This is a genomic window from Rhodoligotrophos appendicifer (assembly GCF_007474605.1).
GTDB lineage: Bacteria > Pseudomonadota > Alphaproteobacteria > Rhizobiales > Im1 > Rhodoligotrophos > Rhodoligotrophos appendicifer.
The window spans coordinates 56,673-280,614 of record NZ_VHKL01000003.1; the positions used below are offsets into that span (position 1 = coordinate 56,673).

Sequence of the window (223,942 nt, forward strand, 5' to 3'; positions counted from 1 at the left end):
CAGGATTTCAGCTCAACAAAGGCGCTGTCTCAGGCGGCAACCTTTGGTGACGAAGCCTTTCCTTTGGAATTGCTTCCGGCCGGCATCTCCACCACCAGCAGTTCGATGACACCCATGCGGCTGAGATAGTCCCCGATCTCGGCGGCGCGACTGCGGTCGGCGAGGCCTGTCAGCACGGCTGCACCGCCTGCTTTCGTTGCCGGCACGGGATCATCGACGCCGATGCCTCCGGCCGAGAGCAGGATCATATCATAGGCCTGACCCAGCGTATCCAGGACGAAGTCGAGGCGGCCTTCGCCGCTGAGCTCGGCGAGTGCGTTCCGCTCAGCCCCACCGCGCAGGATATGGAGGTTCGATTTCGCGTCGCTCCGGATCGATTCGGCGAATGACGCCCTGCCTGCGAGCAGTTCCGACAGGCCCGGCGCTACTTCGATCTTGAGGGCATCAGCCAATGCGCCGCTTTCCTGGTCGATATCGATCAGCAGTACGCGATCTTGGCTGCGCGCGAGGGCCCTGCCGATCTCGATGATTGTCTCGGTGCTGACTGGCGAGGGGGCGTCCGTTCCAAGCAGCACCCGTCGGATGCCGGAGGCCTTCCGCCAACCAAGAATTGTCGGTGCCAGGGCTTTTGCGGTGTCAACGGGCTTGCCGGCCGCCGTGATGAAGCTCGGACTGAGCGAAACCGCACGCGGCCCCCGCAGCAACGGCACGGGACCCAACGTGGCACCCGACAGGCGCTCCCGATCCGTATAGCGCAACGGCAGCCCAGGAGCGGACGATTGGTGAGTGCGGACCCGATGGATGTCGAGGGAGAAAATCTCTGCAACGAAGGCCACGACCGCCGCGAGCATCATGCCGCCGAACACTGCGAGCGCCAGGATCGGCACCTTTCGCGGTGAGGCTGGCTCCAAGGGGACGTCCGCCGTCGAGATCAGCCGCGCCATGGCCGGCTGGGCCTGCACGCTTTCCCGCGAGCTGGCTTCGCTGTAACGGTTCAGGAAGGACTCGAGCAGGGTCCGATTGGCGGTGGCCTCCCGTTCCAGAGCCCGCAGCTTCACCTCGTCCAGATTGGCTCCGGCGGCCTGCGTCTTCATTTCGTCCAGAGAACGGCTCAGCGCCTCTTCGCGGGCTTTGGCGATCTGGGCCTGTTGTTCCTGGCTTGCGGCGATCTTCATCGCCTCTTGCCGGATCTGCTGTTGCAGGCCGCTGATCTCGCTGTTGATGGACACGATCCGCGGATGCGACGGCAAATAGGTCGTCAGGAGGTCGTCACGCGTTCCCCGCAATGTGACTTCACGCTCTACCAAACGCTGCATCAGAGGTGAGTTCAGCACATCGGCTGAGCTGGAGAGCGAACCGCCGTTTTTGAGCATGGTATGGATGGCGTCGGCCCGCGCCTGGGTTTCCGAGCGCTGCGCCTTGGCCTGGATGATCTGGGTGTTCAGCTCCGTCAGGCTTTCGGCGCTCAGCGCGGAGCGACTGCCCTGCAGCAGTCCCGCGCGGGTACGGTACTCTTCCACCGCCTTCTCCGATTCGACCACCTTCTCGCGCAGCTGTTCGATTTGGCCGTTCAACCATTCCGTTGCACGGCCGGTGGTCGCCGACTGCGTCTCCTGGGTCGAGGCCAGGTATTGCTGGGCGACCTCATTGGCGACCGCAGCCGCAACTTCGGGATCCTTTGCGGTGAAGGCGATGGAAATCACCTTCGTCTCCTTGACGGGGTACACCTGCAGCGCCTGGTTATAGGCCTCCAGCGTGCGCCGCTCAGGGTCGAGGTTGAGCGGGTTGTCGAGCAGCCCCTGCTCGATCAGCCATTTCTCCGGCGCGGAGAGATCCGCTTCCGTGAGTTGAAATTCTGGCTTGGACGAGAGGTCCAGAGCCTCGATCACGCGTTGGGCGATGGCGCCGGAGCGCAGGACTTGCACTTGGCTTGCGATGTCACGCTCGTCCATCAGAGCGGGCTGGTTGTCGAGGCTCGACCGCGTAAAGGCCGATTCGCCGTTGCCGATCAGCACTTCTGCATCCGCCTTGTACCGCGGCGTAGCCTTTGAGACGTAAAATGCGGCGAGGCCCACGACGCTCGCGGTGATCAGCAACATGAGTAGTTTGCGCCGCCACATGCCCTGCAGGAGACCGAAGAGGTCCACCGCCGCCACCAAGGGCTGGTCGGTTGATCCGCTAAGGATCTCCTGAGAATAGGGGGAAAGGCTCGTTTTTGTCATTTGCAGCGTCCCATCCAGCCAGACCTAACCGACGCCATCCGGGGAAACTCTGGAATTTCCGCGGACATGGTTACTCGTTTATTGCGGCGGGGCTGTTAACCCAAGCCGGCTCCAAATAAAGGATTTGTTAACCAAATCTCTTTACGAAGAATTCACGATGTTGAATGCGAAGCATTGATCGCAAGGGACCTTCAAAGTGCTACTCAATCGCATAGTATTAGCCCCCTGCCTTGCTTTCCTCCTATTTGGTTGCGCACCAACATGGGATAGCTATCTCCCTGCAGAAACTGGGCCAGTTGTCGAACCTGCCGCTGGATTGTCACCTCCCTTCGGGACCACGGCAGTCCCGGAAGGCTTCGAAAATCCAATGGGTTACCGGATAGGCTCCGGTGATACGTTGAATATCCGCGTTTACGGTCAAGAAGATTTGAGCGGCAATTTCATCGTCGACGGATCGGGAAACATCTCGATGTCCCTGATCGGAACAGTCAGAGTGGCTAAGCTCACTGTGCCTGAGATATCGCGCTCCATTGAAAGACGTCTGAGCCAGAAATACCTTCGTGACCCAAGTGTATCAGTTCAGGTCGCCTCTCAACGTCCCTTTTATATACTTGGCGAAGTGCAAAGTCCGGGCGGTTTCCCCTACGCCGCAGGCATGACCATCCAGACGGCGATTGCTCTAGGTGGCGGCTACACCCCCCGCGCGAACCAAGGCGATGTCTTAGTCACTCGACGTTCATCTTCTGGGACGCATTCTGTCCTTATGCCGGTGATAACGCCGCTCTATCCCGGCGATATCGTTTACATAAAGGAGCGGTGGTTCTGATCTTGCATGGGCCTCAGGCACATGCTTGAGGTCCTGTGTAGAGTGGACGCAAATGCCGCATTCTTTACGCGTAGTACATATACTACGCGCGCCGATCGGGGGACTGTTCCGTCACGTTTGTGATCTTGTCGCTGGCCAGGCCGCGCGTGGTCTTGACGTCGGCGTGATTTGTGATTCCAGTCTGAATTCTCCCTCTGTAGAACAACAGCTCGGTGCACTGTCGAAACAGTGCTCGCTCGGCCTGCACCGTATTCCCATGACGCGTCTTCCCTCTTTGGCGGACATGGTCGCAGTCAAGGCTGTGAAGCGCCTTGCGCGGACGGCCCGGGCCAATATCCTCCATGGCCACGGGGCCAAAGGAGGCGCTTATGCACGTCTTGCGGCTCATGCTGTAAACGCCAGTGCCGTCTACACCCCTCACGGCGGCAGCCTGCACTATTCCCGTGCGTCGATTTCTGGTGCCCTGTTTCTCACAATGGAGCAGATGCTTCTGTCGCGGACCGATCAGTTTGTTTTCGTCTGCGACTTTGAACGCGATGCGTTCTTCCGGAAGATTGGCAAGCCTAAGGGTCAAGTGACCGTGGCTCATAATGGGATCCGCCCCGAGGAGATCACACCCGCCATAGCCGATCCCGCGGCCGCCGACCTCCTTTATATTGGTGAGTTGCGGACCCTAAAAGGGGTCGACCTGCTGCTCAAGTCCATGGCCGCCTTGACAGAGCGGCCTGCCCTCACCGCCTGTATCGTAGGTGGTGGTCCCGATGAGGCAGAGTTCAAGGCGCTCGCTGCCAAGCTAGGATTAGCAGGACGCGTGACCTTCACCGGACCTCTCCCGGCGCGTCAGGCCTTCAGCCGTGGCAGGCTCCTGGTTGTTCCGTCACGGGCGGAATCTCTGCCCTATATTGTTTTGGAAGCCATGGCGGCAAGCCTGCCCCTGGTCGTCTCCCGTGTCGGCGGCGTCCCCGAAGTCCTCGAGGGTTATGAGGATCTCATGGTCTGCCCCGTCGCGGTTGATCCTTTGGCGGCGGCCATTGACGATGCCTTGGCCGACTTGCGCCAGCGTCAGAGGACCGCGCGGCATCTGACCCAACGCATTGCCACACAATTCTCCTGTGCCCGCATGATCGACCAGGTCACCCGGGCCTATCTGAAACTCGTTCAACAACCCAGCTCGGCGACGGCGACCGTTTACGGACACCCCTCCCCGGCTGAGTAACGGTCAACACGCATCCCATGCTGAACATCGACCGCAAAAAAAATCGGCTCGCGACCTCCCAGGTCTTGGAGACTTTGGAGACCGTGAAATCGGCCGCCACGGACCCGAAACTGAAGCCGCTGGCGGCAGTAGTCAGTCTAGTGCCGCCCGCTGCCCCTGTGCCCGTGCCGTTGGAGGCCCCATGGATTGCCCCGCGGATTGTTCAGGGTGTGGTCCGAGTCAGCGAGGCCCTGCTCATAACGGGCATCGGCATCGCCCTTTGGGCGGGATATGTTCAGGAGTATGACAGCTATTTTCAATCGCTTTATCTGTCGCTGACCCTGTTTGCTGGCGCCTGCATTCCCATGCTCTACCAGATGGGTGGCCTCTATTCGATCCATGCGCTGATCGGCCCGATGAAGCAGGTCCCGCGCTTGGTCTTTGGCTGGCTCGGCTTCTTTGCCTTGGTCACGGCCTTCGTCTTCTTCAGCCAGATTGGCTATGATTATTCCCGAGTCTGGCTTGCGGCTTGGTTTCTCTGCGGTCTTGTGGGCCTGATCAGCCTGCGCGCAGTGTTCGGCGCCTTTGTCCGAGGCTGGAACCAGGATGGACGCTTCGACCGCCGCGCCGTTATCGTCGGCGGGGGTGATCGCGCCGATGCTCTGATCACGGCGCTCACGGCCTCGCCAGATCTGGATGTGACGATTGCCGGCATATTCGATGATCGAGATGATCACCGGTCTCCCGCCCATATCGCGGGATACCCAAAGCTCGGCACGTTCGATCAATTGCTTGATTTCGCTCGCGCCACCCGCGTCGATCTTGTGATCGTGACCCTTCCCCTTTCGGCTGAGGCGCGATTGCTGCAAATCCTCAAGAAGCTCTGGATTCTGCCCGTCGATATCCGCCTGAGCGCCTACACTGAGCAGTTGCGCTTCCGGCCCCGCGCCTATTCCTATATCGGCAATGTTCCGTTCTTCGACGTTTTCGATAAGCCCCTCAGTGGTTGGGACACGGTGATCAAGTCGATCGAGGACAAGCTGATCTCGGCTCTGGCGCTTATATGTCTGTCTCCCGTAATGGCTTTGACCGCGATTGCCGTGAAGCTCGACAGCAAGGGACCGGTTTTTTTCAAGCAGAAGCGCTACGGCTTCAACAACGAGCTGATCGAAGTCTACAAGTTCCGCTCCATGTACACGGATATGACCGACACCAATGCCTCGAGGCTCGTCTCCAAGGGCGACCCCCGCGTGACCCGTGTCGGCCGCTTCATCCGTAAGACAAGCCTCGACGAGCTGCCTCAGCTCTTCAATGTGCTGAAGGGCGAACTGTCTCTCGTGGGACCGCGTCCGCATGCCACTCAGGCCAAGGCCGCCGACCGTCTCTATACAGAGGTCGTTGAAGGATATTTCGCCCGTCATAAGGTTAAGCCGGGTGTTACGGGTTGGGCCCAGGTGAATGGTTGGCGCGGTGAGACCGACACCGAGGAGAAGATCCAGCGTCGCGTCGAACATGACCTTTATTACATCGAGAACTGGTCCGTTCTGCTGGACCTCTACATCCTCGCCACGACTCCGCTCGCTCTGCTGAAATCCGAAAACGCCTATTAGCCCCCTCAAGCGGACCGACGGCCTGGTCCTGGCACGCCCCTTGCTGCGACCTCCTGGTCATGCCCCAATTTGTTCTTCGCCAGCACTCGAGTTCCGCCTGGACCCTGTCTGATCTGGGCTACGGTCTTCTATGGCTCGCCTTCGCCACCGGGTTTCTGGTGATCATAGAGCCGGCACCTTTTGATTTTGCAATTTTGGGGTTAGGCGCCCTGGCCATGGTCATGGGACTGCGCATCCCAGGCTCGTTGGCCCCCGTCTTCGTCTTCTGCGCGGTCATCATTCTGTGTGGTCTCGTTGCCCTGACCCAGACCAAGGACCTTTTCGACAGCGCCCGCCACATCATCATCACCTTCTATCTCATGGTGATCACGATCTTGGTTGCGGCTTTCGTCTATAATAATCCCGGCGGTTCGCTGAAGGCCATTCTGGGAGGCCATGCTTTTGCTGCGGTCGCCTCCGCCGTGCTCGGTATCATTGGGTATTTTGATCTCATTCCCGGCAGCTTCGAGCTCTTCACCGAATATGCTCGGGCGAAGGGTGCCTTCAAGGATCCGAATGTCCTTGGTCCCTTTCTCATCGTCGGGGCCATTTATGCGCTTTATCTGATCCTCACACGACCGCTCCTGAAGGGCGCCCTGTGGCTGATGGTGCTGAGCATTCTCGTTCTCGGTATCTTCTTTTCCTTCTCGCGGGGAGCATGGGCCCATCTTCTGTTGTCCACACTGCTCTGCGTCCTGCTCATGCTGGCCACCAGTGGCGATCGCTCGCTCAATCTGCGCATCATTTTCATCGGGATCTGCGCGGCAGCCTTACTGGCGATAGCGTTGCTCATCGCCCTCAACATGCCTGGTGTTCGAGACATGCTGGCGTTGAGGGGCGGCCTCGAAAACAGCTACGATACCGGTGGTCAGGGCCGGTTCGACGGTCAGGCCCTGGCCATTCGCTGGATCCTCGCCGCCCCTCTCGGTTACGGCAAGGATGATTTCGGCTACTTCTGGGGTGAGCAACCTCACAACGTCTATCTTTACATGATGCTGCAGACCGGCTGGCTTGGCGGGCTCGCCTATATTGCCATGGTGGTCAGCACCATGGTGGGCTCGCTGATGCTCGTCTTCGCAGCAACCCCGTGGCGAGGATATGCGATTGTCCTGGCTTCGTGCTTCATCCCACTGGCTCTTGAGGGCCTCATTGTCGACACCGATCATTGGCGCCACTTCTGGGTTCTGGTCGGCTTGATCTGGGGCCTGATTGCCTGGCACCGGGACTGGCATGTCAATATTCTGAGGCGCCGCAGGGCTGAAGCGTAGGTTTATGCCCCCTTTCGGATACGGTCCCATTGCTTCGTCCAGCCGTCGATGTGCTGTCCCCAATAAATTGGATCGGCAAAAGTCAGCGACGCCATGCTGCCCGTCGGATCAAACGCGGGAAGAGCCTCGATCTTCTCGGTCATCTTGACCTTCTTGGGATCGAGCGAGGAGGGATAATTCTGACCTTCGGCCACGGCGATTGCGGTCGCTGGCTCGAGCATGAAATTGATCAGTTCTTCACATTCCGCCAGGGGCGCTCCCTTCAGCACCAGCATATCCTCCATCCATCCCAAGGAGTGTGGGGGATCTATGTAACCGATGGGCGCGCCTTGTGCCTGCAGCGCCGCCACCCGTCCGGACCAGGCGTCCGTCACCGCGACCTCGCCTTTGGCCAGCAGGTCCATGAGTTCGGCGCCTGAGTTCCAGAACTTCTTTGCAAGTCGCGTCTGCGTACGCACCATCTCCCACACCGCATCGATGTCGACGATGGCGTTGGGATCCTGGCCCGTCAGCAGCGCGCCGTACCAGACCCTGGTCTGCATGTCGTTGAGGCCGCTGATCCTTTGTTCATAGGCAGGATCGATGAGCAGCTTGCAGCCTTTGGCCTTTGCCTCCTCCGGTGCGATGATCTCGGTATTGTAAGCGATGCCGGTCGTCCCGTAATCGAAGGGAACGGCGGAGAGCTTGGGCGTAATCTTCCGGTACGGCGTGATCATGGCTTCGATCACCAGCGCCATGTTGGGGATGTTGGCCTCGTTGATTTCAGCATTGAAGCCCGCATCCACATAGCGTTTATAGTTGTCGAGACCGAGCGAGTGGATAATCTGGTACTCCCCCGGTCGTGACACGCGAACTTTGTTGAGGATCTCGCTTTCCTTGCCGAAATTGCCCTGGACGACGCGGACCCCGGTCTTGGCGGTGTAAGGTGTAAAGGCATAGCGATCGATGGCCTCCTGCACCACCCCGCCCCAGCCGTCGAAGCGAACCTCCTTCGCTGCAGCCAGTGCGGGTCCGATCCAGCGGGCTGCCAGACCACTGGTAGTGCAGGCGGCAGCGGTGAGGGCGAGAAAACGGCGGCGGTCGAGCCCGCCGTCCAGATATCGCGTCTTGAGGCGCTCCAGGCGCCGAGTCGGTGAAATCGTCATCATGAGGCTCCTACCCCAGCCAGACGATAAGAGATCAGCTCACAACCGCTCCGATTTGGGACGAAACTGCGCTCAGTCGGCGAGGGAATGAGGCGATGGCACGGCGGTAAGGTCCCAGGGCCCAGAAAATCCCGCAGCCTTCATCATCAATGGCGGGGATATCGCCTTCCGGCGTCGTCGAGCAGCACACAATCGTCCGCGGCAATCGAGACGGTGACCGCGTCGCCTTCGCGGAATACCCTCTCTTCGATGGCATTGTTGGCCTGGAGTGTGATCCCGCCGGCATTGATGAAGTATGCAGCCGTTCCTCCCAGATAGGAGGTTGTGACGACCTTTCCTTCGATATGGTTGACGGCTTCCCCATTGGTGACGCCGACCTTCACCCGCTGAGCCCGGATCACCACTGTGACGGGTTGCCCCGTGATGGCCCCTGCGATCGGCGCGGCGGTAATCTCCGGTCCCCCGTCCAGCCTCACGCGCGTTGCCTCGGGACTACTCTCCGAGACATGTCCCTGCAACAGATTGGATTGACCGAGGAAGCTTGCGACGAAGCGTGAGGCAGGCTCCCGATAGACCTCTTCCGGTGGTCCCTGCTGTTCGACGACCCCGTGGTTCATCACCACGATCCGATCCGACATCGCGAGGGCCTCTTCCTGATCATGGGTGACGAAAATCGTGGTGATCCCTACCTCGCGCTGGATCACCTTGAGTTCGGTCCGCATCTCCTCGCGCAAATTGGCGTCCAACGCCGATAAAGGCTCATCGAGCAGCAGCACGTCAGGCTCAATGACGATGGCGCGCGCCAGGGCAATCCGCTGCTGTTGGCCCCCCGACATCTCCGAGGGTAACTTCTTCTCCACCCCCGGCAGCCGTACCATCTCCAACGCCCGCTTCACCTTTGTGGCAATGACAGAGGCTTCGACCTTTCGATACTTCAGACCGAACGCGATGTTATCGAACACGCTCTTATGGGGAAACAATGCGTAGTTCTGGAACACCAATCCGATATTCCGCTTATGGATGGGGACGTCGTTAATGCGTCGGCCCGCCACGATGATCTCTCCTCCCGTCGGATGGACGAGGCCAGCAATCGAGCGCAGGATCGTGGTCTTTCCACAGCCCGAGGGGCCGAGAAGAGTGACGAATGACCCTTTCGGAATGCTCAGCGAGACGTCCTTCACCGCGATGAAGGACCCATAAGCCAAGGAGACGTTGTTCAGCTGAACTGCGACGTCGGACATGCGATCTCTATTCTTGCATTCTCAAGGAATGAGGGGGTCGGTCGGGCCGACCCCCTCCCAATCACGCACCCTTCTGGATGCGATCCCACTGCTTGGTCCACTCGTCCAAATGTTCACCCCAATAGATCGGATCGGCGAAGGTGAGGGATTCCATTTTGCCCGTTGGGTCGTAGGCCGGCAGCTTCTCGATCTTCTCGGTCATCTTGACCTTGTTGGGATCGAGCGAGGACGGATAGTTCTGCCCTTCGGCAACCGCGATCGCCGTTGCCGGCTCGAGCATGAAGTTGATGAGCTCTTCGCATTCCGCCATGGGCGAGCCCTTGAGCACCAGCATATCTTCCATCCAGGCGTAGGATCCGGGAGGGTCGAGATAGGCGATTGGCGCGCCCTGCTGCTGTAGGGATGCAACGCGACCCGACCAGGCGTCTGTGACCACGATTTCTTCCTTCGACAGGAGGTCCATGAGTTCCGCGCCGGAGCCCCAATACTTCTTCACCATTCCGACCTGCTCGCGCAGCTTTGCCCAGACCGCATCGATATCCTTGATGTCGTTCGGATTCTGCCCCGTCTGCAGAGCCGCATACCAGACCCGCGTATTCATCTCGCCATACCCGCCGATCTTGCCCGCGTATTTCGGGTCATTGAGCAGGTTGGCGCCCTTTTCCTTCGCCTCTGCTTCCGAAATGACCTTCGTATTGTAGGCGATGCCGGTCGTGCCGTAATCATACGGAACAGCCGACAGCTTCGGCGTGATCTTCTCGAATGGCGTGATCATCGCTTGAATCACATTGACCATGTTCGGGATTTTGGACGTATCGATCTCCGAATTGAATCCGGCGTCCACATAGCGTTTGTAATATTCGACGCCTGATGAGTGGATGACTTGATATTCGCCGGGTGTCGAAGCGCGCACCTTGGTGATGATTTCGCTTTCGTCTCCGAACGTCCCCTGCACGACATTGATGCCGGTTTTGGCGGTGTAGGGTTTGAAAGCATATTTATCGAGGGCCTCCTGGACAGTTCCGCCCCATCCGTCGAAGCGGATATCCTTTGCTGCCGCCACTGCCGGCCCCATCCACCGCGTCGACACGCCGGCCGCGACCCCAGCTGCGGCCGTCAGGCTTAGGAATGTGCGGCGATCCATGCCGCCATTCATATAGCGGTCGTGCAGCCGCTCCAGCCGTTTCGTCGTTGAGATCTTCATGACAGTCTCCCTTCTCCAGCTCAGTGCTTAGAGTTCCTTAGTCCCGGGTGCCTCGCGCCAGCATCCGCGCGAGAAAGCCGCCCAGCAGTGGTAAGCCGACGGTGACCACGATCATCAGCGTCCCCAGGGCGTTGATCTCGGGACTGATGGAGATCTTCAACATCGACAGGATCTGGGTCGGCATGGTTTCGACCCCGGAAGGCCGCCAGAACATGCTCGCCGTGATGTTGTCGAAGGAGATCGTGAACACCAGGAGCATGCTAGCCACGACGGCGGGCATCAACAAGGGCAGCGTGATCTCTCGAAATGTTTGCAGCCGGTTCGCGCCCAGTGACAGCGCGGCCTCCTCATAGACGCGCTTGATCCCGATGAGCCTCGCCTGCACGACCAGCACCACGTAAGGCAACGCCAGCATGATGTGGCCGGCGATCATCAATCCCAGGGTTCGTGGTTGCTCTGCCCATCGGATCAGCAGCAACAAGCCGACGCCCAGTACCGTTTCCGGCACCAGAGCCGGAGCGATCACCATGGTGTTCACCCACTCCTTGCCGGGAAACTCGTATCGGACAAGGGCCATGGCCCCCATGATGCCGAGCGCGGTACAGACCACGGAGGTGACCAGCGCGATCCACAGCGAGGTCCTGAAGGCCCGCAGCACCGCTTCGTTGCCCATCAGCTTTTCATACCAGCGCAGCGAGAAGCCGGTCATGGGAAAGCCGCCGAACATGGAATCGTTGAACGACAGGATCACGACCACGATGATCGGGGCAAACATGAAGATATAGACGAGCACGGTGAAGACCTTGATGGTCTGCCAGCCGATGCCTTGGCTGGTTTCGAGGGCGGCGTCGCTCATCGGCTGAGCCCCTTGAAGATCCGCGACAGGCCCATATAGCGGCTATAGATGGCCGCCACGGCCCCGAGCATCACCAGCAGCACCACCGACAAGGTTGCCCCTAGCGGCCAGTTCAACTGTCCCATGATCGTATCATAGATGAGGTTGCCGAACAGCGCATCCCGGCCCGACCCCAGAATCTCGGGCGTCACGTAGCTGCCGGCCGCTAACACGAAGCAGAGCAGCAGCCCGGCCATGAGCCCGGGGAGCGACAGCGGCAATGTTACCTCCCGGAAGGCCTGAAAATTCGTGCAGCCCAGCGTTCTGGCCGCGGAAATAAGGTTCCGGTCGATGCCCTCGAGACTCACATAGACGTTGAGGATCATATAAGGCAGCAGGAAGTGGATCATCCCCATGATCACCGAGCCCTCGGTATAGAGCATGCGCAGCGGCTGGCTGATGATTCCGAGATAGATCAGCGTTACGTTAATCGCGCCCTGTTCACCAAGAATATGGATCCAGGAGAAGGTCCTGATGGTGAAGCTGATCCAGAACGGGACGATCAGCAGCAGCAGCAGGAGCCACTTGTGTTTGAACCGGGTCATCGCGATGAAATAAGCCGGGGGGTACCCCATGATCCCGCAGAGAATGGCCGTGATCGCCGCGACCCGAACGGTTTTCCAGAGAAAGTGGTGATAATAGCTGTCGGTGAAGAATTCGCGCCAGTTCGCGAGTGTATAGACGTCGCGGTCAATACCGGCCGACACGAATTCGTAAAATGAAAAGAGGAACATGATGCAGATGGGGAGGACCATCAGCACCGTGAGGGCAATCAGCGTCGGGCCAAGAAGGAACCATGGCCGACGTGCTTCGGCAGCAGTCATTAGGGTGCCGGCCATAGCCAGCTCCCCTTGCTTATCCTTGTGAAATCCATACGTTCTTTTTTCTTTTACCCCTATGCAGAACCGTAAGCACCAAAGCGCGATCTGTCCAGCGAAGCGGTATTGTCCTTTGGTCGGGTCTCATTTGTGGACCATTCCGGCGAGGCGATTGAGCGCCTCACCCTCGAGACGGTAGATGAGGAATTCCTCCACCCATCGCCCGCCAAGCCTTTCATAGAAACCGCGCGCCGCGGCCAGGCCCAGAACATGCCAGTCCACGCGTGGACAGCCTTTGCGCTTGGCAAGGGCGGCGACCTCGGCGAGCAACTGGCGTCCTATGCTGCGGCCGCGCATGTCTTCCTTGATGAAGAAGTCGTCGATGAACAGGAACGGCTTGCCTTCCCACGACGAGAAGGCCCGGTAGAACATGAGCGATCCAACGGCCACGCCATCGACTTCGGCCAGCAGGACCTGGAAGACGGGGTCTGCACCGAATCCGTGGTCAATAATGTCGGCTTCCGTCGTCTTGCACAGGTGATCTTTGCCGTCGAACGTCGCATGCGCTTGAATCAGGGCGGCGACGGTTCCCGCATCTTGCCGCTCCGCCAGTCGAATGGAGATGCTCATGAGACGGGTCCTTTGCTAGCGGTGAGATAGGTTGCCAGGGCCGGATGTCGTCGGGCAAGCCCGAAACCATATTCGACCCAGCCTTCGAGATAGCCATTGCCGATGAGCAGGGTCACGTCCCGCCCCAATCCTTCCGCTCCCAACGCTGCAGCCTGGAATGACGTCGCCATGCTGAACAGAACCACGGTGCCTCGCTGGCGCGCGGCCAGTATGGAGGCAGATTCCGTGCCGCCGACATTGGTCGTGTTGAACACGAGGTCGGCAAGCGTGCCGTTGGTCGCCTGCATCATCAGCCGATATGTCGTCAGAGCGTCCCGGAGATCGGCGTCGATGACCAGATCGGCGATACCCAATTCCCGCACACGCTGGCAGGCCATTGGGTCGGCATCCATGGCAATCAGCCTGCCGCTGATCCCCAGCCGCTCGCGGGCTGCAAACAGTGTCGTGATACCCGCTTTGCCGCCCGCCCCCAACACGGCCACGACGTTCCCAGTCTGAACCAGCCGCTTTGCCGTCGCCGGAGCGCCGGCAATGTCGCAGAGGGTGAGGGCGAGTTCAGGTGTCAGGTCGGCCGGTATTTTCGCATAAAGTCCGCTCTCGAAAAGTACGGCCGTGCCACTCGCCGCGATCTGACCCGAAGGCCCGGGTGCCACGCTGCCGCGTTCGAGGGCCAGCGGCGTCAGCGACAGCGAGACCATAGTGCAGACGGCATCCCCCACATGGAGGTCATGATGCGGAAAATCAGGACCGATGGCCGCCACCCGGCCCAGGGCGACGCCGCCGGAATTGGTCTCGGGATTGTGCATCTTGCCGCGCTCGGCGACGATTTCTTCGATGCGCGCCGCGATTTGGTGCTTATTCCCGCCGGCTGCTTCGGCGATCTGACGCAAGCTCGATGAATCGAGATTGAGTCGCTCGACCGCGATCAGTATTTCATTGGACCAGATGTCTGGTGTCGCATCCAGCCGCCATGCCGGCTGTGGCAGGTTGCCTGATGCTCGATGCGAGCCGAAGCTGCATCCTCGTCCCTTGCCGTTCCATCCCATACGTGCCATTCCGTCCTCGCCCCTCGGCCCCCATCTCTGCTATCAGCCTGCGCAACGCATGCCAATCGGGAGACGACCGCATGAAACTGGTATTTGATGAGGCCCAGAAGCGGCACGACCCAAAGTTTTTTCTCTCCAGCGGAGCCTCCAAGCCCAATCCAGAGGTGCCCCGGCGCGCTGACATTCTGCTGGCGGCAGGCCTCGATGCCGGTCTTGAGCTTGAGGTGCCCAGAGATTATGGGCTCGACCCCGCCGCCTCCGTTCATTCGCCGGAATACCTGGATTTTCTGCAGAACATCTTCGCCCGCTGGAGCCGCATCGAAGGTGCCTCAGCCGAGGTTGTACCCAATGTCCACCCAGACCGGCGGGATGGCGATTATCCGGCTTCGGCCGTCGGCCAGGCCGGATACCATGTCGCTGACACGTCCGCCCCGATCAATGCCGAGACGTTCGGCTCGGCCTTGCGAAGCGCCCATTCGGCGGCCCATGCGGCCGAACTGATCCTGTCGGGGCATCCCGCGGCCTACGCTCTGTGCCGCCCGCCGGGGCATCACGCATTTCGCGATCTCGCCGGCGGCTTCTGCTTTCTCAATAATTCCGCCATTGCCGCGCAGCGATTGCGTCGAGACCATGACCGTGTCGCCATCATTGATGTTGACCTCCACCATGGCAATGGCACCCAAGGCATATTCTATGCCCGCGACGACGTGCTCACCGTTTCCCTTCATGCCGATCCCGTCCGTTTCTATCCTTTCTTCTGGGGCCACGCTTCCGAGCGCGGCAAGGATGCGGGTCTCGGCTTCAACCTCAATCTTCCTCTGCCCCGCCACACGGCCGATGATGGCTTCCTGTCGGCCCTTGACAGGGGGCTTGAGCGTGTAGCGGCCTTTGCCCCTGGTGCGATTGTCATCGCTCTTGGACTTGACGCCTCCGAGCACGATCCCTTCGGGGGCCTTGCCGTGACAACGGCGGGCTTTCAGCGGATCGGCGAGCACTTGGCCAGATTGGAACGGCCAGCGGTCATTGTCCAAGAGGGAGGATACATTTCCGAAGTGTTGGGTCAAAATCTGACAAGTTTCCTGAACGGGTTTACTTCCGTTCACCGTGTCGTGAAAAATTCACGCGACTAGCTCAAATATACGTGCGGCCAGCATTGCCGAAATGAAAGCAATCGCATAGCGTCCGGCTTCCGCTTTCGGAAGGGAGTAAGGGATGAAACGTTTAATTATCGGTCTCGCGCTGGCGGCTATGGCTGCCATCGGCGGGGCTCAGGCTCAGGATGCGACGCAACCTGATCCAAAGTCCAACATGGTACCCATGCCCGCAGCCAACTGGCTGTTCGTGCAGACCGCCGATTCGTTCTCGTCGGACGGCAAGACCCTGACCTTGAAGGGCATCGCGCCTCAGACGCTGATGTTCAGCGACCGCCCCGAGCGTATGACGGGCGACGCCTTGACCCCCAAATTCATTGAATTCTGGTCCAAGGGCAAGGACGACTTCCAGAAGGATCCGCCGAATGCGACCATCTCTACGGTCATCGACGGCAAGACTGACCTGGTTGTGGTCGAGCTCCTGAACCCCAAGCTTGAGGGTGATACTCTCACCTATGAGATCAAACCGCTGAGTGGTGAGCTCCCCGCATCTGGCGAGCAGATCAGCCTGTTCATTGACTGGTGGTACGGTCCCGGCTGGCATCATGGCTGGGGTTGGGGCTACGGCCCGAAGCCCTATTATGGTGGAGGCTGCTGGCGCGGTCCTTACGGCGGCCTTCATTGCCGTCCGTACTGGGCCTACTAAGCTCCAGTGCTTTTCGAAAAGGCGGGCTCAGGCCCGCCTTTTTTGTGTTTGTGGAGGCGTTTGGAGTTTGGCCGCAAGTTTCGGACTGCGGGGACGGTTGGCTTGCGCTAAGCAAAGACCCATGCTTACCAGCCCTTCTCCATCCCGCCCCGCCCCATGACGCTCCCTTCTGTCCATCGCTCCATGGGCCTTCGCGAATGGTTCCTCCTGATCGCTTTGTCGGTCCTCTGGGGCGGCTCCTTCTTCTTCGCTGGCGTGGCGGTCAAAGATCTGCCGGTGCTCGTCATCGTCGCCGGACGGGTGTGTATCGGGGCCCTCGGCCTCCACATCCTCCTCCTTTTGCTGCGGCAACGCATGCCGACGAACCTTACGGCCTGGCGCAGCTTCTTCGCCATGGGCATGATGAACAATGTCGCTCCCTTCTGCCTTCTTGTCTGGGGCCAGACACACATAGCCAGTGGCCTGGCCTCCGTCCTCACCGCGACCACGCCCCTCTTCGGCGTCGTCATTGCCCATCGCTTCACCCGGGACGAGAAGCTATCGGCAAATCGGGCCCTCGGTGCCGTCATCGGCTTCATGGGCGTCGCGGTGATGATCGGTGGCGGCCTATCCCTTGCGGTCGATGGCAAGATTTTGGGTGAGCTTGCCTGCTTGGCCGCAGCGGTCTGCTATGCCTGTGCCGGCGTCTATGGCCGGCGCTTTTTGGTGTTGGGCGTGCGACCCCTGCAGGCGGCGACAGGCCAAGTCACCGCATCCAGTCTCGTCCTGCTGCCCTTGGCGCTGATTGTCGACCGTCCCTGGCAGCTTGCCGCCCCCTCGGCGGCATCCATGGCGGCCGTGCTCGGTCTCGGCCTGCTTTGCACGGCCCTTGCCTATGTGATCTTCTTCCGCATCCTCTCGACCGCCGGCGCGACCAACATCATGCTGGTTACCCTTTTGGTGCCCGTCACCGCAATTCTGCTCGGTATCCTCATCCTTGGGGAGCCGATCGAACCCAGGCAATTGGGCGGCATGGCCCTGATCGCCTTTGGTCTGGCCGTCATCGACGGCCGCCTGTGGCGCGGCCTGCGCCGACGAGTTGGTCACTAATCTCGAGAAGCCTCTTGACCGGAGATGAGAAACGCTGCTCCAGCGACGATCAGCCAGCCCAGGATTAGTGCCACCCCACCTGCCGGTGCTGCCATTGGAAACAATCGGTCCCCCAGGAAGTCGCGTGCGAGCATGTCGCCGCCGAACAGCAATAGGCCGATGACCAGCACCCATCCGCCAATCCGCATCAGCGGCGTTCGCGCCATGAGCCCGATCACCATAAGTGCTGCGGCATGAAACAGCAGAAAATTGGAGACCATGTCCAAGTGGACGCCTCCCACATGAGCCGCCATGGCCGACAGCAGGACGCCGCCCGCCCCGCTCAGGCCCCCGAGGGCGATCAGAACTCTATCGGCGACCATTACGGTTTCTCGCTGTTATGTCATCGATGCCGCATCGGTAGCCGCGTCATCACGACCGCCACGGCTGAGATCGCTGCCGCCGCCATGATCAGGAACGCCGGCGCCAGTTGGTTTGCAGTCCGCTCCACCAGCCACGTCGCCACCAGCGGCGTGAGCCCGCCGATGATCCCGAAGCTGATATTGTAGCCAATGGAGACCACTGTGCAGCGCACCTCTGCGGGCGCGCCCTCCACCATGATCGCCGGCTGGCCACCCCCATAGAGCCCAACCACAACCACCAGCACCAGCTGACCAAGCACCGCAGTGACAATTGCCGGGTGATAGAGCAGCCAGAATGTCGGAATGGCGGCGATGAAGGCGAGCCCACAGGCGATCATCAGGACCGGCTTGCGACCAAAGCGATCGCTGGCCATCCCGCCGAGGATGACCAGCGGAAGCAACATCACCATGCTGAAGGAGTTGATGGCCAGCGCATGTTGAGGTGCGATGCCGTCGGCGATCTGCAGCCAGCTCACCAGATAGACGAAGCCGGTGTAGAAGCTCACCGCATTGAACACCGACATGCCGGCAAAGGCTGCCACAGGTTGCCAATAGGTCCGCAGGGTCGCCAGGAAAGGAGGGCGACTCTCGCGCGGGATGGGGGCTTCTTCCACCAGTTGCCGCCGCAGCAGATATCCGGCAAGGCCGACCAGCAGACCGAGCAGGAATGGCAGCCTCCAACCCCACGCTTCCAGCGCCTCGGTTGAAAAGACCGTGGCAAAGCCGGTCGCGACGGCAGATCCCAGCAGGATCCCGGCAACAGCCCCGCAGGTGGTGAACCCGCCCATGACGCCGCGCCGCCCTTCAGGGGCGTTCTCCACGAGAAAGACCATCGAGCTCGTATATTCCCCGCCCACCGAGAGTCCTTGGATCATCCGCAGCAGGGTCAACAGGATGGGCGCCGCGAGTCCAAGCGTCTCGTATCCCGGCAGGAGCCCCATGAGGAAAGTGGGGATGGCCATGGCCGCCACCGATACAGTCAGGGCGGTCCGGCGGCCATATTTGTCTCCGATCTGCCCCACGATCGCTCCGCCGATCGGGCGCATGATGTAGCCGACGGCAAAGATGCCGAAGGCCGAGATCAGCTGCGCCACCGGATCTTCACTCGGGAAGAAATGCCTCCCGATCGCGGCTGCGAAATAGCCATAGATGGCGAAATCATACCATTCGAGAATATTGCCGACCATGCCTGCGGCAACGACCTTGCGCCGACTGACGCGCTCGCTGAGTGAGACTGAAACCATCCCCTGCCCCCGTCCAAATCTCTATGCCGCTTATATAAATTCTCTGGGCGTCGGCAAGACGCGACTGCGCGTGGATCGGTGCAATCCGATGTTGCCGTTAAAAAATTCCGTATGGCGGCAAGGTGGCAAACCGGGTGACACAAAAAGTTACGGCGGCCGTAGGCCGCCGTTCAGGTTACACGTGACCCCGTTTACGATTTCGAAGCGTTCTCGGGCTTTCCCTTGCGCTTCGTCGCGGCAAGATCGTGCAGCTGCTTCTCGCTCATGGATTTCTCCATCGACTTCGAGGCACCTTTCAATTCGCCCTTTTTGATGTCGCCGCGCTTTGCAGCGAGAGCGGCACCGGCGGCTTTCTGCTGAGACTTGGATTTTGCAGGCATGACAACCTCATGGGTTAAGGAGGAGATCTCCTTCTGCTGAGAAACACCCACAATGGGCCGACTGTTCCCTGATTTTAGGAACTGAGCATTACCCTTCCGTTTTGATATACAGAACGACACATTTCGCGGTGGACGCGCTCTGCCATGCGGAGTCATGAGAGGGAACGGACACAATGAAGATGATCCTCGGCACCGTATCGCTCGCTCTGCTGCTGACGAGCCTTTCTGCGTCGGCGCAGTTGATGGAGGATGAGCGGGTAGCCATAGAAGGCGCTTGTGGCGAGGCCATAATGCGCTATTGCCCGCGCGTGGACAGAGACGATTTCAGCGCCATTTGGTCCTGTCTGTCGCCGCATTTCATGCAGATCAGCCCCTATTGCAAGGGCGTGCTTCAGAACGTCCAGGACTATTAGGACGTTCCCCATGACACCTCGCCCTGTCAGACTCGCCTTGATTGCCGTGCTTCCCCTTCTGGCAGCACCGGCCTCAGCGCAATGGAGCCCTCCCAGCCTCTGCGACGCTCGGTCTGACAAATTTGCTGCCGAAACCTGTCTCCAAGAGGCCCTGGCCAAAGCTCGACAGGCGCTTCAGCTGTCATACGCGAAAGCGCGATCTGTCATCGCCACCGACGCAGAGACCTCACCCGACCAGAAGGCGAAGTGGGAGCAGGACCTTACCGCTTCGCAACGGGCCTGGGAGGCCTATCGCGACGCGGATTGCGGCGATCTGATCCTGGACGAGTGGCACAGCGGCAGTGGCGCCACGTACGCCCAAATGTCTTGCGTCGTCTCCAAGACCCAGAGCCGTGCCGCGGAACTGTCGTCCCGCTACGCGTCTCAGTGAGCGCGTCGCGACTGTGGCAGCATCACTCCCGCACGACCGCCAGGACGTCGGCCGTGTCGTGGGGCAGCGAGGCGAGCTCTCCGAGCGTAATCGGCTTGACCGGCGGCCTGAGGCGATAATAGCCGACATCCTGCGGCGAGACCTGTCGCTCTCGGGCGATCATCTCGGTCACGGTCAATCCGCACAGCCGGCCCTGGCAGGGGCCCATTCCACAGCGCAGCATGGTCTTGAGCTGGTTTGGCCCGGCATCTCCCAGCGGTCCCAGGGCTGTCTTGATCTGGCTTGCAGTGACGGATTCGCAGCGGCAGACGATCGTCTCCCCCTCTGCCACCCTGAACTCATCCGGCGCCTTGAACGCAGTATCGAGAAAGCGGCGGCCGCGCCCATAGCGCCGTATGGTCTGCTGCCATGGCTCGGCTCGCCGTTGCCGTTCCTCCACCGTCATCACTCCAAGCAGATGGGCCGCATCCAGACCGCACAAATGTCCGCGTGCTGCTGCGATCTCTGCCCCCATGATCCCGGCGCCATCCCCCGCCAATGCGACCCCTTCCAGGCTGCTGCGGCCCCATTCATCCGCCACTGGCACGAAGCAGGCTTGCGAGCTGTCCCATTGCAGACTGCAGCCTGCAGCCCGCGCCAGATTGATATTTGGCACCACCCCCTGATGCAGAAACAGCCCCTGAGCCGGGAGGGTCTCCCAAGCTCGGGTCCCGCGACGGAACCGCAAGCGGCTGAGCCATGTTTCGCCCTCCGCCGCCAAAGCCGTGACGCCGGAGATCACGCGAATGGAAGCGGCAACCTGGCGCATGAGGCCGAGCCCCTTGGCCAGATAGGGCGAGGTGAGGAAGGCCGGGAGATCTGTGGCCGCAGCCAGCAGCTGTTTGCGGCTGCTCGTCTCCAAAATGGCCGTGGGCCGTGCACCGGCGCTCAACAGTTGGCTGGCGAGAAGCCAGAGCAGAGGTCCCGTTCCCGCCAGGACGAAGGGCGCTTCCGGCACCATCCCGGACGCCTTCAACAGACCTTGCGCGGCCCCCGCGGTCATCACCCCCGGTAAGGTCCATCCTGGAATCGGCATCGGCCGCTCCAGCGCCCCCGTCGCGATGATGATCCTCCGCGCCGCAACGATCCGGGCAGCACCCTCCCTGGAGATGCCAAGTTTAAGTTCCGGGGAGGCCATCCACACCGTCGTGCCCGGCATGTAGTCGGCACCAGCAGCGGCGAAGGCATCCACAAGTGCCCGCCCCTTCGCGTAATCTGCGCCGAGGATTTCAAGCCGGCTTGCCGGCACGGTCGAAATTCCCCGATAGATCTGACCGCCCAGGGCATCGTTTTCGTCGATCAGGACGACTGACAGCCCGCTCTCTGCGGCAGTCGTCGCGGCGGCGAGTCCGCCCGGACCGCCTCCGATGATAGCGACGTCACAGGTCTCAGCCAGATCGTCGACGGAGGAGAGGATCCTCATTCGGGACGCTCGTGGCCGGGGAAGTCGGTCTCGACCCTCATCCCCTCAGCAATGGTGACCAGGCAGCCTTGCTGCTGCCGGCGTCCATCCACGCTGACCAGGCACTCAAAGCAGGCCCCCATCATACAATAGGGAGATCGCGGCGCTCCCGAGACCGGATTGACGCGATAGGCGGTGTTGGCCTTGGTCGTAAACAGCACCGCCGCGACGCTGTCCCCTGCCCGTCCCTCGACGGCAAGACCGTCGACGAACAGACCCACCGGCTGTGCAGTCTCGTCCCTGAGCCGCCTGAACATGATCACCCCCCACCCGAAGCCGCGGGCACAAGCATATCCGCTACCAGGCAGGCGCTGTCGAGAGCCTTCCCGTGATGTCATTCAAAACGATGTCGCAGAACAGGAGGACGTCCGAAAATTCCGGCAGGGCGCCCGCGGTCCCATGGCTGACCTGCCATCAAAGGGATTGCCAAGCAGTCATCGTGCCGCTTCTAAATGGTCGGAGCGAGAGGATTTGAACCTCCGACCCCTAGTCCCCCAGACTAGTGCGCTAACCGGGCTGCGCCACGCTCCGACAATCAGAAGTGGCCGAGTATCTAGCGTTTCGATGCGCCCTGGGCAATCCCCTAAATCGCAGCGACGGAACATAACGGCGCCAGTCGACAGAGATTGGAACGCTGAGTCCCGTGAATGTCCATGGGCAGGTTCACCCCCGTCCTCACGGGGATGCGGCATGAGCGGGCTTAGTGACTACGCACGAGTGGCGGCCGGATCGATGTTCGGAATGATGCAGCCCTGACAAGTCGAACTAGTGTTTCATACACGGATTGGCGCGGCCGAGCCCGCTGCTTCCATCCAACGATTGGCACAAATACAACTTTGAGGGCCATAATTTTCATCCTTCCCTCCGCGTTCCAGCCCGCGGCGGCTCCATGTCGGGTGGTAAGGAAGCGGGTGCCCGGCTTGCGATCCTGTCCCATCCAGGGGCTTATCCCGCCTTGGTGGTGATGAGCCTGTGTGCAACACGCGGCCGGCAGATCGCCGGTGACCTACTGCCCCAGCACGTTTTCCGGCGATTAGCTTTACCGGCAGTCGGCCGACTCCGTTGCTGCGAGACGTGTGATGCACAGCAACTGAGTACCTTCGCCGACCTGATCTCCGAGCTTGAGGTGCAGATCGCCTACCATGCCGTCGAATGGCGCAAGCAACCTATGTTCCATTTTCATCGCTTCGACCGTCAACAAAGCCTGCCCTTTTACAACCATCTCACCGTTGGCAACCGCGAGCGCCACGATCCTGCCCGGCATGGGCGTCAGAATTGCGCCATCGGCGGCTTCGCGAGCGACGGCACCACTATTGACGGTAATGTCGGAAAAAGCCCAAGCGTCGCCATCGGCAAAGACGACATCCTGACCGAAAATGTACCGTGTCTGGCACGTTGCTGGCTGCTGTGCCGCGAGATCCAAAAAATGCGCCCTGCCCTCAATCTCAAGCGCCACCGTCATGACGGGCGGACCATTGAGCCGGAAGCCGCGCAATGCCTCCCAGGGCGCGGCCCCGCTGCCGACCAGCACCTGGGCAGCCGAGTGCAAGACTGCGGTTCCCGCCTCGCCGGGCGGCACTAGGGCCTCCTGGTGCCGCGCGATGAAGCCTGTATCGATTCGGCCGAAGAGAAACTCGGGATGGTCCAGGGCCCGGGCCAGGAACGCAGCATTGGTTTTCACCGGCCACACTTCGACACTTCGGCACGCCCTTGCCAAGCGCTTGGCCGCCGCCCGACGACTGCCCGAGTGCACGATGAGCTTGGCGATCATCGGATCGTAGTGCGGTGTAACCTCGTCGCCCTCTTCAACCCCAGAGTCTACGCGTATGTCCTGCGGCAGTCGTAGATGCGTCAGCGGCCCAATAGAGGGCAGGAAACCCGAACGTGGATTTTCGGCATAGAGACGCGCCTCTACCGCATGCCCGGAAATGCTCAGCGCATCCTGCGTCAGTGGCAGGGGCTCGCCTGCTGCCACGCGCAATTGCCACTCGACCAGGTCCTGCCCCGTAATTGCCTCGGTCACCGGATGCTCGACCTGCAGCCGCGTATTCATCTCCATGAACCAGATCCGGTCCGAACGCAGGCCCTCAGAGGCATCAGCGATGAACTCGATGGTACCCGCGCCAACATAATTGACCGATCGTGCGGCTTTGACCGCCGCCTCACAGATCACTGCGCGCGTGGTGGCATCCATCCCAGGCGCTGGTGCCTCTTCGATCACTTTCTGGTGGCGTCGCTGCAGCGAGCAATCCCGTTCGAACAGATGAACGATCCTGCCATGGGTATCGCCGAAAACCTGCACTTCGATGTGGCGTGGATTGACAATGTACTTCTCCAGCAGCACCCGGTCGTCTCCGAAGCTCGCGGCCGCTTCTCGGCGGCAGGAGGCCAGCGCCTCAGCGAAGTCGGCATGAGCGTCCACTCGGCGCATCCCCTTGCCGCCCCCGCCAGCGACGGCCTTGATCAGCACCGGATAGCCAATTCCATCGGCCTCCACCTGCAGGCGTTCCGGCGACTGGTCCTCGCCCAGATAGCCTGGCGTCACCGGCACGCCTGCCGTCATCATCAGGGCCTTGGCGGCATCTTTGAGCCCCATGGCGCGGATCGCCGCCGGCGGCGCACCGACCCACACGAGGCCGGCGTCCAGCACCAGTTGGGCGAATTCGGCATTCTCCGAGAGGAAGCCGTAGCCCGGATGGATCGCGTCGGCCCCAGTTTTGCGGGCGACCGCCAGGATTTTCTCGGGCACCAGATAGCTCTCTTGGGCCGGCGCTGGTCCGATCGCCACCGCAATGTCGGCTTCGCGCACGAAGGGCATGCCCGCATCGGCTTCGGAATGAACAGCAATGGTGCGCAGCCCCATGGTGCTGGCAGTGCGCTCAATTCGCCGGGCGATCTCGCCGCGATTTGCGATCAGCAGGGAAGAGATCATAGATCGCGCCCTCACATGCGGAACAGGCCGAAGCGCGGACGCTCGGCGATCGGGGCGTTCAGACTCGCGGAGATCGCAAGGCCGAGGACGTCGCGGGTTTGCAGTGGATCGATGATCCCGTCGTCCCAAAGCCTTGCAGTCGCGTAATAGGGATTTCCCTCGTCCTCATATTTCTGCCGGATTGGTGCCTTGAAGGCCTCCGCCTCTTCCGGCGTCCAGCGATCTGCGTCGCGATGCACGGTTGCCAGGACCGAAGCGGCCTGCTCGCCACCCATCACGCTGATGCGGCTGTTGGGCCAGGTGAAGAGGAACCTCGGTTCGTAGGCCCGGCCGCACATGCCGTAATTTCCGGCGCCGAAGCTGCCGCCGATCAACACCGTGAATTTCGGTACGCTCGCGGTGGCGACCGCGGTCACGAGCTTCGCACCGTTCTTGGCGATCCCTTCTGCCTCGTAGCGCCCCCCCACCATGAAGCCTGAAATGTTCTGCAGGAACACAAGAGGAGTGCGGCGCTGACAGGCGAGTTGGATGAAATGAGCGCCCTTCAGAGCACTTTCAGAGAACAGTACGCCATTATTGGCCAGGATCCCGACCGGCATGCCCCAGAGATGCGCGAAGCCGCACACCAAGGTCGTGCCATAAAGCGACTTGAACTCCTGAAACATGGAGCCGTCGACGATCCGGCCGATGACTTCGCGGACATCGTACTGGGTCCGCATGTCCGCCGGAACGATGCCGTAGAGATCCTGCGGATCGAGCTTAGGCGGCTGTGGCTCCGCCAGCTTGATGTCCACGGCCTTCACCTTTGTCAGCCCGGCAACGATCTCCCGGACGATGAGCAGTGCATGCTCATCGTTTTCCGCCACATGGTCCACGACGCCGGACCGACGGCCATGAATTTCCGCTCCACCGAGGTCTTCCGCTGAGATAATCTCCCCCGTCGCTGCTTTCACCAGCGGCGGCCCAGCGAGGAAGATGGTGCCCTGATTGCGGACGATGACCGTCTCGTCTGACATCGCAGGAACATATGCGCCGCCTGCGGTGGAGCTTCCCATCACGCAGGCGATCTGGGGAATGCCGTCGGCGGACATATTGGCTTGGTTGAAGAAGATGCGACCGAAGTGATCCTGATCGGGGAACACCTCCGCCTGATGCGGAAGGTTCGCGCCGCCGGAATCCACCAGATAGACGCAAGGAAGGCGGTTGACCCGGGCGATCTCCTGCGCGCGCAGATGCTTCTTGACCGTCATCGGAAAATAGGCACCGCCTTTGACCGTCGGATCGTTGCAGACGATCATCACCTCATGCCCCGACACCCGACCGATCCCGGTGATGATGCCCGCCGCGGGCGCCTCTCCGCCATAGAGATCCCAACCGGCCAGCGCGCCAACTTCGAGGAAGGGCGCGCCAGGGTCGAGAAGGCGCAGGATCCGGTCTCGCGGCAGCAGCTTGCCCCGTGACACGTGGCGATCCCGCGAGGCCTGCGAACCTCCCAGCGAGATGCGGGCGGTTCGTTCTGACAGTTCCGCGGTCAGTTGGCGGTGATGCGCCGCATTTGCCTGGAAGTCGGGTGAAGACCGACTGATGGTGGAGAGGATTTCGGTCATGATATCTGTGGTGGTCCGGGGAAGGCGTTCAGTGGGAATGCGTCTCGATGAGGGTCTTGAGGACCCTTCGGGTCGCTGCAATGTCGGCCGCTGGGATCTGCCTGAAGGTCTCCTTCTCGATTTCCCAAGAAAATTGGATGACCGCGTTGATCCTCTCGGTCCCCTCGGCAGTGAGTTCGAGGCGGCCCAGGGAATCTGTCGTCACCAGCCCTCGCGCCCGCAACTGGCGGAAGACGCTCTGACCCGCATTCATGCCCAGCAGCATTTCCGGCAGCAACTGATCCAGGGTCCGACCCGGCATGGTCTTCACCGCCCGCAGCAGGATCGATTCCTGCAGCGAGACGCCGCCGCGCCGCCGTGCCGTCTCCATCACATTGACCATGGCCCCATAGGCCTTGATGAACAGGCTCGTGGTGAGCCGGTCTGCCACCGATTGGCCTGCCCCTTCCACATCCATGCCGTCAAGCGACTCGCTCTGAGGATAATCCGCTACGATCGCATAGCGACCCTGAGCGAACAGCAGGGGCTGACGGTCATATCGGCAATAGCGTTCCACCAGGCCGATGATGATCAGATGGTCGCCGCCATCGACCACCGTAGTCTTGCGGCATTCAAAGCTGGCTACCGCCCCGTCAAGCACCGGCACCCCCTCGACGCCAGGCGTCCAGGCAACCCCGTTGAATTTGTCCGGCCCCGATTTTGCGAAGATCTTCGACAGCTCGATCTGGTCGTCGGCAAGAATATTAACAGTGAAGAAATGCGACGCCTCGAACAAGGGAAAGCTTTGGCTGTGGCGCTTGATCGACCACAGGATGAGCGGCGGTTCGAGCGACACCGAGGAGAATGAGTTTGATGTCATCGCGGCGAGTGTATCCCCCACCCTCGTAGCGATGACCGTAACTCCGGTTGCGAATTGTCCCAGGCACCGGCGAAACGCCGCCGGATCGCTGGTTGGATAGCCAGCCTCGATCGGTGTGTCCATGCGGGGATCGTCCTCGTGATGGGCTGCTCGGTTCACGCCGTGCGTCCCAGTCGGCGCTCTTCGAAATGCGGCATAACCTCAGCCGCAAAAGCCCGCAGCATGTTCCGCGACCCGCTGAGATTGAGCAGCAGGATGGAATCGATCCCACCCGCCTGCAGCTTTCGAACCTTCGCGACGATGTCCGCCGGCGTTCCGATCAGCGCTGCATTCTCCAACATCTTGCGGTTCTCGGCGAGCGTCGACGGCAGAACGATGCTCTTCTTAACCTTGGCGCCTGCGAGGCTGCCTGCGGTGATCAGGAACTTGCCCAGAATATCGTACCCCTCTTCGACTTCCTCCGGCGTCTCACAGACATGCACCGCCCGCAGCAGCCCAACTGATTCCAGGCGGCGTGGATGGCCTGACTCGGCAAGCGACTCGCGATAGAGCTTCGTGAGAGCGATCACTTCATCGAAGGCGACCTGGAGCGCCATCAGCAGGTTCATCCCCTGCTCGCCCGCCCTCTTCACCGAAGCAGCGCTGCTCGCGCCCACCCATAGCGGCGGGTGCGGCTGCTGTGCCGGGGACGGCTCGACGATGATGTCCTCGTAGTGCCAGCGTTTGCCGTGATGCGAGAACCGTTCCTTAGACGTCCACGCGCGCAGGATGATTTCCAGCGCCTCTTCGTAGCGCTCATGCGCTTCGGCGATGTCCATGCAGAATCCGTCGAACTCCGTCTCGCGATAGCCTTTTCCGACGCCGAAGTCGAAGCGGCCGTTAGACAGCACATCGAGTGTCGCTGCCTGCTCGGCTAGCAGCACTGGATTGTGCCAGGGCAACACCGTTACCGCCGTGCCGAGGCGGATCGTCTTGGTTATCCCTGCAAGATAGGTCAGCAAGCTGATGGATGCCGAGATTTGGTTGATCCCGGTGAAGTGGTGCTCCGCCAGGAATACGCTCGAGAAGCCCAGCCTCTCAGCCTCGCAAACATAGTCGATGAACTCGCGATAGGCTTGGCTGTCATTGGCGCCGGCCTCATGGTCCACCGACGTCCTCGCTGTCCCGAACAAGCCGAATTTCATCCGCAAATCTCCATTCTGACAAAGGAGGCTGGCCGGATCGGCCAACGCTGATCAGTCTTCGTCCCTGAATTCCGCTGACCAGTGCAGCACGGCCTTTTCGACCAGACGCACGGAATAGACCAGTGCCAGGCCGACCACGCTCAACACCGTGATCGCCGCGAACATGTCTGTGGCATTCAGCGCCGCGAGCGCTGAGATCATGATATAGCCCATTCCCGTCGCGCTCCCGACGAACTCCGAGAGCACCACGCCCACGAGCGCGAAGCTCACAGCATTGGGCAACGCCGCAAAGGTCCAGGCTGCGGCGTAAGGCACCCTCACGCGCCAGAGGATCTGGTGGGAGCTGCCACCAAGGGTCCGACAGAAATCGAGCAGCTCACGCTGCACGCTGAGGCTTCCTTTATAGGTGTTGAAGAACAGTAGGAAGAACACGACGAACCAGGCCGTCACCACCTTGGAGGCGATCCCCAACCCGAAGATCATCGTGATCAGCGGCACAAAAGCGATGCGCGGCATTGAGTTCAAGGTCACGATGAACGGATTGAGCACCCGCGCCAGGAATTTGTTCTGCGCCAGCGCTAACCCGACCACGAAGCCGCTCCCCGCCCCGACAAACAGTCCCAGGAAGGTCGCCGACAGGGTGCTCCAGAGATTGGGCCAGATCGAATAGGGGCCGGGCACCATCCACTCACCGATACGCGCGATGATCTTGGATGGCTGACTGATGAAAAAGGGATCATAGATCGTGTTCTCCGCAAACCACGGAATGCGCGTCAGGAATTCCCAGGCGCCGAGGACGACGGCGAGGATCCCGATCTGGCAGAGCACGACCTGCATCGATTGGCGTCGGCTTCTGCGCCGCACCGCCTGCAGATATTCGGCGTGGCTGGGCACGACACCGCTGTCGCTCCGGCTGATGTCGATCGCCACCATGGCCCTACTCGCTCGCCTGAAACTGCTGGCCGAGAACGGTCCAGATCCGATTGAAGTGCTGGGTAAACAACTCGCTCTGCCGCACCGTGAACACGTCGCGCGGATGAGGGATGTCGATGCACTCGTCGAGGAGGATCCGGCTGGGCGGCGACGACAGCACGATCACTCGGTCGGAGAGGGTGATCGCTTCGTCCAGGTCGTGCGTGACCATGACGACTGTCTGGTTGAGCTTCCGCCAGATCTCGATGAGCTCGCGATGCAGATGGGTCTTGGTATGCGTGTCGAGCGCGCCGAAAGGCTCGTCCAGCAGCAGAATCTCCGGATCATTCGCAAGCCCCATGAGCAGGGCAACCCGACGGCGCATGCCCCCGGAAAGCTGATGTGGATAGGCATCGGCGAAATCGCTGAGATGGGCCATCTCCAGCAGCGCATCGATTTTGGCTTTCGCGATCTTGCGGTCGACACCGTTGAAGGCGGGACCCAGCCCGACATTCTTGCGGACCGTATACCAGGGCAGCACCGTGTCCTTCTGGAAGATATAGCCGAGCCGCGTCTTCCCCCGGCCTGTGTCAAGCAGCGAGATCTCGCCCTTCGTCGCCTGGGTGAAACCGGCGATGATGTGCAAGAACGTGCTCTTCCCGCATCCCGAGGGACCGACGATCGACACGAATTCGCCCTTGCCGATTGTCGTCGTGATGTCCCCAATGGCCCAGGTCTCACTCGTTTTTGAATAATAGACCTTGCCCACGCCCTTCGCTTCGATCATCGGCTCCGGGCGAGGCTGCGCGGCGACCCTGGACTCGCAGGGTTCATGCTCGACGAATCGAAGCGGGGGCGAAACACTCATGTCCCTCGCGCCTTCGTCACGAAAGCCATGTCGACTTCAGTGGCATAAGGCAGCTTGGCCATATCCGCGTCGGGCATCATTCGGTCGCCACCCATAACCGTCAACACGCGCTGATAAGCCTCCGGCGAGACGACATTGTCCTTCGACCAGACCTTCTCCTTGAGCACCGAGATGGTCCGCACGAGAGTGTCCTTCTTAAACGAGCGCAGGAATTCCTCGTGGATCAGGTCGGCGACGGTCTCAGGAGAATTGGCGAAGACAAATGCATTGCCCTTCATCCATCCCGTGACGAAGGCCTGCACGGCATCTGGCCGCTTCTCAACGAAGGGCGCTAAAGTATAGATCCACTGTCCCGGCACATCGCCGCCGAGCCCCATGGCGGCAGTCCAGCCAGCGTCGTCATTGATGCTGACGATCGGTACGCCCCAGCCTTCCTTTTCTGCTTGGTCCATCATGGTCATGGTTGCCATGCTCGCATCGACCTGACCTGACTTGAGCGCTGCAAGCATCTCAGGCGTGCCGCCGATGAAACGGATCTCCACACCCTCGAGCTTGCCCTTCTCGACCATATGTGAGGCCATCAGCCAGAAGGCCGACTTTGGCCCGGAAACGCCCAGCCTCTTGCCGCTCAGATCGGAGAAGCTCTTGATTTGGCCGGACTCGAAATCCTTCCGATTGACGATGACATTTGCGTAGGGCAGCCGCCGATCGATGCTGGCGATAACCTTGGTCGGCTTGCCTGCGAGGGTGATGATGATCGGATCAAAGGAGGCCGATGCGCAGATGTCGATTTGCCCTGCAGCAAGCATTTGCCTTGCTCGAGGGCCATTCTGGCAATCCAGGAAACTGGCATTCAGCCCCGCCTCCTTGAAGAAACCTTTCTTGAGCGCGACGAAGCCGGCGGTGAACATGGCATCGAGATTGCCGATGCCGTAAACTAGGTCGCCGGCACTGGCCTGGGCCGCGATCCCGCCGGGAACGAATGCAGCTGTCGCCGCAAGACCTGCCGACCCCGAAAGAAAACGCCTGCGGTCGATCGTCCGAGAATTATTCTTGAGCATTTCACAATCCCGTCTGATGGCTCTATCGGCCGTTCAGAACAGGTTCTTGCCACACCCATTAATTGTCAAGAGAAATATAATATTGTACATATACAATAATATTTCGAAATTCAGTCGTCAAATCCCGAGATAGGCCTGCCGAACTCGGGGGTCGTTGAGCAAAGCCGAGGCCGGACCGCTGGCAGTCATTCGACCCAGGTCCAGGGCATAAGCACGATCGGCTGCGGCCAGTGCTTTGGCGGCATTTTGCTCGACCAGCAGCATGGTCACCCCTCGGGATTGGATGTCGGCGATGGCGGCGAAGATTTTCTCGACGATAATCGGTGCGATGCCGAGCGATGGTTCGTCCAGCATGAGCAGCCGCGGGTTGCCCATCAGCCCGCGGCCGATAGCCAACATCTGCTGCTCTCCTCCGCTAAGTGTCCCCGCCTGCTGATCAATGCGCTGCTCCAGGATGGGGAACAGCGCCAGGGCATGCTCGAAATCCCGTTTCACCTTCGCGTCTTGGACGCGGGCGTAGGCGCCCAAGACCAGGTTCTCGCGCACGCTCATCCGGCCGAGCACCATACGACCTTCGGGCACATGGATGATGCCTGTCCGGACGATCGCGTCCGGCTGAATCGCAAGCAGATCCTGGCCGTCGAAAATGATGCTGCCGGAGGTCGGCTTGAGGAGGCCGGATATGGTCCGTAGCAGGGTCGACTTGCCGGCGCCATTAGGGCCGATCACCGTGACCAGTTCCCCTTTGGCGATCGTGATGTCGATACCATTAATGGCGGAATTCCCGCCATAGCCGCAATGCAGCCCCTTGATTGTCAGCACGTCAATGCGCCTTTCCCAGATAGGCGGTGATTACATCCGGGTTCTTGGCGATTTCCTCAGGCGGACCTTCGGCGATCTTCTGGCCGAAATTGAGCACCACGATTTTGTGGCAGACGCTCATCACCAGCTTCATGTGGTGCTCCACCAGGACCACCGCGACACCGCTCGCGCCGATCTCCCGAATGATGTTCGTCAGCCAGTCAAGTTCCACCGGATTCATGCCAGCAGCGGGCTCGTCAAGCAGCAGAACCCGAGGACGCATGGCCATGGCGCGCGCGAGCTCCAGGCGCTTCTTTTCTCCATAAGAGAGCGCGCTTGCTGGCCAGTCAGCTCGATCAGCAAGCGAAAAGCGGGCCAGCAAATCTTCAGCCTCTACCCGCAATTGCCTCTCCTCTGAGGTCGGAATGGCACTGATTTTTGACAGGAGGGAGCGACATAATATTCCCTGGCCCGAACGCACATTGTTCCGAACCGTCTGGCTGTTGAACAACCGAAGATTCTGAAATGTTCTGGTCATGCCCGATTTGGCGATTTGGTCGGAACGATTGCGGGTGATCTCGCTCCCATTCAGCCTGATACGCCCCGCGCTGGCCGGGAGGAGTCCGGTGATGACATTTATGGTTGTCGTCTTCCCTGAGCCGTTGGGGCCAATAAGGCCAAGAATTTGCCCCGGGGAGACCGCGAAGCTTAATTCGGAAAGGGCCTTCAGGCCGCCGAATGATTTGCTGAGATTAGAAACGTCCAGCATGTTGCCTCATATGGCGCTCTGCGCGACTGATGCCTTTTCGGGCTCCTTCTGTCCCTCCCGCAACTTGGCCTCCCGGTTCTTCCTCTCGGCTAAGCGGAAGCGCAATTCGTCAACCAGCCCTCGGGGGCAGATTACGATCATGATGAGAACGGCTGCGCCATAGAAGATCATCCGGAAGTCGCCGGTAAATCGGAACGCCTCTGGCAGGAAGGTCAGGAGAATCGCCCCGAAGACCGGGCCATAGAAGCGCTCCGTTCCTCCAACCGCCACGTAGAAGATCGAGATCAATGCCAGGTGAAAACCGAAATTGTCGGCAACCACATAGGACATGTATGTGGAATAGAGTCCGCCGCCCACGCCCGCAATAAAGGCGCCCAGCACGAACATCGACACCTTTACCAGCACGATGTTCACTCCCGCGCACGAGGCGGCAGCCTCGTCTTCTCGGATGGCGTTGGTCGCGAGCCCGACGCGCGAATGCTCGATCCAGGCGAAAACTGCTACGAAAGCCGCAACCGCGATCAGGATCTGCGGCCAGGCGGTGAGGACCTCGATGCTGCGAAAACCGAGCGGGCCCGCAGGACCAAGCATCTGGCCGCCAACGTCTTTCTGGAATTCGAAATTGTTGAAGAAGACGCGCACAACCTCAGAGAAAGCGACCGTTGCCAAAGTGAGATAGATGCCGCGGATCCGCAAGCAGGGATAGCCCAGGAGAAGCCCTATGACGGCGCACACCCCCCCTGCAACGAGGAGGGCCGGAAAAAGCGAGAAATCGTAAAGCGTGGTCAGCATGCCGCCGACGAAGGCGCCGATCGACCAGAAGCCAACTTGGGCCAGAGAGAACTGTCCCACCATGAGCGTCGCGTAAACGCTGAGGGCCAGAATGATATTCAGGCCAGCCAACTCGATCATCGCGATGAGGAAATACATGCCTTTAGTCTCGCTTCGCTTCGAGCGCGCTGAACAGACCCTGCGGGCGGATGACCAGCACTGCGAACAGGATGATGAACAGGACCGCTTCCTTCATTGAGGCCGAGACCGTCCCCACGACAGTCGTTTCGATGACCCCGACCAGCAGTCCGCAGATCATGGCTCCACGGACACTGCCCAGCCCCGCCAGCACGATGATCACGAAGCCAATGAGCAGGAGGTTGGAGCCCATGAAGGGATTGACGGTGCCCATCGACACTCCGATGAGGCAACCGGCAGCTCCGGCAATTGCAGAGGCGACGGCGAAGACCACGATTTCGATACGCTTGACATTGATTCCCAGAAGCCAAGCCATGTTCGGATTTTCCTCGACGGCTCGAATGGCCATCCCAGTATGGGTGGAATGAATCCACCACTGGAGCGCTGCCATCAAGATCAGCGCGATGACGAAGATCACCACATGGACGCCGCGCACATAGAGCGGTCCGATATCGAAACCGAGATTTTCGAGCGGCGAAGGAAAGGAGGTGAATTCTGGCGAGAACCAGACCACATGGTTGCTAAGTTGGACAAAGGCTTCTTCCAGGAGAATCGCAACGGCGGCACTGGTAACGAAGGGAGCGAGAGGGGCCGCATTGCGCAGCGGTGCGAAGGCAACAGAGCGCACGACTATGCCCAGGATGCCGCCCGTTACCACCGAGGCCGCGAAAGCAAGCCCCAGGACGGCATAGCTCTCCGCCCCACCCAGGCGCAGGGAAATGGTAGCGCCCGCAAAGGCCGCCACCATGATCACCGCACCATGGGCGATGTTGAGCCGATTGAGGACGCCGAAGATGAGCGTAAAGCCGATCGCCACTAGCGAATAGGTGGCGCCGAAGAGCAAGCCGCCTAGGATGTATTCGAGATAGATCATTCTCGCCCTCGCTTGCTCCCGACGAGAGGATCAGTTGTTCGCGGCAGGATCCCACTTGACGAACTTGCCGTCCTTGATGACCAGCATGACACCCGACTTCGGCGTGTCGTGATCCGCATTGAAGGCGATTTTCTCTCCGCTGATACTGACTGTCGTCGCCTTTTCCAGCGCATCCCTCAGCTTAGCGCGATCCTCTTGCAGCGATTCCTTGGTGTTCTTGATATCGGCCTTCTCGACTGCATCCTTAAAAAGATACATCGCTTCGTGGCCGTTCACCGCGAACAGGCTGATGTCCTGTCCGTGTTTGTTATTATATTCCGTAGCGAACGCCTTGATGCCGTCCCCGGCAGGATCGTAGGAACTGGCGACCAGCATGCCTTCCATCGCCGAACCGCCGGACTTCAGCGTGTCCGCAGTCAGCTGCGAGATTCCGCCAAGGAAATACTTCGGCTTCAGCCCGCGGCGCCGCGCCTCCTTCATGAAGTTGATCGCCGGAAGGGTGTTTGCAAGCAGGTAGACCACGTCCGGATTGGCCGCCTTCAGCTCGTTGACCTGGCGAGAATAATCGGTGTCCTTTGAGACACCGTCGGTGACCGCAACCACTTCGATTCCGGCCTTTTTCAGCTCTGGAATGATGGCCTGGTCGGCGATGGACGGAAAGTAGATGTTGTCCTTCATGATGTACAAACCGACCGTTTTTACACCCTGCTTCTTCAGGGTTTCGACGATATTCGGAATGACGTAGTTTTCGCTGAAGGTATTGCGGAATCCCCATTTCGAAATCTTGCCCAGCCCGGGCGCGCCAACGGAGGAGGAATGGACGACGATGGGAGTTCCCTGCTTGTCCAACTCGTTCAGATAATTGAAGACCGCCTGGCCAGCATTGGAGACCGAGAGCCCCTTGATGAAAAGCACCTGATCGTCGAAGACCAGCTTTTTCACCAGGGACAGGGTCTGAGCCGGATCGCCGCCCGCATCATAGCCATTTTCGGTCGGCACCACTTCAATCTTCACTTGCTTACCGTCGATGGTCATGCCGCCTTTGGCATTGATCTCGTCTATGGCGATCTGCGAGGCCCAAAGAGCAGGAAGCCCGTACGGCGCGTAGGTTCCGGTCTGCGACTCCAGCAGTCCAATGCGGACCGTACCGTCATCTTGCCAAGCTTGGGCGGCGCCAATGCCGCCCAACATCACTGTTGCCGCGATGAAGGCCGGCGCGATGAACCGGACCCGGTGAGAGCCGAGCGCTGCGAAATCGAATTTCATGTTGTCCTCCCTTGTCGGTGGAACCCGCCGAGCGTTCTGTGCGCTCGCAGTGGGTAAACCGATGGCCCAAGCCGTCATTAACGTTGCCGAACAGCCCCACTATTGTCAATGCGAAAGTCTTATTGTCACAAGACAATAAAGGGGCGAGATCCGAAGCTGCGCCCAGAGTTTGATGTCGATGAACGCCCTCATCTCTTCAGAGTTGACCCATCTCCGTCAGCACTTCCTCTGCAGCCTTGTAGCTCTCGACCGCTGCCGGGAGGCCGCAATAGAGGATGCATTGGTAGAGCACCTCCTGGATCTCATCGACCGTGCAGCCATTGTTGATCGCCGAGCGCACATGAAACTTGAATTCGGTGATGCGGTTCAGCGCCGTCAGCGTCGCTAGGAGCAACAGGCTCCGGGTCTTGCGCTCCAGTCCGGGGCGGTCCCAGACGTCGCCGAAGCAGTTCTCCTCGGAGAAGACCCGTATCGGTGTGTTGAACGGGCTATAGCTTTTTTCGCGGCGCTCGAAATATTCCTTACCGAGCACTTCCGACATGATCTTGCGGCCGGTTTCTCTTTTTTTATTCACTTCCTGTCTCCCTATGGACCTGATGATTTAAAGTCAGGATTGCGGGCGCAGGGTCATCAAGGCATCGGCTGCGACGACACCCCGTCCCTCGGGCCGTACGATGACCGGATTGATCTCGATCTCCTCGATAACGGCGGCATGCTCGGCAAAAAAGCGCGAGAGGTTCACCACGAGTTCGGTAAGCGCGGCAATGTCTCCCGCCGGTCGCCCCCGCACTCCTCTAAGGAGTTTGGCGGCCTTCTGCATGGTGATGGCCCGCAGCGCAGTGTCATGGTCTAGGGGGGCGAGCCTTACCTTCTGATCGTCGAACAACTCGACGAAGATCCCGCCTGCACCAATAACCACGATGGGTCCGAAGGTGGCGTCATGCCGGCAGCCGACGATCCATTCGGCGACCCCATCTCCGATCATCTCTTCGATCAGAAGGACGCCTTCGCTGTCCTTCGCCGTCATGGTCGCCCCGGCGGCCCTTGCGTCCTCAGCCGCGACATTCAATTTGACCAGACCATGCTCGGTCTTATGCGGAAAGCGGTCCGAGGCGAGCTTCACCACACATCGGCCCTCCTTCGGGTCCCGTTCTGGAACGGGGACTAGGGCGGCACTGAGCAGTGCCTTTGTATCGGCTTCATGCACAACGTGGCGCCCCGCTCTCGCCCAGGACGCGAGTGTTTCGCGCGCCATTACATAACCCCCGAGAAGCGCGCAATCGCCTTCAAACCAGTGAGTGCCCTTATCGGCGCATCGAATACTGGAAAGGATCGTGCATGGAATGCAGCCAGTGGTGCGGGACTTAAACTCTCCGGCGCCGTCCAGACCACGAGCAAAGGCTTGTCGGTCGCTGCAGCGGCATCCATTACCACATGAGCAAATTCCTCATGCTTGGCGAAAGTAATGATGACGATGACGGCATCGATCCCCTCATCTGCCAATGTGAGCTCAATGACGTTCTTGAACATGCCCGGGCTCGACAGCGCGGCGCCGGTGAGGTCCACCGGGTTTCGCGTAGCGGCGAAATAGGGAAGTGACTTGCGGATCTCCTGCTGCAAACCATCTGCGAAGCGGGGGACCTCGAAGCCGCCGGCCTCGAACACATCGCTTGCTTCGACAGCAAGCCCGCCGGCGATAGAGATAATCCCCACATTGCGGCCTCCCAGGGTCTTTCCCAAAGAGAGAGCGGCACCGGCATCTATTGCCGCTGTGAGGTCAGGCGCCCGTACAATGGACAACTCCTCGAACACACCGTCCACCACCTTATCGTCGCCGGCAATGGCTCCGGTGTGGGTGCCTACGGCCTCGGCGGCTGCCCTTCCGCGGCCTGGTTTTTCGATGACAATTCCCTTGCGGCCCCTCAAGCGCCGCGCGACTTCGACGAAGCGATCCGCGTCTCGGATCTGCTCGAGATAGCACACGATAGTGTTGGCACCTTCGTCTTCGGCCAGCCACTCCAGCGCATCGGTGCAAGTGATGTCGGTTTCGTTCCCTGTGCTGATCAGCGTCCTAATTCCTACTCCCATGCGGTTGAGGCGATGGGCGATGGCCCCCGAAACAGCTCCAGATTGCGCCACGATGGCAATCGACCCAGGCTTGAGGCCAAGCGTCATCAGACTGAAGGTCACGAAGGTCTTGGTGGACGGCACCACATACCCTTCGCAGTTCGGGCCGAGCAGTCGATAGGGCGCAGTTCTGAGGGCCTCGACCAACTGCTCCTGCAGAACACGACCGGGCTCGCCCGCTTCGGCGAAACCGGAGGTGATCGCCGCGACCAGCTTGATCTCCTTTACAGCGCAGTCGTTTAAACTCGCGATCAAATGCTCGGACGGCACGATGACCACGGCCACTTCGACCGGGCCCTCTATATCGGTGAGCCTGGCATAGCAGCGGTGCCCCAAGACTTCGTCGGCAGACTTGTTGACTGGATAGACCTGTCCCTCGAAGCCGGACTCGACCAGCATCTTGAGCACGAGATGGCCCAACTTCCGCGGATCAGTGGATGCGCCAATGATCGCAACGCTCTTTGCATGGAAGGCAGCCTGCAGCGCATTGGCAGCAAGCGGTCTGGTGTTTGCCGACGGAATCGGGTTGAGGCCTGCGCCGTGCATTACGCTACCGTTCTCTGCAGCGCTGCCGCCGCATCCTGATTGCGCAAAGCTTGCCGATTGACCTTGCCCGACGGCGTTTTTGGCAGCTCGTTCACAAATTCGATGATCCGGGGAAACTCGTGCTGCGCCAGCCTGTTCCGGGTGAACGTCTGCAGGTCTTCGGCGAGCTTTGGACCCCTGGCGCCACCGGTCACCACGAAGGCTTTGACCACCTGGCCGCGTAACTCGTCGGGCACCCCGATCACGGCCGCCTCAGCCACGGAATCGTGCTTTAGGAGGGTGTCCTCTATCTCCTTTGCGCTCATGGTCCATCCGGCGGAGATGATGACATCGTCCGCCCGCCCACCATGGTAGAAATAGCCCTCCTTGTCGGTCCAACCGAGATCTTTGGTGCGGACCCACTCGCCACCACGTTCGACGACCAGTTCGCCAATGGCATGCGGGGCGCAGACATTACCGTTTGCGTCATGCACTTCGACCTTCACCCCCGGCACCGCCTTTCCGAGAGAGCGCGGCTTCACTTGAATATCCTTGGCGCCCGGATAGTTTACCAAAATGACGCCGACTTCAGTGGTTCCATACATGCTGCAAGCACGCTGACCGAAGGTTTCGATAATGAAGTCCTCGGTCGCTGTGTCTGTGGGTTCACCCGTATAAGTCAACTTTTCGATGTAGTACTTGTGGTTCCCGGCCTGACCGCTGTTCTTCATCAGTCGGTAATGGGTGGCGGCCGCTGAAAGATTAGTGATGCGATGATCCTCTAATGCTCTCAGCAACCTCGCGGCATCGAAAGGCCCAGACCAAGCCCAGATCTTCACGCCGAGTGCCAGCGGAGCAAGAGTGCCGTGCCAGAGGCCGTGCCCCCAGGCGGGAGAGGAAGGACAGAGAAAGCGATCCTCGGGCCGGATTCCTGTGCCGTAGAGTGCCGCGACCATGACCGTGACCACAGCCTTATGCCGGTGCTTTACTGCATCAGGTAGCTCACGCGTGGTCCCCGACGTGTACTGAAACATCGCCATGTCATTGCCGGAGGTCTCAGCCTCGAACTGATCACTCTCAGTCTCAACCTCGGCTAGAAACGCCTCGTCGGCGACGATAACTTCTGTCGCACCGAAGCCATGGGCGATCCCGGCCTTCGCCGGGTCGACGATCAGCACCTTTGGCTTGCAATCATCGACACGGAGCGCCAAGCCGTCTCGCCCGAAAAGTGTATAGAGCGGCACCGCGACAGCACCCGCCTTCATGGCTCCGAACAAGCTAAAATAGAAGGGGAGCGAGGGATCCAGCATGATCGCCACTCGGTCGCCCTTCTCGCACCCCTTGCGCACGAGGAAATTGGCGAAACGATTCGACCATCGGCTGACATCCTCGATAGCCAGCAGGATTTCCGGACCCTCCTTCCGCAGGATGGTGATGGTAACGTCCTTCCCCACGTGACGATCGACGCATTCTGTGGCGATATTCAGTCGCTCTTCATCACCGTCGAGAAGCGCCCATAAGTGCTCGCGGGAAAATTGGGACTGCGCATCTTGGTAAGAAGCGAAATCTGTCAGCTTCGGCATGGAGGGGCCTCCTCGGGACGATCTTTCTCCTCCCCGACGAGAGCCTGCGGCTGAGGGAGAGCGGCAATTGTCACTCCGCAACGAGCGGAAGAAGGAAATCTGATGCCAAATCGATATTGATCAGAAAGGATATTGTCAATATGCATATTAAATTGTATATGTACAATAAATGCATGAGGGAGCTATGCCGGATACAGCCGCTGGAAAGCCTAAAGTCATTCGTCCCGTCCCTGCTGTGTCGCGGGCGATCGCAGTGCTCAGATACCTAGCGAAGACTGATCAGCCGCAAGGCGTCGTACAACTCGCCAAGGCGCTTGAGATAATCCCAAGCACGTGCCTCCATATTCTGCGTGTCCTTGACAGTGAGGGGCTCGTCTCCTTCGACCCCGTGACGAAGAAATATCAGCTGGCGGCCGGCGTGCTCGCCCTGGCGAACGATTTCGTCAGCAAGAACTCCTTGGTCCAGGTTGTCCGCCCGCATCTCGAGGAGGTCTCGCGCCGTCATCGCTGCACCGCCGTCGCTGTCGAGCCCAGTGGTAACAATCATTTCATTGTTATCGCCACCACTGACCTCAATCCCGGCCTGTCTGTTCGCGTGACAGTCGGCACCCGCGTCCCTGCGTTGCTTAGCGCCACCGGCCGCTGCCTCGCTGCCTATGGCAATTGGTCGAAGGATGAGCTGCGCAAAAAATTCGCAGGCCTCCGTTGGCAGAACCCGCCAACATTCGAAACTTGGTACCAAGAAGTCGAGCACACTCGCGAAGTCGGCTACGCCGTCGACCGCGACAACTATATCCTGGGCTTTACCATCGTCGCCGCACCGATTCTGCAGGACCCGGAGGCAAGCAAGGGACTTATCGGCGCCATCGTCGCCCTGGGTCTGTCGGGTCAGTTGGTGGATGACCGGCTAGAAAGCCTTGCGCTAGATTTGCAGCGGGCCACGAAGCGCGTGACCGCTCAGCTCGGCCACGCTTCCTCAAGTAGTCGCTAGACGCCGGTCCTTCAGCTTGCATAGGCGTCGGCGTAACTTCCACCCAGGCTCATGATCGTCGAGCGCGTCTCCAGATAGGCATCCAACGCCTCTGGACCATTCTCCCGTCCAAGGCCGCTGACTTTGAAGCCACCATAGGGGATGTTCCAACGCAAATAACGATAGGTGTTCACCCATACGGTCCCAGCCTGGATCTGGTTCGCGACCCGGTGCGCCCGACCAACATTCTGTGACCAGATACCAGCAGTGAGCCCGTACTGCGTGCCGTTGGCGATGGCGACCGCATCCTCTTCAGTCTTGAACGGGATGACTGAGCAGACTGGGCCGAAGATCTCCTCCTGGGCGATCCGCATGTCATTGTTCACATCGCTGAAGACCGTCGGTTCGACGAAATAGCCGCCCCGGAATTCGTCGCCCCCCAACCGCTTGCCACCCGCTACCAGCTTGGCCCCTTCGTCCCGGCCGATGGCAACATATCGGAGCGTTTTTTCCAATTGCTGTGCGCTGGCTTGCGGACCCATCTGGGTTCCCTCCTCAAGCGGCATCCCGACCTTGACGCGTCCGGCTCGGCGTCCGAGTTCCTCCACCACCTGCCGGTAGATGGGCTCATGCACCAGAAGTCGCGATCCGAGCGCGCAGCTCTGGCCGCAAGCCATGAAGGCCGCGTGCGTTGCGGCATTCATGGCGGAGGGAATGTCCGCATCGTCGAAGATGATATGCGGTGACTTTCCGCCATTCTCGAAAGACAGCCGCTTGAGCGTGCCGGCCGCGCTTTTCATGATCGCCTGCGCCGTGCGATGGTCACCCGTGAAGGAGATCTTGTGAACATCGGGATGGGCCACGAGATGCGCCCCGTTGGTCTTGCCGTGTCCTGGCACGACATTCAGGACCCCTTTCGGAAGTCCAGCGGCCTCGGCAATCTTTGCCATGACCAATGCCGTGACCGAGGTGGTTTCCGCAGGTTTGAGCACCACCGTACATCCTGCCGCGAGCGCCGGCCCGATTTTCCAGGCTGAGAGAAGCAACGGCGCGTTCCATGGCACGATGGCTCCGACCACGCCAACGGGCACGCGTGTCGTGTAGACGTGCATACTGGGATCGACGGGAATCATGCGTCCGTCGATCTTGTCTGCCAGGCCTGCGTAGTAATGGTACCATTGGCTGTGCGCGCCGATATCAGGTCGCGTTTCCCGGATCGGGCGTCCGTTGTCGCGAGATTCGAGCGTCGCAAGTTCACTCGTATGCTGCTCGTAGAGAGAGGCGAAGCGGCGCAGAATCCCCGCTCGTTCGTAGACGCTCATCCGAGACCAGGGTCCGCGCAGAGCCTCATTGGCGGCAGCCACCGCTCGGTCCACATCCGCCGTGCCGCCGAACTGAACCTTCGCCCAAGGGACTCCGGTCGATGGATCGATGGAGTCCACCATCTCTCCATCTAATGATGCGACCCATTCGCCGCCGATAAAGAGCTTGTCGTGCAGCCTGAGCTGTTCGTTCATGGCATCCTCCCATTCGCAACGGCAATGGGCGCCCACCCTCGCCGCGCTTATTGATGGCTGTAGAGCTTGAGACCTGCGACCGGCAGCTCTGCCCGCAGGATCGACCCCGTCTGCGATTCGATGATGTAGAGATGCTTGTTCTCCGGCCCGCCAAACGCAAGATTGGTGGTGTAGAGCCCGCCGGTGGGTGACAGAATCCGAAACAAGGGTTCGCCGAGCCGCCCGAAGACGCAGACCTGGCCGGCCCCCACATGGGCGACCGCGATCCCGCCATCCTGCATCACCGCCATTCCATCCGGCCCGACCCCGCCCGAGAGCTGAACATAGGTGCCGACTTTTGTGACGTTGCCATCAGCCAGCAGCGGAACCCGCCAGACTGCATTGGCGCGGGTCACGCAAAGATAGAGAATCTGTTCGCTCGGATTGAGCGCAAGCCCGTTCGGGCTGGGAGCGAAGTCGACGATCTTTGACAACTGGCCATTGGCTCGGCGTCGGTACACCCTGCCCGAGGGATCCTGCAGGCCGGTCTGGCCCTGATCGGTGAAGTAGAGATCACCATTGCTGGCAAAGATCATGTCGTTGCAGCCGCGGAAGCCTTCGATATGGTAGTGCGAAATAAAGGGTTCGATATGACCCGAGCCGGGGTCCAGCCGCATGATTCCGTTTTTCTGGTCCGCGATGTAGATCATCCCGTTCTTATGGATCTTGAGCCCATTCGGCCAGCCGTCATACTCGACCACCAGGCTCCACTCTCCCGCCGGCGTGATCTTGAAGACGCGACCGAAAGGGATGTCGACTACGTAGAGATTGCCCTCTCGGTCGAAGGATGGTCCCTCGAGAAATGAGCTAATCTTCATGCCATGGAGATTGACTTCGGCCCATTCGATGCTTGTGCCGGATCTGTCGAACTTCTCCGGGACTCTTGTGAAAACCTCGGCTTCGATGACTTGCGCAGGCGGATACATGAAGTGTCCCGAAGTTTGCTGATGGGATCAGGCGGCGGCATTTGCCTTAGACGGGGGTCTGGCGATCTCCGCGCCCGCCTGGCGTTCGAAGAAATGAACCGTCCGGTTGACATCGGCGGTGGCGCCGATCTCCTTGACGATCGCCTTGTAGTATTCCTGAACCATGCCGCCCAGAAAGAGCGGCACGTCCGAGCCGATCGCCAGTTGGTTCGCGAGCTTGACATCCTTCAGCATCAGGCCGAGGGCAAAACCCTGGTCAAGATTGTCGCCAGACAGGATATGGCGTGGGAAGGTGACTTCCAGCGTATAGGAGCGTCCCGAGCCCTTGTTGAGGACTTCGACCGCCTTCTCGGGGGGCAGACCGTTTCGGGCAGCCAGCCCGATCACTTCGAAGGCAAGCAGCCGCTGGCTTGCCGCCATGAGATTGTTGCAGGTCTTGGCCACGTGACCGTTTCCACTGCCGCCACAATGCAGAACATTGACGCTGATCTTCTTCAGGATCGGCTCGATCTTCGCAAACTGCGCGTCGCTGGCGCCAACCATGATCGCTATCTTGCCCGCTTCCGCCCATTGTGGACCGCCGCTGACCGGCGCATCCACAAGCTCGATGCCATGGGGCTCCAGCTCTTGCGCCATCTCCCGTGTGGCAATGGCATCACCCGTAGTCTGGTCGACGATCATCGATCCCCGCTTCAGACCGGTGACCAGACCATCCTTGCCAAAGATGACGTCACGGACCTGGGCTGAAGTCTGCAGGCAGGTGAACACCACATCACAAGCTTCCGCCAGTGCCTTGGCGCTCTTGTAGGCAGTTGCACCATCGGCCACGAAAGTCGCTACCGCTTTGGGATTGAGATCGAACACGGCAATCGGCTGGTCGAGATGCAGCCGTCGCGCAAGCGCGCCGCCCATATTGCCAATACCGACATAACCAATGGTCATCATCTCCTCCTGGAAATTTGGTTTCCTATGTCTCCGGGCCCCACAAAGCGGCGCCCGCATTGACCAGCCGCAGCAGCCAAGGGCGGTATTCGGTCAAAGTTGACACCACCATCATTCGTTGTCAATACGCTCACTATATTGTCTATATGCAACAATTTTGAATGGCGGGCGCGGCTTGTGATCTCGCATCCGGCATGTCCCTCAAGTCAATACCCATAAGAGCTTCGCGCCCAGTCAACTCGAGCATGCCAATGAAGGCTATCCAAAACCATCCCTGATCTCATTGATGTTATTGTATATGGACAATAAACATAGCGCATTGACAATTAATATGAGTTAGCGATAGTCGATCTGACATCGCCGTCTCCTTAGCCCCGGCTCAACGCCGGGCGAGCACGGCACTAAGAGCCGCACGGAGGGCGCCATGAATCAGGAAACCCATAACTTCCCGAAGATTACGGAAGGCGCTCTCGCCGACCTCCGGGGCCGGATCGGCAAACGGATCGAGGATACCCTTGAGCCCTGGTGCTATGAGGCGACGCGCGACAACATCCGCCACTACGCGCACGGCATGGGCGACGACAATCCACTCTGGTGTGATCCTGAATATGCAGCTCAAACGCGTTATCGTGGGCTGATCGCACCACCGAGCTTCTTGTTCGCTTGCAGCCGCATCATCTCTGGATATGTCGGCGGCCTACCGGGCGTCCATGCAATGTGGTCGGGTGCGGATTGGACTTGGCATAAGCCGGTCTACCGCAATGACAGTTTCACGACCGAGGCTTGGCTGAAGGATCTGGTTGAACACGAGACCCGTTTTGCAGGTCGCGCCATCCAGCAGATCTACCATGTGAACTTTTTCAACCAGCGGGGGGAGCTTGTCGCCGAGGCCGAAAGTTGGTGTTTTCGCACCGATCGCAATCTCGCCCGTGAGAAGGGTACGAAATACACTGAAGCGAAGGCCAAGGCCCCGAAATACTATTCCGACAGCGAGTTGGAGGAGATCTTCGACCTCTATGAGCGGGAAGAGATCCGCGGATCCACTCCGCGCTACTGGGATGACGTCAACATAGGCGACAAGCTTCCGCGGATGGTGAAGGGACCAATGACGGTGTCCGGTTTCATCGCTTACGCGCAGGGCTGGGGCGGCCTCTATGTGCGCGCGAACAAACTCAACTGGAAGCAGATCAAAAAACACCCTGGCCTTGGGATCAAGAACCGCTTTGGCGTACCCGACTGTCCGGAGCGCGTCCATTGGGAGGCGGAACTCGCCCTCGCCGTGGGCGCACCCGGCGCCTATGATTATGGACCCGAGCGCTGCTCCTGGTTAACCCACCACGTCACCAACTGGATGGGCGACGATGGTTTCCTGCGGCAGGCGAAGTGCCAGATTCGCCGCCACAATCCTGAGGGCGATACCATTTTCATCGACAGCAGCGTTACGCGGAAGTTCGATGAGGCCGGCCGCAAATTGGTGGAGATAACCCAAGAAGCGCTAACGCAGGATGGCGAACTATCCGCCCGTGGATCAGCTGTCGTGGAACTTCCAAGTCGGTGATTATAAGGTCGTTCTCTTGACTGAAATCACAAACAAACCCGAATGCCGATCGAGCTTGAGCCCAACACGCCGTTCCTCTCCAGCCTCCTGCACAAAGGAGATCGCGTCGTATGGGCTCAGGGCACGGCAGAACCAACCTCTTTGTCCCAGGCGTTGATAACCGAAGCTCCCGAATTAGGCGGAGTTTCAGCTTTTGTAGGTACGTGCTTCTCCTCTACCCTGGAGAGAGCGGGATCGGATCATGTCAGCTTCTCAAGCTTTGGCGCGGTAGGTTCCCTGCGCAAACTTGCCGCTCGCGGCCGGCTCGATATCATACCTTGCCATGCCTCTCAGGTCGGATCCTACATCCGCGACGGCCTGATCGGCTGTGACGTGGCGTTCATTCAATTGAGCGAGCCGGGTCCAGATGGACGTCACAGCCTTGGACTTGTTAATGACTACATTCGCGATGCAATGGCGGTAGCCCGGATTGTCATTGCGGAAATTAACGACCAGGTCCCGTGGACCTATGGCAATGCGCTCGCCAAAGAGGACGGCATAGACGCTATCCTCCGCGTATCGCGGCCGCCTATCGAGGTCCCAGGCGGAAAACCTAATGAGATCGATGCGGCAATTGGCCGTCACACGGCCGCATTCATCGAAGATGGCGCCACGTTGCAGCTCGGCGTCGGCTCGCTGCCGGATGCGGTGCTTGGCGCCCTGAGCGATCGGCGTGATCTTGCCATCCACAGCGGGGTGATCGGCGATGCCGTCATAGATCTGGTGGAACGCGGTGTCATCACCAACGGGCTCAAACCAATTGATACGGGGATCTCGACCACAGGCACCGTTTTCGGCACGTCGCGTCTGTATCGCTTCATTGATCGCAATCCGGCGTTTGCAGTGATGCCCAGCTCCTATCTCTACGCGGATTCGACGCTCGCTCGCCTACCGCAACTGGTGTCGATCAATTCAGCCTTAGAAGTTGACCTCACAGGACAGGTTGGAGCTGAACACACGGCGGAAGGCTTCGTAGGCACGATTGGCGGTCAACCGGACTTTGTCCGCGCGGCCCAACGCTCATCGCGCGGTCACTCGATTATCGCGATGCGCTCGACGGCGGGTGGCGGCACGCTGAGTCGGATCACACACCGCCTCAGCGGCAGCGTTACAACCCATCGCGCGGACGTAGACATCGTGATTACGGAATTTGGCGTCGCCGAGCTGAAGGGCCAAACAATTGCAGAGCGGGCGCGGCGGCTTATCGCTATCGCACACCCGGATTTTCATGAGACCCTCGACCGCGAAACTCACCGACTGCTGTCGCGGCGATATTGAGGTAGCCCCGCCAGAATTCTACCCATGAGCGCCTGGCGGTGTGATTGTGGCGCCGGAGAGCCGCTCGAATAGCTTCACCCCGAGATTGACCTCGCCATCCCTGCCGAATTCATTGGCCAAGTCGCGGTAGAGCGCCAGCACCGTTGAGCCAAAGAACATCGGCACGTCCGAGGCGGCCGCCAGATCCTGCGCCAGTCGCACGTCCTTGTGCATAAGGCCAAGGGTAAAACCCTGAGCAAGCTCGCCCGTGAGGATATGCTTAGGAAACGTGTGCTCGAGCATGAAGTTGCGGCCGGAGCTCTTGACCATGACCTCCCAGGTCTTTTGGGGCGTGGCGCCGTTCTTGACCGCCAGGCACATCACTTCGAAGGTCAGCAGCCTTTGTGCCGCGTTGAGCAGGTTGTTCGCAAGCTTGATGACCTGACCAGTCCCGAGAACACCGGTATGGACCACGTTGGAGCTGATCATCCTGAGAACCGGCTCTGCGCGCGCGAATTGGACCTCGGTACCGCCGACCATGATTGCAATCGTGCCTGCCGCAGCACCGGGAGGACCGCCGCTCACCGGACCATCAATCAATTCGATCCCGTCAGTCTCGAGTTCCTTGGCCATCTGGCGCGTCGCATTCGCATCGCCCGTCGTCTGGTCGATGATCATGGTGCCACGCGCTAGGCCCTCGCGCAGTCCATCCTTGCCAAAGATAACTTCACGAACCTGCTCCGAAGTCTGCAGCGACAGGAGAACGATGTCGCTCTTTTCGCCAACTTCCCTGTTACTTTGGCAAGCCGTCGCCCCGAGTCTGGTTAGGGCCTCGATATTGGCGGCACGAAGGTCGAAAACGAACAAGGGTTGCGACAACTGCAGCCTTGCGGCAAGGGCGCCACCCATGTGGCCGAGGCCGATATATCCGACTTTCATTGCATCCTCCCAGACAGAGTGCTTCCGCAACTTCTGCCGCGACGATAAGAAGGATGATCTGTGTTGTAAACACACAACGAGAATTGCCCTCGTACAATAGATCTCAAATCGGCAGAGCTTATCAAGTTATTGTACATGTACAATTTCAATGGTGTATTTACAATTTTTAGGGTCGCTGGGACTATGGGTCAATTGGGACCGAATGCCCTGCCCCGCCGCTTCGGGGAACGACGAGAACCCAGGAGGATAAAAGTGAAGATCGGAATCCTGCTCACATCCCATCCCGATGCGGCGACAGAGCCTTATCCACACCAGACTGTGCATGATCGCGTTACCGGCGAGGTGATGGAGGCCGAAGAAGACGGCTTTGATTCCGTCTGGATCGCGGAGCATCACTTTTCCAACACTTACGGGATCCTACCCGATCCTTTCGCCTACCTGGCGTATCTTGCAGCCAAAACGTCACGGATCAAGCTCTGTGCAGGCGTCATGGTCGTTCCGCTGCATCATCCAATGCGCATCGTCGAGAATGCCGCCTTCATCGACATCCTGAGCAAGGGGCGGTTTCAGCTGGGTCTTGGTTCCGGCTACCGGCCTTACGAATTCGACGGTCTGGGGGTGGACTACGAAGAGCGCCGCGCTATCCAGCAGGAGGCCATCCCTCTTATCCTTGATGGTTTCCACAAGAAGCGGATGATGCATCAGGGCAAGTACTTCACGATCAAGATCCCAGAAGATCGCGAGATTTTTCCCCAGCCCATCCAACGGCCGCACCCTCCGATTTATCTCGGTGCCGGCACTGATGGCTCGATCATCCAGGCGGCCCGCAATGGCTTCGGGCTGATGCAATCGTCTCTGCCCAGTGCCGAGGTGCTCGGACAGCATATTGATCTTTATCGCCGGCATATGCACGAGGCCCCCGCCCTGCTCGCTCAGAACCCTGCCTTCGGTCAGACCGACGTTGTCCGCATGGTCTATGTCGCGGAGACGGACGCCAAGGCGCGCGAAGATAGCGAGGAAGGTATTGTCCGCCACATGCGGAGCTTCCTTGTGGGCACGGGCAAATACCTAGGCGACGTGACCGAGAAGTCCGGTGCCGACGATTTCACCTATGACAAGGTCGTTCGCAATACGATCCTGCACGGATCGCCGGAGACGGTGATCCGTCAGATCGAAGACCTCGCAAAGGTCGGCGTGACTTCGATCATGATCCACTACCCGCCCTATTATGGCATGCAGAAAACTTTGAAAATGCTCCGCTTCTTCGCGAAAGAGGTCTTGCCGCACGTAAGTAACATCGGCGCCAAGGTTTCCACACCGATCCACCAAGAAAATCGGAAGATTGCGTGACCACCTCGACCAGGAGGTTGCCCCTGAACGGTCGGGTAGTCGCAACCGGCCTCCGCTTTCCTGAAGGGCCGGTCGCCCTCAGCGACGGCTCCATCCTTGTTGTCGAGATGGCTGCCGGCGATTTGACGCGGATTTCCCCCGATGGTCACAAGACCGTCGTGGCCCATGTTGGCGGCGGCCCCAACGGAGCTGCCATCGGACCCGATGGTCACATTTATGTCTGTAACAATGGTGGCTTGACCTTCATACAGGGCCCTGATGGCCGTCGTCGCCCCACGGGCGGAGCTCCTGGCCATCCGGACGGTTCGATTCAGCGCGTCGACCTGTCCACCGGCAAAGTCGAAACCATCTTGACCGAGTGCGACGGCCAGCCGCTACGTGGCCCCAATGACATCATCTTCGATGGCGCCGGTGGTTTCTGGTTCACCGACCTCGGCAAGGTTCACGAGACCGTCATTTATCGAGGAGCCGTCTACTACGCCCGCCTCGACGGCTCCCTTATCAAGCGGGCGATATTTCCGATCTTTATGCCAAACGGCGTGGGACTTTCACCGGATGGCCGGACCCTCTATGTGTCGGAGACCGATACGAGCCGGCTATGGTCGTGGCCGATCATCGGCACCGGTGAGGTCGCCAAGGATCCATGGCCATCGCCCCACGGGGGTAAGATCGTCCATGGCTTGCCTGGTTACAGCCGCTTCGATTCCCTGGCCGTTGAAGAAGCCGGAAACATCTGCATAGCAACCCTGGTGACCGGTGGTGTTGCGGTTGTCACACCAAACGGCGACCTCGCCGAATTCCATGAGGCGCCTGAACCCTACAGCACCAACATCTGCTTCGGCGGCTCCGACCTCAGAACAGCGTTCATCACTCTTTCCGGCACTGGGATCCTGTTGGCGGCTGATTGGCCCAGGCCGGGGCTCCGACTGCAGAACAGCTGAGGGGTACGAAGGAACTTCGCTAGCAGACTGCTTTCACAATCAAAAGACTGGAGGAATGTCGATGGGTCGGAAATATTTCGTCGGGGCCATGGCTGCAGCGGCCGTCTTGATGACAGCCTCCGTGGGCTTTGCACAATCGCCTCCTCTCAAGATCGGGATCCTAAACGACCAGAACGGTCCCTTCGCAGACTTGGGTGGCAAGGGCTCGGTCCTTGCTGCTCAGATGGCGGTTGAGGACTTTGGGGGGAAGGTCTTGGGCCGGGATATTGAGATCATCAGTGCCGACCACCAGAACAAGGCCGACATTGCCTCGTCCATCGCAACGAGATGGTATGATGAGGAGGGCGTCAGCGCGATCGTGGGCCTGCCCGTCTCATCCGTGGCTCTCGCTGTGCAGTTCATGGCCAAGGAGCGAAAGAAAATCAGTATCACGACGGGAGCCGGGTCCACGGCCCTCATCGGCAAGGAGTGTTCGCCGACCGGCTTTCTATGGGTTTACAACACCTACTCATTGGCGCACGGGACGGCGTTGGCGGTTACGAAGGGCGGCGGTCAAACCTGGTTCTTCATCAGTTCCGACTACACCTTCGGCAAACAGCTGGAAAAAGATGCCACTGAGGTGATCGAGGCCAATGGCGGAAAGGTTCTTGGCGCGGTCCGGCACCCAATCAACTCTAACGATTTCTCCTCATTCCTGGTCCAGGCTCAAGCCTCCAAGGCTGAGGTCATAGGTCTTGCGAATGGTGGCGCCGATACAGTGAACGCGATCAAGCAGGCCGCCGAATTCGGCATCATTGAAGGCGGTCAGAAGTTGGCCGCCATGATCCTGTTCGTGCAGGACGTCCGTAGTATGGGTCTCGACGCGGCCCAGGGCCTCGTTCTCACCTCCGGTTTTTATTGGGATCAGAACGAGCGGACGCGCGACTGGTCAGAGCGCTTCATGAAACGCAACGATGGCAAGGCTCCGAGCGAACTTCAGGCCGGCGACTATAGTGCAGTGATGCATTACCTGAAGGCGCTAGCTGCGGCGGGCAAGGATGACGGCGTCCTGGTCGCCGAGAAGATGCGGGAGATCCCCGTCGACGACTTCATGACAAAGAATTCCAAGATCCGCGCGGATGGATATTTGCAGCGGGACTTCTATCTTTTCCAGGTGAAGACACCGGCGGAGAGCAAAGGCGAGTGGGACTATTTCAAGGAGCTTAGCATGATCCCGGCCAGTGAGGCCTCGCCGCCCGTCGCCGGCTCGGAATGCGCATTGCTGAAAAACTGACAGAGCTCCTCCCTCCTAGCCCGGTGTGAACGATGGCTCAATCGGTCTACGAACAGTTCCGTGACGCGGCTCTCCAGTCACCGAATTTGCCCTTCCTTTGTTATCCGCCATCGGTGGATCGGGGCTACGTGGCCGAGGGGGGAGATTTTCTCTACGGCGAAATGCTTGGCAAAGTTGATGCAATTGCTCGGTCCTACCAGGAGGCCGGCTATCAGGCGGGACATCGCGTGGCTCTGGTGCTCGGGAACCGGCCCGAGCATTTCGTCCATCTGCTCGCGCTGAACAGTGTCGGCGTTACTGTCGTGCCGCTGAATCCTGGCTATCTCAATCACGAATTCGCATATGGAATTGACTTCGCCGACTGTGCGCTTGTCGTCGGGGCTGCGCCCCGCATGGATGATCTCTGGCTCGTTGCCGCGGGTCTTTCCACCCCCGTCCCCGTGATCGATGGCGAGCAACTGCCAGACAGGTTTCCCTCACCCGCAGCCAGAATTCAGAGCAGCGCTTCGAGCCTGGGCGACCGCGAAGCCATGATCATCTACACCTCAGGGACCACGGGTCGACCCAAAGGTTGCATCATCTCCAACGCGTCATGCCTGGCCGCCGGTGAAAGCTACAGCACCGCCGGCGGCGTCATCAATTTCGAGAAGGGTCGCGACAGGCTCTATATCCCTCTGCCCTCCTATCACATGAATGTCTCGATCTACACGCTGAACACCATGGCCCGCCTGCACAGCTGCATGGTGATGCAGGACCGCTTTCGCGCGTCCACCTGGTGGTCCGACATCGTCGTGACCCGAGCCACATGTGTCCACTATATGGGGATCATTCCGCCATTGCTGTTGAAGGCGCCGTTTAGCCAGGACGAGCGCCGTCATTCCGTGAAGTTCGGTCAGGGCGCCGGCATCGATCCCATCGTGAAAGAGGGCTTCGAGCGACGCTTCGGCTTCCCGCTCGTCGAAGCTTGGGGCATGACGGAGACCTCGCGCGCGATCCAAAATAGCCGGGAGCCGCGGGACTCCGATGGCCGCGCGTTCGGCAGGCCGCGACCCCCGCTCGAAGTGAGGATCGCTGATGAGAACGATGAGCCATTGCCTTTTGGCATGGCGGGCGAACTGCTCGTCAGAGCGGAGGGTGGCAATCCTCGGCATGGTTTCTTCTCGGGATATCTGAAGCAGCCGGAAGAAACCGAGAAGGCTTGGCGCAATGGCTGGTTTCACACCGGTGATATCGCCATGCAGAGGGAGGATGGCATGCTGTTCTTCATTGAACGTCGCAAGAACATCATCCGTCGCAGTGGTGAGAACATTGCCGCCGCCGAGATCGAGGAAGCGCTCATCAATCATCCCGAAATTGAGAGTGTCGCGGTCATGGCGGTTGCCGACGAGTTGCATGACGAGGAGATCCTCGCCTGCATCGTCTTGATGCCTGGAGTTGATCCCTCTGTCGACCTCGCCCGAGCGATCCAGGAGCGGGCCCGAGACCGGCTTGCCCCCTACAAGCTGCCGGCATGGCTGGCCTTCATTGAGACGATACCGGTGACAGGGACCCAAAAAGTTCAGAAGGGATCAATCTTTCCCGAGGGGGTCGACCCGCGCACAGATCCCCGCAGCGTCGATCTCCGCGACACCAAGAGGAAGCGTTCGCAGGAGAAGATCCGCATCATTTGAAACAAGCTGCTGAACCACCTGGATGAGGACGTCGAAAAATGTCGCTTGCCCATATCGTCGGGATCTTCGAGCACCCGACGCGTCTCGCCCGCGAGCAGTCGGTGGCACAGTTGCATGGCGAGGTCGCCATCGGCGCGCTTGCTGATGCCGGCCTCTCCAAGAGCGACATCGACGGCTATCTCTGCGCCGGCGACGCACCGGGCATAGGCCCGCTGTCGATCGTCGAATATCTCGGGCTCAATGTTCGTTTTGCCGATTCGACCGACATTGGCGGCTCATCGCCGATTGCTCATGTCGCCCACGCTGCCCAGGCGATAGCGGCCGGGCGTTGCAATGTTGCGCTGATCACCACGGCAGGACGCCCCCGAGCCGCGGCTGAGCGGCCGGGCGCTTTGACGGAAATTACCGACTATCCCGAAAGTGCCTTCGAACTCCCCTATAGGCCGGCGCTGGCGGCCTCCTACGCCATGTGCGCGAAGCGCCATATGCATGAATTTGGCACCACCAGCGAGCAACTCGCCTGGATCAAAGTTGCCATCTCCCATCATGCCCAGCACAATCCGCACGCCCTGTTGCGCAATGTGGTGACCGTGGACGACGTGCTCGGCTCCCCCATGATCGCCGACCCGCTCCATCGTCTGGACTGTTGCGTGATGACAGATGGAGGGGGCGCCGTCATCGTCGCCCGCGAGGAGATCGCGCGCAGTCTCGATCGTCCGCGCGTTCGCCTGCGTGGGGCCGGCGAGTGGATCAAATATCAACGGGGCGCCGATTTCGATATCACCACGACCGCTGGCAAGAGGTCCGGCGCACAGGCCTTCGCGGAAGCAGGCGTCGAACCGGACGACATCAAATATCTCTCCACCTATGACAGCTTCACCATCACCGTGCTTCTCGCACTCGAAGATCTCGGCTTCTGCGCCAAGGGTGAAGGTGGCCGCTTTGTGGAGGAGGGTCAGCTTATTTCCGGCATTGGCCGCGTCCCCGTGAACACGGATGGGGGTGGCCTTTGCAACAATCATCCAGCCCATCGCGGCGGCATGACGAAGATCCTGGAGACTGTACGCCAGCTGCGCGGCGAGGCCCATCCGGCTGTCCAGGTGAAGAATTGTAACCTGGCGATTGCCCATGGCACGGGTGGGATGCTCGATCGTCGCCATGGCTGTGCAACTGCAATACTTGAGCGGCTCTGAACATGAACTCTGAATCGTCCATTCCCTCTCCCACACGCACTCCCGAAACGGATGAATTCTGGGATGCGGCGGACAACTCGCAGCTGCTGGTAGGCCATTGCGAAAGCTGCCGGAAGCCGCATTACTATCCTCGACGCATCTGCCCATTCTGCCTGTCCACAGCTGTAGTCTGGCGTGCAGCGAGAGGCGAAGGCCGGATTTATTCATTTAGCGTCGTCCGTAGGGCGGTCGTGCCCTACGTAACGGCGTTGGTCACTTTGCCCGAAGGCGTCACCCTGATGACCAACATCATCGACGCCGACCCCGAGGGCATGCGAATTGGCGATCGTGTCCGAGCAGTTTTCGTGCCCGCAGAAGATGGTCAGCTGGTACCCTTCTTTACCCCTGATCCTTAATTCGCGGGGCTGCTGAGCAATCATGTCATGGCTGGACTTGAGAACTTTAGGCTTCGGAAAAGCCGTCAGGCTGGCGAACACTCGCCGCCCCGCTGTTCGAGGGAGTGGAGATGGTCAGCCTCATGGTACCTCCAGAACTGCGCAAAGCAGGGGTTCCTAGACCAGTCTCCCCGAAATTGCGCTCGGGTCGGCTGCGGGCTTTCGGCGCAAAGGCGGAAAAGGGCGAGAGTTATCAAACAACCGTCGAGGGTGCCTGGATGTGAGTCCAGCGCGCCGCGTCCTGCTGGTCTATTCCTGTGACGGCGAAGCCGCAGCGTGTTCGGGCGCGGCCGACACAAGTTGCGAGTCTGGCGACTGTACGAGAAGAAGATAGCGCTCAAACTGTACGAGCACGTCCGCGATGATCTGATCGCGTGTCATCCCCATGATGTCGTAACCGCGCCCGCCGCTTGAGAAATAAGTGCGCGCCTCGTACCGATAGTCGGGTCGCGCGGAGTCCAGGGCCGAAAAGGCAGGAAGTCTTTGGGCAGCTGGCATGACACCGTAGATGAAGTCGCGGACGCCCTTGGCGGGGGAACTGAGTGCGACCATGCCATTTTCCTCGACGACCTGGGAGAGTCGATGGGTTCGGGTGAGTTCCTGGGCCACCTGTTCCAGTGCGGGGCGCACCTCTTTAGCGATGAATACATCAACCTCCTGGCGGGTCGGTGCATGCAGCATCAGTGCCAGGCGCCGCTGCCAAGTGAGACCGGTTGCAGGCTGAGCGGAGATGGCAACCGGCCGCGCCGCATGCGCTTCGTTTTGAGCGAGGTCCGAACGCATGCCGACGAAAAGGGCCCATACCAGAGCCAACATGACGAAGGTGAAGGGTAAGGCACTGGCGATAGTCGCCGATTGTAACGCACCTAGGCCTCCAGCGACCAGCAGACCTGCTGCCACGAGCCCTTCCAGTGCACACCAGAATACCCGCTGGGCAGTGGTGGTCTCGGTTTCACCGCCGGCTGCGATGGCATCGACGACCAATGAGCCTGAATCCGACGAAGTGACGAAGAAGGTCGCCACCAGAATGATGGCGAGCGTGGAGGTGACCGCTGGCCACGGAAGGTACTCGAAGAATTGGAAGAGACCGACCGACACGTCCTGAGCGACCTCTGCGGCAAGCCGGCCATTGGCTTTGGTCGTGTCGATGAAGATCGCTGTGTTCCCAAACACGGTCATCCAGAAAAAGGTGAACCCGGCTGGGATGAACAGAACGGCGAAAACAAACTGACGCACAGTACGTCCGCGGGAGATCCGCGCAATGAACATGCCGACGAAGGGCGACCATGAGATCCACCAGGCCCAGTAGAACAGGGTCCAGCTGTCAATCCAGGGCGTGGGCTCATAGGCATAGATATTGAAGGTACGCAGGAGCAGCGTATCGAGATAGAGCCCGATATTCTGGACGAAGTCGCGAAACAACGAGGCGGTGGGCCCAACGATGAGCACGAAGAGCATCAATAAGATGGCAAGCGCCAGGTTTGCCTCCGACAAGATGCGGACGCCCTTGTCGAGACCCGTGACCACCGAAAGAGTAGCACACGCGGTAATTCCAACGATGAGTGCGAGTTGTACGGAAGTACTGACCGGCACACCAAGCAGGTAGCTCAGGCCGGAGTTGATCTGTGTGACACCCAGACCCAGTGATGTTGCGATGCCGAACATCGTGCCCACGATGGCAAAAATGTCGACTATGTGTCCGATGGGCCCGTTGATCCGCTCTTTCAGCAGTGGATAAAGGCCGGACCGTATGGTGAGGGGGAGATTGTATCGATAGCCAAAATAAGCCAGCGAGAGCCCGACGATAGCGTATACGGACCACGCATGAATGCCCCAGTGGAAGAAGGTGACGCTCATCGCTTCGCGCATCGCCTCAATGGACCGTGAATCGGCCGTCGGGGGCGCCATAAAATGAGTGATAGGCTCGCCCACCGCATAAAACATCAAACCGATTCCCATGCCGGCCGCGAAGAGCATGGCGATCCAAGATGAAAACATGAAGTCCGGAACGGCCTCGTCAGGCCCCAGCTTAAGACGGCCGAAACGACCCATGCTCAGAACCAGCGCCGAAGTAAGGAAGATGCCGACGGCCATAAGATAGAGCCAGCCGAAGCCGGCCAGAATGCTGATCTGCAGCTTTCCAAAGATATTGGAGGCGGCATCCGGGAGAATGACACCAATCATCAGAAAGATAGCGATGACGGCCACGGATCCGAAAAAAACTGGCGGATTGATAACAAAGCGACCGAACATGCGCCGGCTTACCCCTGATTATGGCCGAGTTGAGGCTAACTAAACCGCATCTGGCGTAAGAAGGCCACCTGTGGACCAAATTTACGTCGGCAAGAGACATCAAGGGGCAGCTGCTTCACACGCTCCCTAGCAATTGGTTGAACTTGGAATATTTCATGGAACCCTGGGTTAGCTTGTTTGTTGGCTCAGTTTGACAGCATGGTGCGGAGTGAAGAATGAACGGTGCACCGGATGAAATCTTCGAATGGGACGGTATGCCGGGGGATGATGATCTGTCGGAGTTGGAGCTGCTGATGAATGCACTGACTCGTCCTGATGACCGGGCCGTTGCCAACGACGATCACCCCGAAGCAGGCGGATTTCATAGTTAGAACGCCGGTAGCGCAAGTCATGGCAAGGGATTCTCGCCGCCGCGCCAATCGCGTGCGATCTTGAAGGTCCTGACGATCCCTGTCTCTCCGGCCACCGTAATCCGGAGCGCGCGGCTTTCTGGAATGCGCACGATCCAGCCGAGGTCGAGAAGCCGGATCAGCAGTGCCGTGCCGAATTGGCCGGCGAGATGCGGACGACGCTCGCTCCAGTCGAGACAGGTTCGGCACAAGGGGCGTCTGGACCGGACCTCCTTCGCGAGGTCGAGACCGAAAGCCTCGAAAAACCGGCGACCCTCGTCGGTAATCATGCCGGCGCCATCCGCCAGGATGATGAAGCCCTGGGCGCAGAGGCTGTCGGTGATGGCAATGGCAAGTCTTCCGGCCATATGATCGTAGCACGTGCGTGCGATCCGCAGGGCCCTGTCGCGCGGGCCCAGCGGATGATGCCGCTTGGGTCCCGAGGCTGCGACCGCCATCAGCGCATGGATCGCTTGCGCGATGTCCGGTGAGGCAAGCCGGTAATAGCGATGTCGTCCCTGCTTTTCCAGAACGATCAATTTGGCGTCTGCCAGCTTGGCAAGATGCCCGCTCGTCGTCTGCGCAGTGACGCCGGCGTGGCGCGCCAGCTCGCCCGCCGTCAAAGCTTGGCCGCCCATCAGGGCGGCCAACATGTTTGCTCGAGCAGCCTCGCCAATGAGGTGGGCGACCTCGGCAATCGTGTTGCCTGAAGCGACATTTGACATGCCGGAACATTAGCAGATCCGCGACCTGCAATCCTTAGTGATGCTTCGGCGACGGCCGAAACATCGTCAGCTGGTGAAAGGCTAAGAAGGAGAGAGCCACGCGCGAACTAAGGACGAACGATGACGGGCACGCAAAACAGCACTAGGACCAGCGCTCAGCGGTCGCTCCGCGCCATTTCGAAGATTGTCGTGTCTCGGATCGCACATGTCTCATGGTTGCTTCTATGTCATTGGCCCGAGCGCCGTCAGCAGCGCTTGGCGCTCCGCGAGATGGAAGCACATCACCTGGTCGACATCGGCATCACTCGTCGTGAGGCACTGCAGGAAAGCCGGAAACCCTTCTGGCGCTGAACCTGGATCTCCACCCTTCACTTCGAGATCATGCCGAAGTGACGACCGCGGCAAGAGCGCCTACACTCCCTATTCATGTTGGATCTGTGATACTGTGTTCGAAGCATGAGATGCTCACCGTAAGCGAACCGCTTCCGGCTCAAACGAGGAACAACAACATGACAACCCGTGAAGCCAAGGAAAAGGTCGGCTTACCGATCGGCGAACGCCTCGCTATCATGGCGAAGAACAGCAAGGACTCCCCGATTCAGCGCATGCAGCGGGACATCCTGTTGCGCCAGATCGCCATCGTCCAGCGTGAGGATTTGACCAAGGCCGATGCATCCTTTCTAAAAAAGGCGATCGAGCACTTGTTGACTGGCGAAAATCTGGCCGCCGTCGACGGTCATCGCGTGGATGCCCTTGTCATGCGCTATGCACCGCACGTGACCGGCGGCAAGGTCAAGAAGCGTTCTGGCCGCTGAATCGTCCTTGCATGCCCCTTTTGGTCCATGACCAAGCATGTTGACGAAAATGGCCGCTCGTTCTTATTCCGACCCGTCCCACGGTGCGGGAGAGTTTCGTGTCAGCTGCGGTCATCAACCGCCCTTGCCGACTCCGCTCCCGTGCTCTGACCGAACCCCGTCATACCATTGCCGGCTCGCCTTCAGTCGCGCATTGGCCTCTGCCGCAGCGGCACGATTCTGTCCAAGCGCCAGTCTCGCATCCATGCCGTTTCTCACCGCCGGGAGGGGAATGGCCGCCAGAAAGGCGGGCGGCGGAGGTAGGGCGGCAAGGGTGCTGGCGTCATTGGAGCGCGCGCAGCCGGCGCACATCGTCAGCATTGAGCTCGCAAAGGCGGCTCCGCGGGCGGCTTTCCAAATCCCGTGCATAAGTCTGGATCTCCTTCTCTCTTTTGCTGAGCCTGGCTTCGAGCTGGATGCGGATTTTTTCGGCCGTCTTCTCCGCGCGCCGCACCTGCTCGGCACCTTTCGCCAGAATTTCCAATCGCTGTCTCAGCGCGGCCGTGTCACAGCGTGATCGGGCCGCTGAATACCCGCTTCCGTAGATCCAGCCGATGCTGGCGAGTATGGCGGCGGCCAGACCAAGGCTTCGCCCCAACGGCGAGAGGATCAGCGCCATCATGGCGTCCGCCCTGCCCGATGATCGTCGACACGGGCAGCGATAGCCCGAGCCGACAGCACGATGATTGCAGCAGCCCCCGCACAGGTGACCAGCGGCCAGCAGCCGAGCAGCACCTCGGCGGCGTTCCGCAGCACAGCGAGGCCCCGCCCGATGAGACCGGCCGTCTGTTCGATTTGAACCAGATAGGGTTCGGCCGCAGCGACCGCACTACCCGTGCCGACCAGCACGGAGGTGGCAATATTGCCCCGGGCGGCGCGGATGATCCGGGAGCCCTCGGGATGTCCTGCCAGCCGTTCGGCGGCGACGGCCCGTGGCGCCGCCTCGGCCGCGAGCGCCGCCAGCGTCTCGGTGTCAATGTCCTCTGTGAGAGGCAGTCCGCGGTCGGCCTTGAACGCCAACAGAGCCCCTCGGCTGCGCGACCCCATGACTCCGTCGACGGCCCCTACTTCGTGATAGCCCAGGGTCTTCAGCCTCGCCTGAACTGCCCGGATGTCTTGGCCTGCCGCTGGCACAGCCGCCTGACCGGGCCAGCGGCAGGCGATCAACTCGCGGGTGGAGTATTGCGCAACGGACACGGCATTTCCCTGATTGCCACCCAGGACCGTCAGTCGGTCGCCGCGTTGCTCGAGCAGGAAGCCCACATGCCCCTGCCAAGCCTCGCGCCCGCGCTTCAGAATGACGATGGCTCCGTAGCGGGGACTCGCCAATGGCTCCCCATAGGAGAGATATGACCGGGCCGTGAGCGAGCCGGAGCTCGGATAGCCGGCCTCCACCAGGCAGCTGCCGACGAAGGCCGCGCACCACGGGGTGTCCTCGCTCAGGAGTTTTCCGACCGCCTTTTGAAAATAGTTGCCGATGCGAGAATTGTCGCTCGCCCCGGCGATTTCCCGCGTTCCCAGATGGCTACGTGCGATGGCCAGCCATTTTGGCTCTCCGCTCTGGATCTCATCCATGAGAGCACCGGGGAAGAGGTGTCCGCGCCAGCCAAAGCGAATGCGCCGCCGCCGGACCAGTACCGGCGGGCCTTTTCTGTGAGCCCATGATCAAACCTCCTGATGGCCGCCATCATAGTCGCCACGGAGGCTGGGAGGATTACTTCTCCCGCATGTTCCCATTCTGGGGGGATCAGTCCGAACCCAGCAGCCGCTTGGCTTCCATCAGTTCAGTCAGGGCAGCCCGGAGACTGGTCTCGAGCTCTGTGTCTGGGGCATCCGCCCAGCTTTGTGCGACTCCCGCGGCCGCAGGGGCATAATCTCTGCCCGAAACCGCTACAGGGGATCGTATTCCGGGATCGAATGCGGGCCCCGCGGCTTCGAGCATTGGCTCGCGCGGCTCCACCGCCAGCTCGCGGGCTGGCAGGGGCTCCACCTCCGGCTGCGCGGGCGCCACCGTCTGGGCCATGTCCGCGATCGCCGCCACTCCGCGTTCCTTGATGAGCTTCTGCACGCCGCGGATCGTATAGCCTTCGCCATAGAGCAAATGGCGGATGCCCCTGAGCAGCTCCACATCATTGGGGCGATAATAGCGCCGGCCGCCCCCTCTTTTCATTGGCCGGACTTGCGTGAATTTGCTCTCCCAGAATCTGAGGACATGCTGGGGAACATCGAGGTCTTCTGCGACCTCGCTAATGGTTCGAAAGGCGTCTGGCGACTTATCCATCGATCACTCCCTGGAGTGGTCGCATGGCGTCCGACAATTCATGCGCAACTCTATTCCGTCGTCTCGATGCCGTTGATGGAATCCTTGAGCACATGACTGGGCCGGAACACCAGCACTCGCCGCGGCGCAATCGGCACTTCTTCTCTCGTCTTCGGATTCCTGCCCACTCTGGGCGCTTTCTCCCGGACCATGAAGGTGCCGAAAGACGACAGCATCACCGGGCTGCCCTTCACGAGCACGTCTGAGATATGGTCCAGAATGGATTTTACGAGTGCCGCGGATTCCGTTCGCGACAATCCGACCTGACGGTGGACCGCCTCGCTCAGATCGGCGCGGGTGAGCGTTTTCCCGGCCATGTTATGTTCCCCTCGCCTGTTCAGCTCAAACTAGTCCCGGCAAAGCATTGGGGTCAAGCCCGCCCAAGGGTGCCGCATGCCAGGGATTTCAGAATCTTACGCTGCAGCCTTCGCCTTTTGCTCGATCCTGCGTCGGCGTGCTGTCCCCGCAACACCACCTTGGCTTCCTTAACCTGCTCACGACTGTCTGGCAACGGACGAATGCCGCGGATGCGATGCAGCAGCCCAATGCAGGATCGACTTTACCATCGGATCAGAGCGGCCCCCCAGGTAAAGCCTCCGCCCATGGCCTCCACAAGGACCAGATCCCCTCGCTTGATCCGGCCGTCTTTGACGGCGACGTCCAGGGCCAGCGGGATTGATGCCGCCGACGTATTGCCGTGCCGATCGACCGTAATCACCACTTTATCCTCAGGGATGCCGAAGCGTTTGGCCGTGCTGTCGAGAATGCGCTTGTTCGCCTGATGCGGAACGATCCAGTCGATATCCGCCGCCGTCAGCCCCATGCTGTCGAGGGTCTCGGTCATCACTGCGGAGATGTTCACGACCGCATGCTTGAAGACCTCCTTCCCCTCCATGCGCAGGACGCCGACCGTCTTGGTGGTGGAAGGGCCACCATCGACATAGAGTTTGTCCTTGTAACGCCCGTCGGAGTGAAGCTTGGTGGCAATTACGCCGCGCCCTTCGATCCCCTCTGCCTCCTCCACTGCCTCGAGCACGACCGCCCCTGCGCCATCGCCGAACAGCACGCACGTTGTCCGATCGCTCCAGTCGAGGATCCGGGAGAACGTCTCCGAACCGATCACCAGGGCCCGGTTGGCGCTTCCCGTCCGCACCATCGAATCGGCGATCGAGAGCGCATAGACGAAACCGGAGCAGACCGCCTGCACATCGAAGGCTGCACCTCGAACCATGCCGAGCTCAGCCTGCACGAAGGTTGCGGTGGCCGGAAAAGTATTGTCCGGCGTTGAAGTTCCGAGCACGATGAGGTCGATTGACTGAGCCTCCATCCCGGCATCTTGCAAGGCGGCGCGGGCGGCGGCGACGGCCAAGCTGCCGGTTGTCTCTCCCTCGGCAGCCAGATATCGCTGCTTGATGCCTGTCCGTTCCACGATCCACTCGTCGCTGGTCTCGACGATACGGGTGAGATCGTGATTGGAGACGGCGTTTTTCGGCAAGGACGATCCGATGCCCTGGATCACGGCACGACGCATGGATTAAACACCTTCCGCGTTCAACGCCGTCGTCAGACTTGCCTGCGTTGCGCTTTGTTTGGCCGCGAGATCTGCAGCGATTTTATCGATCAGTTTGCTGCGCGTCGTTTCGACCGCAACATCGATGGCCGCAGCAAAGCCGAAGCCGTCGGTGCCTCCATGGCTTTTCACCACGATGCCGTTGAGGCCCAGGAAAACGCCGCCATTCTTGGTTCTCGGGTCAAGTCGCGCCCGGAGGGCATCGAAAGCGCCACGAGCGAAGAAATAGCCGAGTCTCGTCATCCAGGTCCGGTTCATGGCCTCGCGCAGGTAGCCGGTCAGCAATCTGACCGTACCCTCTGCCGCCTTCAATGCGATGTTGCCGGTAAATCCCTCGATGACGAACACGTCTACGGTGCCCTTGCCGATGTCGTCGCCTTCGACGAAGCCGTAATACTCGATCGGAAGTTCTGCCTCACGCAACATTTTCCCGGCTTTGCGAACCTCCTCGACGCCCTTCATCTCTTCGATGCCGACATTGAGCAAGCCGACGGTTGGTCGCTCCATGCCGAGCATGCAGCGCGCCATGGCCTCACCCATGATGGCATAGTCGAACAATTGTTCGGCATCGGCCCCGATGGTCGCTCCGAGGTCGAGCACGACGGAATCGCCGCGCAAGGTGGGCCATAGCCCGGCGATGGCGGGGCGCGAGATGCCCGGCATTGTCTTGAGGATCACCTTTGCCATGGCCATCAAGGCTCCGGTATTGCCCGCCGACACGGCGACGTCAGCGCGGCCGGTGCGAACGGCGTCGATGGTCATCCACATGCTGGAATTATGCCGGCCTCGGCGCAGGGCCTGACTGGGCTTGTCCTCCATCGCCACGGCCACGTCCGTATGCACGACTTCGGATCTGTCCCTGACCCGCGGATATCTGGCGATGATGGGGTCCAGCTTTGCCTGATCACCGAACAACAGCAGGCGGATTTCAGGCCAGCGCTCGAGGGCGAGGTCGGCTCCCGGCACCACCACCTCGGGTCCCCGGTCGCCCCCCATGGCATCGAGCGCGATGGTCAGAGGACGCGGCATGGATGCGAAAATGTCATGGACGGCATGTCTACAGCTTTAGAGGGTTTTGGCGCGGTCGTCGCCGCTGAGCCGCGGAACATTACGCATTCGCCCGAGGGAGACAACTGGAAACTAGAAATCGAACTCGTCCTGCCCTCGCGATCCGGCCCATCGATCATGTATCGCTGTTATCCGCATCTGCACGCTTTTTCAACGCGGCCAGAGTTGCAAAGGGTCCCGGCGGCACCTCGGTCGCCTGTCCTAGCACGTATCGGGCATCGACGGCGGCATCTGCTTTTCGGGGATAGGGATCGAGCGCTAGGGCAAGTTCTTCAACCACCACCTCGCCCAGATCCACGACATTTCCCTCTATGGCTTGCGGCGGCTCCTCCTCATCCGCATCGATGAAGAGCTCACCCTCCTCGACCGCTGCTATGGCCTTGGCTGGCAGGAAGTAGCGCTCGAACTTTTCCTCGTAAGTGAGCACCAGGGGCTCCAAAGTGACGACACAGCTTTGCTCGACCTCAGCGTGAAATGCCCCGCTGACATGGAGGCCGCCTTTTTTCCAAGGCAGCACAGTCGCCTCGGCCCGCAATGCGTACACGTCGAGAATCCCAAGCCGCTGCGCGACAAGCCGACACTCCGCCTGTGTGGCCATCACGCTTTCGTCCCCACCCGCACCGATTCGCTCGACCATGATCGGCCGGGAAAATTCACTGTCCATGAGCGACCCCTTCCATGGCTCGTGAGGACTTTGCCTTTTCCGAATCATGACATGACCTCACGGCTGGGAATACGATTCTTCCCTCAAGAATTCCCGCGATGCCGACCGACCTCAGGAAGTGGTCCGCCCTGATCACATAATCTGCCAACTCAGAGGCACCGGCCTTGTCGGTGAAGTGGATGTTACGCGCCAGCACTTCGGTGGCGGCCACCCTCGGATGCTCATCCGCAAGGGCTGCATCGAGGGCCTTGCCACGTCCGTAAAAGGCTTCTGCGAGCTTTCTGACCTTCTTTCCTACAGACAGATCGGCGACTCCCAGCTCGCGCAGATTATGGTCGAAATCGCTGAACATAACGGCGCAGAGGTCCTCGCCCAGGGCGCTACTGGGTCCCTCATCCTGCCGCAGTCGACGGAGGGCCAGAACCACATGCAGAACCACGAGTTCGAAACGGCCTTCAACCGTATCCGGCACATGGAAATGCGTATAGAACTCAGGCTGCCGCGCCTGCGCCACAATAGTCTCATAAAGGGCACGAGGGGTCCTGCTGCGGTGGTGTCGTCCGAACAGTCTGTTGAGAATCATCATTCCTTGCCGGCGGTGCTCGTCCAGGACCTGTCGCTTGCCAAACGCCTGTTGTCCAGGGTAACTCACGTTGCAGCAGCAACTAAGATCGGGTCATTCACCCAACAAGTAAAGGGATCGCTTGCGTGGTCAATCCTTCAAGTCAGTCTCGCCGTGCGGTGCTTCGTAACGGATTGCTTGCCTTGGGGCTAGTCGGCCTCACCGCGGCATGCAGCCCTGTTGTTGATCATCGCGGCTATCTTCCTCATGGCGATGACCTGAAAAAGGTACAGGTGGGCATGAGCAAGACTGAGGTGCAGGCTCTGCTCGGCAGCCCGTCCACCTCCGCCACGGTGAATTTCCAGGGTGATAGCTACTACTATATTTCCGATACGGTTGAGCAGGAGGCATTTTTTCGCCCCACCGTTGTTGATCGGCAAATCTTCGCGATCCGCTTCACCCGCACCGATCAGGTTGAGAGTTTCGCTCTTTACGGGCTGGAGGATGGCCGGATCATTGACTTCAATACCCGCCAGACCCCAACCCGCGGCAAAGAGCTGACGCTGCTGCAACAGCTCTTCGGCAATATCGGCAAGTTCGATCCAGGCGATACCGGAGACAGTCGTGGCCCCGGCGGATCGATCAGCGGTAGTCCGTTCTAGGAATGATATTGGTTCGACCTCTGGTGGAAGAGGGCCGACGAAGCGAATTCCAAGAAGCTGTAATCCTCACCATTATAGTTGAGCTGGGGGATTTGGCGGACGATATCTTTCAGCGTCCGCCATGCATCCTCCCGCGAGGCGCCAGCCTCGCTGGCGGCACGCAACATCGCCATGGCATATTGCCATTTCTGCGTCGAGCCGCTGTCGAAGCCGCCGCCGTGCTCTAGCATATGGCTGAGGGCATCGAGTTCGATCTTGCGGAGATTGGAAGTCATGGCCATGAGCGCACACCTTTCGCAACAGGGTTCAATAGCCAGCAGCATGAAATAAATCCGTTGTTACAACCTTAACGTTCATAGAGTCGCGAACGCATCAGCATCACCGCACTGAAACAAAAACCCCCGCGGGGAAATCCCGCGGGGGTCTGAATGACGCCGAGCAGCCTGTGGCTTATGCGCTGTGCGCCAGAACGGCCAGCAGCAGCAAGGCAACGATGTTGGTGATCTTGATCATCGGATTGACCGCCGGACCCGCCGTATCTTTGTACGGATCTCCGACTGTATCGCCCGTCACCGCCGCCTTATGGGCTTCCGAGCCCTTGCCGCCGTAATGCCCGTCCTCGATGTACTTCTTGGCATTGTCCCAGGCGCCGCCCCCAGCTGTCATGGAGATGGCCACGAACAGGCCGGTCACGATGACGCCCAGCAGCATCGCGCCTACAGTTGAGAACGCCGCGTTCTTGCCTGCGATCGCGTTGATCACGAAATAGACCACGATCGGCGACAGCACCGGCAGCAGCGACGGCACGATCATCTCCTTGATCGCCGCCTTGGTCAAAAGGTCGACCGCGGCCTTGTAGTCCGGCCGGTCCTTGCCCTGCATGATGCCTGGCTTTTCGCGGAACTGCCTGCGCACCTCCTCCACGATTGCGCCTGCCGCGCGGCCCACTGCCGTCATGGCGATGCCGCCGAACAGATAGGGCAACAGGCCCCCGAGCAGCAGCCCCACCACCACATAAGGGTTGGAGAGCGAGAATGTAATTTCGCCGACGTCTCGGAAATACGGATACTGCTCGGCATTGGCCGTGAAAAACTGCAGATCCTGGGTATAGGCGGCAAACAGCACCAGCGCACCGAGACCGGCCGAGCTGATGGCGTAGCCCTTGGTCACGGCTTTCGTTGTATTTCCCACCGCATCAAGAGCATCCGTTGTCTTGCGCACATCGGCCGGCAAATCCGCCATTTCGGCGATGCCGCCGGCATTGTCGGTCACCGGTCCGAAGGCATCCAAGGCCACTACGAGCCCTGCCAGTGATAGCATTGTCGTGACCGCGATTGCGATCCCGAACAGTCCAGCCAAGCTGTAGGTGACGATGATGGCGCCGATGATGACCAGCGCCGGCAGCGCCGTGGCCTCCAGCGAGATCGCCAGACCCTGGATCACATTAGTGCCATGCCCCGAGACCGAGGCCTTGGCGATCGACTTCACCGGCCGATAATTGGTGCCGGTGTAATATTCCGTGATCACGATGATGAGCGCGGTGACGACGAGGCCCGCGGCGCCGCACCAGAAGAGGTCAAGACCGGTGAAAGTCACCCCGCCGGCAGTCATCTCGGTGGACATGCCCACCATATAGGCGGTGATCGGCCAGAGCGCGATCAGCGACAGGACGCCGGTGACGATGATGCCTTTGTAGAGGGCTCCCATGATCGACTGGCTGGATCCGAGTTTCACGAAGAATGTTCCGATGATCGAGGTGATCACGCAGACACCCGCGATGGCCAGGGGATAGACCATGGCCGCGGTCGACATTGCCGTCCCGGCGAAATAGATCGATGCCAGCACCATGGTGGCGACGATGGTCACCGCGTAAGTCTCGAACAGATCCGCTGCCATGCCCGCGCAGTCGCCGACATTGTCGCCGACATTGTCGGCGATCGTGGCCGGATTGCGTGGATCATCCTCCGGAATGCCGGCTTCGACCTTGCCCACGAGATCGCCACCCACATCCGCACCCTTGGTGAAGATGCCGCCACCGAGCCGCGCGAAGATCGAGATCAGCGAGGCGCCAAATCCGAGGGCGACCAGGGCATCGATGACCAATCGGTCGCCTGGCGCATAGCCGGCAAACTGCGTGAGCACCATGAAGTAGACGGCAACCGCCAGCAGCGCGAGCCCGGCAACCAGCAGCCCCGTGACAGCGCCGGCCCGAAAGGCGATGCTGAGGCCAGAGGCAAGGCTGACGCTGGCGGCTTGCGCGGTGCGGACATTCGCCCGGACCGACACCAACATTCCGATATACCCCGCAGCGCCGGAGAGCACCGCGCCGACGAGAAAGCCGACCGCCACCAGCAGGCCGAGCAACCAGGCGACAATGATGAAAATCACCACGCCGACGATGGCAATGGTCGTGTACTGCCGGGCCAGATAGGCCATGGCGCCTTCTTGGATCGCGCCCGCGATCTCGCGCATGCGGGCATTGCCCGCATCCGCAGCCATCACCGATTGGATGGCCCAGACCCCATAGACGATCGACAGCGCCCCGCAGGCGATGATCAGCCAGATTTCGAGACTCATAATTATTTTCCTGAGGTTCCCTAGATTTCCCCTCCGCCTGATAAGCTCCGGAACGAAAGCCCGCGGGCGAGCTGCCCGTGTTTACCTGGCACTGAGTGCGCGGATGATCGCCGAATTTCCTATGGCGACGCAACACTTATGGAATTGCGATGAACTCTTTTTCGAAAATCTTCGGGAACCGGGACCGAATGGAGGGCTGGAGGAGGCACTGAGTGCCTCGAAAAGCGGCGGCCGGCGCCTCATTGCACTTCCCGGCCGACCCCGCGCCCATGTGATTTCTTCAACCAGAACAGCATCGCCAGCACCACCAGAACCATGGGAAAAATGGCCAGATTGACGGCCGTCCATCCTAAGCTGCTGAGCAGTTTTCCAGACGAGAGCGAGGCAATGGCGACGGTAGTGAACACGGCGAAGTCGTTGACCGCCTGCACCTTGTTCTTTTCCTCCGAGCGATAGCAGTCGGTCACCATGGTGGTGGCGCCGACAAAACCGAAATTCCAGCCGACCCCCAGGAGAATCAGTCCCACGGTGAAATGTCCCATGCCGATTCCGCTCACGCCGGTGGTGGCCGCAGCCGTGAGCAGCAGCATGCCGGCGGTCATCACACGCGGTGCGCCGAAGCGGTTGATCAGATGGCCGGTGAAGAAACTTGGCACATACATCGCCAGTACATGCCATTGGATGACAAAGGCGGCAGCGTTGAAGCTAAGGCCGCATCCGACCATGGCGATAGGGGTAGAAGTCATGACGAAGTTCATCATGCCGTAACTCATCATACCGGCGACGATTGCCGCGATCAGCCGCGGCTGCCTGAGCAAGGTGCTCAGGGGACGGCCGCTTCCCATGCTGTGGCTCGTCTTCACGTGCGGAATGTTGATGAGGCTTAGAATTCCCATGGCGAGGATGGTGAGCCCGGCACTGGCCACGAAGCAGCCGGCAAACAGCACGGGCGCAAACAGGTCCCGCGTTGCCATCACCAGGAACGGCCCGATAAAGGCGGAGGCGACCCCGCCGATCATCACCCACGAGATGGCCTTGGCCTTGAATGATTCGCGCGCCGTATCGACGACCGCGAAGCGATAGTACTGACCGAAGGCTTGGTAGCTTCCACAGAGCAGAGTCGCGATGCAGAACATCTCGAAGCTCTGCACCAGGATCGCATAGGCCGCGAGCAGAGCACCACCCAGGCCGATCAGCGCCCCGAGCAGGAACCCCGGCCGTCGTCCTATTTTGCCCATGAGCAGCGACGCCGGGACGGTGCTCAGCGCCGTTCCGATGACGAATGTCGAAGCCGGCAGTGTGGCAAGGCCCTGATCGCTTGCAAGCATGCTGCCGACAAGGCCCGCATTGGTGATAAGGATGACAGTGCTGGACGAATAGAGCGCCTGCGCCACCGCCAGGAGGAACGCGTTTCGCCGCGCGGCGGCATCGGTGGTTGGCTGTACGGAATTCATCGGCCGGACACTAATCCTAGCGATATCCGCAGGGAAGCAAGAAGCGACGTCTCGCCGCCTCTATTTGAAGTGGCTGTAGGAGCCCTGCGCAAAATGCAGCACTTCGCCCTGGGCGCCGATGAGTTGCGGTGGTGTTGTCCCGGGGACCAAGTCGCCGATGGCCGTGACCTTGACACCGGCGTTGTCAGCCGCGGCCTCGAAATGATCAGCATCCTCCGGCGGAACGCTGCACAGGATCTCGTAGTCGTCGCCCCCCGTGAGACAGGTCTCCAACAGGCCCGGAGTCTTGCTAATGAGCCGGGTGGCCGTTTGGCCGAGGGGGATCCGCTGGGCATCGATCCGTGCAGTGAGACCGGATGCCCAGCACAGCAGACCGAGATCTCCCACCAGCCCATCTGAAACGTCCATCGCCGCGTGAGCGTGTGCTAACAGTGCAGGCACAAGATCGACCCTTGGCTCCGGCAACCAGTAGCGTCGCCGCAGATCATCGTCATCCGTCTCGATCCGGCCCTGGAGAGCGGCAAGTCCGAGGGCGCTGTCGCCGATGGTGCCGGAGACATAGACGATGTCGCCTGCCCTTCCCCCGCCGCGGCGCAGAATGCGGCCCTGGGGCACGTCACCGAAGGCGGTGACGGTCAACGTTAGCGGCCCCGGTGTCGCCACCGTGTCGCCGCCCATCAGCGTGCATCCGAATCGCGACTGATCCTCGGCCAGTCCGTCAGCAAAGCGCTGAATCCACGCTTCATCCTGGTCTTCGCTGAGAGCGATCGCCAGTACATAGCCGCGAGCTTTCGCCCCTTTCGCCGCGAGATCCGAAAGATTGACCCTGAGCGCCTTCTTGGCGACCAGTAAGGGATCGTCTGTCGACAGGAAATGCACGTCTGCCACTAGGCTGTCGACGGTGATGACCACGTCCATGCCTGGTTTCGGGGCATAGGATGCGGCGTCATCCTTGAGACCCGCCGCTCCGTCATCGCCCTCAGCCAGCGGAGCAAACACTCTCTGGATGAGCGCCTGCTCCCGCGACAGGGTCATGGGCGCCTCGCGACCCGCGTCGTCTCCACCGGTCCGTTGCCCCGGCTCATCCGAATTCTTTCTCCCGAGCGCTGCGGCCAAGCCGATCCAGCACCCCGTTGACGAGACGGGGTTCGTCGGTGCCGAAGAAGGCGTGCGTGACCTGGACATATTCGTTGATCACGACCCGCACCGGCACGTCGCGCCGCGATGTCAGCTCGTAGGCGGCGGCGCGCAATATGGCGCGCAAGGTGGCGTCGAGCCGATTGAGCGCCCATCCCTCCGCGAGCACCGCATTGATCATGGGATCAATTGTCAACTGTTCACGAAGCACTCCGGTCACCAAGTCGCGGAGAAATGGAAAATCCGCCTCGCCGCATTGCCCGCCTTCGAAATCCTCCCCCAGTCGCGTGGAGCCGAACTCGGCCAGCACATCGGCGAGTTCGGAATGGGCCACGTCCATCTGATAGAGAGCCTGTACCGCCCCCAACCGTGCTGCCGTACGCGGCATCAAGGTCTTGTCGCGGGTCGTTTGTGCCGGTTCGCTCATCATTCTAACCTTGCAGCTCGGCCCTCAGCCGCGCCATGTGGATCGCAGCCATCGCGGCCGCGCCTCCCTTGTTCAACTCGCCCACGCGCGCCCGGGCCCAGGCTTGCTCGTCGTCTTCCACGGTCAGGATGCCATTGGCGATGGCCAGCCCCCGATTGACCGAGAGATCCATCAGCGCCCGCGCCGATTCATTGGCGACGATGTCAAAATGATGGGTTTCCCCGCGGATTACGCAGCCCAGCGCGACATAGCCGTCAAAGGCCTGCCGCCGTCCGTTCTCTACATAAGCGATGATGGCTGGAATTTCGAGCGCTCCCGGGACGGTGACGAGCTCATATTCGCCCCCCTCTGCCTCGATGGCGGCGACAGCGCCGCGCACCATCTCGTCTAGCAACTCATCGTAAAAGCGCGCCTCGATGATCAGAATGCGCGGAAAGGCCATGGGAAACATCCGTCGGGTTGCGCGGCCTGGGATCTAGGCCGTCTCGTTAAGGCGGGCCACATAGCGCGCCATGGTATCGATCTCAATATTCACTTTATCGCCGGCGGTGATCTGTCCCCAGGTGGTGACCTCTTGCGTATGGGGGATGATATTGACGCCGAACAGGGACCCGTCGACCTCGTTCACCGTCAGCGAAGTTCCATCCAGGCAAACGGATCCCTTTGGAGCGATGAAGCGCGCTAGAGCGTCGGGTGCGCGGAACCGGAAGCGCATGGACCCGCCCTCGGGTTCACGTCCGACCACCGCAGCCATGCCGTCCGCATGGCCCGTGACGAGATGACCTCCCAGCTCGTCACCTATCCGCAGCGCGCGTTCCAGGTTGATCCGCGTGCCGATGCGCCATTGGCCCAGCGTCGTCACATCCAGCGTCTCCTTGGACGCCTGCACGACGAAATAGCTGCGGTCCATCTGATAGGGACCGGTTTCGATCACCGTGAGGCAAACGCCCGAGCAGGCGATCGAGGCTCCTAGCGCGATGGTGGCGGGGTCATAATGACAGGCGATGGTCAGGCGCCGGTCGCCCGCATCCTCTTGAGCGACCAATTCGCCGATATCGCTTACGATGCCTGTGAACATGGGATGCCTTCAAACGAGCCGATGGTGTTAGCCGGATGTCGCGGCCGCCCTCACATAAACCGTCAGCCGGTCTTCACCAAACCATTCTTCCTCGTTAAGCGCGAAGCGCGCAGACTCGGTAATGCTTTTGATGGGTGTCCCGCCCAGCGCATCGACGGCCTCGTCCCCCAGTTCCTTCCGGGAGGTGAACAGGGCCACCTCATCCACCAGATCGGCGGCAAGCAGGCCGGCTGCGATCTGCGCGCCGCCTTCCACCATCACCCGGCCCACGCCACGGTCGCCAAGCGTCGCCAGAGCTCGTCCGAGATCGACTCTTCGCCCCTTGCCTTCGCCGCAAACCAGGATCTCGACACCTGCCGAAAGCAGCGTCTCGGCCTCCCAATTGTCGGGCTCGCGCGCGCTGAGAATCCACACGGGAGTTTTGCGTGCTGTGGTGGCCAGCACCGATCTGGGCGGAATAAGTCCTTCGGAGGCCACCACCGCCCGGATGGGTGACCGATCGCCCAGTCCTGGCAGACGACAGGTGAGCGCCGGATTGTCGATGAGGATCGTGTTGCGACCGACGAGGATAACGTCGGATTCGGCGCGCATCAGGTGGCTGCGCGCCCGTGCTGCCTCGCCGGTGATCGTGGTGGAAACCCCAGGCTGAGCCGCAATTTTTCCGTCCGCCGAGACGGCGAGTTTGAGAATCATGTGGGGCCGCCCCAGTGTCATGCGGGTGAGGAATCCGACCATGTCCTGGCGCGCCTCAGCCGCCATCACCCCGGTGACGACCGAAATGCCCGCCTCCTGCAGCATGGCATGCCCCCGTCCCGAGACCCGCGGGTCGGGATCGACACAGGTTGTGACGACGCGAGCAACTCCCGCCTCTGCCAGTCCTTTTGCGCAGGGCGGTGTCTTGCCGTAATGGGCACAGGGCTCCAGGGTCACATAGGCCGTAGCGCCTCGCGCCTTCTCGCCGGCATGTTCCAGAGCGACCTGCTCGGCATGGGGGCGCCCACCGCGCCCGGTCCAGCCCACAGCGATGATCTGTGGCGGCGTAAAGCTTTCGTCCACGATCAGGCAACCGACCGCTGGATTGGGACCGGTATTGCCGATGTTGCGACGACCCAGGCGCAGGGCCAAAGTCATGAAATGAGCGTCATAGGGACGAATCTCGGTCATGGGCGAGCTTCCAGCAGGCTTTCGGCTCATTCCCGGTTCTCGTCGACCGGCCGCTCCCCATCCCCGGACAATTCCCCGAGCAGCTCCTCGAAATCCTTGGCCTCGCGGAAGTTCTTATAGACCGAGGCGAAGCGGACATAGGCGACGTCGTCAAGCGCCTTCAGCGCCTCCATGACGAGCTTGCCGACCGTTTCGGAGCGAACCTCGTTTTCACCGAGGCTCTCGAGGCGGCGCACGATGCCGCTGGTCATGCGTTCGACCCGATCTGGGTCGACCGGCCTTTTCCTGAGGGCGATCTGCAGCGATCGAACCAGCTTGTCCCGCTCGAACGGCACCCGTCGGCCCGAACGCTTCAGCACCATGAGCTCGCGCAGCTGCACCCGCTCGAACGTCGTAAAGCGCCCCCCGCAATCGGGACACGATCTGCGTCTTCGGATGGCCGAATTGTCCTCGGTCGGGCGCGAATCCTTCACTTGCGTGTCGGTGTTCCCGCAATAGGGACAGCGCATCCCTTCCCGCCTTTCCGCTGATCGTGTCAGCTATAGATCGGAAACCGACCGGTGAGTTCGAGGACCTTTTGCTTCACTGCGGCCTCAACCTGCCCGTTCCCCTGCTCGCCATTGCGCACGAGCCCGTCGAGCACTTCCACGATCATCTCACCCACATGGCGAAATTCTGCAACCCCGAAACCGCGCGTCGTGCAGGCGGGCGTCCCCAGGCGGATGCCGGAGGTGATGGTGGGCTTCTCTGGATCGAAGGGCACGCCGTTCTTGTTGCAGGTGATGTTGGCTCGACCCAGGGCCGCCTCGGCATCCTTGCCCGTGAGCTTCTTCGGCCGCAGGTCCACGAGCATGAGATGCGTGTCCGTACCGCCCGAGACGATGTCGAATCCCGCCTCGGCGATCACCGCGGCGAGAGCCTTGGCATTGTCGGCGACGGCTTGGATATAGTCTTTATAGTCCGGCCGCAGCGCTTCGCCGAAGGCCACGGCCTTGGCGGCGATCACATGCATCAAAGGTCCGCCTTGGAGGCCAGGAAACACCGCGGAATTGATTTTCTTCGCCAGGCCCTCGTCATTGGTCAACACCATACCGCCGCGCGGTCCGCGCAACGTCTTGTGTGTCGTCGTCGTCGCGACATGGGCATGGGGGAAAGGGCTCGGATGGATGCCGGCCGCGACGAGACCCGCGAAATGGGCCATGTCGACCATGAAGTATGCGCCAACCATGTCGGCGATTTCGCGAAAGCGCTTGAAGTCGATGATCCGGGGATAGGCCGAGCCTCCCGTGATGATGAGCTTCGGCTTGTGCTCACGCGCAAGCCTTTCGACCTCCTCGAAATCGATCTGATGCGTATCTTGGCGCACGCCATACTGGACGGCGTTGAACCACTTGCCAGACTGGTTCGGCGCCGCGCCATGGGTCAGGTGTCCACCCGCCGCCAGGCTCAAGCCCAGAAAAGTGTCGCCCGGCTGCAGCAGAGAGAAGAATACTGTTTGGTTCGCCTGTGCTCCCGAATGCGGCTGCACATTGGCGAAGCCGCAGCCGAACAGCTCCTTGGCGCGCTCGATCGCCAGGGTCTCGGCGACATCCACATACTGACAGCCGCCATAATACCGCCGGCCCGGATAGCCTTCCGCATATTTATTGGTGAGCACGGAGCCCTGAGCCTCGAGCACAGCCTTGGAGACGATGTTCTCCGAAGCGATGAGTTCGATCTCATGCTGCTGGCGACTGAGCTCCTGAGAGATCGCTGCAGCGATCTCTGGATCCTGCTCGGCGACGCTCCCATGAAAAAAAGCCTCTTCGACGGCGCGGGCTTCGCGACGGGCTGAACTGGACATGGGCCGAATTTCCTATGGTCTGCAGGATGGAAACTGTGGATCGCCACTTAGCACAGGACGCCCCGGCGTCAAAGCCATGCTGCTCAACCGGGGCCCCTCGGGTCACCTTCCCGGAGAGGCTGCTGCAGAAAGCGCGAGGGGCGCAGATGCACAGCCTACCAGGTCATCCGCCGGGCGGTGCCGCCTCAGGCGGCGCGGTCGAGAGCCAACCGCTGCCAGAGCATGTCGATAGCTACGACCACTGCGGCGATGTCTTCGTCCTTATGCAGGGGCGAGGGCGTCAGGCGGAGCCGTTCCGTGCCCCGCGGTACGGTCGGATAGTTGATCGGTTGCACATAGATCGCAAACTCATCCATCAACTGGTCGGTCAGTTGCTTGCATCGGGAGGGATCGCCCACCATCACCGGCACGATGTGGCTCGGCGTCTCCATCACCGGTAATCCGCGCTCTCTAAGCGCTGCCTTGAGCTGCCGAGCGCGCCTTTGATGCTGCCGGCGCTCCTCCTGCGAGCCCTTGAGATGCCGGATGCTCGCTACGGCCCCGGCCGCGAGAACCGGCGCCAGTGAGGTCGTGAATATGAATCCCGGCGCATGACAACGAATGGCGTCGATGATCTCGGCCGAGGCAGCGATATAGCCGCCCATCAGGCCGAACGCCTTCGCCAGCGTGCCCTCGAAGATGTCGATCCGATCCAGCAATGCCTCGCGCTCCGCGATCCCGCCGCCCCGCGGCCCGTAAAGGCCGACCGCATGCACTTCGTCGAGATAGGTCAGCGCCCCATGCTGCTTGGCGACGTCGCAGATCTCAGCGATGGGCGAGATGTCGCCATCCATGGAATAGACGGATTCGAACGCCACGATCTTGGGCCGGGACGGGTCGAGAAGTCTCAGGCGTCGGTCCAGATCGGCCACGTCATTATGGCGAAAGATCTGCTTGTCCGATCGCCCCTGGCGGATCCCTTCGATCATCGAAGCATGATTGAGTTCATCCGACAGGATGACGCAGTTCGGCAGCAGGCGTGCGAGCGTCGACAGTGCAGCCTCATTGGCCATATAGCCGGAATTGAACAGCAACGCGGCGTCTTTGCCATGCAAATTCGCAAGCTCGGCTTCAAGTTCCACATGGTAGCGCGTGGTGCCGGAGATGTTGCGCGTGCCGCCTGAGCCGGCTCCGGCGGCATCGATGGCTTCATGCATGGCCCCGATGACTTTCGGATGTTGGCCCATGCCGAGATAGTCATTAGAGCACCAGATGGTGACTTCGCGCATCCCGTCCGAACTGTAGCAGTGCGCTTTGGGGAAACGGCCGCGGATGCGCTTGAGGTCCGCGAATTCTCGATAACGACCCTCGCCTTTTAGACGGGACACTGCGGATGCGAAATGGGCGCTGTAATCGACCATGAGCCTCTCGAGGAGTGGTTCGTTTTGCGGCCGCCCTGGGGCTTTGCCGCGCGATGCCCCCTGCACCTAGCACAGGCGGCTTGAAGGGTCATGGCCAGTAATGACGCAGATTGGGCACCAGCGTGTGAAAACGAAAAAAGGCGACGCCTTGATGACGTTGCCCTTTTTGCTGCTGCTCGCGGCAGATTACTGCGAATATTGATTGATCTGGCGGTTCGACGAGCTTTCGCGGCGCCAGGCGTCGCGCGCACCGCCCACCGGCGCCTGACCTGGCGCGGAAACGGCGATCGGTGCCGGCTGTCCATAAGCGGCCGATTGCTGCTGCGGCGGGGCCTCGGCAACCTTGCCCAGGGGCTCTGGCTGTCCGCTGACAAAGCCGATACCGTCCAGCTGATAGATGTCGGGACGGAAATTGACGTAACCCTCAGGCGTCGCCCACGCGGTCATGTAAACCATGCGCACGGCTACCGTCTGAGTGAAGTCGACCTTGGTGTTTTCGCCGCTGGCGATCACCTGCTCGATACGCGACCGGCCCCAGCCTGACTCTGGGCGCAACAGCCATTCGGTCACGATGTGGACTTGGTCGATGCGCACGCAGCCTGAGCTGAAATACCGTTCGTTGGACGAGAACAGGCTCCGCGTCGGTGTATCATGCATGTAGACGGCGTATTTGTTCGGGAAATGGATCTTGACCGTCGCCATTGCATTGTCGTCGCCCGGATCCTGACGGAACACGTAGCGCTCGGGATTGAGCGTGTTCCAGTCGATGCTCATTGGGTCGATTTCCGGGCCCCCCAGGCCGTCATGGATCCGGATCCTCTGCTCAATGAGGAAGCCAGGATCTTTCTGCGCCTTCGGGATGATGTCCTTCTTGACGATGCTCGCCGGCGCGATCCAGTACGGATTGAAGGTAATGTCGCTCACCCGGCTCAGAACCACCGGGCTCGGCCGGTCGGTCATGCCGGCAACAACATTATGCACCGAATAGACCATTCCGTTTTCCACGGTTTCGAGCTGCGTGGCCGGAATGTTGATCGTGATGTAGCGATCCGTCAGGCCCTTTGCATATTCACGCATGCGGGGCAGGTTGGCGCGCATGGTGACGAGACGGCCCTCGACGGGCACATTCAGTGCATTGATGGTCTCCTGGTCGACCACGCCCGTCGCCGCCAGCCCATGATTCTTTTGAAAAGTCACGACTGCAGACTGCAGCCCGGCATCGAAGCGATACGGCTCCGCACCACCTTGGGCACTGTAGCCCTCGATCGCCAGGCGCTGCCGGAGCAAGCCGACGAGTTCGCCTTGCCCGCCCTTGCTCAGCCGCTGCCCGCCGGGGATCATCGGCCATCCGCCGCGCGATGCAATGATTTCGTAACGCGAGATCGCATCCTGCAGCAATTGTTCACTCATCGAATTCAGCATGGGCGGCAGGTTCATTCCCTGCGCCACATAGGTGATGGTCGGCGCAGTCTGCTGAACATTGTTCCAGGAGGAGAAATTCCGTTTGGCCGTGTCCGCTTGCGCCTCCGACGCGGCGCCCATGAGCCCCCCGACCATGAAGGCGGACGCTGCGACGACGCTCACGCTCAACAAACCAGATACGGTGAAACGGCGAAGAAAAACGGAAGCTGCCGGCATGATTTGTCCTGAACTATTCACAAATTGACGCAACGGCCATCGTGACCGGTCGGCACTTCCGACCTGTATAATCTTAACCTATTATCAGGCATTGACTTCCTGGTCAAAAGCGAACCGCACCGCACCATAGGAGGTTAAGGTAAATACCCTCCTAATCTCCCGCAAGGGACCAGCGTGTCGCGCCCAGGTCATTCATCAAAGCTTCGTGAGGGAGCGGCTTGGCGCCCCCTCCGAGACAGGTCTCATAGGCGATAGCGAATCTGATCGAGCCAGAACCTCTCCAGCCGGGCCAGCGCTCTGTTCAGCTTCTCGAACTCGTCGAGCGACAAGCCGCCGACGCTCTCGAGCGAACCGAGATGACGGTTATAGAGATCGTCCACCCGATTACGCACATCTTGGCCGAGGGGCGTAAGGCTGACGCGCACCGACCGCCGATCGGCCGCGGAGCGTTCATGGTTGATGTAGCCGGCCTCGACCAGCTTCTTCAGATTGTAGGAGACGTTTGAGCCGAGATAGTGCCCGCGTGTCCTGAGCTCCCCGGCGGTGAGTTCATTATCCGCGATATTGAACAGGAGAAGCGCTTGGACGGCGTTGATGTCCTGCTCCCCGGTCCTCTCGAATTCATCTTTCACCACGTCCAGAAGCCGCCGATGCAACCGCTCGATCAGCGTCAGCGATTCAAGATAGCTCCGCTTGATCGTTTCCTGTCGGCCGTCATCGACGGGGGAGACCTTTTCGCTTGCCATGTTCATACTCGACACCTGCCTGCATAGGAGGATCTTTGAGTGTCCTCGCGTTTATGTCGACAGAAACTAGGCAATACGAGTTAAAATCGTCTCAAACCGATCGGTTAATGCAAGCTTAGATAGCGATATGATGAGAATATACGGTACAGATTAAGTTCAATATGAATAAAATTATTCGGATTCGTTGTTATTTCCTTGTCCTCTATCCTAAACGGAGCCTTACCGCTGCGTCCCAAAACTGAACTGGACTCCGATTGCTTCGGTCCTGATCGGAGATCCGGGATCTCACCACAGGCTGCCCGAGCCTTACCCTTGCGCCCTCAGCATCTTGATGATGCCGGAGAAATCCGTAGCCCCCTGTCCGCCCTCTTCAAACTCGGCATAGAGCGACTCCGCATGCTTGCCCAGCGGGGTCGCGGCCCCCGCCTCCCGCGAGGCTTCCTGGGCCAGCCGCAAATCCTTCAGCATCATCGCTGCCGTAAAGCCGGCCTTGTAGTCCCGGTTCGCCGGTGAAGTCGGCACCGGCCCTGGCACTGGGCAATAGGTGGTCAGCGACCAACATTGTCCCGACGCCTTGGAAGAGATGTCGAAGAGTTTCTGATGATCGAGCCCAAGCTTTTCGGCGAGCGCGAAAGCTTCGCAGACCGCAATCATCGATATTCCCAGAACCATGTTGTTGCAGATCTTTGCGGCTTGCCCGTTACCAGCGCCACCGGCATGGACGATCGTCTTGCCCATTGCCTCGAGGATCGGCCTGGCGCGCTCGAACGCCTGGTCTTCCCCGCCAACCATGAAGGTCAGCGTCCCGGCTTCCGCTCCGCCGACACCGCCCGAGACTGGGGCATCCACCATATCGAGCCCCTGACCAGCGGCGGCGGCGGCCACCTCTCGCGCCGTCGCGACATCGATGGTTGAACAGTCGATGAGCAGAGTCTTCGGCGCCACAGTCTCGAGAAGCCCGCCGGCTCCCGTGTAGAGTTCGCGTACATGGCGTCCAGCCGGCAACATTGTGACGAGGACATCCACCTCGGCACTGGCCTCAGCCGCTGTTCCAGTGGCCGTACCGCCTGTCTCTACGAACTTGCTCTTTGCGGCGTCCATCAGGTCGAACCCTTTGACCTGATGGCCCGCTTTCACGAGATTGGCCGCCATCGGCCCGCCCATGTTTCCCAAGCCGATGAAACCGATCGTCGCCATCTCGCCTCCTATTTGTATGATAAAGACGGCACCGGTCGAGCGATGCCGCCGTCAGCACCTTTGCCTACTGTGCGGACACGACTCCCAGGTCGCGATAGCCGTCCGTCACCGCGGCCCGAGCTTCACGTCCACAGGCGATGGTCGACGCCGCGGCCTCCCCGGCCTTTTGCGCCGCATTCACACGGCTGCGCCCATGGGTTGCGACCATTTGCTTGTACCTTGCCGTGAGCAAGTTCCAGAAGTCGAGCTCGGTATTGTATGGCAGGTAGTTGCACTTGCGCTCGAGGAAGTAGGCCCTCGCCTGTCCGCCGTAGCGGGCCACCGGATCACGCATGTTGACTGGCGGCAGAGAGACTGTTTCCGGCATGGCCGCCGGCGGTGGTGCGACGGGCGCCGGCGCGGCAAAGCCGCGACTGACCGGGGGCTGTTGTGCCGCCTGCCGGCGTGATCCGCTCTCCCCGCCGCCTGCTGCGATCCTCACTTCGTCCATGACAAAGCGGACCGATTGCTCGTCACTCGCACTGCAGCGTGGGCGACGGCTCAGAGCTTCGGCGCGCGCCGATTGCATCTGCTCCACGGACGTGGCCTTGGCGGCGGCGATTTCGCCGAGGGCGGCGTAATGCTTGAGCTCAGCCTGCTCATCACTGGAGAGAAATCCGCAGGTCGACGCGGTATTGCTGGCCTCGATGATGGCCGAATAGGCATCCAGAGCCTCCGAGCCGGTGCTCTGGGCGAGAGCCGGGCCGGCGGCGCTCAGAATCATCAGGGGCACGGTCAGCGAAAGGGCAAGTCTGGTCATGGGCTGGTTTGTTCCGGTTGAGCGCGAAGTTGCGCGATCGAGTGAATATTCCGCGAACTTACCCTGTCCACCGAACCGACCCAGAAAGCCAGATGTCGGCCGCAATTTTGATCGACTGATACATCTTGAGCACAGATCGGGGTCTCAGAGCACTAATTCATCTGGGACTTGAGCGAAATACCGTCCCACATGGCTGTCCGAAACAGCCTCCAGACGCGCGGGGCGCCATTTCGGCGCCTGGTCCTTGTCGACGATCACGGCCCGCACGCCCTCGTAGAAGTCCTCGCTGTCGAAGATCCCATGCACCAGTCGATATTCGAGCCTCATGCAATCGTCGAAATCGAGACGGGCTCCTTCCCGGAGCTGCCGATGCGTGACCTTGAGGCTCGTCGGCGATTTCGACTGAAGCCCCTTCAGCACCCGCGCCTCCCATTCGCCACCGTCGCGATCCAGGCTCTCGAAGATTGTCTCCACATCGGCTCCGGAGAAGTGCCGGTCGATCCGCGGGCGCTCCGCCTCGATGGGCGCCGATCCGATCGGTCGTGCGAGCTGGGCCAGAGTCCCGTCCACATCTGCTGTCTCTGCCAGGCGTTCGATCAGGCTCGCTATTGCAGCCGAATCGACCAGATGCGTGGCGAGTCCAAGCGCCATGGCATCCTCCGCCTTCACCCGCGCGCCGGCGAGGCCGAGATACATGCCCGTCATGCCGGGCAGCCGCGGAAGGAAATAGGTGCCTCCCACATCCGGGAAGAAGCCAATACCCGTCTCCGGCATGGCAAACAGCAGCCGCTCCGTTGCGACCCGGTGGCTCCCATGCAGGGACAGTCCGACCCCGCCGCCCATGGTGATCCCGTCGATCAGCGCCACATAGGGCTTGGGATAGTGCTTGATCAGGGCATTGAGCTGATACTCTTCACCGTAGAAATCGAAGAAGGTCCTGTCCCTGGCGCGACCCCATTCCCACAGCGCCCGGATGTCCCCACCCGCGCAGAACGCCTTCTCTCCCGCCCCTTGAATCACCACTACGCTGACGGCGTCGTCTTCGGCCCAGGTCTCCAGCTGCGGCCGGATTGCGCGCACCATGCCAAGGGTCAGCGCGTTCAGCGCCTGCGGCCGGTTCAGTGTGATCAGCCCTGCGCGCCCGCGCCGTTCGAACAAAACCTCTTCCGTCACGATCTATCCTTTGAGCAGTTTGCGCGAGATGACCAGCCGCATGATTTCATTGGTACCTTCGAGGATCTGGTGCACCCGCACGTCCCTGAGATACCGTTCGATGCCGAAATCCCTGAGATAGCCATAGCCTCCATGCAGCTGCAGCGCCTCGTTCACCACGGTGAAGCCCACATCCGTGGCCTTGCGCTTGGCCATTGCGGCATAAAGCGTCGCATCCGGCGCCTTGTCCGTGACTTTCACTGCAGCCTTGTGGAGCAGGAGCCGTGCTGCTTCCAGCTCCGTCGCCATATCGGCAATTCGAAACTGCAGCGCCTGGAACTCGGCCAAAGGCTTGCCGAACTGCTTGCGGTCGTTGAGATAGGTGATCGCCTTATCCAGACAGGCTTGCGCTGCCCCGAGTGAACAGGCGCCGATATTGAGACGCCCCCCGTCGAGTCCGGCCATGGCGATGGCGAAGCCCTGGCCTTCATTGCCGATGAGGTTTTCCGCGGGCACCGCGGCCGCATCGAACAACACCGCCGAAGTGGGCTGGCTGTGCCAGCCGAGCTTCTTCTCCTGCGCCCCGAAGCTCAGTCCCGGGGTCTCCTTGTCGATCGCCAGGCACGAAATGCCGGATGCCCCTTCACTGCCCGTTCGCACCATGGTGACGTAGAGATCGGAAGCTCCGCCTCCAGAGATGAAGGCTTTGCCGCCGGTCACCAAATAGGTGGCATTTCCCGCCTTCACCGCCTTGGTACGGAGCGAGGCTGCATCAGATCCGGCACTCGGCTCCGTCAGGCAGTAGCTGGCGATTGTCTCCATGGTTGTAAGCTTTGGCAGCAGCCGTTGGCGCAAATCTTCGGCCCCGAAATGATCGATCATCCAGGCGGCCATGTTGTGAATTGAGAGAAAGGCGGCCGTCGATGGACACGCCTTCGCCAGCTCTTCGAAGATGATGGCTGCGTCGAGTCGCGTGAGCCCCGAGCCGCCCACATCCTCGCGGACATAGAGTCCGCCGAAGCCGAGCTCGGCGGCTTTCACAAGGACGTCGCGGGGAAAGATGTTATGCTCGTCCCATTCGGCGGCGTGGGGCGCGATATGTTCGGCGGCAAATGCGGCAGCGACGTCCTTGAACGCGCGCTGTTCCTCGCTCAGCTCGAACTCCATCGCGATCCGCTCCCGAATATATTCTCGCACCGGTGCCACCAAAACGCGGCTCGGGCGATTTAACTGAGGCATAGAAGCCGTTCGACGCCGGGTCAAGCGCTGCCGAGTGGGGGCTAAGAGGTGCAGGAGAGCTTGATTCGCCAGACACTTCATCTTCGCCTGTTGCACTTCTCTGCGCTGATCGCGGCGACGGCGCTGATCGGTTCATCCCAACTTCAGGCTCAGGAGGCGGCCCGTCCGAGCCGCAGTGCCGCCTCGACGGGCGTGACCCTCCCTTGGCCGCTTGACATCCTCAAGGGTCCCCAGGCAAAGCCCGCAGCCAAGGCAAAGCCGAAGCGCGTCCAGCGCAAGAAGCCGTCCACCGTCACCTCCCCCAATGCGACGGTCGTGGAGGCGATCCCCACACCCCGACCAAAGCCGCCGGATGATCACACCCTCGACGAGGATGATGCGGAGACTGGCGTGGAGGCGGAAGTTGCCGGCGCGAATGATCCCGGCCCTGAAGATGTTGTGGACCTGCGAGCACCGGTGATCCCTGTGCCACGCCCGCGTCCCTCGGACACCGCTGAAGCAAACGATTCCGAACCGACTGAGACGTCGCCGTCCGATTCTGCGGCGCGCCCCCAAGCAGCAGCCGACAACACCTTGGCTGCGGCGTTGGGCCCCGTCGATGCCGGCGACCTGCCGACCTTCTCACCAGCCCCTTTGCCGATGTCGAAATCCGCTGCCCTTCCCGCCCCAGCTCCCGTCCCACAACCTCCTTCGAAAAAACCTGCAGCCGACGCACCCGTCGATGCGGCGCGCGATCTTCTGCCTATTGAGCAGGCTTCACTCAGCCGTATCGTCGTCCCACGGCCCAAGCCCGAGGCCGGTGCGACGGACGACACAGTCGCACCGCCGGCTGAGCCTCCACCGCCCAAGGTCTGGGCGGCAGACGACGTCAGTGCTGCCGAGACGGAATGCGCGACCCTTCTCAAGGGCCTCGACATCGCCTACACACCGCAGCCGCCCTTGGGTGGCCCGGGCCAGTGCGGTACGCCTTATCCGCTTGAGGTCACAGCCATCGCAGGAGTAGCGATCAAGCCCGCCGCGATCATGAACTGCAAATTGGCCGCCGCCACCCATCGCTGGCTGGTCGAGTTCGTCCAGCCGGCTGCTGCAAAGTCCATGGGTGAGCCGGTCAAGGCCATTGGCAATGCCAGCTCCTATGTCTGCCGCAGACGCTACGGTGCCTCGACGGGGAAGATGAGCGAGCATGCCATTGCCGGTGCTCTTGATGTGGGCGCCTTCATCCTCTCTTCCGGCAAGTCGATCGGCGTCATGTCCGACGAGGCCATCGTCAAGGCCGAATTCTCCGCCGGCGATCCGACGAATCTCCTGGCCGCTGCGCGCGCTGGCGCCTGCAAGACCTTCTTCACTGTACTCGGTCCCGGCTCCAATGCCGCTCACGCCACACACTTCCATTTGGATCTTGCCCGCGGCGGTCGTTACCTCATCTGTGAATAACCCTCCGCCCGAACGGCGGCGGAGCGCAGGGATCCAGCGCTGAGACACTACGTCCGATCGGAACCTGTGGCGCACCGCGAGCCTCGCTTGAGCTGCGACATAGAATTGTTCGACGAAGGGCCGCTCCCGTCTTAGAATGTTTCTCGTCTAGGGACTGGCCGTAAGGAACAATCATGGCAAGCCGAGAAACGAAGCCAGCTTCGCTGCGCCGCGCCCGCGATTTTGCCGCCGCCGCAGCCGAGATGCCAACCCCCGGCTTTCCCGCGACTCGCATGCGTCGCAACCGCAAGGCCGACTGGACCCGTCGTCTGGTGCGCGAGCAGACCCTCACCACCGACGACCTGATTTGGCCGATCTTCGTAGCCGACGGTCAGGACCGAGAGGAGTCGGTGGCGTCCATGCCAGGCGTCCTGCGCATGACCGTCGATCGGGCATTGCGGGCGGCCGAGACCGCAGCCAATCTCGGAATCCCGGTGATTGCGCTCTTCCCTTATACGGATCCCTCTCTGCGCACCGCCGATGGCCGCGAAGCCCTCAATCCGGAAAATCTCGTCTGCAAGGCGGTGCGCGCCATCAAGCGCGAGATCCCCGAGATCGGCATCCTTTGCGACGTGGCCCTCGATCCCTACACCAGCCACGGCCATGACGGGCTCGTCGAGGGATATGAGATCCTCAATGACGAGACGGTGGAGGTTTTGATCGGCCAGACTCTGGTCCAGGCCGAGGCCGGCTGCGATATCATCGCCCCCTCCGACATGATGGACGGCCGTATTGGGGCGATCCGCGCCAGCCTCGAATCCGCAGGCCACCAGAATGTTCAGATCATGGCCTATGCTGCAAAATTCGCCTCGGGCTATTATGGCCCCTTCCGTGACGCCGTCGGTTCCACCGGCGCCCTCAAGGGGGACAAGCGTACCTATCAGATGGATCCTGCCAACGCCGATGAAGCGTTGCGCGAAGTCGCCCTGGACCTTGCGGAAGGGGCCGACATGGTCATGGTCAAACCGGGCATGCCCTATCTCGACATCGTCCACCGCGTGAAGGCGACCTTCGGCGTACCGACCTTCGCCTATCAAGTGTCTGGCGAGTATGCGATGCTGAAGGCAGCCTGCGACAATGGCTGGCTGGATCCCGAACGGGTAGTTCTGGAGACCCTCATGGCCTTCAAGAGGGCTGGTGCAGACGGTATCCTCACCTATTTCGCCCTCGATGCGGCGCGCCGGCTCAAGGCGAGAGCCTGAGCCGGCGCCCTCACGCCGCCGGGGGGATTATGGCAGAAAAATGGTTTCCTATCTCAGCGTGTGAGAAGTCTGTCCTCGCAGGCTTCTTCCATATTGCATCAAATGCCTGATTTCACGATGGTCCCTGCGACTGAGCGCATGCAGCATGTGAGTCAGCGACAAGGTTTAGCAAGCTAGGACAGTCCGCAAACGCCCGAGCCAGCCCAACCCGTAATTGGAAGCGGAGGGTTCCATGGCGTTTGTTTATCGCCGTCTCCTGGCCAGCCTGGCCGGGACGGCAGCTTTGACCTTGGCGAGTGCGCAGGGATACGCACAGACCATAACCACAGAGACGGCCACCAATACCAGCGACGAGGCCACCACTACGGCAGTGGAGGACAGCGATGGCACGGCTTTGGCACCGATCGTCGTCACCGGCGGCGGCACACCCGGAGCAACGGGCGAGACGGTGCTCACCACCGTGATCAGTCGTCCGATCCTGGAAGAACGTATGTTCGACAATTTCGACGAGATCGGGGACCTCACGCCGAATGTCGACTACAACACCACCAATGGCTCCTTCAATGTTCGCGGCCTCGACCAGGGCCGGGTCCTGACCACCATCGACGGTATCCGCCTGCCCTATCTGCGCGACGGCGCGCGCACCAGCGCGACGGGAGCCAATTACGCCGGTGGCCTCAATCTCGTCGATACCAACATGCTGTCTTCCATCGACATCATGAAGGGTGCAGATTCCAGCGTCTTCGGCTCCGGCGCTTTAGGCGGCGTTGTTGAGTTGCGCACCCTGCAGCCGGAAGACCTCATCGCCCCCGGCAAGAGCTTCGGCGGGGTGAGCAAGCTTGGCTATGACAGTGCCGACTACAGCTTCCAGGCGAACCAGGCCTTGGCGACCCGGATCAACGATACCTACGCCCTTGTCCAAGGCAGCTATCGCTTTGGTGAAGAAACCCAGAACATGGGCACGACGGGCGGCACCGGGCCGACCCGCACCAAGCCCAACCCCTTCGACTATGATCTGGGCTCCTTCCTGGGCAAGATCAATCACCACATCGAGGGCGGCCATACCATCGGCATTGCCGGCGAGGTTTTCCGCGAGGATGGCAATTCGAAGCTCTTCACCAGCGAGACGGCCTCCTACGACAATTACCGGCAGTCTGAGACGAATGAGCGCGACCGAGCCTCGATCTCGTATAAATTCAATGCGCCCACGACCAGCAGTGTAGTCGATTATGCCGAGATCATCGGCTATTGGCAGCGCCAGGAACTCAAGACTGTCACCAATGCCGATCGGCTGATCAATCCCGCGGGGCCCTACGAGCGCGGCAGCAACCTCGAAGGCCAGAATTATGGCGGCGTCGGCAATGCCGTGAAGACGCTGGATTTCCAGGGAATCGCTAATCAGTTCACGGTCGGCGGCGAGCTTTATGGCTCGACTTACGAGCAGTTCGCCTATGGCAAGGACAAATGCACACCGGACATCCCCACTTGTGCCTTCCTGCACGCCAATCAGTCCGACGCCCCCAAGGTCGACGGCACGACGCTCGGCCTGTTTATTGAAGACAAGATCTTTCTTGCCGACGGTCGCGTCCGGGTCATCCCCGGCGTCCGCTTTGACTGGTATGAATACACTCCTGAAGCGACGGCCGCGTACAAGGATAATCCGACCTATGACGGCTTGCCGGACGACAACACCGACTACGCCTTCTCGCCCAAACTGCGCCTTGAATGGGATGCCACCCCGGTGGTCACCCTCTACGCTCAATGGGCCCAGGCCTTCCGCGCGCCCGATCCGGTGGACCTCTATATGTCCTATGGCGGCCCCGGCACCTATCTGCGCATCGGCAATCCTGACCTGAAGCCTGAGACGAGCAATGGCTTCGAGATCGGCATGAAGGCGGGAGACCGCAATCTTGGAGCGACGGTTGCCCTCTTCGACAACTACTACAAGGATTTCATCGACACCGAGACCTATGCCGATCCTCTCTATCCCTTCGGCGTCACCCAGGCGATCAATCGCGACCGGGTCCGCATCTATGGCGCCGAGGCCACGGTGTTCGGCCGCATGGAGAACGGCCTCCATGGCTGGGCGATGATTGGTTTTTCCAACGGCAAGGACACCAAGGATGACATCTATCTTGACAGCATCCCGCCGCTGAAGGGCTCCGTCAGCATCGGTTATGCGACCGATGTCTGGGGCACCGACTTGATCCTCACTGCCGCCGCGGCGCGCGACAAGGTCCCGCAGGATCTGACAGCAGCGGCCAAGCAGAAGCTGAAGACGGACTCTTATGCCAAGCTGGACCTGACCGCCTGGTGGGCACCCGAACCTCTTCCCGGCCTCACCCTGCGCGCAGGTGTCTTCAACCTCTTGGATGAGAAATATGTCGACGCCCTGAACGTGCCGGAATCGACGACCCTCTCCCAGGCTTATTTCACCGAGCCTGGCCGCACCTTCCGCGTGACGGGCACTTTCCAGTTCTGAGCAGCGAAGGACCGCCACGCCCGAACCGTCGTCCCGGCCGAAGAGCCGGGACCTCGCCCCCCCCCCAGGGGGAGAGCTTCCTCATCCTGAGGAGCAGCCGTGAGGCTGCGTCTCGAAGGATCAGCGCTGCAGCAGCGCAATCAAGCTCGACGTATCCCACCTCTTGCCGCCCATCTTCTGCACCTGAGCGTAAAGCTGATCCACCAGTGCGGTCGCCGGCAGCGACACGCCGGTGCGGCGAGCCTCCTCCAAACAGATATTGAGGTCCTTCCGCATCCAGTCCACGGCGAAGCCGAAATCGAACTTCCCGTCCAGCATGGTCTTGTAGCGGTTCTCCATTTGCCAGGATTGCGCCGCCCCTTTGGAGATCACCTGCACCACCGCCTCCATGTCGAGGCCGGCCGCTTGTCCGAAATTCAAAGCCTCCGACAACCCCTGCACCACGCCGGCGATGCAGATTTGGTTTACCATCTTGGTGAGCTGACCTGAGCCCGATGGCCCGATCAGCCGGCGCATCTTGGAAAAATGCGCGATCAAGGGCTCGGCGCGCGCATAATCGGCTTCGTCCCCGCCCGCCATGACGGTGAGCGCCCCGTTTTCTGCCCCTGCCTGGCCACCCGATACCGGCGCATCCACAAAGCCGATGCCCTTATCCCGACCGGCACCGTGCAGCTCCCGCGCCACATCGGCCGAGGCCGTGGTGTGGTCGATGAAGATCGTCCCATGATCCATCCCGGCAAACGCACCCTGCGGCCCGAGTACCACCGATCGCAGATCATCGTCATTGCCGACGCAGGCGAAGACGAACTCCGCCCCTTGTGCTGCTTCGGCCGGCGTTGAGGCGCGGCGCCCGCCATGCTGGCCCACCCATTGTTCAGCTTTTGCGGCGGTCCGGTTGTAGACTGTCACCGTATGTCCGGCCTTCGCCAGGTAGCCGGCCATCGGATAGCCCATGACGCCCAGGCCGAGCCATGCCACGTTTGCGCCCATCTGTGGTCTCCCTTGTCGTTCTCAACTGTTTGCTTGCCGATTTGAGCGCGGCCTCGACGCCGCTTGGGTGTAGAAGCATGTTTCACCTGATGACCAGTCCGCGAGAAGCCCGACCATGGCCGTAACCCTTGACGATATCCGCGCCGCAAGTGAATGCCTTGAAGGAGAGATCGTACGCACCCCTCTCTTGTCCGCACCCAAGCTGTCGGACGTTACGGGTGCTGGCGTCTACGTCAAGCTTGAGAACCTTCAGGTCACCAATTCTTTCAAGGATCGGGGCGCCTTCGTGAAGCTCGTCTCGCTCGACGAACAAGAAAAGTCGCGCGGCGTAATTGCCATGTCTGCCGGCAACCATGCCCAAGCCGTCGCTTATCATGCCCGGCGCCTCGGCATCCCCGCGACCATCGTCATGCCGGAGACCACTCCCTTCACCAAGGTCGAGCGGACCCGTGCCCACGGTGCCGAGATCGTGCTGTCTGGCGAGACCCTGGTCGAGAGCCAGGCGAGGGTCATGGAGATTATGGCCGAGCGCAGCCTCACCTTGGTCCACCCCTATGACGATGACCGCATCATCGCCGGACAGGGTACGATTGCTTTGGAGATGCTGGCAGCCGAACCGGATCTCGACATCCTCGTCATTCCGATCGGCGGCGGCGGCCTGATCTCTGGCAATGCCATTGCCGCCAAGGCGCTGAAGCCCTCGATCCGCATCGTCGGCGTCGAGACGGAGCTTTACCCCTCCATGTATCACGCGGTGCGCGGCGAGCCCTCGAAATGCGGCGGCTCGACTTTGGCCGAGGGCATCGCTGTCAAGAACGTGACCGAGCGGACCATCGGCTATTGTCGGGAGTTCGTTGATGAAATCCGCCTCGTCGACGAATCACGCCTCGAGCAAGCTGTGAACGCCTTCCTCACGCATCAACGGGTGGTGGTCGAGGGCGCCGGTGCCGCTGGGCTCGCAGCGGTACTCGACGATCCCGACGCCTTCAAGGGCCGTAAGGTGGGGCTCATCGTCTGTGGCGGCAATATCGACCAGCGCATTCTGGCCTCCATCATCTATCGCGAGCTTGGCCGCGAGCAGCGGATCGTCTCGTTGCGTATCGAAATCGACGACCGGCCCGGCATCCTCGGCAGGATCTCCACCTTGCTGGGCAAGATGGGCGCCAACATCCTCGAAGTGTGGCATCGCCGCATGTTCCTTGAAGTTCCTGCTAAGCGCGCCGATCTTGAGGTCATGATTGAAACGCGGGATGCTCAGCATGCGGAGGACATCATTCGCGAGATTGAATCGCAGGGCTTTGTCATCGAGGTGCTGGACGCTCCCGCCGGGCGTGCCGCGCCGCGTCTGCACGCCAGCCACTGACCGGTGTCACGTTCCAGCCCCCGGGATAGAGGCAACATCTCTGGCTGGATGCAATTCTCGTGATATGATGAACCATGCGCGTCCCTGGTCGGATGGAGCCTAAGTCGCGGTGTATGAAGGTCGTAACTTTCCGCAGTTCTATATTACGGCGTCGTCGCCCTGCCCCTACCTGGTGGGTCAGATGGAGCGCAAGGTCTTCACGCATTTGATCGGCGAGGACGCCTCGCGCCTCAATGATGCCCTTAGCCAGGGTGGGTTCCGGCGCAGTCAGAACATTGCCTATCGCCCGGCCTGCGAGCGCTGTTCGTCCTGCGTCTCCGTCCGCGTAGTCGTCGACGAGTTCAAGCCATCGCGCACCTTTCGCCGGATTTCATCTCTCAACCGCAGCCTCGATATCCGTCAGGTCGAAAGCCGCGCGACCTCAGAGCAATACTCGCTTTTCCGCCGCTACATCGACGACCGCCACGGCGAAGGCGGCATGGCGGAGATGACGGTTCTCGACTATGCCGCCATGGTCGAGGACAGTTTCGTAAACACCCACATAACGGAATATAGGCTCCGGCCGCGGATTCCGCTGGCTCCTCCGGATCCTCAGAAGGGCGAGCTCGTCGCCGCCGCCCTGACCGACCGCCTCGCTGACGGCCTGTCCATGATTTATTCCTTCTATGACAGCGACCATCGCTGGCGTAGCCTCGGCACCTTCATGATCCTCGATCACATCGAACGCGCGCGGAAGCTCGGTCTGCCATATGTTTATCTCGGCTATTGGGTCCCTGGCTCCGACAAGATGGCCTACAAGGCCCGCTTCCTGCCCCAGGAGCGTCTCACCCCGGATGGCTGGCGCCTGGCAGCCTCCTGACCATCCGTTCCTGGGTCTGAGATGCCCTCACCAGAAGGGCACCGACTGATCCCTGAGGAGTCCGAGGGGTTGTATTGAAGAGCTTCGCTCTATGATTTGACCCTTGGCCGTGAAAGCGCTCCTTTTCCAGACTTCGGTCAGTGCTTGCCATCCCGAGCCGCGCTGATTACACACGCCTAAGCGGTACTTTCGCTCCGCTCTTCTCATGCGGATACCATGGCATCCCTCGCCATCCCAATGTTGGATCATCGTCGCGGACTGCTGATCGGAGCGATCGGCGGCCTGATCATGACCTTCGATGCTCCGCTGCTGCGGCTGGCCCAGGTCGAGACCTTCACAGCGGTTTTCTGGCGCGGCCTCTTCGTTTTTATTGGTACTTTGCTGCTCTGGGCTTGGCTGCGTTACATTCAGCGTCGGCCCACGCCGTTGATCAACGGCCGCGACGGCATCGTCATCGCGCTTCTGCACTGCATCGCCAATGTTCTCTTCGTCTCTGCCATGTTCAACACGGCGGTGGCGAATGTGGTCTTTATTCTCGCCCTGAACCCACTGTTTGCGGCCCTGTTTTCCCTGGTGTGGCTGGGGGAGAGAATCACCTTGGCTACTTGGCTTGCCATGATCGCCGCGCTCATCGGCGTATCCATCATCGTTATGGGAGGCATCGAGTCAGGGAGCGTGAAGGGTGATGTTCTGGCCCTGGGCAGCGTCATGATGATCGGCTTCGGCCTGACATATGTCCGCCGCAGTGGCAAGGATCTGAGCCTGGCTCCCGGACCCGGCTCCCTCTTGGCAGCCTTGATCGCTTTGCCATTCGCGGCCACTCTCGCAATCCCTATGGAGAAGATAACCTTCCTGGCTCTGGACGGTTTGCTGGTGATGCCGCTGGCCTCCGCCTTGCTCATCGCCGGCGCCCGCTATCTATCGGCGCCCGAGGTCGCCATGTTCTTCCTGCTCGAGACCGTGCTTGCGCCGGTCTGGATCTGGCTGATGATCGGCGAAGTGCCGACCCTCAATACCATGATCGGCGGCGCCGTCATCCTAGTGAGCCTGATAGCTCACGCAGCCTATCGTCTGAGCCGGCCGCCGCCTCTGCCGCGCTGACGTTCAGCCGAAACGGTTGTTTCTTGGAAAGCCCTTGGGCGGCATCCGTCCGGCTTGCGCCCGGGCACCGATCCATTCCTGCATTTCGCTCACCGTCCAGATCCGACCAGACGTGTCCTTCCAGGTCAGTCCGGCCGCCAACGCGAAGACTTTCACATCCGCCAGCCCACCGTCGCGATAGCTTTGCAGCTTTACCCCGCGGCCGCGGCCCATCTCAGGCATTTCCGTCAACGGAAAGACGAGCAGCTTTCGGTTTTCGCCGATGACGGCCACATGATCGGCGCCTTCGCTGACGAAGCTGCACGCCTGTGCCTCCACCGGGGCGGAGACATTGAGCACCTGCTTGCCCTTGCGGGTGTTGGCGAGGACGTCGTCCTCCGGCACCAGAAAGCCGCGCCCGTCGGAGGCAGCCACCAGCAGCTTGCGGCCCGCGCGATGCACGAACAGCGCGACCACGTCGTCCACCGTGTCCATGTCGCAGATGAGCCGCAAGGGTTCGCCATGGCCGCGCCCGCCGGGCAGCTTGTCGGCGCCCAGCGTGAAGAACTTGCCCGACAGCGAGAAGGCCAGAAGCTTGTCCGTGGTCTCTGCGTGGAACATGAACTTGGCTTTGTCGCCTTCCTTGAAGGTGAGCGCCGAGGCATCTCCCAGATGGCCCTTCAGCGCCCGGATCCAGCCCTTCTCCGAGAGGACTACGGTGATCGGCTCCCGCTCGATCATGGCCTGGTCGAGATCCACATCCACGGTCGGCGCATTGGCGAACTGGGTCCGTCGGCGCCCAAGCGCCGTCTTGTTGCTGAACTTCGTACGGACTTCGCGGATCTCGTCCGAGATCTTGCTCCACTGCTTTTCATCAGAGGCGAGCAGCGCATCGAGCCCCGCCTGTTCATCCGAGAGCTCGGCATATTCGCGCCGGATCTCCATCTCCTCGAGCTTGCGCAGCGAGCGCAGCCGCATGTTGAGGATCGCCTCCGCTTGGTTGTCGGTCAGGCTGAAGGTGCGCATGAGCTCGGCCTTCGGCTCGTCCTCCTCGCGGATGATGCGGATCACCTCATCCAGGTTGAGATAGGCCACGAGATAGCCCGCCAGCATCTCGAGTCGCTTGGCGATTTGTTCCAACCGGTAGTTCGAGCGCCGGACCAGAACCTCTTTGCGATGGGCCAGCCAGTGCCTCAGCACGTCCGGCAGCGAGAGGACCTTCGGCACCCGACCGGCGGTCAGCACGTTCATGTTGAGCGAGATCCGCGCTTCGAGTTCCGTCAGCCGGAACATCTGCTCCATGAGCACGGTCGCATCCACCGATCGTGCCCTCGGCTCCAGCACCAGACGCACGTCTTCCGCCGATTCGTCGCGCACATCTACCAGCAACGGCAATTTGCGGGCATTGATGAGTTCTGCGATCTTCTCGACCAGCCTGCCCTTTTGCACCTGATAAGGCATCTCGGTGATGACGATCTGCCAGGTGCCGTGCTTGAGCTCCTCGATCTCCCATTTCGCCCGCACGCGGAAGCTACCGCGTCCGGTGACATAGGCCTGTTTGATCAGGGCCGGATCATCGACGATGATGCCGCCGGTTGGAAAGTCTGGTCCGGGCACCATCTCCACGATCTTCTCGATCGGCGCGGTTGGATGCTTGATTAGGTAAAGCGCCGCGTCACACAGCTCATGAGCGTTATGCGGCGGGATCGATGTCGCCATGCCCACGGCGATTCCGGAAGATCCATTGGCGAGCAGATTAGGGAATGCCCCCGGCAGTACGATCGGTTCGCTGTCTTCCCCGTCATAGGTGTCGCGGAAGTCGACGGTATCCTCATCCAGCCCGTCGAGCAGCGCCTGAGCGACCTCGGTGAGCCGGGCTTCGGTATAGCGCATGGCCGCCGGATTATCGCCGTCGATATTGCCGAAGTTTCCCTGCCCATCCACAAGCGGATACCGCACCGCGAAATCCTGGGCGAGGCGCACGAGCGCATCATAGACCGACTGGTCGCCATGGGGATGATAGCGGCCGATGACATCGCCGACGACGCGGGCGCATTTCTTGAACCCCTGCCCCGGGTCGAGTTTGAGCTGGCGCATCGCGAAGAGCAGCCGCCGATGCACAGGCTTAAGCCCGTCACGCACATCCGGCAGCGCCCGGTGCATGATGGTCGACAGCGCATAAGCGAGATAGCGCTCCTCCAGGGCGTCGCGAAGCTGGATCGGCTCCACCCCCTCGGGCGCCGCAGGCGGACTGAGTTCACTCATAGATCACCGGTCGATTGAAGCATTTCCCTTAATAGCAAAATCGATCGTCCGTTGCACCCTGTCAGAGGATGAGCTGACGGCAACTGCCGGGCGGCTGCCCCGTCGCGCTGGATCTATTCGGCTGGAGCCCCAACTTGACAGGAATGAGCACCGTTTACGTGTTCGGACTACACCCTTACATTCGATGCACGACCACTTGGCAGATGGGTTTCTTCCCCCAGCTCGCATTGACCGCCCGGCGCACGCTCTGGCTTACAATTTGCTCGATGGAGCTGTTGGCTTGTTTGCCGCGGCCGCGCGGCCGAGCATCGAGACCATCATCGATGGCATCCAGCACGATGTCCTCCATGGCCTCGCCATCCTGATCCACCACCGGCACCCCTTCCATGGCGATCTTGGCCTCCCCGACGAGCTTGCCCTTCTCGTTGAGCAGCAGTGAGATCATGATGACCCCGGCGAAGGACAGCTTGCGTCGTGCCTTGAGAGAATTGGCATCCGCCGGCACCAGGATCGTGCCATCGAGATGGATGCGACCGCTCTGCACCCGCCCCAGCAGCCGCGGCTCCGGCGCAAGCCGCATCATCTGCCCGTTCTCGACCACCTCGGCCTGCGGGACTCCGCGTGAGAGGGCAAACAGCTTGTGCTCTAACAGATGCCGCATCTCGCCATGCATGGGGATAACCATCTTGGGTTTCAGCCAGGAATACATGATGTCGAGCTCGCCGCGCCTGGGATGGCCGGTCACATGCACCAGCGCTTCCTCGCCGGTGATGACTTGAACGCCGCGCGCCGCCAGATTGTTCTCGATGGAGATCACCGCCTTCTCGTTGCCTGGGATCGTTTTGGAGGAGAAGATCACGAGATCTCCGGCCTCCAGCGAGATCGTCGGATGAATGTCTTCCGCGATCCGCGCCATGGCTGCACGCGGCTCCCCTTGGCTGCCGGTACACAGGCAGACGACCCTTTCCGGCGGCAGGTAACCGAAACTCTCGTCATTGACCACCTTCGGCAGGTCCTTGAGATAGCCCGCCTCCCGCGCCGCCGTGATTGTCGTATGCATGGCCCGTCCCGCCACGACGAGTTGTCGTCCCGCAGCCTCTGCAGCCTTTGCCACCGTCTCCAGCCGTCCCACATGCGACGCGAATGTCGTCACGGCGACTCGCCGCTCCGCCGCCATGATCAGGCGCGTCAGGCTCTCCGACACCTCCTGCTCGGTCGGCGAAATCCCTTCGCGAAGCGCATTGGTGCTGTCGCAGATGAGGACGTCGCAGCCTTCCTCGCCGATCTCCCTGAACCTGGCTTCGTCGATACGCGCACCAAACATGGGCGCGTCATCGATCTTCCAGTCGCCGGAATGGACGATGAGGCCCAGAGGTGTGCGGATCACAACGGCATTGGGTTCTGGAATCGAATGATTGACCGTCACCAGCTCCACATCGAAGGGGCCGACCGTAAACCGTCCGCTCAACGGCACGACTTTCAGGTCCACATGTTCGAGGATGCGGCGCTCATGCAGCTTGGCTCGCAGCAGGGAGGCGGTGAAGGGTGTGGTATAGACCGGCACTTTCAGGTCTGGCCACAGATAGCCGACGGCGCCGAAATGATCTTCATGACCATGGGTCAGCACGATGCCTTTGAGCCGGTTCCCCAGCCCTGCCGCAAACGAGATGTCCGGCAGCACGACATCGATCCCTGGCTCGTGATCCTCTCCGAATTTGACCCCCAGATCGACCATGATCCAGTCGCGGTCATCTTCGGGCCCGTAACCGTAAAGATACACGTTCATGCCGATTTCGCCTGCTCCGCCCAGCGGCAGAAAGACAAAATCGCTGTCTCCGTGCGATCGGCTTCCCCGACCTTTTTTCATCCATTCGTCCCTTGTCGATCCCCGAGCGCCATCACTAGCTGAAGAAGACGTCTCCCGCCAGAACCCTCCGCGTCGCCCCGCCTCGCATCTGCAGCAATAACGCCCCCTCATCGTCGAGATCAGCGAAGATCCCTTCGATCTGCTCGCCCTGCATCCTCACCAGAAGAGGGCCTCCCAAACCTTGCGCCCGTGACAGCCAGGCCCGCCTTATGCCGGCAAAACCCTCGGGCCCCGACCAGACCATGTGCCATCGGTCGAACGCCTGGGCGAGATGCTCCAGGAAAGCGAGCGGCCCATCTTCGGCACCATGTTCAGCCAAGCAGGTTGTCTTGTATGGCAGGTCCCCAGGAGGCTTGCGCGTCAGATTGACCCCGATACCGATGACCAAGCCGGCCTCAGCAAAATGGGGCCGGGGCGCCGCCTCTAGCAAGATTCCCGAAGTCTTGGCGCCATCAATCAGCAAATCATTGGGCCATTTGAGCCGCATCAGGCTCCGACGGGTCTCGGAGACGCAGGCCGAGGCGGCATCGAACAGAGCAAGGGCAGCCACGAAGCTCAAATTGGCGCTGCGGGCTGGCGCGCTTCGGTCGGTCAGCAGCAGGCTTCCGTAAAAATTGCCGCTTTCCGACGTCCAAGGCCGTCCCTGACGACCGCGTCCGGCACTTTGCCGTTGTGCCACGATCCATAACGGGCCGACTTCGCCCGAAGCTGCCTGGCGAATGGCCTCGGCATTGGTCGAATCGACTTCATCGAACTGCGCGAGCCGGTGTCCGAAAGGGAGGGAAATTCGCTGCATCTCGATAGCGCCTCATAGTTCAACGTCACTTTGGGCGCACTGCAGCATGCGTCCGTACCGATCCAACCCAACCCAGGATCTCCAGCCACAAGGATCCAGCGCTCCGTCGATGTGTTCGAGGGCCCTGGCGCGAGCAAAGGCGCAGTTCTCGTCGCCGCCACTTCTCGCGGGCCCCTATATGCGGACGAAGAACCCGATCTTAGAACAACGAGGCGGCGGCAGCTTGGGCGGCCGTGAGCACCGGTCGTGCGAAGACCACAAAGGCCAGGATCACGAAGGCCGACACGCCCAACACGACCCGGATCTCCGTAGGCGCCGGAACGAAGCGATCGGCTGGTTCGTCGAAATACATGATCTTGACGATGCGCAGATAGTAGTAGGCGCCCACTACCGACGTAACGACGCCGATGATGGCCAGCGTCACGAGACCCGCCTTGATCGCCGCCGAGAAGACGAAGAACTTCGCAAAGAACCCCGCCAGCGGCGGAATGCCTGCCATGGAAAACATCATCACCGCCATGACGAAGGCGAGCGGCTTGTTGTTGCGGGACAATCCCGCGAGATCGGCGATGGTCTCGACCGCCCCTTCCCCGCGCCGCATGGCCATGATCACGGCGAAGGAGCCGAGCGTCATGAACATGTAGATGGTCATGTAGATGATGAGGCCGCGGACGCCCTCGGGGCTGCCGGCGGCAAGCCCGATCATTGCGTAGCCCATGTTCGCGATGGAGGAATAGGCCATCAGCCGTTTGATGTTTGTCTGCCCGATCGCGGCGAAGGAACCTAGGGCCATGGAGGCGATCGAGAGAAACACGACGATCTGCTGCCAATCGGCGGCGATCGTGGGAAACGGTACGATCATCGCGCGCACGAAGACGGCGGCCGCCGCCACCTTGGGCGCAGAGGCGAAGAAGGCGGTGACCGGGGTCGGCGCACCCTCATAGACATCCGGGGTCCACATGTGGAACGGCACCAGCGACGTCTTGAAGGCAAAGCCGGTGATCAGGAACGACAGGCCGATGAGCAGCCCGATCCCCGCCTCGCCCGACCCAAGTGCCAACCGAATACCGTCGAAGGAGACGGTGCCGGTGAAACCATAGATCAGCGAGCTTCCATAGAGCAGCATGCCCGACGACAAGGCGCCCAGGACAAAATATTTGAGCCCTGCTTCCGAGGAGCGCGCTGAGTCCCGGTTGATGGCGGCCACCACATAAAGCGACAGGCTCATCATCTCGAGCCCGAGATAGACGGCAATCAGATCGTTCGCCGAGATCAGCACGAGCATGCCCAGCGTCGCCAGACAGATCAGCACCGGGAACTCGAAGCGCATCATGTGCTCGGACTTCAGGAACTGAACCGACAGCAGGATCACGGCGGCCGAGGCGAAGACCGCGAGGATCTTCATGAACCGGCCGAAACTGTCGATCATGAGGCTGCCGCCGAATGCGACGTGCCGGCCCCCGTCATGGTCGAGCAGGATGAGCAAGGCGACGATCGCCAGCAGCACGATGGCCAGCGACGAGATCAGCTCGACCGGATCGCCCTTGCGGAACACGCCGATCATGAGCAGCGCCATGGCACCCACCGCCAGCACGATCTCCGGCAGGATGGCGAGTATGTCCGCGGTTGCGATTGCGTGCACCATGAGGCTCCGTCAGTTGGCGGTCGCGACCGCGGCCTGCTTCAGCACGTCGAGCGAGGCCTGGTAATTGGTGATGAGGTGATCAACCGAGACGTGGAACACATCCATGATTGGCGTCGGATAGATCCCGAACAGAATGGTCAGCACGATGAGCGGAGCGAGGATTGTCACTTCCCGCCAATTCATGTCCTTGATCGTTTTGAGGCTTTCCTTCTCCAGCGGACCGAACACCACCCGCCGGTAGAGATAAAGGGCATAAGGTGCCGACAGGATCAGGCCGAAACAGGCGAAGAACGCAACCCAGGTATTGACCCGGAACGCACCGTTGAGCGTGAGGAATTCGCCGACGAAGCCGCTGGTACCCGGCAGGCCCACATTGGCCATGGTGAAGACCATGAAAGTGAAGGCGTAGATCGGCATGCGCTTGACCAGCCCGCCATAGGCGGCAATGTCACGCGTGTGCATCCGCTCGTAGACGACGCCGACACAGAGAAACAATGCGCCCGAGACGATGCCGTGGCTGACCATCTGGAACAGCCCGCCCTCCAGGCCCTGATGGGTGAGCGTGAACAGCCCCATTGTCACGAAGCCCATATGCGCAACGGAAGAATAGGCGATCAGCTTCTTCATATCCGTCTGCACCAACGCCACCAGCGAGGTGTAGATGATCGCCACAACCGATAGCGTGAAGACGAAGGGTGCGAAATAGTCGGAGGCCGCCGGGAACATCGGGATGGAGAACCGCAGGAACCCGTAGCCTCCCATCTTCAGCATGATCGCAGCCAGGATGACCGAGCCGGCGGTCGGCGCCTCCACATGGGCGTCGGGCAGCCAAGTGTGCACCGGCCACATGGGCATCTTCACCGCGAAGGAGGAGAAGAAGGCAAGCCACAGCCAGGTTTGCAGCTGGGGTGAGAAGCTGTAGCGGAGCAGCGTCGGGATGTCGGTCGTCCCCGACTGCCAGAACATGGCGAGGATCGCCAGCAGCATCAGCACCGAGCCCAGCAGGGTATACAGGAAGAATTTGAAGCTCGCATAGACGCGCCGCGGTCCGCCCCAGATGCCGATGATCAGGAACATCGGGATGAGGCCGGCCTCGAAGAACAAATAGAACAGCACGATGTCGAGCGCACAGAAGACGCCGATCATCATCGTTTCGAGCAGCAGGAAGGCGATCATGTACTCCTTGACGCGCACCTTCACGCCCCAGCTTGCAATGATGCAGGCCGGCATGAGGAAGGTGGTCAGGATCACGAACAGCATCGAAATGCCGTCGACGCCCATGTGGTAACTGATGGTGCCGCCCAGCCAGGCGGCCTTCTCCACGAACTGGAAGTCCGGCGTCGAATAGTCGAAATTGATCCAGATCAGCAGCGACAGGAGGAAGGTGATGATCGTCGTCCACAGCGCCACATAGCGCGCCGAGCGCTCTGCATGCGCGTCGTCCCCCCTGATGACCAGGATGAACAGCGCTCCGACCAGGGGCAGGAACGTGATGACCGAAAGGATATGCGGGATGTCCATGTGTCCTCAGGCTCCCGCATACATCAGCCAAGTGACCAGGGCGGCGATCCCGATCAGCATGGCGAAGGCGTAGTGATAGAGATAGCCGGTCTGCAGCCGCACCGCGCCGCGGGTAACATCGAGCACCCTGGCCGAGATTCCGTCTGGTCCAAGCCCGTCGATGAGGCGGCCGTCACCCTGCTTCCACAGCAGCTTGCCGAGGCCGAACGCGCCGCGCACGAAGATGAAATGGTAGATCTCGTCGAAATACCACTTGTTGAGCAGGAACTGGTAGACGGGCCAATTCCGCTCGGCCAAGCGCTTCGGCGTCTCGGGGCTCAAGATATAGAAATAGAATGCGACGAAGAAGCCGAGCGCCATGAACAGCGAAGGCGAGATCACGATCCAGAACGGCAGGTGATGCATGACTTCGAGCAGCTCGCTTTCGCGGGTGATCGCGATCGCTTGGCCCCAGAACGCGGCATGTTCGGCGCCCGTGAAATAGGGCGCGAGGACATAACCCGCGCCCAGCGCGCCAACCGCCAGGACATAGCAGGGGATCACCATCACATTGGGTGACTCATGGACGTGATGCAGGACATCCTTGGACACCCGGCTCCGTCCGTGGAACGTCATGAACATGACGCGCCAGGCATAGAAGGCGGTCAGTGCCGCCGAGATGTCGGTCAAGATGAAGGCATACAGGCCGATGCCGGTGCCCGCGGAATAGGTCGCCTCGATGATGGCGTCCTTCGAATAATAACCGGCGGTGATCACCGGAAACCCGGTCAAGGCTAGGGTGCCGATCAGCATCAGCGCCCAGGTGATCTTCATGTGCGGAAACAGCCCGCCCATCTTTCGCATGTCCTGCTCTCCGCCCATCCCGTGGATCACCGATCCGGACCCCAGGAACAGCAGCGCCTTGAAGAAGGCATGCGTCGTCAGATGGAAGACGGCGATGCCGAAGGCACCGACCCCGAGGGCTGCGAACATGTAGCCAAGCTGTGAGCAGGTCGAATAGGCGATCACCCGCTTGATGTCGTTCTGGACGAGGCCGATGGTGGCGGCGAAGAAGCATGTCGTGGCGCCGATCAAGGCGACGAACCACATGGCGTTTGGCGCTAGTTCGAACACCGGCGACATCCGCGCCACGAGGAAGACACCGGCCGTCACCATGGTCGCGGCATGGATCAACGCCGACACGGGTGTCGGTCCTTCCATGGCGTCCGGCAGCCAGGTATGCAGCAGGAACTGTGCTGACTTTCCCATGGCGCCCATGAACAGCAGCAGCGCGATGACCGTGAGAATGTCGAGATTCATCCCCAGGAACTCGAACGTCTTGCCGACCTGATCCGGGGCCGACGCGAAGATTGTGTCGAATTCGATCGAACCGAAGATGTGGTAGGTCGCGAAGATCCCGAGCGCGAAGCCGAAATCGCCGACCCGGTTGACCACGAAGGCCTTAATGGCCGCAGCGTTCGCGCTGTCTTTCTCGTACCAGAAGCCGATCAGCAGATAGGAGGCGAGCCCGACCCCTTCCCAGCCGAAGAACAGCTGCAGAAGATTGTCGGAGGTCACCAGCATCAGCATGGCGAAGGTGAAGAATGACAGATAGGAGAAGAACCGGATCGGATAGGGGTCATGCGCCATGTAACCGATCGAATAGACATGCACGACCGACGATACCGTCGTTACCACGCACAGCATGACCACGGTGAGCGTGTCGACCCGAATCGCCCAATCGGCCTGCAGCGAGCCGGACTGGACCCACGGGAGCAGCGTATATTTGACGGTCTCATGGTCCAGCGCGATTTGCGAGAACGCGATCCATGACAGTATGGCGCAGACGATGAGCAGGCCGGAGGTGATCACCTCCGTGGCGCGTACACCGATGAAGCGGCCGAAAAAACCGGCGATAATCGCGCCGAGGAGCGGCAGGAAGACGATCAGCGAATACATGTCCCTGCCTCAGCCTTTCATCAGGTTGATGTCTTCGACATCGATCGACCCGCGATTGCGGAAGTGTACGACCAGGATCGCCAGCCCGATCGCGGCCTCGGCGGCGGCGACCGTCAGCACGAACAGGGCGAAGACCTGCCCCACCAGATCGCCGAGAAATGATGAGAACGCCACCAGATTGATGTTCACAGCCAGAAGCATGAGTTCGATCGACATCAGGATGATGATGACGTTCTTGCGGTTGAGGAAGATGCCGAAGATGCCGATCGTGAACAGGATCGCTGCGACGATGAGGTAATGCGTGAGGGTGATCTCCATGGGCTTAGATCCCCTGCCCCGGTTTGACTTTACGGATTTCGATGGCTGTGGCCGGATTCCGTGCGATCTGCACGGCCGCTGACTGGCGTTTGACGTTCACCCGGTGCTGCAGCGTGAGCACGATGGCACCGATCATGGCGATCAGCAGCACGATACCGGAGGCCTGGAAGAAGAAGGCGTAGCGCGTATAGATGAGCTGTCCGAGCGCTTTCGTATTCGTCATCTGCGCCAGGGCCGGCGTGGGCGAAGCCGAGACTTGGGCTGCGTCCGGGGCCAGCGTCCAGCTGCCCACGACCAGCACCAGTTCCACCAGCAAGATAAGTCCGATCAGCGCTCCGATCGGCAGATATTGCAGCATACCTTGCCGCAGTCGGCCGAAATCGATGTCGAGCATCATGACCACAAACAGGAAGAGTACCGCGACCGCGCCCACATAGACGATGACCAGGGCCATGGCCAAGAACTCGGCGCCGAGCAGCATGAACAAGCCGGCCGCGTTGAAGAAGGTCAAGATCAGGAACAACACGGAATGCACCGGATTCCGGGCGGCGATCACCATAACGCCCGAGGCGACTGCCACGGCAGAAAATAGATAGAAGAACAGCGCCGCTACGGCCATTGTCTTATGTCCCGCTCTCTCTCGTCCCGCGCAGCACTTAACGGTAAGGCGCATCCAGTGCAATGTTCCGCGCGAGCTCCCGCTCCCAACGATCCCCGTTCGAAAGCAGCTTCTCTTTCGTATAAAGCAACTCTTCGCGAGTCTCGGTGGCGAATTCGTAGTTCGGCCCCTCGACGATCGCATCCACCGGGCAGGCCTCTTGGCAGAAGCCGCAATAGATGCACTTCACCATGTCGATGTCGTAGCGCGTCGTGCGCCGTGTGCCGTCGTTGCGCCGCGGCCCGGCTTCGATGGTGATGGCCTGCGCCGGACAGATGGCCTCGCAGAGCTTGCAGGCGATGCAGCGCTCTTCCCCGTTTGGATAGCGCCGCAAAGCATGCTCGCCGCGAAAGCGTGGCGACAGTCTGCCCTTCTCGAAAGGATAGTTGATCGTCGGCTTCGGCTTGAAGAAATAGCGCATGGCGAGGAAGAACGCCGAAACGAATTCGGTGAGAAAGATCGACCGTGCTGTCTGGCTCAGTGTCATCGTTTCAACTCGATTGTCGCTGGGGCAGGCGCCGAATCAGGCGCGGCTCCCCAGGTAGAACCCTAAGACCGGCAACAGGATGAAGCCGACCACCTTGGCAAGTCCCAGCAGCATGTTGGGGTCGATCCCCTGCTGCTGTGTCATCTTCGCTTTCTCGTAGCGCCACCTGAGGCGCGGATAGACCAGACGGTTGACCGCCGCAAACTCGAAAAGCCCGATCCACAGAAACAGGAACGCAAACAGGAAGCTGTAGACCGTGACGTTCATGCGGGTGCCCAGCCGAAGGTCACCAACACCCCCGCGACGAGCACCACGTAAAACAGGGAGAACGGCAGGAACACCTTCCAACCCAACCGCATCAGCTGGTCGTAGCGATAGCGCGGCACTATGGCCTTCACCATGGCGAACAGGAAGAAGAAGAAGCACACCTTGAGCGTGAACCAGATCACCCCCGGCACCCAGGTAAAGGGCACGAAATCGAAGGGTGGCAGCCATCCGCCAAGGAACATGATTGTCATCAGCGCGCACATCATGACCATGGCGACATACTCGCCGAGCATATAGAGCAGGAACGGCGTCGAGGAATATTCAACCATATAGCCTGCCACCAGCTCCGACTCCGCCTCAGGCAGGTCGAAGGGCGGCCGGTTTGTCTCCGCCAGTGCCGAGATGAAGAACACCACGAACATCGGGAACAGCGGAATCCAATACCAGTTCAGGATGCTGAGCCAGGGGACCCCCAGGGCGGTCGCGATGCCGACCTGCTGCGAGCGCACGATCTCTGTCAGGTTCAGGGAGCCGGCGCAGAGCAGCACGGTGACGATGACAAAGCCGATCGACACTTCATAGGAGACCATCTGCGCCGCCGAGCGCAAGGCCCCGAGAAACGGATATTTCGAGTTGGACGACCAGCCGCCCATGATCACGCCATAGACCCCCAGCGAGGAGATGGCGAAGATGAACAGCACACCCACATTGATGTCGGCGATCGCCCAGCCATCGGCCAGGGGCACCACCGCCCAGGCCGACAGGGCCAGCACGCAGGTCACGAGAGGCGCGAGTAAGAACACGCCCTTATTCGCCCCGGCTGGGATCACCACCTCCTTGAACACGAATTTAAGGAGGTCGGCAAAGGACTGCAGCAATCCCCAGGGACCCACGACGTTGGGTCCTTTGCGCAGTTGCACGGCTGCCCAGATCTTGCGGTCGGCATAGAGCAGATAGGCGATGAAGACGAGCAGGCAGATCAGCAAGGCCAGGCTCTGGATCACGATGATCCCGACCGGGAGCCCATAGGTGTAGAGGAAATCGCTCATCGTCTATTCCGCCGCGTCGAGCTTGACAGCACCAACCCTGAGGGCGCTGCATTCCGCCATGACCTTCGAGGCCCTCGCAATCGGGTTCGTCAAATAGAAGTCCTTGATCCGATTGACGAGGGGAGCCTTGTCCAACGCTCCCCCGGCGGCGATCACATCGTCCAATCCCGCAGGATCGGCGGCTGTGACCCGACCGTCTTCGGCCAGATAGGGCGCGATTTCGAACAGTCGGGCGCGCAGCTGGTTGAGATTGTCATAGGCGAGCGTCTGCCCCAGCACCGCCGAAAGCGCGCGTAGAATGGACCAATCCTCGCGCGCGTCGCCGGGCGGGAAAGCTGCACGTTCCGCTCTTTGCGGCCGTCCCTCGAGATTGACGTAAGTGCCCGATTTCTCTGTATAGGCTGCTCCCGGCAGGATGACATCCGCCCGGTGCGCGCCATTATCTCCATGGGTGCCGATATAGACAACGAAGGCCTGACCGAGTTTGTCGGTATCGATCTCGTCCGCCCCCAGCAGGAACAGCACGTCCAGCGCGCCTGTGTTCGCAGCCTCCAGAATGCCTTGGGTCGGTAAGCCGCCCTCGCCCGGCAGGCACCCCACATCGAGACCGCCCACCCTTGAGGCCGCATCCTGCAAGACGCAGAAGCCGTTCCAGCCTTCGCCGACGGCGCCGACGTCTTTGGCCAGACCCGCAGCCTTGGCCAGGATCGCCATTCCGTCGCGTCGCGTCAGCGCTGAGGCCCCGACAATGATCAGCGGCGCCTTGGCGGCCTTCAGCGTCTCCAGGAAGGAATGCTCCCCACTGCTCAGCGCCGTCAGACTTTCGGGAGCCGCGCCCAAATAGTCATAGTCATAGGTGAGATCGGCCCGCTCTCCGATGACGGCGATCTTGGCCTTGTTCTGCCATGCCTTGCGCAGCCTGGCATTGAGCACCGGCGCCTCGATGCGCGGATTGCTGCCGATGATCAGGATTGCATCCGCCTTGCCTATGCCGGCGACGGTCGCATTGAACAGATAGCTCGCCCGGCCGCCCGTCTCCCCCAGCCGAGACCCGTCCTGTCGGCAATCGACGCTGGCCACGTTGAGCTGCGTCATCAGGTCCTTCAATGCGTAAAGCTCTTCGACGGATGCGAGGTCACCGGCAATGGCGCCGATCCTGTCGGGGCTCGCCGCCGCGACCTTCTCGGCAATCCGCGCGAAGGCCTCTGGCCAGGTTGCCGGCCTCAGCTTGCCATTCTCACGCAGATAGGGCTGGTCGAGCCTTTGCGTTCGGAGCCCGTCCCAGATAAAACGGCTCTTATCAGACATCCACTCTTCGTTGATGTCTTCGTTCAGCCGCGGCATGATTCGCATCACTTCGCGTCCGCGGCAGTCGACGCGGATATTCGTGCCCAGCGCATCCATGACGTCGATGGACTCGATCTTGCGCAGCTCCCACGGCCTGGCCTTGAAGGCATAGGGTCTGGAGGTCAGGGCGCCCACCGGGCAAAGATCGATCACATTCCCCTGCAGTTCGGAGCGCATGGCATGTTCGAGATAGGTGGTGATCTCCATGTCCTCACCACGGCCGATGGCGCCGAGATCTTCGACGCCGGCGACCTCCGATACGAAACGGACGCAGCGCGTGCAATGGATGCACCGGTTCATGATCGTCTTGACCAAGGGGCCGATATACTTGTCCTCGACCGCGCGCTTGTTCTCGTGATAGCGGCTCGAATCCACGCCATAACCCATGGCCTGGTCCTGCAGGTCGCACTCACCGCCCTGATCGCAGATCGGACAGTCCAGCGGATGGTTGATGAGCAGGAACTCCATCACCCCTTCGCGCGCCTTTTTCACCGTCTTGGACTTGGTGAACACCTCCGGTGGCTCGCCATTGGGCCCCGGCCGCAGGTCGTTTACCGATAGCGCGCAGGAGGCCTGCGGCTTCGGCATGCCCTTGACCTCGACCAGGCACATGCGGCAGTTCCCGGCAATTGTCAGCCGGTCATGATAGCAGAAGCGCGGAATCTCGGCGCCCGCGATTTCGCAGGCCTGCAGTACCGTGAGGCCGTTTTCGACTTCGATCTCTTTTGCATCGACGATAAGTTTCGGCATCTGCCCGCCCTACTCCGCCGCGACCAGAGCCGGCTCATGGCTCGGGTTTGCGCTGTATTCATCGATCCGGCGCTCGATTTCCGGCCGGAAATGCCGGATCAATCCTTGCACCGGCCAGGCGGCTGCGTCGCCGAGAGCGCAGATTGTGTGCCCCTCGATTTGGAAGCTGACGTCCAGCAACTGATCGATCTCGCGTTTCTGAGCCTGACCGCGGGCCATGCGCTCCAGCACCCGCCACATCCAGCCTGTGCCCTCGCGGCAGGGTGTGCACTGGCCGCAAGACTCATGCTTGTAGAAATACGAAATCCGCGCGATTGCCCGCACGATGTCGGTGGACTTGTCCATCACGATCACCGCCGCCGTGCCCAATCCGGATTTGAGGTTGCGGAGGCTGTCGAAATCCATCGGCAGGTCGCGGCATTGTTCTGCCGGGATGCAGGGCACCGACGACCCGCCCGGGATCACCGCCAGCAGATTGTCCCAGCCACCGCGCACGCCGCCGGCATGCTTGTCGATGAGTTCCCGGAAGGGGATGCCCATTTCCTCTTCCACATTGCACGGCTTGTTCACATGCCCCGACAGGCAGAACAGCTTGGTGCCCGTGTTGTTCGGCCGTCCCAGAGCAGCGAACCAGGCCCCGCCGCGGCGCAGGATGGTCCCCGAGACCGCGATGGATTCGACGTTGTTGACCGTGGTCGGCGCACCGTAGAGGCCCACATTGGCTGGAAAGGGCGGCTTCATCCGCGGCATGCCCTTCTTGCCCTCGAGGCTTTCGAGCATCGCCGTCTCTTCGCCGCAGATATAGGCCCCTGCCCCATGGTGGACATAGAGGTCGAAATCCCAGCCATGCTTGTTGTTCTTGCCGATGAGCTTGGCCTCATAGGCCTCGTCCACCGCCCGCTGCAGCGCCTCGCGCTCACGAATGAACTCGCCGCGCACATAGATGTAGCCCACATGCGCCCGCATGGAGAAGCCGGCGATGAGGCAGCCTTCGACCAGGAGATGCGGATCATGCCGCAGGATCTCGCGGTCTTTGCAGGTGCCGGGCTCCGATTCGTCCGCATTCACGACCAGATAATGCGGACGCTCTCCCACCTGCTTGGGCATGAACGACCATTTCAAGCCAGTGGGAAAGCCCGCCCCGCCGCGGCCGCGCAGGCCAGAGGCCTTCATCTGTTCGATGATCCAGTCCTGGCCCTGTTCAAGGAACCCTTTTGTCCCGTCCCAGGCGCCACGTATCATGGCCGCCTTCAGCCCGGGGCTGTGGATCCCGTAGAGATTGGTGAAGATGCGGTCTTTGTCAGAGAGCATGGGACCTGATCCTCATTCCTTGCCGCCGTCGCTTTGCGGTGCCGCACCGGGGGGGACGGCCTCGCCTGGAGCGGTGGACGCATGCGTCGCCGCCTCGTCTGCGGAATCCGCATCCGCCCCGCGCGGCGTGCCCTTGGGCTTGCGCTCGCCCGTCTGAACGGATTTTGGCTTGCCTTTCTTGATCGGCTCTTGCGCGTCTGCCCCACCGCCGGCAGTGGCCGTTTCGCCGGCAGCAAAAGCCTCACCGGCCCAGACCTTGCGGTAGTTGCCGTCGTAGAGATGAACGTCCGTCAGCGTCGTCGGCCCTCCGGCAGGCGCCGAATTGATGCGGTCGTCCTGCGGCCCGGGCTTGGGCGTTCCGCCTGCCCTGAACTCCGCAAGCACTTTGGTCAGGCTCTCCGCATCGAGATCTTCGAAGAAATCGAAGTTGATCTGGACCATGGGTGCATTCACGCAGGCCCCCAGGCACTCGACTTCCTGCCACGAGAACATTCCGTCCGCCGAGACATGTCCCGGCTCGCCGATCTCGCGGCGGCAGACCTCCTTCAGAGCATCCGCCCCGCGCAGCCAGCACGGGGTCGTCCCGCACAGCTGCACATAATGTTTGCCGACCGGCGAGAGGTTGAACATCGTGTAGAACGTGGCGACTTCCAGCACCCTGATATAAGCCATATCAAGCATCTGAGCGACGTAACGGATCGCCGGTTCCGGCAGCCAGCCGCCCGACTGCTCCTGGGCGCGCCAAAGTAGGGAGATGACTGCGGAGGCCTGCCGTCCCTCCGGATACTTAGAGATCGTCATGGTGGCCCAGTCGAGATTGTCCGCCGTGAAGACGAAGCTCTCGGGCTGGATGGGATCGAGTCGTCTCACCGACATGGCGCAGCGCCCTTGTGAATGTGCAGAACTGCGCTCACCGGTCCACCTCACCGAAAACAATGTCCAGAGAGCCGAGCACGGCGGAGACATCCGCCAGCATGTGGCCGCGGCTCATGAAATCCATGCCCTGAAGATGCGCGAACCCAGGTGCTCTGATCTTGCACCGATAGGGTTTGTTGGTACCATCCGAGACGAGATAGACGCCGAACTCGCCCTTCGGCGCCTCGACGGCCGCATAGACCTCGCCCTCGGGCACGTGGTATCCCTCGGTGTAAAGTTTGAAATGATGGATCAGCGCCTCCATCGACTTCTTCATCTGCGGCCGCTTTGGCGGAACCACCTTGCGGTTGTCCGACGAGATCGGACCTGCTCCTTCGGTCGAGCGCAGCTTTTCCAGGCACTGCTTCATGATCTTGACCGACTGCCGCATCTCTTCCATGCGGATCAGGTAGCGATCATAGCAGTCGCCGTTCTTGCCGATTGGAATCTCGAAGTCGAACGCGTTGTAGCACTCATAGGGTTGCGACTTGCGCAAGTCCCAGGCAGCCCCAGAACCGCGCACCATCACGCCTGAAAAACCCCACGCAAAACAATCTTCGAGAGAGATGACGCCGATATCGACGTTCCGCTGCTTGAAAATGCGGTTGCCGGTGAGGAGCACCTCCAGATGGTCCAGCGCCGTCGGATGGTATTCGCAGAAGTCCCAGATATCGTCGAGCAGCTGGTTTGGCAGGTCCTGATGCACACCGCCGGGGCGGATATAGGCTGCATGCATCCGCGATCCCGAGGCCCGCTCATAGAACAGCATCAGTTTCTCGCGTTCCTCGAAGCCCCAAACCGGTGGCGTCAAGGCGCCCACATCCATCGCTTGGGTTGTCACATTCAGGAGATGCGAGAGAAGTCGCCCGATCTCGGAATAGAGCACGCGGATCAGCTGTCCTCTCATCGGCACTTCGAGGCCGAGAAGCTTTTCCGTCGCCAGGGCAAAGGCATGCTCCTGGTTCATCGGCGCCACATAGTCCAGCCGGTCGAAATAGGGGACGGCCTGGAGATAAGTCTTGTGCTCGATCAGCTTCTCTGTGCCGCGATGCAGCAAGCCGATATGCGGGTCGACCCGCTCGACGACCTCCCCATCGAGCTCCAGAACCAGCCGGAGGACGCCATGCGCCGCCGGATGCTGAGGCCCGAAATTGATGGTGAAATTGCGCAGATCGTGTTCGGCCATGATCAGTTCGATGCCTTGGCTTTCTCGTCCCCGGGCAGCAAGTAATCGGCGCCTTCCCATGGGCTGAGGAAATCGAAATTGCGGAATTCCTGCTGCAGCTTGACCGGCTCGTAGACGACCCGTTTCTGGTCCTCGTCGTAGCGCAGCTCGACATAGCCGGTCAGCGGAAAGTCCTTGCGTAATGGATGTCCCTCGAAACCGTAATCCGTGAGGATCCGCCGCAGGTCCGGATGCCCGGTGAACAGCACACCATAAAGGTCGTAGGCTTCGCGTTCATACCAGTTTGCAGTCGGAAAAAGCCCGACGGCACTGGGCACGGCGGTGTCTTCGTCAGTCTCGAATTTCACGCGGACACGGGCGTTCTGGTAGGGGCTGAGCAGGTGATAGACCACATCGAAGCGGCGTGCGCGCTCGGGGTAATCCACGCCGCAAATGTCCAGGAGAACCACGAAGCGCAGACGCGGTTCATCGCGCAGCACCTTCAGCACCTTCAGAATTTGATCGAGCTCCACGATCAGTGTCAACTCGCCAAAACTGATTTTGACCGCCAGCAGCATGTCCCCGAGTTCGCGCGTGATGACCTCGGCGATCTCGGCATGGGTCTCGTCCAGCGGATGGACTGGGTCTGCCATGAAGCCTCCTACCGCTCGATCGTGCCGGTTCGCCGCATTTTTCGCTGCAGCTGCAGGATCCCGTAGAGCAGTGCCTCCGCCGAGGGCGGGCAGCCCGGCACATAGATGTCAACAGGCACGATTCGATCGCAGCCGCGCACGACGGAATAGGAGTAGTGATAATAGCCGCCGCCATTGGCGCAGGAGCCCATGGAGATGACGTAGCGCGGCTCCGGCATCTGGTCATAGACCTTGCGCAGCGCAGGCGCCATCTTGTTGCACAGCGTGCCGGCGACGATCATGACGTCTGACTGCCGCGGCGTCGCCCGCGGCGCGAAGCCGAAGCGCTCGCAGTCATAGCGCGGCATGGCGACCTGCATCATTTCCACGGCACAGCAGGCAAGCCCGAAGGTCATCCAATGCAGGGACCCGGTGCGCGCCCAATTGATCAGGTCATGGGACGCAGTCACCAGAAAGCCGCGGTCGGCGAGCTCATTGGAGATGCCGCCGAAGAACGGATCCGGCGTGTCGGCTGTCCCCACGGCGGCAGGGGTGGTCTCGATCAATCCCATTCAAGCGCTCCCTTGCGCCACTCATAGATGAACCCGATCGTCAGCACACCGAGAAACACCATCATCGACCAGAACCCCACCACCCCGTTTTCCCGCAGGGTGATCGCCCAGGGAAACAGGAATGTGACCTCGAGATCGAAGATGATGAAGAGGATGGCGACCAGGTAGAATCGCACGTCAAACTTCATGCGCGCATCGTCGAAGGGTTCAAACCCGCATTCATAAGGGGACACCTTCTCCGGGTCAGGCTTGCGCACCGCGATGATGAAGGCGGACAGCATGAGAGCGAGCCCGATCGCCAGGCACAGCCCCATGAAGATCACAATTGGCAGATAGTTCTGCACGAGTTCGAGCATCTGCGCGCTACCCTGACGGTCTAGAGGTCGCCGAATGGCGGGTTGTAAGCCGTCCTAGCGCAGGCTCAGAGGGGCTGCAACCCCTCCTCGGAACAACGCTTAAGCATTTCAACCCCAGGATTTCGGCTGATCTTGAAGGACCCGGCAAACGCTGCATGAGTCCCTCCGTCATCCGTTGCTCGTTACGTAGCCTCACTCGCCGCAGATTGGAAGGGTTTCAAACTGCTGCAAAGCGATTATTAGCATGCGTCAGGAGCAACCCTCTATTGCTTTGACGAAAAGTTGGTCGTCGTGGGCTTGGCCTCGGGTGCCGTTTCGGTCGAGTCGCCCTTCGCCTCGCGCATTTCCTTGGCCTTCAACAGCGCCGACTGGCACTTGTTCGAAACCTTCTTGCGATTGTCGAGGAGGCATTGCAGTGCCTTCATTCCATTGCCGGTCGGCGGCACCGCGGCACAGAACTTCATGTAATCTGTCCCGCATCCGGCCTTCACGACGGAACGGACGTCCTCCGCCGCCTGGGCGTGGCCGACGGTCGCGGCAATGAGGCAGGAAGCGAAAAGCAGGCGAAATGTCATGGAAAGCATGTCCTGATCTGTAGGGACCCCGCAATCGGGGTTGATGGCGCCACCTTAACGCCGGCCGGCCTTTTAAGAAAGCATTGGCGTCGCATCGGTCAATTCGCTTTGCTGGACGTGGTTGCCGAGCTAGCGTGCGCGAATTCTTGCACTTTCGAAGAGGAACGAGCGTGGCCGACATTGTCGAGACGAGCGATAATCTGCATGCCGACGAGGTGAGCAAACTCCACTGGCTGCGCCGCCGGCGCCGTCAGCAGCGCCGCAAGCCCGCCGATCCTTCGGCCCATGTAAAATTCACCATCGGCCAGCAGATCGCCGACAAGGTCGCCTCCACCATGGGTTCTTGGCGATTCATCATCATCCAGAGCATAATCCTCCTCGCCTGGATCGTCTTGAATGTCACGGCCTATGTCCAGCGCTGGGACCCTTACCCCTTCATTCTCCTGAATCTCGGCCTCTCTTTCCAGGCCGCCTACGCAGCACCCTTCATCATGATGAGCCAGAACCGCCAGCAGGAAATTGATCGCGCTGAAGCGACCCATGATCATGACATCAACATCAAGGCGGAACTCGAAATCGAGCTGCTGCACCAGAAAATCGACGAGCTGCGTGAGAAGGAGGTCTATGCCCTGACGCTCGCGGTCCAGAGCCTGACCGCTGCCCTCTCCCGCGCGCAGGGGGAGAACGACAAGCTCCAGCCAACCGGTAGCCGACCGGTCACCTGAGCGGGGTCACGCTATCGCTGCTTTTGGGCAAACCAATCGACGATCATTGGCATGGACCGTTCGAACCCCCCGGGCAGGAACACGTTGAGGAGCCCTGCCTGCGCCCCTGTGCTGTTCTTGAAATCGTGGAGCACCCCGCAGGGAACCCGAAGGAAGCTCCCGGCCGCGGCATCGATCCACTGCTCACCCACCAGGAATCGAATGGTCCCCTGCAGCACGTAGAAGAGCTCCTCATTAGCCGCATGTGAATGGGCGCCCGGTCCCTCGCAGCCAGGCTCCAGCCACCATTCCGAGACTGCATAGCGCTGGCCTGTCTCTGCCTCGTCCGCCTTGAAGATCGCGCGCATGGTACCGAGCTCGTAAACTCGCCCCTGCCCCGCTCCCAGCAGGAGGACATCGTCGTCAGATCGATCACTCATGCTGTGCCCTCCTCGGCAGCGGCGTCAGGACAATTTTAGGCCGCTGCGCTGAGGGATCAACCGCCTTCGGGGCGGGAGGGAGGGAATATTCACAATGGGGGGATGGCGGGAGTGACGGGGCTCGAACCCGCGACCTCCGGCGTGACAGGCCGGCGCTCTAACCAACTGAGCTACACCCCCATCTCGTCGAGACGGGCTCGGGCTGGACCACTACTGCGGCGTCCGAGGTGCCGTCATGTAGGCGATAGCTACGACCCAAGTCAAGCGAGGAACGACACTTAATTCTGGGGGGCCGCACGGTGGCTATGGTGGGCGGTGAGAGACTCGAACTCCCGACATCCTCGGTGTAAACGAGGCGCTCTACCAACTGAGCTAACCGCCCCCAGCGGAACCGGAAGGTTCCGCCAGCCAGACGCGGAACCGGAAGATTCCGCCAAGCCAGAAGCGGAACCGGAAGATTCCGCAAAACCGAAGACGGAACCTGCCACGTTCCGCCAAGTCAAGAAGCAGATCCGGCCTCAGGCTCCGCCAAACCGGTTCGGCACCCTCCGGACCGCCTGGTGTTCGGGATCCTCAGAGGAGGCACCCCGAAGCTTTCGGCATTCTCTAGCCACCGATCGCAACAATCGCAAGTCTCGGCGTTGAGGGACGCGGCCACGACCGGTTGGAACGCCCCACGTCGCGAACCGGACGCAGGGCGGAGGCGTCTAAGAAGCGCGTCGCTCAGTTCACAGCGTCTTTGAAAGCCTTGCCGGCCTTGAACTTTGGCGCTTTGGAGGCCGGGATCTTGATGGTCTCGCCGGTGCGCGGGTTGCGGCCTTCCGTAGCTGAGCGCGAAGCGACCGCGAAGGTGCCGAAGCCCACCAGCCGCACCTCGTCGCCCTTGCCGAGCGAGGCGATGATGGCGTTCAGGGTCGCCTCGACGGCGGCGCTGGCATCGTTCTTCGACAGATTGGTATCCTTGGCCACCTGGGCGATCAGTTCGTTCTTGTTCACTGATAGAGTCCTCTCTTGCTGTAAATCCTGCAACCGGGCGACGTCTTTCCATCCCGCGGCGGCTGAACGTCAAGCGAAAATCCGCAGAAACGCAAGGGTTTTCACGTTCTGGGCGCCTTCTATCATAAATTTCAGAGGCTTACACCGTGGAAACGGCGCGGGGCCGATGTTGTCCACACCGGCCCCGCAGTTTTCCGCCAAAGTTCGAATCAACCAGGCGTTGATTCGCGCGTCCGTCAGTCCATCCGTCGCGGCCTCAATGCGCCCGCACATTATGGGTCTTGGCGGCCAGCGCGGAGGCGCGAGCGGCCTCTTCCAGGGCTTCGGCCTCTTCATCCCATTCGATGGGTTCCGGCATCCTGACCAGGATATGCTTCAGCACGTCGTCGATCCGTGCCACCGGCACGATGTCGAGGCCGTTCTTCACATTCTCCGGGATGTCCGCCAGATCCTTGGCATTGTCCTCGGGGATGAGCACCTTTTTGAGACCCCCACGCAGGGCGGCGAGCAGCTTTTCCTTCAGTCCTCCGATTGGCAGCACACGGCCCCGCAACGTGATCTCGCCGGTCATGGCGACTTCGCGTCGGATCGGAATGCCGGTCATCACCGAGACAATGGCCGTCACCATGGCTACGCCTGCGGAGGGACCATCCTTCGGCGTCGCACCCTCCGGCACGTGCACGTGGATGTCCCGTTTTTCGAACACCGGCGGCTTGATGCCGAAATCGATGGCCCGCGAGCGCACATAGGAATTTGCCGCGGAGATGGATTCCTTCATCACGTCCCGCAGATTGCCGGTGACCGTCATCTTGCCCTTGCCAGGCATCATGACCGCTTCGATGGTCAGCAATTCGCCGCCCACTTCCGTCCAGGCAAGCCCGGTGACGACGCCCACCTGATCTTCGAGCTCCGCCTCGCCATAACGGTATTTCGGCACACCGAGATAATCCTCGAGATTCTTGGCGACGACCTTCACCTTCTTCTTTTTGGAGGTGATCAGCTCCTTCACCGACTTGCGGGCGATGGTCGACATCTCCCTCTCGAGATTGCGCACCCCGGCTTCCCTGGTATAGCGCCGGATCGTCTCGGTCAGGGCGTCTCCGCCGATCTCCAACTCCTTCGGATCGAGGCCGTGGCTCTTGTAGATTTTCGGGATCAGGTGGCGCCGTGCGATCTCGACCTTCTCATCCTCCGTATAGCCGGCGATGCGGATGATTTCCATCCGGTCCATCAGCGGCGCGGGGATGTTCAGCGTGTTGGCGGTGGTCACGAACATCACGTCCGAGAGATCGTATTCGACCTCCAGATAATGATCCATGAACGCACCGTTCTGCGCCGGGTCGAGCACTTCCAGCAAGGCAGCCGAAGGGTCGCCGCGGAAATCCATGCCCATCTTGTCCACCTCGTCGAGAAGGAACAGCGGGTTGGACTTCTTGGCCTTTCGCATCGACTGGATGATCTTGCCGGGCATGGAGCCGATATAGGTCCGCCGATGCCCGCGGATCTCCGCTTCGTCGCGCACGCCGCCCAGTGACAGGCGCACGAATTCGCGTCCCGTGGCCCGGGCGATCGACTGGCCAAGCGAGGTCTTGCCTACGCCGGGAGGTCCAACGAGGCACAGGATCGGACCCTTCAGCTTGTTGGTCCGCTGCTGAACGGCGAGATACTCGACGATCCGGTCCTTGACCTTGTCGAGACCGAAATGGTCCTCGTCCAGGATGCGCTGAGCAAAGCTCAGATCCTTCTTGATCCGGCTCCTGTTCTGCCAGGGAATACCGAGCAGCCAGTCGAGATAATTGCGAACGACCGTGGCCTCGGCGGACATTGGGCTCATCTGGCGCAGCTTCTTGACCTCGGCCTCCGCCTTTTCGCGGGCTTCCTTGGTCAGCTTTGCCTTTTTGATCCGGTCTTCGAGCTCGCTCATTTCGTCGCGCTCGTCTCCGTCGCCAAGTTCCTTCTGAATGGCCTTCATCTGCTCGTTCAGATAATACTCGCGCTGCGTCTTCTCCATCTGCCTTTTCACGCGGCTGCGGATACGCTTCTCCACCTGCAGGACGGAGATCTCGCCCTCCATCATGCCGAAGACGCGCTCCAACCGCTGGCTCACAGAGGCGATTTCAAGCAATTGCTGCTTGTCCGGAATCTTGATGGCGAGATGGGCGGCCACCGTGTCGGCGAGCTTGGAGTAATCCTCCAACTGGCTGACCGTCGAAATGACCTCCGGCGGCACCTTCTTGTTCAGCTTCACATAGGTTTCGAACTGGGTGACGACGGAGCGGGCAAGGGCCTCGGTCTCGCGTGCATCGCCCGCTTCTTCCGGCAGCGTCTCGGCCACGGCCTCGTGAAAATCATCGCGCCCCGTATAGCTCACGATGCGTGCGCGCTCGGCGCCCTCCACCAGCACCTTGACGGTGCCGTCGGGCAGCTTCAGGAGCTGCAGCACGGAGGCGACCGTGCCGACGGGATAGATGTTCTCTGGCGCTGGATCGTCGTCTGTCGCGTTCTTCTGGGCCACCAGAAGGATGCGCTTGTCTTCGCGCATCACCTCTTCAAGCGCCCGGATCGACTTCTCGCGGCCGACGAAAAGCGGCACGATCATATGCGGGAACACGACGATGTCGCGCAGCGGCAACACCGCGAATTTTTCAGGTTTGCCGCCGAGCGGGGCCTGGGAGACTGTGGTGTCGTTGTCACTCATGGGACGGATGCCCTTCATTGCTCTGCGAGCGCTGTATTGGACCGACGGACCCTGCTGGCATCCGCTGGTGACATTCGCGATGGCGGGGACATTTGGCCTTGAGTTCCCTGCCCGCTGTGCTCCGGTCTGAGGATGACCCGGAACCTAGCGTCATGATAGGCCTGATTCGCGAGGTAAGCAGCTCTTTGTGGTCGAAGTTGTAAGTGGCCACGGGAGTTATCCCCGTCAAGATCTTGACATGCGCATCCTGTGATCGATCCGTCGCAAGATGCCGCAGGTGGGAGAGTGCGACTGGCTCCGTCGTGGTTGCGACCGCAGTGCCCACCGGGTGATCCCGGCCGCTGCATCGGAGGCACCAAGTTGCATCTCGAAGCCATCCTGAGGAGCAGCCGTCAGGCTGCGTCTCGAAGGACGAAACATGAAAAAGGCCGGCGGATGAGGCCGGCCTTCTTTGTCTTGTTGTGACCAGCGGCCTAGGCTGAACTGTTCATCTCTTCGGCCCGATCGGAATAGATCAGCAGCGGCTTGGCGTCGCCCTCGAGCACTTCCTTCGAGATCACCACCTCCTCGACGCCGTCGAGGCCGGGAAGTTCGAACATCGTCTCGAGCAGGATCGCCTCCAGGATCGAACGCAGGCCGCGTGCGCCGGTCTTGCGTTCGATGGCCTTGCGAGCCACCCCCTTCAAGGCCTCTTCCGCGAAGGTGAGGCGCACATCCTCCATCTCGAACAGGCGCTGATACTGTTTCACCAGCGCGTTCTTCGGATCCGACAGGATCTTCATCAGCGCCGCTTCGTCGAGGTCTTCCAGCGTGGCGATGACAGGCAGGCGGCCGATGAACTCCGGGATCAGCCCGAATTTCAGCAGGTCCTCAGGCTCCACCTCGCGCAGGATCTCCCCCATGCGGCGGTCGTCATTGGCCTTAACATCGGCGCCGAAGCCGATGGAGGTGCCCCGGCCGCGTGACGAGATGATCCGCTCAAGCCCGGCAAAGGCGCCGCCGCAGATGAACAGGATGTTCGTCGTGTCCACCTGCAGAAACTCCTGCTGCGGATGCTTGCGCCCGCCCTGGGGCGGTACGGAAGCGACGGTGCCTTCCATGATCTTGAGCAGGGCCTGCTGCACGCCCTCACCCGAAACGTCCCTGGTGATTGAGGGATTGTCGGATTTGCGGCTGATCTTGTCGACCTCGTCGATATAGACGATGCCGCGCTGGGCGCGTTCCACATTGTAGTCTGCAGCCTGCAGGAGCTTGAGGATGATGTTTTCCACATCCTCCCCCACATAGCCCGCTTCGGTCAGCGTGGTGGCATCCGCCATGGTGAATGGCACGTCCAGGATGCGGGCCAGCGTCTGTGCCAGCAGCGTCTTGCCGCAGCCGGTCGGTCCCACAAGCAGGATGTTGGACTTCGCCAGCTCCACGTCATTGCTTTTCGACGCATGATTGAGCCGCTTGTAATGGTTGTGCACGGCGACCGAGAGCACCCGCTTGGCGTGGATCTGGCCGATCACGTAATCGTCCAGCACCTTGCAGATCTCTTGCGGCGTTGGCACCCCGTCGCGCGACTTCACGAGCGAACTCTTGTTCTCCTCGCGGATAATATCCATGCAGAGTTCGACGCATTCATCGCAGATGAATACGGTCGGCCCGGCGATCAGCTTGCGCACCTCGTGCTGGCTCTTTCCGCAGAATGAGCAGTAGAGAGTGTTTTTAGAGTCGCTCCGGTTTCGATCGCTCATTAGATGTCCCTGACCAAGCCCTCTGGCCCCCGTTGGGCGACATGTTCCCCAGTTGGAAGATGTCGAAGTCACTATGTTCCGCCGCGAACGGCATCAAGATCCGTATCCGAAAAGCAGGGCTTGAGCCCTGTCTTCGGCTGGTTTCCTCAGTATCTCAGCATGGTATGGGCGGGCGGATCAACAATAGATTAACCTGCCTGCCTGCACCCTCGGCTTTTCTCTATCCCGTGGCATTTACGCCATTGGGTCGAAAATACCACTCTACAGCCTCGATAAACCGTAAAGCCAAAGCTTACTTGTCGGTTGCGACATCGAGCCGCTTGTCGATCACTTTATCGATAAGCCCGAACTCTTTAGCGGATTCTGCTGTCATGAAATAATCGCGGTCGAGCGCCTTCTCGATCGCCTCTACCGGCTGCCCGGTATGGCGAGAATAGATCCTGTTCAGACGAGCACGGACTTCGAGAATTTCTTTGGCATGTAATTCGATGTCCGAGGCCTGACCCTGGAAACCGCCCGAGGGCTGATGCACCATGATTCGCGCGTGTCGCAACGCAAAGCGCATGTCCTTCTCCCCGGCGCATAGCAGCAGCGAGCCCATGGACGCCGCTTGGCCGATGCAGGTCGTTGAGACTGCCGGTCGGATGAACTGCATGGTGTCGTAGATCGCCAGCCCCGATGTCACCACTCCGCCGGGCGAATTGATGTACATCGAGATTTCCTTTTTCGGATTCTCCGACTCCAGGAAGAGGAGCTGTGCCGTGACCAGCGTCGACATATGATCTTCGACGCCGCCGGTGACGAAGATGATCCGCTCCTTCAACAGGCGCGAATAAATGTCATAGGCGCGTTCGCCGCGGTTGGTCTGCTCGACCACCATCGGCACGAGCGTGTTCATGTAGATATCGTGCGGATCGCGCATAGGGCTTAAGGCCTCGCAGGAAAGGGGACCCGGAGCGAGAAGCCGATCTCGACCGGGGTCAGGCCGCCGGAGAGCGGCCTCGACTAATATGGTGGTCCGAACGCCGCCCGCAAGTTCCGAGCACCGACGAGTGAGGCTTCGCTCCACTCCCTGCTGATAAGTGCTTCGCGGCTGGGGCGCAAGGGCCACGACCGCTTAGGGACGAGTGGGTCATTCCGGCGGCGCGGCGGCGCATCCGCGATACCGCGCCGGATCGTTGAAAAGGGTCAGCCCCGCGCCTATTCAGCGTCCTTGGACTTGGCCTTCTTGGCGGCGGGCTTCTTTGCTGGCTTGTCGTCGCTGGCGGCCTCGGCAGCCTTCTTCTTCGGCGCAGCCTTCTTCTTGGCCTTGGGTTCGCCCTCGTGATCATGATCGTGGTCGTGGTCGTGGTCGTGCCCATGGTCGTGATCATGCCCATGGTCGTGATCGTGCCCATGGTCGTGATCGTGCCCATGATCGTGGTCGTGATCATGATGATGATGGGTGTGATCATGACCGTGATGGTCGTGATCGTGCTCGGCATCCGGATCCGTAAACAGCTCTTCACGGCTGACGGGCTTTTCCGTGACCTTGGTCTGCTCGACGATGTGATCGACCACCTTCTGCTCGAAGATTGGCCCGCGCAGCTCCAGCATCGCATTGGGATTGTTGCGATAGAACTCGAACACCTGCCGCTCCTGGCCGGGGAACTGCCGGGCTCGGTTGATCATCGCCGCCTGCAGCTCCTGATCGGCGATCTGGACATTCGCCTGTTCCCCGATCCGCCCCAGCAGGAGGCCCAACCGAACGCGCCGTTCGGCGATCTTGCGATATTCGGTCCGCGCTTCTTCCTCGGTGGAATTCTCGTCTTCGAAGCTCTTGCCCTCGCGCTCCATTTCCGAAGACAGCGCGCGCCAGATCTGGTTGAACTCGTTCTCGACCAGCTTTTCCGGCAATGTGAAGCTGTACCGCTCGTCGAGCCGGTCCAGCAGCTGCCGTTTCAGCTTGGTCTTCGACATCTGTTCGAATTCGCCGCCGATCTGCTCGCGGATCTTCTCCTTGAGGGCATCCGCGCTGTCGAGGCCAAGCTTCTTGGCGAACTCGTCGTCGATCACGAGTTCCTTGGGCGCGGCCACTTCCTTTACCGTGACGTCGAACGTCGCAGGCTTGCCGGCCAGCGTCGCCACGCTGTAATCCTCGGGGAAATTCACATGGACCTTCGTGATCTCGCCGGCCTTGAGCCCGATCAGCTGATCCTCGAAGCCGGGAATGAACGTATTCGACCCGAGCTCGAGTTTCGCGTCGGTACCCGTGCCGCCCTCAAAGGCCACCCCGTCGATCTTGCCGACGAAATCGATCGTCACCTGGTCCCCGCTCTTCGCGGTGGCACCCTCTTCGCGTGGCTCGAATTCGCGGTAGTTGCGCGACAGCGTGCCCAGGGCTTCCTCCACATGGGCATCTTCGATCGCCGCGACTTCCTTCTCGAGCTCGACCGTCGACAGATCGCCGATCTCGAAGGCCGGGACGATCTCGAAGCTCATGGTGAAGGCAAGGTCGGCCTTGCCTTCCATCACCTCTTCGATCGCGTCCTTTTCTTCAGGCAGCGCGATCTGCGGCTGGTAGGCGGGCTTCTCCTCGCGCTCGGCGATCGCCTTCTGGCTCGAATCGTCCACGCTCTTCTGGACCACTTCCGCCATCAGTGACCGGCCATAGAGGCGCTTCAGATGCGGCACCGGGACCTTGCCGGGCCGAAATCCGCGCACCCGCACCTGGTCCTTGATTTCGTGCAGCTTGGCCTGGAGCTGCTGTTCCAGCTCGCTTGCGCCAATAATCACCTTAAGCTCGCGCTTCAGGCCCTCGTTAAGGGTCTCGGTCACCTGCACGTCGCAAATCCTTCTTGTTCCAAATGGGGCGCCCAGCACTCAGGGTCCGGCGCGGCCTGCCGTTTTCGCGCGGTCGCATAACGCCGCATCCGGATCGAGCCTTGCATGGTGCGGGCGGAGGGACTTGAACCCCCACGGGCTAAGCCCACGAGGACCTAAACCTCGCGTGTCTGCCAATTCCACCACGCCCGCGGGTCGCGCAAGGCGTCCGGTCCGGCTGCTGCATAAGTCGGGCGCCTCTATAACACAATGACTTTCACGCGCGCCAGCGCTGAAAATCATCTGCAGCCATTCGAAACTGGGACGGCGATCCTCCTCTCTATCGGTTCAACAGCCAAGCCAGGCTGGCGATATAGCCGCTGAGGAACAGCGCGATGATCAGAGCATGCAGTGACGGCGCGCCATTGTTGTAAATCATCAACGCAAGCCAGCCCCCCATCACCGGAAGGACGAATTTTGCCATCTTTGGAGTTCTCCCTGCCCCCTGTTCCGTTTCGGAACAAGGCGGCCTCTTCGGCTCTTGATGCGGGATCGGGGAGCAAGCCGCCTGCCAACATGGCCCTTTCGTGGCGACATCAAGTTTTGGTGAGGCCCAACCGCGTCGCCAATCTCGCTACATCCACGTCTCCGGCGGTAAGGTTAGGTTGGTAAACGGCCCTCCCCACTCCTCCAGAACCGGGAAGGTTCCGGCCGCTACCCCTCGGATGAGATGCAAATTCTCCTGGTCGGCTCTTGGGCAATTATTGACATCGAGCGTCGGCTCCAGGATCGCGGGAAGCCCGTCCGCAGCCATCCGCGGATTGGCATATCCGATCCGCGCCATATGGGGCGCCGCTGCTTCGTGGTGGATCACATTGGTTCCGAGCACAGTCTCTCCGCCGACGAGGAAGGCGCGCCAGCCGATCTTGAGATTTGGATCCTGAAAGCGGCTCAGGCTCGAGATCCCGGGGCTGCCCATGGCGTGCAGCATTTCATGGACCACGACGTCCGTCGATTGGAAGGGCACCTCCTTGTATTCGGCGGTGAAGTAGGAGTGTCCTTTTTGGTTTTGTCCGAACACGACCACCCCCAACCCCCATGAAAGACATTCCCCGCGTCGGCATTGAAATGGACCTGCAGCTGTTGTGGTTCAGACATGAAGCGATTGACCACCGACTGGAAGGTCGGCGAGCTCTCGTAAAACTTGGTGAGTGTCGGGATCAGTCCCTGCGGCGTGATGGGGCCGTCCGCATAGCCATGCGCCGGCGCAAGGCTCGAGCTGTTCAACAGGTCAGCGCCGCCAAACTTCAGTGTCCTGCTGAAGAACGCCGCCACGTCCCCCACCACCCCGGGTTTTGCGGATGAGACGATCTGGGTCAATGTCTCGGCATCGGCGCGCAGGACCGGGTAGAGAACCCCGCTATGCGAGGCTTGGACGTAGTTCGAACTGCTGTACATCGGAACCACCGTACTTTTAAAATACTTAGAAATACCAATGGGATGGGTTCCTGGTTTTGAGAATCCACCCAGGCTGACGGCATCATGCGGATGTGGGCGACATTTAGGAAGCCGGTCGCATTGAAACATGCTGCCCCAGTCTCGCCTCGATTATGCGCGACATCACCAGAGAATTCAATCCCAGGTTGTGTCTCCCCTGTGCTCAACGACCAGCCTGTCAGCTTCTGGTGGCGACATGCCTTTGCTCGATAGCGGGAACGTTAATTTTACCGACTATCCCAATTACCGTCAGGTTCAGCTCCCGAGCGGAAGCTTCATTGCCCATCTCGGCGACGTGTCGGCGATCGATACTGTCGTCGCCCTGTCGCGCCCCGTGCCCACCCAGAATCTTGGATATGCCCTGTCCCGGCATTTGACCTTCTCCGGTGCGGGCCTGTTGGAGGGAAGCAGCTCGAGACCCGCTGACGGACGGCTCACACCGGGGACCGTCCTCGACATCGTCACGGAGGCGGGTCGCAATTCCATCCTCTTCGCCCATGTCGCCAACCTCTATTTCGATGAGGCGAAATACAAATCACTCCCGATCCAAATCGGCACAGAGAACAATTTCTACCGCCTTGGCCATAGCATTGGGCTTAAGGAGAGAGCCTCTGGTTTTGACTTCACGGAGGACTTTGGTGTGGGGCGACCAGTTCACACGGATCCGGTCGTGCATGAGATGCTCCATGCGCTCGGGGGGCGCGTCTCCGCTCACCAGTTGAGGATAGCAGACCCTGCCCCTGCTTTCCACAGTGCGCCAATTTCGTTGGTGAAAGGCGGCGGGGCCGTAGCAGCGACGAATGTGGTCCAAAGTCAGATGGGCATCCCCTTCACTGTGCGCCAGGGCTATGCAGCGGCACCCGGGCCCGAGCCTATTCCCGGTCTTTGGCGCAAACAGATTTTCGAGGCCACAAGGGGGGCGGAGGAAGAGGGCTTGAAGCTTGTGCATGAAATTGCGGGCGGAACCACTCCCGATCTTTCGAAGTGGGATGCTTCCTGGCTGTGACGGCTCTGGGGCGCTGCGGCGAAGAGGCTCCAGCCCGGGCTCAGACGAAACGCCTCAGCACGTTCGGTAGCATCTCCGGCAGGTCCTCGGCGATCAGTCCCGGGCCGAAGGCCGTTCCTGCCTCCCCATGCAGCCACACCCCGGCGCAGGCCGCCTCATATCCCGGCATCTTCTGGGCCAGCAGGCCCAGGATGATCCCGCCGAGCACGTCGCCACTGCCGGCCGTGGCCAGAATCGCGGGTGCGTTTGCTGCGATCGCCACGCGCCCATCGGGTGCGGCCACCACCGTATCCGGCCCCTTCAGCACTACGATCGCTCCAGAGGCCTTAGCCGCCTTCGCCGCAACCTTGCATTTCGAATCAGAAGATCCGGACAACCTGCCGAAAAGGCGTGAGAATTCGCCCTCATGGGGCGTCACCACCACGGCCCGATCTGGTCGGGCCTTGATCGCAGTGAAAAGATCCTCTGGCCGGTCTGCAAAACTCGTGAGCGCATCCGCATCCAGCACCGTTGCAGCCCCGCTGGCGAGGCAGGCGATGACCTTGTCCGCAGTGCCCCTCCCGACCCCTGCCGCGGGCCCGATGAGCACGGCGTTGCGACGCTTGTCCCTGAGCTGCAGCTCGAGATCCTTGGCGTCATTGGCCTGCGTCACCATGATCGCGGTGAGATGGTGGGCGAGCACGCCGACGGCATCCTCGTCGCCCGCCATGGTAACCAGCCCGGCCCCCGCCCTCAACGCGGCCCTCGCAGCGAGCCGTGCGGCGCCCGTGTGCAGCCGCGGTCCGGAGACGACCAGCGCATGGCCGCGACTATATTTATGGCCGAGAGGGTCGAGCGTTGGCCATGAAGGGTGCCAAAGCGCCGGCACGTTTTCCCGGGCGCGGGGCTGGATGGTCTTCAGCACGGCAGCCTCAATACCGATATCGACGACGCGGATCTCCCCGCACAAGCCGCGACCGGGATAAAGCAGATGCCCTGGTTTCTTGCGGAAGAAGGTGACCGTGGCGGCGGCTTTGACGGCGACCCCGCGAATTTGGCCGCTATCGCCGTCGATGCCGGAGGGCACATCGACCGCCACCACGGGTCGGCCGCTTGCATTGAGGGTCTCCACGACCCTGCGCGCCGCACCATCAAGGTCGCGCGCGAGGCCCGCGCCGAACAGCGCGTCGATGATCACCGACGCGGTTCCGAGATCGAGCTCCTCGGCCCCTGCGACCGGGTCGGTCCATAATGCAGCCATGGCGGCCGCATCGCCTCTCAGCGCCGCACGCGACCCCAGCAATCCGACGCGGACGACCCGACCGGCCGCCTTCAGAAGCCGCGCAGCGACGAAGCCGTCGCCACCATTATTGCCGGGCCCGCACAGGACTGCGACCGCTCCTTCGGGCCAGCCTTGCAAAACCGCCTCGGCGACAGCGCGCCCGGCTTCCTCCATGAGGGAAATGCCGCTCACGCCGCCGGCGATGGTGCGGGCGTCCGCCTCCCGCATTTCCGCATTCGTCAGAAGCTCTGAGCCCAGTCCCACAGCACACCCTCCCATCTGATTAATTTCGCCGCATTCGCCTAATTTTTAATCGTCCCTTCCTGCTGCTTTTTTCCTTCTGTTGCAGTCCTTCCTTTCAGTGATAGGCTAACCTCCTGAGGCTAAACAATCTTCATGTGGGCTTGCGGTCTGGCACGGCGACTGCATTCTGATGCGCCGAGCACTGCAACGCGGCGTGCTTCCCATGGAGCACGGGCCCATGGTGAGGCTAATCCTGAAGAACGAACAAGGACGGGGCGTATGAAGAAGATTGAGGCGATCATAAAGCCGTTCAAGCTCGACGAAGTGAAGGAAGCGCTCCAGGAGGTCGGCCTTCAGGGGATCACCGTGACGGAAGCGAAAGGCTTCGGCCGTCAGAAGGGCCATACCGAGCTGTATCGCGGCGCTGAATATGTCGTCGATTTTCTGCCTAAGGTGAAGATTGAAGTGGTGCTGTCTGACGAGCTGGTCGAAAAGGCAGTGGAGGCGATCCAGAATGCAGCCAAGACAGGGCGCATCGGCGATGGCAAGATCTTCATCACCACCGTTGAGGAAGCGATCCGCATCCGCACCGGCGAGACCGGCACCGACGCTCTCTGATCTCATCGGCCGGCTCGCTTCTTCCGCCGCGGGGAAGAGGGCCGGATGACTATACCTCTGCAAGACAAGTGAAAAAGGGGACTTTCTATGACGACCGAACACACGGCGGAGTCCGTGCTGAAGACCATGAAGGAAAAGGACATAAAGTTCGTTGACCTTCGCTTTACGGATCCCAAGGGCAAGCTGCAGCATGTGACCATGGACGCCAGATTGGTAGACGAGGACATGTTCGCCGAGGGGGTGGCCTTTGACGGCTCGTCGATCACCGGCTGGAAAACGATCGACAAGTCCGACATGCTGCTCATGCTCGATCCCGCGACGGCGCATCTGGACCCCTTCTACGCCCAGGCGACGCTCGGCATCTTCTGCGACGTCCTGGAGCCGACCACCGGCGAGGCCTATGAACGCGACCCGCGCACCACGGCGAAGAATGCCGAGGCCTATCTGAAATCGACCGGGATCGGCGATGCGGTCTTCTTCGGACCCGAAGCCGAATTCTTTATCTTCGACGACGTGCGCTTCTCGAGCGATCCCTATCACAGCTCCTTCAAGCTGGATTCGATCGAGCTGCCGACCAACACCAATACGGAATATGAGGTCGGCAATCTCGGCCACCGTCCGCGTATGAAGGGCGGGTATTTTCCCGTAAACCCCATCGACAGCTGCCAGGACATCCGTTCCGAGATGATCTCCGTTCTTGCCGACATGGGCGTGAAGACCGAGAAGCACCATCACGAAGTGGCCGCCGCCCAGCACGAGCTCGGTATTTTCCGCGAGACGATGACGAAGATCGCGGACGGCATGCAGCTCTACAAATATGTCGTCCACAACGTCGCCCATGCCTATGGCAAGACGGCCACCTTCATGCCGAAGCCGATCTTCGGCGACAATGGTTCCGGCATGCATTGCCACCAGTCGATCTGGAAGGCGGGCAAGCCGGTCTTCGCCGGCAATCAATATGCCGATCTGTCCTTGGAGTGCCTCTACTACATCGGCGGCATCATCAAGCACGCCAAGGCTCTGAACGCCTTCACCAACCCCACCACCAACTCCTATAAGCGGCTGGTGCCGGGGTATGAAGCGCCCGTCTTGCTGGCTTATTCCTCCAGCAACCGCTCGGCCTCCTGCCGCATCCCGCATTCCGCTTCCCCCAAAGGCAAGCGCGTCGAGGTGCGGTTCCCTGATCCGGCGGCCAATCCCTATCTGGCCTTCTCGGCCATGCTGATGGCGGGGCTTGATGGCATCCTCAACAAGATCCATCCCGGCGATCCGATGGACAAGGATCTCTACGACCTGCCTCCTGAGGAGCTGAAGCAGATCCCCCATGTCGCATCGAGCCTCACCGAGGCCTTGGATGCCCTTGAGGCCGATCATGAGTTCCTGACCAAGGGGCGCGTATTCACCGAAGGCCAGATTGAAGCCTATATCGCCATCCGCCGCGCCGAGCAGGAGCGCTTCCAAATGGCGCCCCACCCGGTCGAATATGACATGTATTACTCTGTCTGAGAGTGTAGCCCGTTGCTTTCCTTAGGTTCTAAGGAAATCAACCACTTACGTTGACGATTGGGTCAACAATGTGGTCGCCACGCTGGTCGAAATCGGCCAGTGTGGGGGCCACTTTTTTTTATGACGCTCCTCCAAATTCATCGAATGTCGATGCACCCTCCCCGCTGTCTCGAACGTTTCAAGCAGCCCCCATTCGAAACCGATCTTTACCGTCTCGAATATTACCGGACGCGAGCGGCAGCGCTAGTCGATCGCAAAATTGCCGGAGTCGAGAGCTATTAAATTCGCAGCAATGCGCTGCACTGCAAAAAATGCACTTGCTTATGTTGCAGTTGCTAACGCATCATGCTGAGGAGTGCGGGGGAGTATCGTCATGGTCGAGTTTTTGGCCTTCGGGGCAATTCTGATTTTCTTCTTCATGGTGAAATCTTACCTCACTGATTAGCGCCATTACCGAACTGGCCTTTCTGAGCCAGACTGACGGTTTTGACGGGCCTACTGCGGGCCGCCACAGGTTGGATCAGAAGCCCGTCGCTTGCAGACATGAAAGGTGTGCGCCTCGCTTCTGCGAGATTGTCACCCCGACCGGCCGCCATCAGGACCGGGCCGTGTTTGTCAGTTGGCTATGGGATTGGTCTCGCCAGCGCGCGTCATCAAGGGCATATTTCGCTGCAAGGGGCTTTTACCTCGTCCGGCACTGTTCATCACCCAGGGTGAGAAAACAATCCCGGCATTTTACTTGCACACCTTTCCTCAACGTTCCCAGAACGAAGCAAAAAGCGGTCTTTAAGCCGCTGAAAGCAGTGAGGAAACATGCTCCGTGGTAATTATTTGCTGAATTTTGACGCCGTCGCCAGTCCAGCAATGGGGAGTGACGCGGCCGGAGAACGATCCAAATCCACTCTGAACGCAGCGGGTTACCTTGCCGGCTGCATCATTTGTCTGTTCGCCCTTGCGGGCTGGGTTACGCATATTGTGGTCTGCATCACCACCGCTGCTTGGTGGTTTCTGGCTCTCGGGCTTTTCGTGTTCCCGGTCGCCATACTGCATGGTTGGGTGTCCTGGTTTCTTCCCATCCTGTGACAAAAACCCGATGCCTAGGGTTCTAAATGCCGATGAGATCCTGATCGTTGTCCCTGCAGAAGCACGATCACACCTGCCAGAGCGATCAAAGCGATACCCGTCAAACGAATGGCCGTCGGCACTTCGCCGAAGAACAGATACCCCCACAGAAACCCCCAGATGAGGGCGGTATATTCGAAGGGTGTCACAGCCTTGGGCTGGGCGACCGAATAGGCCTTGGCCAGGCAGTAAAATCCGATCGTTGCGATGACGCCCAAACCGAGCATGAGCCCTGCGTCTGTCAGCGATGGCCATATCCACGGCCGAGTGAGGAAGGCAAGATTGGAAGGTGTCCCTGTGGCCATCCAGCCATTGCCGAAGAAGAGGCCGAGCAGACCGCTCGCAACCACATAAAACCCTGTCGTGAACAGCGCCATCGTTCCCGCCGAGTCCGTCGTCCCGAGCTTGCGAGCGGTGATTTGGCCCAGCGCGTAGGCGGCTGCGGAGAAGACGGCCAGCACAGCCGCTGTGTTGAGAATGCCCGCGGTCGGATCTGCAACAATGACCACGCCTGCAAAACCGACCAGGATCGTGAGCCACTGCACGGGGCGAACATGCTCCCTGAGGAAGGGCCCGGAGAAAATGGCGATGAAAATCGGGCCTGTGTAGAACAGGGAGACGGCATCGGCCATTGGAAGGACTGCGAGCGCCAAATAATAGGTGGTGTAGGAAATGAACATGAGCGCCGCTCGGACGCATTCCAAGCCGGTTCGCTTCGTTGCGAAGCCGGCTCGTCCGTCCAAGAAATAGAGCAGAGCGATGATGAGAGGCAGTGAAGCAACAGATCGAATGAACACGATCTGATGCACGGGGTAATCTCCGCTCATCCATTTGATGGCGATGTCCTGCAGCGAAAAAACGGCAATTCCGCCCACCAGGAAAGTGGCGCCGCTGGCCAATCCCTTTTGAGGAGCGGAAGCCGAAGGAAGCGCAATCGCCATGGCCGAAGAGCCTTAACAGAATGAGGAAGAGCTTGGACGATAGTCAGGCTGCGCTTGGCGCGGCAGCGTCGCAGGTGCCTAGCACAGTTTCCGTCTGAAGGTCTCGCGCGCTTGGGGATGCGGGCCCAGAGCAAAACGCCCCTGCCCTGGGTCTAGCGGAGCAGTGTCTTCGACAGGCTCGGCAACTGCCTCAAGAAGCGCTCGCGAACGCGGAGTCCGCCACCGGTTCCCTGACCCTCAGCCTGTTCAAGTCGGGCAAAGACGATCGTCCGACTATTCTTTTCTCCCCATCCGACAAACCACCCATAGGCATGATCGCGATCGAAACTGCCGTCGACCCGCCTGGGAAACGCCGAGCCCGTCTTGCCATGGACGCGCATGCCATCGGGCAAGGGCATCATTTCGACGGTTTCATACACCTTGTCGAAAACGCCTGGAGCAACGGGGAGCGTCCGGTTGACCAGTTTCCACAGGAACTGCACCTGCTCCTCGGGTGAGACCTTCAACGACGACGAGATCCAGGCCCGCTCCAAGCCATTCCTCTTGCCGGGGTCGCCGGAGAAATCCGCATTGCCAAATCCGAACGCGGACGCATAACGCTCCAGACGTTCTGTCCCGAGTTCACCTGCAAGAAGTCGGGAGTACCAAACGACTGAATATTCTAGCCACCGCTTCGGATCTGTTGGCTGCCTCCAGACACCCCCGAGCCAATCCGCATAGCCATCCTTGAAGGGCAGTTCCGGTGAATGAGGATCTTTGAGAAAGCCTGAGTCGAACCCCATGACGGCGAGGGCGATTTTGGTCGTGGAAGCGGGTGTCACTCTCGTTTTGCAATCGCCCTGCTCCATCAGGACTTTGCCATCGGCAGCGTCCGCCACGATCGTACAGATCTCCTTAGCCTGCGCTGGGATTGAGAGAGCAGCCAGCAGGATGAGAAGGGCAGTCAGTTTGAGGGAAATCTTCCTCACAGGCATCTTCGAGACGGCTGTGCGCAGGGGCTCAGTTGAACGGGGGGCTCAGAGTAATCTTTAGCCTTGCGGTCGTGGCGAAGCCCCGCATACCGAGAAGGCAATTCGCGAAAAAGAGACATGATGCGCGAGGAATTTGACGGCGGCATGAATGAGGCCGCCTTCGGGATGAAGGCGGCCAGGAAACTTAGGGTCGGATGACGACAGTGGGTCCGCCCCCTGCCCACCAAGGTGTGCGGTACCAGTATCCCTGATAATAATGGCCGTACCCATTCCGCTTTGCCCGATAGCGTGGTCCGTAGCGATCTCGGCTGTAGACCACCTTACGCTTCGTTACGACTTTGCCGTTCCTGTATTTCTTTTTGGTCACGACCTTCTTCGTGGCGACCGGTTGTACGAGGTTCGACTCCACGGTGGAGAGGTTCACTGGGGCTGGTGTTAAGACTGCAGCCGATGCTGTTCCGCCGATGAGCGCGACTGAACCGCTCAAAAGTGATGCAACAAGAAGATGCTTGATCATCCTATAACTTCCTCGTGATTGTCTCGATGAAAACGAACGACCGCAGCAATAGTTCCTCCCCAGAAGGCGCTCGCCGAGGCCCGGGGTTCCGAGCCACAGCAGGCGGAGCGGCCGAGGGGAAGACGCGGAGGTGGCGCGAGGCGCCACCTCCGACATCAAGTCGGACCCTGATGGGCCGATGGGCTGTCTCAAGTACGTTTTGCCCGACTCGTTTGCTTGTTTGCAGCGGCTTCGGCAAGGGCCGGGGCTTCTTGGATGTTTGCAGCACCGCCCATGTCGCCATTCTTGGTGCGGCCGGCGCCGGGGCCCGCGCCCAGGTCGGCACCGGTTGTCGGATCGGATGAGGTGTCGGACATGGTCCGTTCCATCATCTGTGTGGCGACCTTCTTGTCTTTCGAGCTGAGCGTCACGGTCGCCATTCCGTCGCCGTCGTCAGCCGGCATGACCTCTTCGAGATTGTCGACCCGGTCCCATTCGTCGCCGGAATTCCATGGTCCGGTGGCGTCCCCTTCCCCCTGGGAGGTATTGACATACATGCTGGCATATTTCGCGATCCCCGGCAGCTTGCCCGTCGGGAAGTTGTTCTCGATGGCGTAGAGCGCCTTCTCGAATGACTTCTGATGCGCCACCTCGCGCGTCATGAGGAAGCCGAGGGCGTCCTTGATGCCGGGATCGTCGGTGATGTTGATGAGGCGCTCATAGACGATCTTGGCCCGCGCTTCGGCCGCGATGTTGGACCGCAGATCGACCGTGGGCTCGCCCCGGGAATCGACATAGGCGGCGGTCCAGGGGACGCCGGCGGAGTCGCACAAGGCCGGTCCGCCGCCGAAGAGGATCGATTGCTTGGCTGAGGCGCCGCTGGCACCGACCATCATGTAAAGGTCAGCCTCCTTCATCTGTCCTTCGGCAAGCTGTGCCTTCAGGCCTTTGTTGAGCATGGTGACGATGGAGCCGATCACCTCGAGATGGCTCAGTTCCTCGGTTGCGATATCGAGCAGCATATCCTTGCGGCCCATATCGTCCTCAGCCAGCCCTTGGGTGAAATACCGCATGGCGGCAGCGAGCTCGCCGTCGGCGCCGCCGAACTGTTCCATGATCATGCAGGCCAAGCGCGGATCGGGCTCGGACACACGAACGGTGTATTGCAGTCTTTTATTGTGCATGAACATTGAGGGACCTCCTTGATGATCCGCAAACTCACCCTGTGGGGACGAGTTCCACTTTGTAGAAACGGGAAGCCGCATCGCACCGCTCACCAGCGTGAAAGCCCGAGTTCCTGCTGGCCGTTGTGAGACAACCCCGTCATCATGTAGAGAGATGCGCTTGGAGCAGATGCAGGGGGGCAGAATGCTCGCCCATGGTCACTGCCGCCCGAACCGAGGCCTGAAATGACGGATCTATCCTCCTGGACCGGCGTCCCGCGTCCGCAACGACAGGTGCTGGAGGGACGATATGTCCGCCTCGAGCCGCTGGACCCGGCGCGCCATGGAGATAATTTGCTGGAATCTGCCCGGCAGCCCGGCGCAGATGATCGTTTCCGCTACCTGTTCGAGGAAACCCCTGCGGATGGCGCCGCCTTCGACCCTTGGCTCATCAAGGCCTCGTCCTCAGAGGATCCTCTGTTCTTCGCCGTGATCGACCGGCGCACCAACCGCGCGGAGGGTCGCCAGTCGCTGATGCGGATCGACACCGTGCATGGCGTCATCGAAATCGGCAATATTCTTTGGGGCCCCGCCATCGCGCGCAGCCGCATCGCGACGGAAGCCCTCTATCTTTTTGCCGCCTATGCCTTCGACAGTCTGGGCTATCGGCGTTTCGAGTGGAAATGCAACGATCTCAACGAGCCGTCAAAGCGCGCCGCTCAACGCTTTGGCTTTGCCTTCGAGGGCGTCTTTCGTCAGCACATGGTCACCAAAGGCGGCAATCGTGACACGGCCTGGTTCGCGATGATCGACAGCGACTGGCCGCAGATCAGGGCAGGATACGAAGCATGGTTGCAGCCGGAGAATTTCGACGCCACCGGTGAACAGCGCAGTAAACTGGCTGTCTCATGACGCGGCCGAGAATAACACCATGGCTTCGAACAGATCGTTGGAACGCCGTTGGCCACCGGGTTCGAAGGCTATGCTGTCGACTGACGCCGGGTAAGAAGAGCCGGTGAATCGCATCGTAACCCGTCCTGAGCGCCTATATGCAGCGGCCGCCATCCACCGGGAGCGACATGCCTGTCACCATGGATGAGGCGTCGGAGGCAAGCCAAAGGGCGGCCGCAGCAACATCTGCGGGCTCGACCAGCCGTCCCAGGGGGATGCCCTGACGGATCTGTTCCCAGGTCTCGGCATCGTCGTGATCGCCGATGAAGGCCTTGATCAGCGGAGTCCGCGAGATCGCAGGACAAATGCAGTTGACCCGGACCCTGTCCTCCGCCACTTCGAGGGCGAGCGCTCGGGTCATGGTGATGACCGCTCCTTTCGAGGCCGAATAGGCGACAGCGCCGGCCCGGGGACGTAGCGCGCTGCCGGATGCGATGTTGATGATGTTTCCCCGCGACCGTGATCGGAACAAGGGAAGCACGGCGCGGCAGCACAGGAATACGCCGGTGACATTCACCTGGAACAGGTCGTTGAATTCTGCCAGGGACGTGGACTCCAGGCGGCCGGCCGGACCAACGGTCCCGGCATTGTTGATCAGGATATCGACGGCGCCGAAGCGAGTCTTGGCAGCCTCGACTATCCGCTCAGCATCCTCCTCTCGCGTGACATCCGCCAGGACAGGCAGCAGGCGATCGCCCTCTGGTTGCCGCCCGACTTGACGATCGACCGCGACGATCGCGGCTCCATGGGCCAGGAACTGCGAGACCATCTCAGCGCCAAAGCCCGAAGCGGCGCCCGTGATGATGGCGGTCTTTCCAGCAAGCATGGTCAGCCCTGTTCGGTTTTGTCCTTGGTAGATTGCTGGGTGAGCCGGTCGAAGTTAATGAATCTGGCGCTGGCAAAGAGAACGATCAGGGTCACGATGACGAGACCCGAGGCCACTGCCGTGAGCTGCGGATCCAAGGGCGAGAAACGCAGCGCATCGAAGATGCGGACCGGCAGAGTGACGACCCTTGGCGTATTGAGGAAGATTGAGATCGACGCGTCGCTGAAGGAGACGAGAAAGGCCAGTCCCCAACCGACCACGAGACTCCAGGAGACCAGCGGCAGCGTGACATGGCGGAAAGTGCGCAAGCGGCTGGCTCCCAGACTGCGAGCAGCCTCTTCCAGGGTCGGATTGACGAGACGAAGGCCGGCACCGATCAGGGTCACCGCATAGGGTGTGACCAGCACGATATGGCCGGCGATCAGCGCGAAGACCGTGCCGCCAATGCCAATCCGGGTATAAGTCTGGAGAAAACCAAAGCCGAGGACCACGGAAGGCATCATCATCGAGGAGACGACCAGAAGCCAGAGGACGACGTTCATCCGTGTTCGGTACCGGATGAGGGCGATGGAGACGGCAAGCCCCACGAGGCCCGCGACCGTCGAGGCAAGACCGGCAATTCCAAGGCTGAGACCGAAGGAATCGATCATCTCGGGTCGGTCGAAGACTTGCGAATACCACTGGAGGGTCAGTCCCACTGGCGGAAAGACCACATATTGGGTGGTGGTCAGCGAGCCCAGCGTGATCGCGGCGATGGGAGCCAGGAGGAGAATCTGTACGAGGCCGACATAGGCGTAGAGGGCGCCGCGGCTGAAGCGTCCTCCAAGACCTTCGGATCCGGACATGTCAGTTCCCTCCGTCCGCGGCGATCGACCGCCTGCGCGCCAGGGCACCATTCAACATCTCAAGGCCACGCCAGCCACTGAGAATTCCCGTGGTGCAGACCACGAGAATCACCGACATGCAGGCGGCAAACGGCCAGTTCAGGAGCGACATGCCCTGCTGATAGATGAGCACCGACATGACCTTGACCTGCGGCCCGGCGACCAGGGCCGGAACGGCATAGGCGCTCATGCTCAGTGAGAAGACGATCAGACTTCCGGCAGCAAGCCCCGGCAGGCTCAGGGGCAGGACGATGGCCATGAACGCGCGGCGTCCGCTGGCTCCGAGACTGCGCGAGGCCAGGACGAGGTTCCAGTCGAGACTGCGCAGCGAGGCCGAGACCGCGAAGATCATGAAGGCGCAATTGGCGTAGACGAGGCCCAGGACCAGTGTGAACTCACGGAAGACCAGCTTGACTGGGCTGTCGACGAGACCCAAGCCGATAAGGGTGTCGTTGACGATACCCTTTGTGCCGAGAATGATGAGCCAGCCATAGGCGATGACCACAGGGCTCGTCACCATCGGCACGATCAGGACGATGAGCATGAAGGTGCGGAACCGGCTTTCGGTTCGGGCAATGAAATAGCTGATGGGATAGCCGGCGACGGCGCAGATAACGGTGATCATCAGGGAAATCCTGATCGTGCGCCAGAGAACGCCGAGGTAGAAGGAATCGGTCAGGAACTTCGTATAGAAGTCGAACTGGAAGGCTGAAGAGGCGCCCGTGATCGGATCGAAACGGTCGAGGCTGCCCCGGAAGAGTTGATAGACCGGCAGTCCGTAGAGGACGGCGAAGAGGATGATGGGGAGCAGGGCCAGCAACAGCCACTGCAGATGACCGGATGATCCCGATGACGGCTGGCTCATCGCGCGCCACCGGAGAAGATCAGGGTATCCGCAATGTCCCACGCGACATGCACGCGGTCCCCTGCCCTAAAGGCAGAGTTGCGACCTCCTGTGGACCAGACGTGCAGTACCAGCGCCCCGACTCGAACCCGGTATTCCATCCTATGGCCGATATACTGGGAGCGCTCGACGACACCCTCAAGATCGGTCGAGCTGGACGGCGCGTTGTGTGACGGCCCTTGAGCACTCAGTCTGACGCGTTCGGGGCGAATGAGAAACCGGACGGAAGAGGCATCCGGCGTGCGGGGGCTGTCCTTGACACCGACAGAGCCAAGGCCCTCGATCTTCACTGAAGGATGGCCGCCGGCCGTGCTGTAAACGCCATCAAAGGCATTGGAACCGCCGACAAAGGTTGCCACAAACTCGTTGCTCGGAGCCTCGTAGATGTCGGAGGGTGACCCGACCTGCTCGATCCTGCCTGCACGCATCACGATGATGCGGTCGGCGATCGCCATGGCTTCCTCTTGGTCATGGGTGACCATGATTGTAGAGATGCCCAGTCGCTCGAGGAGTTCCAGCAGCTCGCTGCGCATCTCCAGCCGCAGGCGGGCGTCGAGGTTGCTAAAGGGCTCGTCGAGAAGCAACAGGCTGGGCTGAATGATGACGGCACGCGCGAAGGCGATGCGCTGCTGCTCGCCGCCGGAGAGCATGGCAGGCTTCTTGGCCCCCGCGTTTGGGAGACGCACGAGCGTCAGCGCATCGCTCACGCGGGCGCGAATTTCGCTCTCGCTCTTCCCCCGCATCCGCAAGCCGAATGCGACGTTGTCATAGACCGTTAGGTGGGGGAACAAGGCGTAATTCTGGAACAGAATGCCGATGTTTCTGTGCTCGGGCTGGACGCCGAGCATGCTGCGGCCTTCGATGGAGAGCCGGCCGCTTGTCGGCGCCGTAAAGCCGGCAATGACCCTGAGGCAGGTGGTCTTGCCGCAGCCGGAGGGACCTAAGAGGCAAACCCGTTCCCCTGACGAGACCTGGAAGCTGACTGAATCCAGTGCGCGCTGCTCTCCAAATGTTACGACGAGTTCGTCGATTCTCAGGTAATCCGGCTTTTGAATAGGCCCTCCACTGAGTGATCCTGTCGATTTTTCCCCGCTGGCCCCGATGGGTTTGTAGATCGTCATCACCCCTGCGCCCCGCCGTCCATCACCAATCTCGTCATGACAGGCCGGCGGCGGCTGAGTGCCTGCCGGCAGCGACGGTCGGCGCGCTATGATGGGCGCTGGAGGACAGCATCGGCAAGACTTCCGTTCCGAACAGTTCCATCGATCGGAGGGCTGAGCGATGCGGCAGTGAACCGAATTGGAACATGAAGCTCACATGCGTTGGGTTTAGCAGCTGAAAGTCTTCCGCCAGGATCGAGGCGACCCGCTCGGGGCTGCCGATGGGGGAGAATTCGATGATCTCTTCCAATGACGGCTCGTCGCGGAAGGGAAGTTCACGCAGCATGGCGCCGTCTAGTTGCTCCGCATTGGCCCGAAGTCCTGCTCCGAGACGCAATGTGTAGCGAATATTCTCCGCCGCCTTGATCTCCTCGTTACGGTTCTTGGTGACATAGATGAAGCGCTGAGTGGCAAAGGCCATATCTTCGGGAGAGCGTCCGACCGACGTCCAGATTTTTGCGATCGCCTCCTTCGATTTCAGAGTCGTGGAGGCGGGTCGGTGATGCTGGCCGATGAAGGGCACGTAATTGTTGCGGGCGATCCGCTCCTGAATTGAGATGTCCTGGGTCAAGCCAGCCACATAGACCTGCGGCATCGGCTTCTGCTGTGGCTGGAGGCCGATCGGTGTGTGGTCGATTTTGAAGTGCTTGCCCTGATAGTGGATCTCGCCGGTCCGATAGGCCATTTCGATCATATCGAGCAGCTCGCTGAACATGGCGGGGCCGTCCTTCAGATCGCGACCGAACTGCCTGAACTCATAGTTCTGGTATCCGCCGCCCACACCCAACTGCAGGCGCCCGTCACTGATCTGGTCGACAAAGGCGATCTCCTCGATCAGACGCACGGGCTCATAAAGTGGAAGAACGAGAACCGCAGGGCCGACATTGATCCGCTTCGTTCGTGCTGCGCAGTAGGCCGACATGATCAGAGGTGACGGGATCATGCAGTAATTTGAAAAATGATGCTCGGCGAACCACACCGTATCGAAATCGAGCTGTTCCGCCATCTGGCAGAGTTCCATCGAGTCCAGGGCGAGCTGCTGGGGCGATTTGCTCGTGTCACGCCGCGGCATTAGGTTGAAGAGGCCGAAATTCATTGTGCTTGTTCCCATTGCGTGCTCGTGCGGGGTCAGACGCCCACGATCGTGTCGCCGCCATTCGGGCTTAGAACCTGGCCGGTGACGAAGCTGGCTTCCGAGGATGCGAGGAAGATCACCGGGTAGGACATTTCCTCCGGCTCCGCCAAGCGGCCGAGGGGGATTGCCTTGGCCTGCGCTTTCACGGCCTCGAGGCCGTCGACCTCCACCTGCATTTCGGTTTTCACAGCGCCGGGAGCCACGGCGTTGACGCAGATGTTGTGCGGCGCGAACTCCTTCGCCCAAGCCTTGGTGAGTCCGAGGATCGCTGCCTTGGCGGCACAGTAGGTCGCGCCGAAATGATGGCCGGTCATGCCCCAGATGGAGGAGATGTTGACAATCCTGCCCGACCGGCGGGCAATCATGCCCGGTACCGCGGCCTGGGTCGTGAAGATCGTCCCTTTGACATGGACTCCGAACATGCGCTCGTAGAGGTCCTCGGTGATACCGTCCAGCCCTGCGCGCTCGGCGGAAATTCCGGCATTATTGATCAGGATGTCGATACCGCCGAACTCGGCTTCCCCTCGCCGGACCACGTCCTGCATGTCGCCGGGCTTGGAGACGTCGCCGCAGGCGACGAGGCACCGGCCACCCTTGTCCCGAATGCGCCTTGCAGTCTCCTCGGCCCAGGCCTCGTTGATGTCATGGATGACGACGGCCGCCCCACGGGCTGCGAGAATTGCGGCGTGCGACCGTCCCATGCCGCGACCCGAGCCGGTGATCAACGCCGTCTTGCCGGTAAAGTCAGCCACGTTTCGCTCCTGGTTACAAGGGTTCCGGACGCGACCGTCAAACGGCCGTCGACCATGTCGGGTCGCTGTGCTTCTGCCAGTAGAGATCGAGGATGGCGCTGGTCACGGTGCCGACCCCGCCATTGCCGACAGGCGCGCCATCGATCTCCGTGACCGGCATGACTCCGCCCGCCGTGGATGTGATGAACACCTCATGGGCACCGCGCAGGGCGTCCGCCGTGAGCGTCCCTTCGCGAAGGTTGATGCCGAGTTCCTTGGCCAAATCCTTTGTGATGCCGCGAGTGATGCCTTCAAGAACGCCGGCGGCAGGGGTCAGAAGGGCGCCATCGGCGACGGCGAAGATGTTGAAGCCGGGGCCCTCGGTGATATTGCCGTCGAGATCGACGAGCACCGCGTTCTCGGCGCCGCGGTCATAGGCTTCGAACATCCCGCTGACCAGATCGAGCCAATGATAGTTCTTGATGCGCGGATCCACTGATTGCGGAGCAATGCGCGGAATCTTGCTGATGATCAGCTTCAGCCCGCGCCGGCGCTGCTCCTCGTTGGCGATCCAGCCGAAGGGAATGGCGAAGGCGATGAAATTGTTGCGGGCGTCGCGTGGATCGCGGCTGAAGGTGGGCGAGATGCCCCGGGTGCAGATCATCTCGACATAGGCGTCTTCGAGGCCGGAGCGGCGAACGCATTCATGGAGGATTTCGATCAGCCTCGCACGATCGAAGGGAAGGCTGAGCCGCATCCGCTCCAGATTCAACAGGAAGCGGTCGATATGCCGGTCTTCGCAAAAGAACCGCCCTTTCCAGACATGGACCACGTCGTAGGTGGCGTCTGAGCGCAGGAATCCCCAATCAAGGACCGATAGCTTCGCCTCTGCGATCTCGCAGAACTCGCCATTGGCGTAAGCTGTGCCAGGCGGGTAGCGGAGTGTTCCCGCATTTGTGGAAGATTGCTGGTCCAAAATCATAGCCGTCGCTCTCGCCTCAGTGGTTTTCTCAACGGACTGTGCCGCCGTCGACCATGATGTCTTGGCCGGTGATGTAGCTGCTGTCGCTGTCGGCGAGGAAGCCAACCGTACGGGCGACTTCCTCCAGGGTGCCAGCCCGTTGGAGCGGGATGTTCCCCACGAGCTCCGCAGGCCACGAGTGATTGTCCAGAAAGCCTGGCATGACGTTGGTCATGCGAATGCCGTCGCGGCCGTAGCGAGAGGCATATAGCTTCGCGAAGCCGGTGAGGGATCGTCGGACCGTCGCCCCGAAGGGATAGGCCACGCAGGGTGCCACGGCAAACGCACTTGAGATATTGACGATCGACCCGCCCCCCGCAGCCTGCATGTGGGGCGTGACGATGCGCGCCATGCGCACCACCGGAAGGAACTGGAGGTCCATCATGGCGTGCCAGTCCTCGTCCGGGATCTCCAGCAAATATCCGTCGGGGGACAGCTCATAGGAACTGCGTTCCGGTGACGTCGACCATGTGGGATTGCCTGTGCTGTTCACCACCGCATCGATTCGTCCATGCTGCGTCATCGCAAGGTCGACGAGGGCCGCCAGGTCCTCGGTCTTCTCCACCGAGCCCGTAACAGCATGGCCGTCGAGCTCCGCGGCGACGGCGGCGGCCGAACCCGACAAGGACATGAGCACGACGCTGAACCCGCGCCTCGCCATCTCCCGGGCACAGGCGGCACCGATCCCCCGCCCCGCCCCCGTAAGGACCGCCACACGCCGATCACCCACTCTGATACTCCTGCCGCTGCCGAGCCATCCGATGCCGAGAAGATGCGGGGAACCCTGTGGTCCCCGCGCCGCTCACTGAACCTCGATTTCCTTGTTCCAACGCTCGGTCCATGCCGGGAGCTGCTTGTTCAGATAGGTCCAGTCGATCGGCACGATCTTGTCGCCATTGGCTGGGGGTGAGGTGATGACCGAGCTCATGTCTGGCGGCAACGTCGCCTTCTTGTTCACAGGCAGCCAGCCGAGCTTCTGGGCCATGATCTCCTGCGCCTGTTGGCCCACCAGGAAGTTGACGAACTTGGTCGCCAATTCCGTGTTCTTTCCGTTCTTGACGACCGCGATGCCCGCCTGAATCGCCGCTGTCCCTTCCTTGGGGAAGACGAACTTGATCGGGAAGCCGGTACGATGCGCGTAGGAATAGGTCTCGCTGTCAGTCCAGACACCGACCCAGGCCTCGCCTTGCTGGAAATAGGATGTGAGGTCGGCGGTGGTGTCGAAGTTGAAGATGTTCGGCTTGATCTTGACCATCTCGGCGAAGCCGGGTTCGATATTCTCCTCCGAGCCGCCATTGGCACGAGCAAGCAGGATCAGCAGCATGTGCGTGTAGCTGATCGAGATCGAACTCACGATCACATGGTCCTTGAGATCCGCCCGCGCGAGATCATTCCAGCTGGTCAGCTCTGGAAGGTTGTTCTTCTTGAATTCATCGGGATTGTAGGCGAGGCCGAGCCGAAACAGGCCCCAGCCGAGACCCATGCCATTGGGCAAGTGCGAAACCTCCTGAATGTCGGCAGCATTGGGCATCTCCGCTGGTGTAAGGGTCTGAAGCAAGCCCATGCCCGCAGCCTGGATCATGGGGCCGTCATCGATGCAGGCCACGTCAATCTGTGGATCATCCTTCTGGGCCTGCAGCTTGGCAATGGTCGCCACTGAATTGCCCGTGAGATAGGTGACGGTGGCGCCTGTCTCCTTCTCGAAAAGGGGGATCAGTTCCTGGCGGATGAAGGTCTCTGGAGCTCCGGGGTAGCAGGCGAGGACGATGGACCCGGCAGCCATGGCGGGTGTCGGTGCGAGACCTTGGAAAAGCGACGTCGTCGCCAGGGCCGCAAGAGCGATATAGGCGCGGATTCTCAGTCGTTTCTTCATGTCAGACCCCTCTCAATCCCACAGATGCAGACATATCCAGTGCGTCATTTGCCTTGTTGCTCGCAGTCTTTGCAGTTCGCTGCTGGGCTTCAAACAATCGTTTCTAAAAGGCAGCACTGCTGGTACCGCCGCTTATGGAAGTGTTAGCAGGACTAATTTGCCTGAGGCGGTCTTCTGAACTTAGCATTGCTGTCCTCAAGGACGCGCGATCCTCCTGCGGAGCGACATGGTCACTCTCGGACTGTTTAGCCTTATGGGTCTCTATGACCGGAACTCCTCTCCGGCTTCAGTCCTGAAGACGACCGTAGATGCTGTGCGAATGGCCGAGGATTTCGGCTTCGACGTGGCATGGTTCGCGGAGCATCACTTCACCAATCATTCCATCTGCCCATCATCTCTCATGATGGTGGCTCATTGTGCGCCGGAGACGTCGAAGATCCGGCTCGGCTCGGCAGTCTTGGCGCTGCCGCTCTACCAGCCCCTCAAGGTGGTTCAGGAGATTGCCTTCGCCGACCTGCTGACTCGGGGCCGCCTCGTTCTGGGGATTGGTTCGGGCTACCAGCCCCATGAATTCGATCGCTACAGGGTCGATCGCTCGGAGAAGCATGCACGACTGCTGGAGGCGTGGACGATCATCGAACAGGGTCTGACGTCAGGGGTCGTGCGCTTCAAGGGTCGCCACTTCGACATTCCCCGCACGGAACTGTCGATGCGGCCCTTCGGACTTGCCATGCCCGAGGTCTTTTTAGCCACCAGCGATGCACAGGCCGTTGCGCGGGCCGCCCAAGGGGGCCACACTCCCTTCATGTCGTTCGGTCATCGCGGACTTGATCATGCTCTTGCGGTTCGAAGCGTCATCGCCGAGCATTGGTCCAAAACGCCGGGTGCAAGCCCGGAAATGCCGCTGGGTGTCATGCGCTTCGTCTATGTGACGGATGATGAGGCGGATGCCCGCCATGCAGCGCAATGCGTGCGCGACCTGGCTCGCGCCGGCGAGACGCTGCGAACCGGAGAGGGCCGACGCATGGATGGTCCCTTCCTCAGGCTGATGCCGCTCAATGATGAACCGCCTTTGGAAGACTTTCGGGAGAAGGCGGTCATCGGACCTGCCTCCTACTGCGTCGACAAGCTTGGCCAGGAGATCGAGGCCTTGCGCCCGACGCATCTCGCCTGTCTCATGGGATTTGCCGGAATTGGCAGGCGAGAGACCCTCGCATCCATCGAGCGCTTCGGCTACAGCGTCATCCCTCAGCTCGCCGATGTCTTCAGCCTGCGCGACGGCGACCTCATGGGCGCGGCGTGAGGCGCGCATGAACAAGCATCAGCCAGTGCTTCACCCGGTGACCATCGCGGTCCCGGATCGTGGTGCCGGCGATGAGACCCAGGCACCACCCCAACTTCCGATCCAGGGAAAACCGTTCCGCCTTCCCCCTCTGAATCTGTTCAGGGTCTTCGACGCTGCGGCGCGTCTGGGAAATTTCTCGGCTGCCGCCGAGGAGCTTTGCGTCACGCCCTCGGCCGTCAGTCAGCAAATCCGCCAGCTCGAAGACCTGCTGGAGGTCCGTCTTTTCCGCCGCCTGCCGCGCAAGATGGAACTGACGCGGGAGGGGACCGTGCTTGCAAGCGCGGTCTGCGAGGGCCTGTCGCTGTTTGTCGCCGCCTGCCAAAAGATCGTCGACCCCAACGAACCGGCGGTCCTGTGTATCAATGCTCCAGCGTCGATTGCATCGCGGTGGCTGGTCCCCCGCCTGAAGCGATTCATGCAGCTCAATCCACAGGTGAAGATCACATTGCTGGCCTCCAACGACGCCGTGGATTTCGACCGCCAGGACATCGATGTGGCGCTACGGTGGGGGAACGGGCGCTGGCCCCATGCCAGGGTGGAGCGTCTCGGCCATGGCCGGCTGTTTCCAGTCTGCAGCCCGGCCCTGTTGCGCGAGGGGCCGCCCATCCATCATCCGCACGACCTTAGACATCACACGCTTCTTCAGGTGGTGGAAGGCAGTTTCTGGTCGGCCTGGTTTGCGGCGGCCGGCGCGGACCGGGGGGAGTCCAGCGACAAGCTCTATTTCAACGATGTGGGGTTGATGCTGGACGCGGCCGTCCAGGGGCAAGGACTGGCGCTGGCGAACCAGCCGCTGGTTGAGAGCGACCTGAAGTCCGGGCGGCTCATCAGACTCTTCGAGACCGAAATCGAGACCGGCGAGGGATATTATGTTCTGACCAGCCCTGACTTTTCAGAGAAGCCTGCGGTCGCAACCTTCCGCCACTGGATCCAGACGGAGGGCGAAGAAGGTGCCTGAGGACAATCAGGAGAGGGCGAGGAAATTTCCTTGCCTATAGATGAGCCCCTGCTGGGTGCGGCCGATGTGAGTGCCGACCACAGAGCCCACGAAGATCGTATGAGTGGTGCAAACGACCGAACTGACCACCCGGCAATCGAGCGCCGCCAGAGCATCTGCAAGCACAGGTGCACCAGTGACAAGGGAAATCCATTCGCCTCGGTCGAAGCGATCGACACCATGGACGCCTGTTCTGCCGGCAAAATGCGCAGCAAGGTCGTCATGGTCAGCCGCGACGATGTTGACGCAGAAATGCCGGACCCTCTCGATGGCGCCATGGCTTTCGGAGGTTCGGTTGACGCAGATCAACAGCGTCGGCGGCTCCGCGGAAACCGAGCAGACGGCCGTAGCCGTCAGGCCGCGACGATCCTCTGCGGTTCCGGTGGTGATGATCGTCACCGAAGAGGCCAACTGGCGCATGGCAGCGATAAAGTCGACCGGCGGGGTCTTCGGGTCCGGCCGCCCGTGCAGGTCAGCACCGGTGAAGGAAGGCGATTGCACGAAGTGCTCCTGGGCGCGCAAGGGGATCGTGGCGTCGTCAGCAGACGATCCCATGAGGGTAACGCCCTCAAGGCGGCAGAGGTCAAACGAGGGCTTCTAATGATGGTTTAAGCAGGAAGCGGCGCCAAGCCGACCATTAGCACAGCTTTAAGCGCAGTCGAGTGTCAAGCAATCGGGGCCAGGGAAACCATCATGACTTTGCCAGAGGAACACACGGTAATCACCGCGGACCACGTGATCTATCATTTTCATCCCGACCTCGAGGCAAAGTGGCATGTGGCGCCGCACGAGCAGGTGGAAATCCGCTGTCCGGACGGGGTGCATGGGCAGATCCGCACCGAGCAGGATCGCTATGTTGCAGTTGACTATGATCACATCAATGATGCCGTGGGACCGATCCATGTGGCGGGAGCCGAACCCGGTGACCGCCTGATTTTCGATATTCACGACATTCAGATTCCCCAGGACTGGGGTTACGTTCTCGTCATCCCGAATTTCGGGCTGCTGCAGGCGAAGGTCCAGGAGGCCCGCACGAAGATTGTCCCCATCAAGGACGGCTGCGTCCATTTCGACGGCATGCGAATTCCCCTCGATCCTTGCATCGGCACAATCGGTGTGGCGACCCATGAAGGACGCTACAATACGGTTATCCCCTTCGACCACGGTGGCAACATGGACACGACTGCCATCCGCGCCGGGGCCCGGGTGCATTTCCCTGTGAATCAGCCGGGAGGGCTCATTGCCATGGGTGACGCAAAGGCAGTGATGGGCGACGGCGAGGTCTGCGGGACGGGAGTGGGCGTTCCCATCAACATCTTCGCTCATTTCGAGGTTGTGAAGGGCGGCCGGCTGTCGAGGCCGGTGATCGAAACAGCTGGCGAATGGCAGTTCATCGCCAGTGCGGAAACTCTCGAGCAGGCCTGCATCCTCGCAAATGAGGACCTGATCGGCGCCCTCATGCGCAGCAAGGGCCTGCCCTGGGCGGACGCCTACATGCTGACCAGCCTCGTCGGCCAGTTGCGGATCAGCCAAGTCGTCGACCCGCTCATGACGGTCAGGATGGCGATCTCGAAGGACTATCTGCCCACCCTCGACAAAATGGCTTAGGCGATGTCCCGCAGCTCGGTCACAATGCTCCTGCCCCCTCCTCACCCATCCCCGGAGACCATAACCGTGAATCCGATGCTCAGGTCCCGCTGCGATCCGCAGTCTTCGCCCGCGTGTCTCCTGATGCGAGAAGCTCAGCAATTTGCGCCTCGGAGAAATCCGCCCCTCGCAGGATTTCGATGCTGTGCTCGCCATAAAGCAGCGCCAGCCGGCAGCCACGGTCCTGCCGTCGTAAGGGCGGGAAGCGGATTGTTGCGGAACGGCGCCTCGCAGCCAAGGATTTTCGCGACTGCGCCCCTGCTTGTCATTGTAGATTAATGTGCAGACAGAGCCGTCACTGGTCTTGCACAGCCGCCGATACGGGGAAAGCTGTCGTCCATAACCGCCTTTGTCCAACCCCCGATCGAAGCTCGACCCGATGAACCTGACCAAAACGAAGAACGCTAGAGGCACCGGAACTATCCGGCGAGATCTCCTTTGCCGTATGTCTTGAACCGAAGGGTCCGGAAGATCAAACAACCCCCGACACGCGGATTATGATGCCCCGCTTACCTCAGGTGGTGCAAATGTTTAGAAGCTGAATTCCAGGCAAACCTAAACGTTTTCTCAATGACTTAGAACGGAATTGTCTAACCATTCACCGGATGAAGAGATCAAGAAAAGGGCACTAGAAAGAGCAGGCTGATCTGATTTTAGAGCCCTGTACGCCACGACATACGGCTGACGAAATTTCTCTATATGCACTCCCAAAACTCCTATAAGGATTTTTTTATGCAGGCGCGAAGGAGCATCTCAATGATGTCGCTCAAATGGAGCCTTACAGACGTCACAATGGTATTTTTAAGAGTCTCGATTGTACCGAGCATTCTCCCAGGGTACTAGATCTCGCTCATGGAAAATCTCAGAAGGCAGCTTACCAAGGAACTCCGTCCTTGCTCATCCAACGAGTCTATTACATCTTTCCCATGAGATTGAACCCAAGGGAAAGGGCTAGTTAAAAATATACACGGAAATTTTAAATGCTCCTCTTCATTTGTTTGCGTCTTTATTTTCCAGTGTCAACAAATGAGTAATTCATGAAAAAGCACACGCCAGTCGTAATCTTATCGACTGCTGATTTCGACTCAAGGATATGGACAAATAAGCAACACATAGCGGTAAGATTATCTAAGATATGCGATGTGTATTATATCGAGTCGCTTGGTCTACGAACCCCTAAAGTAAATTTTGAAGATGTCCGAAGAGTTGCAGGTCGTTTTTTTGCGGCAATCCCAGGGCATCGAACACAATCATCTAACAAAGATAAAATTCACAATCTGGTAGTTATTTCTCCCTTCGTTTTGCCGTGGCATAATTCTACCACTATTCGCTCAATAAATAGATTATTGATTAGAATATTGATGAAAAGGAAGTTGCCAGATCGCTATATTCTTTGGACTTTTTCTCCCCTGACGTATGACTTGGAGCAATCTGCAGTCTCAGTAATTTACCATTCGGTTGATTTACTGCACAAATTGCCGGGGATTCCGAAAACAGTCTTGCTCAATCAGGAAAGGCGGCTAATCAGTCGGGCGGATGCTGTCATAGCATCAAGCAAAGGAGTAAAGGATCATATAAAAACGCAGGGAGGTGAAGCTCTTTTATGGGAGAATGTAGCTGACATTGAGTTATTTTCTTCTCATCAGTCATATGAACGCGAACGCCGAGCGATTTTTGTCGGTAATCTAACGCAGTCAAAAGTCGACTTCGCGATCCTAGAAAATTTGATTCGGTTAAATGTGCGGATTGCGCTAGCCGGACCTTGCTCAATAGACGGCACACAGCGCGACCCCTTACTGAATAGGATTCTGCAGTCTAAGAACGTTACTTATTTGGGTGTACTTACACAAAAAGAAATGGCTGTAGAGCTTGGTCGTAGTTGGGTCGGAATTATACCGTACCACATTAATGACTATACCAATGGTGTTTTCCCGATGAAGATATACGAATACTTAGCGTCTGGGCTCCCCGTTATAGCTACGAAACTACGTAGTCTTAATTCACTGGCCATAGATGGTCTCGACTTGGTTTCTTCAGACGAGTTCGCTTCACGGGTGTTACATCTTTGCGAGTCCGAGCGCAGAGCGCCTGCTGGCATTTACGACAACAATAGCTGGGAAGCACGTTTGGCTCAGATACAGGATTTGCTCAGGCGTATAGGAGGAGCTGGCTGAAAAAATGGTGCAATCTATCCGTCACTTTCTACCACTAGCACGGAGTTGGGCTGCATATGCAGTATTGCCAGCAGCAGGTCTGATCACTGCTCCAATCCTCGCGCATGCTCTAGGTCCTGAGGGAAGGGGTCAATTGGCGGGAATGCTTCAGCCACTAGTGCTCGCTAGCGCTATTGCCGCATTAGGAGTTCCGTCGGCAGTAACATTTTTCATCGGAAGGGGTGTTCAGGCCGGCAGAGTTTCTGAAATTGCAGTGAGAATTTCGGCTCTGTTAACACTATTCGTGGCAGTCGGACTTTTTTTTTATTCGTATACTGTGGCGCAGCAAATTGGAGTAGACCGTAATTTAATGCTTTTGGTATGGCTGGCGTTTCTTCCAAGTGCCTTCATCTCCATTAGCAGGGCGCGTCTACAAGGTATCCGAAGATATGGAGTGCTCGATTTGGAGCGAGTTTTAGCCTCCGTGTTGAGAGTGGGGCTAATTGCGATTTTGTGGGCAGGGGCAGTATCTAACGTTTTCATCTACTCGGCAGTTTATATGGCTTCTGGTCTCATTGCCTCCAGCGTTTTGCTCTTTTCGACGCAGGTAAGGGCGAAATCTGTTGCGCATTCTAGGGAAGTTGAGTTGCCGGCGAGTGAGATGGCCCGTTATGCTCTGTTCGCAAGTTTCGGAACAGTGGCAACAGCAGTAAGCGCCCGGCTAGACCAAGCTATTATGCCAGCAGCGGTATCCCCTATTGAGCTTGGATATTTCTCCGTGGCCGTGGCTGTCGCTGAGGTTGCCAATATTATAACTACTGTTGCGATTAGAAACGTTCTTGCTGAAGTCAGTTCTAAAGTTAGTCTAAGATCAATATTAAGATCGGTACTCATTGGAGGTGCATGCCAATTTGTGCTAATTTTGATCATACTTTCGATTATTCCATTGGCCGTCCCTATTCTCTTCGGAAGCGATTTTTCTCCAGCTTCAGATCTTATTCGTGTATTGCTCATAGGCTCTTTCGTGGCTTATTGGTCGAATGTTACGTTTGCTTTTCTTTCTGGATTGGGAAGGCCGGGACTTTCCTCTATTGGGCCCGCCTCTGGTGTCGCAAGCACCATTTTTTTGTTTTGGTTTTTCTGGAATGATTTGACCGCCAATATCGCAGCGTGGATCAGCGTGGTCTCCCAATCAACCATGTTTATTGCCGGTATGTTTCTGACTGGTTGGGTCTTAGCAATGCGCCGGGATCTATGGGAGGATGATTGTTCATCAACGAAAAATCGCGCGAGGAAGTGATCAATGTTGCTTGCTGATCCGGCGAAAATGTGGGCTCGCTCGTCGCGCCTTTGGCAAGCTGGGAAACATAGACGCGCACGATTGATCAAGGCATACAATTTTATTATTTTTCGCTGTATATTGCCGCCTGAGGCAATTCTTAAAGGAGATGTAAGTCTAGGGCATTACGCAATGAATATAGTTATACATCCTAACGTTACCTTAGGAAGAGATGTAATATTGTGGCACAATATAACTCTTTCAGTCAGCGATTCACCTGGCTCCAGTTCCCGCATTACAATCGGCGACCGGGTCACAATTGGCACAGGGACTGTCGTAGTTACCCCACTGCGAGGCAGCATAGAAATCTGTAATGATGTGAAGATTGGGGCAAATTCGGTCGTTAGCCGATCTATAACTGAACCGGGTACCTATGCCGGTTCGCCAGCTAAGCTCATCAAGATGCAAGAGGTGACGGAATAATGCGTGTTCTGCTCGTTACTCTTGCGGTTTTTGGCGGAAACAAAAAGGGCGGCGGTGAGCGCTATGTGACTGAACTCGCTCGGGCTCTTCAATCACAAGGTACGACCGTAAAAATCGTAGTGGTGAATGGACTATGGAGTTTTGCTGAGCAGGTTAATATGCACATACCGCCTACATCAGTCCCTTATGCGCATTTTTTAAAAATGGTGCGTGAGGCAGATGTGATTCACGTTCATCAGCTTAATACTCCGGGATTTGATCACGCAGTGCTTGCATCACGTATGTATAAAAAACCGATAGTTCTCACTGATCACGGCGGTGGGTCTCTTACCCCGGGTCGCCTCCTGGGCCGGGCGCGTTTAGGGCTCGTGGATGCCGCCGGGTTCGTAAGCGAGTGGAGCAAACGCGACGTTGATCCCCATGGAGTCATCAAGAAAAATACTATTATACTTGGTGGCGGCGATCACTTGCCTAGCTCACCTTCCCTTCCTGAACTTTATGATTTTGGCTTTATCGGCCGCTTTTTACCTCATAAAGGCGCGCATATAGCGATCGAAGCACTTCCAGCGGGTGCCAGCATTGTTTTAGCAGGTCAAGTTCGTGATGAGTTATACTTTCAAAAACTCAAACAACTGGCTCGGGGAAAACGGGTTACCTTTGTAACCGATGCATCGGATGAGTTTGTTGCAAGTTTGCGGTTTTCCATTCGTTATCTGCTCGTCCCCTCTGTTGAGACATACCAACATGAGAAATATTCCCGGCCGGAGCTGTTGGGCTTAGTCGCACTTGAGGCACTCGCTGCGGGAACGCCGGTAATTGGGTCTGATGTGGGGGGGCTTGCTGAGGTGCTTCGAGCTGCTGACCAGTTAATCTTACCACCAGGTGATGTGCCCGCATGGACAAGCGGACTGTCGAATGTCATGAACAGACCTGCCCCGTCCTTTGAGACAGTCGAGTTCAAGTGGGATGCGGTCGCATCTAAATGCATCGTCCTTTATCGAGCGGCACTGGCGGCGCGAACGCTAAAGAAGGACTGCCACTGATGCGACTATTATTCGTGTCTCGGTCACTCCCATTCCATCACCTAGGGGGTATGGAGGTTGTGGCATGGGACCTTGCGCGTGCGTTGTCAGATCGCGGACACGAAGTGGAGATTCTTACCACTAGCTGTGAAAAGTTACCGCCGAGAAGCATTCAAGAAGGTGTTTCAATACACGCCATGGATGTTCCACCTGGTCGATACACAGGAGAATTCTGGAGAAAAACAACCCACCTGTTCGGGACCGAGTATAAGATGAGGACTGACCTGGTTCTCGGAATCGGCGCCGGAGCTTACGCTATTGCCAGGAACCGAGAGAGAGGCGATTGGCCGCCGATATTAATGCAATCTCATGGTCAAGCGTGGGGAGAAATGGTATCGAAACTCTTAATTCCCAGTCCCACTTCCTGGTTGAAGGCATCCAAAAACGCTTATGGCGTTTTAGTCGACCGCGTTCTTCGGCGGTTCGATCGTGTCATAGCTGTTGGACCGGCAGTGGAGAACGTTCTAAAATCACGCCCCACGAAATGGATGCTTGGTTCAACACCGGTATCTGTAATATCTAATGGAATAAATGAGACCCTGTTTGCCTTTAACCTGTCGGCGCGAAAAGAGATTCGTCGGTCCCTGTCAATTGGCGACCAAGATCAGGTGATAATTTCTGCCAGTCGCCTGCATATTCAGAAAGGTCTACATCAGGCGTTAGAGGGCTTCGCGCGTGCGAAATCCAGCGTATCGTCTCTTCGTTTCATTATAGCGGGATCCGGTCCCGCCGAATCACAGTTGAAAGAACACGCACAAAGTCTTGGTGTATCGCGGGACGTAATATTTTGTGGCGAAGTTAGCCGAGGTCGTCTTGCAAGCTTGCTTAGTGCAGCTGATCTGTTTCTCTTTACGTCAACTCGTCGAGAGGGGCTGGCGCTTGGACCGCTTGAAGCGGCCGCGGCAGGACTTCCATGCGTGTTGTCAGAGCATCTTTCAGTCCCGGCACTGTCCTCTGCTGCCGTAAACCCGCAAGATTTTGATGCTATTGCGCAGGCGATCTTAGTCAAATTATTTTCTACAGAGCCATTCCGAAAGTCTATCCTGCCCCCGATGTATTCTCTGCAGCTCGTGACGGATCAGTATGAGAAAGTACTGAGGGAACATATAGTTGTGTAATGATAGGAATTATCCAAAGCCCCCAATTATGATCCGTCGGGAGAGTTAAATGGCCATTTTTCGAAAAATTGCTGGCAAGACAGTCAGAGCCCTTCGTAAACTCGGGCTCCATGTCGATCCGTCCACAAATTCAAACGGCAGAGTTATTGGCCTTCGCATTCAATGGAAGGAGGATGAAAGCACGATTACTCGAGGCGCTATTGTAAAGTCGAGAATTAAAAATAGAGATGTGGCCTTTTTCGTCTCAAATGAACTGGATTCTATTCAAAAATTTCATCGAGCAGGAGTTTTTTACGAAATGGACGAACTTGAGCTTATATCTCAACATTTTAAAGGCGGAACATTTGTCGACGTAGGAGCCAATATTGGTAATCATACACTGTACGCCCTATTGGCCCTTGATGCTACTAAAGTTATAGCATTTGAGCCGCTTCCTCTAGCATTCTCTATTCTCGAAATTAATATAGCCACAAACCAGCTTGGCGACCGTGCAACCCTAAGACAGATGGGACTTTCGAACACGGATACGTTAGCTTCTTTCACTTCACCTACAAACAATCTTGGAGGCTCTAGGTTATTGGAACGTCCCGATGCAGGAGGAATAAAAATTGGCAGAGGCGACGATTATTTGAAGGATGAAAAAGTGGACTTTATTAAGATCGATACCGAAGGTTTTGAAATTCAAGTTCTTGAGGGTCTGGTGCAAACTATCAATAAAAATAAACCGGTAATATTTGTTGAGGTAGAGGATGAGAATATCTCCTCTTATGAAAGTTTCAGCAGAAAGATGGGATATCGTGTGGCGGAGAAATTCGATCGCTACGCGGGTCGGGCTAACTATCTCAGCGTATTTGATCCGAGGTGACGAGCATGACATCAGCTCGAAGCAATCTCTTTAGGAGCAACTTTGTCGGACTCCACTATCGGATTGTAGAACTAAGGGAACTGGGAGCTGCAAACCCATAGAGCTAGAAGCATTTATCCAAGCGGCAAGTCGCGCTTGTGCACCATTTACGCGATCAATTTCCTCGACCACTGTTTCTGGAGCAACATAGGGTCGGAGAGAAAGATTTTCTAAATTTAACAGGTGAGCGAATGAGTATGTTTTCTTAAGGTGATCGAAAAAGTCACCGGGAGTGATTAAGACGTTTAGCCCAAAAGAAGCGGCGTGATAAAACGTTCCCGACACAATTGAGGTACCATCCTGGTGAGCCACCACTGCATATTTTGCTTTAGCAAGGCGCGCGTCAAGTTCGTGATCTGGAACAAATAAATTTTGCCATTCTACGTCCAGGCATCGTGTTTCGATTGTTTTGGTGAGTTCTTGGGTGAGTTCTGGATCGCTGCACTTTCCAAGAATGACTAAACGCCGATTAGGCGGCCACCAGCTGAGCAAAATGTCGTACCCTTTGTTTCGACGCACAGATCCAAACAGGATGTATTCGTCTCGTCGTTCACTCTCAGATAAAACGGACTGCTGCTGCTGGCGATATGTTGGATGCGGAATCACGTAGGTTGATAAACAGGAAGGCCGAAGAGTGACTGTTGCCGATGTTACGCGAGCCAATGCAAAAAGAAAAACACGATCTAACAGCGATCGATAGCTGGAGTCGTGAGGGAATAGATTGTGGCGCATCCAAATAACGTGCCGCACACGAAGTTTTAACAGCAACAAAACTAAGAGACTTCGAGTGAACTCAAAAATTGGCCGGTTGGATGCTGCAATTCGGTCTTCAAACCAATTTAAGACGAGCAATTTTGAAGACCGAGGGATAAACCAGTGTGATTTGAACGCCTCTTTGAGCGAGTAGACACTCAGCCCTGTGCTTCGAAGGTCGTCAATCGTTATTTTAGTGTATCTATTAACGGAATTCGAATAAGGCGAAACATAGGCAACGGAGATTTTAAATACTTTCCTGCGCATCACGAAATTTTGCAATCCCTGATTGGTGATATTCTCGTTGAATGACTACTGTGATACAACGCGGTGTGGCTCCGAAGTTGAGGCCAATTAGAGTATCCGAGATAGAAAATCATCTGTCAGCATCTCACCTCTGGCGATTGAAATTGGACATCACAGAAAAATTGTCAACGAAGTTCACGTGTCGTTGCTGATGGCGGGATGTTTGACAGCACTGGCCAAATCCCCCTTCCGACGTTTACGGACTGAGGATCCTCCCCTTAGCTGATGATATTGTTTCTGTTGATGCGTCAGACAAATGTTTGGGTATCCAAACGCTGCGATTTTTCCCGCCCAAAAAAACTCACATAAGGTATGTAATGCAGTAGTGCTCGATGCCGGATCGGAGGGGCAATCGGCCACCGTCAACGAGAGAGGCAACAGCAGGCAGTGACTCAACTGATTTTTTTGACTGTCGTAGGAGCGATTGTAGCACGCGCCCTGTTGATGTCTCGACAGGGAAAAGTTTCATGTGCTATCGTTTCTTGTATTTCCGCTGCAGTTTACTTAACTTGCCTCTGGATTCCGGCGATACTTCAGTCAGAGAATTTGATTATCAGCAAAATATATTTGGCTAGATTGGTCGCCTTACCCACACCGGATGAGGTGTCAAGTTTATCCTTGCGATGGGCACTGGAGCTTATGGTAATTTTGGCTGCTGAAGTGGCAAGTACAATTGCAGCAGGGTCAACACCTAAAACGAGACCGCCCAACTCAAAATTTGGACTCCGTTCCATGACGCCTTGGGATGCTCGGCGCATCGTTATTTTTTTGATGATTGTTGGAGTTATTTCTACAATTGTTCTTCCTGCATCTTCTATTGAGCAGAGAGCCGACGGAGGTCAGGGATTTGGCGTTTTGATGAGATCGTTTCTTATTGTTGGCCTGTCGATGTTGGCATTCTACAATTTCTTTAACAGCAATCGCTTTCGCTTGGCCGCCATAGCCGGGGTCCTCTTTCTAATTGGGGGGAGCGTTCGCAGCCCACTTTTGGTTGTGTTGTTTGGATATGTTGCGGGACTGATATCGCGAGGCGAGTTGTTACCCAAGCGCATGGCTCTGCTAGCTTTGATCGCGGTTACGCTAGGGATATTCGGAGCGTTTATGTCCAATCTGCGTGGCACGATCATTCGCGGCGAGCAGGTCTCAGTGATCGAGATTGCGACGCAGACTATGATGAGTCCCTATGTGTCCATTTATGAGTCCGGGATCGACACTCTTGATGGATATCGATTGTCGATGATGATCCAGCCCAATGAGGAGGCGCGGCCACTAAGTGTGTTTACCGTTTTTACGAATTTCATCCCTCGAGCTATCTGGCCCGATAAGCCGGCAGATCTTTCTGTTGAAATTAGCGCTAAATATCTGAATTATGGGGCTGGTGGGCAGTTCCTATCCCCTATTGGATATATGAGCATAGCATTTGGAGGATACGCGTTTGCTCTTTTAGGATTGTTCGTCTTTATTTTTGTTACTAGTAGACTTGCGATTTGTTTTCAAAATTCATTTGTGTTGGCTGTTGTAATATGCATTGTTGTTCGTTTTATGATGGGCGGAGCGGCATTTGATATTTATTATGGATTAACTCTTTTGATCCCCTTGGTCTGTGGGATAGTTTTCATCAGGCTTCTCAAGGGCCTTTCAGGTGGAGCGCGAATGCCTGGTGTTACGCCGGGCCGATCAGTTTAAAGGCTTGAGAAATACATCTAAAGTGAAATATTAAAGCGGTCTTTACAACTCCAATGAATTAAATTTTATGTGAGATAGATGTCTGCAAAGGGTTCAGCAAAGCGCATTGTTGCCGCTCATGACTACCTTACTCAACGGGGTGGAGCGGAACGAGTTACTCTCGAAGTCACTCGGGCCCTTAAGCCTTCCCACATTGTTACTTCCCTTTATTCTCCTGATAACACTTTTCCGGAATTTAAAGGAATTGAGATATGCGCAAGTTTTTTGAATTCAGTCCCACCGTTTCGACGTGATCCGCGTTTAGCTTTTCCTTTTCTGGCCGCTTCCTGGTCCAATCGTCGTCCAGTTGACGCAGACGCCGTGGTTTGCAGCTCGTCGGGTTGGGCTCATGCACTGCCGGTTACCCCAGGTACGCGGAAGATTGTATACTGCCATAATCCCGCGCGATGGCTCTACCAAACTGACGATTACTTCTTGGGTAGATCGAACTCTTTCAGACATATCTTCGAGCTTTTTAAGCCAAAGCTGATTGATTGGGATCGCCGAGCGGCTGCTTCTGCAGACTTTTACATCGCTAATTCAACGTCTGTCGCTGAACGCATTCGCAGGGCGTACGGTAGGGAGCCGGAGATTCTTTTTCCTCCGGTAAGTGTCGATCCTCTTGGCTCAAGCGAGCCCATAAAGGGCTTAGAACCCCCCTTTTTCCTCACCGTTGGTAGGTCGCGAGGATACAAGGGCACAAAAGTACTAGCTGAAGCTTTTTCCCGAACTCCTGAGCACAAGCTGGTGGTGACCGGAGCGGACACCTTGGGTAATATCGCTCCAAATGTTCGCCCAGTTGGCCTAGTTTCAGATGCGCAGCTGCGCTGGCTCTATAAGAATGCACGCGCACTAGTTTCGGTTTCTCGGGAGGATTTTGGTTTAACCCCTATCGAAGCTAATGCGTTTGGAACTCCTGCCCTATTATTACGCGCGGGAGGCTTTCTTGATTCAACTTTAGAGGGTGTGAGCGGGTTATTCATTGATGAGCCTACCTTAGAATGCATTGTACACGCGATTGCTTCGTTTCCGGACAAGTGGGACAAGACCGCTATTTTTCGTCATTCAAATACTTTCAGTCCCGAAAAATTCGCAGCTCGCCTTCGCGCGATTGTGGAACAGGTTACGGCCTCCTAGGCAAATAGGTTCTCGCTCTGCAACGCGCTGAGTGCGGTTTAAGGGTTGTAGGCGTGAGCTTGGTATGAGGAGCAGGGTATGCCTATTTACAATTGGATAAGCCGACGCCTCGCCCTCGCGTCGCTCTTGTCTGTCCCACTTATTAGAGATGCAGCAACACAGCAATCAGAGCAATCAGAGCAATCATCGCCTGCGTTGAAGAAAAATCCAATTTCGAGAGAATGGTCTGTCAACGATTTTAATGCGAAAGGTGATTGGGATGGCATAAGCGGGACGGATAACACCGACGCTATAAAACGGGCAATTCGGCGAATTGCTGAGGAGAAAGGCGGTTCGCTATTTTTTCCGCCAGGACGCTATCTGTATACTAATATTGACGCTGATATTGATGACATCGAAGTGTACGGAGCGGGAGCGGTTCTAGTCAGCAATCTTCCAAAGAACACTGATGTCGCAGGCTGGTGGTTGCGGGGGGATAGGATTTATTTGCACAACCTTACCTTCACATATGCCGAGAAAATTAATTTGTTGAATGCTTCAGATTTGGAATCCAGGGGGAAGAATGGCTACGGGGTCCGGATCGGTGGTCGAAGAGATCCAAGTATGAATTTGGCTGCTCCGTACGTTGCCAGCGATATACGCATCGAAAACGTTTCCGTTTACGACGCGCGCAATGGTGGCATCAGCATTTATAAGGCGAAACGAGCCTCTGTTAAAAATTGTATCGTGGTGAGGACACTCGGGAACGGTATCGGTTTTGACAGTTGTACTGAAAGCGTTATCGCATCCGGCAACATATGCGAAGATACGGGAGACGATTTGTTGATTGTCGCGACCGACGGCTCGGTGCGAGAAGGTACTGCTTCGGCAGTATTTGTGGATAACATCCTCAAAGGGGGTTATGCAAAAGGGTTAGCATGTTCCGGCGTTGATCGCCTTGTTGCGACAGGGAACGTTGTGGAGAATACTTGGGCCTCCGGGATTGGAATCATAGAAGATCAATTCTATCGCCTTGGAAGGTCTCACAATGTGATTTGTAGCAAGAATATTGTTTTTAATGCTGGGAAAAGATTCGGTGTTGGACAGTATAAAAAGGAACCCTCTGATGTGGGTTTCTCAATTTATGTATCAGCTGGAACTGAAAATATAAAAATCACAGATAACCTTTTGCTTGATGGACAAAGCAATGGGGTATGTGTTTCGAAATCGTCTGGTGTTGATATTTCGGGTAATACAATTGTCAATCATCCGGGATCTGCAATTGTTGCGGGCGATGTCGATAGTCGTGACGGTCTTCGACTTGAGGGATTTCGCATATGCGAAAATACTGTAGAAAAATGCATTTCGGGAATATCCGTGGGCGGAGGTCGAAATGGTCGAGTATGTAACAATATAATGCGTGATTTTGAATTGAGCAATTCTGTAGGACACGGGATTTACTATGGTAACATCAGTAACTCTGTTATTTCAGGTAATCTTACGGTCGGCCATAAAGATAATATTGTATCTGTGAAAGAAAACAGAAAGCATGATAGTATTGGCTTATTAGTTTTCGATAATCACTTTGTGCTTGGAAATAGTTCCAGTGAATAAAATTTCGTATAAACTGATCACTTTCATTATTATAAAAATTATATGGCAAAATCCGTGTAAAAATATCGACCTCTAAGGTGCAGCGGCGCTCCCATATTTAGACGCTGACTGACTCGATATCTTCAGTGATTATCCGCTAGGGGAAAATAATAAGCCAAAGAAGGCGTAACCTTATTTTTTTGCTGATCGTTTATCCCGCTCTTTGTAATACCGAACCACAGTACGATGCTGCGCCTTGCAATGGATCAGCGCAATCCGGTCGAGCCCCCAATAGAATGAGATCTCCTTCGGACTAAGGGTACGGGGAGGTGGCCTGGTCGGTATGTCGCATTCTTTCCTAACCGTCGCCGGTGCAGGTTCAAGCGTAAGATCACTTGGTCTCACCCGCGGCACCGCTTCAATATCCTGGGAGGCGCAGGACACGGGTACGATCGAAACCAGGATCAGGCCTGTCGCGAGGAGTGGGAATTGCGTCTTGCCCCTTGGGCGTATGATCGAGTATTTCATCGTCATCACGTTCCTTCCGAAGTTGTGCGCGCAATGCAGCGATCTCAGCGCTGTCCTTGGCCTCACGACGTTCGGCGCGTTCACGCACGTCGCGGGTGATCGCCTGCTGCCGCGCCACCTCCTTGGCACGGAGCTTGGCATGGGCAATCTCGATGCGGGCCCGTTCGTCACGAGCGGCATCGCTGCGCTGATAGGCGATGAAGCCCAAGGCCCCTCCGGCAATCAGCACATAGAGGCCGTAAGCCGAGAGCAGGGCCAGTGCCTTGCCCCCGAGAAACCTCAGGAATAGCATGGTCAAGGCGATGGCTCCGCGGTCTGCTCATCACGCTCCGGCAGCTCGAGCAGCGGCCGATACTCGCCGGCTCTGACGCCCTCCTCGTATCGCCTGTAGAGCTTGTTCAGCACGAAGAAGAGGGCAATGCCGCTAAGCACCATCAGCACCCAGAGATTATTCACCAGCATCTGCCACAGGTCCTGCAGCTGAAAGGCCATGCTGACAGCATCGCTGCCCTGCTCAATGAGGGATCGTCCCTGCTCGATCGCGCTTGCAGGATCTGTGAGCGGGATGGGAGGGCCGGCAATGCCGCTCACCTCGGCACTGCCCGCCAAGGCTCCGCCTGCAGTGATCACTGCAGCGCCAGCCTTGCCATAATCCAGGTTCTGAATGACCTTCGATCCGGCAGCCTTCAAGTCGGCCCCAGTCATCGTTGCCCGTGTCGCCGAGACGTTTCGCTTGGCCTTGTTGGCGAATAGGATGCGAACCGTCACGTCATCAAGGATGCCATCTCCCTGAAGTCCGTTCTCAATCTCGAAGGCCTTCAGGGCTTTCGCGGAGTCGGCACCCCAATCACCATCGATGAAGCCAACTTCCGTGTAGCCGCGGCAGAACAGCTGGCGTTGGATCATGCGAATGTCGCAGATGACGGGGGAGCGCTCAGCGAAGTTCTGCTCGCCAGCCGTCTTATGAGTGGCGACACGCGTGATCTGGACATCGTGAGACCCGCTGAGCCAGAGAGTCTTTTCCGCCTCGCGCCGGTTGACCAAGCCGGTGCTGACGACTTTGACTTTCTTGCCATTTCTCTCAATCGCGGTCTTGTTCCAGCGTGGCAGCTCGCGGGCAACGGCATCATAATCGCCAGCATTGAGGCGGCGCAGCAGCGTCGAGCTGGCGAAGCTTTCAATCCCGGCATTGAAGACGAAGGAGACGAGGGCTGAGAACTGGTTGACGGAAAGCGGCACCTTGACCTTGCTCGCAACCGCCTGCTCGGCCGCTGCGAGGTCTGCCCACAGAAGGCGATCTGCCTCAGCCTCGGTGATGGTTTGCGCCGGCCGCACGCCTTGCGTATGGCCATAGCCGATGGTCAGCGTGCCCTTGGGGTTGCCCGACCGGAACGGCTTGGGTGGATAGGCGCCATCGTCATAGGCAAAGAGCACAAGCCTCTCTGCGCCCTTAATTAGATCAAGGCCGGCACGATTGATTTTTCGGGTCATTTATATCCTCAGGCGTTGATGCAACGGGCGTAGATCACGTCCCGGCCCTTCGCTTGCCACTCCGGCGGAAGCGGGTAAGGTGGGCTCCAGATGATCCGAGGCGGGGCTGCAGGCACAGGAACCACCAGCAGAGCCAGGCAAAAGAATTCCGGCACCGCCACCCCGAAGGCGGCAGCGCAGATGCACTTCATTATGATGTGTGCTCCGGTTAAAAGCTCAGGCGTTGCTCTTCGGCGGCAGCCGGTCGCGCATGGTGTCGACCCGCACGCCCATCCGGTCCACCGACGTCTGCAGTCGCTCCACAGCGGCCACGATGCGGTCCTCTGTCTCCCGCAGCACCTCACGGGAAGCATATTTCTCGGCGTTCATCACCTGAAGCGTCGAGATCGTCGTGTTCATCAGACCGATGCGAGTGTCCATGTCCTTGCGGATCTCCTGCACGGCTCGTTGGGCGCTCTCGACCTCGCGTTTGGCAGTGATCTCAGTGCGGATGATCCTCGCCTCGAGATACCGCCAGACCGCCGCCAGAACGCCGAGAACGCCGGCGATCGCAGTGACGAATTCCCACGTGATAGCTCCCGTCACGACTGCTCCGATTCATCACAAATCCGCGATGCGGCATCATTGGAAAACAAAAACTCAGCTTTGGCGCTCCAAAAACCTTGGTGCGCTCTTGTGGAATTACACGGAATAGGAGTAGCGTGAGGTGGATGCTGTGAGATGAGCCTCACCGGCATCAGCCGGCGGAGCTCGAAAAGGTGCCCCCACTCTCTCGCTGCTCCGCCGGCTCTTCAAGTAATCGTCGCTATCATCTGAAGCAGATCGCCCGGAGCGAAGCTCTCAAACCTGAGCACCTGCCCGATCGCTGGCAGCTACCAACTTCAAATCACCCAGCACGCGGTCTTGTTCCTGCCAGCAGGATAGGCCGGCCAGACAAGAGAAGGTCCGGTCCCGGTCTCCTCTCCAGTTGTAGGATCGCAGACCAGGACCGTCTCGGGCGTGTCCGAGATAGGGGTCAAGAACACACTTGGCCTCTTCATATTCCTTCACCCAGATGACAGCCAAGTCGATCGCTGTACTCATCACCAAGATTTCCACTCAGCGGGAAAGCTGGCGCGGAGAGAGCAGACCTGCGCCCGGCAAGGTCGCCGCAAGTCGGTTCAGGCAAGATGTCCCCGTCAGACCGCGATGCCCTCGGCCGCTTGCCACTCGATCCGAGACGACCACACCAGGCGTTTTGCGGCCACGCCCATGGCTTGGATGTCCAGCGTCTGCGCTATAGTGTCGGCGTTGGCAACGCAATCCATGGTGCCATTGCTCTCATAGATCATAGTCGCTGTGGCATTGACCGCGACATTGCCGCCCATCGCTCGTCGCGCAATGCCGCTGATCATGTAGCGTGCGGCCTCGCCGGTGGGGTTGCCATATTCATAAGCGGTCACCCAAGCCGTGAAACCTCTAGCCTCGCCCTCCGCGATAGGCACCTTCGCGATCTTCGTTGCCGTCGCGTCTGTCGTTACGGCTTGGGCGGAGATGATCTTTTCGTCATAGATCCCGACGCGCTGTTGTCTTCTGGTGAGGTTCTCTCGGAGGACCACGGACGGTTGCCAGCTATCGACGCCGAGATTGGTCCCGATCATCCGGATCCCGGCCGCGAAGGCGACGACCTTGTCGTTGTCATTTGCCGAGAGTGATGGCTCGTAGGAGTTAGCTATCGCACCAAGCTCCATCTGCGGTTCATAGACCCGGAAGGTGAAGTCGACTGCCACACCCGACGGACAACTTAAGAGCAGGGAAACCGCCGAATTTGTTGTCGTTCCGTTGTTTAGCATCCGCGTCCCTGATGAAGTTCTCATGGTCGAGTCGAATGCGGCTATTGCGGTCTCGGTTGCTTCGACACGAGAGTTCGATGCGTACCCTGCAATACGTACATAGGTTAACGCCGGTACGCTTCCCGAGATCAGTTTGTGCTTAAACTGTCCTGTCAAGGTCTGACCAGATGCCGCCGGTAGGGCTGAATTTCTGCCAAATATGATCTCGGGAAATGTGTTTCCGGATGGCGTTCCGTGCACTCTGATCTCAGTGTAGGGCTTGCCTCCCTCGTTTCCAGTCCCTTTCACTTCGTAAGCCATTCCATTGGAGAACGTCACGGCAACCCAGCTGCTCGGAAGGATTCCGGGAGCCCCTACCTGCGCTCCCGAGCCTATGCTGTTAGCTACTCTATTCTTACCCAACGTGCTCTTGATCGTCTCGACGACCTGCAAGCCCTGGATGACGGCCGTTCCATTCGCGGTCCCGACGCCGAGTTGATCGGTGTCTTCGTCATAAGAAAGGTTGAGTACGTTTGCCGAAGGCAAGAGCGCCTTCGCGTTCGCGAAGAATAGCTTGCGCTCGTCTTCGTATGCTTGGGCTATTTGTTGGCGAGTTGCCGCTGTCTGAGAGATGCGAATTTGACCGATGCGGTTGTCATTATTGCGAATGCGCAAAGCCATCGTGTCGACCGTGTACATGCTCCCGATCGGTGTTACCGACCCAGCAAATACACCGTTGATGTAGTATGACCACACGGCACCGCTCTTGACCGCATCGATGCGGAACAACGTCCCGGCGCTAAGTGTCATGTTGGGCGCGTTGAAATTAGTCCCCCCAGTGTTACGAAGGCGCACGGAAACTTGCCCCACAACGCCGTTTCCGCCGACGGAGAATGCATAAGCGCCTCCGGACGTCACGCCTCCCCCTTGTGAAAACTGCAGGTAAGGTGCGGCGCTGATTCCAACTTTTCCCCAAAACGTTACGGTGAAGTCGCCCGCTAATAGATTTGGAACTGTGACCGTCCCCTTGTCCGTCTCGTCATATGAGGGAGACATATAATACCAAGCAACGTCTGCCCCCGTAGCAACAACTTCGCGCCTGACTGTGGCTAGGACAGTCATATGGTTCCCGGCTACCGAGCGCTCTTCGGCGACAAGTTCGATTTGGATATTGTCAAAATCGACAACACACGAGGCCGACTGCGCGCCGCCTGCCCCATAATAAAGTTGCTGAGTTGTACCGCCCGCAACGAACGTGCCTGTTAGCGTTCCCGATCCGGTCGTGCTCGAATTAAAAGCTTGCTCGGCTATAAAGCCAGATCCGGCCGTGTTTCCGGTGCCAATGCGCGGCGTGCACGATCCCGAATTAGTAACGACAGTATAACCGATGCTGTAGCGGTATTGTCTATTCGCCACGAGCCCGGCGGCAAGCCACGTCGCGCGAGTGTTCACCGAAGATCCGGTGAGACGAGCGGCACCAGCGTTTAGCGTGAGCGTCCCTGTGCCGAGCGTATCATAAACCGCCTGCAGTGCCGCGTCGCTGCCATAGCTCGACATATCGTCCGCATGAATTAAACCCTCGCGCATGACAATGCTCGCGAGCGCGACCGTAGCCACACCCGCCGACGTCTTCACAAGTCGGATTGTGGTCGACGTTCCAATCGCTTTGAGCAACAGCGTCACGGTATTACCGGAGGTTACGACCCCGCTGCTAATCTGCGTCGTGTTATTATCGTAAGCCCCCGTTCCGACCGCAGCGCCTGCCGCCGCAAACGTAAACGCATAGTATCGCCCGGAGACCGTGGCGAACGTTATGTTTCGTTGTGCAACGCCTGTTCCGGTCCCTGTCAAAGTTATGTTTGTTGCATCGACCGATGACGAGCCCGTTGCAACACTAGCGTCGGTTGACGCCGGAATGGTCATCAGTGTTTGACCTACCAAATCCGTCAGATCCGCGCTGCTTTCGGCAAGCGCAAGCTTCGTGTCGCCGACCATGTAGCCCGTGCTGAACTTATCGGTCACAGAGGCGAGGATTGATGCGCCGGGGAAGGGTTTGTTCTCCTTCAATATGGCAAGCCATCCCTGCGAGCCGCTTCCGCCGACCGCGCGTCCAGGCACAAGACCTCCGCTTCCGGCACTTGTTCCTGGCAAAGCCGGAGCACCCGACGCGGCATAAGCATTACTAAATCGTGACGACCCGGCGGTTATGCCGCCGGTCGATCCAAAGTTTCCAGCCGCAAATGCCGCCGGATTAGCGCGATCCATGACGTTGGAAATGCAGAAAACTAAATCATTGTCCTTGTCGAACTCACATCGGGTGACAGCGCTTGTGCTATTGCCGTTCTTGATGACACCGTCGGCACGAACCACCGCAGCGCCGCCATTTGTCCCAACAGCAATAGTCGGATTGGGCAAGCCGAAGCGCTGAGGATTGCAAGGTGTTCCGGGCAGAACGGCTGCGGTTACGTCATTTACGAATGCGCTTGGAAGACCTCCGGTCGCAATCGCCGTAATCGTCACAGTGTTAGATCTTTCGGCAATGTTTCCATTTTTAGAGAAAGTGTTGCTAAGATCTATATAGAAACCTTTATCTAGCAGAAAATCAGCCCATGCCAAATACAATGGAGCCGCCGCGTTTCCGCCAACATATAAGTTGCCGTTTAGCATCCATACGCTGCTTATAGCCCGAGACCCGATGAGCAAAACTCCCTGTTGGTTAGCAGTAATGTTTGGGAATATCATCCACATCGGACAATATGGATCGTCTAGGTCATAAATTTCTATCCGCGGGGTAACTGAAGGGTTGCGCGCTACCACCAACGCCCGCGACGGGAAGTCGGCCCTCGCCCCGCGCGTCGCTGTGTTCTTCGCTTCCGTCGCCCATGAATGAGCCTTGCACTTGAGACGCCACGCGCCGCCGTCGCTGTCCTTCGTTGTGTCGTAGATAAAAGCATCCACCACGTCCGACGCGCTGACGATGGCCGCGGCGTAGCTCGACAGGTTTGCAAGACCGGTGATCGCGACGGCACTCTGCGAGGCGGCACCAGCAACACCGGCGTAGGTTGCTGAGATCGCCACATTCTCCTGTGCGGCAAGCCGATCAGCTTCGGCAGCCTCAACAGCAGCCTCAAGAGCAGTCGCACCGCCATACAGATCGAGAGCGTCCTGCAGCGCCTCGCCCACAGCGTTAGCATTAGTGATGGTGGCATCTCGCGCCGCTTCCGCGGTCTCAGCGGACCCCTCACTCTTGGCCGCCCAATGCTTGGCGGAGAACTTTCCTGCCTCAACCTCTACGTCTTCGTCTTCCTCGGCCCATCTCTCGGCGAGATCCTTGGAGACGGCCATGTCGCTGAGGGCACCGACACGAGCGGTGTCTATGTCCTGCAAAGCACCTGCGCGAGCAGTGCCGACAATTGCCAGGGCGGCAAGGCGGGTATCGTCGATTTGGCTCAGGCTGTCGTCACGCGCAGCGGTCACGCTGACAACGGCTGAGCCGGCCGTACCCACGAAGTCGGCCGCGATCTGTGCCGCCGCCGCGCGGGCCTGTTCTGCCTTGAGTGCGTAGTGCTTAGCGGAGAACTGCCAGCTCTCCACCTCATCGTCCTCGTCGGCATCAGCCCACAACTCAGCCTTATCGCGGGCCGCCTCCGCAGCAGCGACAGCCTCCAAGAGCTCAGCCGCGGCAGCACCGTCCAGGAACAGGTACCAGACCTCATCGTCGGCCCCTGGTTCCACGCCCTCATTGCGGTCGAGCGAATACCAATACTTGTGATCATGCCGAACCAGGGTTTTTGCCTGGTACTCGACATCAACCACCCAATCAGAATCGAGCGGGTCGAACTGGAAGGGCATCGGCCCGACAGGCCCCGGGATGAGCCGCTCGATGATCTCGACCCGAGTGGTGACGATATTGGTCTGCATTCTCAACCCTCAGAACAGTGTGTCGGTGACGATCAGGAAGCCCTTCATCTTGGTGAAGGTCCCTCCCATGGGTCCGGTCAGGCGCAGCTCGTGCTGCGCTACCTTGCCGGGGGGCAGGTTGTAGGCCTGCACCTGGGTGAGTTGGATGGTGATGCGGCCCTCGAGGCGGACGATGTCCATTCCATCACCGGGCGTGAACACCAGATAACCGTCAGCCCAGCGGATTTTGAAGTCGGCGCCGTAGCCAGTCAGATCCATCGGATCCTCGCCATTCGGCTTCCAGACGATGTCGAGCGGCGGGATCGTGTCGCCGCGCACGAGGTTCCAGTCGATCCTCGCGTATCCGCCTTCGGTCATGGCAACCTCCCCTAAATCTCCAGGATTTTGAGCCAGGCGCCGGCATCCCTGACCCAAAGGTCGGTGACCGGCTTCCAGACGCCGGCATGCTTTGCGTGTGGCGCGGGTGTCTTCCAGGTGCCGGCATGGCGTACGCGCAGGGCGTTGAGGCCCGAGGCCTCAAAGTGGACCCGCATCCAGACGGTTGCGATGTTCGGCGCCGGCGATCCGCTGCCGCGGGAGGCCGAGATCGAGATTCCGAAGTTCGAAGCCTTGATCTGAGCTGCGCTTGGGGTGAGCCCCCACAGGTCGGCGGCACTGCCATAATCGGCATCGGTGAAGCCGGTCGGCCAGGACGTGCCCGAGGCTTTGCTGTTGCCTGCAGCCGAGCCTCCGAGGAGTGGCCGGACGGTGCCGTCGGCCACGCTCCCGGAGGAGCTGGAATTGCGCTGCCGGCGGATCCGCAGCTCGAGGCCGACGATCTCACCGCCGTCCGGGATGGAGGAGAAGTCGAAGCCGGTGACCTGCAGCGCTGCCGAAGAGGTATTGAACAAGCTTAGGGACGCTGAGGCAAATGATACATCCGATGCAGCGAGCACCGCCTCAGGCGTCGACCATGCGACCCCGGATCCGCTGCTGATCGCCGAGCCGCCCAGCACCCACCCCGTGTCGGGCATCAGGCCACCTTGAACCAGAGATCGCCATCGACGCCGCCACTCGGATCGCCGGTGCTGATGGTGACGTTGCGGCCAATGACGGTGCCCAGTGCCGTCTGCAGCGCCGCCAGGTCGAGCTCGCGCATGGCGGTGGTGTCATCACTCGCGAGCTTGCCGATGATCATAGTCGTATCGTCGGCGGCCCCTGCAATGTCGCCAGGCTTAATTGATCCGCCACCGCCGATCGGGTTGCCGTCGCGGTCTTCGATCGACTGGTGGATGACCACAGTCCCATCGGCATTGCGCACGGTGATCGCCGGGATCCATGTGGCCCCATCTGCCGACACTGCTAGATGCAAATCCTCAGTGCCGTCATTGACGAGGCCGATGCGAGCGCGGTCGGACAAGGCAGTCGCCAGTATGAGCATAGCCTGCTTCGAGGCGGCATTACGCGAGATCCGGGTGACCTGGTCGCCACTGGCATCCGCCTCAAGAGAGACATCACCCAGCAAGGACAGCGCGGCCTCGGTCGCCGCCCCATTGATCCGCAGTGCCCCCGGACTGAACTCCCCCGAGAGCGAGGCAATGAAGGCCTGCAGCGTGTCGTAGAGGATCTGCGACAGCGGCGCCAAGGGGGCGATGCTGTAGCTCTCGCCGCTCCCCGTGGTCCCCGCATAATTAGCGTTCAGTGTCAGGTTGTTATCGCTGTTGACGGATTCAATCTCGTAGAAGACGCCATCGGGCCCGAGGAACGCGTCGCCGGAGCGCACCTTGGCCGCCCACAGGGTGCCGCTAGCGCCCACGACCTCATCGCTCCCGTTCTCAACCGAAACGGTTCCCGCCTTGTACCAAGCCCATGCCATGGTTTCTTCCTCTGTTAGATGAAGGTGCCGATGAGCAAATTGTAGGCAATAAGGTTGCCGGCCATGCCCTCGAAGATCGGGCTGCTCGCCTGGCCGTTATTGTAGTTGTCACGCAGGATGAGTTCGTCGCTCTCGTTCACCATCCAGGTGAGGCCGCGGATGGCGTTGACCGAGGGTCCGGAGACCGTCGAATTCTTCGCCCAGAACGAAATGAAGGTGCCGCCGGCGTTCATCCAGCGGATGGCGCTGGTCTCCGGATTGGTGAAGGTGAGCGTACCGACCACGAAGCGGCTGCCGGGCGTCACATCGGCCAGGGCATAGTCCTCGACCCCCTTGTCACCCCGGTCGCGGGTCTCCGGCGTGAAGGTGCCTGAGACCTGGTCGGTCACAGCGAAGAACTTCTCCGCCGTATCCAGCACCACCCGGCCATCGGTATCGGTGATCAGCATGGCGTTGCTCTGCAGCGTCAAGCCGCGCTGCCCGGCGGAGACGACCCTGGAGCTCGCCGGCTCGACCATGGTCACTTGCGCCTCGCCCGTAGGCTGGCTGTTTGCCGTCTTCTGCCTGGCAAAGCCATTCACCGCGTAACGGCAGCCTGGATGATTGTCATGGGTGGTGAAGAAGAAGGTCGGTCCCTCGCCGGCCATTCCATAGCCGCTCGCCCGCGCCGTCAGGTAGTCCTTGGCCGTGTCGAACTTGGCCCCGCCGGCACGCATGATTCCGGGTGCAATGTAGAGCGTCTCGGTCACGTCAGCACCTTGTCGGTTACCACCACTTCCCAGTCGATGGAGGTCTCCGGCACGACGATGCAGCCGCCGACCGTGCAGGCGAGATTGAAGGTATATTCGATGATCATCACGTTCGTGCCGTCTGTCGCAAGATGGAGGAACCGCCAGGAACCGGCTTCGCCACCAACCGAGGCGCTGGTGTCGAAGGCGCATTGCTGGATTGGGATCGAACCCACCAAAGGCAGATCCGCACCCTCGTAATCGACCACCCGGCCGAGGCAGAACGGGGCCCCTGCCCGCCCATGGGCGAACAGTGTGTGCTCGTACCATTTGCCGCTACGGAAGGAGATGTCAGAGCCGCGGCGCTCCGGCAGGTTCAGTGTGCCGGTGCGCTTGTCGAGACCTGAGACATAATCCAGGTCCGAATGGAAGTAGAGCTTGTCGAGATTGCCGAGCGGGTCCGTGAAGGGTGCATCCGAGGGCCCGTCATAGATCGCGACCTTGCCCGTCACGCCATTCGCCATGAAGACCTTAGTCATCGACGATCTCACCTCCAACGGCCGACGGCAGGCATTTGCGGCTACTCGTACCGTAGGAAGCTTCGTAATCGACCAGGATGTGATCGCGATCCTGAAACACCTGGATCAGCCGGATGACCAGTTCGCCCTTGCGGCCGATCTCCGATCCGTCGGCGATCTCCTGACCGTCCTTCATCAGCTTGCGCATGTGTCAGACCTCGATCCTGATGAGCTTGTTGGTGCAGTCGATGACGAACTTGCCGTCCGGGCTCTGGATCTTGCCCGCCGTCACCGTGCCTAGGTTTGCCGAGATGGCCGACAGGCTGGCCGCGTTGAGCTTGCTCGTGTTGATGGTGCCGTCCACGATCAGCTGCCCGTTGATACCGACGCTCGTCATCCCGTTGACGGTGCCGACCAGGAAGACGACGTTCGGGGACCCCAGGCCGTCATTCTGATAGACAAAGAAGCTGTCGGCGGAGACGCCGATACGGCTTGCAAAGCCACCCTCCCCGTCCGGCACCACCTCCATGTAGAGCCCGGCCTCCTCGGCCTCGCCGCCGCCCTCGACCTTGACGAAGGCCGAGTAGCGCGCCGTCACACCGGCAGGCCCGGAAACCGCTTCCCAATAAAGCTGCCCCGAGGCCGTGCCGCCGGCGGAGTTGGCCTCGACCACCTCCAGAGCCGAGGCGAATGCGGACTCGCTGTCGGCGCGAGCCAGGCTCTCGGCGAGGATGCTCGCCTCGTTCTGGCCAATGCGGACGAACTGGAGGGATACCTCCTGCAGCAGCCCGAACTCGGCCTTGCGACGATCCTTGGAGGCCGTGAGGTCGCCCTGATAATCCCCGACGAGGGCGAGGATGTCCGCTTCCATGTCGTCGAGGATCTCGCGGCGCAGCTGGGTCGCATATTCGCCGACGGCATCGTTGCTGCCGATCGATGCCGTAATCTCGTCGATCTCGTCGCGCAGCTCGCCAATGGCTTCTGCGGCCCGTACCGCATCGAGCACCACGTAGTTGGTCGTGGTGGTAATCGCGATCCACGGCGTCCAGCTGGTTACCCTGGAGGGCGTGGTGGTGATCGTCGCCCGGATCTCATAATCCGTGCCGGCGAGCACATCCTGCGTGATCCAGGCCTCACTGTCGTCGGGCGTGTCGTCACGATGGGTCATCGTCGCGGGTTGCCCTGCGATGCGATACTCGATGATGACCGCGTCGATCGCCTGGTCGGTGGGTGGCGTCCAGGTCACGTGCAGCGCCGGGCGCATCTGGCCGTCGGCGCCCTCGATTGTCTCCGCCTGCAGCTGCACGTTCTGCACATTCGTCAGAAGCCCCGGCGTCGACGGGGGCACGGTGACCGGAACCGACGTCGGCGGAGAACCGATGCCATAGACCCAGGACCCGGTTTCGCCGATCTCGAGGGTGATCGTACGGTCCTCGTTCTCCGTCTTCCGCGCGACCCGATAGGTCCGCCTGCCCCCTGCCCGGTTTGTGTAGGTGATCCAGTCCCCGGGCTCGAGGTAGATCCATTGCAGGCCCACGGTGATCTCGCCCGTCGCCTGCATGCGGGTCTCCCGTGCGCGGATCTCGGCAACGCGGTTGGCCTGGTAGGGCGATGGCACCGAAGGCAGATCGAATTGGGTCGCGATCCGCTCATTGCCATCCTGCGCCTGCCAGGTCGGATCGGTGACCGGCGGGTACGCACTCATGCCCCACTGGTTGTCCGGATCGGTATAGGAGCCGAACACAGCGTTCAGCAGCTCGACCCGGGACCGCTTGCCCCGCCATTTCGCGGCATAGCCATTGGCGAGGTGATCCTCGGTGATCGTCGCGACGGAGGCTTGCGCCGCCCCTGCGATCGGGCCGAAGCTGCCGGCCTTCTCATAGGAGTAGCCGGCCATGGCATGGGTGAAGGCCTCGATCGCCGTGCGGTGCTCGACATCGGCTGTCACGATCGCCGCGCAGACGTAGCGCTTGGCTGTGCCGCCGCCCTCGGTCACCGTTTCGTCGCAGACATTGGCTGCCGCCATGTAATAATCGACGATCAGGTCGCTCGCCGGCACGCCCATGCCCAGCACCAGTTCGGACCCGCGATAGAAGCCGCGGCGGTAGCAATACTCCATGACCGCCGGGTTCTCGGACCATTCCCAGGTCGATTGGTCTGCCCAGCGATGCGAGCCGGAGCCGCCGGCGGTCGTATCCTTGCGCAGGTCGTAGAGCCTGGCGCCCTTTAGCTCGAACAGCAGCTCCGGGATCCCTGCAACGAAGATGTCCCGGTTGTACGCCATCTGCACCTGGACATGGCAGATGCCGGAGAGCCTATCGTTCGCAGTCCAGCGTCCCACCGGATTGGCATTCGCAACGAGCGCCGAGTTCACCGCCTGGTCGACCCTGCCGGCGAAGAAGCGCAGCAGGATCCGGTCGTCATAGCCGTCGACAATATAGACGGCATCGGCGCCGCTCTCGTCGTCTGGCTGAGCCTGCAGAGCCATGCTGACGCCGTCGACATAGATGCCGATCAGCGCCTCGCATTCGAAGTCGCCCAGGGCATGGACCAGCTCGAGCTTGTCGTTCTCCACATCCCAGGTGTTCCAATAGAGTAGATGCCCCTTGAGGCCGATCCGTCCCAGGGGGATCGAGCGTGGAACGTCACCCCCGGTCTGCAGATCGACCTGGCCGCCGCCCGGTGGCCGCTTTGGCTTGGCGAAGGCGCCGCTCAGGGCGCTGATGCCCAAACTCAGGCCGATGCCGATCGCCGCCGAGATTCCATAGGAGACGATCGCAAACGCGGTCGTTCCCGCCGCAAGCCCGATCGCTCCAGCAATGGCAGCGCCGATGACAGGAGGCATCAGGGTACCCGAAACGCCTGGATCACGTGCGACCGTGGGACCCGGATGACTCCGGTCCGCGCCTTGGCAACGAACATGACACCCTCGCAGATTGCCGCCGCCTGCTCGTGCTCAACCTCGATCACACCGAGATCCCCGCGCTGGGCCATCGCCGGCGGCACCTCTTCGAACTCGGCCGCCAAGGCATGGACGATGGTGGCAAAGCCTCGGCGATGTAACGCACCCCGGGCACCACGAGCAGACTTGTACTTTCTGGCCGAAGCAAAGGGTTCATGGCCGGTCATCGCCTTCACGACATCCATTGCCATGCCCCAGCAATCGGAGACCGCCCATTCGAAGGGGCGGGCCTCATGGGACCGAATTGCATCGAATAGACGCTCAGGCCAGTTAAGGACTCGCATGGCATTGCCGGTGTTGAAGTGATGCGAAGAAAACAGGGATTGTCAGTGAAAGACGAGCAGGACGACTCCGATATTCAGCTCAATGATGCCGCGCTGAATCTGGCCCTAATCGAGCTGGTCCGGTTCATGTACAATCATCTTTTGGAGGACGAGGACGCCGAGAAGTTTTCGTCGAATGTCAGGCTTGTCCGGGATCGGATTCTCAGTGATCTCGATAACCAGGCAGTTCAGCCGAGCGACACCGAGGACAGCAACCATCTTAGACGACGGGCCAAATCATACATTTCTCACATCTTCTCGAGCATCTCGCCGGAGGGGGTAGAGCCCACCAGCCACTGACCGTCCTGCTCTAGACTACTCAATTTTCTTTGGCCTCTCGGCGCCCCAATAAACCTGTTGGCGGGACGCTCCGATGGCATACCGAAGGCCACCATCATCGGGATCGATCAGCCTCTGATCGGCATCCGATCGTAGCCGGTAGCCCGTGCGGGTATGATCGCGGGAGCGGCACTCGATCCGGCCGATGAGGGTGTATTCGCCATCGGCCGCCTCATCATGCTCGATCTGGTCAAGGGTGCCGCGATAGCGCACGCTGACCGACAGGAGGGCTGCAGTCAGCGGATGGAAGAAGGCCTTGTAGATCGTCACAGGCCGCTGGTGATACGCCTCGCTCTCGATCTCGGCGAGGACATCGCCGGTCAGCCCGGCCTCGGGCAGCGCCCGCAGCCGCACCTCCAGGGCCACGGAGCCGAGATCGTCGCGTTCCTCGATCGAGGCCACGCTGAGGAGCGAGCCGGTGCCGTTGAAGGTCAGTCCATTCCAGGTGAAGACCCCGTCCCCGGTCCAGAACCCATGGAAGCCGGAGGGGAAGTCGAACAGGATCATGTCGCGCTCGGCGATGGCACCGGCCTCGATCGTCGCCAACGTCGGCGCATCGATCGTCCGCATCAGGCAACCCTCTGGATGGCATCGAAGCTGATCGAGGCGCGACGGCCGATCGTCTCCTCGGCGATCGAGGTCGGATCGATGAGCATCAGACAGGCCGCCTTGGTCAGTTTGTAAGTCGCGGCCGTTGAGAACAGGTTCAGCGGCACGTTCGGCTGGATGTTCACGGTGGCAATCCCGTTGCTGGCTCCCGTCAGGTCCGCCGCCACCCGGAACAGGCCGCGACGTTCCTCCTCTACCAGGCCGACATAATCGCCTGCCCTGAACTGGAAGTTCGCCGGCAGGCCGACCAGCCGGATCGTCGTCGCGGTGAGCTGCGTCACCGCCCCGGTCCCGGCAAAGGGATTGCCGGCCGAGGTCAGGGCTGGCAGCCCGCTGTCGATATACTCACCCGGCAGGGGGCGATGCGGATCATGACCCAGGAACGGCTCGAGGCCACCACGGCGATCGTCAAGCCAGGCCTGGAAGCGGCCGAACGCGATCAGGTCCAGGGTCTGCGTCGTGAAGCTCGCCATCCAGCGCGACGGTCCCGTCTCGATCACTTGCGCGCCACCACCCCGGAACGGTGTCGCCAGCACCGTTCGGCGGAGGTCGAATTTACGGGGCGCGACATAGTCCACATCGGGAAGCGCGGTGATCGCCATCAGAACAATCTCGATCGAGACTGCGCGTCCTTGACCATGGCTGGCAGGTTGCGGGTCAGGTCCGCCTGTTGCTGCCTGAGCTGCTTCATGATCCGGGCCTCGACGCCGGCCTCGGCGCCGCGCGCGTCGATCATCGGCGCGAAGGTGACGTTGATCGCCTGGCTGCCGCCCATGCTGCCCTGGATCCCCAGATCACCATTGCTCATGCGCTTGATGGGGAAGATCCCTTCCGCCCCCTTCTCGCCCGCAATTCCCGCACCGCCCTGCATCGGGAACATGATCGGACTGCTGATCACGCCGCCCTTGGCGAAGGGGACGATCCGGCCGTGGCTGATCACATTGCCCTTGGCACTCGGGAACAGCGTGCCGAGGATGCCGCCGCTCTTTGCAGACCCGAACAGCCCGGCAAGCGGTCCCTCCCCCAGGAATGCCGCCTGGAGCGAGGCCTTCAACAGCATCGCCCCCAGGTCGTCGAGGACGTCGGTGAACTCCCTCGCTCCAGTCGCAAGATCGGCGAATGCCTCTACGCCGGCAAACGAAAGATCCTTCATGGAATCGTTGAAGGCTGCCTGCGCTTCCTTCGACTGCTCCAGGGCCTTGGCATCAGCCTCGACCGCCGCCTTGCGCGCATAGAGCAGGTCGACCTCGTCCCGGATCTGCCGCCCAGCCTGAGTGGTGAGATCGGTACCTGCCGCCTTCAGCCGGTTATACAGCTCTTGTTCCTGGGCCGTACGCCCCAGCTGCTCGCGCTCGAACTGCAAGGACGAGAAGACGTCATTGATGCGGTCGGCCTGGCGCTGATAGGCCTCCGCCGCCTTCTTCGCGGCATCCTCTGCAGTCTTAGCGGCCGCCGCTGCCTCACGCTCGAATTGCTTCTGCGCCGCCGGGTCTATCCCGGAGAAGCTGTACCGCTGCCGTCCGCCCTGCGACGAATGCGGCTGCGGCAATGTCTTCTCGTTCTGAGCCCAGCCCGTCTCCTGGATGAGGCGCTGCTCCTCCTGGATCGCCTTGATCCGGTCCTCGATGATCCGAGCCCGCTGCCGGTCGACGTCCATGCCAGTGGCCGCCGCCGTAGCCCTGGCATCCGCCAGCTGCTCGGTCCACATCCGCTCTTCCGCGACCAGCGCAATCATGCGGTTGCCGGCATCCTCCGGATCGGTTGCGCCGGAGGCGTCGGAATAGATCTCGCGCAAAGTGCTCAAAATACCCACGGCTGCGCGCTTGACTTGCAGATCGAGGGTCGCCGCCCAGGCGGCGAACTCGGCATTGATCTTCTCGGCCTCATCGAAGATGTCCTTACTGAGGATCTGCCCCGTCGCCCTGGCTTCATCCTGCAGGTCGGCCAGGCCGTCCCGGCCACGGCCAAGGAAGCGGATGAACTGCTCGCCGGCCATTCCCCCGAGCAGCTCGTCGAGGATGCGGATCTGCGCCGCCTTATCGAGATCATGGATCCGCCGCATGATCTCGGTCAGGAACTCCGCCGGATCCTTCAGGCGCTCCTTGATCTCCTTCGGCGTCATGCCGATCCGGCCGAAGGCTTCCGCTGCCGGTCCCTTGCCGGTAACGATGAACTCGTCCGCGCGCAGCTGCAGCTCCTTGAGCCCATCGGTCAGGGCGTCGACCCCGACCTTGGACTGCACCGCTGCAAACTGCAGCGCCTGAAACGCCTCGACACCGATCCCCGCCATCTTGGCATCGGCCGCCGTCTGGCTCAGCTCCACGATCGAGTTCTGCAGAACCGACAGGCCCTCGGTCGCCGCCGCGATGGCGCCGCCGGCGAGGAAGCCACCCGCGAAGCCGGCAAGACCGGCGGCAAGCCCGGGGCCCAGCCTGCCCACCGAACCGAGCACCTCGGAGGTGCTCTTCGTCATGATGCTGGTGAACTTACGCGACTCGATCTCGGCCTCGCGCGTAAACATCCGCACCTTGTTGCGGGCGAGATCGAAGCCGGGTCCGAGCTGGGAGGAGTCCGCAACGATCGGGACGCGCAGCGGTGTGACGTTCATCCCAGTCTCCGGAAAACGGCGAGAACATTGGCCGCCGTGGCAGGCTTCATGCGCCCCTGCGGTTGCGTCTTGTCAGACGACTGACCTAGCAGGGTCTTCAGCAGGTCGATCCGACCGCGATAGGCGGTGATGATCGACGACATCGTGGTGTTCAACGTTTGCTGCTCGGTCCAGCCCAGCCATCCCATGCCGATCTCGAGCAGCCAGTGATGATGCTCGGCATGGGTGATCATTTTCCCTCGGCCGTCTCGTCCTCCGGCCTGCGGCCGCCATTGAGGAGAAGGGTCAGATACTGGCTGAGCGGCGCCACCAGGTTACGCACACCCTTGGCGTAGACCTTCTCGCGCAAGGCAGTGTTGATGGACTTGCCCGACCCCGCGGCGACGATCCCCACCATGGCATCGAGGCTGTGCCCCAGCAGGCTTTGGAAAGCGGCCGAGTAGCCTCCGAACCTGCTGTCCACCAGCATCGCCGCCTCGAGCGTCGGGCGCAGGACGAGAACCTCGTCCGCGAGGGTGATTTCGACGGTGTCCATCAGGCTTCCTCGGCGGCAGGCACGATGACCTTCGACCCGGTCTTGATGCCCAGAGTGATGGTGCCACCGACGACCTGGTTGGGCCCGCCGATATTGTCGACGAAGGACATGACCTTGGCCTTCACATAGATCAGCGTCGGCATGCCGCCTTCGGGGGCATCGTTCAGCTCGATCTTGAAGTTATAGTCGTAGTCAGTGTCAAGGGCGTCCTCGACCGCCTCCTGGCCGGCATCGTCGATCACCCTGGCCAGCTGGATCGCCAGGCTTCCGTCATTGCGCGTGCCCTTGTGCTTCTTGACGTCCCGGCTGGCGAGCGGCTCGTGCGTGATCTCCTGATAGGTGCGACCGAACTCGCCGAGATTGGTGACCTCGCCGATCTGGATGTAGGTGTCGGACGCATGCGCATCGGCCGTGGTGCCAATCGAAATCTTCGTGCCGGCCGAAGTGGTTTCACTCATGAATAGTCTCCATGGGATGCGAAATGGGGATCAGGGTGTGCGGTAGGTCACGCTATATTCGAGGATGGCGACGCCCTGCCGGCTCTCGCCCTCGCCATCCAGCCCGATATTGGTGGAGGCGAGAAACGAGTGCAGGGCAAGCCTGCCGAAGCTGCCGACGGCTGCCATCGCGCCTTCGACGATCTCACAGAGGGCATCGATCCGATCGTCCAGGTCCACCGTGGCCGCGCACCGGATCTCAATCAACAGCGAGGCCGTGCGATCCAGCCTGCCACGCAAGGTGGATGTCTCAGATGTTTCTCGGATCATATAGACCAGCACCGTCGGCAGCTCGTTCGCCTGCGTCGGCCGGGTGCGGGTGCGCACCACTGCGCAGCCATGTGGCACGGCCGCCTTCAGGATCTCGACCACGGCCGCGCGGATCTCCTGCCTGCGATGGGTCATGGCAGCACCTCCGCCGCGAGAGGGCCGGAGTATCGCCCAAGAAGGATCATCGACATGCCCTCGCCCAGCGGCCTGATATCGAGGATCGAATAGAGCGTCTGCCGTGCAACGACGACATCGTCGGCCGTGATCCCGGACGCGTCTTCCGACGTGATGGTGATCGACGTCATGAGGTCGGAACCGCCAGCCTCGCCGTCGACAATCACATAATGCCGGGAATCGAAGATCGCCTTGATCACGCGGTCCTCATGCAGACCCTGGCTGCGAATCGTCACGGCTTCTCCGAAGGTCTCGGTGACGATCTGATTGACGATGCCGAAGTCGAACATTCTTCCTCCAGACTTGCGAAAGGCGCCCAGAAGGCGCCCATTCGCAACTGAGCAAGGTGTGACCCGCTCTCAGGCTTTCAGCCTCGCAAGGATCTCGGCCTTCGTCCCGGCACCGATGAGGTCCACACCCCGGCGCTCCGCCTCCTCTTCCAGCTCGGCCTTGGTCATGCCGTCGAGATCGACCTCCTCGACGGCCGCACCCTCCAGTGCACCAGCCTTGCGGGCGAGCTTGACGACGTCGTCGGGAAGGTCCCCGGCCCATCCGGCCGGCACGCGATTGGTCCGACCCGTCTGCTCATCGACGAACTCGAACCGTCTCTTCATCCTGACTTGCATGGGTTTCCTCCATCACATGGTGAGCTTGATCATGACCTGCGGGCGCAGGCAGATCGGCAGCACGTTGGATTCGGTGTGCACGTCGCGACCCTTGCCGTGGGGCAGGTCATGGGTCGAGACGAAGACCTTGTTCGCCGGATTGGGCGCCTGGTTGGCATCCATGATGGTATCCGGCGGCGCGATGTAGCGCTTGAAATAGGGCGTGCCCATGGGCACCGCGATCGCCTCGTCCGACTCGACCGCCGTCTGCACCTCGAAGGTGTTGTCGGGCTTGCGGAACTGGAACTCCTCGTCGATGCGCTCCAGCGTCAGGCCGGCGAAGGTGAAGGTGTCCTGGATGTCCTCACGCGCCGGGTTCGGCGTCGCACCGGGATAGGCCTTGAGGGCCTCGAGCACCTTGGCATGGCCGACATAGGCATCGAAGAACTCCGCCCCGGCAAAGACACGAACGCCGGTCGAGGGTGCGCCCCGCAGCTGCTTGCGGATTTTCTCCTTCACCGCCCGGTTCTTCGCCGCGACATCGGTCGTGGTCGTGGCGAGCTCGAAGTTGACGCTGTCCTGCGTCAGGTCGAAGAGGTCGTAGAGATCGACTAGCTCCTTGCCCTCGGCATCCAGGATCACGCCTTTGAGCGCGCCCCAGTCGAGGTGATTATGCGTGGCATCATGCTTGGCCCGGATGGTGAGCAGCTTCTCGTTGATGACGCCGGCCAGCGTCTGCATCACGTAATTCGTGCCGTAAACGGTCAGGTTCTGCAGATCCGCCGGGGTAATGGCATCGTCCAGAGGGAAGTGCGGGATCGACACCAGCGTATCGCCGACGCCTCCCCGCATATTCTTGTTGGACGGCCCGCCCCGCTCGCGTGCCGGGATGATGGTAATATCGCCATCGATCACGGCGATCTTGACGTAGGTGAGCGGGATCGGCGTGTCCCGGAAAATGCCGAGTTGTGCCGGCCTACCCGTCACATAGGGCGGCACGTTGATGACTTCGGTGAGCCGGGGATCAGCGAAGTCGGGGGCGTTCAGAAGATCAAGAGGCGTCATGAAGCGTTACACTCCGGTCTCAAGGGTTATGCCCCGCGAATCGAGCACGTCGAGGGCGGCGGTTTTGTTGGAGGCCGAGATGCCGGCCGGCCAGATGAGGCTCTGGTCGACGACCTGCGCATGGCGCCGCAAGATCACCACGGTGCGATCGGCGGTGAGCGCTGGCGTCTTCTCCAGCAGGATACCGGCGGCCGTTTGCGTGCCGTCCGAGGCGGCGGTGTCCAGCGGCTTGTATTTGCGTGTCGCCGTCACGCGGCCGAGCACGGTGCCCACCTCGCAAGCCGCAACGCCGGACGCCAGAACAGACCTGCTGTCGCGAGAATAGCTGTTCGGCGCCTCCATCTTCACGACGTCGGTGGCGACCTTGTAGGAACGATGGGTAATGGTCATAGGGTTCTCCTTGATGCCGGCTTAGGCCGTGATGCCGAGGCGGCGCTTCATGTCGGCCACCAGGTCGACCCGGGGCACATCCTTGGATGCAGGCTGGTGCCAGGTGTTCACCGCCGTGGCCTGCTGGCTCGCCACCATCTTCTGGAAGAGCTGTGAGCGAACCTGATCGAGCGAGACCCCCTGCTGAATGAACTCGTCTGCCAGGGACGCCTCGATCGCCGGATGGCTCTTTCGGGCGTCCTCGACCGCAGCGCGGATCTGCTTGGCGCCATCGGCACGGGTGCGGGCTTCCGCCGTGCTCACCCCTTCCTTGATCAGCACCGAGGCCATTGCCGGTACTCCGGCGGCGATGCAGATCTCCGCGATCTCGGCGGCGGCGGCATTCTTGGCGGCCGTCACCGCGGCGATGTCGACAGGGGCAGGATTCGTCGTCTCCGCGGGCTTCGGTTCCGCCGTGGTCTGTGCGGTCATTTTGGGTTTCCTTTCATTACCGGGTGGCGCGGTGGGAGCCGCCTTCGCGGTTGCGGACTGTGACCAGCCGCGGGCATCCGACAGAGCCGTGATCGGCTCCGGCGTGTGTTGATAGATCCGGTAGTCGAAGGCGGTCGGCTCCTCGGCCTCGGTCTCGTCCACGCTGTCCGCATAACTTTCGGCGACCGCCTCATCCGCCGTCAGCCAGATCTCGGCGCGCATGTCGTCGCGGATCGTCTTGGCGGGTTTGCCGGTCTTGGCGGCATAGATGTCGGCCATGCCGTCGGCGACCGTGTTCAGCGCCTTGACCGTCCTCTCGAGAGCGGCAGCCGTGCCCCGCACGATCGTCGAGGGATCATGGATCATCATGGTCGAGCCTCGACGCATGACGACCTTGGAGCCGCCCATGGTGATGATCGAGGCGGCCGATCCGGCTATCCCCTCGACGATGACTGTCACGATGCCGGCATGCGCCCGCAGCGCGTTGTAGATCCCCTGGCCCTCGAAGGCGTTGCCGCCGCCGCTGTTCAGATGCACGGTGACGTCCGTGTTCCGGCCGACCTCGGCCAGGGCACGGACCACCTCCATGGAGGTAAATCCCTCTTCCCAAAAACTCTCGCCTACGGCGCCGTAGAGATACAGCTCGCCGCCCACCAGGATATCCATGTCGATTGCGTCCTCAGCGCTTGTCCGGATTGTCCGGGTCTTGCGGCTCTTCGGTCTCATCTGCACCGCCCGTTCGCGAATCGCTGTCGAGCACGATGCCGAGCCGATCGGTTCGCTCGTTGTCGGAGGCGATTTCCTCGTCGATTTGCTCGACGTCGTAGCCCTGCTCGGAGACGACTTCCCGCCGGGACCGGAAGCCGGCGCGCACCTCCGCCGTGCGGGCCTGCACGTCCTGCACCGGATTGATGTAGGCCCAGCCCTGCGGCACCCATTTTGCCCGGGCGACGGCGCCGGAGGTAATCCCTGCCGGCAGGCGGATGCGGCCTGCGAGGATCGCCAGATCCACCCACCGCCGCAGGATCGGGCGGCAGAACTGGAACACCACCAGATGGTGCTGCCACATGGCGCACCGCCTGCGGAACTCGTTGACCGAAGCCCGGAAGGTCCTGTCATTGACCTGGCTGTAATCGCCGGTCAGCTGCTCATAGAGAATGCCGACCGAAGCCGAGATAATGCGCTGCTGCAGGCGCATGAACTCGAGATAGGCATTGCCCGGGTCCGGCGGCTCGTTGAACTCGACCTTCCGGCCCTTGCCGAGCACCTGCATGGTGCCGGGCTCCAGCGGCGCCACCCCGTTTTCGATCTGCTGGCCAAGAACACCCGGCTCTTCGACGAAGTCCTCTGGCATCTCCTCGGTCACGAACCCCGCGAACAGGGCTGCCACCTGCTGGCGGGTGAGCTGGGCATCGTCATACTTGTCGAGGTCGTGCAGCTTGACCATGGCCCGGGTGAGCCAGGGCTCGCCGCGGATCATGCCGGGGCGACGGACGGCGGCCATATGCACGACTTCGCTTGCCGGCACCGCCACCGTTTCCAGCAGCGTCGTCAGTGCGCCCATCCGGAAGTCGTGCGGATGCTCGCGATAGAGATGATAGGCGACGCGCTGGCCGAGCCTGTTGAACTCGACGCCGGCGCGCACCGTGTTGCCGTTGCGCAGCGCCTCTGACTTGATCTCGGGGCAGAACTCGCTCTCGATCATCTGCAGCTGCAACGGAACCGACAATCCATCTTCCAGCCGCCGCACCCGCAGCCGCGTGAAGATGTCGCCCGCCTCCGCCATGGAGCGCACCGCGGCCGCCTGTAGCCCATAGAAGTCGAGGCGGCCATCGGCATCGGCCTCATCCGTCCATTCCAGAAAGGCCTGACCCATCGCCTTGTTGAGCTCGGCATCCGGGGTCTGGAACTGGGGGACGATCCCGGTGCCGATGACGCTCGAGACCACGGCCTCGAGGGCTGCATCGGCCGTCCCGTTGTTGCGCGCCATGTCGCGCGAGCGGTCGCGCAGGGTGGCAAGGCCTGCGGTCGCCAGCGCATTGGGCCCGGCCTGCGGTGCCATCCACCGCGCCAGCCGCGGCGCCTGGCTCGCCCCCTCATAGGTGGACATGAGCGCCGTCATCTTGACCTGAGGCTGTATTGCCACCGGTTCGACATAGCTATCGGTGCCCTTGACCTTGAAGCGGACATTGGCGGTGCGCATCATAGGCCCTTCGAGGTGGCGAAGCGGAACTGCGATGCCTTGGCCGGCGCGCAGCCTGTCTCAAGCGTCTGCAGCTCGCGGCGATAGGTGGAGCGTGCCCGCATCAGATCGTCCAAAGACATGTAAGTCACCTGGCGGTCGCCGAAGCGGACGGAGAGCGCTCCTTGTGCGATCGCACTGTCGAGCCCACCGATCCGGCTTTTAAGCCAGGAGATGCGGGCCGCCTTTTCCAAGTCCGTCATCGACCTACTGCCGAGGACCTGGCGACGCGCGGCGAGACCATGGGCGGCCGCTCCCTGGTCAGGATTGGCGCCACGACGGCCGGAGGCGGTGCCGCAGCCGTGAGCGGCATCTCCTCAAAGTCCAGCTGCTGCTCCTCCAGCGGCGCCTCGCGCTCGGCCTCCAGCCGGTCCCAGACCGCATCCGGCATGCTGCGCACCCCGAGCTTGGTGGCCGCGGCCTCCGCCTGCAGCATGGTGTCGAGGCCTTCGTTCGCCTGGTTCGGGTCCTTCACCCATTGATAGACGGTGAAGCCGGCCTTGTTCTTGACCGGCTTGCGATGCTCAGCCGTGAGCTGCCGGAAATACTCGTCATCCAGGCCCTTCGGGAAGCCGACGTAGCCCCGCATCTCGGGGTCCTGCTTGCCGAGGTCGCGATACAAGGACATCTTCATGACACTGGTGCCGAAGTTGAAGAAGCGACGGGAGTATTTAAGGAGCCGGCCGTCGCGGGTGCGCTCCTTCTTGACCCGCTGAATGCGCGGCGCCGTCTCGTTCGCGACACCGCGCACCATGATCACCTTCGAGGACGGGTGCTTGCGGACCCAGCTCCACACGTCCTCGGTCCAGGCATTGCCGTCGATGGCGATCATATCCGCCGAGATGTCGCGGCCCGCGGCGTTGCGCCAGCTCTGCGAGACGAGGCCGGTCAGCTTCTCCTGGCAGCCCGCATCGGTCACGTGACCGGGGAACACCCCATACTCGATGACATGGCGCCGGAAGTCGCGGCCCCATCCGATCACCTGCCACTCGACGCGGTCAGCCTGGCAGTCGACGCCGATGGTCAGCAGCAAGGCGCCGACAGGGATCGTGCCCCTGGCATAGACGGAGACCGATGCGCGGTCGCGGATCTCCTCCCACGGAACCGATTCACCTTGCGCCTTGTAGGCCAGGCCTACCGTATCGTTGAGGAAGCTCTGCTCGGAGGCAGGGTCACCCTTGGCCTTTAGCCACTCCCGGGCGATCCGCTCCCAGGACTGCAAATAGGAATAGGCCGACCAGAGATAGAAGGAGCGATGTTCCCGCTTAGCTAGCGGGTTCTGGGCGCGCCACTCGAGCCCCTTCAGCATGGACCGGCGGTGATGCTCCTCGATGACGCCGCCGCATTCGACACAGACGAAGCAGGCATTCTCAGGCCGCGCCTCGTCGAGATGTTGCAGCATGTTCTCCCATTCCAGCACCTGCATGTGCTCGCAGTGCGGACAGGGAACGTATGGATACTCCTGGCTCCCGGCGTCAAAACTCCGGGTGATGCGGCAGCCGGGCTGCACGAGCGGCGTCGAGACCTTCAGGATCTTCGCGAACTCATGGCTGCGCGAGCGGCTGTCGGCCTGCACCTCGGGATCGCCGGCGGCGTTCATCTCCCACTTCGCCAGGTCGTCCTGCACCTGGCGACGCATGGTCACCTGGCTCAGGCTTGCCGGGGAGTTGGCGCCCGAGATTTGGATCGCACCGCGGCCGTCGCGCCGCTCCTTGTACATGACCGAGTCGCTGCCATCGCGGGACTTCTGCGGGAACAGATCGCACAGGGCCGGCGTGCCCTTCAGCATGGGCGAGAGCTTCATCTTCGACCAGCGCCGCGCATTGTCCTCAGTCGGATGGACGTAGAGGATGTCGCCCGGGTCCATGGCGAGCGAGCCGCCGGTGAAGATGTTGCCGAGCACCGTGCCGCCGAGCTGGGCCGACTTCATCATCGTCACGAAGCGGCAGGGATCTTCAGGTCCGAGCGCGCGCAGCACCTCATCAAAATAGGGAAAGAGGGTCCGGTTATAGGGCCCGGGAAACGGGCTCTCCCGCTCGGAGAAGACGATGTTCGCCTCCGCCCAGGCCAGATAGTCGACAGGCGGAGGCGGAGAGAGCACTTCGGCGAGCGCCTCCATCGCGAGGCGCTGGGCATTGGTGATGTGGATCGTCATGGCACCCCCTCCCCGTCTTCCTGCAGGTCTGGAACGATGTTCGGCAGTTCCCCGGACCTGACGGCGGCCGCCTCTGCGGCGCGCTGGCGGACGGGTCGGAACTCGGTCTTCATCAGATGCAGCACGTCTCGCTGCGGGATCTCGAACCTGGCGGCGATGGCGGATGCGAGGTCGGTGAGCGCGCCCTCGAAGACCGTCAGCATCTCGCGCAGAGCACTCCCCATGGCGGCCTTGCTCTGGTCAGCGCGTACGTAAGCGCCGCGCCGTGCTAGCTCCTGCTCGGCAGCCGCGCGATTGCGGAACTCGATCTCGCGCAGCTTCTCGCGGCGAAGGCGGTCCTCGACCGGATCGGCCAACGGCGCCGGTGCGGGTGCTGCGGCGATCCCGGGCCTGAGATCCGTCTCCGCGCCGTTGCCGAAGCGCTGGCCGACATCGAGGCTGAGCCTGAGCTGCGACTTGGCAGCCTCGAGATCGATGCGCGCATTGCGGCCCAGGCCAACGATCGCCGGCCCGTGGATCTTGCCCTCGGCAAGCCATTGCGACACGCGCCCCGGCGTCACCCTCAAAAGGCGCGCAAGCTCGCCCTTTGAGACGACGCCAGGGTCATCGGCTTCGCTCACGCTCAACGTTGGCCTCGTGTTTAGGGGGTAAAGTCGAATGTTTAGGCTTCGGAAAAGCCGTCAGACTGTCGAACACTCGCCGCCCGAATTACCCGCGGGCGCCGCACTTCCCAGGGGCCCCGTCATCGCATCGTCGCCAGGGCCTGCTCGATCGAGGCCTGGATCAGGCGCGAGCCGTGCAGGCCAACCGAGCGGGCGACGATCCCGAAGAAGTCAAAGCGCGGCGTGTAACTCACTTCGGCTACGAAGATCAGGACGGGTGCGATCTTCCTTCCCCGCCTGCGGTAGACACCAGGAGTGAGTGCGCTTCCCGCCTTGGGCACGAAGTAGCGCTCGCGCCGATAGTTCTTGTTCCGCTTCACCGATGCCGCCGTCCGGTTCATGGCATAGCCGGCGACGGTCTCGGCCGCTTTCAGGTCGCTGAGGATGCGGATCATGGTGCTGCCGGGAATGTTCCCGTGAGCGTTGAGCTTCATGCCCGAGCCCGGAACGAGGAAGCCCTTGTTCCCCATCAAGCCGATGGACGACAGCGCCCGCTCGGAGCGCTTCTGACGACGCCCGCCGCCAAACACCTGGGGCGCCAGGAACTTCGAGGCCGGTGTTCCCTTGGCAAATCCTGCGAGCTCGTCCTTGATCCCCACCTCGGCCTCGAGGCGATCCCGCATGGCCGGCTGGATGTAGAACCCGTTCAGCGTCGCCCGCGTCGGTCGATCAAAGACAGACGATGCAGAGGTGACCAGATCCTTCTGCGCCTGCTGCGCGGTCTGCGTCAGGCCTCGCGCCACGCCGAAGCGGATATTCTTCTCGATCTTGGCGAGGTCAGCCAGCGTGGCCGTCGGATCAACGACGCTCATGCGGCCCCCGGAAACACAAAACCCCTCGCGGTTTCCCGGAGGGGTTCATTTCGGACGCGCTTAGCGCCCATCGTTAGGGGTAATGTCAAGTTTTTTTCGGGAATTGTCAAGCAGCCTTCTTCTGCTTCGGCAAAAATCCTGCCCAAGGCTCGCGGATAAGCCACTTCACAAGCGGTTGGCCCTTCTCAACCATACGGTCGTGAAGGGCGATGAGGCAGTCCCCGAGACGATCGACCCTCGCATCGGCTTCTGCATGCGCCTTGCTGATCTCCTCGACGGAATAGCCGACAAACTCAATGAGGCAGATGTAGGGCTCATGTGTACGCGGGTGCCTCAGCATCTTCGGCTTCGGCCCGGCACTCGTCTGCCGCATCACGGGTCGGCACTTCAACGGCGGCAGTTTGACCACTCGGCTTGGCATCTCGCCCTTCTCCGCATGATCCACGATCAGCCAGTAATCGTTGCGGGGCAGGTTCCGAACCCAGGCATCGACGGCAACCGCGTCCTCGTGCACCTGCAGCCAGCCATTGATCAGGCCGCCGCGACGCTCCGCCATGCACAGGGAGGACCTCTCATGCCGCAGCGACCAATCCTCGGTACCGCCGGCCGCCGCCCGTACGCACTCGTCCTTGTAGGCCCACACCAGCAATGACCAGGCATCGGTTTCCCGCCGCAGATCCGCCTTGCGAGGGTTGCGAGGGTCATGCGAGGGTTTCGGATCAACCCTCGCAGCACTTTTTTCTTTTGAATTCAGATCGTTACAAGTCTCTTGCGAGACTTGCGAGGGTTTTTCTCTCGTGTGTGTATAGGAACTTTCCATCTATCCCTCCTCTAAGACTCTCTCATGCGTGACGCGCGCGAAACCCTCGCAACCCTCGCAGAGATCCTTTAAGTCACTCGTGCGAAACGATTTTCAGCCGCGCGAGGGTTTATCCAATCCCTCGCAAAGCCTCGCAACCCTCGCAGCATCAAGCATCATCGGCCGGATGCGGCGGCTCGGGCGCACGGCCCTCATTCCGCGCCGGCACATCGTGCAGCCGCACATCGAGGTAGCGGCGGATGCGCTCCGACGTCTTGAGGAAGCCCTTCTGCGGCATCACCCGTCCGAAGGTCGCCTCCTTCCATGGTCTCACCGCATTGGCATGACACCAGGAGACGAACGCCTCGTACATCTCCCGGGCCGTCACGCTTTCATTGGCAACGAGCGGTGATCGCTCGACACAGTCGGTGATGAAGCCGCCGACAGGGTCCATCTCCTCGCGATAGGCAAGGGTTGCGGCCAAGACTTCGGGCGGTGCTCGCAAGCCCTCCGACATGTAGCGGCGCAAGCCCTCGATCAGCCAGTTGAGGATGCCGGAGCGCTCGGCCTCGAACTCGGCCAGAACCTGCTCCATGGGCCGCTTCTCGGCATCCGAGATCGTCACCGACCAGGGGATCAGTCGCAATCGTCGCCAGATTCCGTGGTCGACACCGCCCACCTGGGGCAAGTCGTTCCCCGACATCATCGCCTTGAAGGTTGGATACATGTCGAAGAAGCCTTTATGCAGGTGCCGTACCTGCGTCGGCTCCCCTCCAGTCAGCGCCTTGATGAGCGCTTCCCGCAACGGCTCCCCGCGCGGCAGCTCCGACACCCCGCACCATGCGCGCGCCGGTCAAGCGCGCGAGCTCCGGCGTTGCCTGGTCGCCCCGTCGCTGCCCCACGCCCGTCACCGCCTCAGGATTGAGTGACTGGGCATACGCACCCATCAGCCGGCTGAGCGCCTCGATATAGGTGCTCTTGCCATTGGCACCGGTGCCGTAGTTGAAGACCAGCACCTGCTCCCCCGTCAGACCGGTCAGCGCATAACCGGAATAAACTTGCAGGAAGCTTCGCACCTCCAGATTGGGCTGAAAGCGATCGAGGAACTCCAGCCATTTGGGACATCGAGCTTCAGGGTCGTAGCGGACGGGCGCCACCTTGGTGATGAGGTCCTCGCGATCGGGCTCCAGATGGTCGACCGCCATATCCCAGCGCGGCTCGTCACAGTCCGGGTTCTCCAGGTCCTCGACCTTGCGGAACCGCAGCGTGCCGTTCATCACGTTGAACTTGATGGAATCGGGATCGAGATCCTCGGGCGCCACCGTCTTGTGCGGCAGAGCCTGGCTGATCATGCCCCGGATCCGAGCATCATTGCCTGACGAAACCGCAAAACGCCGTCGCCCCACCTTCCGGCCGGCGACCTCCTCGAGCGCCTGGTCCGCCTTGGCGATCGCCTCATTGTCCTCCGGCGTCCGATCCTGCTCAGGCTTTCGCCGCAACGGGACGGCCGCATCGATCAGCGCCGCCTCGCCAGGAGAGGCAGCGATGAAATCGACTTCGTGGCCGATGCGCTCGGCCGTCTCCTGAGCCCGGCGGACGATATCCTCAGCGCCGCCCTTCACTTCCCAGTGGCTGCCGATCCAGGAATGCCAGCCGACATCGCGCACGTGAAGGAGATCGTCGCCAAACCAGGAGATCAGCCGTTGACCATTGCCCGTGTCGTTTTGCGGTTCGCCCGCACATCGGCTGAGGATCGCCGCATAGAGTGTCACCGGCCCGGCAATTTTGCGGGCTTGCTCCAGCGAGCCTCTGACATCGCTCACGCTCACGCCGCCCCCTTCCCCAAAAGATCGTTGAAATCCATGCCACGCGGCGGCCAGGCCACGCGCACATCTCGGCCACTCGCCCCGATGGCGTCGGCGGCCGCCTGAACGGCGTTGCGTGCGCTGCGCCAATCGCTCTGGTCATTGTCGGCGCAGAGGGTGACGCAGAGGATCTCCTGCGGCAGCACCACCTGTGCGAGATTGCCCAGGCTCAGCCCTGCCCAAACCACAGCGCCGGCATTCAGGCTATCGCGCACCGAAAGTGCGGTCTCGATGCCCTCGGCGAGATAGAGGTGAGAGCCCGGCGGCGCCAGGCGCACGGCCGCCCCCCCAGCCCGGCCAAGCATCATCTTGGCTGAACTTGACGCGATCTTGTCGCTGCCGTCAGCCGTGAGATAGGTGCGGTGCACGCCGCTGAAATGCCGCCCCACCTGCATCACGCCCACCATAGCGGGGAAGCTCAAGCCGGATGGCTTGTGGCGCAGATACGGGTGATAGCGCAACGAGGCTGGCAAGGGGCCGGTAATGCCGCGAGCGCGAAGATAGGCCTCGACGGGCGTGCCCTGGGGAGATCGGCACTCGCGCCAGATCCGCGCCGCGGTATCGATCTTGGAGGACAGCTCACGCCGCTCAGCCGCATCTTTTCGTGCCTCGGCCTCGCGTCGGCGTTGTTCGACGATCGGATCGGGACGCGACATCTCGCCAGGATAAATGCCCGCGAACTGAGCCAACTGTTCCACCGCCGCGACGAAAGACAGCCCTCGCGTCCGCTCGAGATAAGCGATGGCATCGCCCCCTGCCCCGCAGCCGAAGCATTTAAACAGGCCCTTAGTGGGGATCACATGGAACGAGGCGGTGCGTTCCGAATGGTTAGGCAAAGGACAGCAGCCCCAATACTCCTGCCCGCGGCGCTTGAGTTTGGTGTCCCGCGCCACGAGGGCGACGAGATCCACCCTGGCCTTCAGCGCATCTACATCGACGCGGCCACTCATAATTGTCCCAGCATCAGCTGTTTAGGGACGCGATCCACCGAGGAGGACGATTTCTGTGCCGCTTCTGCCCGCTGGACCTGCAGCTCACGATAATGCGGGCCGCACCACCAGCGGCCACGGATGGATCGACGGCCAGACCAGCCTTCGCCGAACGTGGCCCAGGCGCTGCAACCGGGATGATCGCAACGGAACGGAGGATCACTCGGATCGCTCCTCAGCGTTGCGTCGGGTCCCTGTAGAGACTGGCGGTTGGACTGAGACATCAGGCATACCTCCGAGAGACGGAGGCAGGATCCCACGTCACCATGTTGGCAAGGTGCAGGGCTGCCGCGATTTCATCCCAGGGGCGCCTCAGGAGAGCAGCGATCTCCGCCTCGCTCAACCCGCTCTCCCGCATCAGCGCTGCGCCGATGCCCACCTCCCTCGCCTCGAGCGAGGAGGGATCGACCGTCACGATCCGGCCAAATGTGCCGCTCATGCCAACGCCTCCACCAAAGCCTTGATCGTGGCGATCGCCGCAGAGCGGGTCAGCGGCACGCGGACCGTTCGGTCCTTGCACGCAATCAGCCAAACCAGCACCGCACCCTGTTCGCTTCCGCGATCATCCGGACGGTCGAAGGCCACGAGCTTTCCAGCGGACACGAAGTCCTGGGGCGGACACTCCACCGGCGTCTTCTGCAGCATCACGGCCTCCGATCGTCGGTGCCGGCACCACGGAGAAAATAGGCTGTCAGCGCCAAGGCACGCCAAGCCACATGGGCCATGTGCGGCAGACCACTGGCGGGATCACGATCCTCACCGCGCCAGAAGGCCCATGCATGGCGCATCAGGGCCGCGAAGTGAAAGCCCCAATGCCCTCCCCGCTCCCAGTCTCGATCGCCATAGAGATTGCCGCCGATGGTGCCGGCCAATGCAACAGCCTCGAGCGCATCCGGAGGCAGAAGATCATATCGCGCCTTGAACCGCCCTTCTGGAGACGGTTCGATGATTGGCTGTGAGACCAAGGATTTCATGGGAGCACCTCGATGCCTTCAGGGTCGTTGTCACACTGCTGCTTCTGAGTGGACGGCAATGCTCCTGACGAGTGCGGGGGATAGAGATCGGGCCGCAGTTCTGAACGCTTGATAGCTCCAGCCGTCGCGCGTTCGACGAGCAAGACATATTCTCCCGGCACCCCTCGCTTGGCTCGGGTGAGCCAGTACCAAATCCGGGATTGAGTCGTGCCGATCAGTTTCGCTAATCGGCTCTGTCCCCCCACCAAGTTAACGGCACGTTCCAAAGCAGCGTTCTTCATTCCTCCACTACTACCAATTTATCAGTGAGTTTCAACAATATTTTTTGTTGAGACAATTTGTTGTAGGAGTGCTACCAAATTGTTGATGAGCGCCGATGCGAAACCAACTGCTTTGGCGGCCCGAGTGAAGGCCGCGCGGGAGGCGCTTGGTCTTTCGCAACCTGCATTGGCTGAGAGGGTTGGCATGAGCCAACAGGGGATCGGCGCCATTGAAGCGGGCAAATCCGATCGGCCCAAGAAGCTACGTGAAATTGCTCGCGTCCTCGGAACAACCGAAGGGTGGCTCCTGGGAGAGACCGAGGATCAGGGGTCGCCAGAAAATCGTGAGGCTGACTCTACGTACCCACTGCATCAGCCAAATGCGGAAGTAAGAGGTGCTGTCAAACTTTCCCGACACCGCATCCCGCTGTATGGCGGCGGGATTGGGGGAACAGACGGACGCTTTGTCCTAAACGGCCAGCGGCTCAAGGATGTATTGGCGCCGCCTTCACTCGAAGGCGTGCGGAATGCATACTCCATCTATCAGTACGGCACCTCTATGGAGCCCCGCTATTTTGCTGGGGAGGTCCACTTCGTGAATCCAAATCTCCCCGTCAGGCAGGGTGACTTTGTGGTGGCCCAGATCTTCTCCGAGGAGGGAGAGCCACCTGCTGCATACGTTAAGCAGTTCATCTCGCTGAACTCCAAGGAGCTTGTCTTGAAACAGTATGAGGCAAGGGAGGACTGGACTGAAAAAGAGCCGGAAAGTGAAAAGTACATTCTCCGCTTCCCCGCGTCCCAAGTGGTAAGCGTTCATGTGATTGTTCAGACAGGAAGAGAATAGCCTCACCTCCATCGCGCTCGGACACTGATGCAATCTCCTTCGCCTCCCTGAACTCGACACCAGGAGCATCGAAATTTCGGGGCCACTTCTGAGAGCAGAAGGTCGGGCCCAATCCTCCGCTCAAGGAGCATCTTCACATTGAAGGTACGCCGCCTTCCGCAGTCGTCGCAAAGGACCTGCGCGAAGATCAACCTGCCAACCGGTCGCTCGAGATTCGTATCAAACCCGATCACCAAACTGCCTCAGTTATGTTCTTGTTCTGTTCACATTCATTCCAAACCACAGCTCGAATGTCGAGTCAGATTTCTCGGTCCGGTCATCTTTGTACGGGCCGATCGACAAGTCACAATCTACTAATTTATTAGTTGATTGAAAACCAATAACTTGGTAAACGTGCCGGACTGCTTAACTGATTGAGGCGGTCATGCACATTGCTCTCCCAACCATCCACCTTTCCCATGCGTCGACGGTTTCCCGCGACTCGGTGGAAACCGAGATCTCTCATCGACCGCAGCGTCGCCGTACCCAGCGCAGTGCGCTGCGGGTCGGAAAGATCACCCTCAAGCACACCACCGTCATCCGCCTCCTGTCGGACGCGATTATCAGCGCCATGATGCTGCGTGGTGCAGTGAGTATTCGGGACATCGAACAGACCGGCCTCACGGCCACTCAGGCTGAACCCTTTAAGGAGGAGGCCTTCGCCAAGGCTCTCGAGCGCGAACCGCGCATCCGCGGTCTCTTGAAGGACGCGGCCTGATGCAGTCCGTTCGCTCCGCCTCGCGCAAATATGCTTTCGTTTCTCCCCTGATCAAACGGCTCCAATCCCAAGGCGACGTGGGTTTCTGGCAGAGAGACCCGATGGCATTCGCCCTCTTGAAAGACGGCAAGGTGATCGCGCGGGGTGAGAGCCAAGCGCACTGCCTTCTCTGTGCAATCGATTTGGGCCTAGCGGCAGCGCCTCCTGGCGATGAGGCGCTTAGACCACTTTCATTGGGCAAATATCTCGCCTCTGGCGTCGAAATCTTGCCGGAGGCCGAACATGTCTGACGAATGCACCTGCGCGCGCTGCCGGAGCGACAGCCAACCCGTCACTGGGTATCTCCGGCATCATGGGTTCCGGAACAAGGTGGCCACGGCCTCCGGCCTCTTCGTCAATCTTGCATACCCACGCCCGGAGACGATCCGTCTGCGCGATATCGCCCGCCATCTCTGCCAGATGAACCGCTTCTGCGGGGCGACCAAGCTCCCATTGTCTGTCGCTCAGCACTCGGTTGTGGTTTCGAAGCGCGTTCTGCGCGCCGCCGGGCCCCTCGAGGGACTTCAAGGCCTCTTGCATGATGCGCACGCGGCCTATCTCGGAGACATCAGCGCGCCCTCAATCGCTGAAGCCCACAAGCGGACTGGACGCCCGGTCTGGTATGAGATGGCGTCCGAAGTCGATGCAGCGATCTTCCAGGCACTAGGCGTGCCCCTGCCCGACGAGGCCACGCGCCGACTCATCAAATCAGTCGGGCTCGCGGCCCTGGCGACAGAGTGGCGCGATCTGATGCCGGAGGTGACGCCTCCGACACACGCATCGCCCCTACCCGTTACGATCAGACCCATGACCTTCACCAAGGCGGAGGAGGCATTTCTCTTGGCGTACCGGGATCTCTCTACGGCTGCCAATATCCCGGAGAGGATCTGATGCGCGCCCGTTGGTCGCCCGCCGAATGCTTCATCGTCGCCCTTTGCATCACCATCGGCCTGATGATGGTCGTGATCGGCGACCTCGCGGAGCAGGCCAGGCTCATCCGCACCTGGTCGAGCCATGTCCAGAGCCCAAAGATCGCTCACGACCGCGTGCCCTCCATTTGCGTCAAGCCACCGGCAGAGGAACCGATCGGGCGAGGGTGACCGCTGCGCCCCTTAACCGGGAAAGCCATTCGAAGATTTTTTTTCCAAGGGAGAACACCATGCCACGGACGACCCTCAATCTGACAGTCATCCAGAAGCGGATGCTCACCAAGGCGGAAGCTGCCGATCACTGCGGGCGTTCGCCGAGGCACTTCGAGCACGAATGCCCAGTGACACCCATTCAGTTCGGCAATGGCGATCTGCGCTGGGACATCAAAGACATCGATGCCTGGATCGACAGCCTCAAGGCGCCCGAGGCCTCGTTCGTGTCCGACGAAATCATCGGCAGGCTCTAGTGAGCCACGTCCGCGTCAAGGGCTTCAAGACCTTCTGGGACCGTCACGGCAAGAGGCGATGCTATCATCGTGCGTCGGGTATCCCGGTTGATCTCGCCAAGGCGCCGTACGGCACGGCGGAGTTCTTTGCGGAATGTGTCCGCATTGCCGCGCAACTGAAGAAGCCGGACCCGCCAAAGCTTGGCACCCTCGGTGGTCTCATTGCCGCCTACCGGGCCCATGATGCCTTCCTCGACCTCTCTTCCCGGACGCAGCAGGATTATCATCGCTGCTTCAATTTCCTGCAGCCGATCGGCGAGACACCGCTGATCCGCTTCGACTCACCCCTTGTGGTCCGCATCCGGGACAAGGCCTCCGCAAAACTGGGACGTCGCTGGGGGAACTACGTCAAAGCGGTGCTCTCCATCCTCTTCGGCTGGGCTGCAGAGCGCGGTTACATGGCGTCGAATCCAGCGGCTATCGTCAAGAACATCCGCCGCAAGAAGGGCGCGCCGGAGGCGAACCGCCCGTGGACGGATGCCGAGCGTGAAGCCGTGCTCGAGGCCGCACCGGGGCATCTCCTGCCGGCGATCGCCCTCATGATGTTCTGCGGCCTCGATCCACAGGATGCGCTTGCCCTGCCACGCTCGGCCGTGCAGGACGGCAGAATCGAAAGCCGCCGCGGCAAGACGGGGCAGCCGGTTTGGCTCCCCCTCCCCGCCCCGGTCCGGGAGATCCTTGCCTCAGCCCCCGCGCACGAGGCGGAGACCCTGTGCGTCACCAGCCGAGGCCAGACCTGGACGCCCGCCGGCTTTCGAGCCTCATGGCGCCCCGTCAGGCAGAAGCTCGAGCGGGAGGGCAAAGTCGAATCAGGTCTCACCTTGAAAGGCCTCCGCCATACCGTGGCGACGATCCTCGCCGAGATCGGCTATGACAATCGCGCCATTGCCGATGTCCTGGGACAGAAGACGGAGGCCATGGCTGCCCATTACTCGCGACGGGCGGATCGCTCCAAGAAGAATGCGGCCACAATGGAAGGATTTGCCGCCGAGGTGACCCGCCGCCGGGGAAAGACAGAGACAGAGCCCTCGTGAAGGCACCGAACGGGCCGACGGCTGACGCAACGCTTTACGCGTTAAGTTCGTCAGCGGCGGCAAGCACTTCGACCACGATTTCCTGCACGTCTTCCGGTCGTGTCCGGTGGTTGACAAAGCAGGCGCGCAGCACGAACTGGCCGTCGATTGTGGCATTCGACAGATACACGCGGCCCCGCGCGATGACGCGCCTCAGGATCGCCTCGTTGTCCTTGCTGCCATGGCTGAAGCAGACCGCGCTCAGCGGCACTGGCGCGAGCAGCTTGAGCTCCGGCTGCGCCCGTATCGCCTCGGCCAGGAGCTGGGCATGTTCCAGATCGCGGGCAATGGCGTCACGAAAGGCCCCGCGCCCGTGATACTGCAGCGACAGCCAGAGCTTCAGCGCTCGGAAGCGCCGCGACAGCTCCATTGATTCATCGAAGAAGGCGAAGGTTTCACCGGGATCCTGGTTGAAAATCCTGACGTAATCTCCGCTGTGAGAGAACGTTCTCCGCGCCGCGTCGCGTTCGCGATAGAGCAGGCAACCGCAGTCGATTGGCTGGTAGAGCCATTTGTGCGCGTCGAGGGAAATCGAATCTGCCAGGTTCAGCCCCTCGAATTTCTCCGGAACCGCCATCGCCGCAAGGACACCGAAGGCGCCATCGACATGGAGCCAAAGCCCTTCGGTCCTCGCAATGTGGGCGATCTCAGGCAGTGAATCGATGGCGCCGGTAGCCACCGTGCCGGCGCTGGCCACGATCGCTAGAGGCTTTCTACCAGCCTTCCTGTCCCTGGCGATGGCGGCCTCAAGAGCGTCGGTGCGCATACGAAAATCCTGATCGACTGGGATCAGGCGCAGATTGTTGTGGCCAAGGCCCAACAAGGCCATGGCCTTGGGGATCGACATATGGACTTGTTCAGAGGCGTAGACCACGCCCGGCCGCGCGCCGTCCTCATTTGCAGGCATTACGGTCTCGCGGGCGATCGCCAGCCCCATGAGGTTGGCCATCGAACCGCCACCGCACAGGCTTCCCGCAAAGCCGCTGCATCCGACTGCGCTGGCGAGCCAACCGACAACTGTGCGCTCGATCGTGACTGCCGCAGGGGCAGAACGCCAGGAGGTCGTGTTCTGATTGAGAACGGAGGTCAGGAAGTCGCCGACAGCACTGACCGGCTCCCCCGACCCCGCGACGTAGCCGAAAAAGCGGCCCGTGCATGGTCGGGAATGCTCGGCAATGGCCTTGAAGTCGGCCAGAATGCCGAGGCCTGTTCCTTCATCCGGCCACGGGCGATCGAAGAGGCGCACCGTTTCCGCGCCACTGCTCGAGGGATAGGATGGTCGGTCGTCCAGCGAAGCCCAGTACTCGGCGGCCAGTTTTGTCGCTTCCGTCATCAAGGCAGCCAGATCGCGATCGGAAGACTCCAGCGCTTGCATGTCATCATTCCTGTCAAGCTCTGACGCGCAGGCTATTCTGCCCCTGGAGGGACAACAAGGATCCTCTTTGAAGGAGATGCAGAATGGACCAGGTCACCGGCGGTTGTCTGTGCGACAACGTCCGAATAGTAGCATCGGGCCCCCCGTACCGGGTCGGCCTCTGCCACTGTCTCGACTGCCGCAAGCATCATGGCGCCCTCTTCCACGCCTCCGCGATCTTTCCCCAGGATGCGGTGACCATCGAAGGCGAAACGCGGGATTATGCAGGCCGCTTCTTCTGTCCCCGGTGCGGCTCGTCCGTTTTCGCGCGCACCGCAGACGAGATCGAAGTGAACCTCGGCTCCCTGGATGCCCCCGACCAGCTGATACCGACATATGAGAATTGGATCATCCGACGGGAATCCTGGTTGCCGTCCTTCCCCCTCACGCGACGCTACGACCGCGATCGTGACGCGACCGGTCGTTATGAGGAATAGTGGGCCCGTTCGAAGGCGACGAAACCACGCTGCTCAACATCTCTTTTAGGCAGCAGGCTGGAGGCCTGCGAAGGCTTCAGCGATCCGCTGCGGCGCCTTCGGACGCGCATACATCCGCTGCAGATAGGCTTGGAGGTTCGGACGGTCGTGCAGGACGTCGACTTCATCGCCCCAGTCCAGAACATAGGCGGTGACGCAATCCGCGATTGAGATCCTGTCGCCGACGATGAACTCCCGCCCCTCCATGTGACGCTCGAGGACGGCTGTCATCTCCGCATATTCCTCTTTTGCGAGAGCGATGTCCTGCGGCAGGCGCTTGTCCTCGGGATAGAGGAAGGTGTGCTTGGCCATCCGCCACAAGGGCTGCTCAAGTTCAGTGACCGCAAACATGATCCAGCGATAGGCCTGCCCCCGCTCCTTCATGTCAGTAGGCATCAAGCCCTTGTCACCAAACTTCTCTGCCAAATACATGACGATCGCCGCCGATTCCGTGAGGACAAGATCGCCGTCCACCAAGACCGGAACCTTGCCCGCCGGGTTGAGGCGCAGGAATTCAGGAGTGCGGTGCTCGCCAGCGCGCAGGTTGACGGTCACGAACTCGAACTCCGCATCAAGCTCCTGAAGGGCCCACCTGGCCCGAAGCGAGCGGGTGGGCCCCAGTCCATAGAGCTTCATCATCGTGATATCCTCCATTAAAGACAGGCAGTGATCACAGATGGACGGGTAAGAAGCAGATGGCTTCTGCCCTCTTTTGTCATCAGGATCATCGACGCCGTGGTCGCGATCGAAGGACGTCGGAGAACACTCCGAGCCGACATAGGGTCACTGAAATTCCATCAAGAGATTTGCAGGATCACGTCGGAGCATCGCTCGCGCGATCCGCGACCCCGTTCTCCGGATCTGCTGATTGGTGCAGCCGTCATGAGGCGGCTCGACGCCATCTCATCGCGAGGAAGCCTGCCCCGATCATCAGCGATCCGCCAGCACGGTTGACTGCGCGCTGAACAGCGGGTTTCCGGATCGACTTGCGAGCAAGAGAGGCGAGCAGGCCGTAGAGCGTCGCATTGATCGTCGCCAGCACCAGAAATGTCACCTCGAAGATCACCATCTGTTGGAAGACGGGACGCGACATGTCGAGAAACTGCGGAAGGAAAGCGACGAAGAAAATGATGCTCTTCGGGTTCAGTGCCGTCACCACATAGGTGTGCAGAAAAATCCGGAAGGGCCGTTCTTTGGGCGCATCAATCACCGCAACGGAAACCGGAGCGCGCCAGAGCTTTATCCCTAAATAGATGAGATAGGCCGCACCGCTCCACTTCAGAGCGGTGAACAGCGTCGCCGATGCGGCGAGCAGCGCACCCAGTCCAGCCATGGAAGCCGTCATGGCGGTGAAGTCGCCAAGCGCCACGCCAGCGCCGGTCGACGTGGCCGCCTTTCGTCCATGGCCGAGGGCATAGGAGATGACAAGCAGGATCGTCGGCCCCGGAATAGCAAGAAGGACCGCGGAGGCTGCAACAAAGACCAACCAGTGCTCAAAGGACATAGTGCTCCTCCGATCGAGAGCAGGAGCAATCCATAAGGGCTCGCGCAATGCAAGGCTTGTGGAGCAAGTTGCGTGAGCCGGTGGGTTGAAACAGGACATGGGCAGGCGGAAGTGCTGGGTGCCTTTACACCAATGTTCTTCTTTTGTTCAGTTTCTTGACCTATGAAAGGGTCCGTACACAGAAGAGGGAACATTCCGTGACGGTCGATCCACCCAATGCCTCAACAGCACTCCGCTTTAAGTGGAAACACACCTGGAGCTACAAGGGGCCTGATTTTCAGGCTCGGATGGGTCATGACTATTGCCGGGTCTATAAGAAATCCGCTGTAACGCCCTCCGGTCACTCATGGTTCTGGTGTACTGGAAAAAACGGTTGGAACGCCGGCACAGGTCACGCGGCGACAGCAAAAGAAGCCGCAGTTAAAGCGGAAGAAGCATACTTGAGATTTGAAGTGCCGACGAAGGTTGAACATTCATCTTACTGAGTAAAAAAGTTCAGTGTTGCGGACGAACTCCAGGAGATGGCACTCTGATATTGGGGCAATCTTGCCCCCGCCGCCGATCGCTTTATACCCCCGAGGAGTGGTCGGCGGCGAACAGCCGAATTGCAGCTCACGCAGCTCTACTAAGATTTAGAAGCAAAAGGGTGCTTGCTTTGACCTCTGCAAAAATGCCCTTCAAGTATGTCAGACCCTCTCCGGATCGGACCCGCCTCATACCCGGAAGAGGCTATGTCGTGAGCTATTTTGTTAAGAAGCACGGCATTACTAAAGAAGAGGCGCGTCAACTTCTGCGTGAGATTGGAAACGATCGAGCCAAGTTGAATGCAGCCGCTGTGAAGCTGAAAGAGGAAAAGACGCGCTGACTGCGCTGATGCCCTGGCGGCAGGCTGTGCAGTCACGGCCGCCCTATCTACGATCACACAGTGGAGAGCTGCGCAGGCAACAAACCGGCGAACCGCCAAGACGATCTCAGACGTCAAACGAGGTCAGGATCGGGCATGGCCCGGCGGTTCCCTCCGCGCATTCTTTCGCCAGTCGCCGAAGCGAGTCGCGAGCACGCTCGAGCTCTGCGATCTTGGCATTCAGGATTTCGATCCGGCTCCGTGCCAGCTCCCGAGCACGGCTGCGATCTTCGCTCACGTCGAGTGCGAGCAGCTCTTTGATCTCCTCAAGCGTGAATCCGGCCGTCTGCGCCTGCCTGATGAACCGCAAGCGGCGCAGATCCTCCTGATCGTAGTGACGGATCCCCGTCTCCCGCGTTGGTGTCTGAAGCAGCCCCTTTCGCTGGTAAAAGCGGATCGTTTCCACCCCCACGTCACCCGCAGCGGCCAGTCCGCCAATCGTCAGCGCGTTTGCCTCTTGACTCTGTACCATGGTACAGACTCTATATCAGAGCCGACACGTTCACAAGAGAAGGAGACGTGAGATGTCGGCCACGGCAATTCACCAGTCAGCCAGCAGGAAGGCGGTCCTCCACCGCATGGTGATGCCTTCCCATACCTGCCCGTATGGCATCAAGGCGAAAGACCTCTTGGAACGATCGGGCTATGAGGTCGAGGACCATCCCCTCAGAACCCGTGACGAAACGGACGCTTTCAAGGCACAGCACGGCGTCGGAACCACGCCCCAGATCTTCATCGGGGATAAGCGCGTCGGTGGTTACGATGATCTTCGCAGGTTCCTTGGTAAGGCCGTCGCTGACCCTAAGGCGACCAGCTACCGTCCGGTGGCCGTACTCTTCGGGCTGACCGCGCTGATGGCTCTCGCGGCAAGCTACGCCGTCACGGCCAACCCGTTCACGATCCTCGCGGCGGAGTGGTTCATCAGCTTCTCCATGGTGGTATTGGCGCTGCTCAAGCTCCAGAATGTTGAGAGCTTTGCCACGATGTTCTTGAACTACGATCTGCTGGCGAAGCGGTGGGTGCCCTACAGCTACATCTATCCCTACGCTGAGGGCTTCGCGGGGCTGCTGATGATCACCGGCGCCTTTATGTGGCTGTCGGTTCCAGTAGCCCTGTTCATCGGAACAGTGGGCGCTGTATCGGTGTTCAAGGCCGTCTACATCGATCGGCGGGAGCTGAAGTGCGCCTGCGTCGGCGGTTCGAGCAATGTGCCCCTCGGCTTCGTCTCGCTGACTGAAAACCTGATGATGATCGCCATGGCGATCTGGATGGCGCTCGCGGCCTTCGGCCTTGCCCCCAGCGGCGCTCACCCGATGTAGGCTTTGCTTCCGACATAACGCGAAGGCCGCTCATCGACAATCGCCCCGCAGCGGTTGTTCGTCAGAGCCACTTCATCATCTGAAGAATCGCATCGGCTGCGTGTTTAGGTGTAACCGCGCCAGTGTCGACACGCACCGCAGGCTGCGGACCGTGCCGACCGACAGCGGCTGCAGTTCAGTGGACATCCAGTCCGTGCTTTGCAAGCATGCTGAACGCGTCGGATCGACATCGAGGCGACTTGATCACCGTAACATCAAGACGGGGACCTTGCAGCGGCGCACCATCGCCTCGGTGGTCGAGCCGATGACGAGGCTGCGGATGCGCGAATGGCCATAGGCTCCCATCACGAGCAGGCCGACGCCTTGGGTCTCGACATGGTCGCCGATGACCTCGTCCGGATTGCCGGACTGAAGCAGCCCCTCGACTTCGAATCCGGCCTCGCCGAGACGACGGACCGGTGAATCGAGCCGGGTGCGGTTTTCAGCTGTGTCGGCACCGACGAAAAGCACCGTTGCCTTCATCCCGTTCAGCAGGCCGCCCGAAGCGACGAAACCCACAGCCCGATTGGCGCTTGTGCCGCCGTCGAAGGCGATCAGGAAACGGTTGAACGGCACGTATTTGCGGGCTGCCACCAGAACAGGCCTGGTAGCGGACCGCACCACGCGTTCCAGGTTAGAGCCGAGATGAAGTTTGGCGAAATCCGCCGCCTCTCCACGTTTGCCGATCACGACCATCGCCGCATCCGTCTCAAGATCGGCCAGTGCTTCGATGAGATCGCCATGGCGCAATCGAGTCTGGGCCTGCACGCCTTCAGCGGCAACGATCGATTTCGCCGTGTCCAACAGCGCACGGCCCTTGGCCTGCGCCAGCTTCGCGTGCTGCGCGTCGAGCCGGGCATATTCGTCCAGCAGCGCCGTCCGCTGGTCGACCTCCAGGCTGCCGCTCAGGTCGAACGAGCCGGACATGCGGCGGCCGAGCACATGTGCGATTTCTATCGACACTGTCAGTTGCGCCGCAGCCCATGCCGAAAGGCGGCAGACGCTCTCGGCGTAGATCGAGCCGTCGATGAAGGCGAGTATCTTCGACATTGTTATTCCTGCCTCAGTGGCTTGTCAGCGTGTCGAGCGCAGCCGGCTTGTCGTGGATGGCAAGCTTGTCGACCAGCGTGGCGCTGGCCTCGTTCAGGCCGATGACCTCGACTTCGGCACCCTCGCGGCGGAACTTGAGGATGACGGTGTCGAGTGCTCCGACACCGGTCAAATCCCAGATGTGGGAGCGGCTGACGTCGATCCGAACCTTCTCCACCGCCTCCTTGAAGTCGAAAGCCTTCAGGAAGCTGTCCGCCGAGGCGAAGAAGACCTGGCCTTCCACCACATAGGACCGCTCGCGTCCGTCCTCGGAGACCGTCGAGGTGACGCGAAAGATCTGCGCGACCTTGGAGGCGAAGAACAGGCCCGATAGCAGAACGCCAAGAAGCACACCGATGGCGAGGTTGTGCGTGAAGACGACTGCGACGACGGTCGCCAGCATCACGACGGAGGATCGGCGCGGGTGGTCGCGAAGGTTGCGGATCGACGACCACGAGAAGGTACCGATCGACACCATGATCATGATGGCGACGAGAGCCGCCATCGGGATGATGGAGACGAGATCGCCGAGACCGACGCAGAGGATGAGCAGGAAGACGCCGGCCGCGAAGCAGGAGAGCCGTCCGCGCCCACCGGACTTCACGTTGATCACCGACTGGCCGATCATCGCGCAGCCCGCCATGCCGCCGAGGAAACCGGTGACGATGTTGGCAGCGCCCTGGCCGACGCATTCGCGGTTCTTGTCGCTGCTCGTGTCGGTGAGTTCATCGACGATCGAAGCCGTCATCAGCGATTCGAGCAGACCGACAACGGCGACCGCCGCCGAATAGGGCAGGACGATCATGAACGTCTCGAAGGTCAGCGGCACGTCCGGCAGCAGGAAGACGGGCAGGGTCGCGGGCAGCTCTCCCATATCGCCGACGGTACGGATATCCATTCCGAACCCGATGGCGATCGCCGTCAGCACGACGATGCAGACAAGTGGCGACGGGATCGTCTTGATCAGGCGTGGGAAGAGGTAGATGATGGCGAGACCCCCCGCGACCATAACGTAGGTCAGCCACGGCACGCCGACGAGTTCGGGGATCTGTGCCATGAAGATCAAGATCGCCAGCGCGTTGACGAAGCCGGTGATCACCGAGCGCGAGACAAAGCGCATCAGGTCGCCGAGCCGGAAAAGACCCGCAAGGATCTGGAGGAGGCCTGCAAGAATCGTGGCGACCAGCAGGTATTGCAACCCATGGTCCTTCACGAGCGTGATCATCAGCACCGCGGTGGCCGCTGTCGCCGCGGAAATCATGCCGGGGCGGCCGCCAGTGAAGGCGATGATGACGGCAATGGAGAACGAGGCGTAGAGGCCGACTTTGGGATCGACGCCAGCGATGATCGAAAAGGCGATCGCTTCGGGAATGAGGGCCAGCGCCACGACGAGGCCCGCGAGGAGGTCGCCGCGGATGTTGCCGAACCACTCGTCGCGGTAGGCGGAAAGAGAATTCATGAATGTCCAGGGGATAACGGAACCGCCGCGGCCGGTCGGCCATGGATGAAAGGCTTGGAAGGCGGTTCAGTTGTCCGGCGGGTCGGCGGCCGGAAGAGCCACCCGGAATTTCACCGGGTCCATGCGGTTGCTACCAATTAGCCTCACAGCATGCTGCAGTGCAACACGTTTCTGCTCGTGGAAAGGGACGTGTGTTCGACACGGCACAGGACCTTTTCCGATTCCAAGTTCAGGCTCCTCCCGGCCCTGGGTGCCGTGACGCACGAAGCGTGATCCAAATTTCACTCTTCCGTCAGAAAATATAACCTCCTGAACAGTAACTGTGCAGGCGGCTTTCCATGCGGACACAACCTGTGAGACCTGTTGACCTCCGGCCCAACATCGCCACTGCCTTGGAAAGGTCATCCTACACCTCGCCAGGAATCTTCGATCTTGAGATGGAGCGGATTTTCCGGAAGCAATGGCTGTTTGCCGGGCATGTTTCCCAGGTCCGCGAGCCAGGACATTTCATTGTCGAACAGGTCTGCGGAGAGAGCGTCGTCATTGTACGCGAGACGGAGAACCAGATCGGCGCCTTTCTCAATGTGTGTCGTCACCGAGGACATCCTCTTGTCCAGGAGACCAGCGGGACGATTGCCAACTTTACCTGCCCCTATCACCATTGGTCCTACACGCTTGGTGGAAGCCTTCGGCGGGCGCCGGGAATGGCCGATGGGACGGTGTTCGACTACTCGGATTTCTCGCTGCAGCGCGTGCAGACAGAAATCTGGAACGGCTTCATATTCATCTGGCTTGGGATCGAGGACGCGCCAGCGCTGGCGGCCCTGCTCAGGTCTGGAGACGGTGATTTCAAGCGGGTGTCACCGGAACGCGTGAAGGAGGTCTTCCGCGAAAGCTATGACATACAGGCCAACTGGAAGGTTCTGCTGGAGAATTACCTCGAATGTTACCACTGCGCCGGCTCCCACCCGGAGCTGTGTGTCAGTATGGATGTGACGGCGACATATGCCAGCACGGGCTCGGATTGGACGGGCGCTTATTTTTCCGGCGGGCTGCAGCTGCGGCCCGGGATGATGACAGCCTCTCTGGATGGGCGACTGGTATCGAAGCCGCTCGGAGAGTTCGCCTCCATAGACGCGAGAGATCTTCCCGCAGAATTTAGTGCAGGAATCGGAATAGTTCCCGCGCTGACCCGGTTGATGTTCCATATCGATCATGGCGTCGCCCACAGCATGCGTCCGATCGACGTCGAACACGTGCGCTGGGAGACCCGATGGTATGTCAGCGAGGACGCGGTCGAAGACAGGGATTATCGTCTGGCCGACGTGACGGATGTCTGGAAGCGCACAAATGCTGAGGACATCAGCCTCTGCGAAGGAGCCTATTCCGGCGTGAAGTCCGCGCGCTTCGTTCCAGGTCCGCTGCATCCACAGAGGGAGGCTGCGATTATCTCGGCTTTGGCTGAGTACAACACGCTGATGAACAGCCAGGCGTGAGGTGTCCGCTCTTGGCTAAAAAAGAAGGAAGCGGACGTAGAAAAGCTCGATGTCCCACGGACTGAGGAAACCCGTCAGGCGTCAGCGCCCGCTTGTCAAATGAGCGCCCTGATTGGTCGTCTGAGTAGCGCTAGTGTTGTGCAGTGTGGAACGTGAGAGCGTACCCATTGGGATCGCTGGCCACAAAAAACCTGCCGAAGGGACCATCATTGACCGGGCTCGATATCGTCCCGCCTCGCCCGATGATCTGATCGCGATAAGCGTCGGCATCGTCGCAGGCAATCCACAGAACCATGCCCGTTCCGAGCGGACCGCTTTCGGGCAATGGCCGCAGCGGTTCGCGCAACGCCAGCGCGATCGGCTTGGTCGTGAAGACGACGGCACCGGGCGGATTACGGTCCTGTGCCGCGAAGCCGAATACATCCTTGTAGAACGCGACAGACGCCGCGAGATCGCGAACCTGCAAGGCGATAAAGGATGGCCCGATTAGCATTGTCATTTCCCGTGCTCAAATATAATATAAGGTCCCTTATATTTATATCAGGCACCTGATATGTCAATGCGCAAAATGACCCCGTCAAGTGGCGAGGCCTGGATCGGTTACACTCTGAAAATCACTCAGCATCGGCTTCGCCAGCGGCTGGAAGCGGAACTGGCGGGAACCGGCGTTTCCGCGGCACAAAATGCAGTGTTGCTTGCCATCGGTGACAACCCGCAGATATCGAACGCTGCCCTAGCGCGCGCGGCATTTGTGACAGCGCAGTCCATGCAGGGCATGCTCGTCACCCTTGAGCGAGAAGGGTTCATCCTACGCACGCCACATCCCGAGCATGGCCGGATCATTATGACTGAGCTGACAGAAAAGGGAAAAGCAGCCGCTGAGGCCGGCGCGATGGCGGCGGAGACAGTCGAGCGACAGATGCTGGCCAAGCTGACCGACAAAGAGGCCAGACTTCTGGGCGAGCTTCTTCAACGCTGCGCGCATTCACTTGAGGCGACAGAAAAATGACCTTCTGAATGGGTGTCGCATCGGCCCAACACGCCCGCGCCGGACGCGATGGCGGCTTCGCCCAACTCGACCCACATGGGGAGACGCAGCGTGGAAAGAGACTATAGGCGATTGAAGACCGATTGGGAGAACGGAAGTCGCGACCGTGATGATGCGCTGCATCTGCTCTTTCTGGCTTGGATGCATTGGGCCGATCCATCGTTCGTGACTGGCATGCAAGACGACCCAGAGGCGGACAAACTCTGGCGCGCTATCTATGCTCACTTTGGTGGCGAAGACGCGGAAGATGCTGAGTTCCTCCACGTGGCGGGTCTTATGGCGGTCATCTTCCCCTGGGGCCTTGGCGATGAGAGTGAGTGGAGCTCACGTGCAAAGCGGATGAAGGCGCGTTCGCTCCACCTCAAGCCGGATGGTTTCTCGCCAGAATTCTTCGAAGGCCGCAGGGACTACGGCGACTATTTTGCGCATCAGGCACGGGTTCAGGTCGGGTGAGGAGGGAACGTCCGCCATAAGTTTGATGCCGACGGGCAACTTTCCTATTGCGCTTGGCCCCTGAGTCAAATGCAACATTCGTCAGCACAATCTAGCCGCCATTGCCGCAGCGTGAACAACCCTTGGAGGCGATCTTTCTCGGCGGCCGCGCTGCTCGTCGATGCCAAGCATTTGCCGAGCCAGTTACGCGCTCGATCACCCCATTTGCCAGCAAAGTTGTCAAACCCCCTTCCCTAAAACTGTCAAACCGGGGCCTTTTCGGCCCAGGGCCGAAAATTTCGACGAATGATTTCAAGGGGATGGGTGGTAGCGGAGGAGGGACTTGAACCCCCGACACGCGGATTATGATTCCGCTGCTCTAACCAGCTGAGCTACTCCGCCACTGATGCGTCGAACCGAACGGTGCGCTCGCGGATATAAGGGAGCCGTGGACGCGAAGTCAAGGCGAGAGCGCCCCCGATGCCACATTGCCGCCGAGGCGTGCTCCCTCGGGTTATGCGGGGCCGAATCCGTGTCCGTCACGAGCCCGTCGGCGTGTCGTCCCGCCCCTTCCTGCCTGAGGCCTGACGAGGGACCCCAAGCCCCGCTCGGGCCGGCCGATCACGATGTCAGAGCCGCAAAGGGCCGGAGACAGGGCACCCGCCCTGTCGAGCATTGGCGCGAAGCAGTGAACCGAATCTGCAGCCCTTGCGTATCAGCCACGACGCCTCTGTCCGAGACAGGGCGTCCCGAGCCGAATTCTCGCCCCGGGTCCCGCTTCACGAAAGAGCTCCAGCCGCAATGCCTTCCCTTTTCGACCCCCTTCGCATCGGTGCGATCGACGCCTCGAGCCGCATCTTCATGGCACCCCTGACCCGCGCCCGCGCCACGCGCGAGCATGTGCCGACCCCGTTGATGGTCGACTATTACCGGCAGCGCGCCTCTGCCGGCCTGATCATTTCGGAGGCGACCGGCATCAGCCGTCAGGGCCTCGGCTGGCCCTATGCCCCCGGCATCTGGACGGCTGAGCAGGTGGAGGCCTGGATCCCGATCACCAGCGCCGTGCACGACGCCGGCGGCCGCATCATCTGCCAGCTCTGGCACATGGGCCGCGTGGTGCATCCAAGCCTGCTCGGCGGCGAGGCGCCCGTCTCCGCCTCCGCCACCACCGCTCCCGGCCTCGCCCATACCTATGAGGGCAAGCAGCCCTATGCGGAAGCCCGGGCCCTGCGCCTCAACGAGATCCCCGGGATCCTGGAGGATTATGCCCATGCCGCGCGCAATGCTCTGGCCGCTGGTTTCGACGGCGTTCAGATCCACGCCGCCAATGGCTATCTGATCGATCAGTTTCTCCGCGACAACAGCAATTTCCGCACCGATGCCTATGGCGGCTCGCCCGAGAACCGCATGCGCCTGCTGCGTGAGGTCACGGCTGCGGTGACCCAGGCCGTGGGCGCCGATCGGGTCGCCATCCGACTGTCGCCCAATGGCGATCGCCAGGGGGTCAATGACAGCGATCCAGAAAGCTTGTTTCCGGCGGTGGCCCGGATGCTCGACGGCTTCGGCCTGGCCTTCCTGGAGTTGCGCGAGCCGCGCGAGGGCAGCACCTTCGCGACGCCGGACGTGCCACCCATTGCACCGGCCATCCGTGCGGTCTATTCGGGGGCGCTCGTGCTCAATTCCGATTATGTCGGACACGATGCGCAGGCAGCCCTAGATGCCGGCCTGGCGGATGCCATTTCCTTCGGCCGCACCTTCCTCGCCAATCCCGACCTGCCCAAGCGTCTGGCGGGTGATCTGCCTTTGAACACCGCTAATGTGGCGACCTTCTACACCCAGGGCCCCGAGGGCTATGTGGACTATCCCCTCGCGTCCTGAGCCCTCCGTCCGGGACCCCGCGGGATTTTCTGCGGGTCCTGGACGCAGAGCCGTTTAACGCACCCGAAGACGCGCGGCACCGGCGCCGGCCTCCCCCCGGCTTGGGCACGGGGCAACCCCTCCCACTATCTCAGGCGCTGGGGCGACTTTCGAGCGCCAGACTTGCTTGGGTCAGTCGCAGCGCCGCAGGGCCCACTGCTTCTTCTGCCCGCACATGATGATCTCGAAGTCCCCGCTCCGCACCGCCTCGTGCACCGCCTGCGCCACGCCGTGATGGACATGGTTGGGATCGGGATGCCAGTCATCGCCGAGCACGATGCCGCGGCTGCGGATTTTCCGGGCGAGCAACGCGAGCTCGCGGGAGGTCTCCTCATAGGCGTGGGAGGAATCGAGATAGACCCAGTCCAGGCTTTCATCGGTGAGGCTCGCGAGCCAGTCCTGCGAATGGCCGATGGCGATATCCCGTCCGGGAAGATCGACCCGGTCGATCCGCCGCCGCGCAGCGTCATAGGCGGCGCGTGTAGTCAATCGGCCATGGGCCGTATAGGCGCCCCAATCGGGGTAATGGTCACCGAACGCCTTCCACCAGGGATCGACGAAGGTGATTTTTGCGATCTTCGGCAGTCGCGCCAGCTGCACCGAGAAGAGCCCGGAGAAGACGCCCAGTTCCGCTCCCACCGAACCAGGCGGAATATACTTGAAAAGGAAGCGTCGCTCCCGGGCACGGTGATGAACCTTAAGTTCCAGATTGAAAAGAACCGGATCGCGGGGCCAGCATCTTGCGCTCATAATGTCGATAATCATTGATCAGCTGTCTCTGTTAAGTAAATATGGACAGATCCTCAAATAAATTGAGCCCGAAAAAACTTCATTATTCTAATATACTATGTTTTGAGACTGCCCCAAGCCTCATTTGGGCGGCCTTGAAGCCGGAGCATCACGGCATCGCCATGAACAGCCGTTGACTGTCGGCGGGTGCCTGCTCCCGATTGTCGTCCATTCCGTAATCCCGCAACACATGAGCGACTTTGAGGCGATATCCGGCAAAGATTCCGTCCCGCCCTGCCGCTTGTGTGGCCCTGTGCATGGGGTGATTGCGCCACCGCATCACGCTGTCCTCGTCGCGGAAGAGGGAGAGCGACAGCAGCTTGCCGGGCGTGGTCAGGCTTTGGAAGCGCTCCACCGAAATGAATCCGTCCACCTTGGCCAGTTCCTCTCTGAGCCTTGCGGCATGGGCGAGATAGTCGTCCTGCCGCCCCTCTGCCGGTATTACTTCGAAGATCACTGCGATCATGATTGCATCCATTCTCCAGGGTTTGGTTCATGGGTGCATGCTCGGCCGCCGCAATCAAGTCCGTCGGACTTCTTTCTCCGACACGAGTTCGGCCAGGGGCAGTCGCGGAATGCCCCTGGCCGAGGAGATCAGGTCAGCTTGTTTTTCACCAATCCGGCGAGAGCCGTCAGAAGTGCCCCGCCGGCCCCCCCGCCGATGAGGTTTGTGGCGACCGAGGCCAGGTCAACGCCCCCGCTGTCCACGCCGGCGCTGCCGGTGAGGACGGCTTGGAGGATTTGGCCGAGGACGCCGCCGCCCACCAGTCCGGCGAGGGCGTTGCCGATCGGGCCGAGGGACAGGCCCTTCAGCGCTGTTCCCAGGCTGGTGCCGCCGATGAGGCCGGCCACGAGTTGAATGATTAAAGGCAGATAGGCTTCCATGGTCTTCCCCTTCATGAGCAAGGGCCATCGCTCGTGAGGACGATGCGCCCGACAGACGCGAAGCACCGCAACACGAAGCAATTCTGACCGAATGGAAACACGACCGGGACAGCGGCACGCCGCATACAAGCGAGCGCCCACGTTCACACTGGCGCCAACGCTACGGCGTTGCCACCGATTGAGGACAGGATACCGACTCTATGGCGTCGTCACCCCGAGAGCCAAACCGATTCGCTGCTCAGGCGACGCTTTCGTCCACCACCTCGGCGACGGGCCCGTTCTTTTTGAAGGACTCGATTGCGTTCTGTGCCGAGGCCTTGCTGGTGTAACCCTCTGTAGAGAACATCGTTTCCGCATTATACTTGAAATTTACACGAAACTCGCCAGCCTTGTCTTTGGTGATGACAAATTTATAAGCCATTTGACGAATTCCTCTTCTCGAAGATCAGCGTCTCTCAAGGTTGACGGAAACCCTCTTTTTGTCAATCGGCCACGTTTGCGCTGACGCAGGCAATGCCGTCAAAGGGGTGGCGGCCTACACGTTCATCCCATGAGGAACGCAGCCTGCGACCAACCCGGCCCCGCCACCTCGTTGTGCACGGTGGCGAGCACGGCCGCCTCGATGCTGCTCAACTCCTCCCCGGCCTCAGCCCGGGTCATTACGCTGCTGACGGTACTGTCTCCGCCCTGGGCGGGCACGAGATAGGTGATCCGGATATCCTGCTGCAGTTGCATGTCCTCCAGCACCAGATTGGTGAGGACGACGACGGGGCCCGGATCGATCAGCGCCGAAAGGTTGGCGGCGGCGCGGGTGCCGACCGATTGCCCGTCTCCCAATCCGGTGAGGGAATGGAAAACCTCGTGCAGCACGAGGGCTTGCCGCGCCGGCACATGGTGGTCGTAACCGGGGCCATACTTGAGGGTACCGTCATCGAGATTGAAGACGGTCCGGTTCTCCTGGAAATAATGGAGGTTTCTCTTTCCCTCGATGTCGATGACTGAGATCGGCATGTCGTCCCGCGCCGCAAAGCCGTTGACCGCCGCGCGGAAGGTGGGAGAACTCCCATAGGCTTCGCGAATTGTGTCGAGGATGAACGTCACATCCTCGTGCTCGTCGGTCGCAGCCGCCCAGCGCTCCTCCGGCGCAAATCCGCTGCCCACGAAATGCAGGCTGTCGAGATATCTTTGCAGTGCCGCGGGCTTGGGCGATGATGTCGCCGCCCCCAGCACCGCCTCGATGGCGCGCAGATCCTCGCACCGCGCGAGATAGTCAGCGAAACTTTGGTCGACGATGCAGAAACCTGAGGGCGGCTGGACCATCGGCTGTCCCCGAGCAAAGGTCCGCCGGGGCGCCCCTGCGGGAGCCGCCCGGTCGAACCGGTAGACGAGGCAGATTGCTACCTCAGGTTGTTGTCAAAATTGAGATTGCGCGTCACGCCTCAATAGGCGGCGTCGAAATATTCGTCCGCGGTCATGGCGTAGATGTACAGATCCGTCCGCAGGCCATTGCCCACATATTGATCCTGCGCAAAACGTTCGCGGCGCATGCCGATCTTTTCCATGATGCGGACGGAAGCTTCGTTCTCCGCAAAGGCCTTGGCCCACATCCGTGAGCATCCCAGCCGTTCGAAGCCGATGGCAACGAGGGCACGGCCGATTTCCGTGGCGAAACCCCGCCCCCAGAGATCGGGATGCAGTCCCCAGCCGATTTCGGCCGATTGCGGCCGGTTCAGCTGAATGAAACCGTCGCCGATCACATGGCCTGTCGCCTTGAGTTCCGCGGCGAGGTGGTAGAGTGTACGGTTCGGGCTCATTTGCCGCCGCAGCGAACGGGCGACGAAGCCTTGCACATCGGCGGCTGATCCGTAGCGCACGGCCACATGGCGCTGGAAGTCCTTGCGCAGCATGTAGGCCGAGAAGGCGCGGGCATCCCGCGCCCGGATTTCCCGGAGCATCAGCGCCTGTGTTTCGAGCCGAGTAATCTGCAGCGCAGCACGCATTCGAGGCCCTCCTCAAGGCGGCCGGACCGGTCCGTCATCCTCCGATCCGACACCATGAAGCATAGTACCCACCAAGAGTGCGGAGTGTCGAGGGCGGATCTAAAAACCCACGGGGACGTCATCAAACCGTTGCCAGCTCGTCACGCCTATCCCCCAACCTGCAATAGAAAAATCGCGAGTCTCCAGAGTCACTTGCGCGTGCATTTTGAGGACCGGGTTCAGCCGCGCGGCACGAGCGTCTCGAGCTAATTGGCATGGGTGGCTTTTTGCGCAGAATGTCTCTTGACCTATGTTTTGCCGACAATGTTCGTCTGCCGACTGACTTCCCAGCAAAGATGAAATCACTCACGCCTCACCCGATCAACCATGAAAGTCGCGAAAAAATTGACATTTCCCCTGGAATAACTATGTATCTGGCGAGCGTTGACTCGGAACTGCCCTTCGCCCCTCTTTGGCCACTTGGCGTCGAGCCGACTATCAGCAACATCTCAGGACTGAATTGCTGCCGCACATGAGCTTTGATGATCTTGGACTGAGCCCCCGGGTTTTGGACGCCGTAAAGGCTGCTGGCTACACCGAGCCGACTCCCATTCAAGCCCAGGCGATCCCGCCGGCTTTGGAGCAGCGCGATGTTCTGGGGCTGGCGCAGACCGGATCCGGCAAGACGGCAGCCTTTACTCTGCCGATGCTGACCCTGCTTGAACGGGGACGCGCCAGAGCTCGAATGCCCCGTGCCCTGATCCTGGAACCCACCCGGGAACTGGCCGCTCAGGTCTATGAGGCTTTCGAGACCTTCGGCAAGAACCACAAGATGACGATTGCCCTGCTGATCGGAGGCGTGTCCTTCAACGAGCAGGACAAGAAGATCGATCGCGGCGCCGATGTGGTCATCGCCACGCCCGGCCGCCTCATGGATCACTATAAGAACGGCAAGCTGATGCTGAATGGCGTCCAGCTGTTCGTGGTCGATGAAGCCGATCGCATGCTCGACATGGGCTTCATTCCCGACATCGAGGAGATCTGCAAGATGCTCCCGATGACCCGGCAGACCCTGTTCTTCTCCGCGACGATGCCGCCGGAGATTCAGCGCCTGACATCGACCTTCCTGCAGAATCCTTTCCGCGTCGAGGCATCACCCCCCTCGTCCACGGCGGCCTCGATCGTCCAGCGCCTGGTCCAGGTCCCCTCCGAGGCGGCCTCCAAGCGTGATGCCCTGCGCAATCTCCTGCGCGACCAGTCGGAGACGATTAATAATGCGATCGTTTTCTCCAATCGCAAGGAGACCGTGAAGATCCTCGAGAAATCCATGAAGAAGCACGGGTTCAATGCCGCGGCTCTTCACGGTGACATGGATCAGCACAGCCGTCTCCAGACGCTGGAGAAGTTTCGCGGCGGCGAGATCTCCTTCCTGATTGCCTCCGACGTCGCCGCTCGCGGTCTCGACATTCCCGCGGTCAGCCATGTCTTCAATTTTGATGTGCCGATCCATGCGGAGGACTACGTTCACCGGATCGGCCGCACCGGCCGCGCTGGTCGCGAAGGCTTCGCCTTCATGTTGGTCACCCGCAACGAGACCAAGCAGTTGAACGCCATAGAGAAACTCATCCAGAAGCAGATCGAGTGGGCCGGCCCGTCTCTTGCCGAGCCTTTGCCGGAACTGGATCGCGGCGATCGCCCCGAAACGGGTCGGCGACGCGGCGCCAAGGGTGAAGAGCGCGGTCGTCGTGAACCTCGTGCGCGCGCGGCTCCTCGCGGCCGGGTGGATCGCGGCGATCAGGACATGGTGGTCGAACTGGCCGCTGCAGCTCCCGTTGAAGCAGCCCCGATCAGCCCCGAACAACCGAAAGTCGATGTCCGTCCCGAGGTTCGGGAGGAACGTCCGCGTCGCAATGATGATCGCCGCCGGGGCCGCGACCAACAGCACGAAATCGGCGCCATTGAAGGCGCCCTGAGCTTCAAGAGCCAGGAAATTCCTGCGTTTCTTCTCCGCTCCGTTCGCTGATCGGCATCCTTGATGGCCGGGGCCTCACATAGGTGACGGTTCCGGCACCGCTTTGCGGGGCGCAGCCCTGCGCATGCGCAGCAGCTCCACCCGCTCCTTCACATAGGCTTCCATGAGCCCCGGCGCCGACGCTCCGAACATCCGAATTCGTCCGGTATGGAGGAGCAGCAACAGCCCCGTGGCATGGGCGAAGATTTCCACCATGATCAGCCTGGCTTCGCGGGCGCTCGCCCCTAAAGCCTCAGCCGCCGCGGCCACCGGCTGCAGCGCCGCCTGCAATGCGGCATTCAGCTTTTCGTCATGCGCGCTTCCCAGCCCGGCGGGTTTCATGCCGCCGCGGAAGAGATAGAAGCCCAGATCGAGGTCCCGTGGCTTGGCGGCATAATGGTTGAAGAACGCCATCGCCGCCCGCTTGAGCCGATCCTCCGGCAGGCATAGCCCGACGATGCTCTGGTCGACCGCATCCCCCAGCGCCGCCAGTGAGCTCCGCAGCACCTCCGCATACAGCGCCTCTTTGGAATCGAAGTGAAAATAGAGAGCCGCAGGCGTGTAGCCGGCTTGTGCTGCGATCGCCCTGAGGCTCGCGCCTTCGAGGCCTTCGGCTTCGAAGACGGCACGCGCAGCCTTCATGATATGGGCGCGCTTTTGTCCGCTCACCAAGGCCTTCCGCTCGTCGCGCTTCGTCTCCATGGGGCATCCACTCACTTGATCGGCACTATTGAACAGCGTTAAATTTATGAAACAAGATGCGTGGAGTAAACCTATGCTCATGACCGCCGCCGATTATCGCGATAGTCTGAGAAGCTACAAGCCTCGTGTCTTTCTCGACGGCCAGGCCGTCTCCAGCGTGGCCGACGAACCGCGGCTTCTTCCGGGCATCGCCGCCATCGGCATCACCTATGATTACGCGCACCGCCCCGAGCATTCGGCCTTGATGACGGCCCGCCAATCCACTAGCGGCAAGACCGTCAACCGCATGCTGCACATTGATGAGACCTCCGCCGACCTTCTCCACAAGCTTGAGGCGGTCCGGCTGGTTTGCCGGACGTCGGGTTGCGCTCAGCGCTATCTCGCCCATGATGCCTTGAATGGTCTGCTCCAGGCGACCCACGCTTTGGACGCAACCCACGGCACCGATTATGGTCAGCGCTTCCTCGCCTATCTCCACGACGTCCAGGATCGCGACCTGACCCTGGGCATCGCCATGACCGACGCCAAGGGCGACCGCTCTCGGCGCGCGGGCCAGCAAGCCAACCTCGACGCCTACGTCCACATTAAGGAGCACCGCCGCGACGGCATCGTCATCAGCGGCACCAAGGCGATCGTCACCGGTGCGGCCTACATGCATGAATTTCTGGTGATGCCGTGCCGCACCCATGTCCCCGAAGATGCAGCCTTCGCCGTGTGTTGCGCCGTGCCGGTGGACGCGCCGGGCATCACCATCGTCACCCGCCCTGCCGGTCGCCCGGGCGAGGCCGCGGCAAAGTTCTCCGCCCGTTATGGTCAGGCGACGGGTGTGGTTGTTTTCGAAGACGTGTTCGTGCCGCATGAGAGGGTCTTCCTGGCGGGTGAGACCGTGGAGGGCGGCCTCCTGACAACGTCCTACGCCACCCATCACCGCCACTCCTGTATCGCCGCGCGCGCCGGTTTCGGAGATCTGCTGATCGGTGCCGGGGCGCTCATGATCGAGGCCAACGGGCTTGATCCCGACCGTCACGGCCACATCCGCGAGGCCATGGTCGAGCTCATCACCATCACCGAGGGTTTCTATGCCTGCGGCGTGGCTGCCTCCGTCTATTGCCGCAAGGATCCCGCAGGCTCGGTGATGCCCGATCCCGTATTTTCCAACATTGGCAAGCTGCTACTGGCGACGAAGATCTACGATATGCATCGGCTGGCCCATTACGTCTCCGGCGGGCTCATCGTGGCGCTCCCCGGGCCCGACGAGGATCACAATCCGGAGACCGAGGCCTCCCTTTCGGCCGTACTGGGCGGTCGCCCCGACATTCCCGCAGCCCATCGCCTGGAGGTCTCCCGGCTGCTGGAAGACCTTACAGTATCGCATCAGGCGGGCTGGTATTCCGTGATCTCGCTTCACGGCGGCGGCTCACCCGAAGCGATGAAGCGCGAGATCTGGCGTAATTATCCCATGGGTGAGAAAGTCGCCTTGGTGGAGGATCTTCTGGATCGCGGCATCCTCGATGAGGGCCGCCGCATCTCCAAGCAGCCCGGCCGCTGCTGCGCCACCGGCTGTGCGACGCCCGAGCCGATCACACCCGCCGCTGAGGCGGCCGAATAGCCATCTATTCGCTTGCGAGAGGGCCCCGCAACTGAACGTCGGACAAGGTCACTGTCCGATCAGCTCCACCGAAAGCGCTGTCCTCGGTCATTCCGTCGAAAGGAGGCACCGCTGCCGCTGGTCTTCAGGCTTCCATCTCCGCTGGCGCCAGATTGACGCTTTCCCCACAGCCGCAGGCCGATTTCTGGTTGGGGTTCTTGAAGGTGAAGCCGGAGGACAGCAGAGAGGTCTGATAATCCATCTCCGTCCCCAGCAGGAAGAGGATGGCGGCCGGGTCGATGAAGATCTTGGCGCCCTTGTCCTCGACGACCTCGTCGCCGGGTTTGAGCTCGGTGGCTTCTTCCAGCGTATATTCCATGCCGGCGCAGCCGCCCTTCTTGATCCCCACCCTGAGCCCGAGGATCGGGTTTTCGGCGCGCGCCGCCAGCATGCGCAGGCGGTTGGCCGCAGCATCGGTCAGTGTCATGGCCTTGGGACGGGCCCTCAGACGGGACGGCGCAGTGCTCATCGCTCGACTCTCGTTTGCTAACTTCAATCTCTAATATAGCATTGCGGCGGCGCCATACCATGAGGTCTTTCACATCGTGAACCAGCGCCTCACCGCTGCGGCCTGTTTCTCACCAGTAATTCAACGCCGCCCGGGCCTCGTCCGACATCCGGCTTTGGTCCCAGGGGGGATCGAACACCAGGTTCACATTCGTGCCCTGGACGCCGCCCACCGTGTTCACGGCATCTTCGACCCAGCCGGGCATGTCACCCGCGACCGGGCAACCGGGCGCGGTGAGCGTCATGTCCACCGTCACCATGCGCTCGTCATCGATGTCGACCTTGTAGATCAGGCCGAGCTCATAGATGTCGACTGGGATCTCGGGATCGAACACCGTCTTCAAGGCGGTGACGATATCGTCTGTCATCCGCGCCAGTTCCTCCGCGGGGATGACGCTGGCCGTCTCGGCGTCGACTGTGCTGTGCTCATTCATGAAAGGATCCTCAGCTGAACATCCTGGCGGCCGCCTTCAACGCCTCCGCCAGACGGTCCACTTCCTCGAAAGTATTGTACATGCCGAACGACGCCCGGCATGTCGACGTCACCCCGAACCGCGCGAGAAGCGGCTGTGCGCAATGGGTGCCGGCCCTGACCGCCACTCCATAGCGGTCGATCACGGTGGCCACGTCATGGGCATGCGCACCCTCCATTTCGAAGGACAGGATGGCCCCCTTGTGCTGGGCCGTGCCGAAAATCCGCAGCGAGTTGATCTCGCCCAGTTTTTCCGTGGCATAGGCGAGCAGCTGCGCCTCGTGCGCGACGATCGCCTCGCGTCCCACCTCCCGCATATAATCGAGAGCCGCACCCAGACCGATCGCCTGGACGATTGCCGGCGTGCCGGCCTCGAAGCGATGCGGCGGCGGGGCGTAGGTGACCCCCTCCTGGCTCACATCCTGGATCATCTCTCCTCCGCCCTGATAGGGCGGCATCGATGCCAGGATGTCGGCCTTGCCGTAGAGCACGCCGATCCCCGTGGGCCCATAGGTCTTGTGCCCCGTGAACACGTAGAAGTCGCAATCCAGCGCCTGGACGTCCACCACTTGATGCACGGCGCTCTGGCTGCCATCCACCAGCACCGGAATGCCGCGGGCATGCGCCAGCCGGATGATCTCCTGCATCGGGGTGATCGTCCCCAAAGCGTTGGACATGTGCGTGATGGCGACCATCTTGACCTTGGGCCCGAGCAGCCGCTCATATTCTTCCAGGATCAGGGCGCCGCTATCGTCCACCGGCACCCATTGGATCACGGCGCCGCGGCGTTCGCGGTGGAAGTTCCATGGCACGATGTTGGAATGGTGCTCCAACAGCGACAGTACGATCTCGTCGCCCTCCCCGATCACCATGCCGCCGAAGGACTGCGCGACGAGGTTGATCGCTTCCGTGGCATTGCGGGTGAAGATGATCTCGTCCACCGATGGCGCATTCAGGAAGCTGCGCACGCTTTCGCGCGCATCCTCGTAGTTCTGCGTCGCGGCATTGGAGAGGAAATGCAGGCCCCGATGCACATTGGCATATTCGCATTCATAGGCATGCCGCATGGCGTCGATCACCACCCGCGGCTTCTGCGCCGATGCGGCATTATCGAGATAGGTCAGCGGTTTGCCATAGACCTCGCGGCCCAGGATCGGAAAATCCGCCCGGATCGCCGCCACGTCGTAGGAACTCTCTTTCGCCTTCAACAGCATCATCGTCTCCAAGTCCCTCTGCCGTCAGAGGGCGGCGCTAAGGCCCCGATCCAATCTCCGCCCCACATCCTGAGGAGGCAGTCTCGACGGAACCATCCTCATCCTGAGGAGCAGCCGTCAGGCTGCGTCTCGAAGGATTAGCCGCGCCGTTCCAGCCAGCCCTCCGCAAGTCCCGTCAGCCGCTCACGGATGTCGTCGTTCTCGATCCCGTCAAAGGCCTCCTGCACGAAGGCCGCGATCAGCAGCGATTTCGCCTGTGCTTCCGGGATGCCTCGCGCCATGAGATAGAACATCAGCGTCTCGTCGATCTGCCCGGCCGTGGCGCCATGGCCGCAGACGACGTCGTCGGCGAAGATCTCGAGCTCCGGCTTGGCGTCGAACTCCGCCGTCTCCGACAGGAGCAGCCCATGGCTCTGCTGCTTGGCGTCTGACTTCTGGGCATATTGCTCGACGATCAGCTTGCCCTGGAACACACCATGCGACTGGTCGTCCAGCACCACCTTGAACAATTCCCGGCTCACGCAGTTCGGTACCGCGTGGTTCACCACCAGTGTCGTATCGCAATGCTGCTTATTCGCCAGCATGTAGGAACCGGCGACGCTTGCATCCCCGCCTTCGCCGCGGAATTTCACGAACACTTGGTTCCGCGACAATCTCGCCCCCAGTGACGCTGTGAACTCCCGCAGCACGGCGCCCTCGCCGAGTTCCACATTCAGATTGGAGAGATGCACGGCCTCGGCACCCTCCTCCTGCACTTTCACCCGCGTAAGCCGAGCATCTGCGCCGATCCGGGCCTCCGTCACCGCATTGGCGACATAGTCTCCCGGACCGCCGACATGGGTCTCGATCACGGTGAGCGCTGCACCTTCCTCGAGCACGATGACGTTGCGCAGGAGGTTCATGTGCGGCGAGCCATCCGTCACCACGGAGATGACGTCCACCGGCGTCTCGACCGTGAGCCCTGCGGCCACATGCAGGACAGCGCCGTCGCTCAGAAAGGCGCTGTTGAGCGCCGCGATGGGATCTGCATCCGGCCCATAGAGCCGGCCCAGCGTCTCCGTCAGCCAGGCCGGGGCTTCGGCGGGGAGTTCGGCAAGGTTCATCAGCGTCAGTCCCGCGACCGACGGCAGCTCCGAGCGCTGCGCATCGAAGCGGCCATCCACGAAGACCAGCCGTGCCGCTGCCATGCCGGTGAACGGCGACAGCGCCATCAGCGCCTCCACCACTCCGGCTCCAGGCTCGGGCGAAGCGGGAGCGGGCACATAGGCACCGCCGAGATGGCGGCGGAGATCCGTCCACTTCCATTCCTCGATCCGCCGATGCGGCAATCCGGTGGCAGCGAAGCGCGAATAGCCCTCGTCGCGACGCCGCGCCAGCCAGTCCGGCGCGGGATGTTGCGCCTTGAAGGCGGGGAACGCATCGATGAGGGCCGCCTCGGCCCGGGTTCTCTGTACGGCGACGTTCATGATGTCTCCCTCAGGCCGCCGTGGCCTGATATTCTGCATAACCGCTGCGCTCGAGCTCGAGGGCCAACTCCTTGCCGCCGGAGCGCACGATCCGCCCCGCCGACAGCACGTGGACTTTGTCGGGCACGATATAGTCCAGGAGCCGCTGGTAATGGGTGATCACCAGCATGGACCGGTTCGGTCCGCGCAGCTTGTTGACGCCCTCGGCGACGAGCTTCATCGCATCGATGTCGAGGCCCGAATCCGTCTCGTCGAGCACGCAGAGATGCGGCTCCAGCACGGCCATCTGCAGGATTTCGGCACGTTTCTTTTCGCCGCCGGAAAAGCCCACATTGACCGGCCGCTTCAGCATCTCGGGCGAGACGTTGAGTGCACTGGCCTTCTCCCGCACCAGCCGCATGAAGTCCGGCATCGGGAGCTCTTTCTCGCCGCGCAGCTTGCGCTGGGCGTTCAGCGCCGTCTTCAGCAGCTGCATCATGGCGACGCCGGGGATCTCGATCGGGTATTGGAACGCCAGGAAGATGCCGGCCGCGGCGCGCTCATAGGGTTCCATCTCCAGGAGGTCCTGGCCCATGAAGCTGATCGAGCCCTCCGTCACCTCATAGTCCGGCTTGCCCGCCAGCACGTAGGAGAGCGTCGACTTGCCCGACCCGTTCGGCCCCATGATCGCATGCACCTCGCCGGGATCGATCGTCAGATCGATGCCCTTCAGGATCTCGCGATCATCGATGGTCACATGCAGGTTCTTGATCTCAAGCATTTCTCATGTCTCGCATTCGTTAGTCTTCTCCCCGCAGGGAGAAGTTGGACCATTCGGCGGTCCGGAAAAGGGGAGCGGCAAGCTCCGAAACTCAATTGTCACCGCCATCCCGGCCTCGAACCGGGATCCGGGGCCGCAAACGAACGCGACCCTTGTCCAGGACGCCAGGGCCGCGGCCCATCATCCCACGCTGCCTTCCAGACTGATCCCGATGAGCTTCTGCGTCTCCGCCATGAATTCCATCGGCAATTGCTGCAGCACGTCGCGCACGAAGCCGTTGACGATGAGCGCCACCGCCTCCTCTTGCGACAGCCCGCGCTGCATGACGTAGAACATCTGGTCATCCGAGATTTTCGACGTCGTCGCCTCGTGCTCGAACTGGGCCGACGAGTTCTTGGCTTCGATATAGGGCACCGTATGCGCCCCGCACTGATCACCGATCAGCAGCGAGTCGCATTGGGTGAAATTTCGGGCGCCGGAGGCCTTCTGATGTGCCGTTACCAGGCCGCGATAAGTGTTTTGCGACCGGCCGGCGGCGATTCCCTTGGAGATGATCCGGCTCGAGGTGTTCTTCCCCAGATGGATCATCTTGGTGCCCGAATCCACCTGCTGGCGGCCATTCGAGATGGCGATGGAATAGAACTCGCCGCGCGAATTGTCGCCGCGCAGGATGCAGCTCGGATACTTCCAGGTGATCGCCGAGCCGGTTTCGACCTGGGTCCACGAGATCTTGGAATTCGCACCCCGGCAATCACCGCGCTTGGTGACGAAATTGAACACGCCGCCTTTGCCTTCGGCATCGCCCGGGTACCAGTTCTGCACGGTCGAATACTTGATCTCGGCATCGTCCAGCGCCACCAGCTCGACCACGGCCGCATGCAGCTGGTTCTCGTCGCGCATCGGCGCCGTGCAGCCCTCCAGATAGGAGACGTAGGAGCCCTTGTCCGCGATGATCAGCGTGCGTTCGAACTGGCCGGTATTCTTCTCGTTGATGCGGAAATAGGTGGACAGCTCCATCGGGCAGCGCACGCCCGGCGGGATATAGACGAAGGAGCCGTCGGAAAAGACCGCCGCATTGAGCGAGGCGAAGAAGTTATCCGACGAATTCACCACCGTGCCGAGATATTTCCTGACCAGTTCGGGATGTTCGCGCAAGGCTTCCGAGATCGCACAGAAGATCACGCCCGACTTCGCCAATTCCGCCTTGAACGTCGTCACCACGGAGACCGAATCGAACACGGCGTCCACGGCCACGCGCCGGTTTTCGACGCCCGCCAGCAGCTCCTGCTCCTTGAGCGGAATTCCGAGCTTTGCATAGGTCGCCAGCAGTTCCGGATCGACGTCCTCTAGGCTTTTCGGCCCGTCGCCCTGTTTCTTTGGCGCGGCGTAATAATAGAGATCCTGATAGTCGATCTTCGGATAATCGACCCGCGCCCAGTCCGGCTCTTCCATGGTGAGCCAGCGCCGATAGGCATCCAGGCGCCATTCCAGCATCCAGTCCGGTTCACCCTTCTTGGCCGAGATGAAACGGACGATGTCCTCGCTCAGCCCTTTGGGGGCTTTGTCCATCTCGATTTCGGTCGTGAATCCATATTTGTACTTGTCGACGTCGATCGACCGGACTCTTTCGATGGTTTCGAGATCAGCCATTGTTCTTCCTCATCCAAACTTCATCCGCGCCTGCCCTATCAAGCCGCGCGCCGAGCACTCCGTTCGATTACCGTCTTCAGCGCGGCCAGCGCCCGCTCAATATCAACCTCTCGGGTCGACCATCCGAGGCTCACCCGGATCGCACCCGCAGCCAGATCCTGCGCCACGCCCATGGCCTGCAGCACATGGCTGCGTCCGACCTTTCCCGACGAGCACGCCGAGCCTGAGCTCACCGCCACCCCGTCGAGATCGAGTGCGATCACCAGCAACTGGGCGGTGAGGCCCGGAACCGCAAAGCAGCTCGTATTCGCGAGCCGTTCGAGCCCCGCCCCGAAGATCACCGCATCCGGCGCCAAGTCGACCAGTCCGGCCTCGAACCTGTCGCGC

General features: G+C 60.3%; 228 protein-coding genes, 5 tRNA genes and 1 other annotated feature (1 of these 234 running past the window's edge). Of the genes, 63 read left to right on the forward strand and 170 right to left on the reverse strand.

The features are described from left to right. Positions 1 to 29: 29 nt before the first annotated feature. Positions 30 to 2,222, reverse strand: coding sequence for a GumC family protein (locus tag FKM97_RS07140; protein ID WP_144291725.1), 2,193 nt, complete (start codon positions 2,220 to 2,222; stop codon positions 30 to 32). A gap of 367 nt (positions 2,223 to 2,589) precedes the next feature. Here FKM97_RS07140 and FKM97_RS07145 point away from each other — a divergent pair, with 367 nt between their 5' ends. From FKM97_RS07145 to FKM97_RS07160, 4 genes are read left to right on the forward strand one after another with little or no spacing between them, the layout of a single operon-like run. Continuing rightward, positions 2,590 to 3,048, forward strand: a complete 459-nt coding sequence (locus FKM97_RS07145) for a polysaccharide biosynthesis/export family protein (protein ID WP_144291726.1) — start codon at positions 2,590 to 2,592, stop codon at positions 3,046 to 3,048. A 52-nt stretch (positions 3,049 to 3,100) separates the two neighbouring features. Further along, on the forward strand, positions 3,101 to 4,264 hold the full coding sequence (locus FKM97_RS07150) for a glycosyltransferase family 4 protein (RefSeq protein ID WP_144291727.1): 1,164 nt from the start codon (positions 3,101 to 3,103) through the stop codon (positions 4,262 to 4,264). A 17-nt stretch (positions 4,265 to 4,281) separates the two neighbouring features. Continuing rightward, positions 4,282 to 5,853, forward strand: a complete 1,572-nt coding sequence (locus FKM97_RS07155) for an undecaprenyl-phosphate glucose phosphotransferase (protein ID WP_144291728.1) — start codon at positions 4,282 to 4,284, stop codon at positions 5,851 to 5,853. A 59-nt stretch (positions 5,854 to 5,912) separates the two neighbouring features. Next, complete coding sequence (locus FKM97_RS07160; protein ID WP_144291729.1) at positions 5,913 to 7,160, forward strand: O-antigen ligase family protein; 1,248 nt, start codon at positions 5,913 to 5,915, stop codon at positions 7,158 to 7,160. Between the two features lie 2 nt (positions 7,161 to 7,162). On the opposite strand, the gene FKM97_RS07165 is transcribed toward FKM97_RS07160, so the two are convergent. The 7 genes from FKM97_RS07165 to FKM97_RS07195 form a co-directional block, all read right to left on the reverse strand. Further along, the gene (locus FKM97_RS07165) at positions 7,163 to 8,308 is read right to left on the reverse strand and encodes an extracellular solute-binding protein (protein WP_246104981.1); all 1,146 of its coding nucleotides are present in this window, start codon (positions 8,306 to 8,308) and stop codon (positions 7,163 to 7,165) included. Positions 8,309 to 8,451: 143 nt separating this feature from the next. Beyond that, on the reverse strand, positions 8,452 to 9,546 hold the full coding sequence (locus FKM97_RS07170; protein WP_144291730.1) for an ABC transporter ATP-binding protein: 1,095 nt from the start codon (positions 9,544 to 9,546) through the stop codon (positions 8,452 to 8,454). Between the two features lie 61 nt (positions 9,547 to 9,607). Beyond that, entirely contained in the window at positions 9,608 to 10,750 is a 1,143-nt protein-coding gene (locus FKM97_RS07175) for an extracellular solute-binding protein (RefSeq protein WP_144291731.1), read from the reverse strand. 37 nt (positions 10,751 to 10,787) lie between these two features. Next, a complete protein-coding gene (locus FKM97_RS07180) occupies positions 10,788 to 11,606 on the reverse strand; it encodes an ABC transporter permease (RefSeq protein WP_144291732.1) in 819 nt (272 codons plus the stop codon). Continuing rightward, positions 11,603 to 12,484, reverse strand: coding sequence for an ABC transporter permease (locus FKM97_RS07185; protein ID WP_246104982.1), 882 nt, complete (start codon positions 12,482 to 12,484; stop codon positions 11,603 to 11,605). Before FKM97_RS07185 ends, FKM97_RS07180 begins: the two co-directional genes overlap by 4 nt. A 123-nt stretch (positions 12,485 to 12,607) precedes the next feature. Beyond that, on the reverse strand, positions 12,608 to 13,093 hold the full coding sequence (locus tag FKM97_RS07190; protein ID WP_144291733.1) for a GNAT family N-acetyltransferase: 486 nt from the start codon (positions 13,091 to 13,093) through the stop codon (positions 12,608 to 12,610). Continuing rightward, a complete protein-coding gene (locus FKM97_RS07195; RefSeq protein ID WP_144291734.1) occupies positions 13,090 to 14,148 on the reverse strand; it encodes an MDR/zinc-dependent alcohol dehydrogenase-like family protein in 1,059 nt (352 codons plus the stop codon). The genes FKM97_RS07190 and FKM97_RS07195 overlap by 4 nt, the downstream gene beginning before the upstream one ends. Before the next feature lie 71 nt (positions 14,149 to 14,219). On the opposite strand from FKM97_RS07195, the gene FKM97_RS07200 reads away from it, so the two are divergent. From FKM97_RS07200 to FKM97_RS07210, 3 genes are all read left to right on the forward strand, one after another. Then, positions 14,220 to 15,269 carry a histone deacetylase family protein gene (locus tag FKM97_RS07200; protein ID WP_144291735.1) on the forward strand — a complete coding sequence of 350 codons (1,050 nt, stop codon included), beginning with the start codon at positions 14,220 to 14,222 and terminating at the stop codon, positions 15,267 to 15,269. A gap of 82 nt (positions 15,270 to 15,351) precedes the next feature. After that, positions 15,352 to 15,936, forward strand: a complete 585-nt coding sequence (locus tag FKM97_RS07205; protein ID WP_144291736.1) for a hypothetical protein — start codon at positions 15,352 to 15,354, stop codon at positions 15,934 to 15,936. 156 nt (positions 15,937 to 16,092) lie between these two features. After that, positions 16,093 to 17,025, forward strand: coding sequence for a DMT family transporter (locus tag FKM97_RS07210; RefSeq protein ID WP_144291737.1), 933 nt, complete (start codon positions 16,093 to 16,095; stop codon positions 17,023 to 17,025). Here FKM97_RS07210 and FKM97_RS07215 read toward each other — a convergent pair. The 3 genes from FKM97_RS07215 to FKM97_RS07225 all read right to left on the reverse strand — a co-directional run bounded on the left by FKM97_RS07215 (position 17,022) and on the right by FKM97_RS07225 (position 19,050). Beyond that, the gene (locus tag FKM97_RS07215; protein WP_144291738.1) at positions 17,022 to 17,387 is read right to left on the reverse strand and encodes a DUF423 domain-containing protein; all 366 of its coding nucleotides are present in this window, start codon (positions 17,385 to 17,387) and stop codon (positions 17,022 to 17,024) included. The genes FKM97_RS07210 and FKM97_RS07215 overlap by 4 nt on opposite strands. Positions 17,388 to 17,407: 20 nt before the next feature. Continuing rightward, a complete protein-coding gene (locus FKM97_RS07220) occupies positions 17,408 to 18,670 on the reverse strand; it encodes an MFS transporter (protein ID WP_144291739.1) in 1,263 nt (420 codons plus the stop codon). A gap of 191 nt (positions 18,671 to 18,861) precedes the next feature. Further along, the gene (locus FKM97_RS07225) at positions 18,862 to 19,050 is read right to left on the reverse strand and encodes a DUF3008 family protein (protein WP_144291740.1); all 189 of its coding nucleotides are present in this window, start codon (positions 19,048 to 19,050) and stop codon (positions 18,862 to 18,864) included. A 173-nt stretch (positions 19,051 to 19,223) separates the two neighbouring features. Here FKM97_RS07225 and FKM97_RS07230 point away from each other — a divergent pair, with 173 nt between their 5' ends. Beyond that, positions 19,224 to 19,463 (forward strand): hypothetical protein, encoded by a 240-nt coding sequence (locus FKM97_RS07230; protein WP_144291741.1) that lies wholly within the window; start codon positions 19,224 to 19,226, stop codon positions 19,461 to 19,463. A 10-nt stretch (positions 19,464 to 19,473) separates the two neighbouring features. Beyond that, positions 19,474 to 19,893, forward strand: a complete 420-nt coding sequence (locus FKM97_RS07235) for a lysozyme inhibitor LprI family protein (protein WP_144291742.1) — start codon at positions 19,474 to 19,476, stop codon at positions 19,891 to 19,893. A 22-nt stretch (positions 19,894 to 19,915) separates the two neighbouring features. Here FKM97_RS07235 and FKM97_RS07240 read toward each other — a convergent pair whose 3' ends face one another. The 19 genes from FKM97_RS07240 to FKM97_RS07330 all read right to left on the reverse strand — a co-directional run bounded on the left by FKM97_RS07240 (position 19,916) and on the right by FKM97_RS07330 (position 39,731). Next, positions 19,916 to 21,355, reverse strand: coding sequence for an FAD/NAD(P)-dependent oxidoreductase (locus FKM97_RS07240; RefSeq protein ID WP_144291743.1), 1,440 nt, complete (start codon positions 21,353 to 21,355; stop codon positions 19,916 to 19,918). Then, positions 21,352 to 21,651, reverse strand: a complete 300-nt coding sequence (locus FKM97_RS07245; RefSeq protein ID WP_144291744.1) for a (2Fe-2S)-binding protein — start codon at positions 21,649 to 21,651, stop codon at positions 21,352 to 21,354. The genes FKM97_RS07240 and FKM97_RS07245 overlap by 4 nt, the downstream gene beginning before the upstream one ends. 196 nt (positions 21,652 to 21,847) lie before the next feature. Continuing rightward, a tRNA-Pro gene (locus tag FKM97_RS07250) sits at positions 21,848 to 21,925 on the reverse strand. 508 nt (positions 21,926 to 22,433) lie between these two features. Continuing rightward, positions 22,434 to 24,326 carry an acetyl/propionyl/methylcrotonyl-CoA carboxylase subunit alpha gene (locus FKM97_RS07255; protein WP_144291745.1) on the reverse strand — a complete coding sequence of 631 codons (1,893 nt, stop codon included), beginning with the start codon at positions 24,324 to 24,326 and terminating at the stop codon, positions 22,434 to 22,436. 11 nt (positions 24,327 to 24,337) lie between these two features. Continuing rightward, positions 24,338 to 25,933: a carboxyl transferase domain-containing protein gene (locus tag FKM97_RS07260; RefSeq protein WP_144291746.1), complete on the reverse strand. Its 1,596-nt coding sequence runs from the start codon at positions 25,931 to 25,933 to the stop codon at positions 24,338 to 24,340. Between the two features lie 28 nt (positions 25,934 to 25,961). Then, positions 25,962 to 26,951 (reverse strand): flavin reductase family protein, encoded by a 990-nt coding sequence (locus FKM97_RS07265; protein ID WP_144291747.1) that lies wholly within the window; start codon positions 26,949 to 26,951, stop codon positions 25,962 to 25,964. Then, positions 26,948 to 27,976 carry an LLM class flavin-dependent oxidoreductase gene (locus FKM97_RS07270; protein ID WP_144291748.1) on the reverse strand — a complete coding sequence of 343 codons (1,029 nt, stop codon included), beginning with the start codon at positions 27,974 to 27,976 and terminating at the stop codon, positions 26,948 to 26,950. The genes FKM97_RS07265 and FKM97_RS07270 overlap by 4 nt, the downstream gene beginning before the upstream one ends. A gap of 51 nt (positions 27,977 to 28,027) precedes the next feature. Then, positions 28,028 to 28,909, reverse strand: a complete 882-nt coding sequence (locus FKM97_RS07275; RefSeq protein ID WP_144291749.1) for an ABC transporter permease — start codon at positions 28,907 to 28,909, stop codon at positions 28,028 to 28,030. Positions 28,910 to 28,913: 4 nt separating this feature from the next. Continuing rightward, on the reverse strand, positions 28,914 to 29,756 hold the full coding sequence (locus FKM97_RS07280) for an ABC transporter ATP-binding protein (protein ID WP_246104983.1): 843 nt from the start codon (positions 29,754 to 29,756) through the stop codon (positions 28,914 to 28,916). Then, entirely contained in the window at positions 29,753 to 30,817 is a 1,065-nt protein-coding gene (locus FKM97_RS07285; protein ID WP_144291750.1) for an ABC transporter substrate-binding protein, read from the reverse strand. Before FKM97_RS07285 ends, FKM97_RS07280 begins: the two co-directional genes overlap by 4 nt. Positions 30,818 to 30,934: 117 nt before the next feature. Further along, complete coding sequence (locus FKM97_RS07290) at positions 30,935 to 31,639, reverse strand: ABC transporter ATP-binding protein (protein WP_144291751.1); 705 nt, start codon at positions 31,637 to 31,639, stop codon at positions 30,935 to 30,937. 1 nt (position 31,640) lies between these two features. After that, positions 31,641 to 32,387 (reverse strand): ABC transporter ATP-binding protein, encoded by a 747-nt coding sequence (locus FKM97_RS07295; protein ID WP_144291752.1) that lies wholly within the window; start codon positions 32,385 to 32,387, stop codon positions 31,641 to 31,643. 6 nt (positions 32,388 to 32,393) lie between these two features. Beyond that, on the reverse strand, positions 32,394 to 33,317 hold the full coding sequence (locus FKM97_RS07300) for a branched-chain amino acid ABC transporter permease (RefSeq protein WP_144291753.1): 924 nt from the start codon (positions 33,315 to 33,317) through the stop codon (positions 32,394 to 32,396). 4 nt (positions 33,318 to 33,321) lie between these two features. Continuing rightward, a complete protein-coding gene (locus FKM97_RS07305) occupies positions 33,322 to 34,230 on the reverse strand; it encodes a branched-chain amino acid ABC transporter permease (protein ID WP_144291754.1) in 909 nt (302 codons plus the stop codon). Between the two features lie 30 nt (positions 34,231 to 34,260). After that, positions 34,261 to 35,574 carry an ABC transporter substrate-binding protein gene (locus tag FKM97_RS07310; protein WP_144291755.1) on the reverse strand — a complete coding sequence of 438 codons (1,314 nt, stop codon included), beginning with the start codon at positions 35,572 to 35,574 and terminating at the stop codon, positions 34,261 to 34,263. 118 nt (positions 35,575 to 35,692) lie between these two features. Then, the gene (locus FKM97_RS07315) at positions 35,693 to 36,070 is read right to left on the reverse strand and encodes a carboxymuconolactone decarboxylase family protein (RefSeq protein WP_144291756.1); all 378 of its coding nucleotides are present in this window, start codon (positions 36,068 to 36,070) and stop codon (positions 35,693 to 35,695) included. 33 nt (positions 36,071 to 36,103) lie between these two features. Then, positions 36,104 to 36,751, reverse strand: a complete 648-nt coding sequence (locus FKM97_RS07320; protein WP_144291757.1) for an acetate--CoA ligase family protein — start codon at positions 36,749 to 36,751, stop codon at positions 36,104 to 36,106. Continuing rightward, positions 36,751 to 38,169: an acetate--CoA ligase family protein gene (locus tag FKM97_RS07325; protein WP_144291758.1), complete on the reverse strand. Its 1,419-nt coding sequence runs from the start codon at positions 38,167 to 38,169 to the stop codon at positions 36,751 to 36,753. The genes FKM97_RS07320 and FKM97_RS07325 overlap by 1 nt, the downstream gene beginning before the upstream one ends. Next, positions 38,169 to 39,731 carry an acetate--CoA ligase gene (locus FKM97_RS07330; RefSeq protein ID WP_144291759.1) on the reverse strand — a complete coding sequence of 521 codons (1,563 nt, stop codon included), beginning with the start codon at positions 39,729 to 39,731 and terminating at the stop codon, positions 38,169 to 38,171. The genes FKM97_RS07325 and FKM97_RS07330 overlap by 1 nt, the downstream gene beginning before the upstream one ends. Positions 39,732 to 39,915: 184 nt before the next feature. Between FKM97_RS07330 and FKM97_RS07335 the strand changes: the two genes are divergently transcribed. Then, a complete protein-coding gene (locus tag FKM97_RS07335; RefSeq protein ID WP_170240804.1) occupies positions 39,916 to 40,722 on the forward strand; it encodes an IclR family transcriptional regulator in 807 nt (268 codons plus the stop codon). Positions 40,723 to 40,733: 11 nt separating this feature from the next. On the opposite strand, the gene FKM97_RS07340 is transcribed toward FKM97_RS07335, so the two are convergent. Genes FKM97_RS07340 through FKM97_RS07350 form a run of 3 tightly spaced genes read right to left on the reverse strand, consistent with a single transcriptional unit; the run spans position 40,734 to position 44,128 of the window. Beyond that, a complete protein-coding gene (locus tag FKM97_RS07340; RefSeq protein WP_144291761.1) occupies positions 40,734 to 42,218 on the reverse strand; it encodes an aldehyde dehydrogenase in 1,485 nt (494 codons plus the stop codon). A 47-nt stretch (positions 42,219 to 42,265) separates the two neighbouring features. Then, positions 42,266 to 43,183, reverse strand: coding sequence for an SMP-30/gluconolactonase/LRE family protein (locus FKM97_RS07345; protein ID WP_144291762.1), 918 nt, complete (start codon positions 43,181 to 43,183; stop codon positions 42,266 to 42,268). Positions 43,184 to 43,210: 27 nt separating this feature from the next. Continuing rightward, entirely contained in the window at positions 43,211 to 44,128 is a 918-nt protein-coding gene (locus tag FKM97_RS07350) for an NAD(P)-dependent oxidoreductase (protein WP_170240805.1), read from the reverse strand. A gap of 421 nt (positions 44,129 to 44,549) precedes the next feature. Here FKM97_RS07350 and FKM97_RS07355 point away from each other — a divergent pair, with 421 nt between their 5' ends. Together FKM97_RS07355 and FKM97_RS07360 are read left to right on the forward strand one after the other, a co-directional pair. Beyond that, a complete protein-coding gene (locus FKM97_RS07355; RefSeq protein ID WP_144291764.1) occupies positions 44,550 to 45,683 on the forward strand; it encodes an FAS1-like dehydratase domain-containing protein in 1,134 nt (377 codons plus the stop codon). 42 nt (positions 45,684 to 45,725) lie between these two features. Beyond that, positions 45,726 to 47,000, forward strand: a complete 1,275-nt coding sequence (locus tag FKM97_RS07360; protein ID WP_144291765.1) for an acetyl-CoA hydrolase/transferase family protein — start codon at positions 45,726 to 45,728, stop codon at positions 46,998 to 47,000. Between the two features lie 18 nt (positions 47,001 to 47,018). Here the strand turns inward: FKM97_RS07360 and FKM97_RS07365 are convergent, their stop codons facing one another. Beyond that, complete coding sequence (locus FKM97_RS07365) at positions 47,019 to 47,918, reverse strand: NAD(P)-dependent oxidoreductase (RefSeq protein ID WP_144291766.1); 900 nt, start codon at positions 47,916 to 47,918, stop codon at positions 47,019 to 47,021. 252 nt (positions 47,919 to 48,170) lie between these two features. Here FKM97_RS07365 and FKM97_RS07370 point away from each other — a divergent pair, with 252 nt between their 5' ends. The 6 genes from FKM97_RS07370 (at position 48,171) to FKM97_RS07395 (ending at position 54,740) form a co-directional block, all read left to right on the forward strand. Continuing rightward, positions 48,171 to 49,268: an LLM class flavin-dependent oxidoreductase gene (locus FKM97_RS07370; protein WP_170240806.1), complete on the forward strand. Its 1,098-nt coding sequence runs from the start codon at positions 48,171 to 48,173 to the stop codon at positions 49,266 to 49,268. Beyond that, positions 49,265 to 50,209 carry an SMP-30/gluconolactonase/LRE family protein gene (locus FKM97_RS07375; RefSeq protein ID WP_144291768.1) on the forward strand — a complete coding sequence of 315 codons (945 nt, stop codon included), beginning with the start codon at positions 49,265 to 49,267 and terminating at the stop codon, positions 50,207 to 50,209. Before FKM97_RS07370 ends, FKM97_RS07375 begins: the two co-directional genes overlap by 4 nt. A gap of 61 nt (positions 50,210 to 50,270) precedes the next feature. Next, positions 50,271 to 51,482: an ABC transporter substrate-binding protein gene (locus FKM97_RS07380; protein WP_144291769.1), complete on the forward strand. Its 1,212-nt coding sequence runs from the start codon at positions 50,271 to 50,273 to the stop codon at positions 51,480 to 51,482. Between the two features lie 32 nt (positions 51,483 to 51,514). Further along, complete coding sequence (locus FKM97_RS07385) at positions 51,515 to 53,152, forward strand: AMP-binding protein (RefSeq protein ID WP_144291770.1); 1,638 nt, start codon at positions 51,515 to 51,517, stop codon at positions 53,150 to 53,152. A 38-nt stretch (positions 53,153 to 53,190) separates the two neighbouring features. Continuing rightward, positions 53,191 to 54,345 carry a thiolase domain-containing protein gene (locus FKM97_RS07390; protein WP_144291771.1) on the forward strand — a complete coding sequence of 385 codons (1,155 nt, stop codon included), beginning with the start codon at positions 53,191 to 53,193 and terminating at the stop codon, positions 54,343 to 54,345. A 2-nt stretch (positions 54,346 to 54,347) separates the two neighbouring features. After that, entirely contained in the window at positions 54,348 to 54,740 is a 393-nt protein-coding gene (locus tag FKM97_RS07395) for a Zn-ribbon domain-containing OB-fold protein (protein WP_144291772.1), read from the forward strand. 288 nt (positions 54,741 to 55,028) lie between these two features. On the opposite strand, the gene FKM97_RS07400 is transcribed toward FKM97_RS07395, so the two are convergent. Further along, entirely contained in the window at positions 55,029 to 57,032 is a 2,004-nt protein-coding gene (locus tag FKM97_RS07400) for a BCCT family transporter (protein ID WP_144291773.1), read from the reverse strand. Between the two features lie 215 nt (positions 57,033 to 57,247). Here FKM97_RS07400 and FKM97_RS26240 point away from each other — a divergent pair, with 215 nt between their 5' ends. Continuing rightward, positions 57,248 to 57,403: a hypothetical protein gene (locus tag FKM97_RS26240; protein ID WP_170240807.1), complete on the forward strand. Its 156-nt coding sequence runs from the start codon at positions 57,248 to 57,250 to the stop codon at positions 57,401 to 57,403. Positions 57,404 to 57,420: 17 nt separating this feature from the next. On the opposite strand, the gene FKM97_RS07405 is transcribed toward FKM97_RS26240, so the two are convergent. Beyond that, complete coding sequence (locus FKM97_RS07405) at positions 57,421 to 58,146, reverse strand: ArsR/SmtB family transcription factor (RefSeq protein ID WP_144291774.1); 726 nt, start codon at positions 58,144 to 58,146, stop codon at positions 57,421 to 57,423. Between the two features lie 120 nt (positions 58,147 to 58,266). On the opposite strand from FKM97_RS07405, the gene FKM97_RS07410 reads away from it, so the two are divergent. Together FKM97_RS07410 and FKM97_RS07415 are read left to right on the forward strand one after the other, a co-directional pair. Further along, positions 58,267 to 58,497 (forward strand): DUF1127 domain-containing protein, encoded by a 231-nt coding sequence (locus FKM97_RS07410; protein ID WP_144291775.1) that lies wholly within the window; start codon positions 58,267 to 58,269, stop codon positions 58,495 to 58,497. A gap of 110 nt (positions 58,498 to 58,607) precedes the next feature. Further along, positions 58,608 to 58,961 (forward strand): hypothetical protein, encoded by a 354-nt coding sequence (locus FKM97_RS07415; protein WP_144291776.1) that lies wholly within the window; start codon positions 58,608 to 58,610, stop codon positions 58,959 to 58,961. A 114-nt stretch (positions 58,962 to 59,075) separates the two neighbouring features. Here the strand turns inward: FKM97_RS07415 and FKM97_RS07420 are convergent, their stop codons facing one another. From FKM97_RS07420 to FKM97_RS07460, 9 genes are all read right to left on the reverse strand, one after another. After that, positions 59,076 to 59,321 (reverse strand): hypothetical protein, encoded by a 246-nt coding sequence (locus FKM97_RS07420; RefSeq protein WP_144291777.1) that lies wholly within the window; start codon positions 59,319 to 59,321, stop codon positions 59,076 to 59,078. Beyond that, entirely contained in the window at positions 59,284 to 59,622 is a 339-nt protein-coding gene (locus FKM97_RS07425; protein WP_144291778.1) for a hypothetical protein, read from the reverse strand. The genes FKM97_RS07420 and FKM97_RS07425 overlap by 38 nt, the downstream gene beginning before the upstream one ends. Next, positions 59,619 to 60,575: a C40 family peptidase gene (locus FKM97_RS07430; RefSeq protein WP_144291779.1), complete on the reverse strand. Its 957-nt coding sequence runs from the start codon at positions 60,573 to 60,575 to the stop codon at positions 59,619 to 59,621. The genes FKM97_RS07425 and FKM97_RS07430 overlap by 4 nt, the downstream gene beginning before the upstream one ends. Before the next feature lie 172 nt (positions 60,576 to 60,747). Then, on the reverse strand, positions 60,748 to 61,281 hold the full coding sequence (locus FKM97_RS07435; RefSeq protein WP_144291780.1) for a MerR family transcriptional regulator: 534 nt from the start codon (positions 61,279 to 61,281) through the stop codon (positions 60,748 to 60,750). Between the two features lie 50 nt (positions 61,282 to 61,331). Next, positions 61,332 to 61,637, reverse strand: a complete 306-nt coding sequence (locus FKM97_RS07440; protein ID WP_144291781.1) for an integration host factor subunit alpha — start codon at positions 61,635 to 61,637, stop codon at positions 61,332 to 61,334. Positions 61,638 to 61,879: 242 nt separating this feature from the next. Continuing rightward, entirely contained in the window at positions 61,880 to 62,851 is a 972-nt protein-coding gene (locus tag FKM97_RS07445) for a beta-ketoacyl-ACP synthase III (RefSeq protein WP_144291782.1), read from the reverse strand. Between the two features lie 3 nt (positions 62,852 to 62,854). Beyond that, positions 62,855 to 63,919, reverse strand: a complete 1,065-nt coding sequence (gene plsX / locus FKM97_RS07450; RefSeq protein ID WP_144291783.1) for a phosphate acyltransferase PlsX — start codon at positions 63,917 to 63,919, stop codon at positions 62,855 to 62,857. A gap of 154 nt (positions 63,920 to 64,073) precedes the next feature. Continuing rightward, positions 64,074 to 64,622: a DUF177 domain-containing protein gene (locus FKM97_RS07455; protein ID WP_170240808.1), complete on the reverse strand. Its 549-nt coding sequence runs from the start codon at positions 64,620 to 64,622 to the stop codon at positions 64,074 to 64,076. Continuing rightward, entirely contained in the window at positions 64,612 to 65,136 is a 525-nt protein-coding gene (locus tag FKM97_RS07460; protein ID WP_170240809.1) for a ubiquinol-cytochrome C chaperone family protein, read from the reverse strand. The genes FKM97_RS07455 and FKM97_RS07460 overlap by 11 nt, the downstream gene beginning before the upstream one ends. 194 nt (positions 65,137 to 65,330) lie before the next feature. Here FKM97_RS07460 and FKM97_RS07465 point away from each other — a divergent pair, with 194 nt between their 5' ends. Further along, positions 65,331 to 65,846: an outer membrane protein assembly factor BamE gene (locus FKM97_RS07465; protein WP_144291786.1), complete on the forward strand. Its 516-nt coding sequence runs from the start codon at positions 65,331 to 65,333 to the stop codon at positions 65,844 to 65,846. Here FKM97_RS07465 and FKM97_RS07470 read toward each other — a convergent pair. From FKM97_RS07470 to FKM97_RS07550, 17 genes are all read right to left on the reverse strand, one after another. Next, complete coding sequence (locus FKM97_RS07470; RefSeq protein WP_144291787.1) at positions 65,843 to 66,127, reverse strand: hypothetical protein; 285 nt, start codon at positions 66,125 to 66,127, stop codon at positions 65,843 to 65,845. The genes FKM97_RS07465 and FKM97_RS07470 overlap by 4 nt on opposite strands. A gap of 169 nt (positions 66,128 to 66,296) precedes the next feature. Then, on the reverse strand, positions 66,297 to 68,423 hold the full coding sequence (locus tag FKM97_RS07475; RefSeq protein ID WP_144291788.1) for a sodium-translocating pyrophosphatase: 2,127 nt from the start codon (positions 68,421 to 68,423) through the stop codon (positions 66,297 to 66,299). 239 nt (positions 68,424 to 68,662) lie between these two features. After that, positions 68,663 to 69,877, reverse strand: a complete 1,215-nt coding sequence (locus tag FKM97_RS07480) for an MFS transporter (RefSeq protein WP_144291789.1) — start codon at positions 69,875 to 69,877, stop codon at positions 68,663 to 68,665. A 60-nt stretch (positions 69,878 to 69,937) separates the two neighbouring features. Further along, positions 69,938 to 70,912, reverse strand: coding sequence for a thiamine-phosphate kinase (gene thiL / locus FKM97_RS07485; protein WP_144291790.1), 975 nt, complete (start codon positions 70,910 to 70,912; stop codon positions 69,938 to 69,940). A 46-nt stretch (positions 70,913 to 70,958) separates the two neighbouring features. Beyond that, positions 70,959 to 71,441, reverse strand: coding sequence for a transcription antitermination factor NusB (gene nusB, locus FKM97_RS07490; protein ID WP_144292157.1), 483 nt, complete (start codon positions 71,439 to 71,441; stop codon positions 70,959 to 70,961). A gap of 4 nt (positions 71,442 to 71,445) precedes the next feature. After that, positions 71,446 to 71,883, reverse strand: coding sequence for a 6,7-dimethyl-8-ribityllumazine synthase (gene ribH, locus FKM97_RS07495; protein WP_144291791.1), 438 nt, complete (start codon positions 71,881 to 71,883; stop codon positions 71,446 to 71,448). Between the two features lie 33 nt (positions 71,884 to 71,916). Continuing rightward, complete coding sequence (locus tag FKM97_RS07500; RefSeq protein ID WP_144291792.1) at positions 71,917 to 72,519, reverse strand: riboflavin synthase; 603 nt, start codon at positions 72,517 to 72,519, stop codon at positions 71,917 to 71,919. A 27-nt stretch (positions 72,520 to 72,546) separates the two neighbouring features. After that, positions 72,547 to 73,683, reverse strand: a complete 1,137-nt coding sequence (gene ribD / locus FKM97_RS07505; RefSeq protein WP_246104984.1) for a bifunctional diaminohydroxyphosphoribosylaminopyrimidine deaminase/5-amino-6-(5-phosphoribosylamino)uracil reductase RibD — start codon at positions 73,681 to 73,683, stop codon at positions 72,547 to 72,549. 26 nt (positions 73,684 to 73,709) lie between these two features. Beyond that, positions 73,710 to 74,192 carry a transcriptional regulator NrdR gene (nrdR, locus tag FKM97_RS07510; RefSeq protein ID WP_144291794.1) on the reverse strand — a complete coding sequence of 161 codons (483 nt, stop codon included), beginning with the start codon at positions 74,190 to 74,192 and terminating at the stop codon, positions 73,710 to 73,712. Positions 74,193 to 74,218: 26 nt separating this feature from the next. Continuing rightward, positions 74,219 to 75,526, reverse strand: a complete 1,308-nt coding sequence (gene glyA / locus FKM97_RS07515) for a serine hydroxymethyltransferase (RefSeq protein ID WP_144291795.1) — start codon at positions 75,524 to 75,526, stop codon at positions 74,219 to 74,221. Positions 75,527 to 75,711: 185 nt separating this feature from the next. After that, positions 75,712 to 76,926: a 5-aminolevulinate synthase gene (gene hemA, locus FKM97_RS07520; RefSeq protein WP_144291796.1), complete on the reverse strand. Its 1,215-nt coding sequence runs from the start codon at positions 76,924 to 76,926 to the stop codon at positions 75,712 to 75,714. A gap of 186 nt (positions 76,927 to 77,112) precedes the next feature. Next, on the reverse strand, positions 77,113 to 78,564 hold the full coding sequence (locus FKM97_RS07525; protein WP_144291797.1) for a L,D-transpeptidase family protein: 1,452 nt from the start codon (positions 78,562 to 78,564) through the stop codon (positions 77,113 to 77,115). A gap of 242 nt (positions 78,565 to 78,806) precedes the next feature. Continuing rightward, positions 78,807 to 79,310 carry a transcriptional regulator LdtR gene (gene ldtR, locus FKM97_RS07530; protein ID WP_246104985.1) on the reverse strand — a complete coding sequence of 168 codons (504 nt, stop codon included), beginning with the start codon at positions 79,308 to 79,310 and terminating at the stop codon, positions 78,807 to 78,809. Positions 79,311 to 79,616: 306 nt separating this feature from the next. Then, on the reverse strand, positions 79,617 to 80,507 hold the full coding sequence (gene mmsB, locus FKM97_RS07535) for a 3-hydroxyisobutyrate dehydrogenase (RefSeq protein ID WP_144291799.1): 891 nt from the start codon (positions 80,505 to 80,507) through the stop codon (positions 79,617 to 79,619). Positions 80,508 to 80,571: 64 nt separating this feature from the next. Then, positions 80,572 to 81,306 carry a hypothetical protein gene (locus tag FKM97_RS07540; RefSeq protein ID WP_144291800.1) on the reverse strand — a complete coding sequence of 245 codons (735 nt, stop codon included), beginning with the start codon at positions 81,304 to 81,306 and terminating at the stop codon, positions 80,572 to 80,574. 144 nt (positions 81,307 to 81,450) lie between these two features. Beyond that, a complete protein-coding gene (locus FKM97_RS07545; protein WP_144291801.1) occupies positions 81,451 to 82,479 on the reverse strand; it encodes an enoyl-CoA hydratase/isomerase family protein in 1,029 nt (342 codons plus the stop codon). A gap of 3 nt (positions 82,480 to 82,482) precedes the next feature. Continuing rightward, the gene (locus FKM97_RS07550) at positions 82,483 to 83,625 is read right to left on the reverse strand and encodes an acyl-CoA dehydrogenase family protein (RefSeq protein WP_144291802.1); all 1,143 of its coding nucleotides are present in this window, start codon (positions 83,623 to 83,625) and stop codon (positions 82,483 to 82,485) included. Between the two features lie 120 nt (positions 83,626 to 83,745). Here FKM97_RS07550 and FKM97_RS07555 point away from each other — a divergent pair, with 120 nt between their 5' ends. The 3 genes from FKM97_RS07555 to FKM97_RS07565 all read left to right on the forward strand — a co-directional run bounded on the left by FKM97_RS07555 (position 83,746) and on the right by FKM97_RS07565 (position 88,854). After that, positions 83,746 to 85,131 carry an extensin-like domain-containing protein gene (locus FKM97_RS07555; protein WP_144291803.1) on the forward strand — a complete coding sequence of 462 codons (1,386 nt, stop codon included), beginning with the start codon at positions 83,746 to 83,748 and terminating at the stop codon, positions 85,129 to 85,131. Between the two features lie 242 nt (positions 85,132 to 85,373). Further along, entirely contained in the window at positions 85,374 to 86,372 is a 999-nt protein-coding gene (hemB, locus tag FKM97_RS07560) for a porphobilinogen synthase (RefSeq protein ID WP_428977898.1), read from the forward strand. Between the two features lie 232 nt (positions 86,373 to 86,604). Continuing rightward, the gene (locus tag FKM97_RS07565; RefSeq protein ID WP_144291805.1) at positions 86,605 to 88,854 is read left to right on the forward strand and encodes a TonB-dependent hemoglobin/transferrin/lactoferrin family receptor; all 2,250 of its coding nucleotides are present in this window, start codon (positions 86,605 to 86,607) and stop codon (positions 88,852 to 88,854) included. Between the two features lie 120 nt (positions 88,855 to 88,974). Here the strand turns inward: FKM97_RS07565 and FKM97_RS07570 are convergent, their stop codons facing one another. Next, positions 88,975 to 89,844, reverse strand: coding sequence for an NAD(P)-dependent oxidoreductase (locus FKM97_RS07570; protein ID WP_144291806.1), 870 nt, complete (start codon positions 89,842 to 89,844; stop codon positions 88,975 to 88,977). A gap of 115 nt (positions 89,845 to 89,959) precedes the next feature. On the opposite strand from FKM97_RS07570, the gene FKM97_RS07575 reads away from it, so the two are divergent. From FKM97_RS07575 to FKM97_RS07585, 3 genes are all read left to right on the forward strand, one after another. After that, positions 89,960 to 91,207 carry a threonine ammonia-lyase gene (locus FKM97_RS07575; RefSeq protein ID WP_144291807.1) on the forward strand — a complete coding sequence of 416 codons (1,248 nt, stop codon included), beginning with the start codon at positions 89,960 to 89,962 and terminating at the stop codon, positions 91,205 to 91,207. A gap of 109 nt (positions 91,208 to 91,316) precedes the next feature. Next, positions 91,317 to 92,066: an arginyltransferase gene (locus FKM97_RS07580; RefSeq protein WP_144291808.1), complete on the forward strand. Its 750-nt coding sequence runs from the start codon at positions 91,317 to 91,319 to the stop codon at positions 92,064 to 92,066. Positions 92,067 to 92,282: 216 nt separating this feature from the next. Further along, positions 92,283 to 93,167 carry a DMT family transporter gene (locus tag FKM97_RS07585; RefSeq protein ID WP_144291809.1) on the forward strand — a complete coding sequence of 295 codons (885 nt, stop codon included), beginning with the start codon at positions 92,283 to 92,285 and terminating at the stop codon, positions 93,165 to 93,167. 3 nt (positions 93,168 to 93,170) lie between these two features. Here the strand turns inward: FKM97_RS07585 and parC are convergent, their stop codons facing one another. The 19 genes from parC to FKM97_RS07680 form a co-directional block, all read right to left on the reverse strand. Further along, a complete protein-coding gene (gene parC / locus FKM97_RS07590) occupies positions 93,171 to 95,411 on the reverse strand; it encodes a DNA topoisomerase IV subunit A (RefSeq protein WP_144291810.1) in 2,241 nt (746 codons plus the stop codon). Positions 95,412 to 95,586: 175 nt separating this feature from the next. After that, on the reverse strand, positions 95,587 to 97,197 hold the full coding sequence (locus tag FKM97_RS07595; RefSeq protein ID WP_246104986.1) for a ribonuclease J: 1,611 nt from the start codon (positions 97,195 to 97,197) through the stop codon (positions 95,587 to 95,589). A gap of 115 nt (positions 97,198 to 97,312) precedes the next feature. Then, the gene (locus FKM97_RS07600) at positions 97,313 to 98,074 is read right to left on the reverse strand and encodes a biotin--[acetyl-CoA-carboxylase] ligase (protein WP_144291812.1); all 762 of its coding nucleotides are present in this window, start codon (positions 98,072 to 98,074) and stop codon (positions 97,313 to 97,315) included. Between the two features lie 199 nt (positions 98,075 to 98,273). Further along, complete coding sequence (gene nuoN, locus FKM97_RS07605) at positions 98,274 to 99,719, reverse strand: NADH-quinone oxidoreductase subunit NuoN (RefSeq protein WP_144291813.1); 1,446 nt, start codon at positions 99,717 to 99,719, stop codon at positions 98,274 to 98,276. A 9-nt stretch (positions 99,720 to 99,728) separates the two neighbouring features. Then, a complete protein-coding gene (locus FKM97_RS07610; protein WP_144291814.1) occupies positions 99,729 to 101,240 on the reverse strand; it encodes an NADH-quinone oxidoreductase subunit M in 1,512 nt (503 codons plus the stop codon). 6 nt (positions 101,241 to 101,246) lie between these two features. Then, positions 101,247 to 103,178, reverse strand: a complete 1,932-nt coding sequence (gene nuoL, locus FKM97_RS07615) for an NADH-quinone oxidoreductase subunit L (RefSeq protein ID WP_144291815.1) — start codon at positions 103,176 to 103,178, stop codon at positions 101,247 to 101,249. 9 nt (positions 103,179 to 103,187) lie between these two features. Then, entirely contained in the window at positions 103,188 to 103,496 is a 309-nt protein-coding gene (gene nuoK / locus FKM97_RS07620) for an NADH-quinone oxidoreductase subunit NuoK (RefSeq protein ID WP_144291816.1), read from the reverse strand. Between the two features lie 4 nt (positions 103,497 to 103,500). Continuing rightward, the gene (locus FKM97_RS07625; RefSeq protein WP_144291817.1) at positions 103,501 to 104,115 is read right to left on the reverse strand and encodes an NADH-quinone oxidoreductase subunit J; all 615 of its coding nucleotides are present in this window, start codon (positions 104,113 to 104,115) and stop codon (positions 103,501 to 103,503) included. Between the two features lie 37 nt (positions 104,116 to 104,152). After that, positions 104,153 to 104,641 (reverse strand): NADH-quinone oxidoreductase subunit NuoI, encoded by a 489-nt coding sequence (gene nuoI, locus FKM97_RS07630; RefSeq protein ID WP_144291818.1) that lies wholly within the window; start codon positions 104,639 to 104,641, stop codon positions 104,153 to 104,155. A gap of 36 nt (positions 104,642 to 104,677) precedes the next feature. After that, positions 104,678 to 104,908, reverse strand: a complete 231-nt coding sequence (locus FKM97_RS07635; RefSeq protein WP_144291819.1) for a hypothetical protein — start codon at positions 104,906 to 104,908, stop codon at positions 104,678 to 104,680. Beyond that, complete coding sequence (gene nuoH, locus FKM97_RS07640; RefSeq protein WP_144291820.1) at positions 104,905 to 105,957, reverse strand: NADH-quinone oxidoreductase subunit NuoH; 1,053 nt, start codon at positions 105,955 to 105,957, stop codon at positions 104,905 to 104,907. The genes FKM97_RS07635 and nuoH overlap by 4 nt, the downstream gene beginning before the upstream one ends. A 3-nt stretch (positions 105,958 to 105,960) precedes the next feature. After that, positions 105,961 to 108,054: an NADH-quinone oxidoreductase subunit NuoG gene (nuoG, locus tag FKM97_RS07645; RefSeq protein ID WP_144291821.1), complete on the reverse strand. Its 2,094-nt coding sequence runs from the start codon at positions 108,052 to 108,054 to the stop codon at positions 105,961 to 105,963. A 9-nt stretch (positions 108,055 to 108,063) separates the two neighbouring features. Beyond that, entirely contained in the window at positions 108,064 to 109,365 is a 1,302-nt protein-coding gene (gene nuoF / locus FKM97_RS07650; protein WP_144291822.1) for an NADH-quinone oxidoreductase subunit NuoF, read from the reverse strand. A gap of 12 nt (positions 109,366 to 109,377) precedes the next feature. Continuing rightward, the gene (gene nuoE / locus FKM97_RS07655) at positions 109,378 to 110,241 is read right to left on the reverse strand and encodes an NADH-quinone oxidoreductase subunit NuoE (RefSeq protein WP_144291823.1); all 864 of its coding nucleotides are present in this window, start codon (positions 110,239 to 110,241) and stop codon (positions 109,378 to 109,380) included. A gap of 34 nt (positions 110,242 to 110,275) precedes the next feature. Further along, positions 110,276 to 111,466 (reverse strand): NADH-quinone oxidoreductase subunit D, encoded by a 1,191-nt coding sequence (locus FKM97_RS07660; RefSeq protein WP_144291824.1) that lies wholly within the window; start codon positions 111,464 to 111,466, stop codon positions 110,276 to 110,278. Between the two features lie 2 nt (positions 111,467 to 111,468). Then, positions 111,469 to 112,077, reverse strand: coding sequence for an NADH-quinone oxidoreductase subunit C (locus tag FKM97_RS07665; RefSeq protein WP_144292158.1), 609 nt, complete (start codon positions 112,075 to 112,077; stop codon positions 111,469 to 111,471). A gap of 29 nt (positions 112,078 to 112,106) precedes the next feature. Beyond that, positions 112,107 to 112,649 (reverse strand): NuoB/complex I 20 kDa subunit family protein, encoded by a 543-nt coding sequence (locus tag FKM97_RS07670; protein ID WP_144291825.1) that lies wholly within the window; start codon positions 112,647 to 112,649, stop codon positions 112,107 to 112,109. Next, a complete protein-coding gene (locus FKM97_RS07675) occupies positions 112,640 to 113,005 on the reverse strand; it encodes an NADH-quinone oxidoreductase subunit A (RefSeq protein ID WP_144291826.1) in 366 nt (121 codons plus the stop codon). Before FKM97_RS07675 ends, FKM97_RS07670 begins: the two co-directional genes overlap by 10 nt. Before the next feature lie 263 nt (positions 113,006 to 113,268). Beyond that, positions 113,269 to 113,580, reverse strand: a complete 312-nt coding sequence (locus FKM97_RS07680; protein WP_144291827.1) for a hypothetical protein — start codon at positions 113,578 to 113,580, stop codon at positions 113,269 to 113,271. 170 nt (positions 113,581 to 113,750) lie between these two features. On the opposite strand from FKM97_RS07680, the gene FKM97_RS07685 reads away from it, so the two are divergent. Beyond that, entirely contained in the window at positions 113,751 to 114,305 is a 555-nt protein-coding gene (locus FKM97_RS07685; RefSeq protein ID WP_205014810.1) for a DUF1003 domain-containing protein, read from the forward strand. A gap of 11 nt (positions 114,306 to 114,316) precedes the next feature. On the opposite strand, the gene FKM97_RS07690 is transcribed toward FKM97_RS07685, so the two are convergent. The 11 genes from FKM97_RS07690 to FKM97_RS07735 all read right to left on the reverse strand — a co-directional run bounded on the left by FKM97_RS07690 (position 114,317) and on the right by FKM97_RS07735 (position 124,040). Then, positions 114,317 to 114,724 (reverse strand): cupin domain-containing protein, encoded by a 408-nt coding sequence (locus FKM97_RS07690; protein WP_144291828.1) that lies wholly within the window; start codon positions 114,722 to 114,724, stop codon positions 114,317 to 114,319. A 103-nt stretch (positions 114,725 to 114,827) separates the two neighbouring features. Then, positions 114,828 to 114,904: transfer RNA gene (locus FKM97_RS07695), tRNA-Asp, on the reverse strand. A 126-nt stretch (positions 114,905 to 115,030) separates the two neighbouring features. After that, a tRNA-Val gene (locus FKM97_RS07700) sits at positions 115,031 to 115,106 on the reverse strand. Between the two features lie 341 nt (positions 115,107 to 115,447). Next, on the reverse strand, positions 115,448 to 115,720 hold the full coding sequence (locus FKM97_RS07705; protein WP_144291829.1) for an HU family DNA-binding protein: 273 nt from the start codon (positions 115,718 to 115,720) through the stop codon (positions 115,448 to 115,450). Positions 115,721 to 115,976: 256 nt separating this feature from the next. Further along, positions 115,977 to 118,418 (reverse strand): endopeptidase La, encoded by a 2,442-nt coding sequence (lon, locus tag FKM97_RS07710; protein WP_144291830.1) that lies wholly within the window; start codon positions 118,416 to 118,418, stop codon positions 115,977 to 115,979. A gap of 473 nt (positions 118,419 to 118,891) precedes the next feature. After that, entirely contained in the window at positions 118,892 to 120,157 is a 1,266-nt protein-coding gene (clpX, locus tag FKM97_RS07715) for an ATP-dependent Clp protease ATP-binding subunit ClpX (RefSeq protein ID WP_144291831.1), read from the reverse strand. Between the two features lie 292 nt (positions 120,158 to 120,449). Beyond that, the gene (gene clpP, locus FKM97_RS07720; protein WP_144291832.1) at positions 120,450 to 121,079 is read right to left on the reverse strand and encodes an ATP-dependent Clp endopeptidase proteolytic subunit ClpP; all 630 of its coding nucleotides are present in this window, start codon (positions 121,077 to 121,079) and stop codon (positions 120,450 to 120,452) included. Positions 121,080 to 121,357: 278 nt separating this feature from the next. Further along, positions 121,358 to 122,974, reverse strand: a complete 1,617-nt coding sequence (gene tig / locus FKM97_RS07725) for a trigger factor (protein WP_246104987.1) — start codon at positions 122,972 to 122,974, stop codon at positions 121,358 to 121,360. Between the two features lie 112 nt (positions 122,975 to 123,086). Next, a tRNA-Leu gene (locus FKM97_RS07730) sits at positions 123,087 to 123,172 on the reverse strand. A gap of 127 nt (positions 123,173 to 123,299) precedes the next feature. Next, on the reverse strand, positions 123,300 to 123,443 hold the full coding sequence (locus tag FKM97_RS26245; RefSeq protein ID WP_170240810.1) for a hypothetical protein: 144 nt from the start codon (positions 123,441 to 123,443) through the stop codon (positions 123,300 to 123,302). A 150-nt stretch (positions 123,444 to 123,593) separates the two neighbouring features. Further along, on the reverse strand, positions 123,594 to 124,040 hold the full coding sequence (locus FKM97_RS07735) for a hypothetical protein (RefSeq protein ID WP_144291834.1): 447 nt from the start codon (positions 124,038 to 124,040) through the stop codon (positions 123,594 to 123,596). 612 nt (positions 124,041 to 124,652) lie between these two features. Here FKM97_RS07735 and FKM97_RS07740 point away from each other — a divergent pair. Then, complete coding sequence (locus FKM97_RS07740; RefSeq protein WP_144291835.1) at positions 124,653 to 125,462, forward strand: hypothetical protein; 810 nt, start codon at positions 124,653 to 124,655, stop codon at positions 125,460 to 125,462. Positions 125,463 to 125,502: 40 nt separating this feature from the next. Here the strand turns inward: FKM97_RS07740 and FKM97_RS07745 are convergent, their stop codons facing one another. Further along, positions 125,503 to 126,987, reverse strand: a complete 1,485-nt coding sequence (locus FKM97_RS07745; RefSeq protein WP_281290081.1) for an NAD(P)H-hydrate dehydratase — start codon at positions 126,985 to 126,987, stop codon at positions 125,503 to 125,505. Positions 126,988 to 127,245: 258 nt separating this feature from the next. Between FKM97_RS07745 and FKM97_RS07750 the strand changes: the two genes are divergently transcribed. The 3 genes from FKM97_RS07750 (at position 127,246) to FKM97_RS07760 (ending at position 130,173) form a co-directional block, all read left to right on the forward strand. Further along, positions 127,246 to 127,584, forward strand: coding sequence for a P-II family nitrogen regulator (locus FKM97_RS07750; protein WP_144291837.1), 339 nt, complete (start codon positions 127,246 to 127,248; stop codon positions 127,582 to 127,584). An 87-nt stretch (positions 127,585 to 127,671) separates the two neighbouring features. After that, positions 127,672 to 129,090, forward strand: coding sequence for a type I glutamate--ammonia ligase (gene glnA, locus FKM97_RS07755; RefSeq protein ID WP_144291838.1), 1,419 nt, complete (start codon positions 127,672 to 127,674; stop codon positions 129,088 to 129,090). An 813-nt stretch (positions 129,091 to 129,903) separates the two neighbouring features. After that, on the forward strand, positions 129,904 to 130,173 hold the full coding sequence (locus FKM97_RS07760) for a hypothetical protein (RefSeq protein ID WP_246104988.1): 270 nt from the start codon (positions 129,904 to 129,906) through the stop codon (positions 130,171 to 130,173). Between the two features lie 14 nt (positions 130,174 to 130,187). Here FKM97_RS07760 and FKM97_RS07765 read toward each other — a convergent pair whose 3' ends face one another. The 4 genes from FKM97_RS07765 to FKM97_RS07780 form a co-directional block, all read right to left on the reverse strand. Further along, positions 130,188 to 131,153: a DMT family transporter gene (locus FKM97_RS07765; RefSeq protein ID WP_144291839.1), complete on the reverse strand. Its 966-nt coding sequence runs from the start codon at positions 131,151 to 131,153 to the stop codon at positions 130,188 to 130,190. Positions 131,154 to 131,305: 152 nt separating this feature from the next. Next, a complete protein-coding gene (gene blaOXA, locus FKM97_RS07770; RefSeq protein ID WP_144291840.1) occupies positions 131,306 to 132,127 on the reverse strand; it encodes a class D beta-lactamase in 822 nt (273 codons plus the stop codon). Between the two features lie 181 nt (positions 132,128 to 132,308). Further along, complete coding sequence (locus tag FKM97_RS07775) at positions 132,309 to 132,491, reverse strand: hypothetical protein (protein ID WP_144291841.1); 183 nt, start codon at positions 132,489 to 132,491, stop codon at positions 132,309 to 132,311. Between the two features lie 338 nt (positions 132,492 to 132,829). Continuing rightward, on the reverse strand, positions 132,830 to 133,810 hold the full coding sequence (locus FKM97_RS07780) for a manganese catalase family protein (protein WP_144291842.1): 981 nt from the start codon (positions 133,808 to 133,810) through the stop codon (positions 132,830 to 132,832). Positions 133,811 to 134,029: 219 nt separating this feature from the next. On the opposite strand from FKM97_RS07780, the gene FKM97_RS07785 reads away from it, so the two are divergent. After that, positions 134,030 to 134,695 carry a GNAT family N-acetyltransferase gene (locus tag FKM97_RS07785; protein WP_144291843.1) on the forward strand — a complete coding sequence of 222 codons (666 nt, stop codon included), beginning with the start codon at positions 134,030 to 134,032 and terminating at the stop codon, positions 134,693 to 134,695. Between the two features lie 133 nt (positions 134,696 to 134,828). Here the strand turns inward: FKM97_RS07785 and FKM97_RS07790 are convergent, their stop codons facing one another. The 9 genes from FKM97_RS07790 to FKM97_RS07830 form a co-directional block, all read right to left on the reverse strand. Then, positions 134,829 to 135,560 (reverse strand): SDR family oxidoreductase, encoded by a 732-nt coding sequence (locus FKM97_RS07790; RefSeq protein ID WP_144291844.1) that lies wholly within the window; start codon positions 135,558 to 135,560, stop codon positions 134,829 to 134,831. A gap of 2 nt (positions 135,561 to 135,562) precedes the next feature. Beyond that, the gene (locus FKM97_RS07795) at positions 135,563 to 136,405 is read right to left on the reverse strand and encodes an ABC transporter permease (RefSeq protein WP_170240811.1); all 843 of its coding nucleotides are present in this window, start codon (positions 136,403 to 136,405) and stop codon (positions 135,563 to 135,565) included. A gap of 1 nt (position 136,406) precedes the next feature. Then, on the reverse strand, positions 136,407 to 137,309 hold the full coding sequence (locus FKM97_RS07800) for an ABC transporter permease (RefSeq protein WP_144291846.1): 903 nt from the start codon (positions 137,307 to 137,309) through the stop codon (positions 136,407 to 136,409). Further along, positions 137,306 to 138,469, reverse strand: coding sequence for an ABC transporter ATP-binding protein (locus FKM97_RS07805; protein ID WP_144291847.1), 1,164 nt, complete (start codon positions 138,467 to 138,469; stop codon positions 137,306 to 137,308). The genes FKM97_RS07800 and FKM97_RS07805 overlap by 4 nt, the downstream gene beginning before the upstream one ends. Positions 138,470 to 138,503: 34 nt before the next feature. Next, a complete protein-coding gene (locus FKM97_RS07810; RefSeq protein WP_144291848.1) occupies positions 138,504 to 139,619 on the reverse strand; it encodes an LLM class flavin-dependent oxidoreductase in 1,116 nt (371 codons plus the stop codon). 17 nt (positions 139,620 to 139,636) lie between these two features. After that, positions 139,637 to 140,395, reverse strand: a complete 759-nt coding sequence (locus tag FKM97_RS07815; RefSeq protein ID WP_144291849.1) for an SDR family NAD(P)-dependent oxidoreductase — start codon at positions 140,393 to 140,395, stop codon at positions 139,637 to 139,639. A 37-nt stretch (positions 140,396 to 140,432) separates the two neighbouring features. Next, positions 140,433 to 141,356 (reverse strand): aminotransferase class IV, encoded by a 924-nt coding sequence (locus tag FKM97_RS07820; RefSeq protein ID WP_144291850.1) that lies wholly within the window; start codon positions 141,354 to 141,356, stop codon positions 140,433 to 140,435. A gap of 28 nt (positions 141,357 to 141,384) precedes the next feature. Further along, a complete protein-coding gene (locus FKM97_RS07825; protein WP_144291851.1) occupies positions 141,385 to 142,125 on the reverse strand; it encodes an SDR family oxidoreductase in 741 nt (246 codons plus the stop codon). 72 nt (positions 142,126 to 142,197) lie between these two features. After that, a complete protein-coding gene (locus tag FKM97_RS07830) occupies positions 142,198 to 143,268 on the reverse strand; it encodes an ABC transporter substrate-binding protein (RefSeq protein WP_144291852.1) in 1,071 nt (356 codons plus the stop codon). Between the two features lie 226 nt (positions 143,269 to 143,494). Here FKM97_RS07830 and FKM97_RS07835 point away from each other — a divergent pair, with 226 nt between their 5' ends. Both FKM97_RS07835 and gcvA read left to right on the forward strand, forming a co-directional pair. Beyond that, complete coding sequence (locus FKM97_RS07835; protein ID WP_144291853.1) at positions 143,495 to 144,571, forward strand: LLM class flavin-dependent oxidoreductase; 1,077 nt, start codon at positions 143,495 to 143,497, stop codon at positions 144,569 to 144,571. A gap of 7 nt (positions 144,572 to 144,578) precedes the next feature. Next, positions 144,579 to 145,571: a transcriptional regulator GcvA gene (gene gcvA, locus FKM97_RS07840; RefSeq protein ID WP_144291854.1), complete on the forward strand. Its 993-nt coding sequence runs from the start codon at positions 144,579 to 144,581 to the stop codon at positions 145,569 to 145,571. A gap of 6 nt (positions 145,572 to 145,577) precedes the next feature. On the opposite strand, the gene FKM97_RS07845 is transcribed toward gcvA, so the two are convergent. Continuing rightward, entirely contained in the window at positions 145,578 to 146,165 is a 588-nt protein-coding gene (locus FKM97_RS07845; protein WP_144291855.1) for a flavin reductase family protein, read from the reverse strand. A 138-nt stretch (positions 146,166 to 146,303) separates the two neighbouring features. Between FKM97_RS07845 and FKM97_RS07850 the strand changes: the two genes are divergently transcribed. From FKM97_RS07850 to FKM97_RS07875, 6 genes are all read left to right on the forward strand, one after another. Further along, on the forward strand, positions 146,304 to 147,218 hold the full coding sequence (locus tag FKM97_RS07850; RefSeq protein ID WP_144291856.1) for an acetamidase/formamidase family protein: 915 nt from the start codon (positions 146,304 to 146,306) through the stop codon (positions 147,216 to 147,218). Between the two features lie 1,076 nt (positions 147,219 to 148,294). Further along, the gene (locus FKM97_RS07855) at positions 148,295 to 149,431 is read left to right on the forward strand and encodes a glycosyltransferase (protein WP_144291857.1); all 1,137 of its coding nucleotides are present in this window, start codon (positions 148,295 to 148,297) and stop codon (positions 149,429 to 149,431) included. Positions 149,432 to 149,435: 4 nt separating this feature from the next. After that, positions 149,436 to 150,710, forward strand: coding sequence for an oligosaccharide flippase family protein (locus FKM97_RS07860; RefSeq protein ID WP_144291858.1), 1,275 nt, complete (start codon positions 149,436 to 149,438; stop codon positions 150,708 to 150,710). 461 nt (positions 150,711 to 151,171) lie between these two features. Then, the gene (locus FKM97_RS07865) at positions 151,172 to 152,215 is read left to right on the forward strand and encodes a glycosyltransferase family 4 protein (RefSeq protein WP_144291859.1); all 1,044 of its coding nucleotides are present in this window, start codon (positions 151,172 to 151,174) and stop codon (positions 152,213 to 152,215) included. 50 nt (positions 152,216 to 152,265) lie between these two features. Next, positions 152,266 to 153,372 (forward strand): glycosyltransferase family 4 protein, encoded by a 1,107-nt coding sequence (locus tag FKM97_RS07870; protein ID WP_170240812.1) that lies wholly within the window; start codon positions 152,266 to 152,268, stop codon positions 153,370 to 153,372. Between the two features lie 49 nt (positions 153,373 to 153,421). After that, on the forward strand, positions 153,422 to 154,237 hold the full coding sequence (locus FKM97_RS07875) for an FkbM family methyltransferase (protein WP_144291861.1): 816 nt from the start codon (positions 153,422 to 153,424) through the stop codon (positions 154,235 to 154,237). A gap of 30 nt (positions 154,238 to 154,267) precedes the next feature. On the opposite strand, the gene FKM97_RS07880 is transcribed toward FKM97_RS07875, so the two are convergent. Next, positions 154,268 to 155,299, reverse strand: a complete 1,032-nt coding sequence (locus FKM97_RS07880; protein ID WP_144291862.1) for a glycosyltransferase family protein — start codon at positions 155,297 to 155,299, stop codon at positions 154,268 to 154,270. A gap of 423 nt (positions 155,300 to 155,722) precedes the next feature. On the opposite strand from FKM97_RS07880, the gene FKM97_RS07885 reads away from it, so the two are divergent. From FKM97_RS07885 to FKM97_RS07895, 3 genes are all read left to right on the forward strand, one after another. Continuing rightward, a complete protein-coding gene (locus tag FKM97_RS07885; RefSeq protein ID WP_144291863.1) occupies positions 155,723 to 157,021 on the forward strand; it encodes a hypothetical protein in 1,299 nt (432 codons plus the stop codon). Positions 157,022 to 157,099: 78 nt separating this feature from the next. Next, positions 157,100 to 158,197 (forward strand): glycosyltransferase, encoded by a 1,098-nt coding sequence (locus FKM97_RS07890; protein ID WP_144291864.1) that lies wholly within the window; start codon positions 157,100 to 157,102, stop codon positions 158,195 to 158,197. 78 nt (positions 158,198 to 158,275) lie between these two features. After that, positions 158,276 to 159,790 (forward strand): right-handed parallel beta-helix repeat-containing protein, encoded by a 1,515-nt coding sequence (locus tag FKM97_RS07895; RefSeq protein ID WP_144291865.1) that lies wholly within the window; start codon positions 158,276 to 158,278, stop codon positions 159,788 to 159,790. 397 nt (positions 159,791 to 160,187) lie between these two features. Here the strand turns inward: FKM97_RS07895 and FKM97_RS07900 are convergent, their stop codons facing one another. From FKM97_RS07900 to FKM97_RS07965, 14 genes are all read right to left on the reverse strand, one after another. Next, entirely contained in the window at positions 160,188 to 160,595 is a 408-nt protein-coding gene (locus FKM97_RS07900) for a hypothetical protein (protein ID WP_144291866.1), read from the reverse strand. After that, the gene (locus FKM97_RS07905; RefSeq protein ID WP_144291867.1) at positions 160,592 to 161,788 is read right to left on the reverse strand and encodes a glycoside hydrolase family protein; all 1,197 of its coding nucleotides are present in this window, start codon (positions 161,786 to 161,788) and stop codon (positions 160,592 to 160,594) included. The genes FKM97_RS07900 and FKM97_RS07905 overlap by 4 nt, the downstream gene beginning before the upstream one ends. Positions 161,789 to 161,796: 8 nt before the next feature. Further along, complete coding sequence (locus tag FKM97_RS07910; RefSeq protein WP_144291868.1) at positions 161,797 to 161,979, reverse strand: hypothetical protein; 183 nt, start codon at positions 161,977 to 161,979, stop codon at positions 161,797 to 161,799. Positions 161,980 to 162,004: 25 nt separating this feature from the next. Next, positions 162,005 to 162,373 (reverse strand): hypothetical protein, encoded by a 369-nt coding sequence (locus tag FKM97_RS07915; RefSeq protein WP_144291869.1) that lies wholly within the window; start codon positions 162,371 to 162,373, stop codon positions 162,005 to 162,007. Between the two features lie 255 nt (positions 162,374 to 162,628). Beyond that, positions 162,629 to 162,871, reverse strand: coding sequence for a hypothetical protein (locus tag FKM97_RS07920; RefSeq protein WP_144291870.1), 243 nt, complete (start codon positions 162,869 to 162,871; stop codon positions 162,629 to 162,631). Positions 162,872 to 162,966: 95 nt separating this feature from the next. Continuing rightward, on the reverse strand, positions 162,967 to 167,526 hold the full coding sequence (locus tag FKM97_RS07925) for a LamG domain-containing protein (RefSeq protein ID WP_144291871.1): 4,560 nt from the start codon (positions 167,524 to 167,526) through the stop codon (positions 162,967 to 162,969). Positions 167,527 to 167,529: 3 nt separating this feature from the next. After that, entirely contained in the window at positions 167,530 to 167,877 is a 348-nt protein-coding gene (locus FKM97_RS07930) for a hypothetical protein (protein ID WP_144291872.1), read from the reverse strand. Between the two features lie 11 nt (positions 167,878 to 167,888). Then, a complete protein-coding gene (locus FKM97_RS07935; protein ID WP_144291873.1) occupies positions 167,889 to 168,533 on the reverse strand; it encodes a hypothetical protein in 645 nt (214 codons plus the stop codon). Next, entirely contained in the window at positions 168,533 to 169,375 is an 843-nt protein-coding gene (locus FKM97_RS07940; protein ID WP_144291874.1) for a hypothetical protein, read from the reverse strand. Before FKM97_RS07940 ends, FKM97_RS07935 begins: the two co-directional genes overlap by 1 nt. 14 nt (positions 169,376 to 169,389) lie before the next feature. Then, on the reverse strand, positions 169,390 to 170,124 hold the full coding sequence (locus FKM97_RS07945; RefSeq protein ID WP_144291875.1) for a hypothetical protein: 735 nt from the start codon (positions 170,122 to 170,124) through the stop codon (positions 169,390 to 169,392). Further along, on the reverse strand, positions 170,121 to 170,642 hold the full coding sequence (locus FKM97_RS07950) for a hypothetical protein (protein WP_144291876.1): 522 nt from the start codon (positions 170,640 to 170,642) through the stop codon (positions 170,121 to 170,123). The genes FKM97_RS07945 and FKM97_RS07950 overlap by 4 nt, the downstream gene beginning before the upstream one ends. Further along, complete coding sequence (locus FKM97_RS07955; protein ID WP_144291877.1) at positions 170,635 to 170,829, reverse strand: hypothetical protein; 195 nt, start codon at positions 170,827 to 170,829, stop codon at positions 170,635 to 170,637. Before FKM97_RS07955 ends, FKM97_RS07950 begins: the two co-directional genes overlap by 8 nt. Before the next feature lie 3 nt (positions 170,830 to 170,832). After that, complete coding sequence (locus FKM97_RS07960; RefSeq protein ID WP_144291878.1) at positions 170,833 to 173,466, reverse strand: phage tail protein; 2,634 nt, start codon at positions 173,464 to 173,466, stop codon at positions 170,833 to 170,835. Continuing rightward, positions 173,466 to 173,867: a DUF6950 family protein gene (locus FKM97_RS07965; protein ID WP_170240813.1), complete on the reverse strand. Its 402-nt coding sequence runs from the start codon at positions 173,865 to 173,867 to the stop codon at positions 173,466 to 173,468. The genes FKM97_RS07960 and FKM97_RS07965 overlap by 1 nt, the downstream gene beginning before the upstream one ends. 45 nt (positions 173,868 to 173,912) lie before the next feature. Here FKM97_RS07965 and FKM97_RS07970 point away from each other — a divergent pair, with 45 nt between their 5' ends. Next, positions 173,913 to 174,206 (forward strand): hypothetical protein, encoded by a 294-nt coding sequence (locus FKM97_RS07970; protein WP_205014812.1) that lies wholly within the window; start codon positions 173,913 to 173,915, stop codon positions 174,204 to 174,206. A gap of 15 nt (positions 174,207 to 174,221) precedes the next feature. Here FKM97_RS07970 and FKM97_RS07975 read toward each other — a convergent pair whose 3' ends face one another. From FKM97_RS07975 to FKM97_RS08095, 25 genes are all read right to left on the reverse strand, one after another. Next, positions 174,222 to 174,815 carry a hypothetical protein gene (locus tag FKM97_RS07975; RefSeq protein ID WP_144291881.1) on the reverse strand — a complete coding sequence of 198 codons (594 nt, stop codon included), beginning with the start codon at positions 174,813 to 174,815 and terminating at the stop codon, positions 174,222 to 174,224. Next, a complete protein-coding gene (locus tag FKM97_RS07980) occupies positions 174,815 to 175,456 on the reverse strand; it encodes a hypothetical protein (RefSeq protein ID WP_144291882.1) in 642 nt (213 codons plus the stop codon). The genes FKM97_RS07975 and FKM97_RS07980 overlap by 1 nt, the downstream gene beginning before the upstream one ends. Beyond that, positions 175,456 to 177,462, reverse strand: coding sequence for a phage tail tape measure protein (locus FKM97_RS07985; protein WP_144291883.1), 2,007 nt, complete (start codon positions 177,460 to 177,462; stop codon positions 175,456 to 175,458). The genes FKM97_RS07980 and FKM97_RS07985 overlap by 1 nt, the downstream gene beginning before the upstream one ends. After that, complete coding sequence (locus FKM97_RS07990; RefSeq protein WP_144291884.1) at positions 177,459 to 177,695, reverse strand: hypothetical protein; 237 nt, start codon at positions 177,693 to 177,695, stop codon at positions 177,459 to 177,461. Before FKM97_RS07990 ends, FKM97_RS07985 begins: the two co-directional genes overlap by 4 nt. Further along, positions 177,692 to 177,997, reverse strand: coding sequence for a hypothetical protein (locus FKM97_RS07995; protein WP_144291885.1), 306 nt, complete (start codon positions 177,995 to 177,997; stop codon positions 177,692 to 177,694). The genes FKM97_RS07990 and FKM97_RS07995 overlap by 4 nt, the downstream gene beginning before the upstream one ends. After that, positions 177,997 to 178,455 carry a hypothetical protein gene (locus tag FKM97_RS08000; protein ID WP_144291886.1) on the reverse strand — a complete coding sequence of 153 codons (459 nt, stop codon included), beginning with the start codon at positions 178,453 to 178,455 and terminating at the stop codon, positions 177,997 to 177,999. Before FKM97_RS08000 ends, FKM97_RS07995 begins: the two co-directional genes overlap by 1 nt. Positions 178,456 to 178,485: 30 nt before the next feature. Continuing rightward, positions 178,486 to 178,899 carry a phage tail terminator protein gene (gene gpU / locus FKM97_RS08005; protein ID WP_144291887.1) on the reverse strand — a complete coding sequence of 138 codons (414 nt, stop codon included), beginning with the start codon at positions 178,897 to 178,899 and terminating at the stop codon, positions 178,486 to 178,488. Further along, a complete protein-coding gene (locus FKM97_RS08010) occupies positions 178,896 to 179,228 on the reverse strand; it encodes a head-tail joining protein (protein WP_144291888.1) in 333 nt (110 codons plus the stop codon). Before FKM97_RS08010 ends, gpU begins: the two co-directional genes overlap by 4 nt. Before the next feature lie 69 nt (positions 179,229 to 179,297). Further along, positions 179,298 to 179,564 (reverse strand): hypothetical protein, encoded by a 267-nt coding sequence (locus FKM97_RS08015; RefSeq protein ID WP_144291889.1) that lies wholly within the window; start codon positions 179,562 to 179,564, stop codon positions 179,298 to 179,300. Positions 179,565 to 179,576: 12 nt separating this feature from the next. Further along, positions 179,577 to 180,608, reverse strand: a complete 1,032-nt coding sequence (locus FKM97_RS08020) for a major capsid protein (RefSeq protein WP_144291890.1) — start codon at positions 180,606 to 180,608, stop codon at positions 179,577 to 179,579. 6 nt (positions 180,609 to 180,614) lie between these two features. Then, positions 180,615 to 180,998 (reverse strand): head decoration protein, encoded by a 384-nt coding sequence (locus FKM97_RS08025; protein ID WP_144291891.1) that lies wholly within the window; start codon positions 180,996 to 180,998, stop codon positions 180,615 to 180,617. Between the two features lie 21 nt (positions 180,999 to 181,019). Next, entirely contained in the window at positions 181,020 to 182,135 is a 1,116-nt protein-coding gene (locus FKM97_RS08030) for a head maturation protease, ClpP-related (RefSeq protein ID WP_170240814.1), read from the reverse strand. Positions 182,136 to 182,148: 13 nt separating this feature from the next. Next, positions 182,149 to 183,675 carry a phage portal protein gene (locus FKM97_RS08035; RefSeq protein WP_144291893.1) on the reverse strand — a complete coding sequence of 509 codons (1,527 nt, stop codon included), beginning with the start codon at positions 183,673 to 183,675 and terminating at the stop codon, positions 182,149 to 182,151. After that, positions 183,672 to 183,914, reverse strand: coding sequence for a phage head-tail joining protein (locus tag FKM97_RS08040; protein WP_144291894.1), 243 nt, complete (start codon positions 183,912 to 183,914; stop codon positions 183,672 to 183,674). Before FKM97_RS08040 ends, FKM97_RS08035 begins: the two co-directional genes overlap by 4 nt. Beyond that, the gene (locus FKM97_RS08045) at positions 183,911 to 185,866 is read right to left on the reverse strand and encodes a phage terminase large subunit family protein (protein WP_144291895.1); all 1,956 of its coding nucleotides are present in this window, start codon (positions 185,864 to 185,866) and stop codon (positions 183,911 to 183,913) included. Before FKM97_RS08045 ends, FKM97_RS08040 begins: the two co-directional genes overlap by 4 nt. Next, a complete protein-coding gene (locus FKM97_RS08050; RefSeq protein WP_144291896.1) occupies positions 185,863 to 186,492 on the reverse strand; it encodes a hypothetical protein in 630 nt (209 codons plus the stop codon). The genes FKM97_RS08045 and FKM97_RS08050 overlap by 4 nt, the downstream gene beginning before the upstream one ends. A 116-nt stretch (positions 186,493 to 186,608) precedes the next feature. Then, on the reverse strand, positions 186,609 to 187,340 hold the full coding sequence (locus FKM97_RS08055; protein ID WP_144291897.1) for a hypothetical protein: 732 nt from the start codon (positions 187,338 to 187,340) through the stop codon (positions 186,609 to 186,611). A 106-nt stretch (positions 187,341 to 187,446) separates the two neighbouring features. Continuing rightward, positions 187,447 to 188,160 (reverse strand): hypothetical protein, encoded by a 714-nt coding sequence (locus FKM97_RS08060; RefSeq protein WP_144291898.1) that lies wholly within the window; start codon positions 188,158 to 188,160, stop codon positions 187,447 to 187,449. Positions 188,161 to 188,308: 148 nt separating this feature from the next. Continuing rightward, positions 188,309 to 188,971 carry a DNA primase family protein gene (locus FKM97_RS08065; protein WP_144291899.1) on the reverse strand — a complete coding sequence of 221 codons (663 nt, stop codon included), beginning with the start codon at positions 188,969 to 188,971 and terminating at the stop codon, positions 188,309 to 188,311. Then, positions 188,880 to 189,962, reverse strand: a complete 1,083-nt coding sequence (locus FKM97_RS08070; protein ID WP_205014814.1) for a hypothetical protein — start codon at positions 189,960 to 189,962, stop codon at positions 188,880 to 188,882. The genes FKM97_RS08065 and FKM97_RS08070 overlap by 92 nt, the downstream gene beginning before the upstream one ends. Positions 189,963 to 189,964: 2 nt before the next feature. After that, positions 189,965 to 190,954, reverse strand: a complete 990-nt coding sequence (locus FKM97_RS08075) for a DUF7146 domain-containing protein (protein WP_144291901.1) — start codon at positions 190,952 to 190,954, stop codon at positions 189,965 to 189,967. 262 nt (positions 190,955 to 191,216) lie between these two features. Then, positions 191,217 to 191,432 carry a hypothetical protein gene (locus FKM97_RS08080; protein WP_144291902.1) on the reverse strand — a complete coding sequence of 72 codons (216 nt, stop codon included), beginning with the start codon at positions 191,430 to 191,432 and terminating at the stop codon, positions 191,217 to 191,219. Further along, positions 191,429 to 191,638 (reverse strand): hypothetical protein, encoded by a 210-nt coding sequence (locus FKM97_RS08085; RefSeq protein ID WP_144291903.1) that lies wholly within the window; start codon positions 191,636 to 191,638, stop codon positions 191,429 to 191,431. Before FKM97_RS08085 ends, FKM97_RS08080 begins: the two co-directional genes overlap by 4 nt. After that, the gene (locus FKM97_RS08090; RefSeq protein ID WP_144291904.1) at positions 191,638 to 191,967 is read right to left on the reverse strand and encodes a dATP/dGTP diphosphohydrolase domain-containing protein; all 330 of its coding nucleotides are present in this window, start codon (positions 191,965 to 191,967) and stop codon (positions 191,638 to 191,640) included. The genes FKM97_RS08085 and FKM97_RS08090 overlap by 1 nt, the downstream gene beginning before the upstream one ends. Beyond that, complete coding sequence (locus FKM97_RS08095; protein ID WP_144291905.1) at positions 191,964 to 192,248, reverse strand: helix-turn-helix domain-containing protein; 285 nt, start codon at positions 192,246 to 192,248, stop codon at positions 191,964 to 191,966. Before FKM97_RS08095 ends, FKM97_RS08090 begins: the two co-directional genes overlap by 4 nt. A gap of 85 nt (positions 192,249 to 192,333) precedes the next feature. Between FKM97_RS08095 and FKM97_RS08100 the strand changes: the two genes are divergently transcribed. The 7 genes from FKM97_RS08100 (at position 192,334) to FKM97_RS08130 (ending at position 196,336) form a co-directional block, all read left to right on the forward strand. Further along, positions 192,334 to 193,071: a helix-turn-helix domain-containing protein gene (locus FKM97_RS08100; protein WP_246105004.1), complete on the forward strand. Its 738-nt coding sequence runs from the start codon at positions 192,334 to 192,336 to the stop codon at positions 193,069 to 193,071. A 424-nt stretch (positions 193,072 to 193,495) separates the two neighbouring features. Next, positions 193,496 to 193,828, forward strand: a complete 333-nt coding sequence (locus FKM97_RS08105) for a hypothetical protein (protein ID WP_144291907.1) — start codon at positions 193,496 to 193,498, stop codon at positions 193,826 to 193,828. Continuing rightward, the gene (locus tag FKM97_RS08110) at positions 193,828 to 194,118 is read left to right on the forward strand and encodes a hypothetical protein (RefSeq protein WP_144291908.1); all 291 of its coding nucleotides are present in this window, start codon (positions 193,828 to 193,830) and stop codon (positions 194,116 to 194,118) included. The genes FKM97_RS08105 and FKM97_RS08110 overlap by 1 nt, the downstream gene beginning before the upstream one ends. Then, a complete protein-coding gene (locus FKM97_RS08115; protein ID WP_144291909.1) occupies positions 194,111 to 194,758 on the forward strand; it encodes a hypothetical protein in 648 nt (215 codons plus the stop codon). The genes FKM97_RS08110 and FKM97_RS08115 overlap by 8 nt, the downstream gene beginning before the upstream one ends. Further along, a complete protein-coding gene (locus tag FKM97_RS08120) occupies positions 194,758 to 194,967 on the forward strand; it encodes a hypothetical protein (protein WP_144291910.1) in 210 nt (69 codons plus the stop codon). The genes FKM97_RS08115 and FKM97_RS08120 overlap by 1 nt, the downstream gene beginning before the upstream one ends. 59 nt (positions 194,968 to 195,026) lie before the next feature. After that, the gene (locus tag FKM97_RS08125; protein ID WP_144291911.1) at positions 195,027 to 195,263 is read left to right on the forward strand and encodes a helix-turn-helix transcriptional regulator; all 237 of its coding nucleotides are present in this window, start codon (positions 195,027 to 195,029) and stop codon (positions 195,261 to 195,263) included. Continuing rightward, positions 195,263 to 196,336: a tyrosine-type recombinase/integrase gene (locus FKM97_RS08130; protein ID WP_144291912.1), complete on the forward strand. Its 1,074-nt coding sequence runs from the start codon at positions 195,263 to 195,265 to the stop codon at positions 196,334 to 196,336. The genes FKM97_RS08125 and FKM97_RS08130 overlap by 1 nt, the downstream gene beginning before the upstream one ends. Positions 196,337 to 196,370: 34 nt before the next feature. On the opposite strand, the gene FKM97_RS08135 is transcribed toward FKM97_RS08130, so the two are convergent. Further along, complete coding sequence (locus tag FKM97_RS08135) at positions 196,371 to 197,750, reverse strand: pyridoxal phosphate-dependent decarboxylase family protein (protein ID WP_144291913.1); 1,380 nt, start codon at positions 197,748 to 197,750, stop codon at positions 196,371 to 196,373. 83 nt (positions 197,751 to 197,833) lie between these two features. Here FKM97_RS08135 and FKM97_RS08140 point away from each other — a divergent pair, with 83 nt between their 5' ends. Beyond that, positions 197,834 to 198,226, forward strand: a complete 393-nt coding sequence (locus FKM97_RS08140) for a GFA family protein (RefSeq protein WP_144291914.1) — start codon at positions 197,834 to 197,836, stop codon at positions 198,224 to 198,226. 45 nt (positions 198,227 to 198,271) lie between these two features. Here the strand turns inward: FKM97_RS08140 and FKM97_RS08145 are convergent, their stop codons facing one another. Both FKM97_RS08145 and FKM97_RS08150 read right to left on the reverse strand, forming a co-directional pair. Continuing rightward, positions 198,272 to 198,904: a glutathione S-transferase family protein gene (locus tag FKM97_RS08145; protein WP_144291915.1), complete on the reverse strand. Its 633-nt coding sequence runs from the start codon at positions 198,902 to 198,904 to the stop codon at positions 198,272 to 198,274. A gap of 241 nt (positions 198,905 to 199,145) precedes the next feature. Next, the gene (locus FKM97_RS08150) at positions 199,146 to 199,769 is read right to left on the reverse strand and encodes a LysE family translocator (protein ID WP_144291916.1); all 624 of its coding nucleotides are present in this window, start codon (positions 199,767 to 199,769) and stop codon (positions 199,146 to 199,148) included. 197 nt (positions 199,770 to 199,966) lie between these two features. Here FKM97_RS08150 and FKM97_RS08155 point away from each other — a divergent pair, with 197 nt between their 5' ends. Together FKM97_RS08155 and FKM97_RS26880 are read left to right on the forward strand one after the other, a co-directional pair. Continuing rightward, positions 199,967 to 200,254: a hypothetical protein gene (locus tag FKM97_RS08155; RefSeq protein ID WP_144291917.1), complete on the forward strand. Its 288-nt coding sequence runs from the start codon at positions 199,967 to 199,969 to the stop codon at positions 200,252 to 200,254. 251 nt (positions 200,255 to 200,505) lie between these two features. Continuing rightward, positions 200,506 to 200,634 (forward strand): hypothetical protein, encoded by a 129-nt coding sequence (locus tag FKM97_RS26880; RefSeq protein WP_281290083.1) that lies wholly within the window; start codon positions 200,506 to 200,508, stop codon positions 200,632 to 200,634. 106 nt (positions 200,635 to 200,740) lie between these two features. Here the strand turns inward: FKM97_RS26880 and FKM97_RS08165 are convergent, their stop codons facing one another. Beyond that, positions 200,741 to 201,145 (reverse strand): MerR family transcriptional regulator, encoded by a 405-nt coding sequence (locus FKM97_RS08165; protein ID WP_144291918.1) that lies wholly within the window; start codon positions 201,143 to 201,145, stop codon positions 200,741 to 200,743. Between the two features lie 52 nt (positions 201,146 to 201,197). Between FKM97_RS08165 and FKM97_RS08170 the strand changes: the two genes are divergently transcribed. Continuing rightward, a complete protein-coding gene (locus FKM97_RS08170; RefSeq protein ID WP_144291919.1) occupies positions 201,198 to 201,992 on the forward strand; it encodes a MauE/DoxX family redox-associated membrane protein in 795 nt (264 codons plus the stop codon). Between the two features lie 243 nt (positions 201,993 to 202,235). On the opposite strand, the gene FKM97_RS08175 is transcribed toward FKM97_RS08170, so the two are convergent. Both FKM97_RS08175 and FKM97_RS08180 read right to left on the reverse strand, forming a co-directional pair. Next, on the reverse strand, positions 202,236 to 203,081 hold the full coding sequence (locus FKM97_RS08175; protein WP_144291920.1) for a universal stress protein: 846 nt from the start codon (positions 203,079 to 203,081) through the stop codon (positions 202,236 to 202,238). 13 nt (positions 203,082 to 203,094) lie between these two features. Beyond that, a complete protein-coding gene (locus tag FKM97_RS08180) occupies positions 203,095 to 204,579 on the reverse strand; it encodes a SulP family inorganic anion transporter (RefSeq protein ID WP_144291921.1) in 1,485 nt (494 codons plus the stop codon). 68 nt (positions 204,580 to 204,647) lie between these two features. Further along, positions 204,648 to 204,703 (reverse strand) — a sequence feature (sul1 is cis-regulatory element that is thought to sense ions involved in sulfur or methionine metabolism; They are found in Alphaproteobacteria). 214 nt (positions 204,704 to 204,917) lie between these two features. Between FKM97_RS08180 and FKM97_RS08190 the strand changes: the two genes are divergently transcribed. After that, the gene (locus tag FKM97_RS08190) at positions 204,918 to 206,075 is read left to right on the forward strand and encodes an aromatic ring-hydroxylating oxygenase subunit alpha (protein ID WP_144291923.1); all 1,158 of its coding nucleotides are present in this window, start codon (positions 204,918 to 204,920) and stop codon (positions 206,073 to 206,075) included. A 130-nt stretch (positions 206,076 to 206,205) separates the two neighbouring features. Here the strand turns inward: FKM97_RS08190 and FKM97_RS08195 are convergent, their stop codons facing one another. Next, complete coding sequence (locus FKM97_RS08195) at positions 206,206 to 206,574, reverse strand: VOC family protein (RefSeq protein WP_144291924.1); 369 nt, start codon at positions 206,572 to 206,574, stop codon at positions 206,206 to 206,208. Positions 206,575 to 206,634: 60 nt separating this feature from the next. Here FKM97_RS08195 and FKM97_RS08200 point away from each other — a divergent pair, with 60 nt between their 5' ends. Both FKM97_RS08200 and FKM97_RS08205 read left to right on the forward strand, forming a co-directional pair. Beyond that, positions 206,635 to 207,084 carry a MarR family winged helix-turn-helix transcriptional regulator gene (locus FKM97_RS08200; RefSeq protein WP_205014818.1) on the forward strand — a complete coding sequence of 150 codons (450 nt, stop codon included), beginning with the start codon at positions 206,635 to 206,637 and terminating at the stop codon, positions 207,082 to 207,084. A gap of 111 nt (positions 207,085 to 207,195) precedes the next feature. Further along, entirely contained in the window at positions 207,196 to 207,576 is a 381-nt protein-coding gene (locus tag FKM97_RS08205) for a hypothetical protein (protein WP_144291926.1), read from the forward strand. A 304-nt stretch (positions 207,577 to 207,880) separates the two neighbouring features. Here FKM97_RS08205 and FKM97_RS08210 read toward each other — a convergent pair. Continuing rightward, a tRNA-Met gene (locus FKM97_RS08210) sits at positions 207,881 to 207,957 on the reverse strand. 399 nt (positions 207,958 to 208,356) lie between these two features. Between FKM97_RS08210 and FKM97_RS08215 the strand changes: the two genes are divergently transcribed. Next, positions 208,357 to 209,433, forward strand: coding sequence for an alkene reductase (locus tag FKM97_RS08215; RefSeq protein ID WP_144291927.1), 1,077 nt, complete (start codon positions 208,357 to 208,359; stop codon positions 209,431 to 209,433). Positions 209,434 to 209,604: 171 nt separating this feature from the next. Here the strand turns inward: FKM97_RS08215 and FKM97_RS08220 are convergent, their stop codons facing one another. The 6 genes from FKM97_RS08220 to FKM97_RS08245 all read right to left on the reverse strand — a co-directional run bounded on the left by FKM97_RS08220 (position 209,605) and on the right by FKM97_RS08245 (position 213,146). After that, positions 209,605 to 210,222: a class I SAM-dependent methyltransferase gene (locus FKM97_RS08220; RefSeq protein WP_144292162.1), complete on the reverse strand. Its 618-nt coding sequence runs from the start codon at positions 210,220 to 210,222 to the stop codon at positions 209,605 to 209,607. 148 nt (positions 210,223 to 210,370) lie between these two features. Then, positions 210,371 to 210,727, reverse strand: coding sequence for an antibiotic biosynthesis monooxygenase family protein (locus FKM97_RS08225; protein ID WP_144291928.1), 357 nt, complete (start codon positions 210,725 to 210,727; stop codon positions 210,371 to 210,373). A 128-nt stretch (positions 210,728 to 210,855) separates the two neighbouring features. Beyond that, positions 210,856 to 211,161: a hypothetical protein gene (locus FKM97_RS08230; protein ID WP_246104990.1), complete on the reverse strand. Its 306-nt coding sequence runs from the start codon at positions 211,159 to 211,161 to the stop codon at positions 210,856 to 210,858. Positions 211,162 to 211,384: 223 nt separating this feature from the next. Then, a complete protein-coding gene (locus FKM97_RS08235; RefSeq protein WP_144291929.1) occupies positions 211,385 to 211,567 on the reverse strand; it encodes a YegP family protein in 183 nt (60 codons plus the stop codon). A gap of 122 nt (positions 211,568 to 211,689) precedes the next feature. After that, entirely contained in the window at positions 211,690 to 212,466 is a 777-nt protein-coding gene (locus tag FKM97_RS08240) for a hypothetical protein (RefSeq protein WP_144291930.1), read from the reverse strand. A 119-nt stretch (positions 212,467 to 212,585) separates the two neighbouring features. After that, positions 212,586 to 213,146, reverse strand: coding sequence for a GNAT family N-acetyltransferase (locus FKM97_RS08245; protein WP_144291931.1), 561 nt, complete (start codon positions 213,144 to 213,146; stop codon positions 212,586 to 212,588). 511 nt (positions 213,147 to 213,657) lie between these two features. Here FKM97_RS08245 and FKM97_RS08250 point away from each other — a divergent pair. After that, positions 213,658 to 215,148 carry a DEAD/DEAH box helicase gene (locus FKM97_RS08250; RefSeq protein WP_144291932.1) on the forward strand — a complete coding sequence of 497 codons (1,491 nt, stop codon included), beginning with the start codon at positions 213,658 to 213,660 and terminating at the stop codon, positions 215,146 to 215,148. 24 nt (positions 215,149 to 215,172) lie between these two features. Here FKM97_RS08250 and FKM97_RS08255 read toward each other — a convergent pair whose 3' ends face one another. Continuing rightward, entirely contained in the window at positions 215,173 to 215,838 is a 666-nt protein-coding gene (locus FKM97_RS08255) for a TetR/AcrR family transcriptional regulator (RefSeq protein ID WP_144291933.1), read from the reverse strand. A gap of 73 nt (positions 215,839 to 215,911) precedes the next feature. Here FKM97_RS08255 and FKM97_RS08260 point away from each other — a divergent pair, with 73 nt between their 5' ends. Continuing rightward, complete coding sequence (locus FKM97_RS08260) at positions 215,912 to 217,447, forward strand: 4-hydroxyphenylacetate 3-hydroxylase family protein (protein WP_144291934.1); 1,536 nt, start codon at positions 215,912 to 215,914, stop codon at positions 217,445 to 217,447. Between the two features lie 124 nt (positions 217,448 to 217,571). Here FKM97_RS08260 and FKM97_RS08265 read toward each other — a convergent pair whose 3' ends face one another. The 7 genes from FKM97_RS08265 to FKM97_RS08295 all read right to left on the reverse strand — a co-directional run. Further along, positions 217,572 to 217,955: a HesB/IscA family protein gene (locus FKM97_RS08265; protein WP_144291935.1), complete on the reverse strand. Its 384-nt coding sequence runs from the start codon at positions 217,953 to 217,955 to the stop codon at positions 217,572 to 217,574. Positions 217,956 to 218,064: 109 nt separating this feature from the next. Continuing rightward, the gene (locus tag FKM97_RS08270) at positions 218,065 to 218,427 is read right to left on the reverse strand and encodes an SUF system Fe-S cluster assembly protein (RefSeq protein ID WP_144291936.1); all 363 of its coding nucleotides are present in this window, start codon (positions 218,425 to 218,427) and stop codon (positions 218,065 to 218,067) included. Positions 218,428 to 218,437: 10 nt separating this feature from the next. Next, positions 218,438 to 219,679 (reverse strand): cysteine desulfurase, encoded by a 1,242-nt coding sequence (locus FKM97_RS08275; protein ID WP_144292164.1) that lies wholly within the window; start codon positions 219,677 to 219,679, stop codon positions 218,438 to 218,440. A 137-nt stretch (positions 219,680 to 219,816) separates the two neighbouring features. Further along, positions 219,817 to 221,145, reverse strand: coding sequence for a Fe-S cluster assembly protein SufD (gene sufD, locus FKM97_RS08280; protein ID WP_170240817.1), 1,329 nt, complete (start codon positions 221,143 to 221,145; stop codon positions 219,817 to 219,819). 10 nt (positions 221,146 to 221,155) lie between these two features. Further along, positions 221,156 to 221,905: a Fe-S cluster assembly ATPase SufC gene (gene sufC, locus FKM97_RS08285; protein ID WP_144291938.1), complete on the reverse strand. Its 750-nt coding sequence runs from the start codon at positions 221,903 to 221,905 to the stop codon at positions 221,156 to 221,158. A gap of 180 nt (positions 221,906 to 222,085) precedes the next feature. After that, positions 222,086 to 223,555, reverse strand: a complete 1,470-nt coding sequence (sufB, locus tag FKM97_RS08290; protein ID WP_144291939.1) for a Fe-S cluster assembly protein SufB — start codon at positions 223,553 to 223,555, stop codon at positions 222,086 to 222,088. Positions 223,556 to 223,593: 38 nt separating this feature from the next. Further along, a protein-coding gene (locus FKM97_RS08295) for a cysteine desulfurase family protein (protein ID WP_144291940.1) crosses the window boundary here: on the reverse strand, positions 223,594 to 223,942 show its 3' end. The gene runs 776 nt beyond the window's last position; 349 of the gene's 1,125 nt are visible here — the last part of the coding sequence; its start codon lies beyond the right edge, outside the window; the stop codon is at positions 223,594 to 223,596.

Bases quoted from the DNA above. Each gene is read 5' to 3' on its own strand.
- FKM97_RS07940 (WP_144291874.1), bottom strand. From the start codon at position 169,375: ATGGCATGGGCTTGGTACAAGGCGGGAACCGTTTCGGTTGAGAACGGG.
- FKM97_RS08245 (WP_144291931.1), bottom strand. From the start codon at position 213,146: ATGCGTGCTGCGCTGCAGATTACTCGGCTCGAAACACAGGCGCTGATG.
- FKM97_RS08270 (WP_144291936.1), bottom strand. From the start codon at position 218,427: ATGAATGAGCACAGCACAGTCGACGCCGAGACGGCCAGCGTCATCCCC.
- FKM97_RS07565 (WP_144291805.1), top strand. From the start codon at position 86,605: ATGGCGTTTGTTTATCGCCGTCTCCTGGCCAGCCTGGCCGGGACGGCA.
- FKM97_RS07680 (WP_144291827.1), bottom strand. From the start codon at position 113,580: ATGACATTTCGCCTGCTTTTCGCTTCCTGCCTCATTGCCGCGACCGTC.
- FKM97_RS08275 (WP_144292164.1), bottom strand. From the start codon at position 219,679: ATGCTGTTGAAGGCGAAAGAGAGTTCCTACGACGTGGCGGCGATCCGG.
- FKM97_RS07835 (WP_144291853.1), top strand. From the start codon at position 143,495: ATGGTCACTCTCGGACTGTTTAGCCTTATGGGTCTCTATGACCGGAAC.
- FKM97_RS08010 (WP_144291888.1), bottom strand. From the start codon at position 179,228: ATGTTCGACTTCGGCATCGTCAATCAGATCGTCACCGAGACCTTCGGA.
- FKM97_RS07765 (WP_144291839.1), bottom strand. From the start codon at position 131,153: ATGGCGATTGCGCTTCCTTCGGCTTCCGCTCCTCAAAAGGGATTGGCC.
- FKM97_RS07285 (WP_144291750.1), bottom strand. From the start codon at position 30,817: ATGCTCAAGAATAATTCTCGGACGATCGACCGCAGGCGTTTTCTTTCG.
- FKM97_RS07790 (WP_144291844.1), bottom strand. From the start codon at position 135,560: ATGCTTGCTGGAAAGACCGCCATCATCACGGGCGCCGCTTCGGGCTTT.
- FKM97_RS08260 (WP_144291934.1), top strand. From the start codon at position 215,912: ATGCTCATGACCGCCGCCGATTATCGCGATAGTCTGAGAAGCTACAAG.
- FKM97_RS07405 (WP_144291774.1), bottom strand. From the start codon at position 58,146: ATGTCAAATGTCGCTTCAGGCAACACGATTGCCGAGGTCGCCCACCTC.
- FKM97_RS07385 (WP_144291770.1), top strand. From the start codon at position 51,515: ATGGCTCAATCGGTCTACGAACAGTTCCGTGACGCGGCTCTCCAGTCA.
- FKM97_RS07690 (WP_144291828.1), bottom strand. From the start codon at position 114,724: ATGAGTGATCGATCTGACGACGATGTCCTCCTGCTGGGAGCGGGGCAG.
- FKM97_RS08115 (WP_144291909.1), top strand. From the start codon at position 194,111: ATGTCTGACGAATGCACCTGCGCGCGCTGCCGGAGCGACAGCCAACCC.
- lon (WP_144291830.1), bottom strand. From the start codon at position 118,418: ATGAGTGACAACGACACCACAGTCTCCCAGGCCCCGCTCGGCGGCAAA.
- nuoN (WP_144291813.1), bottom strand. From the start codon at position 99,719: ATGGTGCACGCAATCGCAACCGCGGACATACTCGCCATCCTGCCGGAG.
- FKM97_RS07995 (WP_144291885.1), bottom strand. From the start codon at position 177,997: ATGGACACCGTCGAAATCACCCTCGCGGACGAGGTTCTCGTCCTGCGC.
- nrdR (WP_144291794.1), bottom strand. From the start codon at position 74,192: ATGCGCTGTCCCTATTGCGGGAACACCGACACGCAAGTGAAGGATTCG.
- FKM97_RS07400 (WP_144291773.1), bottom strand. From the start codon at position 57,032: ATGTTCGGTCGCTTTGTTATCAATCCGCCAGTTTTTTTCGGATCCGTG.
- nusB (WP_144292157.1), bottom strand. From the start codon at position 71,441: ATGAGCGAACCGGCACAAACGACCCGCGACAAGACCTTGATGCCGCGT.
- FKM97_RS07595 (WP_246104986.1), bottom strand. From the start codon at position 97,197: ATGAACGTGTATCTTTACGGTTACGGGCCCGAAGATGACCGCGACTGG.
- gpU (WP_144291887.1), bottom strand. From the start codon at position 178,899: ATGACCCATCGCAGGCAGGAGATCCGCGCGGCCGTGGTCGAGATCCTG.
- nuoH (WP_144291820.1), bottom strand. From the start codon at position 105,957: ATGAGCGATTTCCTCTACACCTATGGGCTCCCGGTCGGGATCATCGTG.
- ldtR (WP_246104985.1), bottom strand. From the start codon at position 79,310: ATGGCAAGCGAAAAGGTCTCCCCCGTCGATGACGGCCGACAGGAAACG.
- FKM97_RS08015 (WP_144291889.1), bottom strand. From the start codon at position 179,564: ATGCAAGTCAGGATGAAGAGACGGTTCGAGTTCGTCGATGAGCAGACG.
- FKM97_RS07430 (WP_144291779.1), bottom strand. From the start codon at position 60,575: ATGGATGAGATCCAGAGCGGAGAGCCAAAATGGCTGGCCATCGCACGT.
- FKM97_RS08100 (WP_246105004.1), top strand. From the start codon at position 192,334: ATGAGCGCCGATGCGAAACCAACTGCTTTGGCGGCCCGAGTGAAGGCC.
- FKM97_RS07170 (WP_144291730.1), bottom strand. From the start codon at position 9,546: ATGTCCGACGTCGCAGTTCAGCTGAACAACGTCTCCTTGGCTTATGGG.
- FKM97_RS08140 (WP_144291914.1), top strand. From the start codon at position 197,834: ATGGACCAGGTCACCGGCGGTTGTCTGTGCGACAACGTCCGAATAGTA.
- FKM97_RS07140 (WP_144291725.1), bottom strand. From the start codon at position 2,222: ATGACAAAAACGAGCCTTTCCCCCTATTCTCAGGAGATCCTTAGCGGA.
- sufC (WP_144291938.1), bottom strand. From the start codon at position 221,905: ATGCTTGAGATCAAGAACCTGCATGTGACCATCGATGATCGCGAGATC.
- FKM97_RS07420 (WP_144291777.1), bottom strand. From the start codon at position 59,321: ATGCTGACGATGTGCGCCGGCTGCGCGCGCTCCAATGACGCCAGCACC.
- FKM97_RS07325 (WP_144291758.1), bottom strand. From the start codon at position 38,169: ATGCACGGCGCAGGCCTCAACCCGATTCCGTCGGCAAACACCAGACCG.
- FKM97_RS07220 (WP_144291739.1), bottom strand. From the start codon at position 18,670: ATGGTTTCAGTCTCACTCAGCGAGCGCGTCAGTCGGCGCAAGGTCGTT.
- FKM97_RS08125 (WP_144291911.1), top strand. From the start codon at position 195,027: ATGCCACGGACGACCCTCAATCTGACAGTCATCCAGAAGCGGATGCTC.
- FKM97_RS08025 (WP_144291891.1), bottom strand. From the start codon at position 180,998: ATGACCATTACCCATCGTTCCTACAAGGTCGCCACCGACGTCGTGAAG.
- FKM97_RS07240 (WP_144291743.1), bottom strand. From the start codon at position 21,355: ATGAGGATCCTCTCCTCCGTCGACGATCTGGCTGAGACCTGTGACGTC.
- FKM97_RS07985 (WP_144291883.1), bottom strand. From the start codon at position 177,462: ATGAACGTCACACCGCTGCGCGTCCCGATCGTTGCGGACTCCTCCCAG.
- FKM97_RS08110 (WP_144291908.1), top strand. From the start codon at position 193,828: ATGCAGTCCGTTCGCTCCGCCTCGCGCAAATATGCTTTCGTTTCTCCC.
- FKM97_RS07160 (WP_144291729.1), top strand. From the start codon at position 5,913: ATGCCCCAATTTGTTCTTCGCCAGCACTCGAGTTCCGCCTGGACCCTG.
- FKM97_RS07320 (WP_144291757.1), bottom strand. From the start codon at position 36,751: ATGGCGCGCGAAACACTCGCGTCCTGGGCGAGAGCGGGGCGCCACGTT.
- FKM97_RS07415 (WP_144291776.1), top strand. From the start codon at position 58,608: ATGCTCACCGTAAGCGAACCGCTTCCGGCTCAAACGAGGAACAACAAC.
- FKM97_RS07930 (WP_144291872.1), bottom strand. From the start codon at position 167,877: ATGACCGAAGGCGGATACGCGAGGATCGACTGGAACCTCGTGCGCGGC.
- FKM97_RS07740 (WP_144291835.1), top strand. From the start codon at position 124,653: ATGCCTTTGCTCGATAGCGGGAACGTTAATTTTACCGACTATCCCAAT.
- FKM97_RS08075 (WP_144291901.1), bottom strand. From the start codon at position 190,954: ATGAGTGGCCGCGTCGATGTAGATGCGCTGAAGGCCAGGGTGGATCTC.
- FKM97_RS08240 (WP_144291930.1), bottom strand. From the start codon at position 212,466: ATGGTCCAGCCGCCCTCAGGTTTCTGCATCGTCGACCAAAGTTTCGCT.
- gcvA (WP_144291854.1), top strand. From the start codon at position 144,579: ATGAACAAGCATCAGCCAGTGCTTCACCCGGTGACCATCGCGGTCCCG.
- FKM97_RS07345 (WP_144291762.1), bottom strand. From the start codon at position 43,183: ATGTATCCGCCTGCGCAAGTCATCGAAGCCGAGGTTTTCACAAGAGTC.
- FKM97_RS26240 (WP_170240807.1), top strand. From the start codon at position 57,248: ATGAACGGTGCACCGGATGAAATCTTCGAATGGGACGGTATGCCGGGG.
- FKM97_RS08250 (WP_144291932.1), top strand. From the start codon at position 213,658: ATGAGCTTTGATGATCTTGGACTGAGCCCCCGGGTTTTGGACGCCGTA.
- FKM97_RS08145 (WP_144291915.1), bottom strand. From the start codon at position 198,904: ATGATGAAGCTCTATGGACTGGGGCCCACCCGCTCGCTTCGGGCCAGG.
- FKM97_RS07185 (WP_246104982.1), bottom strand. From the start codon at position 12,484: ATGGCCGGCACCCTAATGACTGCTGCCGAAGCACGTCGGCCATGGTTC.
- FKM97_RS08190 (WP_144291923.1), top strand. From the start codon at position 204,918: ATGCGGACACAACCTGTGAGACCTGTTGACCTCCGGCCCAACATCGCC.
- FKM97_RS07435 (WP_144291780.1), bottom strand. From the start codon at position 61,281: ATGGATAAGTCGCCAGACGCCTTTCGAACCATTAGCGAGGTCGCAGAA.
- FKM97_RS07980 (WP_144291882.1), bottom strand. From the start codon at position 175,456: ATGGCGATCACCGCGCTTCCCGATGTGGACTATGTCGCGCCCCGTAAA.
- FKM97_RS07225 (WP_144291740.1), bottom strand. From the start codon at position 19,050: ATGCCTGCAAAATCCAAGTCTCAGCAGAAAGCCGCCGGTGCCGCTCTC.
- FKM97_RS07230 (WP_144291741.1), top strand. From the start codon at position 19,224: ATGAAGATGATCCTCGGCACCGTATCGCTCGCTCTGCTGCTGACGAGC.
- FKM97_RS08150 (WP_144291916.1), bottom strand. From the start codon at position 199,769: ATGTCCTTTGAGCACTGGTTGGTCTTTGTTGCAGCCTCCGCGGTCCTT.
- FKM97_RS07845 (WP_144291855.1), bottom strand. From the start codon at position 146,165: ATGGGATCGTCTGCTGACGACGCCACGATCCCCTTGCGCGCCCAGGAG.
- FKM97_RS08080 (WP_144291902.1), bottom strand. From the start codon at position 191,432: ATGAGCGGCACATTTGGCCGGATCGTGACGGTCGATCCCTCCTCGCTC.
- FKM97_RS07990 (WP_144291884.1), bottom strand. From the start codon at position 177,695: ATGATCACCCATGCCGAGCATCATCACTGGCTGCTCGAGATCGGCATG.
- FKM97_RS07895 (WP_144291865.1), top strand. From the start codon at position 158,276: ATGCCTATTTACAATTGGATAAGCCGACGCCTCGCCCTCGCGTCGCTC.
- FKM97_RS07860 (WP_144291858.1), top strand. From the start codon at position 149,436: ATGGTGCAATCTATCCGTCACTTTCTACCACTAGCACGGAGTTGGGCT.
- FKM97_RS07625 (WP_144291817.1), bottom strand. From the start codon at position 104,115: ATGGCCGTAGCGGCGCTGTTCTTCTATCTATTTTCTGCCGTGGCAGTC.
- FKM97_RS07780 (WP_144291842.1), bottom strand. From the start codon at position 133,810: ATGTTCATGCACAATAAAAGACTGCAATACACCGTTCGTGTGTCCGAG.
- FKM97_RS07255 (WP_144291745.1), bottom strand. From the start codon at position 24,326: ATGATCTCTTCCCTGCTGATCGCAAATCGCGGCGAGATCGCCCGGCGA.
- glyA (WP_144291795.1), bottom strand. From the start codon at position 75,526: ATGTCCAGTTCAGCCCGTCGCGAAGCCCGCGCCGTCGAAGAGGCTTTT.
- FKM97_RS07380 (WP_144291769.1), top strand. From the start codon at position 50,271: ATGGGTCGGAAATATTTCGTCGGGGCCATGGCTGCAGCGGCCGTCTTG.
- FKM97_RS08235 (WP_144291929.1), bottom strand. From the start codon at position 211,567: ATGGCTTATAAATTTGTCATCACCAAAGACAAGGCTGGCGAGTTTCGT.
- FKM97_RS07295 (WP_144291752.1), bottom strand. From the start codon at position 32,387: ATGCTGGACGTTTCTAATCTCAGCAAATCATTCGGCGGCCTGAAGGCC.
- FKM97_RS07550 (WP_144291802.1), bottom strand. From the start codon at position 83,625: ATGGAGTTCGAGCTGAGCGAGGAACAGCGCGCGTTCAAGGACGTCGCT.
- FKM97_RS08200 (WP_205014818.1), top strand. From the start codon at position 206,635: ATGCGCAAAATGACCCCGTCAAGTGGCGAGGCCTGGATCGGTTACACT.
- FKM97_RS07305 (WP_144291754.1), bottom strand. From the start codon at position 34,230: ATGATCTATCTCGAATACATCCTAGGCGGCTTGCTCTTCGGCGCCACC.
- FKM97_RS07805 (WP_144291847.1), bottom strand. From the start codon at position 138,469: ATGACGATCTACAAACCCATCGGGGCCAGCGGGGAAAAATCGACAGGA.
- FKM97_RS07875 (WP_144291861.1), top strand. From the start codon at position 153,422: ATGGCCATTTTTCGAAAAATTGCTGGCAAGACAGTCAGAGCCCTTCGT.
- plsX (WP_144291783.1), bottom strand. From the start codon at position 63,919: ATGCCGCGTCCTCTGACCATCGCGCTCGATGCCATGGGGGGCGACCGG.
- FKM97_RS07390 (WP_144291771.1), top strand. From the start codon at position 53,191: ATGTCGCTTGCCCATATCGTCGGGATCTTCGAGCACCCGACGCGTCTC.
- FKM97_RS07570 (WP_144291806.1), bottom strand. From the start codon at position 89,844: ATGGGCGCAAACGTGGCATGGCTCGGCCTGGGCGTCATGGGCTATCCG.
- FKM97_RS07610 (WP_144291814.1), bottom strand. From the start codon at position 101,240: ATGGACATCCCGCATATCCTTTCGGTCATCACGTTCCTGCCCCTGGTC.
- FKM97_RS07175 (WP_144291731.1), bottom strand. From the start codon at position 10,750: ATGAAGATCTCAACGACGAAACGGCTGGAGCGGCTGCACGACCGCTAT.
- FKM97_RS08085 (WP_144291903.1), bottom strand. From the start codon at position 191,638: ATGCTGCAGAAGACGCCGGTGGAGTGTCCGCCCCAGGACTTCGTGTCC.
- FKM97_RS07670 (WP_144291825.1), bottom strand. From the start codon at position 112,649: ATGGGATTGATCGAGACCACCCCTGCCGCCGTGGGGACAGCCGACACG.
- nuoE (WP_144291823.1), bottom strand. From the start codon at position 110,241: ATGTCGGTGAGACGACTCGATCCCATCCAGCCCGAGAGCTTCGTCTTC.
- FKM97_RS07215 (WP_144291738.1), bottom strand. From the start codon at position 17,387: ATGGTCGCCGATAGAGTTCTGATCGCCCTCGGGGGCCTGAGCGGGGCG.
- clpX (WP_144291831.1), bottom strand. From the start codon at position 120,157: ATGAGCGATCGAAACCGGAGCGACTCTAAAAACACTCTCTACTGCTCA.
- FKM97_RS07750 (WP_144291837.1), top strand. From the start codon at position 127,246: ATGAAGAAGATTGAGGCGATCATAAAGCCGTTCAAGCTCGACGAAGTG.
- FKM97_RS08105 (WP_144291907.1), top strand. From the start codon at position 193,496: ATGCACATTGCTCTCCCAACCATCCACCTTTCCCATGCGTCGACGGTT.
- thiL (WP_144291790.1), bottom strand. From the start codon at position 70,912: ATGACCCTGTCGCGGGAGCAGGCGCTCATCCAGAGAGTGTTTGCTCCG.
- FKM97_RS08135 (WP_144291913.1), bottom strand. From the start codon at position 197,750: ATGCAAGCGCTGGAGTCTTCCGATCGCGATCTGGCTGCCTTGATGACG.
- FKM97_RS07855 (WP_144291857.1), top strand. From the start codon at position 148,295: ATGAAAAAGCACACGCCAGTCGTAATCTTATCGACTGCTGATTTCGAC.
- FKM97_RS07205 (WP_144291736.1), top strand. From the start codon at position 15,352: ATGAAACGTTTAATTATCGGTCTCGCGCTGGCGGCTATGGCTGCCATC.
- FKM97_RS08230 (WP_246104990.1), bottom strand. From the start codon at position 211,161: ATGAAGGGGAAGACCATGGAAGCCTATCTGCCTTTAATCATTCAACTC.
- FKM97_RS08195 (WP_144291924.1), bottom strand. From the start codon at position 206,574: ATGACAATGCTAATCGGGCCATCCTTTATCGCCTTGCAGGTTCGCGAT.
- FKM97_RS07360 (WP_144291765.1), top strand. From the start codon at position 45,726: ATGCCGATCGAGCTTGAGCCCAACACGCCGTTCCTCTCCAGCCTCCTG.
- glnA (WP_144291838.1), top strand. From the start codon at position 127,672: ATGACGACCGAACACACGGCGGAGTCCGTGCTGAAGACCATGAAGGAA.
- FKM97_RS07180 (WP_144291732.1), bottom strand. From the start codon at position 11,606: ATGAGCGACGCCGCCCTCGAAACCAGCCAAGGCATCGGCTGGCAGACC.
- FKM97_RS07830 (WP_144291852.1), bottom strand. From the start codon at position 143,268: ATGAAGAAACGACTGAGAATCCGCGCCTATATCGCTCTTGCGGCCCTG.
- FKM97_RS07195 (WP_144291734.1), bottom strand. From the start codon at position 14,148: ATGGCACGTATGGGATGGAACGGCAAGGGACGAGGATGCAGCTTCGGC.
- FKM97_RS08030 (WP_170240814.1), bottom strand. From the start codon at position 182,135: ATGGATATCCTGGTGGGCGGCGAGCTGTATCTCTACGGCGCCGTAGGC.
- FKM97_RS08265 (WP_144291935.1), bottom strand. From the start codon at position 217,955: ATGAGCACTGCGCCGTCCCGTCTGAGGGCCCGTCCCAAGGCCATGACA.
- FKM97_RS07190 (WP_144291733.1), bottom strand. From the start codon at position 13,093: ATGAGCATCTCCATTCGACTGGCGGAGCGGCAAGATGCGGGAACCGTC.
- FKM97_RS07395 (WP_144291772.1), top strand. From the start codon at position 54,348: ATGAACTCTGAATCGTCCATTCCCTCTCCCACACGCACTCCCGAAACG.
- FKM97_RS07335 (WP_170240804.1), top strand. From the start codon at position 39,916: ATGCCGGATACAGCCGCTGGAAAGCCTAAAGTCATTCGTCCCGTCCCT.
- sufD (WP_170240817.1), bottom strand. From the start codon at position 221,145: ATGAACGTCGCCGTACAGAGAACCCGGGCCGAGGCGGCCCTCATCGAT.
- hemA (WP_144291796.1), bottom strand. From the start codon at position 76,926: ATGGTCGATTACAGCGCCCATTTCGCATCCGCAGTGTCCCGTCTAAAA.
- FKM97_RS07410 (WP_144291775.1), top strand. From the start codon at position 58,267: ATGACGGGCACGCAAAACAGCACTAGGACCAGCGCTCAGCGGTCGCTC.
- FKM97_RS07820 (WP_144291850.1), bottom strand. From the start codon at position 141,356: ATGATTTTGGACCAGCAATCTTCCACAAATGCGGGAACACTCCGCTAC.
- parC (WP_144291810.1), bottom strand. From the start codon at position 95,411: ATGAGTGAACTCAGTCCGCCTGCGGCGCCCGAGGGGGTGGAGCCGATC.
- FKM97_RS07800 (WP_144291846.1), bottom strand. From the start codon at position 137,309: ATGAGCCAGCCGTCATCGGGATCATCCGGTCATCTGCAGTGGCTGTTG.
- FKM97_RS08045 (WP_144291895.1), bottom strand. From the start codon at position 185,866: ATGACGATCCACATCACCAATGCCCAGCGCCTCGCGATGGAGGCGCTC.
- FKM97_RS07540 (WP_144291800.1), bottom strand. From the start codon at position 81,306: ATGACCAGACTTGCCCTTTCGCTGACCGTGCCCCTGATGATTCTGAGC.
- nuoF (WP_144291822.1), bottom strand. From the start codon at position 109,365: ATGCTCTCTGACAAAGACCGCATCTTCACCAATCTCTACGGGATCCAC.
- FKM97_RS07635 (WP_144291819.1), bottom strand. From the start codon at position 104,908: ATGAACGTCACGGTCTACAGCTTCCTGTTTGCGTTCCTGTTTCTGTGG.
- FKM97_RS07785 (WP_144291843.1), top strand. From the start codon at position 134,030: ATGACGGATCTATCCTCCTGGACCGGCGTCCCGCGTCCGCAACGACAG.
- FKM97_RS08175 (WP_144291920.1), bottom strand. From the start codon at position 203,081: ATGTCGAAGATACTCGCCTTCATCGACGGCTCGATCTACGCCGAGAGC.
- FKM97_RS07480 (WP_144291789.1), bottom strand. From the start codon at position 69,877: ATGAATTCCGTACAGCCAACCACCGATGCCGCCGCGCGGCGAAACGCG.
- FKM97_RS08055 (WP_144291897.1), bottom strand. From the start codon at position 187,340: ATGAGCGTCGTTGATCCGACGGCCACGCTGGCTGACCTCGCCAAGATC.
- FKM97_RS07270 (WP_144291748.1), bottom strand. From the start codon at position 27,976: ATGAAATTCGGCTTGTTCGGGACAGCGAGGACGTCGGTGGACCATGAG.
- FKM97_RS08180 (WP_144291921.1), bottom strand. From the start codon at position 204,579: ATGAATTCTCTTTCCGCCTACCGCGACGAGTGGTTCGGCAACATCCGC.
- FKM97_RS07960 (WP_144291878.1), bottom strand. From the start codon at position 173,466: ATGCCTCCTGTCATCGGCGCTGCCATTGCTGGAGCGATCGGGCTTGCG.
- FKM97_RS07810 (WP_144291848.1), bottom strand. From the start codon at position 139,619: ATGGGAACAAGCACAATGAATTTCGGCCTCTTCAACCTAATGCCGCGG.
- FKM97_RS08000 (WP_144291886.1), bottom strand. From the start codon at position 178,455: ATGAGTGAAACCACTTCGGCCGGCACGAAGATTTCGATTGGCACCACG.
- FKM97_RS07475 (WP_144291788.1), bottom strand. From the start codon at position 68,423: ATGAGTCTCGAAATCTGGCTGATCATCGCCTGCGGGGCGCTGTCGATC.
- FKM97_RS08225 (WP_144291928.1), bottom strand. From the start codon at position 210,727: ATGATCGCAGTGATCTTCGAAGTAATACCGGCAGAGGGGCGGCAGGAC.
- FKM97_RS07440 (WP_144291781.1), bottom strand. From the start codon at position 61,637: ATGGCCGGGAAAACGCTCACCCGCGCCGATCTGAGCGAGGCGGTCCAC.
- FKM97_RS07905 (WP_144291867.1), bottom strand. From the start codon at position 161,788: ATGACCCGAAAAATCAATCGTGCCGGCCTTGATCTAATTAAGGGCGCA.
- FKM97_RS07935 (WP_144291873.1), bottom strand. From the start codon at position 168,533: ATGCCCGACACGGGGTGGGTGCTGGGCGGCTCGGCGATCAGCAGCGGA.
- FKM97_RS07330 (WP_144291759.1), bottom strand. From the start codon at position 39,731: ATGCCGAAGCTGACAGATTTCGCTTCTTACCAAGATGCGCAGTCCCAA.
- FKM97_RS07280 (WP_246104983.1), bottom strand. From the start codon at position 29,756: ATGAGTGTTTCGCCCCCGCTTCGATTCGTCGAGCATGAACCCTGCGAG.
- FKM97_RS07275 (WP_144291749.1), bottom strand. From the start codon at position 28,909: ATGGTGGCGATCGACATCAGCCGGAGCGACAGCGGTGTCGTGCCCAGC.
- FKM97_RS08165 (WP_144291918.1), bottom strand. From the start codon at position 201,145: ATGGTACAGAGTCAAGAGGCAAACGCGCTGACGATTGGCGGACTGGCC.
- FKM97_RS07910 (WP_144291868.1), bottom strand. From the start codon at position 161,979: ATGAAGTGCATCTGCGCTGCCGCCTTCGGGGTGGCGGTGCCGGAATTC.
- hemB (WP_428977898.1), top strand. From the start codon at position 85,374: ATGCCAACCCCCGGCTTTCCCGCGACTCGCATGCGTCGCAACCGCAAG.
- FKM97_RS07340 (WP_144291761.1), bottom strand. From the start codon at position 42,218: ATGAACGAACAGCTCAGGCTGCACGACAAGCTCTTTATCGGCGGCGAA.
- nuoL (WP_144291815.1), bottom strand. From the start codon at position 103,178: ATGTATTCGCTGATCGTCTTCCTGCCGCTCCTCGGCGCGATTATCGCC.
- FKM97_RS07575 (WP_144291807.1), top strand. From the start codon at position 89,960: ATGGCCGTAACCCTTGACGATATCCGCGCCGCAAGTGAATGCCTTGAA.
- FKM97_RS07235 (WP_144291742.1), top strand. From the start codon at position 19,474: ATGACACCTCGCCCTGTCAGACTCGCCTTGATTGCCGTGCTTCCCCTT.
- FKM97_RS08035 (WP_144291893.1), bottom strand. From the start codon at position 183,675: ATGATGCGCACCGCCAATGTCCGCTTCAAGGTCAAGGGCACCGATAGC.
- FKM97_RS07310 (WP_144291755.1), bottom strand. From the start codon at position 35,574: ATGACGGCTTGGGCCATCGGTTTACCCACTGCGAGCGCACAGAACGCT.
- FKM97_RS07660 (WP_144291824.1), bottom strand. From the start codon at position 111,466: ATGGCCGAACACGATCTGCGCAATTTCACCATCAATTTCGGGCCTCAG.
- nuoG (WP_144291821.1), bottom strand. From the start codon at position 108,054: ATGCCGAAACTTATCGTCGATGCAAAAGAGATCGAAGTCGAAAACGGC.
- FKM97_RS07955 (WP_144291877.1), bottom strand. From the start codon at position 170,829: ATGCGCAAGCTGATGAAGGACGGTCAGGAGATCGCCGACGGATCGGAG.
- FKM97_RS07920 (WP_144291870.1), bottom strand. From the start codon at position 162,871: ATGAGTACAGCGATCGACTTGGCTGTCATCTGGGTGAAGGAATATGAA.
- FKM97_RS07300 (WP_144291753.1), bottom strand. From the start codon at position 33,317: ATGTATTTCCTCATCGCGATGATCGAGTTGGCTGGCCTGAATATCATT.
- clpP (WP_144291832.1), bottom strand. From the start codon at position 121,079: ATGCGCGATCCGCACGATATCTACATGAACACGCTCGTGCCGATGGTG.
- FKM97_RS07200 (WP_144291735.1), top strand. From the start codon at position 14,220: ATGAAACTGGTATTTGATGAGGCCCAGAAGCGGCACGACCCAAAGTTT.
- FKM97_RS08020 (WP_144291890.1), bottom strand. From the start codon at position 180,608: ATGACGCCTCTTGATCTTCTGAACGCCCCCGACTTCGCTGATCCCCGG.
- FKM97_RS07425 (WP_144291778.1), bottom strand. From the start codon at position 59,622: ATGATGGCGCTGATCCTCTCGCCGTTGGGGCGAAGCCTTGGTCTGGCC.
- nuoI (WP_144291818.1), bottom strand. From the start codon at position 104,641: ATGACACTGAGCCAGACAGCACGGTCGATCTTTCTCACCGAATTCGTT.
- FKM97_RS07675 (WP_144291826.1), bottom strand. From the start codon at position 113,005: ATGCTCGAACTCGTGCAGAACTATCTGCCAATTGTGATCTTCATGGGG.
- FKM97_RS07585 (WP_144291809.1), top strand. From the start codon at position 92,283: ATGGCATCCCTCGCCATCCCAATGTTGGATCATCGTCGCGGACTGCTG.
- FKM97_RS08090 (WP_144291904.1), bottom strand. From the start codon at position 191,967: ATGAAATCCTTGGTCTCACAGCCAATCATCGAACCGTCTCCAGAAGGG.
- FKM97_RS07795 (WP_170240811.1), bottom strand. From the start codon at position 136,405: ATGTCCGGATCCGAAGGTCTTGGAGGACGCTTCAGCCGCGGCGCCCTC.
- FKM97_RS07850 (WP_144291856.1), top strand. From the start codon at position 146,304: ATGACTTTGCCAGAGGAACACACGGTAATCACCGCGGACCACGTGATC.
- FKM97_RS08170 (WP_144291919.1), top strand. From the start codon at position 201,198: ATGTCGGCCACGGCAATTCACCAGTCAGCCAGCAGGAAGGCGGTCCTC.
- ribD (WP_246104984.1), bottom strand. From the start codon at position 73,683: ATGACCGAGATTCGTCCCTATGACGCTCATTTCATGACTTTGGCCCTG.
- FKM97_RS07865 (WP_144291859.1), top strand. From the start codon at position 151,172: ATGCGTGTTCTGCTCGTTACTCTTGCGGTTTTTGGCGGAAACAAAAAG.
- sufB (WP_144291939.1), bottom strand. From the start codon at position 223,555: ATGGCTGATCTCGAAACCATCGAAAGAGTCCGGTCGATCGACGTCGAC.
- mmsB (WP_144291799.1), bottom strand. From the start codon at position 80,507: ATGGCGACGATCGGTTTCATCGGCTTGGGAAACATGGGCGGGCCGATG.
- FKM97_RS07150 (WP_144291727.1), top strand. From the start codon at position 3,101: ATGCCGCATTCTTTACGCGTAGTACATATACTACGCGCGCCGATCGGG.
- FKM97_RS07445 (WP_144291782.1), bottom strand. From the start codon at position 62,851: ATGCGTCGTGCCGTGATCCAGGGCATCGGATCGTCCTTGCCGAAAAAC.
- FKM97_RS07155 (WP_144291728.1), top strand. From the start codon at position 4,282: ATGCTGAACATCGACCGCAAAAAAAATCGGCTCGCGACCTCCCAGGTC.
- FKM97_RS07455 (WP_170240808.1), bottom strand. From the start codon at position 64,622: ATGGACAGTGAATTTTCCCGGCCGATCATGGTCGAGCGAATCGGTGCG.
- FKM97_RS08095 (WP_144291905.1), bottom strand. From the start codon at position 192,248: ATGAAGAACGCTGCTTTGGAACGTGCCGTTAACTTGGTGGGGGGACAG.
- FKM97_RS08060 (WP_144291898.1), bottom strand. From the start codon at position 188,160: ATGGAAAGTTCCTATACACACACGAGAGAAAAACCCTCGCAAGTCTCG.
- FKM97_RS07210 (WP_144291737.1), top strand. From the start codon at position 16,093: ATGACGCTCCCTTCTGTCCATCGCTCCATGGGCCTTCGCGAATGGTTC.
- FKM97_RS07525 (WP_144291797.1), bottom strand. From the start codon at position 78,564: ATGCCGGCAGCTTCCGTTTTTCTTCGCCGTTTCACCGTATCTGGTTTG.
- FKM97_RS07950 (WP_144291876.1), bottom strand. From the start codon at position 170,642: ATGACTAAGGTCTTCATGGCGAATGGCGTGACGGGCAAGGTCGCGATC.
- FKM97_RS07355 (WP_144291764.1), top strand. From the start codon at position 44,550: ATGAATCAGGAAACCCATAACTTCCCGAAGATTACGGAAGGCGCTCTC.
- ribH (WP_144291791.1), bottom strand. From the start codon at position 71,883: ATGGCCTTTCCGCGCATTCTGATCATCGAGGCGCGCTTTTACGATGAG.
- FKM97_RS07500 (WP_144291792.1), bottom strand. From the start codon at position 72,519: ATGTTCACAGGCATCGTAAGCGATATCGGCGAATTGGTCGCTCAAGAG.
- FKM97_RS07965 (WP_170240813.1), bottom strand. From the start codon at position 173,867: ATGCGAGTCCTTAACTGGCCTGAGCGTCTATTCGATGCAATTCGGTCC.
- FKM97_RS07470 (WP_144291787.1), bottom strand. From the start codon at position 66,127: ATGGCCATGACTTCCAATCTCCGCAAGATCGAACTCGATGCCCTCAGC.
- FKM97_RS07145 (WP_144291726.1), top strand. From the start codon at position 2,590: ATGGGTTACCGGATAGGCTCCGGTGATACGTTGAATATCCGCGTTTAC.
- FKM97_RS07165 (WP_246104981.1), bottom strand. From the start codon at position 8,308: ATGATGACGATTTCACCGACTCGGCGCCTGGAGCGCCTCAAGACGCGA.
- nuoK (WP_144291816.1), bottom strand. From the start codon at position 103,496: ATGGAGATCACCCTCACGCATTACCTCATCGTCGCAGCGATCCTGTTC.
- FKM97_RS08120 (WP_144291910.1), top strand. From the start codon at position 194,758: ATGCGCGCCCGTTGGTCGCCCGCCGAATGCTTCATCGTCGCCCTTTGC.
- FKM97_RS07600 (WP_144291812.1), bottom strand. From the start codon at position 98,074: ATGCAGCGAATTTCCCTCCCTTTCGGACACCGGCTCGCGCAGTTCGAT.
- FKM97_RS07350 (WP_170240805.1), bottom strand. From the start codon at position 44,128: ATGATGACCATTGGTTATGTCGGTATTGGCAATATGGGCGGCGCGCTT.
- FKM97_RS07760 (WP_246104988.1), top strand. From the start codon at position 129,904: ATGCTCCGTGGTAATTATTTGCTGAATTTTGACGCCGTCGCCAGTCCA.
- FKM97_RS08215 (WP_144291927.1), top strand. From the start codon at position 208,357: ATGCCTTCCCTTTTCGACCCCCTTCGCATCGGTGCGATCGACGCCTCG.
- FKM97_RS07365 (WP_144291766.1), bottom strand. From the start codon at position 47,918: ATGAAAGTCGGATATATCGGCCTCGGCCACATGGGTGGCGCCCTTGCC.
- FKM97_RS08040 (WP_144291894.1), bottom strand. From the start codon at position 183,914: ATGACGGACTTGGAAAAGGCGGCCCGCATCTCCTGGCTTAAAAGCCGG.
- FKM97_RS07245 (WP_144291744.1), bottom strand. From the start codon at position 21,651: ATGTTCAGGCGGCTCAGGGACGAGACTGCACAGCCGGTGGGTCTGTTC.
- FKM97_RS07890 (WP_144291864.1), top strand. From the start codon at position 157,100: ATGTCTGCAAAGGGTTCAGCAAAGCGCATTGTTGCCGCTCATGACTAC.
- FKM97_RS08220 (WP_144292162.1), bottom strand. From the start codon at position 210,222: ATGAGCGCAAGATGCTGGCCCCGCGATCCGGTTCTTTTCAATCTGGAA.
- FKM97_RS07260 (WP_144291746.1), bottom strand. From the start codon at position 25,933: ATGACCGAAATCCTCTCCACCATCAGTCGGTCTTCACCCGACTTCCAG.
- FKM97_RS07975 (WP_144291881.1), bottom strand. From the start codon at position 174,815: ATGCGGACGATCGATGCGCCGACGTTGGCGACGATCGAGGCCGGTGCC.
- FKM97_RS07870 (WP_170240812.1), top strand. From the start codon at position 152,266: ATGGAGGTTGTGGCATGGGACCTTGCGCGTGCGTTGTCAGATCGCGGA.
- FKM97_RS26245 (WP_170240810.1), bottom strand. From the start codon at position 123,443: ATGGCAAAATTCGTCCTTCCGGTGATGGGGGGCTGGCTTGCGTTGATG.
- blaOXA (WP_144291840.1), bottom strand. From the start codon at position 132,127: ATGCCTGTGAGGAAGATTTCCCTCAAACTGACTGCCCTTCTCATCCTG.
- FKM97_RS08255 (WP_144291933.1), bottom strand. From the start codon at position 215,838: ATGGAGACGAAGCGCGACGAGCGGAAGGCCTTGGTGAGCGGACAAAAG.